Source organism: Polynucleobacter sp. AP-Melu-500A-A1, assembly GCF_018882125.1.
Classification (GTDB): domain Bacteria; phylum Pseudomonadota; class Gammaproteobacteria; order Burkholderiales; family Burkholderiaceae; genus Polynucleobacter.
Genome location: NZ_JACVOZ010000002.1, coordinates 456,974 through 630,605, shown reverse-complemented (window position 1 = coordinate 630,605; position 173,632 = coordinate 456,974). Strand labels below are relative to the sequence as shown.

Below are 173,632 nucleotides of genomic sequence, written 5' to 3'. Positions count from 1 at the left end.
GATATGGAGTCTCATAAGGTTAGCGCCCTAGAGAATCCATTTGGTCCCAAAGTATTGGGGATGTGATTGGTAAAGGTGTAAACCATGTGGTCGGTACCGGATGTAAACCATGTGTCCGGTACGGACCTTCCACATCTTGGTGGGTCGGGCGAGATTCGAACTCGCGACCAACGGATTAAAAGGCCTAGTTAGACGCTGACGGACTCAGATTAACACGGAAATACTCAGGCTAATTTGTTCCTAATCCAGCAAAAGGTTGAAGGCGATAACGGCTGTTGCCAAGGTCTGCAACCATCAATCCTAATGATTGCGCCTTACTAATGACATCGGCAGCAGTCAGTGGTTCGCCACCTGGTTTAAATTCAAAATCAATGCGGTATCCGTCGTACTCCATTTTGTCAATCGATCCTTTTCCAAGGGCAGTCTTGAGCTGAGCTAGCTTTCCAGTCATTGCTATGAAATCAGCATCCGTGGCAAGACCTTTATTGCGAGCCTCTTGACTCACTTGAATAGTAAGGGCCTGCGCTATTGAAGTATTTGTTTTGCTTTGGGCGAGTAGTTTCGCCGTTTCAGGAGCTAGAAATTGAGCAGCAGATATATCCATATTGCGGCCCCAGCGCCAATCATCGATCGCTAGCCAAGAAGTATAAATACCCAATCCTAAAAACATGCTACATGATGCATAAACTGCCCAACGAGTAGGTTTAATCCAGAGGCGATAGTCTAGCCATGAGGCAATGGCACCTGATGAGTGGGCTAGGGGGCTTGCAGAATCCTTAAGCCAAGCAAGAGATCGCTTCTTGTGTGACTTACGTGCATGAGGAGAGGCTAGTAATAAATTCAGGCTGCTTGCCGCCATATCTGTTCGGCGACTATAGGCATAAGTATTGCCAAGCATCCATTCCCATGACCATGAAAGTGCTTTGAGATGCTGTAAGCGGCTGGGCAAAGAAGCATCTTGCATATATTCAACCCAGGCGATCCCTAGATGTTCACTTTGATGCCAGGTATAAATTGCTAGCAAGTCAGTTTGCTTTAAAGCAAGACAAGATTGCTCTGCATCTCTTGTTGCAATACTCTCATTTTCAAGAGGAAGAATGAAGCAATCTGGAATCATGCGGATTCGCGATGTTAGGATACGTTCAAATTCTGTTGTAAGCCAATCAAACCATGAGCGATTCATGATGGCTATGGTTCGTTGAGATCCAGCTTGTCCAGGCAATGGTGGTAGCGTATATGCCAGTGAATTTTCTAATCCGCCTAACACATCATCTTCAATGAGACTTGGTAGCACTTGCTCTAATTTTTTTGCGCTAACAAGAGGTACTTTTTTCTCAAGTAAGCGAATATCTAATGTGGGCATTAGAACGATCACTTCATCAGCATAAGGCATAGATTCGATAGAACCAGTACCTGAGGATTGAAATTGCGCGTTCAACGCATTGGATTCAGCCAGACACCATTCGAATAGCTCTTTTTGAGAGTTAAAGCCGCCTTCAGATAAAGCCACTTGATTAAATGGCTTGATGGGGCAATGAATAATCAATAGGCTCATTCTGACAATATCCGATTTGTTCTATTCCAAACAACCTGAGTATAGTTGCCCAGGGCCATTGGACTTGGGGACCGCTGTATTAAGCTAGTGCTCTTAAAAATACCACTTCCTAGCTTTACTTCGGTTGAGGCGAGCCAGAATTGGGAGTTTACATTGACTAGACTGGCATCTATGGTGACATTTGTACCTGCACCTGAGCGAGTTAACAGACTATTAATATCTTCCAAGGTTTTAGCTGGGCTATTTGAACGATTTTGCACAATAGCATTAGCTGATGAGCGAGATAAGCCAGTAAATGCAGCCATCAATACCTCAGCTGGAGCGGTATTCACATTAATAGTAGTGTTGTTTGGAAGTACGGTGACAAAAGAACGTAAGACCCTAATGGTAGAAGCATCATAACCAGGAATTCCGATCAAATCATGAATTTCTTGAATGACCATTTGCTTTTCTTGAACCGCCTGAGCTGTCAGTTGCGCTAAATTTGGATTGAATCCTAAGACATTGAGTAGTCGTGAGTACTCAAGGACACCATTAGGGTTGATTTGTAGATTGGTATTCCATAAATTAGTAAGATTAAATAAGCCTTGAGCATCTGTAATGCCGCCATTGACTGAAACGGACTGCAGCTCATCGGGGATGTCTACATTCTTTAAAAAATCCGCCACCTTACTATCACTCAAGGGGAGTGCCCATGCTTCTCCTAAATGATCGGATGTACTAGTACGTTGATCTTGTGTTAACACTAGCCTAGCGAAATCAATCATGCCATGTTGTAACCACTGAACTTGCATTCGACCACGAGCAGTTTCAATATTTCGAATTTGTAATTGTTGGCGCCACATTAAGCTTGCAATGATGATAGCTGCTACGCCAACTACTATGAGCGCTGTTACAGTTGCTGAGCCATGATCTGATTGGCGTCTTAGTGGGTAGCGGTGATGAGGCATTTTATAAACTCGTACCTGCTAAACAAGAGCGGGTAATTGGAAAGGGAATGTTCTTTAGTCCCCAGCGGATATTGAGTCCAGCCAACAAGGGGGCGCCATTACCTTTTCCAGGTAAGGGGTCGTTAGTAATGACGCTAGCCTGTTGAGAAATGATTTCTGAAACTTCTAGGCTTACTTTCATTTCACTAGAGATAAAATCAGGGTCTCGTAGAATTGACTGCCATGCTGCTAAGGCTTCTGATTTATTCAAAAGGGACCGACTCATCCAGCGCTGAAGTCCAATCGGTGATGCGCCATAACCCACAATAATCCAACTTACTGGATTCGTTTCGGAATAGCGTCGTAACCACCAGATATTTTTATTGCCAGCAGCGTATTGAGGAACTTCTAGCACGGTACTGGGCAGCATTTCTTGGCAATCGCGTTCAAATTGATGTACGAGCTGTAAATACACCGCATCTTTTTTGGCGCGGCCCTCTATGTTTTCTCGTCCCCGAATCAGACTATCCATGCCGCGCCAAGCCATGAGTCCAACAATCGCCATGATGAGTAGTGCAACCATGACTTCGACGAGGGTAAAGCCTGCATCCTGATGAGGTTTCTTGGTTGGTCTCATAGCGCTCCAGCACTGAAGTTGGGAACAACGGTAACAAGCCAAGCAAGGCGTGGGCCATTAACTTGCACGCTATTGGCTTGACTGGCTAGATACACCGTTACTTCTACTCGCCGAAAGGATGGATTGGGCATATCACTTACTTTGCGCTCACAAACAAATACAAAAGTCCCTTGGGGACAACTAAATGTACTAGTGCCAGATTCAGGCCAAATGCGCTTCATTCGAATTTCGTTCAGAGCGTTATCAGCGCTCCATAGAGCCATGCTTCTCTGCGCAACAGCTAACTGAGTGTCAGCGCCTAATGCCAAAGCTCGAAGAGCAGCTATTAAGGTAATACTTAATACTATTAAGCCAACTAAAACCTCTACCAAAATGAAACCATTTTTTTGTGTGGATGATATTCTCATGGGCTAGTCCAGCTAAAGTGGCCATCTCTAGAGCGTAGTAGGGTTGCGGTACGTTTTTCTTGTTCAATGCTGATACGCGATTCTTCAGTGACATACTCTGAACCCAAACTGAACTGAACCTGCAGGATGATAACGGGCTTAGACCAAGATTGCGCCTTATAAGCATCTGGAGTAAATGTGGATTGTGAGCCAAGACTTTGTGTTTGGTCGACTGGGTCTCGCTTATAAAAGCGCCAACCAGATCTATCAATTTCTACGCGCATCGGAATGCCTGATGATTGACTTTCATCTTGAGCAGCATTGAGAGTTGCTGTTAATTGATCTAAATTATTTTGCCAGTTACGCTCATCATGATTTGGAATAGCTAGCACTGCAAGGCTCAATAAAATTGCCACAATCATTAAAGCAATTAACATCTCAATGAGAGTAAAGCCACCATCTATAAAGATAGAAGCAGGAGTAGCCCCACTTACTTTGTTAGATTCCAATATCTGCATCTACACCAGTCCCACCTGGTTTATTGTCTGCTCCATAACTGTAGATATCAATTTCCCCTTTTGTGCCAGGATTGGCATATTGATAGGGATATCCCCAAGGATCTTTCGGTAAAGAATCTAAGTAGCCACCAGCCTTCCAGTTTTGAGGCACCGGATCTGCGCTGGGTTTTGCTACTAGCGCATTCAAACCTTGCTCTGAAGTGGGATAACGACCAATATCTAATCGGTAGAGCTTAAGTGCTTGTGAGATGGTGCCGATATCATGTTTCGCTGCAGTGGCACGAGCTTCATCGGGACGACCCATAATGCGAGGGACGATTAAAGTAGCCAAGATACCAATGATGGCAATCACCACCATGATTTCGATTAAGGTGAAGCCCGCATCATCTCTATTTTTAGCGCTCTTAAGTTTGCTATGAATCATATCTTTGAAGTTGAGATACCGACGAGTCATTTTTGTGTGGCCTTATAAAGACTAATTTTGTGTTTTTTTGATTTCTAAGGAAGATTTTTTGGAAGACGTATTTTCTTTTTTAGTTTTTTGTAGGGAAAAAGCAATTTCTTTTCCTTGATACATGACCGTAGCAGATTCAGAATCGATCGTTTTTAATGTCATCCCCCGATTCATGCTTTCACCCAGAGCAATCGCGCCAGAAGGTTTACCATCAATATCAAATAATGCATAACCTTGAGAAATACCATCCTTAGTTTTTTCGGTAATCACGACACCGCGCAAAATAATACTGTCTGATGCTAGCGGTTTCATGCCAAAGAGGGGATAACTAGAATTGATATCTTGATTGGTATAAAGGGTAGTCCCTTTAAAGTTGTTTGCCAGGCTATTTGCAGGACTTGGTATTTGTGAGATATGCATGAGCCAGTAGGTAGTAGAGGCAAGGGTAAGGGCCATGAGAATGTAAGTCACAGTTTTACTTACTCGGATTGGGGTCACAGCTAAGAGGATGAACGGATTTCTGACCAATGCGCTTTTCGATTGGCGTAAATGCCAATGAAGTTGCGTTTTGGTATCGCTTAACTTACTCAGAATAAGCGTCTGAAATCGTTTCAAAATGTCCGCTTTCTCAGGGTAGCGTGAGGCTAATTTCCAAAATAGCCATTTCCACCACGTAAACCTTACTTTTTGCTTTTTCTTCAGGATAGGCAATGGCCTTATATAGTACTATACAGAATGTCATTATGAAAACAGCAACGATGATTGAATTGGCCTCAGGACGAGATTTTTGTGAAATTACCCCCTCAAAATTTGGTGAAAGTTGCTGTCCACTGGGGTGACGTCACTTTGCCCGCCTTACGCAATTGGCTGGGTGCATTTCTAGGAAATATTAAGAAGCCACATCTCACACATAGACCCCATCCTTTGATTGCGGTGTTTTGTGCTCTTGCCTTCATTTGGCTTTTGGTGGATTTTTTAGTCTTACCTTATGCGCAAGATTTGCAGGGTCGGGTATCTTTGCGCCCAGCGCAATGGGCGCAACTTGAGAATTTGATCAAATTATCTAAGACGAGCCAACAACAAAGCACTACGCTTGAGGCATTAGATGAGGTCGAGTTACAAAAGATCCGTACTGTCTTGCAGTCAAAAAATATTAAGCCAACAGTATTACGATTAACTGTAGACAATCCACCCCGTATTGAATTGCAAGCAAGCAATGTGCCATTTTCTAGTGTGGTCGATGCTCTTGAGGCATTGCGTCTCACTTGGAATATTTATCCTGAGCGAGTAGAGGTCAGCTCAACCCCCGCCATTTCACTAGTCAATGTCAGCGCAAGCTTAAAACAATTTGGCAACCCGAATTCCGCATTAAGTCTCCTACCTTCAGGCGGGGAAACTGGCCAATGAAAATCTACTTAGATTCTTCTCGACCCAAATTTCCTATGATATTTTGGGTTCTCTTATGCGCAATCATGCTACTGGTGGTGATAAAGCAATTACCTGCTTCTGCGTTGGCTGGCATGGCGGCTAAGCAGTCTGCTTGTCGAGTGACATTGTATGAAGCTACCGGTACGATTTGGAATGGCAGTGCTGCATTGGGTTTTGCAGAGCCTAACTTGAATGGTGAAGGCTGTCGTGACCCATCTGCGATTAGCGAGCGATTTTCTTGGCAGACTCAATGCAGTGTAATGCTGGGGCAGTGCTTAAGTCATTTTCATTTTGTTGGGCTTGATAAACCCTTGGCAATTTCTCTTGGCCTAGGTCAGATTCAGGTCGCTAGCGGAGAAATTACTATGCCAGCATCTATTCTGGAAGCTTTTGGTTCTCCATGGAATACACTGCGACCCCGTGGTCAGTTAGTAGCAAATTGGAGCGATCTCAAAAGTGGCTCAGAAACCGCAGGAAATATTCGAATTAATGTCAGCAATCTAACTAGCCCCATCAGCGCTGTTAAACCGCTGGGAAGTTATGAGATTAAGACTAGCTTAAGTCAATCGGGCACGAGCTTTGTGATTGATACCGTATCAGGACCTCTTTTATTAAGTGGTAAGGGCGAGGCAAATTCTCAACTTGGCACAGGATTTCGTTTTGCAGGCGGCGCTTCAGCTGCGCCAGAGGCAGAAGACTCGCTGATTGGATTACTGTCTTTATTAGGCAGAAAAGATGGCGATATTTATCGCATGCAATATTAGAAGACAAGATTACTTGGTATGCAAAAACAGATCCATATGAAAACGAAGCCCCATTATTTTTTACAGTTCCTGCTGTGCTGCTTATGCAATCAATTGATCCTCTTGCCAGGTGTCATGGCGCAGAGTCTCACTAATTTAAATTCGGCTTCTACTGAGCAAGCTACCGTTTCATTATCTTTTAACAATGCTGATATTGATTCAGTAGCTAGCGTAGTTGCAAAGGCAACCGGGCAAACCATCTTGGTTGACCCACAAGTGAAGGGCACCATTACCCTCATTACGAACAAACCGGTTACGAAGTCAAAAGCTCTGGATTCGTTTTCAACCGCATTGCGTACCGCAGGTTTTGCATTGGTGGAAACCAATGGCATGTATCGGGTAGTTACTCAAGCCGACGCCAAACTAGTAAGCACCTCTGTAACAACCAGTAAAGGTAAGCAAGAGGGCGACCAGATTATTACCCGCGTATTTAAGTTGAATTATGAGTCGGCAAATAATTTATTACCGGTCTTGCGTCCATTGGTATCGCCTAATAACACAATTAATGCATATCCCGGCAATAACACTATTGTTGTTACAGACTATGCAAGTAATATTCAAAGAATTGCTGCCTTAATAGAATCGATTGATGCGCCAACTTCTACGGATGTGCAAACGATTAAATTGCAATACGCATTTTCAAGTGACGTAGCAGCAATTTTGAATAAGGTATTAGATACAGGCGCTGCTGGCGCTGCCGATCCGGGACTTAAGACAATGATTTTGTCTGAGCCGCGTACGAATTCTATTTTGATTCGCAGTTCCAGTGCGGAGCGTGTCAGGCAAGTTCGTATTCTTGTGGCTAGATTAGATGCGCCCGGAAACAAGAATGGAAATATTTGGGTAGTTCCATTAAAAAATGCTGAGGCTAGCAAATTGGCTGTTACCTTGCGAGCGCTGGTGGCTGCGGATGCTGCTTTATCTGCTCAAGTAGCAAGCTCCAGCAATGCTCCTCCTGCCTTAGCAAGTAATCCTCAGCAGAACCCAGCGTCACAACCAATAAATGCGCAGCCAGGAGCCGGTGCAAGTTTGGCGACATCCGCTTTAACCAGTTCTAGCAATCCCAATATTGGGGGCTTTATTCAGGCTGAGCCAGCAACCAATTCTATTTTGATTACTGGTAGCGAGCCTTTATATCGCAGCCTGCGTCAAGTAATTGAGCAGTTAGATCTTCGTCGCAATCAGGTCTATATCGAATCTCTGATCGTCGAAGTCAGTAATGAAACTGCAGCTGAGCTGGGAATTCAATGGAATTTCTTGGTAGGATCGGGCAATCAAAACGTCGGATTTGGAAGTACCAATTTTGGTACTCCTGGTCAAAATCAAGGACCTGGAGGCAATATTTTTGGCCTCAATCAAAACGTGAATGCCATCGCAAACGGTGCGGCAAATACGGGGGCAGTGCCTGTTGCCCCAGCGCCTGGTTTAAATCTCGGTTTAATTAGTCGCTTCAATGGTGTTTATGCAATGTCAGCTTTGGTGAGAGCCTTACAAACTGCTGCTGGTACAAATATTCTGTCTACTCCTAATTTAATTACTTTAGATAATGAAGAAGCGCGCATTATTGTTGGGCAAAACGTTCCGATTCTGACGGGCTCATATTCAACTACTGGCTCTACGTCCACCGTGACACCATTCCAGACTTATGTTCGTCAAGACGTTGGAATTCTTTTAAGGGTAAGGCCACAAATTTCGGATAACGGCATTGTCAAAATGCAGATCTACCAAGAGGTTTCTTCGGTTGCTGCGCAAACCACTTCTGGCGTAGTGTTGAATAAGCGCAATATTGAGTCTAACGTCTTAGTCGACGATGGGCAGATGGTCGTTCTAGGAGGGCTCATTTCAGATGAGTATTCTGATGGATCTAGTGGAATTCCATTCTTAAGTAGCATTCCCTTTATTGGTCAATTATTTCGTTATGACAATAAAAATCGGGTAAAGCGTAATCTTTTGGTCTTTATGCGCCCTTATGTACTGCGAGACCGAAATCAAACAGATGAAATTACTAATAATCGTATGAGCGTTATGCAAGGCAAGGAAGATCAATTTAAGCAATTGCCAATGCTCTTGCCTAAAGAGACTGACATGCCTAATATTGGTAATTCTGAGGCCCCCTTGATTCCGCCAAGATTACCAGCCAGTACTCTGAATCCAAACCCGGCTGTTTCACGTCCACCTGCTTCTGGAGGAGTAAATAATCCTCCAGCATCTGGGCCAACAAGTACTTCGGCTCAGTAATCATGCTACGCATTCCGTTTGCTTACGCTAGGGACAATCAAGTCTTTCTGAAGAGGATGATTGCGAATGAAGCGATTAATGGCGAGGTGGAGAGCTTTGCCTTAATACATAGCCCGGCAACCAATCTCTCTATTGTTCATGAAATTTGTCGCACGCTAGGACCTGTGATGCGAATTGAAAAACCGAGTGATGAAGTGCTGGAATTAATCAATGTCTCCTACGCGCAAGGGGACTCCGATGCATCCCAAGTGCTCGATGAAGTAGAAGATACGGTAGATTTATCGCGTTTATTACAAGAGATGCCAGTTTCCATGGATTTACTTGAAGTTAATGATGATGCACCCGTCATCCGCATGATTAACAGTATCTTGAAACAAGCGATTCACGCTGAAGCATCTGACGTACATCTAGAAGCGTTTGAGCGTAAGTCAGTTGTTCGCTTTAGGGTTGATGGTAATCTCCGCGATATTGTCGATATGCGTAGAGATTTACATGCAGCCTTGGTATCCCGTATCAAAATTATGGCTTCTTTGGATATTGCGGAAAAACGTATGCCCCAAGATGGCCGTATCTCATTGCGTATAGGCGGCAAAGCGATTGATATTCGGGTATCTACTTTGCCAACTTCTCATGGCGAACGAGTCGTGATGCGTTTGCTAGAAAAGAACTATGAACGTTTAGATTTGAAAACCCTGGGTATGGCTGAGGATACATTTACCAGTTTTGATCAACTCATTCATCGGCCGCACGGTATTGTTTTGGTTACTGGTCCCACTGGTAGTGGCAAAACAACTACTTTATATGGTGCTTTATTACGACTACGCAATAACACTAATAACATCATTACGGTGGAAGACCCCGTTGAATATAACCTAGACGGCATTGGGCAAACTCAGGTCAATTCTCGTATTGACATGAGTTTTGCAAGAGCGTTACGAGCGATCTTGCGTCAAGATCCTGACATTGTGATGATCGGTGAGATTCGGGATTTGGAAACTGCCCAAATTGCGGTGCAGGCTTCCTTGACTGGCCATTTAGTGTTGGCAACCTTACATACGAATGATGCCCCTTCCGCTGTAACGCGATTAATTGATATGGGTATTGAACCCTTCTTACTCTCTTCTACGCTCCTTGGTGTTTTGGGGCAACGCTTGATTCGTTTGAAGTGTCAAGCTTGTCAAGGCAAAGGTTGTCCAAGCTGCATGGAGTCTGGTTATAGCGGCCGAGCAGGTATCTATGAACTAATGACAACTAATGAAACCATTAAAGAGCTCATTCATAACCGTGCATCTGAAAGTGAGATTCGTAAACAAGCTATTGCTAATGGCATGAGAAATCTAGCCCAAGATTGTCAGAGATGGATCGACTCTGGGCAATCTACTGTTGCCGAAATGCTGCGCGTGACCGGCGCAGTAGAAGTCGACTAAATTTAAATTATTAAGATTAACTCCCATATGCCACGCTACCGCTTTGAAGCACTCACTTACGCTGGTAAAAGTGAACGAGGGTTTGTAGAGGGCGAGAGTGTGCGAGCCATTCGCCAACAGTTGCTATTAAAACAATTGGTACCGGTCAAAATTGAGCCTGAAACGCAATGGGTAAAAATGGTCTTTTGGCAGCGCCTATTTTCTGCGAATAAACCACTGACCAAAAGTGAATTAGCTATCTTGACTAAGCAGTTTGCTCTTTTAGTGCGTTCGGGAGTGCAAATTGATGAAGCGCTTTTGATCCTCTCGGATGAGAGCTCTAAAAAGCATATTAAAAATATTTTGCAATCCATGGTTGCTGAATTACGCGCTGGTTTACCATTATCACAAGCAATTGCGAGTCAAGAAGCAAGTTTTGATCCCTTGTACCAAGGCGTGGTTGCTGCAGCTGAGCAATCTGGACAAATGGGGCAAGTGCTGACTCATTTAGCTCAGTTTTTAGAAAAACGTCAGGCTTTAAAACAAAAAGCACTAAGCGCTTTGGCCTATCCCGCTATGCTCACGGGGGTTTCATTTATGGTCATATTATTTTTGATGACCTATGTTGTGCCACAAATTGCGCGCGTATTTCAGAGCACCAAACAGACTCTGCCATTGACTACTCGTTTTGTTCTAGGATTTTCAAACTTTTTAGTGGATTGGGGATGGCTACTGCTAATCGCCATCGTGGCTAGTATTTATTTCTCTAGAAAAGCGCTTCATCGTGCAGATATTCGTTTGCGTTTTGATCGCATTATTCTCAAATTGCCAGTGCTAGGGCCATTGCTCTTGGGTTTTGAAACAGCGCGCTTTGCCAATACGATGTCCATGCTGGTGAGTGCCAATGTCCCAATCTTAGATGCTTTGAAAAGTGCCCGAAATACCTTAAGTAATTATGTTTTACGTCAAGCGATTGACTCTACTGAGTTGCGCTTAAGAGAAGGTGCTGCTTTATCTCGTGCCTTGGGCAGTCAAGGCGTATTTTCTCCGATCCTCATTCACTTAATTCGTTCTGGCGAGGCATCTGGCCAGCTAGGGGAAATGCTCAAGTACAGCGCTGAGAACGCAGAACTTGAAGCAGAGCAAAAAACCAAAATATTTACGAGTCTTTTAGAGCCAATTCTGATTTTGCTTATGGGTCTATTGGTATTGGGAATTGTGATGGCAGTAATGCAACCTATTTTAGAAATGAATTCAGCGATCCATTGATCGGTCAGCGAGGTAATGATGCAAATATTATTAATGACTAGTCCTACTGCTCCAGTAAGAGAGTTTCATCTTTCAAGGCAGCAGATCATCAGCGTACTGATAGCAATGGTATTAGTCTTAGTAGGGGTGAATTGGTTTCTTTCATCCCTGGTAAACCAAACGAGAGACGCACTTCTAACAGTGAACCAATCCAACTACCTCAGTGGCAAAGAAGGTCCACTAAAAGACGCGGACTACGAGCGCAAGTTACATGAATTACAGGCCCGTTTAGATGAGGCCCAGATCAATTTAGATCAACTGGCTGCTTTAAAGGAAAAGCTCAAACAATTTTCAAGCTCGACTAATGATTCTGGAAGTCTTAATCTATCCGCTGCTCAAGGTGGCCCCTTAAGACTGACTCGACAATTAGATTCTGGACAGGAGTCTTATGGAGTGAGATTGGACCGTACTATTGAACAGTCGATCGGATTGAGTACTCAGGTACTAGAGCTGCGAAAAGCCTTTGCGCAAACACAAGTTGCCATGAAGAGCTCTCCTTCGGGATTGCCTCTGCCATTTGAAGTGGCGCCCTCAAGCGGTTTAGGTTATCGCATTGATCCGTTTACCAATCAACTTGCTTGGCATGATGGCACGGATTTTCCAGCGCCTAATGGTACACCTATCCTGGCAACTGCTAATGGCATTGTGATTAAAGCTGGGTGGGGTGGTGACTATGGAAATATGGTGGAAGTAAAACACCCCAATGGATACATTACGCGTTACGCCCATGCACAAGAGCTATCAGTGCAAGTAGGCCAGGCAATCAAAAAATCTCAAGTGATTGGCAAATCAGGATCTACTGGGCGTTCAACAGGCCCCCATTTACACTACGAAATTTTTCGTGAGGGCGTACCAGCTAGCTAAACTTATTTACTGCGTTTAACTGTAGTAGCCTTATTAGCTTCCGTCAGAGCGAAAATTTTCCCTAAGATTCCATTCATAGGTAATGGAGGAAGTTCAGGTAGGGGAATAGACGAAAGTTCCGCAGCAGATTCAGTGGGTATTCCAAGCCCCAGCAAAATATGATGGGTCACTTGATCTTCATAGCCTTTTGAGGGTGGTTTCATTAGCATAGAGCTTACCCCACCCATCATGCTGCCAACGACGAGACTTACTCCCATTTCAGGAGGCATTTTGCTGAAATGCTCTTGAGTAATGCCAAGCTTGATATCGCGTTCAATACTTTTAAAGCCATTAATTTCTGGATCCGGGTTGGGCCATTGAATTTGCATCATTAACTTACCAAGTAGTGGGATATTTGCTAATAATCGCATTCCAATCCTAGTCGAAATTGAAATACGAACAGCAGCATCAGGAATGGTTGGAATAAAGCTGTCAAAAGCAATAATCATCTCGTTAGATATTTTTTTAGCCAATACTAAAAATACTTGCGGTACTGTGTTGAAATATTTATAAAAGGTCCCTCTAGAAACCTCAGCATGCTCAATAATTTCTTCAACGCTGATCTCATGAATAGATTTTTCTGAGGCGAGAGCTAGGGCGCTGAGTAGAAGGCGTCCCTGCATTTCCTCGCGACGAATCGCTGCTACCCGAACGCGATGGTCTTTTACTTTATTCATATCTAAATATTAACCTTCTATGGGGTCTAAGCATTCAAAATGAAGAGTGCAAATACTCATATTCTCATATTGACAAATTGTATACTTTGTATAAAGTAGCTCTAAAGCGGATCGTAATAAATATTGTGTTAGATAGCGCCACTGCGGTTTTTTAATCACCTATTGAATCCTGGAAATGATGACTATGAGAAAAATCGCTAAAAGAAATTTGGCATGTATCGGGCTTGTTATTTTAGCTACTATAGGCCTATATGCCTGCGGGGGTAGTTCAGATTCTTCCTCTTCCGCCTCCTCTTCTGATCCTGGCACGCCAACTACATTAGTGACCTCTACCAATGGTGCAAGCACTGCTAATTGTGCTCAAAATAATCTTTGCATGGACTTTACTACGCCGATCAGCTTTGGAAATCTGGTTGGAATTGCAAAAACGCTATCTCAGTTAGCAACACCGTGGACGGATACTAGTACAAACCTGATGACTATTTCACAAATTCCTTATGTGAGTGGCGCAAATAGTGCAACTGCTTACGATCCTGCTGGAAGTGTATTTACGACAACAACTGATGCAATTTATCGCTATTTTCAGGGTAACGGTTTGCCAAGTACGAAAATGGGTACTTTCCCAGTCCAATCTGGAACAGCAGCCTACCCCTATTACGCAGCTTTGCCAGGTGGCACAAACCAAGCAACCGGGCAAACATACTCAAATGCGGCTGCGATTGGTATTTCACCATACAACCTCAACAGTAAGTTGCCATTAAATCCAATGGTAAGTGGTTTCTATCCAATTAACTCACTCATTGTTGGCATTACTTTGACTGGTGCCGTATGGCATGCTGAAGTTGCTAATGATGCAACTGGGAATTGGTATAACCCAACGAATGCATTGCCATTGGATCAATGTTGGGGTCATCCTTATAACCAGCAATATCACCTCCATGGCTACTCATGGAAATGCTTCCCAAATCAGGGAACATCAGGCCCCTCACCATTATTTGGTTATGCTTTAGATGGTTTTGGTATCTATGGTCCTCGTGGTGAAGATGGTCAGATGGTTACTAATGCACAATTAGATCAATGTCATGGCCATACTGCACCTGTGCAGTGGAATGGTGCACTTACTAATATTTACCACTATCACCTGAATCGTGAGTACCCTTATTCAGTTGGATGCTTCAGGGGTATAGTAGATTACGATACAGCCCTAGGCCCCCCAGGCCCTAATCTAGGAATGAAAGAGGGCGTGCCTTATGGTCCTTCTATTCTTCCCAATATTAATCCTTTCCTCAACTAGAACGCTTGATCTCAAGAATGCATGGGAACTTCCAAAAAGGATCTTTACGAAATTACTGCAATTTCTGGGGGTAAGACTCAAACCCTGGCGGTATTAAAGTCTGGTGAAGTTCTGGGTTGGGGTGCTGCAGGCAGCGGCCGCATTACCGAAGGATATGTTGATATCTGTAGCACCAGAGGCCCCTCGACAGAGCCTGTATTTATTGCAAAACCTTCTCAGTATTCAAGCGTTTGTGCCGGATATGGTGCCACCTTGGGCATTTCTAATAATCAGACTTATATTTGGGGATTTTGCCAAATTGGAATTGGTGGCGAGGAGCGATTCACTGAGGCGCCAACTGTAATTGACGGCATTCCTTCGGCATCTAAAGTTGCAGCAGGGCAATTTATTTATGCAGCCTTAGATCAGGCGGGTAATGTTCATACCTGGGGACTCAATAGCGATAGCGTATTGGGGCGAAGCACCACACAATTTAATGCTTTACCTGAAAAAATTAACGACATCCCACCAATGCAAGAGGTGGTGATTGGCGATAACTTCATGCTTGCATTAAGTAAAGATCAACGAGTGTATGCCTGGGGTAGTAATTCAGCTGGGCAATTGGGTTTAGGTCATCTCCAGTCAATTCCGCATCCAGAGCCTGTAGTTCTATCAGCATCAATTGCTTCGATTGCTGTTGGCTCAACCCATGTTTTAGCAGTTACACCCGCTGGCACCGTATATGGATGGGGTAGTAATCATATGGGGCAGCTCGGAAATGTGAAGCGTCCTTATTTTGATCGCCCAACACCAATAGCCTTCCCAGAAAAGATCACAGCAGTTGCTGCTGGTATGCATTACTCACTCGCCTTGGCGTCTTCAGGAAAAGTCTACGCGTGGGGCTGGAATGGTTTCGGTCAACTTGGATTGGGCGATCTTCAATCTCGGAATATTCCCACGCTAATTACATCCTTAACAGGAGTCCAATCCATAGCTGCCGGTGAAATCCATTCCTTAGCAATCACCAAGAACCAATTCTTGGGCTGGGGTTGTAATGAATCCGGTCAGCTTGGTAAAGCTGCAACAAGGCAGAAAACCCCCAATATCTTTTTTGAAATTGCCTAGACGATTATGTCAATGAATCGCAATCTTAAAAATCATCGGCGCGATTTCTTGCGCATGGGAGTGACGCTGGTATCAGGAACTGCAATACCTTTAGGCTTCACAGCGTGTAGTAAAGAAGATGAAGCAAAGAATGTAAATCCACTGCAAACTTTTGTACAGCCCATGATGTTGGAAGCCAAAAATGGCGTGCTTGATGTCACACTGACTGCATCGTATTGGGATGGCAAACTTTCTAGGGTTGATTCAGGGCAACAATATCCAGTTTCCTTGAGGGCCTATGGCTACGATGGTCATGGATCTAGTTACTCTGGCCCAACATTAGTTGTTCGAGGTGGTGAGCAATTGCGAATTAAGTTAGTCAATAACCTACCTGTTAATCCACCCTTCGTAGCATTTCGGGATCCAACGAACTACATCAAGCCCAATACTACTAATTTACATACCCATGGCTTGCATGTATTTCCAGGAATCTACCCAGACAAAAAAGATACTGAGTATGGTGATTATGTAGTTGATCCAAATGATGGTGGTGTTATTCCAAGGGGTGATACACGCCAGTATGTGTACAACTTACCCAAGAATCATCCTGCCGGACCTTTTTACTATCATCCTCAGTACCACGGCTCTAGTGCCATGCAAGTTGCAAGCTTGATGCAGGGTGTCATCATGGTTCGGGGTCCAGTGGATGATTTGCCAGAGATGGAACAAGCTAAAGAACTTATTTTCTTATTCCAAGCCCCGTATTTTTCAAAAGACAGTATTGAAAAGAATTATGGAGTAGGGGAAGGCTCTTTAGAAAGGTTTGCGCAGATTGCCAATGATCCAACTGGGCATGGTTTACATAGACCTGGCTATATCAATACTCAGCCAGTATTAATCAATGGTGTGCGTCAGCCTACTATTGTGATGGAAAGCGGAGAAGTACAGCGTTGGCGTTTTATTAATACCCAAGTATTTAATTACCTCAATCTCAATTTAGATGAGCATATTCTCTATCAATACACAACAGATGGATGGGGCAGCAGTCTGTATCAAGAATTTCCGGATAGCCGCCAAAAAGATGGCAGGGGAGTGGTATTGGCAGCAGGTAATCGCTCTTCAGTGATTGTGAAAGCAGGTAAGCCTGGAACCTATTTATTGAGGTCATTGCCAGTCAAAATTAGCCAAAGCAATAATCCTATCGTATTACCAGGAGATGTTTTGGCTAAGGTGATTGTGATGGAGGCGAAGAGAGCTATTGCACCGGTAGCTGAAAAAAATTCAGCAAGTGCTATGCCATCAGTACCGCTACCCGTTTCCGATTATTTAAAACCCATTAGTGACGAAGAGTTTGCCTCTGCTGGTGGTAAGAAGCGCAGCATTATCTTTAATATGGTTGGCAATCAAATAGAACAAAAAACGGATAGTAATTTTGTAGCATGGAATAAAGCATTGAATAGTCTTGCTGAAATGGGTTCCGATACCTTGGAATCTATTAAGAAAAATACTGCTAAGGCAAAACAGGAGGTGGCAAAGATTACTGGTAGACCTATAGAGGGTTCGGTTTACATTGCACCTAATCCCGTACCAAAATACGATTACGAGTTACAAGCTTCGAACACGATGATTCAAAATGTCATTCTCGGGGACGTAGAAGAGTGGACTATCTACAACTGTAATAACTTATCCCATGTTTTTCATATTCACGTCAATCCGATGTTGATTACCAAGATCAATGGTGTACCAATAAAGCCCTATTGGTGTGACACGGTTGCTTTGCCTGCTGGCGGAACAACTTCAGATCCTAAATCGATCACTTTCAGAATGCGTTTTGATGACTTCACAGGGCCGTATCTGATGCATTGCCAGATGCTTATACATTCAGATCTAGGGATGATTCAGCGGGTTACGGTAGTTCCACAATAGAAGCGAATAGCTACATACTGTTGATCTTTTATCTCTATAGGCTACTTGGCCACTAACTCTTTTTATTACAAAGGTATGTAAATTAAATGAGAAAATTTTTAGCCCAACATCTGTGATCTTCATTCACTACAGGCCAGGCTTAGCGCAGACCTTTAGAGAGGCCTAAAAAGAAAAATCTCCAAGATTTCTTTAAGGTTTTTGCATAACTGGGCAGTGGGCATGATTGGCTACGCCAAAACTTCGTTTTCGAACTCATGACCAACGGATAAACAGTCCGTTGCACTGATTTAAATATATTGCTACTTAGTCATCAAATGGGATATTTACTTCGATAAAGCTATTGCTTGAAGACTGATTAACTGCCGCAATAATTTCAGATGTATTAGGTTTTATTCTTGGCCAACTGGTTGTGCTAAGCACCACTATGGCAATTTTTCTTTGGATAAGATTCTGTTGATAGCGAAGATTAGTATCAGTTGTAATAAAAACCTCAAAACCATTTGATTCCGCTGCGCTTAAGAGTTCCCCATTTTTCAAAGTTGACCAACCTAATTCATAAGCAGTCGATACATCATGATTAGGTAAAAGATCTCTTAAGGGCGCAGGTGTTCCCTGATCAAATAATATTTTCACGCAGCAGTAAGTGAATTCTTGGCTGCAAAATCCAAAACAGCACGGGCTTGCTCTAATTTAATGCCTGGAAAGATTTCAATAAATTCTTTGATCGAAATTCCATCTTCTAAATTTTCAAAGAGGGCAGCAATAGGTACGCGGGATCCGGAAAATACCAAAGCTCCGCTAACGCGCTCGGGAGCGCTTTCTACAGCTGGGCAGTTTGACCAATTAATCATGATTAGATATTAGCATTTTGATGTTTTAAAGTCATCACTTCAAAGCACCCATATTAGGTAGTGCTTTTATAGGCCTTAAGACTGGTTTTTAGAGCAACGGTGCTAAAGTCCGTTGCTCTGAATTCTTCTGTTTCTGTAATGGAAAAGCCCCTGAATATACATTCAAGGGCTTTATTTTTGGTGGGTCGGGCGAGATTCGAACTCGCGACCAACGGATTAAAAGTCCGCTGCTCTACCGACTGAGCTACCGACCCAGTAAAACAAAGATTATAGCAAGAAGTTTAGGGGCTTTACTTGGCCTATCAAGGCATCCCTTTGAACCCTTGTGCTTACAAGTCCCTTATGAATTAGTGCGTCTGGCGACTGGCGGATTTTTAGAAAAATACTCCTTAATTCCCTTCAAAATTGCTTCTGCGATGCGGTCTTGATAGCCATCATCATTTAATCGAGCTTCTTCTTGAGGGTTGCTAATAAACGCTGTTTCTACCAGAATGGACGGGATATCTGGAGCCTTCAAAACGGCAAAACTGGCTTGTTCTACTTTTCCTTTGTGTAGGGGTGCAAATCCACCAATTTGTTTCAGAATCGAATTGCCTACTTGTAGGGAGTCCTTGATTTGAGCAGTTGTCGACATATCCAATAGCAAGTTAGCCACTTGCTGATCTTTGGTCTTGATATTGATGCCACCAATGAGGTCAGAAGCATTTTCTTTATTAGCCATCCAACGCGCCATTGAACTACTAGCACCAAGTTGTGAAAGTGCAAACACGGATGCCCCTTTGGCATGGGGCTGAATAAAGGCATCAGCATGAATGGAAACGAATAGGTCTGCCTCAACGCGTCTGGCTTTTTGTACTCTTGTGTTTAAAGGCACAAAGTAATCACCATCACGCGTTAAGAATGGCCGCATGTACGCTTCACCTTCAATCTTGTCACGCAGTCGCTTGGCAATTGAGAGCACTACATTTTTTTCTTTGGAGCCCATAGAGCCAATCGCCCCAGGGTCTTCGCCGCCATGTCCTGGATCAATGGCAATGGTAATCAGCCTTTTGTATTTTGCTGGTGCTTCTTTGGTTTCTGGAATCGCTTGAGCTACTGGAGCCTTCGGAATGTCTTTCTTAGCTGCAAATTGTGCAATCAGATCAATTTCTTCATTAGACTTTGCTAAAGCCGATTCCTTGCGGGCGCTACTTTTGACTAATTCCATTAACGGATCTGGCGGAGTAGTCGGGTAAAGGTCAAATACCATGCGGTACTTGTATTCCCCAACAGGCTCTAAAGTAAATAGCTGAGGCTTGATGGGTTCTTTTAAATCAAATACCAAGCGCACAATCCCCGGCTGAAATTGCCCTACCCGAATCTGGGAAACATAAGGATCATTCGGCTTTACCTTAGCTACCAGATCTTTGAGTGTGGGATTAAGTTCTAACCCTTGCACATCTACCACCAGACGATCTGGATTGGTCAGGATCTGTTGAGTAATAGGGAGTGGTGTATCAGACTCAAGGGTAATTCGGGTGTAATCCTCAGAAGGCCAAACTCGCACTCCTAAAATCTTGGCGCCCCAGGCAATATCCATCTCACCAAGTAATAAAACAAAACCTAATAACTTCGCCGAACTTTGTAAATAGCTTCTTCTGGAGAGATTGGTTTTTTGTTTACTCATGACTTGCTGGCTATTTAGCAATAGTGTTCATTGCATTGAGAACGCTAAGCCCTAGCTCTGATGCCGCTTGAATATGAATCTTGCGATCATTTTCTTCGGTACCGGCTATGAGAGAAATTCGGATATCAAATGTGGGGAGCGTACCTTCTGCTTTTTCAGGCCACTCAATTAAACAAAATCCAGGCTCATCGAAATATTCCCCAAAGCCTGCTTCTTGCCACTCTAATGGATCATTCATCCGAAAGAGATCAAAGTGATACGCAGTCAATGCTGCTTTACCGATCTGGAGTGGGTAGAGCTCACATAAGGTATAGGTAGGACTTTTGACTTTGCCCTCATGACCCAAGCCTTGAATAAGGTATCTAGCAAAAGTAGTCTTACCAGCGCCCAGATCACCCTCTAGGCTGATATTGAGGTGAGTCTGTGGATCTTTACTCAGAAGCTGAGTAATGCTAGCGGCAAAGTTCTTGGCTAAGGATGCTGTTTGCGCTTCCTGCCTACAATAGTGCTCAATAGATGCCTGTGTTTTGCCCATTACGCTAGTTTATTCAATTATTGAGCTACATTCTGTATTCATCATGACTTTTAGTAATTCTTCCTCCACATTAGACGAATCCAATCTGCGTAATTGGTTGGGGGAAGAGGCTGCAAAACTGGGCTTTGATCAATTACGCGTTACCGACACTTACTTAGGCTCTGCAAGTGAACGTTTGAAGCAATGGCTGGCAGATGGCCGTCATGGTGCTATGGAATATATGGAGCGTCATGCTGAGTTACGTTCAGATCCCCAGCTATTAGTGCCGGGCACTGTTCGAGTCATCTGCGTATCCATGAGCTACCTTCTTCCAGAAGGCGACTTTGATCGAGAATGGCAGCGTTTACAAGATCCTACTCAGGCAGTAGTTTCTATTTATGCGCGTGGTCGTGACTATCACAAGGTCTTACGCAATCGCTTACAAGAATTAACCCAGATGGTTGAAGCCAAAATAGGCGCCTTTGGTTATCGTGTCTTTACTGATTCTGCACCCTTGATGGAAGTAGAGTTGGCACGCAAAGCAGGTTTAGGTTGGCGTGGTAAACATACACTCTTGCTGAACCGAAATTACGGCTCGATGTTTTTCTTAGGTGAGATCTTGGTAGATATGCCATTACCCTTAGATGAAGAACAAGAAGATCACTGCGGAACTTGCAATGCCTGTATGACAGTGTGTCCTACACAAGCGATCACTGCACCGTATCAATTAGATGCACGCCGCTGCATTTCTTATCTCACAATCGAAAATCCTGGAGAAATTCCTCTGGAGTTTAGGCGGGCGATGGGTAATCGCATTTATGGATGTGATGATTGCCAGTTAATTTGTCCCTGGAATAAATTTGCTAAACGTACTGAGTTATCGGATTTTGCTGAGCGCCATGGTTTAGGCCAAGCTAGCTTGCTGCATTTGTGGTCATGGACAGAGGCAGAGTTCAATAAGCGCCATGAGGGCAGTGCCATTCGCCGCATTGGGTATCTGCGATGGCGCCGTAACTTAGCTGTGGCTATGGGCAATGCACTGGCTAGCCCGGATCTTTCATTTTCTGAGAAAGAATTAATTCGTAAAGCATTAAGCGATGCTTTGCCATCTGTCGAGCCTTTGGTTGCAGAGCATATCGAGTGGGCACTTTCTTAAGCAGGCTTTGGCCTATGCTTTTACAATCCTTGAATGTCATCAGCCGATCAACCTTATATCGACCCAAGTGAAATCCCTCTAGAGGGTTCGGCAGCCGAACGTTTTAAAAGTCGTAGTGATGCCTTTTGGTCTGGTATGCGAGATGCTGCTGGCGCTCCTGCAATGGTGCTCTTTGCAGGCATGGTGGGGTTTGGAGCAATGGGCCGCAGTGCAGGCCTTGATGGCTGGTTTACTACTTTCAGTAGTATTTTCATGTTTGCGTTGCCAGGTCAGGTGGTGCTGCTGGAGATGGTAGTCACTGGCTCTTCTGTGTTAGCAATTGCACTGGCTGTGACCTTGACCTCTACTCGCTTTGTCACTATGACAGTGACACTCTTTCCACAGCTCCATGATAAAGATCGTAATCGTCATCTTTATGCCTCAGTGCATTTACTAGCCATGACAGCCTGGGCTGTTTCAATGAAAGAGTTTTCATCCATTGAAGCTAAACATCGCTTAAGTTATTTTGTAGGCTTGGGTTTATTGTGTTGGCTACTCTCAGTTCCCGGCACCATCTTGGGATATTTTTTAGCAGGTTTAGTACCAACGCCAATCACTCTTGGCCTCGTCTTCATTAACCCACTTTTTTTCTTACTTACCTTTACCGAAGTGAAGCCATGGATTAATCGTATTGCTATTTGTTTAGGATGCCTTCTAGCGCCAATATTTACCATTCTTGATCGTGATACCAGTCTATTAACTACAGGCCTTATAGCTGGGACTGTTGCGTATTACATTGATCGTAAGTGGCTTCGCAAGAGAGCAGGGCTCATCGGATGATGCGTAGATGATGAATACTTCTCTTCAAGGCTGGGGTTTGTGGGTGGCCCTTGCTGGTGCGTGTGTTGGGACTTATGTGTGTCGCGCGATTGGTGTCATGCTCTCAGGACGCATTAACCAAGATAGTGAAATCTTTCGTTGGTTAACGGCAATTACTTATGCAATGGTAGCGACTTTGACAGTTCGCCTCATCTTATTTCCAATTGGTTTGATGAATAACGTTCCCACATGGGCCCGGATTTTGATTTGCGTACTTAGTATCGGGGTGATGGTGTCTAAACCTACCAAGCGTTTGATCCCAGCACTATTGACGGGAACGCTATTAATGATGGCTGTCGGCTTTATCCAATAAGCAATCTCAGTGGCCTCAGTGATCTTAGTAGCCCTGCTTTATCTAGAGATGTGCGGCTAAGATTCTGGCGATATGGACTGCCTCTCTTTGAGTGCCATCTGCAATTTGATGACGACAGCTCGTACCATCGGCTACTACCCAACTATCAGGCGCTTTACGAATCGCTGGCAATAGATTGGCCTCTGCCATTTGTTTCGATACTCCAATGTGTTCCGCTTCATAGCCAAAGCTACCAGCCATTCCGCAGCATGAAGATTCAATCAGTTTTGCTTGCGCATTCGGAATAAGTTTGAGTAATTCCATGGCGGGGGTCACTGCTGCAAATGCTTTTTGATGGCAGTGCCCATGAAACAAGACGGCTTTGTCTGCTGATTTGAGATTGAGGGTAAGTTTTCCTTCTCTTACTTCTTTAGCCAAGAATTCTTCTAAGAGTTGGGCTTGCTTGCTCACGCTGATAGCACGCTCGCCAAAGCCCATGACTAGTGCCTCATCTTTCAAAGTAAATAGACATGAGGGCTCCAGTCCAATGATGGGAATCTGTTTATCTGCATAGGGTACGAGATGATCCAGGAGCTCGCCTAAAGTTTCTTTCGCTTTATCCACCATGCCTGCGGCTAAATAGGTTCTACCGCAGCAAAACTCTTTAGAGCAAGTATTTTTAGATTGCTTGGTTTGATTAGTCTGATTTTTTTCTTTACTCTGACTCTTGTGTGGAATATGTACTTGATACCCAGCGGCTTTGAGTACTTGTAATGCTGCTTGCAGGTTCTCATCTTCAAAGTAGGCATTAAAGGTATCAGCCAGTAAGACCACGCCCTTTTTTGAGTCAGTGCTCAGTTGCTCTGGCGTAAATTGATGAGCATTAATGGACTTTCCTCTATTCCAAAAAGTCTTACTCTTCCAGATCGGTAAACTTCTTTGGGCAGATATTCCCATGACCCACTCTTGTAGCTTGGCAATGGGCGCGATGTGATTGCGTAGATTCAGAATGGTTGGCAGCAATGGGGTATTACTAATCATGCCTGCATATTTAGGCAGATAAGCTACTGCTAAATCGCGTAATGTATGCCCCATCCGCTTTTTATAAGCGGATAAAAACTCAATTTTCATCTTGGCCATATCTACGCCAGTTGGACACTCTCGGCGACAGGCTTTACAACTGACGCAAAGCTCCATTACTTCTTTAATGGCATCACTCGCTAGAGGCGAGCTTCCATCTTTAATATTTAATTGATTCGAAATTGCGAGTCGCAATGTATTGGCTCTACCGCGGGTGAGATGTTTTTCATCTCGAGTAACACGATAGCTGGGACACATCACTTCTGCATCAAACTTACGACAGTGGCCATTGTTATTGCACATCTCCACAGCTTTAGCTAAACCCATGGCAGGATCACCGCCTGTACCTGGGGCAGTCGTTTGCTCTGTTATTGGATCATTTTGAACATTCCAGGCCGACCAATCCAGTGCTGGTTGTAGCGGGATCACTTTATAGCTTGGTGGATATCTAAAGTTGCTGACATCATCCATCTTGGGTGGATTGATGATCTTGCCTGGATTAAATAATCCTTTTGGATCAAAGGCGTTTTTGATTTCTGCAAGGGCTTCGGTAATCTTGGGCCCAAATTGCCAGGAGATCCATTCGCCGCGACATAGACCATCTCCATGCTCGCCACTGTATGCCCCTTTGTATTTACGTACCAACTCAGAAGCCTCTTGCGCTACTGCTCGCATCTTTTGCGCGCCGTCTCTACGCATATCCAAAATAGGGCGAACGTGCAGAGTGCCAACAGAAGCATGGGCATACCAAGTTCCACGCGATCCGTATTTAGAGAAGACATCTGTCAATGCTTGGGTATAGTCAGCCAAACTCTCTAGTGGAACTGCACAGTCTTCAATAAAGCTCACTGGTTTGCCGTCACCTTTGAGGCTCATCATGATATTGAGGCCAGCCTTACGTACTTCCCATAAATTCTTTTGCAAGCTGGCATCTGGCATAGGTACTAGAGTGCCTGCTAAACCTAAATCACCCATAAGCTCTTCAAGTGCTTTGAGCTTTTCTAGGAGCGGAGCGTGTGACTCACCTGAGAACTCCACTAACAGAATGGCTTCGGGAGTTTTTGCTCGCGGATCAATCAAAGCTGTTTCAATGGTTTTCTGAAAACTGGGATTACTACGTGCCAAATCAATCATGGTGCGATCGACCAATTCCACAGCGGTAGGGCCGAGCTTGACAATATGTTGAGCACTATCCATCGCTTTATAAAAGCTGGCAAAGTTCACAATGCCAAGCACTTTATGTCCTGCTAGCGGAGAGAGTTTGAGCTTGAGAGACTTAAAGTAGGCGAGCGTACCTTCACTGCCAACCAATAGATGCGAAAGATTGACACTGCCATCTTGGGTGTAGGGCAATTCACTTTGAGGATGAAAGATGTCCAGGTTATATCCCGCCACCCGTCTGAGTACTTTCGGAAAGCGAGCTTCAATCTCGGGTTGAAGCGTGTTTGCCAAGCCTTTGACAAAGTCACCCAGTTGTTTAGCAACACCAGAACTATTGGCGTAGTCTGAAAATTGTCCAATTTGCCCATTGGCTAGCCAAGCATCAATACCTAAGACGTTATGCACCATATTGCCGTAAGCAATAGAGCGACTTCCGCATGAGTTGTTGCCTGCCATGCCACCAATTGTGGCTTGCCCTCCAGTAGAAACATCTACTGGATACCAAAGGCCATATTGTTTTAATTGAGCGTTGAGATGATCGAGAACCATGCCAGGCTCTACTTCAACATAGCCTTGATCAATATTGAGATCGAGAACATTTCTGAAGTATTTGCTGTTATCAATGACTAGTGCAGTGCCAGTAGTCTGACCACATTGACTAGTGCCGCCTCCTCTAGGTAATACGGGTACTTTGAGATCAGCTGCAATCTCAATTGCTGTAGCAATATCTTCTGCGGTCTTTGGCACCAATACGGCAACGGGCATCGCTTGATAAATGGAAGCATCGGTTGCATATCTACCGCGACTGGCAATATCTGTCATGACTTCACCAGAGGTCTCTTGTTTGAGACGCTTAGCCAGCAAGCTTTGATCCATCATGACTTCTTTGATATCCATGGGCTTATTCATGATTTGCAGACCTGTGCCATCTCTTCGGATTTCAGGAGCTGTATTACAACATCCCGTTTATTGGTGACATGCGAGATCATGACCTTGCGCATCCGAGCGCTATCTCTTGCCTTAAGGGCATCTAGCATTTCTTGATGTTCTTCAACAGCCTTTTCCCACTTGACGCCATCTTGATTAGAGCGAAAGCGTAAGGCTTCGATTCGCGCATTAACTTGTGAAAAGACTTTAGTCAGTACTGGATTATTAGCAGCCTGATTAATGAGATGATGAATTCCGAGATTGAGTTTGTAGTAGCTCGATAAATCTCTTCTGGCATAAGAGGCCATCATTTCATACTGAAGGGCTTCTAATTCCGAGAGGGTACTCTCGTTAATATTTTTAGCGGCTAACTCTCCAGAGTAGCCCTCTAACTCGGCAATCACATCAAAGGTATGTATGACATCTGCAAGGCTGAGTTGAATCGCAATCGCACCACGATTAGCAATGAGCTCTACTAAACCATCAGCTGCTAATCTGCGAATCGCTTCCCGAATAGGAGTACGAGAAACATTGAGTCTCTCGGCCAACTCCCGCTCATTGAGTTTGCTACCGGGTGCAATCTTGCCTTCGACCAATAATGAGCGCAAGGCTTGAAAAGTGGCCTCATGCAAATTTTGTGAACCCGTTTGTTCTATCAACGCCATATCTTGCCTTAATTTGTATACAAAATAATAATAAGCCATCACAAATGATAAATAAACCCTTATTTAAGCTTATTTTAGGTTTATTAGACATATTTTTTGCATACAAAATGGTAAATTGGGAAAAATTACCGTACACTAATGCCACTATTAACCCTAAAACTCAGTGAGACAAAGCATGCTGAAACTAGATAACCACGCGTCAGGCCGTCACTTTTTACATATTCCAGGGCCAAGCCCGGTGCCCCCACGCGTTTTGCGTGCCATTAGCTATCAGACTATCGACCACCGCGGTCCTGAGTTTGGTGCATTTGGTTTGAAGGTACTTGAAGGTATCAAAAAGATTTTTAAGACCGAACATCCCGTCATCATTTATTCCGCTTCGGGAACTGGTTCATGGGAAGGTGCTTTAGTGAACGTTGTAAATCCTGGCGATAAGGTCCTTTTTTACGAGACTGGTCAGTTCGCTTACTTATGGAAAGCGCTTGCAGCCAAAATTGGTTTGCAGGCTGAGGTGATTGGGAAGCCTGGTAAAGATACCTGGCGTTGGGGTGTTGATGCTTCCGTGATTGAAGAGCGTTTGCGCAAAGATACTCAACACGAAATCAAAGCGGTTTGTGTTGTTCATAACGAGACTTCAACTGGCATGACATCTGATATCTTGGCAGTTCGCAAAGCCATTGATGCTGCTAAACATCCCGCATTGCTGATTGTTGATAGCGTGTCTGGCTTGGGTTCAGCAGACTATCGCCATGATGAGTGGGGTGTTGATGTCACTGTTGCTGGATCGCAAAAAGGTTTGATGTTGCCACCAGGAATTGGCTTTAACGCACTCTCACCGAAAGCGATTGAAGTAAGTAAGCACAGCAAGTTTCCGAAAGCGTATTTAGCCTGGGATGAAATCTTAGAGTCCAACAAAAATGGCTATTGGCCAACCACACCGAGTACCAATTTAATGTACGGTTTGCATGAGGCGATGGATATGATGATGGCCGAAGGTTTGGATACGATTTTTGCGCGTCATCAACGTTTGGCGCAGGCATGTCGTCGTGCGGTGGCAGCCTGGGGTCTTGAAAACCAATGTGAAGATTCCAGTGCGTATTCACCGGTATTAACTGCTGCCGTAGTGCCCGAGGGAATGGATGCTGATCTCGTGCGCAAACATGCTTTAGAAAAGTTCAACCTTTCATTAGGAACTGGACTGGGCAAGTTGAAAGGTAGGATTTTCCGTATCGGTCATTTAGGTGACTGTAATGAGCTCAGTCTGATGGCGGCACTTAGCGGGGCGGAAATGAGCTTAGGCGCGATGGGCTATAAACCCAAGGAAAGTGGTGTTGTAGCCGCTCAGGACTTCTTAAAGTAAGCGCTGGTAAGGCTAGCACCGCTATACCCCTTATAATTCAGGCACTTTTATTGCTTTTACCAAACTATATTCGAGACAGAAAGATTACCCATGTTAGCTACTAAACATTATTTGACTCAAGCTGATACACAAAAGATTTTGGATGCAGCTGATAAACATGCTGCTGCAAATAACTGGGCAGTAACGATTGCTGTTTGTGATGAAGGCGGTCATATGCTCGGTATGATTCGTCGCGATGGTTGCGCTCCCTTATCTGCTTATATCGCTCAAGAAAAAGCACGTACTGCTGCGATGGGTACACGCGAGACTCGTGTTTATGAAGAAATTATTAATAACGGTCGCCATGCTTTTTTATCTGCCCCTCACGTTTCAGGCATGTTAGAAGGTGGCGTCAATATCGTGGTAGATGGTCATACCATCGGCGCAGTCGGCGTTTCCGGCGTTAAATCGGCTGAGGATGCTGCCACTGCTAAGGCCGGCATTGCAGCCATTCTGTAAGTTACCTTGATAAATACTGATACTGAAATAACCCCCTCTACAGGGCTTAGCGAATCCGCTAGTCCTACAGAAACTTCTGCGGCAACCATTACCTTTGCTGACTTTGGTTTAGATCCTAAGATTCAAAAAGCAGTCTCTGAACAGGGTTACACCATTCCTACGCCGATTCAGGCGCAAGCAATTCCGCATGTATTGCTTGGTAGCGACTTGATGGGCGCAGCTCAAACAGGTACTGGTAAGACGGCAGCCTTTGTATTGCCCATCATTCAAAAGATTTTGCGTCACGCTAGTAATAGCGCTTCACCTGCGCGTCATCCAATTCGTGCCTTGGTTTTAACGCCAACGCGAGAGCTGGCTGTCCAGGTAGCTGAGAATGCTGCTAGTTATTCCAAGCACACAGACTTGCGTACAGCCGTTGTCTATGGCGGTGTGGATATGAAAGAGCAAGTTGCCTTGCTACGCAATGGTGTCGAGATTTTGATTGCGACCCCTGGCCGCTTGTTAGATCACATTGGCTCTAAAGTCGCGAATTTATCGCAAGTAGAGTTACTCGTGCTAGATGAAGCTGATCGCATGCTCGATATGGGTTTCTTGCCGGATTTACAACGTATTATTAATTTGATTCCAGCGCAAAGACAAACACTCTTGTTTTCTGCGACCTTCTCGCCAGAGATTAAAAAGCTTGCGCAAAGTTATTTACGTACGCCCGTAACGGTAGAAGTAGCACGCCAAAATGCGGCAGCAGATACAGTTTCACAAGTGATTCACATGGTGTCATCCAGTGATAAGCAGCGCGCTATTGTGAAAGTGCTTGAGGCTCGTACCCGTCAGGGTTTATCGCGTCAATGCATCATCTTCACCAATAGCCGTTTGGGTTGTGCCAAGTTAGCCCGCGCCTTAGAGCGTGATGGCATTAAGGCTGGAGCTATTCATGGCGATAAGAGTCAAGGTGAACGTACCCTTACTTTAGATGCCTTTAAATCAGGCGCAATTGAGGTCTTAGTAGCAACTGATGTGGCGGCCCGCGGTCTGGATATCCCTGATATGCCTTGCGTGATTAATCATGAGTTACCTTACAACGCCGAAGACTTTATTCACCGCATCGGTAGAACTGGTCGCGCTGGCAGTAAGGGTGATGCGATTGCCTTAGTAGATGCTAGTGAAAAGCGTTTGCTCGATGATATTGAAAGGCTCATGAAGCGTAAGTTAGATGTGAAGCCTTTGCCTGAAGGAAGCGGCGTAAGCTCTGGAAGCTCTGGTAGTGCTTCATCAGCTAGAAACCCATCGACTTCATCTGCTCCAGCAAAAATGTCAGATCCATTTTTCTATATGCCTTATGAGCCGGGTACTGCAAAAGACCTAGATGCGAACTCCAGCACTTCATCTGCCACTGAGGTTAAAAAAGTAGGGATCGTTCCTGCTAAGCCTACTGTAGGTGCCTTACTCGGCGGCTTTAAGAAAAAGTAATTACTTTCCCCAGGCTAGAGTGGCCGCATGCAGCCACTGGGCAATCGTGATGTTCTCGCTATTTGGCAGATCTCTTAATCCCAAATGTTTTGCCGCTTTGCGTAATTCTGTAAGGGCATCTTTAGACGTCTCCGTCTGAATTGGGGTCGCTAAAGTTTGCTTACTTAATTTCTCGCCATGTTCATCTAGTACCAATGGAAGATGTCGGTATTGAGGGGTATTCATTCCCAAAACATGTTGTAGATATATTTGTCTACCAGTATTACTGAGTAAATCTTCCCCTCTCACGATATGGGTAATACCTTGAAGGGCATCATCCACTACCACTGCTAGTTGATAGGTAAATAATCCATCGTTACGCTTGAGAACAAAATCTCCAACTTCTGGATTGAGGTTTTCAGATTGCTTACCTAGAGCCAGATCCTCAAAGACGATTTCACAATTTTTGGGAAGGGCGATTCTCCAGGCAGCTTTAGTGCTGTTGAGTTCTTCTTTGCTATAGGTTTTTAATTGTTCTGGTCGACAGGTGCCTGGATAGACCATTTCTTGATTTCGAGGAGTTTGAATACCTCGTTCCGCCAAGGTGTTCGCAATCATTTGGCGAGAGCAGGTGCAGGGGTAGATTAATTGGAGTGTATTTAAGCGCTCTAAAGCAGCTTGATAGCCTTCCTGCCGTTTAGATTGCCAAGTGAGCTCCTCATCCCATGACAATCCACAAGCTACTAGCTGTGACTGTATTTGCTGAGCAGCCCCTGGAATAGTGCGCGGGACGTCTAAATCCTCGATTCTAAGTAGCCATTTACCGCCATTTTTTTGGGCATCCAACCAGCTTCCTAGGGCGGCAACTAGGGATCCAGCATGGAGTGGGCCAGTCGGGGAAGGGGCAAACCGCCCGCGATAGCCGACTGGTTGGGAGGAAGGGTTTTTCAACTTGGACACAGCTAAAATCATCTCATGGCTTTACCCCGTTTTGTACATCTTCGCCTCCATTCCGAGTTTTCAATTACGGATGGAGTCGTTCGCATTGACGATGCTGTAGCTGCAGCGGTCAAAGATGACATGGGCGCGCTTGCCCTAACCGATTTAAGTAACTTATTTGGCCTCATTCGCTTTTATACTGCCGCCCGTGCTGGTGGCATCAAGCCTATTGCTGGCGCAGATGTCTGGGTGAGCAATCCTCAGGATCCTGATCAGCCCTATCGTCTATTGTTGTTGGTGCAAAACCATTCTGGATATCTCAATCTTTGTCAGTTACTGAGTAGAGCCTCTTTAGATAATCAAACTCGTGGCCGTGCAGAAGTCAATATGGATTGGTTTAGTGAGCCCGCTGCCAAAGCAGAAGATAAGGCTGCTAAACGCACTCTCGCATTTGGTTTGATTGCACTCTCGGCAGGGCGCAATGGAGAAGTCGGTCTTGCATTGTTGGGTGGCCAAGAAGACCAAGCCAAGCAAGCTGCAATACGACTTGAAAAACTCTTTCCCAAATCCTTCTATATTGAGGTGCAACGCGGTGGACATCCTCAGGATGAAAAGCATTTGCAGAAGGCATGCCATTTAGCTAACGAGTTGGATTTGCCGGTAGTCGCAACCCATCCTGTGCAATTTATGCAAAAGAGTGACTTTACTGCGCACGAGGCTCGTGTGTGCATTGCTGAAGGTGAGTTACTCGGCAACCCACGTCGTCAGAAAAAATTTAATGATGAGCAATATTTTTTATCTCAAGCAGAGATGGAAAAACGGTTTGCTGATTTGCCCGTTGCTTTAGCCAATTCAGTTGAAATTGCTAAACGCTGTAATCTATCTTTAGTGCTCGGTCAACCCCGCTTACCTGATTTTCCGACACCACAAGGTGTCACCTTAGATGAGTACTTGATGGCACTCTCTGAGTCGGGACTTGAGCGACATATGGAGCGTAACTTTCCTGATGCGCAGGAGCGTGCTCAAGAGCAGAAACGTTATCACGATCGCTTAGTATTTGAAGTAAAGACTATTTCTCAAATGGGCTTTCCTGGCTACTTCCTGATTGTTGCTGACTTTATTAATTGGGCCAAAAATAATGGTGTACCTGTTGGGCCAGGCCGTGGATCTGGCGCAGGTTCTCTGGTGGCTTACTCCTTGGGTATTACAGACCTTGATCCATTACGCTACAACTTACTCTTTGAGCGTTTCTTAAACCCTGAGCGGGTATCGATGCCCGACTTCGATATCGACTTTTGCCAGCATGGTCGTGACCGCGTCATTCAGTATGTAAAAGATAAATACGGTAAAGATGCCGTTAGTCAGATCGCTACCTTTGGAACTATGGCAGCTAGGGCGGCAATTCGTGACGTGGGGCGTGTTTTAGAGCAGGGTTATAACTTTGTTGATGGTATCGCCAAACTTATCCCTAATAAGCCAGGTCAATATATGACTATTGATATGGCCAAGAAGGAAGAGAAGCAATTAGCAGAACGCGAAAAAAATGAAGATGAGGTTCGTCAATTACTCTCTCTGGCACAACAGTTGGAGGGGATGACCCGAAATGTCGGCATGCATGCTGGTGGCGTTTTAATTGCGCCAGGACGTCTGACCGATTTTTGTCCGCTTTATACGCAAGAAACAAAAGAGCAGGACAGTAGTTCAGTCATCAGTCAGTTTGACAAGGATGATGTAGAGGCGATTGGTTTAGTGAAGTTTGACTTCTTAGGCTTAACGACACTCACTATTTTGGCTGCTGCTGAGCGCTGGATTAAATCCTTACATGCCGAGCGAAAAGATTGGAGTATTAGCGACCTCTTGCTCGATGATGAAAAAGCCTTTGATCTTTTAAAGAGAGCAAATACGGTTGCAGTTTTCCAGTTAGAAAGTCGCGGCATGCAAAGCATGCTCCGAGAAGCAAAGCCTGACCGCTTTGAAGACATTATTGCGTTGGTAGCCCTGTACCGTCCGGGTCCAATGGATTTGATTCCGGACTTTATTGAACGTAAGCATGGTCGTCAAAAGGTGGAATATCCAGATCCCCGTATTGAGCCTGTTTTGCGAGAAACCTACGGCATCATGGTGTATCAAGAGCAGGTGATGCAGATGGCGCAGATGATCGGCGGCTACTCACTGGGTGGCGCGGATATGTTGCGCCGGGCGATGGGTAAAAAGAAACCAGAAGAAATGGCACAGCATCGCAAGATTTTTAGCGATGGTGCAAAAGTAGGTGGAATTTCAGAATTCAAGGCAAACGAGATCTATGACTTAATGGAACGTTTTGCTGGGTATGGATTTAATAAATCCCATGCAGCAGCTTACGCATTATTAGCTTATCAAACCGCTTGGCTCAAAGCCTATTACCCTGCTGAATTTATGGCAGCCAACTTATCACTCGCGATGGATGACACCGATAAGGTGAAGATTCTGTATGACGATTGCTTGGCGAACCAGATTCGGGTTTTTTCACCAGATATTAATACGGGGGTTTATGCGTTCACGCCTTTGCGCGCTCCCGATGCTGCACCTGATTCACCGATTAGTCATATCCGTTATGGATTGGGTGCGGTAAGGGGGACTGGTGAGGCAGCGATTGAGTCCATTGTTAAGGCGCGTGAGGCGGGTGGACCCTTTAAGGATTTATTTGATTTTTGTGCGCGGGTAGATCGCCGCCAAGTCAATCGTCGTGCGATTGAAGCCTTGATGCGTGCGGGGGCATTTGATAGTCTCTATCGCGATAGTATTCCTGCTGGTGGCAATCTCTATGACATTCGCTCTACGCTCTTAGCTTCCTTAGCAAGGGCCATTGAAGCAGCTGAGCAGGCAGAAGCATCGATTCATCAAGTGAGTCTCTTTGATGTTGCTGGTGAAGACAATCGCCATCTTCCTGAGTTGGTTCGTGAGCCAATCTGGTCTGAGAAAAAACGCCTGCAAGAAGAAAAAACAGCTCTCGGTCTTTGTCTAACAGGACATATGTTTGACGCTTATCGCGATGAAACTGCGCACTTTATTCGTCAGCCCTTATCTAAGATTACTGAGGGCAAGGATCAATTGATTGCTGGCATTATTACTTCAGCGCGAATGCTTACAGGTCAACGCGGCCGCATGATGATTGCGACGATCGATGATGGTACAGCAGCGCTGGAAGTTACGCTCTATAGCGAAGTATATGAACCTAATCGCTCTTGGTTGAAAGAGGATGAGTTATTGGTTGCCAAGGTCAATGTCACTCCGGATAAATTCTCAGGTGGAATGCGTATTGTGTCTGAGGGGGTAATGGATATCACTGGGGCTAGGATGCGTTTTGCACGCAATCTCCACGTTTGTATTGATACGGCAATAGATTTGAAAATACTCAGATCTCAAATCGGACCTTACCTAATGGCTAATCGTGTACGGGATCCTAAGTTAGGCCCTGCAGCTGCCGCCATTCCAGGATCGAATGATTCTGTTAAAGGTTTAATGCTCACTGCCGCAGTCACTACAAGCGGAGGCGCGTGTTTAATGCAGTTCCCAGAAGAATTGCGGATCTACCCAGATGATGCGTGTTTGCATAGTCTGAATCAGCTCTTGGCGTCTAAGCAAAGCAACCCAGTACAGGTTCAATACCTGTAAAGCGAAAGTACTATTGTTTTTTTAGGGCCAACTCAACTGCAGTAATTACCTGGCTAGGCTCTAGCAAGTCTAAGCACTCACTATTGCTATCAGCGCGATCTTCGCAGCCTGCTTTGCGGCAGGGAACGCATTCTCCAGGACCTTGAAGGATAGTGACATTGCCAACAGTTTGAGAGCGGGCACGCAATTGATAAGGCTGCTCTCCAATAAAGCCATTAGGCCAAGGGCCAAAATTGCTTGGAGGAGTTGCTCCAAATAAGGCGATGGTGGGAATATTACAAGCAGCGGCTAAGTGGGTGATTGAGGTATCAATCCCAATATAGATTTTTGCACCGCGTAATAGAGTCCCTGCCTGGGGAATCGATAACTGACCAGCGGTATCAATCACACTATTGCGAGTCTGCTCATGTAATAGCGACAGAATATCGCGATTGAGTTGTAGATCTTGTTTGGCAGGTGATGCGCTCAAGATAACCTGAAGACCTTGTTGAACAAGCCACTCAATCAGTTGCTGCCAATAAGCCAGAGGCCAGCGCTTGTAGGCAGTTAAAGGCCCTGGGTGCAGGACGGCATATGGCTGATTAAGGTGGCCAGCAATGAGGGGTGTAAGGGGTTCGCCTTCAGGGGGCGTGACAGAGATAGCCTCTTTAAATAAGTCACTAGGATTTTGATAGAACACTTCGAGCAGGCGCAGTTTTTCTGCAATCACATGCTGTGAAAAATAGTCTACTGTCACGTTGTGCATTGAAATGAACTTCTTCCAGGCGTTTTGCTTTTCAATTTTGGTATTGCCGCTATCCTTGCCTTGTGGATGTCCGCCTAAGACACCCACACGTCTGAATGCGGATACTAAACCATAAAGGTATGCACGATCACTGGGCTGTGTGACGATGGCTAAGTCATATCGCTGAAAAAGGCGATTAAAGAGGGAGAGGTATTGTGCAAAGTCTGGTCGATCGGAGGTTTCAATGATCTCACTAATATCAGGATTGCCTTTGAGCATATCTAATTTACCGCGATAGCCTAAAAAGTGAAATTGCGCATCGGGCCAGAGTTCGCGAGCTTTACTAATCAATGGGGTAGTGACAAGAACATCCCCAATTTGCCGGGTGGCAATGAATAATACTTTTTTTGGCTTTAGGGAAGAGAGAATCGTCATGACGTTTACATTGCCTTTGCTTGAATCATGGCACGGACTCGGCGTGCATTTTCAGCGGCATTTGTCTGATCATGAATTTCGTGAAAGAGGTGTAAGACTTCAGTAGACCATGAGCCTGATTTACGTTTAATGTGATGGCGTTGCAGACGAAATACGAAATCGGCATCTTCATGACCCCAGCCAGTCATAGTCTCATCAAAACCATTGATGGCTTTCGCATCCGCTTTCCAGCAAGCCATGTTGCAACCTTTAATACGGCGCCAGACAAATTTTTGATAGTCACGCCATGACCCATCTCCCAGTTTGATTTTTAATGGCCAGTATTTATTGATGCCGCCACTTAATCGATAAGTCAGTAATTTTTCTGTAAAGCGTTTGAAGTCCCAACTTGGCCAGGAGAGTAATTGAGTAGTGAGGCTTTGATCTAAGATAACCCGACTGCCTGTGACAAGATAACCTTTTTGGGCTAGAGCACGGTGGCGTGCCACAAAGTCAGGCTGAACAATACAGTCACCATCTAAAAATATCAGGTAGTCACCATGTGCTGCATCAATTGCTTGATTCAAAATCAGCGTTTTACGAAAACCTTGATCTTCTTGCCAAAGGTGATTGATCGTAATTGGATGCCCGTGTTTAATAGTCTCGATGAGTTGCTTGGTCTCTTGAGTAGATCCATCATCAGCAATGATGATTTCAAAATGGGTATCGGTTTGTGTGGCAAGGGACTCTAGACAGAGTTTGAGCGCTTGTGGCCAGTTATACGTGGCCAACAAAATCGAAATCATTTACCGGCATCCTGATGGAGTTGCCATAATTTCATATAGCGATAGTAGGTGCCTTGACCATTAGAAATAGCTAAAGCAAATCCTTGAGGGCCATCTAGAAAACCTGCTCGCAGAATATAAGTACGCACAAAAGCCCATATTCCATGTAGGACTGCCTTTAGGGGATTGCTCGTTTTACCTTGAGCAAATGCTTGCTCAGCCGAAGCAGTGGAATAGCGATTGAGTTTTTCGAGCACTTGCGCGTAATTCATAAAGCTGTAATGCAACATGGGATTTTTGAGTTTGGCTACTGTGCCCTGGGGAATAAGTCGCTCATGCACCACATCATCAGAAAAGCGGGCAGTACCCCGCTTAAAAAGTCGGTCTACATAATCAGGACTCCAACCGGAGTGCCGAATGAAGCGGCCGCAATACCAAGATAGGCGTGGAATGGCAAAGCAGTCCACATGGGCAGAATGGTGAATAGCGGTCAAGATTTCGGATTTGAGTGCTGGGGTCAGTCTTTCATCAGCATCTAGAGATAAGACCCAGTCGCAGGTGGCAAGGTCTAAAGCACGGTTCTTTTGGGGGCCAAAACCAGGCCAATCTATTGGGTAGGCCATTAGCGCGCCATGCTTATTGGCGATCTCTAGGGTTCGGTCAGTACTATTGGAGTCGACCACCACGATCTGCTGGGCAATCCCCTCCAGGGAGGCTAGGCAATCGTCCAAATTGGACTCTTCATTGCGAGTGATGAGTATGACTGATAAGGTGGGCATAATTCATTATATGAATGCTCAAGACCGAACTACCCTAAATCGCTTAATTCAGTATCTCAAACCCCATATTGGGCTGATTGTTGGCTCATTATTGTCTATGGTTCTGGTGGCTGGCTCAGAAACAGCTATTCCAGCCCTGATGAAGCCATTATTAGATCGGGGCTTTACGGGGGAGCTCAATGACAAGCTTTGGCAGGTCCCGGTTTTTTTGGTTGGTTTGGCAGTTATCCGTAGTTTGGCTCAATTTTTCTCAAACTATTTACTGACTCAGGTGATTAATTCAGTGCTCCTCAAATTACGGGAGCAAATGTTTCACACCCTATTACGGGCTAGAACCATTTTCTTTCAGCAAAATTCTGCATCCCATTTAATTAACGCCGTGGTCTTTGAAGTAAATAATATTCTCACCATCATGGGTGGGATGTTAATTAGCTTAGTACGAGACTCATTAACCGTTATTGGTTTGATTGGGTATCTGATTTATCTGAACTGGCAACTCACTTTATTGGTGTTAATCATTTTCCCAATCATTGCTTTCATCATGAGCAAGATAAATCGCCGCTTGCGGGCGCTCAATCGTGAGCAGCAAAGTTTGACAAGTGAGTTGGCGTATATCGTAGAAGAATCAGTAGCGGGTCATAAGATTGTGAAGGTACATGGTGCCGAGTCTTATGAGATGCAGCGCTTTATGGAAAAAGCGCATCGCTTGCGTCAATTTGCAATTAAGTCGGCTGTCGCTGGTGGCCTCAATCAACCCATTACCCAATTAATTGCATCAATTGCCTTATCGGTTGTCCTGGTGATTGCCTTGATGCAGTCCGCCACCCAGGGCACCACTGTCGGTGGCTTTGCCGCATTTATTACTGCCATGATGTTGGTGATCTCCCCATTGAAACATTTAGCTGACATTAATCAACCCTTACAACGTGGCCTGACTGCTGCGGAGATGATTTTCTCGCTCATGGATCAGCCTTTTGAAGAGGATGAAGACCGCAAGCTCAATATGAAATCTTTGGATAAAGCGAAGGGCGGTATTCGTTTTGAGGATGTTGGTTTTTCTTATCAGCAAGAGGCTGGTCGCCAAGATGCTTTGCGGGGAATTAACTTAAATATTGCGCCAGGTGAAGTGGTCGCCTTTGTTGGACCGTCTGGTGGCGGTAAATCCACCCTGGTGAATTTATTACCGCGTTTCTTTCAGCCCACCTCCGGCCATATTTTTTTAGATGACATACCGTTAGAGGATATTATCCTGGCAGATGTCAGAAGACAAATTGCTTTTGTGAGCCAAGACGTTGTGCTATTTAATGACAGCATTGCAGCAAACGTCGCCTATGGTGCTTTTGATGAGAATGGTATTGATCGTAATCGTGTGATGAAGGCATTAGAAGCTGCCAATCTCAGCGCTCTTATTAGTGAGTTACCTGAAGGTATTGATTCTATGGTGGGGGATAACGGTAATCGCCTCTCAGGTGGCCAGCGTCAACGTCTCGCTATTGCTAGAGCTATTTATAAAGATGCACCGATTCTGATTTTGGATGAGGCTACCTCGGCACTAGATTCAGAATCTGAGCGTCAAGTTCAGGATGCCTTAGAGCGCTTGATGGCTGGTAGAACAACTCTAGTCATTGCTCACCGCTTATCGACAATCGAGCATGCAAGTCGGATCGTTGTATTGGAACATGGCCAGATTATTGAAAATGGCTCACATGAGGAGCTCATTGGAAAAGATGGCCTCTATGCCAGCTTGCACCGTATTCAGTTTTCAAATAGCTAACTAAGTACAATATTGTATTGCTCTTGGCGGAAGCTACCTTCTGCTTGGAGCGTAATCGGTTTACCGATAAAGTCACCTAGCTGAGCTAAGAATTGATTCTCCTCCTCTAAAAAGAGATCAATCACATCTGGTGCAGCAACAATGCGGAACTCGCGAGGATTAAATTGACGATGCTCGCGCACAATCTCTCGCAAAATTTCATAGCAAATCGTTTGAGCAGTTTTGATTTCGCCTTTGCCCAGGCAGGTAGCGCAGGGCTCACAGGTGATATGGGCTAAAGATTCTCGAGTACGTTTACGCGTCATCTCGACTAAACCTAAAGCAGAAAAATCACTCACCGATGTGCGGGCATGATCACGCTCTAAGTTACGGTTCAGTTCATGTAAAACAGATTCTTGATGGTCTTTAGTGACCATATCAATGAAGTCAATGATGATAATTCCACCTAAATTGCGTAACCTCAATTGGCGTGCAATGGCTTGGGCAGCCTCTAGATTGGTTTTGAAGACGGTGTCATCTAAATTACGGGCACCAACATAACTACCAGTATTGACGTCAATCGTCGTCATTGACTCTGTTTGGTCAATCATGAGATAACCACCCGACTTGAGGTCTACTCTACGACCTAAGGCCTTATTGATTTCCGCATCGATATCAAACAAATCAAAGAGGGCACGCTCACCACGGTGCAATGTAAGCTTGCCTAATAAATTAGGCATATAGAGATTAGCAAAAGCCTTGAGCTTTTCAAAATTCTCAGCGGAGTCCACTCGAATTTGGATAGTTTGCTCACCCGCGACATCGCGTAGTACTCGCTCAGCTAAGCTTAAATCTTGATATAGCAAACTAGGAGCTGCATGGTGATTCATTGCCTCACGGATGTTTTCCCAGGTGGTGCGAAGGTAATGCATATCGTGTTGCAGTTCAGTATCCGAGGCATCTTGCGCACTCGTGCGCACAATAATGCCCCCTTTTTCATCAGCCGCCATTAAACCAGCAAGACGCGTCTTGATAGCTTCACGCTCTTCTGGTTGCTCAATGCGCTGAGATACTCCAATATATTTTTCAGTACTAGTATCGCTTCCAGCAGGCGGTAAATACACTAGATTGCGACCGGCAATACTAAGTTGGGTAGTGAGGCGAGCGCCTTTGGTTCCTAAAGGATCTTTTAATACTTGCACTAGAAGAGTCTGTCCTTCAAAAAGCAATTTTTCAATTTGGGCGCTTGGATTGTTTTGAGTGATATCGGCGACGTGCATAAAAGCTGTGCGCTCAAGACCAATTTCAATAAAGGCCGATTGCATCCCTGGTAAAACACGTACTACTTTTGCTAAATAGATATTGCCAACTATTCCGCGTTGACGAGTACGCTCAATTTGTAATTCTTGAACGGCACCTTGCTGAATTAAAGCGACACGTGTCTCTTGCGGAGTAATGTTAATGAGAATCTCTTCGTTCATATGCGGGTCACTTGGGCACGATCGAGTAGTTGGGTGGTTTCAAATAAAGGTAATCCCATGATACCGCTATAGCTCCCCCGAATCGAGGGGATAAAAGTGCCGCCCAATCCCTGGATACCATAAGCACCTGCCTTACCAAAGGGCTCGCCACTCGCTATATAGGTATCGATTTGGGCAGAGCTCAGATTGGCAAATTGCACTTCAGAAACTTGCACTAGACAAATCGGCTGTTCTGCCGGCGCTAGGGTGATGGCGACAGCAGTGAGTACTTCATGAGTCTTGCCGCTGAGTATTTTCAGAATACGCGCAGCATCTGCGGCATTGCTAGGCTTACCCAAAATTTCTCCATCGATGCTATTGGGCAGACTCACGGTGGTATCGGCGCATAAAATAGGTGCCCATGGGAGCTGTTTGTTTTGCCAACGCGCTAAGGCGGCGATACTTTTGGCAATCGTGACACGCTCAACATAGGCGCGGGCTTTTTCATGCGGTAGAGCTTCTTCGATACTCTCACTATCTTCTTTCGGATTGGGGGTGAGCATTTCAAAGCGTACCCCAATCTGCTTTAATAACTCTTGGCGGCGTGGACTTTGTGATGCCAGGTAGATGAAGGTATTACTCACGATGGTAGGGGTGACCTTGCAAAATAGTCCAGGCGCGATAAAGTTGCTCCACTAGTAAGACTCTTGCCATGGCGTGGGGTAATGTTAAGCTTGAAAGTCGCCACATAGCCCCGGCATTTTCTTTCAGGCTGGCATCTAATCCATCTGCGCCACCAATCAGAAAGGTAATATCAATACCCTCTTGGCGCCAGGTGGCTAATTGGGTCGCTAGATTTTGAGTACTTTGATCCTTGCCCCGTTCATCTAGGGCAATGACTCGTGAGCCTTTTGGAATCGCGCTAGTAATTTTGATGGCTTCTTTGGCAGGAGTGAGATCAGGCTTAATCTCTTTGATATCAATACTGCAATCTGCAGGCATACGCTTGATGTAATCCTGGGTTGCAGTAGCAACCCAATCTGGCATCTTATGACCAACTGAAACAATCGTTAAGCGCATTGATAAATGCTTTGTATGGAATACAAGACGACTTACTCGTCGTCTGGTCCGCTAGCTTTGACAAGTCCTTTATCGCCAGCCAACTTTACGCGTACGGGTTTCGCACCCCACATGCCTTCTAATTGATAGTAGGAACGTAACATCGGTTGCAAGATGTGGACAACAATATCGCCGCAATCTACTAGGACCCATTCACCAGTTTCAAGACCCTCTACAGAGATCACTTCGCCGCCTTTAGCATTGACATCTTCTTTAACAGACATCGCCAAGGAGCGTGTTTGGCGATTACTGGAGCCGGTGGCAATAATGACGCGATCAAATAATTCACTTAATTTAGTGGTGTCATATACGCGAATATCTTGCGCTTTGACATCCTCTAGAGCGTCAATGATGACGCGTTGTAATTTTTTTAAGTCCATGGTTTCTCAGTAGTAATTTTTCTATTAAGGGTGATCTTAGCTTGATTATTGGTACAAGCCCAGATTTGTAATGATTTGTAGGGTATGAGATGGGATCTGATCAGGTTCAATCAAATTTCGGTCAGATGTTTTTAGGCGATTTCGAAGGTCTGTTGAGGATAGGTCGACAGATAGGCTCTCATCAATGTAGATGAGGCCATAAGGTGTAGTTTCAAGGGCGCTGAGGTCTTGGGTTTGACGTTCTTGCAAGATCTTGCGGATTTCAGGGCTCATTTCAGTTGCAAGCTCGTAATTTGGTCTGCTTGCTACTGCAAAGTTCATGTAATGGAATAAGTCTTGCCAAGCATTCCATGTGGGTAGATGGATCAGCGAATCTACCCCAGTTAACCAAATCAAATTGGCTTTTGGACCATAGCGCTCACGAAGAGATTTAGCGGTATCGATGCTGTAACTGGGTCCGGCACGTTCAATCTCGAGACGATCAATACCAATTTGTGTGGGTATCTTGAGGTAGAGCAGTGCTCTTGCTAAATCAATGCCCGCTGCTTCAGTCAGTTGAAAACGGATTTCAGCAGCAGTGATATCAGAACCCTTTTGCCAGGGCTCACCGCTTGGAATGAGTAATAACTCATCTAAATTTAGTAATTTAGCAAAATGAATAGCGAGCTTCAGATGGCCAATATGCGGGGGATCAAATGTCCCCCCTAAAATCCCAATTTTTTTCACAGCACTCAAGCTAGCCAATCGCGGGGTTTGAGATAGTAGTCATACAGCCTAGCCTCAGGTGTACCGGGTTCTGGTTGCCAGTTGTACCACCACTGAACTACTGGAGGCATTGACATCAGGATAGACTCAGTGCGTCCACCAGAGTGCAATCCAAAGATCGTCCCTCTATCAAAGATGAGGTTGTACTCGACATAACGACCACGACGATATTCTTGGAAGGCTTTTTCTTCGGCTGTAAATGGATCCTGGTAGCGACGCTGAATAATGGGCAAATAAGCATTGATGAATGAGTCCCCAAGGGCGCGTGTCATTGCAAAACTTTTTTCAAAACCAAATTCATTAAAGTCATCAAAGAAAACCCCACCAATGCCACGAGGCTCTTCCCGATGCTTTAAATAAAAATACTCATCACACCATTTTTTAAAGCGCGGATAGAGTTCATCGCCAAAGGGATCTAATGCATCTTTAGCAGTTTGATGAAAGTGCCTGCAATCTTCGTCAAACCCATAGTAGGGTGTTAGGTCAAAGCCGCCACCAAACCACCATACTGGCTCTTTATCGGGAGCTTGTGCGAGAAAGCAGCGCACGTTCATATGAGTGGTTGGAGCTTTGGGATTATTTGGGTGAAATACTAATGACACTCCCATGGCTTCAAAGCTTCGTCCAGCAACTTCTGGTCGATGATGCGAGGCGGAAGGGGGCATTTGATCACCGCGCACATGCGAGAAACCAACGCCACCTTTTTCTAAAATATTCCCATGATCCAAGATGCAAGTACGGCCATAACCTTTGAGTTTGCTGTCTTCAGGTTTATGCCATTCATCTGCTACAAAGGCTTTTCCATCTAATGCGCTCATAGCACTAGTAATGCGATCTTGTAGCCCTAGAAAATAATCCTTCAGGACCGCGATATCGATTTGGGTATGTTGAGCTGTCAAGTGATTGAACTTTTAAGTAAGATTTAGGATTATTTAATAGCGCGATAGCCAATATCTTGACGATATTGCATCCCATCAAATTTAATTACTTCAATGACGTCATAGGCCTTTTGCTGTGCACCGCGTACGGTGTCGGCTAAGCCTACTACGCACATAACGCGACCACCTGAAGTAAGCAATTTTCCATCCTGTAATGTAGTTCCTGCATGAAAAGTGATTTGATCTTCAGTATCTGCTGGTATACCAGTGATCACATCGCCATTACGTGGGGTGTCTGGATAGTTGTGAGCTGCGAGCACCACACCTAAGGCGGTACGGCGATCCCATTCAAGCTCAACTTCATTGAGCGTGCCATCGACTGCATGATCGAGGGCATTGACAAGATCGCTACGCAGGCGCGCCATAATTGGCTGTGTCTCTGGATCACCCATTCGGCAGTTAAATTCTAAAGTTTTGATTTTTCCATCTGGAGTAATCATGAGGCCAGCATACAAGAAGCCAGTATATGGAATGCCATCAGATTCCATACCTTTAACGGTAGGCATGATGACTTCACGTAAGGCGCGAGCATGAATCTCAGGTGTCACAACTGGCGCAGGGGAGTAAGCACCCATACCACCAGTATTTGGACCTTGGTCTGCATCGAGTAAACGCTTGTGATCTTGACTAGTAGCAAGCGCTAAGACATTTTTTCCATCTACTAAGACAATGAAGCTAGCCTCTTCACCTGTTAAAAATTCTTCAATCACCACGCGGGCGCCAGCATTGCCTAATTTGTTGTCCGCTAGCATCATATCTACCGCTGCATGAGCCTCTGCTAAGCTCATTGCCACAACCACACCTTTACCAGCTGCTAAACCGTCAGCCTTAATGACAATTGGCGCGCCTTTGGCGTCAATATAGGCATGAGCCTCTAATACGCTAGAGAAGGTTTGATAGTCCGCAGTTGGAATGCCGTGACGCTTCATAAAAGCTTTAGAAAAGTCTTTAGAAGATTCCAGTTGTGCTGCTAGTTGTGTTGGCCCAAAGATACGTAGGCCATTATTGCGGAAAACATCCACAATCCCAGCGGCCAATGGCGCTTCAGGACCCACAACGGTCAAGTGAATGTTCTCTCGTTTGGCAAAATCCGCTAACTCTTGCAATCCAGTAATGGGCAGATTTTGAATATTTGCTGTAGCTTGTTTGGCTGTAGCAATACCACCATTACCAGGTGCTACAAATACGGTTTGCACCTGAGGTGATTGGGCGAGTTTCCATGCTAAAGCATGTTCGCGTCCGCCAGATCCGATTAATAGAATTTTCATAGCAAGCTGTCAATATTAATTATTATTGATGAGAGATGTAAGAGACTTAAAGCTCAGCATTCGTATAGACATCTTGAACATCGTCTAAATTTTCAAGCGCATCTAGTAACTTCTGCATACTTTCTGCTTGGTCACCTGTAAGAGCAATTTCAGTTTCAGGGCGCATGGCAACAGTGGCAAGCTCAGGCTTGAGACCTGCTTTAGTAATCGCATCTTGCACTTTAGAAAAGTCAGGAACAGGAGTCAAAACTTCAAGCGAGCCATCATCATGCGTAATGACATCATCTGCGCCAGCATCTAAGGCTAATTCCATGATTTGTTCTTCATTAGCGCCTGGAGCAAATAGCATTTGGCCACAGTGTTTAAATAAGAACGCCACCGAACCCTCAGTGCCCATGTTGCCCCCATTTTTATTAAAAGCATGGCGCACTTCAGCAACAGTTCGAGTACGGTTATCAGTTAAGCAATCCACAATCACTGCTGCACCATTAATGCCATAGCCTTCGTAGCGAATTTCTTCGTAGCTCACACCTTCAAGGGAACCCGTACCACGCTGAATCGCTCTTTGCACATTATCGTTGGGCATGTTGGAATCTTTGGCTTTATCAATTGCCAGGCGTAAACGCGGATTAGTTCCAATATCACCACCACCTAGTTTGGCAGCAACGGTAATTTCCTTGATGAGCTTGGTCCAAATCTTGCCGCGTTTTTCGTCTTGACGACCTTTGCGGTGTTGAATATTGGCCCATTTTGAATGGCCGGCCATGCGGGTAAGTCCTTTTAGTAATTTGGCTACAAGACCTCATTTTAAGGGGTTCTGGCACCAAGGTAGGGGATCATTACCCAATTTTTGTTACACTCTCAAGTCTTAACAGTAACAAAGCAATCAAGTTAGCAGAATTTCCACTGCAAACACCTGCCTCGGTGATGGAATTGGTAGACGTGCCGGACTCAAAATCCGGTGCCGCAAGGCGTGGCGGTTCGAGTCCGCCCCGAGGCACCAATATTTAATACTGCCCGTGCAGGGCATATTCTTTTTAATTCAAGCTAAGCTTGGTAATACTAGGTCTTATAGACAGCGACTCTGGATTTATAAAATATTAGCGTGTCACTATCAATTTTTGGGTGACCTGTTCTTTGGTGCCACTACCTAACAGTTTATCGCGACCACGAATTAAATTTGGCTTTACTTTAGCCCATTGCTTATCAGTAAATGGACGAGAATCCGGATCAGAGTTTGCGGCCTTGGTAATTGTTGCATCTTCTTTTGCAGTGGGCCTAATTAATTTCTTCTTCATATTTAATATTATCCCGGAAGTTTGCTTTTCTGAGACTAATAATTCTTCTGCCAAGATCCCAATACGATGACAGCTAGGGCTATGGATGAATGTCCAAGTCCTAAATTTCGTAAGTCTCTGATCCGCTAGTCATTGCCTGCTCGACAATTTTCTTGGTCAGCGTTGGAGAGAAGAGCTCAATAAAGGTGTAAACAAAAGAGCGTAGATAAGCGCCTTGCTTTACACCAAGGTGAGTCACGTTATTGCCGAACAAGTGGCCCACAGGAATCACTTTGAGATTGCGGTCTTTATCTGCATCGTAGGCCATGCCCGCGACGATACCTACACCCATGCCAACTTCCACATAGGTTTTAATCACGTCAGCATCAATTGCTTCTAAGATGATGTCAGGACTCAAGCTACGTTGTGCAAAAGCAGCATCAATCTTGCTGCGTCCTGCAAAAGCCCGGTCGTAAGTAATGATGGGGTATTTAGCAATCTCTTCAAGCGTTACCGTTGCTTGATTTAATAGGGGGTGACTCAATGGCACCATGAGTACATGCTGCCATTGAAATCCTGGTAATGCCAACACTCCAGGGGTATTGGCAATACCTTCAGTGGCAATAGCGATATCTGCACGATCATGAATAAGTAACTCGGCAATTTGTCCTGGACTTCCCTGTTGAATACTCACCCGTACCTTTGGGAAGCGCTTTGTAAATTCAGTAAGCACTTTCGGTAAAGCATAACGCGCTTGGGTGTGGGTTGTAGCAATGACAAAGTTGCCTTGGTCTTGACTAGCAAAGTCTTTGCCAACACGCCTGAGTGTTTCAACCTCATCCAGAATGCGCTCAATCGAACTCAAAATCCGTTTCCCAGGCTCAGTCAGGGATCGGATTCGTTTCCCGTGGCGGCGAAAGATTTCAACGCCTAATTCATCTTCAAGTTCAATGATGGCTTTTGAAACCCCTGGTTGAGAAGTAAATAGTGCCTTGGCAGCAGTAGTGAGGTTGAAGTTTTGACGAACGGCTTCCCGGACAAAACGAAATTGGTGCAGATTCATGAGGATTCCTATCCATATATCTACAAAGATATAGAAATGAAATTCTAAATGATTTTTGGGTATTAAGCCTTAGAAACCCAGCGCAAGCCTGCTAAGGCCAACAAGAAGTAGAGCAGTGGCGGTAGGAGTGCGGTGAGCAATGCTGGCCAGGACCCCAGTAAGCCCACGTTTGAGAAAAGCGAGTTAAAGAGTTGAAAACTCATCCCCAGCATGATCCCGCCAAATACTTTAATGCCAACGCTACCAGCGCGAACCTTGAGGTAGGCAAATGGCAAAGCCAAGGTCAACATGACAAAAATAATAAAGGGGTACACCACTTTTTTCCAAAAGGCGATCGAGTGACGCTGTGCATCTTGTTTGTTTTCGCGTAAGTGTGCAATGAAGCGTCCTAGGCTAACAATGGACATTTTTTCCGGGCTAATGAGCAGCACATTCAGAATTTGAGGAGTAACTTCGGACATTAAGGTGACGGTTGGATGTTTTAAGGTTTGCGAGGCGAAAACAGGATTTAAAGGATCGGACTGCTTTGTTTCTTTAAAGCGGGTTTCGGTAACATCATTGAGAACCCAGGTTCCTGATTGGTCAAAGAGTCCTGATACTGCAGTTCTGATAGAGAGGAGGTGAAAGACATCATCAAACTCATACATTCGGATATTACGGATTTCATTGTCTTTATCAATTTTTCCAACGTTGACATAGCGCACGCCTGGGCGAACAGGACCACTGCCATCTTCATCACGTAGGCGATCTTTGACCCAAACACCTGTTCTAAATTGCGAGGAGAAAGAAGAGCCTAAGGCCTTCATCCGAATTTGATCAGACTTGGCTTCCGAGTAGGGGCCTAGCCATTCACTCATGATTAGAGTCAGAATGATCAACGGGATGGCAATTTTGGCAAGTGTAAGTAAGCCCCTCTTAACATCTAAGCCAGCAATACGTAAAATCGTAAATTCGGATTGACTTGCCAGCATTGCAAAGACATAAATACTGCCAATTAGGCTGGCTATAGGAATGATCTCAGAGATACGGCTTGGTGCTTTAAGTAATACATGTAATAGGGCTAGCGGCAAAGTGTATTGACCTTGAACTGAGCCGAGTTCACTCAAAATATCAAAGAATAGAAATAGGGCAACCAGAGCAAATAGGATAAATCCAAAAGCCGCATAAATCTGCTTAGCTAAATAGCGCTCAAAAATATAGGGAAAAATTAGCTTCATTTTTGAACTTTTTGATTTCCATATGAGGTAGGAAGCTGGCGTCGCCACCACTTAATCGAAGGGTTAATTCGATTGCGTATCAGCGCAACAGCAATGAGCAGTGCAAATAGATGAATAGGCCAAACCCCTATAAATACATCGATCTTCCCTTGAGCAACAAAGTTTTGCGTTAGGTTGAGTAGATTGCTGTAAATCAGATAGATCAATACTGCATAGAACATCGCGGTATAGCTACCCAACCTTGGGTTGACGTATGCAAGGGGTATGGCAATTAAGACTAAGCCTAAGGCCATCAGCGGCAGTCCAATACGCCATAAGAGCTCGGCACGATTGGGGTTGATCGCAAGGGGACTAGGATCATTTAGCAGCTCAGTGATGGTCTTTTCTCGGTCACGTGGCGCAGGTGCCATAGCATCTTCACTGCGGATCTTAGTGGTGTATTCGTCAAATTCCAGAATTCTAAAATTGGGCTCGGTTGGGTTACCTTCATATCGACGGCCAGTATGAAGAACGATGGACTTCTCGCCGCCCTCGGCATTTTGGATGTATCCAGTGGAGGCCACGGCAATACTTAAGCGCCCATTTTTATTGTCGGCTACAAAAATATTCTTCACTTCACTTTTATCGACATCTAATTCTTCAATGAAAAAGACACGTTCTGCTTTAGCCGACTCTTTAAATTGCCCAGCAGTCACCATCGACACATCATCACGTTGTTGGAAGCGCTGACTGATTAATGTGGATTCACGGTTTGCCCAAGGCCAAACAAATAGGGCTAATAAAGCAATGATGATGATGAGGGGGATAGCGAATTGCAGAATAGGGCGGATGAAACTGGTAACACTCAAGCCGCTTGCAAACCACACAATCATTTCAGAGTCTTTATACCAACGTACCAAGACAATCAGGGTTGCCACAAATAGAGAGACTGTTAATAGCACTGCCAAATAGCCCAAAGTTGCCAAAGCAATCAGGACCAATGCATCTTCAGGGTTAACTGCACCATTTGCCGCAAAACCCAAAATACGAATCACCAGAGAGGTGATCATGATGGTGACTAAAACCAAAAAGACCCCGCCAGTCGTAAAACTGAGTTCTCGGCGAAGGGCTTGTTTAAAAATCATGGGCGGATATTGGATCGGTATTGGGCAGGATTTGGAGGTGGCAAATAGCTTATATTGGTGACTATACGGATGTTGATCTTCATGTCGGAGGATAATGGATAAATATCCTTTAACCCCTTTGAATTTACTTATTAATAACGCATTAAATTATGACAATTCACTTTAGTACCAAGATTTTCCCCCAAGCTGAGCTGGGGAATCAAAAATCCCTTAAATCTAGCCTCAACACCCTTTTGGCTCAAGCCACCGATTGCTTGGTATTGGCTTATTCCAAGGCAGACCTGAAAGACTTTGGAAGCGGTAAAGCTGCCAAGGCAAAACTCGGACTTTTAGCAGAGCTAGATCAACTATTGGGTGGTTCGATTAGTAATGCAAATATAGTGGGTGATCTTGATGCAAAGCAGGCTTCAGTTTGCGTATTACGCGCTGAAAAATCTTGGAGCGCAAATGGGGTAAAAGCAAAACGGGTTTTATTGGTTAGCTTAGGTGATTTGCATCTCTCGAACGATCGTAGTTTGACCGCTTACTCCAAGATTGCCCGCGCAGCATTAAAGGCCCTTAGTGGTAGCTCAATTGAAAATGCACTTTGGTTTATCCCAAGTTTTTCTCTTGCACATCACGCAAGCTTTATTGCTGATGAAGTACGTTTGACGATTCAGTATGCTGGCGATCAGGCTTATCGCTTTGGTGTGCGTCAACCCGCTATGAAATTTAAAGTAAAAGACCATGCAGATACTCTCAAGCATCTGATATTCGCTGGTAATAATGCTTGTAGTAAACAATTAAAGGATGCGGTTATCCAAGGTATTGCGATGGTCGAGGGTATGAACCTAGCAAAAGATTTAGGTAATCTTCCACCCAATATCTGTACCCCAACCTATTTGGGTAAAACAGCGCAGAGCTTGAGTAAGAAGACCAGCCTGAAGGTTGAGGTTTTGGGTCGTAAGCAAATTGAAGCATTGGGTATGGGTTCCTTTTTATCGGTAACTCAGGGCTCAGATACTCCTCCACAATTTATCGTGATGCGTCATCAAGGTGGTAAGGCTGGTGAAGCTCCCACAGTACTCGTTGGTAAAGGGATTACTTTTGATACTGGCGGTATTTCATTAAAGCCTGGCGAAGCAATGGATGAGATGAAATACGACATGTGTGGCGCCGCATCTGTGATCGGTACGATGTATGCTGCTGCCCTCATGAAGCTCAAGAAAAATATTATCGGCGTAGTGCCAAGCTGTGAAAATATGCCTTCTGGTAGTGCAACACGTCCTGGCGATATTGTGAAAAGTATGTCTGGTCAGACGATTGAGATATTGAATACCGATGCTGAGGGCCGTCTGATTCTTTGTGATGCGCTTACGTATGTCGAGCGCTTTAAACCAAAAGCGGTCATTGATGTGGCTACCCTAACGGGTGCTTGCATTATTGCTTTAGGCCATGTTCATAGTGGTTTGTTCTCGGATGATGAGGACTTAGTGAGCGCCTTGACTAAGGCTGGTCAAGTTTCTTTGGACACGGTATGGCGCTTGCCTTTAGATGCGGCTTACCATGAGCAACTGAAATCGAATTTTGCTGATGTAGCCAATATTGGGGGGAGGCCTGCTGGCAGTGTGACTGCGGCTTGTTTTCTTTCTCGCTTTACAGAAAAATACAAGTGGGCTCACTTAGATATCGCTGGGACTGCCTGGAAGAGTGGTGCTGCTAAGGGCTCAACCGGCCGACCAGTCCCCTTACTCCTCAATTACTTGCTTGAGCAAAGCTAAGTTTCCAATAGGGCGCTTAGTACATTAATCATGGCTCGCATTGATTTTCACAGCAATGTTGCTGATAAGTTGCAATATGCCTGTCGTCTAATTCGCAAGATTTGGAGTGAGACTCCGAGCGGTCAAGCTGTTCGCAATATTGTGATGGTAGGTGAGAAGGCTGACCTACTAAAGCTTGATGAATTACTTTGGGCTTTTAGTAGTACTGATTTTTTGCCGCATTGCTTTATCGATGACGAAGCTGCAGCTGAAACCCCCATCGTTCTCACGGATGATTTTTCTGCTATCGCCCTAAATCAGATTCCCCACGCCGATATCATGATTCATATTGGGATGACTATGCCTCAAGATGTTGCTGCTTTACTTATGCGCTTTCCCAGAATTGTGGAGGTGGTAACAGTGAATGAGGCAGAGCGCCTGGCAGGGCGAGAGCGATATAAGGCCTATCGAGACCTAGGTCATGAGCTGCATAACTTCGATCAGTCCAAGCGCTAATCATGCTAATTCATCCTCAGATTGATCCGGCGGCTATTCGTCTAGGTTCCTTTGCAATTCATTGGTATGGCTTGATGTATCTCATGGCCTTTGCACAATTTTTATTATTAGGTCGTTTACGAATTCGGGCGCCACGTTATCAAGCGCTGGGGTGGACTTATAAGGATCTTGAAGATCTTTTATTTGCAGGTGTTTTGGGAGTAGTGTTCGGTGGACGAATGGGTTATTGCCTGTTTTATATGCCAGCCTATTATCTATCTCACCCCTTTGATATTTTGAAGATTTGGGAAGGTGGGATGTCTTTTCATGGCGGCCTCTTAGGAGTTCTCCTTGCTCTGTATTGGTTTGCTCGCAAACGCAAAACTACTTTCTTTGTGGTGAGTGATTTAGTTGCTCCATTGGTGCCGTTCGGGTTGGCATTTGGTCGCCTTGGAAATTTTATTAATGGTGAGCTCTGGGGGAGGCCAACGGATCTACCTTGGGCGATGGTCTTTCCACTGGTGGATTCCATTCCGCGCCACCCTTCGCAAATTTATCAATTACTTGGTGAAGGTATTCTGCTCGGTATTGCACTCTGGATCTACTCAAGCAAACCTCGTCGTGTAGGCCAGGTTTCTGGATTGTTCTTACTTGGTTATGGAGTCTGTCGCTTCTTGGCGGAATATGCTCGCGAGCCCGATGCCTTTTTGGGCTTGCTAGGTCTTGGTCTTTCGATGGGGCAATGGTTATGTGTGCCAATGATCATTTTTGGCATCTATCTCATGACGGCATTTAAATCCAAATCAGCTTAATTTTAGGCAATAGAAGCCATTTGCTTTTATAAATGATGCTCTTGTCCATATATAAGCTGGTTCAGCAAGCTTTTTAAACTATCGCTATCATTCCTTGGTTAAGGAATACATGCAGTCATCACGCTATTGAGTGCCTCTCTTTGAAAGAAATACATGCTTGAAAAGCTTGCCAAAGCCCGCTACCTTTCGCGCCTCACTGGTGCGGTAAACCGCCTTATTTCTGAGCGCGGCGAGTCCAATGCCGTCAGTATGGCTGATGAAGTCATTCATAACTATCGCAAGTTATCAAAAGATCAACACGCCAAATTTTTTACTTTCTTATTTGAAAAACTCAATCCTGATCCTGTTTCAGTAATGACTGCGGCCCAGCATTTTTCAGCAGAAGCGAACGCACGTAATTACATTAAATTACAGCGTGTTACTGAACCACCAAGACAAGAATTATTTCGTAGATTAAATCGGGCTAGTAATGGTACTGCCGCACTCGTCGAGATGCGGCGCGATCTTTTGCAATTATTAGATAAGCTACCAGAATTAACGGCGGTTGATTTTGATTTGCGTCACTTACTGTCCTCATGGTTTAACCCCGGCTTCTTAAAAATGCATCGCGTTGATTGGAAATCACCCGCTGAAGTACTCGAAAAACTCATTAAACATGAGGCCGTACATGCTATTGACGGTTGGGATGACCTGCGCCGCCGCCTGCAGCCTGATCGTCGGTGCTTTGCATTCTTTCATCCGCAGCTCCCTAATGAGCCACTGATTTTTGTTGAAGTAGCACTATTACCTGAAATTCCCGCAGTGATTACTCCGCTGGTGGATAAAAAAGCAGAAACAATGCATCAAACATCTCATTACAAAGTGGCTGCGTTTTATTCCATTAGCAACTGTGAGCCTGGTCTTCGCGGTGTATCGATGGGCAATTTCTTAATCAAAAGAGTTGCTGAACAGTTACAAGCTGAGTTCCCTAGCCTGAAAACATTTGTAACCTTATCTCCAATTCCAGGATTTGTTGATTGGATTGCTGCGGGTGCAGATATTGCCAATGAGAAGTCGAGTGTGCAATTAAAGCCTGCAATTCGGACCGCTCGAGAGCAGGCACTCGAAATTTTGGGCTTAGCCAACCGCTCTTGGACTGAGCGCTTAGGCGCTGGTTGGCATCCAGATAATGCGACTGAGAGAGAAAAATCAGCATTGCTATGCCTAGCAAGTATTTATTTAGGATTGGGCTCAGCAAACAGAAATGGTAATCCTGTAGCGAAGTTCCATCTGGGCAATGGCGCAAGATTGCACCAAATCAATTGGGCGGGGGATCTTTCTCGTAAAGGATTGCGCCAGTCTGCCTCAATAATGGTGAACTATTTATATGATCTTTCTTCGGTTGAAGAGAATCATGAGCGTTTTACGCAGGGCCAAATTGATTATTCCCGTGCGGTAGGGCGCTTAATGACGCTATAAATGGGTAATCAAAGTAGTGTAATTGGCTTGAGGGGTCGTAAAATAAGCACCGTAGGCGTCAAACTAGCTAATAGGTACTAAATAAACAAGCCAAGAAAAATGGCAAATGGAGGAGACAGTGATGACTAAGCAATCCACTTTGAATAGAGTGTTAAAAAAAGTATTATTTTTGATATGCGCTGCACCTTTGGCTGTTATAGCCCAAGAATGGCCTAGCAAGCCTATTACTTTTGTTGTGCCATTCCCAGCCGGTGGTGGTACTGATGCTTTCGCTAGACCTTTAGCAGCACAGCTAACAAAGCAGCTAGGTAAGCAAATCATTATTGATAATCGTGGCGGGGCAGGCGGCACTCTAGGCGCCTCCATTGCAGCCAAGGCTGCTCCAGATGGTTATACCTTTTTCATGGGCGCGGCCCACCATGCTATTGCGCCTGCAATGTATCCAAATTTGGATTACGACATTGAGAAGAGTTTCATTCCAGTAGCCATGGTTGCAACACCACCACAAGTAATCGTAGTCAATCCAAAAAATGTTCAGGTGAAGGATTTAAAAGAATTCATTGCCTTGCTGAAAAAGAATCCAGGTAAGTTTAATTACGCTTCCGCTGGCAATGGTTCATCTCACCATTTAGCTGGTGAGCAATTTAAGATGTTGACTAAAACCTTTATTACCCATATCCCCTATCGTGGTGCCGGCCCTGCGATGCAAGATCTGATTGCTGGCCAAGTAGATATTGAGTTTGATGGTTTGGGTTCTTCGGCTGCTCAGATTAAGAATGGCTCGATTGTTGCTTTGGCAGTTGCTTCACAAAAGCGTGCTCCTGGCTTCCCAAATGTCCCCACTGCGGCTGAGGCAGGCTTAGTGGGTTATGAAGTTTCTACTTGGTATGGCTTATTTGCTCCGAAGGGTACTCCACAGCCCATCGTAGATAAGATGACTGCTGAAGTCCAAAAGGCAATTAATACTCCTGAACTCAAAACGATCTGGACTAATAACGGTTCCGACACTCCAAATCTCACAGGTGAAGCATTTGCGAAGTTTATTAACGGTGATATTAAACGTTGGGCTGCAGTAGCAAAAGCCTCAGGCGCTAAGTTGGACTAAGAGTAAATATTTTTTAACATGATTAAGTTTGGTTTGAGACTCTAATGAATTTATATTCCCTATTGGAAAAAGGTTTTCCAAAAGATAAAAAAGCATGCGCTCTTGAAACGCACGATGGTTTGTATTACTCATGGAGTGATCTTGAGCGAGCCACTGCAAAAATGGCGAACCTGCTTAAGGGTCTTAAGCTTCCAGCTGGCTCTAGGGTAGCGGTTCAGGTTGAAAAATCACCGGAGGCACTTTTTTTATACCTGGCAACGATTCGCGCGGGCTATGTCTATTTACCTCTCAATACCGCTTACCAAGCTGCAGAAATTCAATACTTTCTTGAGAATGCGGAACCGGCAGTTGTGGTGTGTAGTAGCAAGAATTTCTCATGGGTCTCTAAGGTTGCTTTTAAAGCAGGTACTAAGCATGTATTTACTTTAGATGATGATCGCACAGGCAACTTGTTAGAGCGCGCTGGTAGTCTTAGTGACACATTTAAAACGGTGCCTGCTAAGGATGATGACCTCGCGGCCATTCTGTATACCTCTGGAACAACTGGCCGCAGTAAGGGCGCCATGTTGACACATAAAAATCTGGGTAGCAATGCTCAGGTTTTGCAAAAGTTCTGGGGTTGGATAAAAGGTGATGTGCTCTTGCATGCATTGCCTATCTTCCACGTGCATGGTTTGTTTGTGGCAGCGCATGGCGCACTCATTAATGGCAGTAAGATGATTTGGTTGCCTCGCTTAGATACTGCTCAGTTAATTAAGCATATGCCTAAGTCAACGGTCATGATGGGGGTGCCAACATTCTATGTTCGATTATTGGCAGATAAAGGTTTTACGAAGCAAGTGACTCGGAATATGCGTTTATTCATTTCAGGTTCTGCGCCACTACTAACAGAAACCTTTAATACATTTAAAGAGGTGATTGGTCAGCCCATTCTGGAGCGTTATGGCATGAGCGAAACCGTGATGCTCGTTTCTAATCCCTACAAGGGGAGCCGTGTCGGTGGCTCAGTGGGTTTGCCGCTGCCAGGAGTTAAGGTGCGCGTAGTAGGTGAAGATAACAAGCCATGCAAGGTCAATGAAATCGGTAGCATTCAAGTTAAAGGACCGAACGTATTTAAAGGTTACTGGCGTATGCCAGAGAAGACTGCTGAAGAGTTCACCAAAGATGGTTGGTTTAAGACTGGCGACGTTGGCCGCTGGGGTGGAGATGCCAATGGCGGCAAAGCACCTCAAGAGTACTTATGCATTGTTGGTCGTAGTAAGGATCTGATTATTTCTGGTGGATATAACGTCTATCCTAAAGAAATCGAAGGCTTTATTGATGATATGGATGGCGTAGACGAGAGTGCTGTTATTGGTATCCCGCATCCAGATTTTGGTGAAGCAGTGATGGCGGTAGTCGTACCTAAGGCTGGTGCTCAGCTCAATGCTGATGCCATGATCGCCACTCTGAAATCACAAATTGCCAATTTCAAAATTCCTAAGCGCTTAGAAATTGTTGCTGACTTACCTCGCAATGCGATGGGTAAAGTTCAAAAGAATATTTTGCGAGAGCAATATACGAAGTAAGTCGTAGCTAGAAACCAAATGCTTTGCGGCTTTCGTTAAACATGAAAGCCGCAATGACAAATAACATCACCCCAAAGACTCTCTTTAACTGAGCGACATTCAATTTGCCGGCCATCTTAGCACCCAATGGAGCAGTAAAAATACTCACCACGACGATACAAGCCACTGCCGGCACGTATACAAAGCCTAATGATCCTGGCGGAAGATTGGGGTGGCTCCAACTACCATACATATAGCCAATGGTTGCTGCCACTGCAATCGGAAATCCTAAACCAGAGGAACTTGCCATCGCTATATGGGGTTTGACGTTACACCAAAGCATGAAGGGTACATTCACAAATGCGCCACCTGCACCCAAGAGGCTAGAGAGGGTGCCCGCAAAAGCGCCAAATGAAAATAAGCCAAGCGAGCCAGGTAAATCTCTACCAGGTTTGGGCTTTTTATTAATAATCATTTGAATCGATGTGTAGACGATAAAGACGGCAAAAAAGAGAGATAGCCAGGAAGTATCCAGGGCCTCAAAAATTTCGCTCCCGCCAATGAGGCTGCCAATGACTAAACCTGGGCTGAGTGACTTTACTAAACTCCAATCAATTGAGCTATTTTTATGATGCGCCCAAATGGCAGAGAGTGATGTAAACACAGTGGTTGCCATACCAGAGGCAATTGCCATATGCACAATGAGATTAGGTTCAAAGTTCAGATGATTAAAGACTAGGATCATGAAGGGCACCAAGATCATGCCGCCACCGATTCCTAGAAGACCCGCTAAAAATCCTGAGATACTGCCGCATAACAGCAATACGGCAATATCACTTAGTAACAAGGATTCCCCGCCTTGGCCGCTAGGCCGTCATCCTGAACCCTAAGGTTCAAGGTGGAACGGCTACTCTGCTTTGGGTGCATTAAGAGGCTCAGGGAGTGACCAGCTCGAGGCTGGCACTGTGAACTTTCGAAGCGCTCACGCCCGCAAGGTAAAGATCGTTCCGGATGCTTGCGCATCGGTTCAAGGAACTATTGGCCTTGGCGAACCAGGCAGGGAAAGGGTTTGCATCAAAGTATCTACTTGATCTTCAAGCGCGCGGATTTCCGCATGAAGTCGTGAAACCTCATCTGCACTTACATTTGAAGAAGGACTCTGTTGCGATTGTGAATTTTGTAATTTGATGAGATCGCCAGCAATGGTGAGGGCCGCCATCATACTGGCCCGCTCAATGCTTCGATTACCACCACCAATTGCTAATTTGATTTGCTCGTCCACGAGCACGCAAGCTGCGCGGAGTAATGGTTCATGCTCTGTACTGGTAGCCAGGGTAATTTTTTGGCCAGCGAGAGTTACTTCAATGCGTTGTTGGCTCACTATCATCCTCTATGTTGTTCGGTGGAATAGCTTCACTCAGTAGATTCATTTGGCGCCCATCACTTTGCTCTGGTAAGCGACTCAGAATATGTTGAATACGTTTTTGAGCATCCTCGATTTTGCCCTCAAGCTGAGTGCGGTTTTGATGCAGATTTTTAACGGCTTCAGTAATTAATTGAACTTTGTCAGCCAAGCGTTTAACGGATGCATTTGCAGCGTCCAGGGCGGCACTGTTATGACTTGGGGCTAGTGTATTTAACTCGTTCATATTGGCATTGTAGCCTCAGGAAAAGCCAGAATGGGGCGCTTTTCAGGCGGGAAGGCTAACCCATTCATTCCCAAGCTTTTCTAGGCGAATGCGACCCTCAAAAAGGGCGATTAAGGCTTGGTGAGTTTCTGGATCATTGCTAGCACCCTCAAAATGGAGCATTCCTTGTTTGATCATGACCAGATGATCAGCCCTGAGGGCATATTGAATTTCATGTAAGACGGTCACCAAGGTTTTGCCTTGGGATAGTAGTTCTCTTTGCCAAATCAGCCAGTCGGCTTGATGAGGCGGATCCAGGTTCGTTAATGGCTCATCCATCAGCAAAATATCGGCTTCCACTGCTAACAAGCGAGCGAGTAAAACACGCTGCTTTTCTCCTCCCGATAGTTCATGTAGGAATCGTGTGGCAATAGATTGAGTATGGGTTTTGAGTAATGATTGCTGAACAACATGATGGTCATGATGGCTTGGCAAATGCAGCCAACCCTGATGAGGAATGCGTCCCAACATGACGGTATCGTAAACAGTCAACTCGCTAAATTCTTCTGCGGCATCATTATTTTGAGCTAGCCAGGCCATTGATCTTGCGCGTTGTTTACTACTGAGTGTTTGTATATCGACACCCTCAATGCTGATCTGACCCTTGATGGGCAGAATATTAGTCATTCCCTGAAGGAGGGAAGATTTTCCTGCACCATTAGGGCCAATAATGCTGGTCCATTTCCCCTTTGGTATTTCAATGGAGAGATTACGCAGCACTTCACAAGGGCCGCGGTATACGCTCAGATCTTGAAGTTTCATTTCTTCATTCCGATCTGGCCGCGACGTAAGAGAAAGAGAAGGTAGCTGCCTCCAAGTACCGCGGTAACAATACCCACGGGAATTTCCAGTGGGGCAAAAATACTGCGCGCCAGCAAATCAGAACCTAAGAGCAAAATGCCGCCAGAGATGGTGGAGAGGATGAGTTGGGCACGTTGACGCCCACCAGAAATATGACGTACTAAATGAGGGGCAGCTAATCCTACAAATGCAATTAAACCGGTTTGGGCCACTGCAAATCCAGTAGCCAGAGCCAAGATGCTAATTAATAAAAGTCTCAGTTGATCAAGGGGAAGTCCCAGAGTGCGCGCAGTGTTTTCTCCAAGAGAGAGTGCGCTCAGTACAGGGCTGAGCAATAGAGTGAGGAGTACACAGAGAGACAATGCCATTCCCATGATGAGTACCGCATTCCAAGTAAGTAACGCAGTGTTACCCAACATGAATGATTGAAGGCTTTGATATAAATCCGGACGTACAAACGTGAGTAAAGAATTTGCAGCACCAAAGATCACGCCAATGACTACCCCTGAAAGGAGTAAACGCAATGAACTTTTATATCCGCCTGCCAATAAGAGGGCAGCCAACACTCCGAGCAAAGCTCCGGCAAATGCACCTCCATTGATGCCAATCAAGCTAATGATGGAAGACTCACCAACGTAGGAGAGGCAGAGAATAATGCCTACTCCTAGAAGTGCTCCAGAGGCGCTTCCTAACAAATAGGGATCCGCTAAAGGATTGCGAAATAAGCTTTGGGCGATTGCACCCGCTAAGCCCAGTAATGCTCCAGCAAGATAGGCGCCAATCGATCTCGGTAGGCGGATTTCAAATAGAATGATGCGGTTTGCATCTGCAAAATGCCAATCTACGCCCGTACTTCCTAAAATACTACCTAGCGCAATCAGCACAGCACTTAAGCCCAGCAGAATGAGTAGCTTTAAAGGAAGTTGATTGGATGGCATCACTTATTCAATGATACTTTTTCTGCAATACATTCCGAAAGTATGAGCGCTGCCTGTCCCATTCTTGGTCCTGGTCTTACTAGAATGTCACTCTGCTCTTTATTAAAGGCGCAAATGCGATTCTGTGCGATTGCTGGAATTGCGCCCCAACCAGGACGTTTTTTAATATCAGGAAGCCTGGTTTCGCTAAGCATGATGATTTCAGGTTTTGCTTGCACTACAAATTCAGGATTAATTTTTGGGAAAGCGCCAAGGGATTCGGGAATGATGTTGTAAAGCTCAAGTCTGGTTAACAGTTCGCCAATAAAAGAAGTTCGACCAGCAGCATAAGGCGCAGAGTTAACCTCGAAATACACGCGCATATTTTTTTGAGAGCCATCTAGTTGTTTATTGGCGCGGGTAATCTCTGCTTGGATCTGTTTCCAGACTCTGTCAGATTCATTGCTTCCCAAGGCGAGATCCATTTTTTTAAGGGCGCGCTCCTCATCTGCCATGTTCTTGATATCAAAAGCCATCACGGGGATGTGCAGGCCTTCAAGACGCGCAATGATGGGAGAGGATCTATCGACTAGCACTAAGTCAGGTTTGAGTTGCACGATGCCTTCTAAATTGCTATCGCTAATACCACCCAGCTTTGGCAGTGTTTGTAGTGAGATAGGCCAATTCGAGAAGCGATCAATTCCTACCAGATTGCTGCATTTACCAAGAGCGCAAATCGATTCGGTAAGCGATGGCAAAAGACTGATTAAACGTTGCGGAGGATTTTTAAAGACGAGGGTCTTACCGCGATCATCACTTACTTCTATAGCTGCTTGTGCAAGGGCTAAAAATCCACACAACACTACACCCAAACCTATTTTGAATGATGACTGAGCGAGTGTTGTGTATTTCATAGCATTACTTCATGGCGTAACGTGCGCCGATATAGATATTAGATCCTGGAGTGTTGTATCCGTAAGTCAATTGATAGTCTTTATTAGTCACGTTATTCCAGCGTCCAAAAATACTCCAATCTTTTGTTACATCATAGTTGGCATAGAGATTGAAGATGGCATAACCACCAAGCCCTGTATTGCCGTAGTCATAACGTTGACCAGAAAAGGTTACGCCGGCACCAGTTGTCACTGCACCAGCGCGATATTCCACCGCTGCATTGCCAAATTGACGAGCACGCTTGAGTAGCACTGAACCTGTATTTTGATTGATGGGATTTTGCTGATCAAAAGAACCTTTCAGATTGAAGTTCTCCAATTGTTTACTAGCACCCAATGAGGCACCATTGATTTTCGCATTGGCTACGTTTGAAGCGCAACCAAAGTATCCAGGAGGACAGCCAATACTGGAATACTGAATCAAGTTCGTAATCGTGTTGGTATACCCGACTAAATGTAATTCATAAGTAGCTTCTTCATAATGAAGTCCGGCCTCAGTATTGCGACTTTTTTCAGCCTGCAGTGACGGATTGCCATAGCCGGGGTAGTACAGGTCATTAAAGGTGGGAGGTCTAAAACCAGTGCTGTAGTTGATATTTCCCCTGAAAGCTTTAGTGAAGAAGTAACCATAGGCAGCACCCCCTGTGGTTTGGCTGCCATAACCTGTGATGTTGTCATTGCGTAGTGAAAGGTTCGCTAAATGCGCACCCCGCTTTAATTGATAGGCACCGGCTACCGAATTGGTATTACGTGTTTGATTAAAGTTTTCCGGCAAATACGTCGTGTTGTAGTTCACTTGGTTAGTGAAAACGTTTTGCGATCTTCTCTCAGCCAGGAATTGCAGTAAATCCGGTCCAACCGCAATATCGTTTTGCCAAGTCAAAATATTTTGCTTGGTGTTATTTACTGGATTTGTCGTTGGGGTTAACTGCTGACCATTATCAGTGGACTGAGCGGCTTGCAAAAGACTCTTCCAGATTTCAGTTACTTGATTTTTGGAATATATGGAATAGGTGCCTAGATCATTAATATTATTCATGGTTGCAGGAGCATAAGTGCCTGGTGCATTACCTGGGTACTGATTATTCAAGCGACTTTGTAGAAATTGCACTCCTAGTTCTTGACCTTGCATCCATTCTTGAGAGGCTCTACCCGTAATGCTGTCTTGACTGTAACCAGTTCTATTGGTCGGTAGGGCACCATAGAAGCAATTTCTGGCAATGGATTTTTTGGATTGTGTAGTGGGGTTGCAAGGGTTGTTATCAGCGACAGTATTAAATCCCATTGATAGATTCTGACTTGCACTGAGGGAGTAGCGAATCTTTTGTTCGCCTTCAGTTGCGCCATAAATGCTTGCTTCAGTAATGGTTGTGCCATAAGTACCGTAGCCACTCGATACGCTGACCTTGGCAGGACCGTCTCCCTGCTTAGTAAAAATTTGTACAACGCCGCCAATGGCATCTGCGCCATAGAGGCTACTTTGGGGTCCAAAAATAATTTCAATGTGATCAATCAGGGCTAATGGAATAGCTTGCCAACTAGGGCCACCATTAAATCCAGAATCTGTCCGAACTCCATCAATCAGGACCAAGCTTTGCGCATTACTCGTACCGCGTAGAAAAACGCTCGCGATTGATCCGCCTGTACCGTAACTTGAAATCTCAACACCACGTTGCCTTTGTAATAACTCTACTAAGCTGGTTTGACCTGCTTGAGCAATTTCTTCAGGGCCGATGTAGTCGTAGTCAGCTAGTACATTACTAGCCGCAGTTGGCGCTCTATTAGCTGTAACGATGACTGGGTTCATGGTGTTCGGTCCTACCGAAACCGATACGTTTGAATTGCTTTGTGCTTGCGTGAGATTGCTGAGTAATGCCGTGCTCAGGACTGAGCTGAGCAGCATTATGCGCAGCTTTGATTGCGATTGTTTCATGACTACTTTCTGTTATCGATTGCCTGGCTAACTTCCCCGTTAGCTAGGTCGAACAGAATTTCACAAGCAGGAGACGAGCGTCAATTGGGCGGCTAACTAGAAGATGGCACGCTGTCATCGGCGCGCGAAGATCCCCGTCCGCAAAATTCCACCTGTCTTGGCCGGTATCCGGGCTAGTAAATCTCAGAAGCTGGCCTTCCCATGCATTGACGTGCACAGTGGCTTTTTCAGATTCCTGACACCTTTATCCTGGGGAAAAGGTGTATTTACTTACCGTTGCGGGGGCAGCACACGTTTAGTGTTTCCCGTTTAACTTTATTGCATTGCAATAAGGCACCACGACACAGCGATTCTAGCTTATCTTTAGGGGCTTTAGCCTGTTTTGGGCTTAAAAAAGCCTACAATACTTGGTCTAGGATGAAAGATTCATGACTGTATTAGATAAGCACCCCGAAAAAAACCTGATTCGCCTCCAACTGAGTCAAAACTCTGTTTTAAAGAACTTGGATGCGGCAGCAATGACTGAATTAGAGCGCTATTTAGAAATTTCGGATCTCAAAAAATCAGAAATATTGCTCCGTCAGGGCGATCATCAAATGGAACAGTACTTTGTCTTGGACGGCATTCTTAAGCGCATCGTTTCTAGTCCCGATGCAAAAGAGATGATTTTGCGTTTTGCCATCGAAAAAGATATTGAAACCAGTTACGCAGCTTGGCGCTTAAAGACGGCTGCTCCATACAGTATTGCCTGTGTAACCAAGTCCCGAGTCGCTCGCATGCCCATGAAAAAATGGGCTGAATTCCTTGAAGAGCACAAACCCCTTAAGGAAAGCTTTGAGTTTGAGGTGATGCGTCTCATGAGTGAAATCATGGCCCACACCATTACCTTGCATATGCTCGATGCACCTGGGCGGGTAGAGCGCTTCTTGCGCAAATATGAAGACTTATTTGAGCTCCTCCCTAAAAAAGAGCTAGCGGCATACCTAAACCTCTCTCCTGAGACCCTGAGCCGCCTCAAAACGAAGCATAAAGAGATATTTATCTAAGCAATTCTGCATTTGGATGCGTGATTTGGGGGAAATTGACCAAAGTCAATGATCATCGCCACCCTCAAGTCTAATATTCATTTCTGCCTAAGCTGGGTCAAAACTCAGTGCGCCTTAATTAACTCACTTGGAGACAAATAGCGAAAGCGAAATTACAGTGCTTGCGACATTTACACACTCTTTGTAATTTTAAAAAATTTCTATGACTACAGATAATCAAAACACACAATTGACTGATGGCTTTCATCTTGTCATTGATGCCCTCAAGGCAAACGACCTCAATACTATTTTTGGCCTCGTTGGAATTCCTATTACCGATTTATGTCGTTTGGCTCAAGCTGAAGGATTGCGTTTCATTGGTTTCCGTCACGAGCAGCATGCGGGTAATGCAGCTGCGATCGCTGGTTATATGACACAGAAGCCAGGTATTTGCATGACAGTTTCTGCACCTGGATTCTTAAATGGTTTAACAGCCCTTGCTAATGCGACCGTCAATTGCTTCCCAATGATTTTGATTAGCGGTTCTAGTGAGCGTGAGATCGTTGATTTGCAACAGGGTGATTACGAAGAGATGGACCAGCTCAATGCAGCGAAACCCTATTGCAAAGCAGCCTATCGTATTAATCATATTGAAGATATTGGCATTGGCTTTGCTCGTGCAATTCGTGCTGCGGTATCTGGCCGCCCAGGTGGTGTGTATTTAGATTTACCAGCACAGTTGTTGGCGCAAACAATGCCTGTTGAAGAAGCGAAGAAATCCATCTTCAAGGTAATCGATCCAGTTCCACGTCAGATCCCGGCGGCTGATGCTGTAGAGCGCGCCTTAAATGTCTTGAAGGGCGCCAAGCGTCCATTGATTCTTTTGGGTAAAGGCGCTGCTTATGCTCAAGCTGATAAAGAGATTCGTGATTTGATCGAGAAATCTGGCATTCCTTATTTGCCAATGTCGATGGCAAAAGGTCTGTTACCTGACAATCATCCACAGTCTGCTTCTGCAGCACGTTCATTCGTACTCGCTGAGGCGGATGCCGTCATGTTGGTTGGTGCTCGTCTGAACTGGTTACTTGCACACGGTAAGGGTAAAACTTGGGGAAAAGATCCTAAGAAATTTATCCAAATCGATATTCAAGCGAATGAAGTGGATAGCAACGTTCAAATTGATGCACCTTTGATTGGTGATATTGGTTCTTGTGTTGGCGAACTCTTAAAAGGCATTGCTGCTGTTCCTAAGCCAAGCGCTGAGTGGATTGCTGCTATTACCGAGAAGAAAGATAAGAACACAGCGAAGATGGCTGAAACACTTGCCAAAGAAGCTAATCCAATGAACTTCCATGGCGCATTGCGCGTGATTCGTGATGTGATTAAGAAGAATCCAGATGTGAACTTGGTCAACGAAGGTGCTAATACGCTTGATTATTGCCGTGCAATTGTTGATATGTATAAGCCTCGTAAACGTTTTGACTCCGGTACTTGGGGCATCATGGGCATTGGAATGGGCTATGCCATTGGCGCAAGCGTTACCAGTGGCTTGCCTACAGTAGCTATAGAAGGCGATAGCGCTTTTGGCTTTAGCGGCATGGAGCTCGAAACAATTTGTCGTTACAACTTGCCAATTACTACGGTTGTATTTAATAACAATGGTGTCTATCGCGGGACTGACAAAAATCCTACTGGTGGCGCTGATGTTGCCCCAACGGTATTTGTAAAAAATGCACGTTACGACAAGATGATTGAAGCATTTGGTGGAGTGGGCTACTACGTCACTACTCCAGCAGAATTAGAAGCCGCGTTAACAGAGGCGATTGCTGCTGGTAAGCCAGCTCTCATCAATGCAGTGATTGATGAAACCGCAGGAACTGAGAGTGGACGTTTAACCAATTTGAACCCATCTACTGCAGCTTCTAAGAAATAAGATTCTGAATATTTAAGAACGGTAATAAAAAGTTAATATTTTTTTGATTCAATTGAGCAATAAATAAGAAACATTCAAGGAGAAACAAACATGACTAAACCATTAGACGGTATTCGCATTATTGACTTCACCCATGTGCAAGCAGGTCCTGCATGTACCCAGCTTTTGGCTTGGTACGGTGCTGACGTAATTAAAGTAGAGCGTCCAGGTTCAGGTGACGTTACTCGTAGCCAATTGCGTGACATCCCAGGCGCTGATGCTTTGTATTTCACCATGCTGAATGGTAATAAGCGTTCTTTGACATTGGATACCAAGACTGCCGAAGGTAAAGAAGTTTTGGAAAAGATGATCAAAACATCTGATGTCATGGTTGAGAACTTTGGCCCAGGCGCATTGGATCGCATGGGCTTTTCTTGGAAGCGTATTCAAGAATTGAACCCAAAAATGATCATGGCTTCTGTAAAAGGCTTTAGTGATGGCCACTCATATGAAGATTTGAAAGTGTATGAGAACGTTGCTCAGTGTGCTGGTGGCGCTGCTTCTACTACTGGCTTCTGGGATGGTCCTCCTACTGTTTCTGCAGCTGCTTTGGGCGACTCTAATACTGGCATGCACTTAGCGATTGGTATTTTGACTGCTTTGATGCAACGTGAAAAAACTGGTAAAGGTCAAAAAGTATCTTGCTCAATGCAAGATGCTGTATTGAACTTGTGCCGTGTGAAGTTGCGCGATCAACAGCGTTTAGACAAGATTGGTTACTTAGAAGAGTACCCACAGTACCCACACGGTACATTCACCGATGTAGTTCCACGTGGCGGTAATGCTGGTGGTGGCGGTCAGCCAGGCTGGGTTTTAAAGTGTAAGGGCTGGGAAACAGATCCAAATGCTTATATCTACTTCACAATTCAAGGGCATGCTTGGGAGCCAATTACCAAAGCTTTGGGTAGACCTGAGTGGGCAACCGATCCAGCGTACATGACTCCAGAAGCTCGTCAAGATAAGATTTTTGACATCTTTGCTGTGATTGAGGACTGGCTGAAAGATAAAACGAAGTACGAAGCTGTGGACATCCTCCGCAAGTTCGATATCCCATGTGCCCCAGTTCTCTCCATGAAAGAATTGGCTGCATCACCTGACTTGCGTAAGAGTGGTTCGATTGTTGAAGTTGACCACAAAGTTCGTGGCAAGTATTTGACTATCGGTAGCCCAATCAAGTTCTCTGATTTAGAAATCGAAGTGAAGCCATCTCCTGTGTTGGGTGAACATACTGATGAAGTGTTGGCTGATCTGGGTTATAGCGCTGACGATATTGCGAAGTTGCATACCGCTAAAGCAGTGTAGTAACAGAAGAGTATTACTGCTATTGAAAGGCGCTCCTAGTGGGCGCCTTTTTATTTCTGCACTACCTTCTTTGTAATCAAAATTTCTGTAGACTGCATATATGAATACAAATGTCGATTTAAATCACTTAGCAGAATCTATTGGCGATGCCGTGGTAGTCGCCGATGCTAATGAAAAGATTGTGCTGTGGAATGCAGGAGCTACTCGCATTTTTGGGTATTCAGAGACAGAGGCTATGGCCAATACTTTGGATTTCATCGTGCCCGACCGTCAGCGTCAAAGACATAATCATGGTTTTAGTAAGTCAATGGAGACAGGGACCACTCGCTATGGCGAATCAATCTTGAGGGTTCCTGCTAGGCATAAGGACGGCAGCACGCTTTCCATTGCCTTTACTGTAGGGATGCTTTTTGACCAAAACCACAAGGCCAATGGAGTGGTGGCGATAATTCGTGATGAAACGCAGCGTTTTGCCGAGGAACGAGCCTTAAAAAAGCGCCTTGCTGAGCTTGAAAACCCACCAAATACTGAAAAAACGAGCCTCTAGGAGCGCTTATAAGGGTCTGTGCCCAATAATTAGGCACAGATTCAATGCCGCAATTCCCGCTGGTAAAATTGTCTTAATTAAAAAATTTATTTTTATTGGGATTTAAATCATGGCAAAAGCACTAGAAGGGGTCAAGGTCCTCGACTTTACGCACGTTCAATCAGGTCCAACCTGTACGCAGTTATTAGCTTGGTTTGGTGCAGATGTGATCAAAGTAGAAAAGTCTGGCGAGGGCGATGCAACACGTGGTCAACTGCGTGACATCCCAGATGCGGATAGCTTGTATTTCACGATGCTTAATCACAACAAGCGCTCGATTACGGTCAATACCAAAACCGCTAAGGGTAAAGAGATTTTAGAGCGCCTCATTAAAGAGTGCGATGTGCTCGTTGAGAACTTTGCTCCTGGTGCGCTCGATCGCATGGGCTTTTCTTGGGAACGTATTCAAGAGCTCAATCCAATGATGATCATGGCTTCAGTCAAAGGCTTTGGTCCTGGCCCTTATGAAGATTGCAAAGTGTATGAGAACGTAGCGCAATGTGCCGGCGGCTCAGCATCTACTACTGGTTTTGATGATGGCCCTCCCATGGTAACTGGTGCGCAGATTGGTGATAGCGGCACTGGTTTACATTTAGCCTTGGGTATTGTGACTGCGCTCTACCAGCGAACCCACTCTGGACGTGGTCAAAAAGTATTGGCAGCCATGCAAGATGCAGTCTTAAATTTATGCCGCGTGAAATTGCGTGATCAGCAGCGCTTAGAGCGCGTTGGCGTAATGCAGGAATATCCGCAGTATCCAAATGGAGAATTTGGAGAGGCTGTCCCCCGTGCTGGTAATGCCTCTGGTGGTGGTCAGCCGGGCTGGATTGTGAAGTGTAAGGGCTGGGAAACTGATCCAAACGCTTATATGTATGTCATTGTGCAGGCTCCTGTTTGGGAGGCGGTATGCAAAGTGATTAACCGTGAAGATTGGATTACCGATGTGCGTTTTGCATCGCCGATGGCCCGTTTACCCCATTTGATGGAAATCTTTGGTGAGATTGAAAAATGGACCATGACAAAGAATAAATTTGAGGTCATGGATATCTTGAATAAGTACGATATTCCATGTGGCCCAATTCTGTCGATGAAAGAGATTGCTGAAGAGCCATCCCTACGAAAGACTGGTACCGTTGTTGAAGTAGATCATCCAATTCGTGGAAAGTATCTTACTGTTGGCAACCCCATTAAATTATCGGATAGCCCAACAGATGTTGAGCGTTCTCCATTGCTTGGTGAGCATACGGATGAGATTCTCAGCGAGTTAGGTTATACGACTGATGATTTGATATCGCTTCGTCACGATAAGGTTATTTAAGATGCGAGTAGCGCTAATTGGAAGTGCAGATTTTGGTAAAGCAGCTTTAGAGGCATTCTTGGATCGCGGTGATGAAGTGGTTGCTGTTTTCTGTCCTCCTGATAATCCAAAGTCAAGCAAACCTGAAGTACTGAAAGAGGCAGCAATTACAAAGGGGCTAAAACCCTTGCAATTTGCCTCGCTCAAGGGCCCAGAAGCTTCTCAGGCCATGATCGATTGCAATGCCGACATTTGTGTCATGGCGTACGTGCTGCAATTTGTACCCCAAGAATTAGTCAAGATCCCAAAACACGGCACCATTCAATATCACCCCTCTTTACTGCCAAAGTATCGTGGTCCAAGCGCAATTAACTGGGCCATCGCCTTGGGTGAAGAAACAACTGGCCTTACCATTTTCCGTCCTTCTGATGGGCTTGATGAGGGCGCAGTCATTTTGCAAAAAGAGGTAGCTATTGGACCTGATGACACCTTAGGCAAGATTTATTTTGATCACCTATTTCCGATTGGTATCAAAGCTTTATTAGAGGCTGCTGATTTGGTGGTGGCAGGTAAGCATCAAGAAGTTATTCAAAATGAGTCACATGCCAATTATGAAGGTTGGTTTGATATCAATGCAGCGCAAATTCATTGGGCAAGCCATATTGGCCAAACTTACAATCAGATTCGTGCATGCAATCCAGCACCTGGTGCTTGGACCAAGTTTGGCGAACAGAAGGTGCAGATCTATGATTGCCACAAGCATGTTGTCGCCACCTTTGGCGCCGTTAAAGGTAAGCCAGGCGAAGTAACCCAAATTACCCTAGATTCTTTCTTTGTCGCCTGTCATGGCGGACAGATTGAAGTCCTCAAAGCTAAAGGTGCCACCAGTAAGGTGAGTGGCGCTGAATTGGCTAAAGAGCTCAATATACAAGTTGGGCAATTTTTCGTTTTATAGAATCGCTATATTCAAATAAGTAGCACCGTAGTCAATGAATTTGGATAAAATAAATACCAACCCTAGGGTTGGTATTTTCTTTTTGTGCTTCCTTAAGAGATCGCTATTTACGACTGTCTATTGCCTTAACGGCACCAGCAATAGGATCTGATTTAATGGAGACCGTTCCCTCAAATGGATGATCGCATATAAACACTAGCGTCATCAGGCCGACCAAGGCAGCTAACTCTAGACTAATGCCAATTGCAGTGAGCCATTTATTTAAAATTAATCCAAGCGCTGACATGAAGAGCACGCCAAATAGAATGGCAATATTGACGACCCAATAAATTCCATGTAAACCAATGTGCGAGCCTTCTAGACGTATCTCACGCATTTCAATTGACTCATCTAATTTTTTGAGTAGTTCACTATAAATGACAGTTTCACGCGGGGTAGTAGGATTAATTTGGCCAATCTTGTCAGCAACAACTGCAAATAAATTAGCAGTTTCAACACCCTCTTGTTGTATCTGAAGTTTAGGCCATTCATCATCTAGAATGGATTGAGCATATGTCTTTAAATCGGCGCGTATGGGATTTAACCGTGGATCTCCATATTGATGTAGCAGACGATCAACATCATTAATGCGTGCAGCTTCAGATGCTACATTCTGATCTGCATGATCATAATTAGTAATGACCAGCACCAAAGAAAAGCTCAAAACAATCGCACTCAATGCCACTAAGCCAGACTGGATAGCAATCAAAAACTCTTTTTCATGATCGGAAATACCATTTAGGATAGGCGTTTTTTTAAGCAAGAATGCCATGAAGTACATCAAGGCAATTGATGCAATCAGGCCAATAATAAATAAAGCTATAGGGGGTTGGGTATAAAGCCAATGAGACATAAAGCGCCTTTAAGGTTTTGAATTTCAGAATTAACTGGTTCTTTTACTAATAACATCAATGACTTCAATAATGGGTACTGGTTTAATTCCGGCTTCACCTTTAAGGGGTTCATCGAAGCTAAAGGTTAAGCATAGCAATGCAGCAAAACAGGCCATTTGAGCGCCAATAACAATATCTGCAGTTCTTGTACGTTCTGCAAAGGCAGATAAAACAGTTTTTGCTAATAACATGAGGATGATAATCATCCAGAATATGTTCGGAATGGCAAACTCAGCTGCATCTATACGATCATTACGCGAGTCAGCTAAAGAATCGGCTAGCTTGAGCATCTCGTTGTAGATGGAATTCTCGCGTGGACTTGAAGGCTTCATTTCAATGACGCCTTTTGAAACTGGCTTAAATAGCGCTTCAGTTTTAGCACTATGGTGCCCCTCATCCATTTCGGGCCACTCATCGGCGACAATCGATTGCGCATATTCCCTTAGAGCAATGCGAATTGGATCAGTTGCTTCGGGATTTCCATAGCGGGTTAATAGGCGATCTAAATTATTAATTCTGACGGCTTCTTGACGAACAATGTGTTCCGCCTGTCTGTAAGTGGAAACAGCCTGTACTAAGGAAAAGGCCACAATCAGAGCCAGTAAAGTGGATACAGAAGTATGAATGTTAAGGGCGAGAGTATCTTTGTATCCCGGCGCATATTTATCTAGCAATGATCGAACGATTTTATGCAAAATCAACATAGCAACAATGGTTAACACTGAAAATAGAATTAAAAGCAACCAAGGTGGCGAGTGATTAATGAGGTAAACCATGCTGTTCTCCGTTTTAGTTTGTGAAGTAATTTAAATTGAATTTTTAGTAATTTACCAAAATTTACAATTTTGTGATTCTCTAACTAAATTAAGTCATTTAGATTAAGTATTTGCTTAAATTCTGAGCAATTTTCCAAAATCTGCACAAATTTAATACATTCTGTTAATACTCGATATTCCTCTTCGCTAGTCTAAAAAGAGATCCCTGATCTGGCATGATATGATTTTTAGGTGCCTTAAGAAAGATCATTCAAGGACAACTAGAAGCGAGCAACTTGTTATAGTGCTAGCTATCAGGTGATTAACCTCGTGACATTAGGTAGATAAATGACAGACCTCATTACCCAATACGCTTATGGACCCATTCTGCCGGTTACGCTATTAATCATATTGATTGGGTTGCTCGCTTATAAGATTATTTTTTCATTTGAAATTTTTTCGCCACTTGCTAACCAGCCAATTTCTGGGCCATTTGTATCCCTGCCAGCCATTGCATTCTTTTTCATGGTGGGCTTTATTTCTCTGCATCAATTTTCACGCTTAGAAGATTCAAAGCAGACTTTAGCCATTGAAGTGTCTTCTATTGAGAATATGCTCAATGCCCCAGATGCCAATAATGAAAAGCAGCAAGAAATTCGAGGTTTGCTAAAAGAGTACCTAGATGTATCTCTTAATGAAGAATGGGCTGGCAGTCTTAATCAGGTTGCATCCCCAAAAATTAATCAAATGATTAAAAAAATGATGGGCATTATTTATTCCCCTGATTTTATTTGCGCACCAAATTCACAAGATACTAAATATTGCGTGTCACCTTTACTGGGAAAGAGTTATGTTGATAATTTATTGGCCCTTTCAAATGCACACAATAAACGCATCCAATTAGGGCAGCTCGATAGTAGCCCTATACGCTGGTATTTATGCTTAGGCTTGGCTTTTGAAGCCGCATTAACCACTACGGCAATCCATCGTGCAAATAAGACTTCTGCCATCATTAGCCTCACCCTTTTCTTGATGTCGGCTTGGTTAACGGCCGCAACGATTGCATTACATTACTCACCGTATAGAGGGCCTAATTCAATTCAACCCATACCGCTGCTAAATGTGCAGAAAATATTTAATGGTGGATAGACCGCTATTGATCTGTAGAGATTAAATCTCTAGGTTATCAATCAATCGTGTTTTGCCAAGCTTGGCTGCCGTCAGAATAACAAGCGGCTCACCAGCTTCCAAGCTTGCATCGGTGGCTGGTGCCAAGTCACTTTGCTGCCGAATGGCAATGTAATCCGGTTTCCATCCCCTTCCAACAAGTGTGGCAACTGCTTTCTTCTCAATTTCTGAGAGTGACTGGGTGTTGCGTTCTTTAAGTTCAAGAACTTGATCACGAGCTACCTTTAGCACTCTTTGTAATTCAGGTGCTTCAGCACGCTCTTGTGTAGATAAATAACTATTGCGTGATGAGAGTGCTAAGCCATCCTCTGCACGAATGGTTTCACCCGGAATAATATCTACCGGTAGAGCAAATTGTTTGGCCATTTGACGAATGATCATTAATTGCTGGTAATCTTTCTTACCAAATATGGCCACCTTAGGTTGCACGCAGGAAAAGAGCTTCAAGACAACGGTACATACCCCTTTGAAAAATCCTGGACGAAACTCACCCTCTAAAATGTCGCCCAATTGATGTGGGGGGTCTACACGGTATTCCTGCGGTTGAGGGTAGAGAATATGCTCGGTAGGGGCGAACAAAATATAGACTCCTTCGCGCTCAAGCTTTTCAATATCATCTTGCATCGTGCGTGGATAACTATCAAAGTCTTCATTTGGACCAAATTGCAAGCGATTGACAAAAATACTAGCAACTACAGGATCGCCGTGCTGCCTAGCAAGGCGCATGAGTGACAAATGACCTTCATGCAAATTACCCATCGTCGGAACAAATGATGCGCGGTTTTGACCGCGGAGATGGTCGCGTAATTCTTGAATATCGCTAATAATTTTCATGCAACAGGTGTGTAAGCTAGGCGAACGTAGATTGGTGCATAGGGCTCAGCTTGAGTAATTTCGACTAAGGCTTCGCGGGAGAGTTCTAACATCGCGATAAAGTTAACAATCACTATAGATATGCCTTTACCGGAATTAATAGCCTCTTCAAATAACTCACCAAACTCCACAAATTTAGTGCTTTGTAGACGACGCAATATGCGAGTCATAAAGTCACGAACAGATAATTCTTCACGAGTTATTGTGTGGTGTTGATTGAGTTTGGCACGATGTAAGACATCACGCCAAGCCATCTGTAAATCATCAAGGTTAACTTCTGGCCATGAGATAGCAACCGTAGTGTCTACATAGCCATGAGCGATCTGAAAGTCCCGACCATGCTGAGGTATCTGATCAAGTTCTTGTGCAGCAAGCTTCATACGCTCGTATTCAAGTAAGCGACGAACCAATTCTGCGCGTGGATCTTCCACTTCTTCTTCGCTATCTGCTTTCTTCATTGGCAGCAGCATGCGAGACTTAATTTCAATTAACATCGCAGCCATTAATAAGTACTCGGCAGCAAGCTCAAGATTGGTATGGCGAATTTGATCGATATAACTGAGGTACTGTTGAGTAACCTGCGCCATTGGAATATCAAGAACGTTGAAATTCTGTTTACGAATAAGGTACAGCAAAAGATCTAAGGGGCCTTCGAATGCCTCTAGAAAAACTTCTAGCGCATCTGGCGGAATATAAAGATCAGTAGGAAGCTTAAAGAGGGGTTCGCCATACAGCTTGGCGAAAGCCGATGACATCCCATCGGTAACTCCTGGGGTGCTATCTAGTAATTGGGGTAATGGCTGATTAATCGGGTCAGTCATTCGAGTAGACGTAAGAGCGTTGTTTTAATTTGGCGACTTTTGCGCGACGCTGATCTTCAACACTTAATGGTTCTTTATCCCAAAGCAGGGCACGACCAGCTTGTTGGTCGGCTTCGAGATTTGGCTTCTCGGTTTTCAGTTCGCTTAAGAACTGGGTGAATTCAGACTGGTATCTAGCCATGACATTTCCTAAAATACTCAATTAATTCAATAACTTATGATATTTAATTCCAAAAGTTATCTGGGGACTACAGGCACCATTATAGGTGCTTTTTAGGCCCTTTTTTACAAGTTTGCAGCCAGCAAAGCGTCAATTTGTGGGGCTTCGACTCGAGTCATAAGGTGTTTGTAGGTATTGATCGGATTCTTGCTAGAAAGCGGAGTGGCAATATCGCTCCAATTCATTGGCGCTAAGGCTAAAAATTCCTCTACACCGACAGCAACTTGCGGAATGACGGGTTTGAGGTAAAGGCTGAGCATTCTGAATGCTTCGAGGGTAATGCTACATACGCGCTGTAAGTCAGCCTCACGCACTAGGTCTTTAGCAATTTCCCAAGGCTTATTCTCATCTACAAAACCATTGACCTTATCAGCAAGCTCCATGATCAAGCGCAATGCTTTTGCGTACTCGCGCCCTTCATAGAGCGCAGCAATTTTTTCACTTGCACCAGCAATTTCTTTTAGCAATGGATTATTCATGGCTTCATCAGAAACGATTCCACCAAATCGTTTGACTAAAAATCCCGCGCTGCGACTAGCAATGTTGATGTACTTACCTAATAAATCACTATTGACCCGTGCAACAAAGTCTTGAAGATTTAAATCTAAATCTTCCATGCTGTCATTTAATTTTGTAGCAAAGTAATAGCGGAACCATTCTGGATTAAAACCACATTCAATCACGCTATTAGCAGAAATGAGGGTGCCACGTGATTTGCTCATCTTCTCACCATCTACGGTAAGAAAACCATGAGCAAATACATTTGTGGGAGTGCGGTAACCTGCAAAATGTAGAGTAGCTGGCCAAAAAAGAGTATGGAAATAAAGAATATCTTTGCCAATGAAATGGTATTGTTCAGTGGTCGTATCAGGCTGTACCCACTCATCAAAATTGAGGCCTTTTGCCTGGCAGTAATTGAGGAAGCTAGCGTAGTAACCAATTGGCGCATCTAACCATACGTAGAAGTATTTACCTGGGGCATCCGGAATTTCGAAGCCAAAGTAAGGGGCGTCACGGGAAATATCCCAATCGCCTAATTTACTATCTCCTGGCTCACCAACCCATTCTTTCATTTTGTTACGAGCTTCAGGTTGAAGTGGTGTTTTTACTTGAGTCCATTCGCGTAAAAAGTTTTCGCAACGAGGATCAGATAATTTGAAGAAATAGTGATCAGATATTTTTTTGATTGGTGTAGCACCACTCACTACTGAGAAAGGATTTTTTAAATCCGTCGGCGAATAAGTAGCACCACATTTTTCACAGTTATCACCATATTGATCTTTGGCGCCACACTTAGGACACTCGCCTTTGATAAAGCGATCTGGTAAAAACATTTCTTTAACAGGATCGTAAGCCTGCTCAATAGCGCGCTTTTCAATTAAACCCATATCACGGAGCTTTAGGTAAATACTTTGCGCTAGCTTTTCATTCTCTGGGCTATCAGTGGTGTAGTAGTTATCGAATGAAATCAGGAAGTTATCAAAGTCGCGTTTATGTTCTTTCCAAACATTAGCGATCAGTTCTTTTGGCGTGAGACCTTCTTTTTCTGCGCGCAACATGATGGGGGTGCCATGGGTATCATCGGCGCCTACGTAGTGCACCTCATGATTGCGCATCCGTTGAAAGCGAACCCAGATATCTGTCTGAATATATTCCACCAGATGGCCTATATGGATCTGACCATTGGCATAAGGTAAGGCGGAAGTGACAAGAAGGCGACGCTGGGGCTTGCTCATGTAAAGCGGACTTAAATAAGAAGGTTAAATTAGGCTCAATCCATAATTGTGCTGGCTTGAGCAATGATTTTAGTCTGCGGTTAAAGTAAACCCCCCATTAGTACCGATAAAATTGAGTTCAACCCTATTTAGAAGGCGCCCAATGTCAGTAGAGGTAGGCAAACCCAGGATTCAGATGTCTCACGCCTCCGTGCCCCTGGTGCACGAGGTAGAGATATTGGATGAGGCGGGACGCAGTAAGCTTACCCATATTCCTGGAGAACGCCCCTTAACTATTTATTTGGATAAGCGCGAGGTGGTCACCTTGATGACCCTAGGAAGTGCGCCTGAAGCCCTAGTGCTAGGTTATTTGCTTAACCAGCGCTTAGTAGAGTCACCCGATGATATAGAGAGCATTCAGGTGGATTGGGAGACAGACTCTGCTGCTGTAAAGACTCATCGTCGCACGGTAGACATTGACGCCTTGACCAGCAAGCGCGTGGTTACCACTGGTTGTGGTCAGGGAACCATGTTTGGTGGTCTGATGGAGGAGATGTCGGAGATGCAACTGCCAGATGGGCCCCAATTATCTCAGGAGGCAATCGTTGCCTTGGTGGATGCAATTCGGATTCATGACTCGATTTATAAGAAGTCAGGCTCGGTTCATGCCTGCGCGGTCTTTGAGCGTCAGGGCGAGCACGGGGTTCGCATGCTCCACTTTATTGAGGATGTTGGACGTCATAATGCAGTCGACTCAATTTCTGGCTTGATGAGGCTGGCTAATAAACCGGGCAAAGATTTGATCTTCTTTACGACGGGTCGCTTAACCTCGGAAATGGTCATTAAGGGCGCTCAGATGGGCATTCCTTTCTTACTGACTCGCTCTGGAGTAACTCTGATGGGCTTGGAGTTGGCTCGCCAAACCAATCTGACGATCCTATCCCGCTGCTCTGGAAAACACTTCGAGATTTACAACGGCGCTGAGCGAGTGGTTTTTACCCAAAGCCCAGGATAAATATTGGGGATGTCTTAGCGAAGGTTTTACAATTCGGGCATGACTATTAAATCTGACCACTGGATCCGGCGCATGGGCGAGCAAGGCATGATCAGCCCTTTTGAGCCTGGGCAAATCCGCCAAGACGCCGCAGGCAACAAAATCGTAAGTTATGGCACTTCAAGCTATGGCTATGACATTCGTTGTGCAGACGAATTCAAGATCTTTACAAACATCAACAGTACGATTGTTGATCCTAAAAATTTCGATGATCAATCCTTCGTAGATTTTAGGGGGGATGTTTGTATTATTCCGCCAAATTCTTTTGCTTTGGCTAGGACTGTTGAGTACTTTAAGATTCCCCGTAGTGTTCTAACAGTTTGCGTTGGTAAAAGTACCTATGCGCGTTGTGGGATCATTGTGAACGTCACTCCATTTGAGCCTGAATGGGAAGGCTATGTCACTCTAGAATTTTCCAATACCACCCCATTGCCGGCAAAAATTTATGCTGGTGAAGGATGTGCGCAAGTGCTCTTCTTTGAGAGTGACGAAATCTGCGGAACATCTTACAAGGATCGCGGCGGCAAGTATCAAGGTCAGCGGGGCGTAACCCTGCCTAAGACCTAAGCCATTTTCGGCAGTGCGTAAATTTCATTTCAGTAGTAATCCTGCTAGGATTAATCTGGATGAATATCGCGCTACGCTAATACGTTCCGCTGCCGCACGCCCAGAAAACAATTTCTATCATTGGCTATTAGGTACCAGTTGGACCAGCTTTTTATTGCTAGTGATCTTGGTGTACTTAAGTACCAATCTTTTATTTGCTATTGCCTACCTGGCTTGTGGCGACGGTGCAATTACCCATGCTGAACCTGGATCTTTATTAGATGTCTTTTTCTTTAGTGTTCAAACAATGGCCACGATTGGCTATGGTCGCATGACGCCAGTAGGGCATTGGCCTAACTCGATTGTGACCTTTGAGGCTTTCTTTGGCATCGTCTATTCAGCGTTAACTACGGGTTTGGCATTTGCACGCTTTACGAGGCCCACCGCTGGTGTGCGCTTCTCAAAGGTCGCTGTTGTAGGCAAACACAATGGTATTAAAACCTTGAAGTTTCGGGTTGCTAATGACCGCAGCTCACATATTGTTGAGGCACAACTGCGCCTCTGGATGATCGCAGAAAGTATGACTGCAGAAGGTGAGCGCTATCGCCGTTCAGTAGAGTTGCCTTTACATCGCTCTGAGAGCCCTGTCTTTTCCTTGACCTGGACTGCCATGCATAGCGTGGATGCACAAAGCCCTTTAAATGAATTTTTAGGTGATGGCGTTTTAGATGGACATTGGCATCTTCTGATTACATTTACTGGCTACCACGAAAGCTTGGCTAACCAGGTTTATGCGAGACATGTTTACTTGCCGCAAGATGTCCAGCAAAATGCGTCATTTGTCGATATAGTCACTGTTTTGCCAGATGGTGGACGAGTCATTGATTTGTCCAATTTTGAGAAGTGGGTTCCGAATACATCGGACAAGTTAGCAGGGGAGTATTTATGAAATTTCGTTTCCCAATCATCATTATTGATGAGGACTTTCGTTCCGAAAATATTTCGGGTTCCGGAATTCGCGATCTAGCCGAAGCGATTGAGACAGAGGGCATGGAGGTTATCGGCCTGACTAGTTATGGCGACCTTACTTCCTTTGCTCAACAAGCATCTCGCGCTTCTAGCTTTATCGTGTCTATTGACGATGAAGAGTTTGTGACGGATTCAGAAGATGAGGATCTACCTGCTTTAAATAATTTACGTGCCTTTATTACTGAGGTTCGTAAGCGCAATGAAGATATCCCGATCTTTTTGTATGGCGAGACCCGTACCTCACGTCATATGCCAAACGATATCTTGCGGGAATTGCATGGCTTCATTCATATGAATGAAGACACCCCAGAATTTGTAGCACGACATATTATTCGTGAAGCGAAGGTGTACTTGGATTCATTAGCGCCACCTTTTTTCCGCGCGCTTACCAATTACGCTTCTGAAGGCTCCTATTCTTGGCATTGCCCAGGTCACTCTGGCGGGGTAGCTTTCTTGAAAAGTCCTGTAGGTCGTATGTTTCATCAATTCTTTGGTGAGAATATGCTCCGTGCTGACGTCTGTAATGCTGTTGAAGAACTTGGCCAACTGTTGGATCACACTGGCCCAGTGCTCCAGAGTGAGCGTAATGCCGCCCGCATCTTTAATGCTGACCACCTTTTCTTTGTAACGAACGGCACGTCAACCTCAAACAAAATTGTTTGGCACTCTACCGTTGCCCCAGGCGATGTAGTGCTGGTGGACCGTAATTGCCATAAGTCTGTCATTCACTCCATCACCATGATGGGCGCGATTCCGATTTTCCTGATGCCAACGCGTAATCACTTAGGGATTATTGGCCCCATTCCAAAAGAAGAGTTTGAATGGAAAAACATCAAAAAGAAGATTGATGCAAATCCCTTTATTAAAAATAAGGATGTCATTCCGCGTGTAATGACCTTGACCCAAAGTACTTATGACGGAATTATTTACAACGTTGAGATGATTAAAGAAATGCTCGACGGTAGGGTAGATTCTTTACACTTTGATGAAGCTTGGTTACCCCATGCTGCATTCCATCCTTTTTATAAGGATATGCATGCCATTGGCGCTGACCGTAAGCGCACTAAAAAGAGTTTGATGTTTGCAACTCAGTCAACACATAAGTTACTTGCCGGTCTTTCTCAAGCATCTCAGGTTCTGGTTCAAGATGCTGATGAGCATAAGCTAGATCGAGATTGCTTTAATGAGGCTTACTTGATGCACACTTCAACTAGCCCACAATACGCAATTATTGCTTCTTGCGATGTCTCTGCTGCCATGATGGAATCTCCTGGTGGTACAACCTTAGTAGAAGAATCCATTGCTGAGGCTATGGACTTTCGCCGCGCGATGCGTGAAGTCGATGATAAGTTTGGTGCCGATTGGTGGTTTAAGGTTTGGGGACCAGATCACTTAGCAGAAGAGGGCATTGGTGAGCGCTCAGATTGGATCTTAGAGCCTTCTGCTTCCTGGCATGACTTTGGCAAGCTGGCAAAAGATTTCAACATGCTTGATCCAATCAAGGCTACGGTTGTTACTCCAGGCTTGGATATTGAAGGTAACTTTGGCTCAATGGGAATTCCAGCGAGCATTGTGACTAAGTATTTGGCGGAGCACGGTGTAATCGTGGAGAAGTGTGGCTTGTATTCCTTCTTCATTATGTTCACTATTGGTATTACCAAGGGTCGTTGGAATACCTTAGTGACCGAGTTGCAGCAATTTAAAGATCACTTTGATAAGAACGCTCCTTTATGGAAAGTCTTGCCAGAGTTTGTAGCTAAGCACCCACGTTACGAGCGTGTTGGTCTGAAGGATATTTGCCAGCAAATTCATGAGTTTTATAAGAGCCGTAATGTAGCTCGTATGACTACGGAGATGTATACCTCCGATATGGAGCCGGCAATGATGCCATCAGAGGCATGGGCTAAGATGGCGCACAAAGAAGTGGATCGTGTTCCGCTCGATCAATTGGATGGTCGTGTCACGGCGATGCTAGTAACGCCATACCCACCAGGTATTCCATTGTTGATTCCGGGCGAGCGCTTCAATAAGCGAATTGTGGATTATCTCTACTTTGCTCGGGACTTTAATGAAAAATTCCCAGGTTTTGAGACCGATATTCATGGGCTTGTGAAGGCAGACATTGATGGACGCAGTCAATACTACGTCGATTGCGTCAGACAAGAACCAGACATTACATTGTAGGTTAAGGAGAGATTTATGAATCGTATTATGTTACTGGCCAAGATTCATCGTGCCACTGTTACTGAAGCAGATCTTCACTACGAAGGTTCTTGCGGTATTGATGAAGATCTTTTAGATGCGGCCAATATGCGTGAGTTTGAAAAGATTGAACTTTACAATATCAATAACGGTAATCGATTCGCTACTTACATCATCAAGGAGCCCCGTGGCTCTGGAAAAATTTCTTTAAATGGTGCTGCTGCAAGAAAGGCTCATCTCGGGGACCACTTAATTATTTGTACTTACGCAGCTGTACCGGATAGTGAGGTGCCCTCTCATGTTCCCCACGTCATTTTGGTTGATGACGATAATCGCATTAAAGAAATTAAGAAGGTAAATTAAGTAAACCTCTACTTAAGAGGTTTATCTAGCTGGAACTGCACTGGAGCATCTTCATCCCCTTTGTTGGGGGATGTTTCTGATGCTTTATCTTCCCCGTTGGTGAAATTAAATTCTTGGCTTTGGATGATTGCTGCTGGCTTGTCGAGTAAGGTGGTGACTAGAGCGGGGAAGGCAATCACCACAAGGACCATAATTAGCTGTAGTCCGACCCAAGGTAATGCACCCCAATAGATGTCGCTGCTCTTTACTTCCTTGGGAGCTACCCCTCGCAGGTAAAACAGGGCAAAACCAAAGGGTGGATGCATAAACGAAGTTTGCATATTGACGCACAGCATGACACCAAACCAGACTAAGGCTGCGCTAGCCGCCGCCTGAGGATTGCCATTCATAGAATCTAGCAATACTGGTGAAAGAAGCTTTACTGCTACCGGAGCAAGCAAGGGCACCACGATAAAAGCAATCTCAAAAAAGTCTAAGAAGAAGGCTAAGAAAAAGATAAAGAGATTGACAACAATTAAAAATCCGACCCATCCACCCGGTAAATTGGAAAAGAGTTCTTCAACCCAGTGACCGCCATCTACCCCTTGGAACACGACGGAAAAACAAGTAGAGCCGATCAGAATAAAGATAACCATCGTAGTGATGCGCATGGTGTTTTGATACGCTTCTTGAATTAAACCCTTGAGATTGGGAATACTTGCTCTTCGAAGCCACGCTAACAGCAGCGCACCCATTGCACCCATAGCTCCGGATTCGGTAGGCGTGGCAATACCAGTCATGATGGTTCCCAAGACCAAGAAGATCAGCACAGCTGAGGGAATAATTCCCATGAGACATTTTTTCCAGAGCGACCAACCTTTCAGGGTGAGCTCACTTTCAGGAACTGCCGGCAAATAATCTGGACGAAAGCGACTCAAAAAGAAGGTATAGAGCGCAAAAAGCGCAATCTGCAAAAGAGAGGGACCCCAGGCACCTAGATACATGCTGCCAACATCTGCACTACCGCTTTGGGTTTTGAGTTGATCAGCCAAAACGATTAGTACCAATGAAGGGGGGACTAATTGCGTAATCGTGCCAGAAGCCGCTAATACGCCCGTAGCGTAGCGCATGTTGTAGCCGTAACGCATCATCACTGGTAATGAGATCATCGCCATGGCGATCACCTGAGCAGCTACTGTGCCCGTAATAGCACCCAAGATAAAGCCAACGATGATGACTGAGTAACCTAGCCCCCCTCGAATGCGCCCAAAGAGCTGCCCCATAGAATCTAGCATTTCTTCTGCAAGGCCACAGCGCTCGAGAATAGCCCCCATAAAGGTGAAGAAGGGGATTGCTAAAAGTAAATCATTAGCCAGTACGCTACCAAAAATTCGTTGAGGAATGGCTTGTAAAAAAGACATCCCAAAAAAACCTTCGCTCATGGCGATTACGGAGAAAAATAAGCCCGCAGCCATCAAAGAAAATGCCACTGGAAAGCCAATCAACATAAAGAGGACCAAACCACCAAACATCAAGGGAGGCATCCACTCTAAGGGGATCATTGGGTAGGCTTTTCGTAATGGAGGTCTTCAGGGGGCAATGCAATATCTCCCTTAAGGGCACCGATACGCTTGATGATTTCAGAGAGACCTTGCAGGCTCAGCATAAAAAATCCAAAGGGCACTACAAATTTAATGGGATAACGTGCCATTCCCCCAGCATTGAGTGAATGCTCCATAACTAACCAAGAAGGATAAAAGAGGGAGGTCCATGAGAGCCAAGTAAATAGAATGCAGGCGGGCATTAGGAAGAAAATCAAGCCAAACAAATCAACCCAAAGACGACCACGATTAGAAAGCTGTGAGTAAATTAAATCCACTCGGACATGTTCATTACGCTTGAGGGTGTATGCGGCGCCTAACATGACAGCCGCACTAAAGAGATACCACTGAAGCTCTAGCGGCCAATTATTACTAATATCCAGACCATATCGAAGTAAGGCATTTGCTGCCGAAACCACGCACGACAATAAAATCATGATGCTAGCAGCGCTAGCCAGCAGCTGATTGATGCGATCGATGCCTGCCGAGAGCTTAGACCAGAACCCCATGCACTTTAGAGATCTGTGCGACCTCTTTTAATAGCAGCAAGAACTTGTGATGGTGCGGTACCGCCAGCATGCTGACGCGATTGCACTGATCCATCGACTGTCAATAAAGCAAATACATCATCACTAATCAGTTCGGGGCGACTGTCTAAGCCACAGGCAAAGCGCAATTCAGAAAGACTGAGATCAGTGAGCATGCAGTTTCTGCCAACGCAAGCCTTCACTGCATGAGCAACTGCTTCGTGTGCATCTCTGAAAGCTAAACCTTTTTTCACTAAATAATCAGCCAAGTCAGTAGCGGTGGCAAACCCTTCCTCAGCTGCCGCCTTCATTACTTCTGCTTTAACTTCAATATGGGGAATCATGTCTGCAAAGATACGCAAAGTATCTTGTACGGTATCTACTGCATCAAATAAAGGCTCTTTATCCTCTTGATTATCTTTGTTGTAGGCAAGTGGCTGACCCTTCATAAGGGTGAGCAAAGCAATTAAATCACCGTAGACACGACCCGTTTTGCCACGAGCTAATTCTGGTACATCAGGATTTTTTTTCTGCGGCATGATCGAGCTGCCAGTACAAAAGCGATCAGGCAGATCTATAAAGCCAAAGCGCGGGCTAAGCCAAAGGATAAGTTCTTCGGATAAACGAGAAACGTGCATCATCAAGATGGCTGCAAAGGCGCAGAACTCAATGGCAAAGTCCCGATCAGATACTGCGTCGACAGAATTGTTGCAAATGCCATCAAAACCTAAAATACGGGCTACTTGTTCACGGTCAATCGGGTAAGTAGTTCCGGCCAAGGCTGCAGCACCAAGAGGTAATCGATTAAAGCGTGCGCGCAAATCCGTTAGACGACTTGCATCACGACTAAACATTTCGTAATAGGCCATTAAGTGATGACCAAAGGTAATCGGCTGGGCAACTTGTAAGTGAGTATGACCAGGCATGATAGTAGCGGCATGCTTTTCGGCTAAATCTAAAAGAGCAGTGCGAACACTTTTCAGGGTAATCTGAATATCATCAACACTGCCACGTAACCATAGACGTAAGTCGGTCGCCACTTGATCGTTACGTGAACGACCGGTATGCAGGCGTTTGCCAGCATCGCCGACTAACTCAGTCAGACGTGCTTCAATATTTAAGTGAACATCTTCTAAAGCTAATTGCCAGTTAAATTGGCCGGACTCAATTTCACATTTAATTTGAGCCATTCCTTGTTGAATATCAGCCAAATCCTGGGCGCTGATAATCTTTTGGCTAGCGAGCATTTCTGCATGGGCTAGGGATCCAGTAATATCGACCATGGCAAACCGTTGATCAAAGCCAATGGAGGCTGTATAACGTTGTACAAGTTCGTCTACCGGTTCGGTAAAACGGGCCGACCAAGCTTGGGCTTTGTTGGCTAAGGAATTTTTAGATGAGCTCATAAACACAGTATATTGGTGTAGGTCTTTTTTATTTTAAATGTTATGTCCCAAACCTTAAATTCTTCCCCTCCAGCTGCAGTCCCAGGCTCCCCAGAGCGCTTAGTCATTGCCTCCCGTGAAAGTCGCCTAGCCATGTGGCAGGCAGAACACCTACGGGATTGCCTGAAAAAGCTCTATCCAGAGTGCGATATTCAGATTTTGGGAATGACCACCCGGGGTGACCAAATTTTGGATAGAGCCCTCTCAAAAGTCGGTGGTAAGGGCTTATTTGTAAAAGAGCTAGAAGCAGCGCTGGAAGATGGGCGCGCTGATTTGGCGGTGCACTCCCTCAAAGATGTTCCGATGGTGATGCCCGATGGATTTGATCTGGCCTGTGTGATGACTAGAGAAGATGCTCGCGATGCTTTTGTTTCCAATGACTATGCAAGTCTTGAAGAACTACCCAAAGGCGCCATCGTGGGTACTTCGAGCTTACGTCGAGAATCTGTTCTCAGAGCAAAGTTCCCCCATTTAGAAATTCAGCCTTTGCGAGGTAATTTAGATACCCGCATGGGCAAATTGGATCGTGGTGAGTACCAAGCAATTATTTTGGCAGCAGCCGGATTAAAACGTCTCGGTCTAGAGAGTCGTATCAAAGCATTTCTACCCTATGACCCATATACTCCTGCAGCAGGTCAGGGTGCTTTAGGTATTGAGACCCTCATTAAGCACCCCAACATCAAGCGATGGCTCGCACCCTTAAATGACATACCAACCTTGTTAGCAGTTTCAGCGGAGCGTATGGTGTCACGTCAGTTAGGTGGTTCTTGTGAAGTACCATTAGCTGCACATGCGGTGTGGGACAAGAATCAGATGCAAATTCGATCTTTTGTGGCTAGCACTGATGGCAAGTCAATATGCTTGGCTAATGGCAATGCAGTTGTTCAGTCGGTTGAGGATGCTGAAGCCTTAGGTCTTGCCGTTGCACAGGATTTACTAGCGCAAGGTGCAGCTGACCTCATTCCGAAAATTGCAAAATAAGATTGCAGTTAGCTTAGAACCATGAGCGCCAAGACAATCATAGTTACGCGGCCTAGTGGCCAGGCACGCCAACTCATTGAAGTTCTAACCAGCAGTATTGAGCTTAGTGGCGTTGCTAAGCGTAGCTTGCCTGATATTTTATCTTTACCTTTATTAACTATCGTGCCAAAGACTGATGAGGCCTTGTCAGTTCATATTGCAATTCTCTTACAGGATGCAGACCTGGCCATCTTTGTTAGTCCTAATGCGATTGAATGTGTGATGCGCTTATTGGAGCGCAGTTGGCAAGATTTTTCAAAAAGAATTATTCCAATCGGTGTGATGGGGGGAAGTAGCAAATTAGCTCTGCAGCATCATGGCGTCGGAATGGAAACTAACCCCACACCTATCGTGATGCCCCAAGATAAGGAGCGATGGGACTCTGAGGGTTTATGGCAGGAGTTACAAAGCTTGGGCTGGAATTGGCAGGGTAAGAGGGTGATTATCTTTAAAGGCGAGGGAGGGCGCGATTGGATGGCCGATACCTTAAAAAATGCAGGTGCTCAGGTCGACGAGATTTCAAGCTACACCCGCGTGCCCTTGGATATTGATAACCCTGCATGGGATAGCATTCATAAACTTGATTTTTCTAAATCTCTTTGGCTATTAACGTCATCCGAAGCGGTACGATATTTGGGTAGTGTGATTCAGGATCAATTTACCCAGAACTTCAGTAGCGCAAGCGCACTTTGCCCGCATCACAATATTGCGGATGCTGCTGATGAGATTGGTTTTGGTGAAGTATTTACAACAGAACCTGGCGATGAGTCTTTGGTCAAAGCCAGCTTAGCTTGGTTAACTCTCTAAGCTTTAGGGTAGCGTAGTAGCTCTGGCAAGAAAATTTCATTGACTAGGATGGGATGTCCCTTTAATTGATAAAGAGTCCGGCGCGCCCATAAGGGTGAGCTCAATTTTGTGTAATTCTTAAAGCACTTTTTCCATAAAGCACTCTGTTTATCTAAACGGGCAATGTCACGCGGCGGCTTTGGCTTGCAATGCTGACGTTCTTTAGCAAATAACACTGCACCTAAAGGTTTTTTACCTAGACGCAAAATACGATGGTTACTGCCGCTAGAACTTAAGGTGGGAATCACACTATGCGCCATGACTAAAGGTGTGTCATTGCAGCAGAGTAGAACTTGACGTACTCGACACCGTCTAACCCGGAAATGAAAATAGCGACTTTCGTCGCTATTGAGTGATTGAGGGCAATCGCGCAAAACCTGAACTTCCAGTTTTTGACCAATGATTTGCTCAATTTTTTGAGTGAGAGATCCAGTATCACTCAGCCAGGCTTGCCACTTGAGTGGCGCCCGATGAATCTCACCGGAACCGACTCGATTCCATGCAGAACGGAGACGATAACGGTGAGTCATTTTTAGCTGCCGCTAAAGTTTCTGCGTTGACCACCAGCTTTTGGTTTCGCAAAGCGTGGACCAGCCGGACGTGAATCTGCTGAGCGGGCAGGACGTGAGTCATCAGAACGCGCAGGACGTGAATCTGCTGAGCGTGCAGGACGTGAGTCAGATGAACGACCACCACCAGTAGCGCCACCACCAAAGCGAGATTCGGAACGAGCACCAGAGCCATAACGACCGCCGCCGCCACCGGAGCGATTACCACCGCCACCGCCGCCAGAGCGACCACCAGGACGACCGCCGCCGCCACCAAAGCTAGGTTTAGCTTGTGGCTCGAGACCAGCGATGACTGATGCCACGATATCTTGCTGTGTAAAGCGTTCGATATTGCGGATCTTAGCGCGATCACGATGTTCAACCAAAGTGATAGCAACACCATTACGACCAGCGCGACCAGTACGACCGATGCGATGGGTATAGTCCTCAGGCTTCATTGGCAAGCCAAAGTTAATCACGTGACTAATACGTGGCACATCGATACCGCGAGCAGCTACGTCAGTCGCAACCAATATTTTGGTGTGACCTTTACGCAAAGACTCAAGGCGACGCATACGCACAGCTTGAGGCATAGCGCCGTGAAGAGCAGTTGCTTCATAGCCATTAGCGCGCAAGGTGTCAGCGATTTTTTCGCTTTCAACTTGAGTGCTTGCAAACACAACTGCTTGATCCAAAGAGGCATCTGCCAAAATGTGTTCGAGCAATTTATGCTTGTGTGACATGCTGTCGGCCCAATGTAACTTCTGTTCGATATTGGCATGTTTTTCACCTGCGTGAGCAAGTTCAATACGCTTTGCATCTGTAGTTAATGCATTAGCCAAAGACATAATCTTTGGAGCAAAAGTTGCAGAGAACATCAAAGTTTGGTTACGTCCAGCGCAACGTTTATCAATTGCTTCGAGATCATCTGCAAATCCCATGTCGAGCATGCGATCGGCTTCATCGATAACGAGTTGTTTGACATCATCAAGGCGAATCGCTTTGCTATCACACAGATCGAGTAAGCGACCTGGGGTTGCAACAACTAACAATGCACCTTTCAGAGCCTGGATTTGCTTGCCGTAAGGCATGCCACCCATGACGGTTGCAATACGAATACCTTTCATGCCGCGAACTAAGTTCACTGCATCAGCGGTAACCTGTTGAGCTAATTCACGAGTAGGGCAGAGCACTAACACTTTAGGCTGTGCACGACCTGGTACGGGTGAGTTGTTTGGGTTGGATTCGATCAGTTGATTAATCAAAGGCAACAAAAAGGCTGCGGTTTTACCGCTACCGGTTTGGCTGCTGACCAATAAGTCACCACCAGCTAAAGCAGCAGGAATAACCTGGGCTTGAACAGGAGTGGCTTGGGTAAAACCCAGTTCAGCAACGTTTTTAAGAAGTGGCGCCGCTAGGGCGAAAGACTGGAAGGAACTTCCAGCATGTTTTGAGTCTTGCGACTCATGATTAGTTTCTTTAGAAAAAGTCATGCTATTACACGTCCCCTTTTGAGGGAAGTCTCCGTATGTTGCACCCATGGTTTTTAAAGGGTGCGATGGTCAAAGGCATCGACCATCAGACAAGCGGCAGCGCGTTTTATGAACTTCGGTGTTTATAACTTCTAAACGGTACGCTGAAATATAGCTGGGGGGCGATGAATCAAATTGCTTGAAAAAGCCTCTCATTATGGCAGATTAGCGCCCAAATTGCAAGGGTTTTCCCGAATTAATTAGTGGTGAAGTGTTGCTACTGAATTACTTTAGGAAGCGCAATAAACGCTCAACCCCTTTTCCATAAGGTGGGCGGGCGAGCTTGCTGCCTTTCCAAAGATTAAAACCTAAGAAACCGCGTACTTGTAATACGGATTTGCGATGACTAAAAATATCAAAGCCAGCCTTACCGTGATAGGCGCCCATCCCACTTGTACCTGTTCCACCAAATGGCAGTGACTCTACGGTGGCGTGCAACAAGGTGTCATTAATAGTGACACCGCCTGAGCGAGTTTCTTGCAAAACTTTTTGCAGATTCTGTTTATTTTTTCCAAACCAATATAGTGCAAGTGGATTGGGTTTGCTGTTGATGTACTGAATGGCTGAAACAGTATTGCTAATAGTCACCACTGGCAATATAGGCCCAAAGATTTCCTCATGAAGTACGCGCGCATCATCTGAGACATTAATTAATACAACTGGTTCGAATCTTCTCGCGCCAGCAGACGGATTGCTAAGGAGTGGAATTGCTTGAGCGCCGCGATCAAGAGCATCGGCTACAAGATGTTGCCAATATTGCAGTTGAGCATCATCAATGGGTCCCGTGAGTTCTGTTGGCTTAGAAAATTGCTCCTGAGCTGCGGCTTGTAATTGCGTTATAAAACTATCACGCTTGTCTTGTTCAATCAGGACGTAATCTGGGGCAATACAGGTTTGACCGCTGTTGAGTAACTTTCCATAAGCGATGCTACCCGCAGCCTCCTCTAGATTGGCTGAGGAATCTACTATCGCTGGCGACTTGCCGCCAAGCTCTAAGGTAATCGGTGTTAAATGTTCTGCGGCAGCGCGCATCACTTTTTTACCAATACTCTCAGTACCAGTGAATAAGAGATGATCAAACGGTAGTGCGCTAAATTGCTGAGCTACTTCTGTATCTCCAGCAGTGACACAAAACTCGGTAGGGTGAAAGTATTCCTGAATGAGATTGGCGAGGAACCCTGAAGTACGCGGGCATCGCTCTGAAGGTTTAAGCCAAACTCGATTGCCGGCAGCAAAAGCGGAGATAGCTGGCAAGAGAGCTAATTGCACTGGGTAATTCCAAGGGCTTAAGATTCCAATAACACCTAGAGCTTGATTTTGTATCCAGGCATTTGAAGATCCCAATGTCATAGGTGTCTCCACTGGAGTTTCTTTTATCCACGCTTTGAGATGTTTGCGGGTGTATTTGCAGGCCTGGTAAATCATCTGAAATTCTGCCAGACGGGTTTCGATAGGGTGGCGTACCCCAAAGTCAGCCATCAGAACTGTGCACAGTTTTCCTTCATTAGCCTTGACCATTTTTTCAATGCGGCCAATTCGCTCTAATCTGACTTCTAGCGAGGGATTGGGTTCTGTGGCAAAGGCTGCCCTTATTTCATCGAGTTGGAGGGTAAAGCGATTCATAGCATTTAAGATCTTGGCAGACAATGGAATAAGGCATTAGGATAAAGCTATGAATGAAAAATTGAATAAAACCCCGTCTGAATTAGAGCGTGCCACCTTGGGTGGCGGATGTTTTTGGTGTCTTGAGGCTGTCTATCAGCAAATTCAGGGCGTTCAATCGGTTGTTTCAGGTTATGCGGGAGGCCCTCGACCGAACCCCAGTTATGAAGCCGTTTGCACTGGAACAACTGGGCATGCTGAGATTGTAGATATTGTCTTTGACCCCCAAATAGTTTCATTTCGAGATCTACTCGAGATATTTTTTGTGATTCATGATCCGACAACTTTGAACTATCAAGGTAATGACCATGGTACTCAATATCGCTCAGTGATTTTTACGCACAGTGATTTGCAGACCACAATAGCCCATGAAGTAGTGCAAGAGTTAGCGGATTCGAAGATTTATACTTCGCCCATCGTGACGCAGATTGATGTTGCACCAATTATTTATCCTGCAGAGGAGTATCACCAGAACTACTTTGTACAGCATCCCAATCAAGGTTACTGTATGGCAGTGGTTGCCCCTAAGCTGGCTAAATTTAGAGCAAAATTCAAAGCGCTGATAGCGCCTCAATATTCGTAGCTATCAGCAATTGATTGCTACGGTGCTAGGCGATGAATTTTCCAGCTGGTGCCTTCAAGCTTGTAATGAATGCGATCATGAAGTCTAGAAGGGCGCCCCTGCCAAAATTCCATTTCGGTAGGTTGAAGGCGATAACCACCCCAATTTCCTGGGCGCGGAGGCGCATCACCAAATTGCACTGTAAATCGTTTCTCAGCCTCTTCTAAAAATTCTCTATTCGGAATAGTGGAACTTTGGGGTGATGCCCATGCTCCAATTCTGGAGGCAGGAGGACGTGAGTGAAAGTATTCATCACTCTCAGCAGCGGTAACCTGTTCTACAAGCCCTTGAATTCTTACTTGACGCTCTAACTCGTGCCAATGAAAGAGTAGAGCTGCCTGTGGGCGTATCGCTAAATCCCGGCCTTTTTGGCTTTCGTAATTAGTGAAGAAGGTAAAGCCGTTCTGATCAGCGCCTTTTAGTAAGACAATACGAGCTGATGGATTGCCCGCTTGATCGGCTGTAGCTAAAGTCATGGAATTGGGTTCTGGACATTCTGCCTTTACAGCCTGATCAAACCAAAGCTGAAAAAGGCCCAGTGGATTGTGAGGAACTTCAGTTTCAGAAAGCTGACCGAAGGTATAGTTTTTGCGAAGTTGTGCAATCGAGTCCATTTGTTCAGTATAAAGAGAAGCTATGGCAGAAGACAATATAGAAGACAGCATAGAAATTCGACGTTTCGGAGGCGTATCCAGGCTCTATGGAGCCGAGCTGCGCGAGCAATTTCATCTTGCTACGGTGGTGGTAGCCGGTTTAGGCGGTGTGGGTTCTTGGGCTGCTGAAGCTTTAGCTCGAACTGGCATTGGTCATTTGGTGCTGGTGGATTTTGATCACATCGCTGAGAGTAATACTAACCGTCAATTGCACGCCTTAGAGGGGCAGTACGGAAAAGCAAAAGTGCAAGCGATGAGCGAGCGCATTAAACAAATTAATCCTAACATTTCCTTAACAGTCTGTGATGAATTTCTAGAACCAGAAAATCTAGATGTAATAGTGCCGAAAGATGCATTGGTATTAGATGCAACCGATTCAGTGCAAACCAAAATTGCTTTGGTACTTTGGGCTACGCAAAATAATCGATCGCTCGTCATGTGTGGTGCTGCGGGAGGTAAAACCGATCCTACCTCAGTCAGGTGTGATGATCTCTCGCGCACTGAACAAGATGCATTGTTGGCAAAGGTAAGACAAGGATTGAGGCAAGATCATGGTTTCTCAAGAAACCTCAAGAAAAAAATGGGAGTGCGTGCCATCTACTCTCATGAGCCCCGTACCGGAGCTTCCAGTGGGGGGCTAGCCTGCTCTGGTTATGGTTCGACCGTTGTGGTAACCGCTGCTTGTGGCTTAGCTGCAGCTGCTGAGATATTAAATCTGATTGCTGCTCAGCCTTAAACCCTTAAGGGGAATCCCTGTAGGAAATTACGGATTCTTTTGCAGTCAATAATAAAAACTTTCATTGCAGACTCTTGATTTATATGAGCGTTTTATTTTTAAGCGCTCATTTTTATTTATTTAATCACTTTCGATATTTTTAGGCCCTAGTGCTTATACAAACTCCTCCCTAGACTTTGCCTCGTTGGTAAATCGCCAACGACAAATCGAAAGGAGGTCTCTTTTGCAGACTGAAAACAATGGCTTAAAACGCCACCTTAAAGTCCGACACATTCGCCTGATGGCCTTAGGTTCAACAATTGGTGTTGGCTTATTTTTAGGCTCAGCAAGCGCTATCCAAATTGCAGGACCTTCAATCTTGCTTGGGTATTTGTTAGCGGGGATTGTGGCGTTTATTGTTCTGCGCACGCTTGGTGAAATGGCTGTGCATGAACCCGTTGCCGGTTCCTTTGCTGCCTATGCCAATACTTATGTTGGGCCGCTAGCCGGATATATGGTGGGCTGGGGGTATTGGACCTACTGGATAGTTGTCGGTATTGCAGAAGTTACTGCGGTTGGCATTTACATGGGCATCTGGTTTCCTGAAACTCCTCAGTGGATCTGGGCTCTGTCCTCCATCGTGATGATGGGTCTGATCAATCTCATTGCCGTAAAGGTATTTGGAGAGTTTGAGTTTTGGTTTGCCTTGATTAAGGTTGTGGCTATTGTTGCCATGATTGCCTTGGGAGGATCAGTCATTCTCTTTGGTTTTACGAACGATTGGCAACCTATTGGCTTAAGCAATCTTTGGCAGCACGGCGGCTTCTTTCCAAACGGTATTAGTGGCATGTTGCTTTCATTGCAAATGGTTTTATTTGCATATGTCGGAATTGAAATGATTGGCCTATCTGCTGGCGAAGCGGAGAACCCACGTAAAACAATTCCAATGGCAATAGATTCCCTGGCTTGGCGTATCTTGATTTTCTATATGGGTGCTATCTTGGTTATCCTCGCCATCTTTCCTTGGAATGAGGTAGGTGAACAGGGCAGTCCATTTGTTGTGATGTTTGAACGCATTGGATTGCGCGAGGCAGCGGGCTTAATTAATTTTGTGGTAATCACCGCTGCACTTTCATCTTGCAATGCTGGAATCTTTAGTGGCGGTAGATTGTTATATGCACTTTCAGTGAACGGCTATGCTCCCGCACCATTTGCAAAATTATCTCGCTATGGCGTTCCTCATCGCGCGGTAATGGCTACAGTTGTAGTTTGTATGACTGGTGTAGTGCTGAATTATTTTGTGCCCGATAAGGCTTTTCAATACATCATGGCTGCAGTCACTTTTGTGGGCCTGATGGTGTGGATTGCCATCTTATTTACCCAGATGAAATTCCGTGGCTCACTAACTAAGGCCCAAGTGGCAGAGCTTAGTTATCGCGCACCTTGGTGGCCCTATTCCTCATGGTTTGCTCTTGCGTTTATTGCCTTAGTAGTCGTTCTGATGGGCTTTCATGAGGATGCACGGATTGCGCTGGTATTGGGTCCGTGTTTATTGGGCGTGTATCTAGCAATGTTTTATGTTGTTGGCCTACATCGCAAAACTAAAACAAGTCGTGAATTTAAATAATTGGAGATTGCAATGATTATTGGTGTACCTCAAGAAGTAAAAAATAATGAATACCGGGTGGGTTTGACTCCTGGCAATGTCAGTGGCTTATGTAAGCAAGGTCACTCAGTTCTGATTCAACGTGGTGCGGGTGAGCAAATAGGCTTGAGTGATGAGACTTATCGTATCGCTGGCGCTACCTTGATTAATAGTGCAGCGGAAGTGTTTCATAAAGCGGAGATGATTGTGAAGGTGAAGGAGCCACAAGCACAAGAATGCGCCATGTTGCGTGAAGATCAAATTCTATTTACTTATCTTCATTTGGCGCCCGATCCAAAACAAACTAAGGCCTTGATCGATTCAGGAGCGACATGTATTGCCTATGAGACAGTGACTGCCATGAATGGTGCATTGCCTCTCTTGGCGCCGATGAGTGAAGTTGCAGGCCGGATGTCTATTCATGCAGCAGCCTCTCATCTTGAAAAGTCACATGGTGGCCTAGGAGTGCTTATGGCTGGTGTTCCTGGTGTATCGCCTGCAAAAGTGGTGATTTTGGGTGGCGGAGTAGTAGGACGCAATGCATTGCAAATTGCAGTGGGTATGGGAGCCGATATTTGCATCTTTGATAAAGATATCGATCGCTTACGTCAAATTGATGCCTTGTATGGCAATCGAGTGCGCACTTTCTATTCCGATAGCCTCCTGATAGAGCAAGAAGTACGTGAGGCAGATGTCGTTGTTGGTGCTGTTTTGCTTCCCGGTGGAGCAGCTCCAAAATTGGTTACTCGTGAAATGGTGAAGAAAATGAAAACAGGAGCAGTGATCTTAGATGTTGCTATCGATCAGGGCGGCTGCTTTGAAACTTCTAAGCCAACAACTCATGCTGACCCAACATTCTTGGTAGATGGTGTGCTGCACTATTGTGTCGCTAATATGCCAGGAGCTGTTGCAAGAACTTCTACCTTTGCATTAACCAATGCAACCTATCCATATGTTGAAGCTTTGGCCAATCGAGGCGTGATTCAAGCTTTATCGATTGATCATCATTTACGTAATGGTCTTAATGTACACAAAGGCTTTTTAACTTCTCAGCCGGTTGCACAAGCTCAGAAATTAGACTTTGTTTTGGCAGAGGAGTTCTTCGTCGCTTAGGCATTGATTGAATTAGGTAGTGAAGAGGGGGCGTTTCAGGTAAGGGGTGCTTAGATAGACCTCATGACTTGGGCGCCCGCCTTAATTATTTCAATGTAATTTAGGGATAGGGACTCCAAGGCTCTAAACTATCCCTATGCATTGTGTTTGGATGCCCCTCAAATATTGATAGATAACATCTAAGCTACTGAATTTATGGACTCTTCTGCTTTATTGCTCTCCACTGGTGTGGTTGCTTTGGCTGAAATGGGGGATAAAACTCAGCTTTTGTCTTTGATGTTGGCTGCCCGATACCCCAAACAGGCTTTGGCGATCATTGCTGGCATTTTTATAGCCACTATCGCAAATCACGCCTGTGCAGCCTTACTAGGCCACTGGTTAACTACTTTGCTTTCGCCAGATGTCATGCGCTGGATTTTAGGTTTGAGCTTTTTGGGTATTGGTTTGTGGCTTTTGGTACCAGACCATATTGATGATGCAGGTGGGTCTAAGGTTGCCGATAGAGCATTCCCAGTTTTTTTGTTGACTGTAGGCCTCTTCTTTTTGGCGGAGATGGGTGACAAGACACAAATTGCGACGATTGCTTTAGGAGCTCGCTATACAGATGTATTTGCTGTGACTGTCGGCACAACTTTGGGGATGATGTTGGCAAATGCGCCAGCCGTTTGGATTGGTCAGAAATTTACGAAGCGGATGCCAATTAAGTGGGTGCATGCTGTAGCAGCAGTCACTTTTATTGCTATCGGTATCGCGACCCTCGTGTGGGCTTAAGCCGCACCTCACGCACTTTCTAGACAAGACTTAAAATCATTCCATGAAAACCGATCTCCCGCAGAGCTTTCGACGGCTCGAATACCGTCCTCCTATTTATACCTTTGATCAGGTGGAATTGGATATCGCTTTGGATCCAGTTCGAACCATCGTGAAGAGTCGTCTTGAAGTGCTTCCTGGGCAGGGGTTTGAAGTTGGCGCACCCTTGGTATTGGTGGGGCAGGAGCTTGAGTTTATTAGCCTTCGTATTAATGGCCAAGCCCATCGCCAATTTGAATTAACACCTGAAACACTCACGATTCAGGGTTTACCAAATGATGGCAAGGACGTATTCACTGTTGAGATTATTTGTGTATGTGCTCCAGAGAAAAATACGAGCTTGATGGGTCTGTATGTTTCCAATGGCAATTTCTTTACGCAGTGTGAGGCAGAAGGCTTTAGAAAAATTACTTATTTTCTAGATCGGCCCGATGTGATGGCACGCTATCGCGTAACCTTGCGGGCACGTGAATCAGAGTGTCCAGTCTTGTTATCCAATGGAAACTTACTGGGTACCGAACAATTACCTCATGGTTGGCATAGCGCCACTTGGGAAGACCCATTTCCAAAGCCATCCTACCTATTTGCCTTAGTAGCTGGAAAGTTGGAGTGTATTGAAGAAACTATTACTACGAGTAGTGGTGCTAAAAAGTTACTCCAGATTTGGGTTGAGCCTCATGACTTGCCTAAGACACGCCATGCCATGGATTCTTTAATTGCTTCTATTCATTGGGATGAAAAGCGCTTTGGTTTAGAGCTGGATCTTGAGCGCTTTATGATTGTTGCGGTGGGTGATTTCAATATGGGCGCTATGGAGAATAAGGGATTGAATATCTTCAATACCAAGTTCGTATTAGCACAACCAGAAACTGCTACTGATGCAGACTTTGCGAATATCGAAAGTGTTGTTGCGCACGAATATTTTCATAACTGGACAGGTAATCGCGTTACTTGCCAAGACTGGTTTCAGCTTTCCCTTAAGGAGGGATTAACCGTTTTTAGGGATCAAGAGTTCTCAGCAGATCAAATGGGAAGTGAATCCGGTAGGGCTGTGAAGCGTATTGAGGATGTGCGATTGCTGCGCCAATTACAGTTTCCTGAAGATGCGGGTCCCATGGCGCATCCAATCCGACCGGATGAGTATCAAGAAATTAATAATTTTTATACCGTCACTGTTTATGAAAAGGGATCGGAAGTCGTGCGGATGTACCAAACCCTATTAGGTAAGGATGGGTTCCGTAAGGGTATGGATTTGTATTTCAAGCGCCATGATGGTCAAGCTGTGACCTGCGATGATTTTTTGGCAGCAATGGCTGATGCAAATAACCGGGATCTTTCACAGTTTAGAAATTGGTACAGCCAAGCCGGAACTCCGCGAGTCAAGGTGCAAGAGCAATATGACGCAGTAAATAAGCAATTTCATCTCACCTTGACCCAAAGTTGCGGGCCAAGTCCTGGACAGCCTGAGAAAAAACCTTTCCACATTCCTTTAAAGATGCGCTTGATCACTGCAGGCAATGATCAAGCAGAGCAATTATTGGAGTTAACTCAAGCCAGTCAAACCTGGACATTTGATGGCATAGAAGAACGTCCAGTACTGTCAATTAATCGTAATTTTTCAGCGCCCGTCAATTTAGATTTTGAACAAAGTGAAGCTGATCTTTTGACGCTCTTTAATGGCGATGATGATCCATTTAATCGCTGGGAAGCTGGTCAAAAATTGGCTATGCGAATGATTTTGAATCATCGTTTACCTGATGCCAAGTTAATTGAAGCTTATCGCAATGTATTACTTGATCCCAATTTAGATCCTGCATTTAAGGATTTGGCTTTAACACTCCCCGTTGAAACCTATTTATACGAACAGTGCTCCAGCGTTGATCCTCAGCAGATTTTTACTGCGCGTCGTGCCTTCCGTCAGGAAATTGCTAAGCAGTTACAGCTTGAGTGGGCAGCCTTATACCAACAAATGCAAACGCCGGGACCATTCCAGCCTGATGCTGTAAGCGCCGGCAAACGCGCTCTCAAGAATTTAGCGCTGAGCATGTTGCTCGATGCCGATGTCACTACTTGGGCACCAATGGCAGTCAATCAATATCGTATTGCTGACAATATGACCGATCGTTATGCAGCTCTAGCAGCATTGGTGATGAATGGAGCCAAAGCCGCCCAGGAATGCTTAGTCGATTTCTTTAGTCGCTTTGCAAAAGAGCCATTAGTGATTGATAAATGGTTTGCACTCCAGTCTAGTAGACCGCCAGTTGATGGCTTAGATTTAACTTTAGTAGATGTAAAGCGTTTGCGCGAGCACCCAGCATTTAAGTTGAACAACCCTAATCGGGTACGCAGTGTGATTCATGCTTTTTGCTCCAATAATCCTGCGAGTTTTCATCAGGCGGATGGAAGTGGATATGAATTTTGGGCTGATAGTGTTTTGGCACTAGACCCCATTAATCCGCAGGTTGCTGCGCGTTTAGCTAGAGCCTTAGATCGCTGGCGTTTATTTGCCCAGCCCTATCAAAACAAGATGAAAGCAGCTCTAGAAAAGGTTGCAGCTTGTCAAACCCTGTCTCCAGATGTCAAGGAAGTAGTAGGTAAGGCGCTAGGAAATTAAACAACTCAATCAATGAGCCTGGTGCTTATAAGATATTCCCAGTGGCAGTGCGAGGGACCCTAAATCTTTATCCAAAGTCCAAAGTAGCGTATTTTCAGTGATTAAGCTTGATGCCAGTAGTGAAACATCAATCGCGCCACAACCTGATTCAAAAAGTTTGTACTTTTCAATAAATTCCAAGATTTCATTGGGGCTTGCTACTTTTGCTTGCTGCAATGTCTTGAGATAGTAAAGAGTTTTTGATCTAGGCGAGGGAGGGCTCCCACAAGCTATTTCCATCAAAACTAAAGGATGACAAAGAATTTGATCATTGAGTAACAAACCCTCAAAGATTGGATTTGATTTTCTAAAGTGTGCGACCCAGACCGATGTATCCGCCAAAACCATTGGCATAGTTAAAGTCCGCTCTTTGGTTTACGTCGCGGAATACTCTTCATTTGGGGTGCTTTTCCACCGAGCGCTGCTAATCGCTTGCCTATTTGAACTCTTACAAAGACATTAATTGCCTCACGAAATAAGTCTGCTTTATCCATTCCTGGGTCAGCAAGCTCCAAGCCCTGTTGGTATAGATCATCATCTATGGTTACAGTAGTTCTCATCTTATATCCTCATCAATTTAGATGCATTTTAACATCAATATTATCATCATATAATGAACAATAACCCTAAATAAAGGGCTTATTGCTAAATGAATGTAGAGAAATCCACTTTTATAGTTCCCATCTCAGAACAAGGCAAAATAGAGTGCAATAAGTCACTTTGGCATTCAAAACGGAGAATTACCTTTGTCGAACAGTCACAACATCAATTTCAGGCGCTATCTAGAAACGGCTAAGCCAAAGGGTTCTGCCGTACCTGCTGGCTTGCAAGAGCTCTTACTGGCTGTTGTCGATACTTGTTCAACCTTGAGCCATGAGGTTGCTCAAGGCGCCTTAATTGGTTTATTGGGTTCAGCTGGTACCGGTAATGTTCAAGGTGAGGTTCAACAAAAGCTCGACATTATTGCTAATGATTTATTAATTGAAGGTGTACAAGCTTGTAAATCCTTGGCAGGTCTTGCTTCTGAAGAAATGGAATTGCCAGTTCCAGTTCAAGGTAGTGGCGATTATTTGCTCTTATTTGACCCGCTTGATGGCTCGTCCAATATTGATGTGAATGTCTCCATTGGTACCATTTTTTCAGTACTCAAAAAACAAGATCCTAAGGCGCCCTTAGAAACAGCTGATTTCTTATTATCTGGACGTCATCAGGCGGCCGCAGGATACGTAGTGTATGGCCCCCAAACCACTATGGCACTCACTTTAGGTGACGGCGTGGTCATGTTTACTTTAAATAAAGTGACTGATGAATTTCTATTGATCAAAGACCCTGTCACTATTTCACAATCTACTAAAGAGTTTGCCATCAATATGTCCAATATGCGTCATTGGGCTGATCCCGTGCGCCGTTATGTTGAGGAGTGTTTAGCAGGAATCAGTGGCACGCGGGGCAAAGACTTTAATATGCGTTGGATTGCCTCGATGGTGGCAGATGTTCATCGTGTGCTGTCTCGTGGTGGAGTCTTTATGTATCCATGGGATCAGCGCGAACCTAATAAGCCAGGTAAGTTGCGCTTAATGTATGAAGCTAACCCGATGAGTTTTTTGGTAGAACAAGCTGGCGGCGCCTCCATCAATGGTACTGATCTCATTATGGATCTTGAGCCTACGGATTTGCATGAGCGCGTCTCGGTTATGTTGGGATCTAAGGAAGAAATTGATCGCTTACAGCTCTACCATGCATAAATAATCTATTGATTCCAATAAAAAACCCAATCAAACGATTGGGTTTTTTATTGGTGAAGCCAATTCATGATTTGGCAGTGAAATCCTAAGGCCTGACCTTTTGTTTGAGGTAGGCGAGAGACTCTTCCACCTGATCAATGAGTATTAAGCAGATATCTCCGGAATCAAGATCTTTGAGTGCGGTATCGATAGCAATAAATTCCCCATGAATTTCTTTCACTTGTTTCGCTTTGGTGGCGCCAACCAAGCCCTCTTGCAAAAGCTTTAAAACTTCGCCATCTTCACGGCCACGCTGACAAGCATCTTGATACAAGATGACATTATCAAACGTGTTTCCAAGGATACGTGTAAGGTCGCGAATATCTTCATCGCGACGATCGCCTGCGCCACTAATGACGACATGGCTCTTCTTGGGCTTCATTGCTTGTATGGCACTTGCTAAAGCACGCATTGCATCAGGATTATGACCATAGTCGGCAATCACAGTTGCACCATTGTGCTGGAATTGGTTAAAGCGACCAGGTACGGCATTAGCAGTACTCTCAAAGCTGTGTAGACCCTTCGCCATTTTTTCTGCATCCAGTCCTAGTGCCCATGCAGCACCAATCGCAGCCATTGCATTTTCCAATTGAAATCCGAGTACACCGTTTTGGGTTAATGGGATTTCGCTAACAGGGAAGCGATACATCACGCGTGAACCTTTGGAGGCGACTATATAAGTACCATCAAAGTAGATCACTTTTTTATTTTTAGCGCGGTGGGCAGCAATCACGGGATGGTGCTGATTTTGTGCAAAGAAGATTACACGTCCAGCACATTTATCACCCATTTTGACCACGATAGGATCTGCTGCATTTAGGACAGCGGCTCCAGTGGGGGCAACGTTTTGTACGATAACGCGCTTGAGAATAGCCAGATCCTCCACACTAGAAATGTAGTTCAGACCTAGGTGATCCCCTTCGCCAATATTAGTTACTACTGCAACTTCACAGCGATCAAAGCCTAAACCTTCACGCAATAAACCACCACGGGCTGTCTCAAGAACCGCGGCATCGACATCTGGGTGCATTAATACATTGCGCGCACTCTTAGGCCCACTGCAATCGCCAGTATCAATGAGGCGATGGTTGATGTAGACACCATCAGTGCCAGTCATGCCTACGCGAAGGCCGGTCTCATTAAGTAAGTGAGCAATCAGTCGTACGGTGGTAGTTTTGCCATTGGTACCAGTAACAGCAACCACAGGAATACGACCATCTTCTCCAGGAGGGAACATCATATTGATGATGTCTTCACCAACAGGGCGACTCTTTCCATAGGAAGGCTTTAAATGCATCCGTAGACCAGGCGCTGCATTCACTTCAACAATGCCTCCGCCTTGCTGCTCTAGTGGTTGATAAATAGCTTCACAGAGAATATCAACACCAGCAATATCTAGGTTAATCATTTGCGCAGCAGCAATAGCGCTTGCTGCAACATCGGGATGAACATCGTCGGTGACATCGGTGGCGGTACCACCAGTACTTAGATTAGCGTTATTACGCAAGAGAACCCGTTCACCTATTTTAGGAACGTATTGCGGAGATAGACCAGAGCTTGCTAGATGGGCTAGGGCAATATCATCAAAACGAATTTTAGTAAGTGCTGTGGCGTGGCCATCACCCCGCAATGGATTTTTATTTTCTAGATCTACTAATTGAGCAACCGTGTGAGTGCCATCACCAACGACTTGTGCAGGTTCACGACGTGCAGCTGCAGAAAGACGATTACCCACTACCAGTAGACGATAGTCAGCGCCCTGGATATAGCGTTCAACAATAGTATTGCGACCAAAGGCTTGGGTCACCTCAAACCCGGCACGCACCTCCGCCTCGGTTTGAATATTAGCAACTACACCTTTACCTTGGTTACCATCTTTAGGTTTTAAAACAATGGGGCCGCCAATTTTCTGTGCAGCCCGCCATGCATCGTCGGCATTATTCACTACTTCGCCAATGGGAACAGATACGCCCGCTGCGGTGAGTAAGTTTTTGGTGAGTTCTTTATCTTGAGCAATCGCTTCTGCGATAGCGCTGGTATCACTAGTTTCAGCAGCCTGAATTCGCTTTTGCTTACTACCCCAGCCAAATTGCACCATACTGCCTTCAGTCATGCGGCGGTAGGGGATGTTTCGTTGAACTGCGGCATCCACAATAGAGCCTGTGCTTGGACCAAGCCGCACATCTTCGTATAGAGCCTCTAATTCTGAGAGGGCAGCAGTCAATTCAAATGGGGCATCGTTTAGGGTGGCTTGTATTAGCGCAAAGCCGAAGTCAAAAGCCATTCGCCCAACAACCTCTTCGCTATATTCCACTACTACTTGATACACGCCAATATCAACAGTTTGCACTGTACGACTAAAGGTGACTGGACAGCCAGCTTGAGCTTGTAAACCGAGTGCAGCATACTCTAAGGCATGGGCGAGAGATAAAACTTCGTTTTGTCCCCCACGACGCATATTGCCTAATTGAGGAAAGCGTTCGCGAATCTTATTTTCAAATTGCGGAATGGAATCTATGGATCGCTCTGTCTCTTCACAAGAAACAATTGCCTCAAGAGAGGTATGGCGGCTCCATAAATTAGGGCCGCGTAACATACGAATACGGATGATTTCCAATTAAGCCCCTGCTACGGTGTTGGTCTCGGTGACAAATGTTTCTGCACCAGCTTCAATAACATTAAATGGAATTTCTAATGCCCAAGCAGCAGCAATGGCAGCCCCTAGATTCATTGCCTTCCAAGGAGACGCGACGCTAGATTCAGAGTGGCGTGGAACGGGAATACTTTTTTGATCGAGCTTGCCCGATTTGAGTGTGATTTGCTGTTTACCAACCAAGACTGCACGACCCCCATTTTGAAGATGGGTTTTAACAACTTCAGAATCGGGATTTTCGCTAAAAAAGATGACTTCACCATCACACAGCTCGGCCATTTGAACAATCATTGGATCATCGGCATTTAAGACGCCAATACCATTTGGTAGTACTACATCAATTTGTGTTCGCACAACGCTAAAGACCTGATCTTCATCATAGATAGCGTACTGAGGAAAGTTTGCTTTGGGATCAATATTTAAAACAACACCAACTTGACAGCGATCGTAAGCTAAACCTTCGATCAACATCGAAAGGTGATTATTTTCAATAACTGCTGCTTCGACAGCGCGATTCAATAATGTGCGACGTGCATTTTCCCAATTAGAGGTATTGGTATTTAGGATTGCCCTGTTGCCAAAAAATAAACCTTTACTGCATGACAGACCAACATACACATTGGTTAAACGCAGAAAATGGGCAACCATTTCAGCTACAGGTGTTTTACCTTTATCACCGCAAATGCCAACAACTGGAATACGACAGTTTACGCCGGGAGGAAAGAGGTGATTCGCAATCTCTTTGCCGACTGGTTGGGGTTTGCCGCTGGCTGGTTTTAAATGGAATATTAAACTGGGCCCTGCATTGACCTCAACAATTGCAGCATTTTGTTCTGCCATGGGCTTACTAATGTCTTGCGCAACTAAATCAATACCAGCAATATCAAGGCCAACAACTCGCGCTGCTAGGGCTACTTGACTCGCTACATCAGGATGAACTAAATCAGTGACATCAAAAGCGACGTTTCCATTACTTTGAATTAGTACTTTTTGATCAATCACTGGAATACTTTCTCCAGTAAGCTTTTGCCGAGCAAGCTCTAGTTCAACAGCGGAATCAATACGAGCGGGATTGAGAGGGTGCTCTTCAGATTTACCACGACGTGGGTCTGAATTAATTTGAATGTCAATCAGTTCACGAACAGAATGTTTACCATCACCAGCAACCCAAACACTCTCACCTTTAGCAGCAGCAACCACCTTATTTCCAACAACCAATAATCGATGCTCATCGCCAACAATATGGCGCTCTACTAAAACCTCGCTACCTTCTTCAATCGCTACTGCGTAAGCCGCTTCAATTTCATGTTGGGTGTAAAGATTGATAAAGACACCGCGACCATGATTACCATCAATAGGTTTAACAACTACAGGTAAGCCTATATCTTGGGCAGCATCCCATGCATCTTCGGCACTGGTAACGGTTCTGCCCTCTGGAATTGGAACTCCAGCACTTGCTAATAAGCTTTTGGTAAGGTCTTTGTCTCTTGAAATGGTTTCTGAAATGGCGCTAGTGCTATCGGTTTCAGCTGTCCAAATACGTCGTTGTTTGGCGCCGTAGCCTAACTGAACTAAATTGCCCTTTGAAAGACGAATCGAAGGAATTCCACGCTCTTCAGCTGCATTCACAATACATGCAGTGCTAGGGCCTAGTAATAAATCATCGCCTAGATCGCGCAATTTTTCTACTATGTCTTGGACTAAATCGACGGGATCTTTTGTATCTTGAACCAGGGCTAAATACAAATCACGAGCATATTTGAGTGCAGTCAGCGTTACTTCTTCATTGTTTGCGCTCACCATTACTTTGTAGACACCACGACGATCACCATCACGGGCTTTACCAAAACCACCCGGAATGCCGGCTAAATTTTGTAGTTCTAAAGTGAGATGCTCAAGAATATGAGCTGGCCATGTGCCTTCTTCAACACGCTTTAAAAAGCCCCCAACCTCACCATAACTACAGCGATGTTCCTGAAGACTGGGTAGTGCTTTGACTAGGCGATCGTAAAATCCAGGTATGAGATCGGAGGGGTAGTCCTCAAGATCACCAATGTCAAGCCAAACCTCAAGGACGGGATAATAGGTCCACATATTTGGACCGCGCAGATGCTTAACACTCAGAATCTCAATCGATTTGTCTAGTAATTGGGGCATTTACGGTATTGCGAGGCTAGGCGCCATATTTGGCGGGATGCGTCAGACAGTCTCTCTGTTTTAGTTGTTATTGAAAATCCACAAAATTGGCAAAAATACTGGAAAAGGCATATATCAACAATTTAACGGCTTCCTAGTCGCTAAAGTTGACAGGATCAATAAATGTAAAACCCCATAGCTCCACTATACTTTTAGTGTCAATGAAGCCTGAAATCCTACCTTTTGCCCCTATCATGCCAAGCCACTGGCAAGCCGCATTAGGGGCTTTGAAATCTCCAGTACCCAATCTTGAGGCAGCGCTTGCATGGGTAGAGCTGGACTTGGGATCGGATCTGCGCTTTGAGAAGAGCCTTCTTTTGCTAACAGAGCAGGGCTTGTTTTGGACTGACGGCACATGCTTAGAGACGTGGCCACTAGAACAGTGTGGGCGCCTAAGTCATGGAGATCATGCTGGAGTGGGTCATCTCAAACTGGAGTCTGATGAGCATTTACTCAGAATCTGGCATTTCACCTTGGCAGTCAATCCCCAAATCTTGCGGCTTCAATCAAGCTTTAGGCAACTCACTAGTAGTCACCTTGAAAAGCAAGCGGAGGCAAGTGAATACGATAAGCAAGTTTGTCCGGTATGCCTGAGCCCAAAGCCTGCGAATTCAGATGTCTGTCCAACGTGCGATCCTGAAGATGATAAACCTGCATCGACATGGACATTATTTAAGTTATGGCGTTTTGCAAGGCCATATAAAAAACAACTCTTATTAGGTTTTGTATTGACCTTGCTCTCTACGGGAGCAACCCTCATTCCCCCTTACCTCACAATGCCTTTAATGGATCATGTGCTCATTCCATATGAAAAGGGTAATCCCATTGACTTCCATTTAGCGAGTTTGTATTTGTTTGCACTTTTTGGTGCGGCCATTGTTGCTTGGGGCTTGGGATGGTGGAAGACGTATTTATTGGCATTGGTCAGCGAGCGCATTGGCGCAGATTTACGCAACACCACTTTCGAGCATTTACTCAAGCTCTCTTTGGAGTATTTCGGTGGTAAGCGCACCGGGGATTTGATTGCCCGCATTGGCGCTGAGACCGATCGTATTTGTGTATTTCTCTCTCTGTACGCACTGGATTTCGTGACAGATGTTTTGATGATTACCATGACGGCAGCGATCTTGTTTTCGATTGATCCGCTCTTAGCTTTAGTCACCCTCGCTCCTCTACCATTCATCATTTGGATGATTCATGTGGTTCGTGACAAATTACGTTTTGGCTTTGAGAAGATTGACCGCATTTGGTCAGAGGTCACCAATATTCTGACAGATACGATTCCTGGTATCCGTGTAGTTAAAGCATTTGCCCAGGAGGATCGCGAACTAAATCGTTTTGTCGAATCCAATAAACATAACTTACAAATTAATGATCGCGTCAATCGTGTATGGGGTATGTTTTCGCCAACAGTAACTCTCCTGACTGAAACAGGATTATTAGTTGTTTGGGGATTTGGTATTTGGCAAGTTGCTCATCAAAAGGTGACGGTTGGGGTATTGATAGCGTTCTTAGCCTATATCGGTCGTTTTTATTTTCGACTAGATTCGATGAGTCGTATTGTGTCGCACACCCAAAAGGCAGCTGCAGGCGCAAAGAGAATTTTTGATATTTTGGATCACGTCTCGAGTGTTCCAGAGCCCATTAATCCTCCGCCTTTAGCAGATGTGAAAGGGCGTATTACTATGCGTGATGTGGGCTTCCGCTATGGAAACAGAGCCGTGACTAAAGGGATTAATTTAGATATTGCCCCTGGTGAAATGATTGGCTTAGTGGGCCATAGTGGATCGGGCAAGAGCACCTTAGTGAATTTGATTTGCCGTTTTTATGATGTCAGCTCAGGAGCTATTACTTTAGATGGGCGTGATATTCGGAGTATTGGCATCGCCGACTATCGTAAGTGTATAGGCTTGGTGCTACAGGAGCCGTTTTTATTCTTTGGCACGATTGCTGAAAATATTGCGTATGGCAAACCAGATGCATCTCGCGAAGAAATTATTGAAGCAGCACGCGCTGCTCATGCCCATGAATTTATTCTCCGATTACCACTAGGCTATGACTCATTAGTAGGTGAGCGCGGTCAATCTTTGTCTGGTGGTGAGCGTCAACGTATTTCAATCGCAAGGGCGCTCTTAATTAATCCAAGTATTCTGATTTTGGATGAGGCCACATCTTCTGTGGATACCACTACTGAAAAAGAAATTCAGCGTGCTTTAGATAATCTCGTAAAAGGGCGCACCACTATTGCGATTGCTCATCGCCTTTCTACATTGCGTAAAGCAGATCGATTAGTTGTTTTGGATAAAGGTGAGATTGTAGAGATTGGCTCACATGAGAAATTGATGGAGGCTGAGGGTGCGTACTACACCTTATATCAAGCGCAACTTCGTCACGCTGCGGAGTTAGTGGAGGGCGGCGCTATCGGAGAAAGCCTCGATGAACAGGAAGAAGAGCAACTGCAAGAGCTTGCCAAAGATACAGGGGGAGGCGTATGAGCTATCAGCGCAAAACCCATCAACTCGAACGCGATACATTAGGCCGCTTGATATTGATTGATGCAAATGGTACCCGCCATATCGGGGTTCATCCAGTCCGAGCTTTTCCAATTACAGCCCCTGGGGCCGGAATTGGGATCATGGATACCTCGGGCAAGGAGTTATGTTGGTATCCAGATGTATCTGCTATACCTGAGTTAGAACTAGGGTTGATAGAAGAAGAGTTGGCTACGCGGGAATTTATGCCCGTTATTGAGAAGATTACGCGAGTATCTACGTACGCCACTCCTAGCATTTGGGATATCGAAACAGATCGTGGTCCAACCCGTATTCGCCTGAAAGGGGAAGAGGATATTCGTCGAATTGCGGGCAATACCTTATTGATAGCCGATTCAAATGGTCTGCAGTTTTTGATCAAAGACTCCACCAGCCTAGATAAGGTCAGCAAAAAGCTATTAGATCGATTCCGTTAGAATCATTTTTAAACCGCCGCTTTAGCTCAGTTGGTAGAGCAGTTCATTCGTAATGAAAAGGTCGCCAGTTCGATTCCGGCAAGCGGCACCAGCCCTCAAATCTAGGGAATACCCTTAATTCCTAAAACCATTTTTTTCAGTAGCCTTGTATCAATCGGGATTTTGAATTTGTACGTTTTCTGTTTAGATGAAAGTACACTATCCTCAGTCTTTGGCTTGATTTATCGGGGTTTCTACTGGATTGACGAAGCTCATGCGAATCGATTTTCAAATTATTGATGGCAGTCAAGTTCAACTTGAACATCTTGTTTAAAAATCACTATCACATTAAATAAGCCAAAGTAAATTGGCAAAACATTTTTGGAGGCACATTTTTATGAACAAAAAGTTTAAAGGGGCATTGATTTCCACCGCATTAGCCCTCGGTGTTGTTGGTGCATCGCCTGCGTTTGCAGCATGGGAACCTAATAAACCAGTTGAGTTCATTATTCCTGCCGGTCCTGGTGGCGGTGCTGACCAAATGGCGCGCATGATTCAGGGGATCATCACTAAAAATAATTTAATGAAGCAAGCGGTTATTCCAGTGAATAAAGGTGCTGGTGCTGGAGCTGAAGGCTTCTTGGCAATTAAAGAAGCTAAGGGCGATCCAAATAAGATCATCATTACGCTATCTAATTTATTTACTACTCCATTAGCTACTGGTGTACCTTTTAACTGGAAAGAGATTACGCCAGTTGCAATGTTGGCCTTAGATCAATTTGTTCTATGGGACAACGCAGATAAGCCATACAAGACAGCCAAAGAATATATCGAGGCCGCTAAAGCCGCGGGCCCAGGCAAATTCAAGATGGGCGGGACCGGCTCTAAGCAAGAAGATCAAATTATTACCGTTGCTTTAGAAAAAGCGACTGGTGCTAAGTTCACTTACATCCCATTCAAAGGGGGTGGTGATGTGGCTGTACAGCTGGTTGGTAATCATATTGATTCTTCTGTAAATAATCCAATTGAAGCGGTTGCCCAATGGCGTGCTAACAAGTTGCGTGCACTTTGCGTATTTGACGACACTCGCATGCCTTACAAAGAAAAGATTACTGATACTCAGTCTTGGTATGACGTTCCAACCTGTAAAGAAGCTGGCGTTTCGACTGATTACGTGATGTTGCGTGGCATCTTTATGGCGCCAGGCGTTTCCCAAGAACAAGTAGACTTTTATATTGACTTGTTCAAGAAAGTACGTGCTACACCTGAATGGAAAAAGTTCATGGCGGATGGCGCATTCAATCAAACCTTTATGACCGGTAAAGAATTTAATAACTGGTTGACTTTAAATGAAGCACTTCACAAGCAGTTAATGGCTGAGGCTGGATTCTTGGCTAAGTAATGAGGTATTCATGAATTAGGGCTTCCATTGGGAGTCCTAATTTTTAAGTAAATGTACTAATCCTTTTCTTAATGAATAAAGCAAATGTCTGAACATAAAAACAATTCAAATCAAGATTCCGTCATCAGTGTGAGGGCGATGGATATCATCACCTCGATTCTCTTTTTGGTCCTAGGAGTCGTGGTGATGGTTGGTAGTTTGAAGTTGGGTGCTAGCTGGGGCAGCGATGGTCCAGAGGCTGGCTATTTCCCTTTCTACATTAGCTTAATCTTCATGCTTTCCAGTACTGTGACTTTGTATCAAGCGGCGATTGTGGATAAGAATCAGAAACCGGTTTCTTTTGTAGACAAAGAATCCTTCAAGCAAGTCATGGCCGTATTGTTACCGGCGATTGTATTTGTGCTTGGCGTTCAATTCATTGGTATCTATGTCTCATCAGTGTTGTATATCGCCATCTTCATGGTCTGGCTTGGTAAATACCCAATCTGGAAGGCAATTGTTGTATCTCTTGGAGTAAGCGTCGCTCTCTATCTCATGTTTGAGTTCTGGTTTCAAGTTCCATTACCACATGGCTCTTGGTTTAATCCACTCGAGTTTGTTGGCGTGAACTAAAAATATAACGATTAAAAAAGATTAGAAAAGAAGGAGTTCAAGTTGGAAGAAATTAGCGCTCTATTCAGCGGCTTTGCCGTTGCAATGACACCCTTTAACCTGTTGCTGATGTTAGTTGGTGTAACGCTTGGTGTGATCATCGGTGTTCTCCCTGGTTTGGGTGGCGCTAACGGAATTGCGATTCTGTTGCCATTGACCTTCACCATGCCACCAACCTCTGCCATCATCATGCTCTCTTGTATTTACTGGGGTGCGCTATTTGGTGGGGCGATTACATCAGTCCTCTTTAATATTCCTGGCGAGCCTTGGTCTGTAGCTACTACCTTTGACGGCTACCCAATGGCTCGTAATGGTAAAGCAGGCGAGGCATTGACTGCTGCATTTACATCTTCTTTTGTAGGTGCATTTTTTGCAATCGTCATGATTACATTCTTGGCCCCTTTAGTGGCTAAGTTTGCCTTACAGTTTGGCCCCCCGGAATTCTTCTCGGTCTATCTGCTGACCTTCTGTAGTTTTGTGGGTATGAATAAGGGCTCACCATTTAAAACTATCTCTGCCATGATGCTCGGCTTTGCTTTGGCTACTGTGGGTATGGACACTGTGACAGGTCAATTGCGTTTAACTTTTGGTAATCCCGAGTTGATGCGCGGTTTTGACTTCTTGATCGCTGTGATCGGTTTGTTTGGTATCGGTGAGATTCTGCTGTCGATGGAAGAGGGTCTTGCGTTCCATGGTGCTGCCGCTAAGATTCGTCGCCAAGTGGTTTTGGAGACTTGGGCGAAGTTACCTAAGTACTGGGCTACATCATTACGCAGCTGCTTGATTGGTTGCTGGATGGGTATTACTCCAGGCGGCGCCACGCCAGCTTCGTTCATGTCTTATGGCGTTGCTAAGCGTATGTCTAAGAATAGTGAGAACTTCGGTAAAGGTGCGATGGAGGGTATTGTTGCTCCAGAAACAGCAGCTCATGCCGCAGGTACTGCTGCATTGTTGCCAATGCTCTCTTTAGGTATTCCAGGATCACCAACTGCTGCAGTTCTACTCGGCGGATTATTAATTTGGGGTTTACAACCAGGACCATTGCTCTTCGTTGAGAAGCCTGACTTTGTTTGGGGCTTGATTGCGAGTATGTACTTGGGTAACTTGGCTGGCTTGTTCGTAGTCTTAACTTGCGTGCCACTGTTTGCTTCCATTTTGAGAATTCCGTTTTCCATCATTGCACCAGTCATTATTGTGATTTGTGCGGTTGGTGCTTATACCGTTCATAACGCAACCTTTGATGTTTGGTTGATGCTCGGTTTTGGTGTACTCGGCTATGTCTTTAAGAAGCTGGATTACCCGATGGCGCCGATGGTCTTGGCATTGGTGTTGGGCGATCGTGCAGAAGACTCCTTCCGTCAGTCCATGCTGATTTCTCAAGGAAGCTTAGATGTATTCTTCTCTAACTATTTAGTAGCTGGCATTACTTCAATAGCTTTGTTATTACTCTTCTGGCCTGTCATTGGTAAAGTGATTGGCAAGAAGAAAAAGGCTGCAGCATAATTAATGTGGTCTGGTCATAAGCCAGTTTGGGATAGCAAAAAGGGGCGTAAGCCCCTTTTTTGTATTCCTACATCAGAAATCCGATAAAATTCCATCAACATGAAATTCCACAAAAACCGCCTCATTCACTGGATTGCTGCTTTTGCAATTGCCATGAGTGCACTTGCTCCAGCAATGTCACAAGCGGTATCGCTTGTAAAGGGCGGCCATGGATTTGCCATGGAGATTTGCACAGTCGATGGTAGCAAGATGCAAATTAATATTCAGACTGAAGGGCAGTTAGATCAGGCGGAACAATCACAGCCTTGTCCTTATTGTCTAGCCCATAGCACCATTACTCCAGCTTTTAATACCAATCTGACATTTGGGGCGCCGCAATCCTTTGCGTTTTTGCCTCAGCTTTTCTATCAATCACCCAAGCCACTCGCTGCCTGGGTAACACCTCCTTCAGCAGCACCTCCAGTACAAGCCTAAATCTATTTAGGTCATAGCTTAGCTATGTTTTGGCAACTCAGTTGCCATCAAGTTGTTCGGAGAATTTGATGTTGTTGAAGCAAAAGAAACTCAGTGCTTGCGTCGGGATGTTGTTTGGATCTATATGCCTAAACGTACAAGCGCAAATTGCACCGCCACCAGACTACAACCAAAAGTTGGGTGATGTTGTGGTGAGCGCTACACGTTCAGGCACACCCTTAGATGAGATTCCCTTAAATACCACCATTCTGAATAAAGAGGCCTTAGAAGTATCGCCAGATCAGACGATTGACCAAGTGCTCAAGAATGTTCCAGGTGTAATTCTGAATGACACCCCTTATTACCAAAAAGACCCAACAGGGCAAAGCATTAATGTGCGCGGTTTGGGTAATGCCAGAACGCTAGTATTGATCGATGGTTTGCCTGCTAATGATGCGTTTTATGGAACAGTGCAGTGGAACTTGGTACCGATGTCTGCGATTGATTCCGTGGAATTTATTCGCGGTGGTGTATCGAGTCTATGGGGTAACTATGGCATGGGTGGTGTGATTAACATCAAAACTAAAACGCCAGTTAATAGCCAGCAAGATGCATCAGCAAGCATCGGCGCTTTTGGAACCTATAACGTAGCTGCATCAAAAGACATCATTGCATCTGATGCTCTACAGATGAGGTTCTCTGCGGATTATTTCAATACCAATGGCTACCAAAATATTTCTACTTTGGCGCCTGCAGCTGCCAATAGCATTAAAAATGGCCAGGGCGATGCAGCTTCGCATAACTCCAACGTCAGATTGCAGGGTTACTTTAAGGCAACCCCAGATACCAATGGATTTTTCCGTGTGGGTTATCACACCATGTCTGATTTATCTTCGGGGTATTCATTTGCAACGAATTTAATGCAAGAAACTGATGTGGCGGTAGGAACCACTACGAAGTTGGCTGATCGTGCAAAAGTAGATGTGAACTTTTTCTATGAGAACACCAACTTCAATAAGCAAAATGGTTCAACGACTACTACAAAGTCGAATAATATTGCCGCCAATACACCATATGTCAACGCTACCTATAAAGACCCATACAGTACTGTCGGCGCTTCAGCTCAGTACACTAAAGAGCTGACTGGTGTCATTGATCAATACCTTGTTGGGGTTGATGCCCGCAATATTGCTGGGTCAAACCTGACCAACAATCTAAATAATAATGGAACCGTTGCGGCCGTCAATTATGGGCAGGGCTCACAAACCTTTTTAGGTCTGATGGGGCAGTTAAAGTCTAAGGCGACCTCTTTACCTGTTGAGACAACCTTAGCGGCTCGTGTTGATCAATGGGGAAGCCAAACTCCTACAAGCTATAACGCTGGTATTAATGGCGTAAATCCGAAATATCAAAATGTCCCCAATCAAAGTAAGACGCAAATAAGCCCAACACTTGGGGTTTTGTATAAGGCTACCGATAATTGGGATTTGAGAACGGCTGCGTATCAAGCATTTCATGCACCAGGTTTAAATAACACCTTGCGCTCTTATGGCTCCTCTAGCGGCTACAGCTTTGCAAATCCCAATTTAACTCCAGAGACGATGACGGGTTATGAGGTCGGCACTGACTATCGTTGGAAGGGCGGCTTTGCTCAACTGACTGCATTTAATAATTACATTCAAAATGCCGTAGCTACATACAGCCTCTCTTCTAAGAGTTCCTCTGATGTTGCTTTAGCTAAGAGTTTATGTGGCGCCTCCGGTAATCCGCTAACCGGTAGTGGTAATGTGGGTATCTGTAATTCCGCCAATATTAGTTATTACACCAATAATCAAAACTTATTAAGTCAAGGTCTTGAGTTTCAGTTTCATCACGATATTAATTCTCAATGGGCTACCGATGCGAACTATGCATTCACCAGCACTAAGCTGACCATGAGCGCTACAAGCGACCCAACTGGTAGGCAAGTTGGCGGTGTACCGCAAAATATTCTTGGTGGAGGTTTAACTTATTACCCGATACCTAAAGCGAGTTTGAGTGCGACAGTGCGTTATGTGGGTAGTTCTTGGCTCAATACAGCCAACACTTTGCCGGTTGCATCCTATGCGGTAGTGGGATTGCGTGCTAACTACGAATTTGATAAGAACACAACGATCTATGCATCAGCAGTGAACTTATTGAATCGCCAGTACAACACCTTCGGTACGGGTGGTAGCAATACCAACTATGTTGTTGGCTCTCCACAGGCCATCAGCGTGGGAGCACGTATCATCTTCTAATGATGCAGACACTTAACCCATTTCCTTTGTTATCTTTAGTGCCTAAAACCCTCCTACTAGGGGTTTTAGGCGTTTGCCTCAATTCTTATGCGCAAATGAGTCACTCGAATCATTCAGAGAAAAGCGCTCCCACCAAACCAAGCGCTACATGCCAAGGAGCTGGACTGGAGTGCGCTAATGCGGCCACCCCATTTTTTGCTGCTGATGGCAAATTGCTATTGGCTTGGACGGCTAATGGCGTTGTTTCTGTTGCGAAATCTGCCGATCTGGGCAAATCCTTTGCTCCGGCTACCACTATTGCTGAGCATGGCAAAGCGCTGGATACGGGAAGTGATGCACGCCCACAAATTGTCTCTGATTCAAAAGGTAATGTCTTTTTGGCCTATGCATTTTTTAAGGATTCACAATGGAATGCGCAAATTAACACTGCGCGCTCTAGTGATGGAGGCAATACTTTTAGTGCACCTCAATCATTGGTGCAGGATGGATCAAGTCAACGCTTTCCATCAGTATTGATGAAGGCAGATGATTCTATTTTTATTTCATGGATTGATAAGCGCCTAGTCGCCGCCGCAAAACAGAAGGGTGTACCTCGTCTTGGAGGGTCAATTGCGTATTCCACATCTTATGATGAGGGTAAAACCTTTCAGACTGAAAAATTCGCTAATGAGAGTAGTTGTGAATGTTGCCGAATTGGCGCTAGCCTGGATCCAAAAAATCAAGCAGTCATTGCCTATCGCGCGATATTTCCTGGTGGTATTCGGGATCAGGCGACTCAGTTGATCACATCCAAAGGTACTGAACCGATTCGTCGTGTTGCTGATGATGATTGGAAGACTGATGCTTGTCCTCATCATGGTCCCTCTATTGCTGTTTCGGGATCAGGCAAATTCCATGTGGCATGGTTTACTCAGGGCACTAAGAGAGCCGGAGTGTTTTACGCAAACTCAAGCAATCAGGGTATAAGTTATTCGAATCCAGTCAGAGTTGGTGCAGAGGGGGTTAATGTTGCAAGACCCTATCTCTTGGCAATCGATCGTCAGGTTTGGTTGGTGTGGAAAGAATTTGATGGTAGCGCTTCCTCGGTTTATCTTAAGCATTCTCAGGATGATGGCGTGAGTTGGTCTGAGCCTAAGGTGCTTGCAAAGACAACCGCTTACAGTGATCATCCTTTATTGCTACGACATGATCAAACCGTCTATTTATCCTGGCTTACGCGTGCAGATGGCTATCAATTTATTAAAGTAGGGCATAAGTAATGAACGCATTCAAAAAATATTGGCTAGTTTTCGTACTGATGTTTCTTACGGGTATTGCTGGAGCGGCCACTGCACCTTTAAAGCCTTATCAATCTGGTGATTGGTCTAGCTTAATCAAGACCAGGAATGGAGCGCCGATGGCAATTCATTTTTGGGGCGTCACTTGCCCAGCTTGCGTTAAGGAGATGCCCCAATGGGGGGCTTTTGTAAAGCGCAATCCCAATGCAAAGATTATCTTTATTCAGGTTGATGATGTATCGCCTGAGATGATGCAAAAGATGTTGAATAAAGCCGGCCTTGAGAAGGCGAATAACTACTATCTTGCCTCTTCTTTTGATGAGCGCTTACGGCATGAGATAGATCCTCAGTGGTACGGGGAGACGCCTACAACAATCTTCATCGATAAAAATGGTAAATCTCGTCGAAAAACAGGCCTGATCAATTTTCAAGAATTAGCAAACAAACTTTAAACTGATCCAAAATAAACCAAAGGAGTTACGAGATGAAATCGAATCTACTTATCTCTATCTGTACAGCCATGAGTATCACTATTAGTGGCGCTGCCTTGGCTCAAACGGCAGCTGCTGGAGCAATCAAAATTGAAAATGCCTACACTCGTGCCACCATGCCTGGACAGCAGGTGGCTGGTGGGTTTATGAAGATTGAAAATAAAGGGGCTACTGACCAGCTGGTATCTGCAAGTTCACCAGCAGCAGGCGAAGTACAGCTTCATGAGATGGCTATGGAGGGTAATGTCATGAAAATGCGCCAGTTAAAAGATATTGCGGTTCCTGCAGGGGGTGCGGTGGAATTAAAGCCAGGTGGATTGCATCTCATGTTTATGAATATCAAAGCACCTTTAGCTGCAGGTCAAACTGTGCCAGTGAAACTCAAGTTTGCCAAAGCAGGCGAGGTTGAAGTGAAGATGCCCGTAAATGCGATGGGTGCTCAAGGTGCCGGTCATGGTGGAGCCATGAAGCACTAAGATTTGGATTCAGATTCAGCAGTAATACTAAATTAATAAAAAAGCCCCTAGTTTTACTTAGGGGCTTTTTCTTATACGATTGAACTTAGATTTTTAAATCCAAATCCGTCACCGCACCTTTGCTAGCGCTACTTGCAAGGCTTGCGTACTTGGCTAGTAGGCCACGGGTGTAATGTGGTTTAGGTTGCTTCCAAGCTGCACGACGTTTAGCAATTTCTGCCTCGTCCACATTGAGTTGAATGAGTAACTTGTGCGCATCAATCGTGACAGAGTCACCTTCATTGATGAGTGCAATGACGCCGCCTACATAGGCTTCTGGAGCTACGTGACCCACGACCATACCCCAGGTACCACCAGAGAAGCGGCCATCGGTGATAAGGCCTACAGACTCACCCAAGCCTTGTCCAACCAGGGCAGAGGTAGGCGCAAGCATTTCGCGCATACCAGGACCACCTTTAGGGCCTTCATAACGAATCACGACAATATCGCCATCCTTGATCTTTTGCGCCATGATGGCTGCCATGGCATCATCCTCAGAATCAAAGACGCGTGCAGGTCCAGTGATCGATGGGTTTTTGAGGCCAGTAATTTTGGCAACGCATCCCTCGGGAGAGATATTTCCTTTCAGAATCGCTAAGTGACCTTGCTTATAGAGTGGGTTATCCAAGGTGCGGATGACTTTTTGATCAGCGCGTGGGACAGAAGGTACATCCTTTAATACTTCAGCAATCGTTTTGCCAGTAATCGTGATGCAATCACCGTGCAGAAGACCGCCATCCAATAAAATTTTCATTACTTGAGGAATGCCACCTGCTTGATGCAAATCCGTTGCTAAATAAGTGCCAGATGGCTTCATATCCACAATGACAGGAACGCGTTTACGAATGCGCTCAAAGTCGTCAATCGTCCAATCAATCTCTGCAGCACTTGTGATCGCCAAGAAATGTAATACAGCATTGGTAGAGCCACCAACTGCCATGATCACACTTACTGCATTTTCAATCGACTTTTTAGTGATGATGTCACGGGGGCGCAAGTTTTTCTTAATCGCTTCAACCAAGACAATGGCAGATTCATGAGCACTAGCCACTTTTTCAGCATCTTCGTTCGCCATCGTTGACGAGTAGGGCAGGCTCATACCTAGGGCTTCAAAAGATGAGCTCATCGTGTTGGCTGTATACATACCGCCGCAAGAACCACTTCCAGGACAGGCATTCTGCTCAACACCTTTGAGATCTGCTTCACTTAAGCGTCCAGAAGTAAACTCACCCACTGCTTCAAATGCCGAAACAATATTGAGTTCTTTGCCCTTGAAATGACCAGGCTTAATAGTGCCGCCATAAACATAGATACCAGGTACATTCGTACGAGCTAAGGCCATCATTCCGCCTGGCATATTTTTATCGCAACCACCAATGACTACTACGCCATCCTGCCAAAGTCCATTTACACAAACCTCAATGCTATCGGCAATAACCTCACGAGAGACGAGAGAATATTTCATGCCCTCGGTACCCATACCAATTCCATCGGAAACAGTCGGTGTTCCAAATATTTGCGCTTTTGCGCCAGCCTCTTCCAATGCAGTAACAGCGGCGTCTGCTAATTTTTGTAAACCACTATTACAGGGCGTGATGGTGGAGTGACCGTTAGCAACTCCAACCATTGGCTTCGAAAAATCTGCCTCCTGGTAACCCATTGCGTAATACATTGAACGATTAGGTGCGCGAGCTACCCCTTCGGTGACCATGCGCGAGCGTTCATTTAGGCGTTTCATGCTTATTACTCCAGAAAAGGTTTGTTTCGAAAGGCTCTATTGTGCCGTGAGATGCTATGAAGAGGCAGATCTCTACTTAGGCTGAAAAATAGCCCATTAAATGTTGCGATGCAATACCAAAATTAAAGTTTTTATTGATTTAAATACTAATTGTTGGCTACTAGGCTAAAATCCTTGAGAAAATTACTGGAGTACATTAGCCAATCGTTCACTTTTCCCTTTGAATTCAATGACTAAAGTCGGCCATATCTACTTAATTGATGATGATGAATCAATGCGCAAGTCACTTACCCGAATGTTACGGGAATTGGGTTATTTGGTAGAGGATTACGGATCAGCCGTCGATTTCTTTGAAAAATCGGTTCCTGTGTCCCCGGCGGTCATTCTGTTGGATATGCAGATGCCTGATATGACGGGCTTGGAGTTGCAGGAAAAGCTAATCAAGCTTAAGCGAAAGACGCCGATTGTGTTTGTAAGCGGTCAAAGCCATCCACATCAGATTGTGCAAAGCCTTAAAAAGGGCGCAATGGACTTCTTATTTAAGCCCTTCAACTTGGAAGAGCTATTGAAAGCTGTTGCTGATGCAATTGAGTTTGATGGGCGTCAATTAAAGCGGGCTTCCTTAAATGTTGAGACTAGACGCGAATATGAAAGCCTTACCCCTAGAGAGCGTGAGGTTTGCGGATGGTTAGTAGAGGGACTTTTGAATAAAGATATTGCGGTGAAGTTAGGTACGACCGATGCCACTATCAAGGTCCATAAAGCGCGGGTGATGAGTAAAATGAACGCAGATTCAGTTCAAATGCTGGTAAAGAAGTTTTTGGAATCTGACTTAAGTAATCACCCTCTGAATACTTGGCTGAAAGGCTAATGTCACATGCGCCCATTTAGAATTATTATCGAATTTAACATTGTTAACTGATACAGTGCCTACATAGTGAATAAATCATTCAAACTTCCCGAGATTCGCAAAGAGGCGTTTATACAAGCCAGGGAAAGTCTTGGTTTAAGCACGAAAGAATTGGCCGCTAAAGCCTGTCTATCAAAACCCCAGATTGAGCAAATTGAAAATGGTGAAATGGGCTCTTTTTATAGTGCTCAAATTAAATACACTGCTGCCAAAAAGGTCGCCAGTATTTTGCAACTTAATGAAGATCAGGCATTTGATTTTGCTCAAGTAGATCCACTTATGAAGGAAGTGGCTACGGCTGCACCAACTAAAAAAATCACTGAGGCCCCAGTAAAAGCAATACCCATTGAGACTGCTACACCAGTTGCTAAACCGCAGTTAGCAGTAGAACTACAAGATTTCGTGGTTGAAAAAGGTAGCAATAAAACGCCTTCAACCAATTCCTCTCAAAAGAAATTAATACTGCTGCTGAGCTTGGCTGCAGCAGTTGTCTTTTCAGTTATTAATTTGCGCCCACTGTTTTTTCCTGAGCAGCCTAAAGAAGAGTTGGTGGTAGTTCAAGAGGTGGCACCTGTAGAGCCACCCCCAGTGAGTGATCCTCCTGTGGCGGAAGAGAAAGCGATTAGTCCAATGCCAGTAGTAGCAGCTGCTAGCCCAGCTGTCACGACGGATTGCCCGCCCGCAGAGTCCGCACCCACTACTTACAAATCTGACGCTCCTAAGAAACCGGGTGATTTGGTCTATGTACTGTCTAAGACAGCGCAAATGGTATGTGTGATTGATGTATTGGGTAAGGTGCAGAGTAAACAGTTGGAGCCCGGTGTGGGGGTCAGTGTTTATGGCAAAGCACCATTCAAGGTGTTGACTGCTGGCTTGGATCAGGTCGACTTATATTACCAAGGGTCTAAAGTAAGACCATCAAATCCTACTGGAAAAACGATTGTATTGGAGTCGGCTGAATTTCCTCAGCCTTTAGCTCCAACAGATTCTCAATTGCGTTAATTAAACCGCTGACTCGTTCGTTTCGCCAGTGCGAATACGAATAACTTGCTCTACTGCAGTAACGAAAATTTTTCCATCACCAATTTTTCCAGTGCGAGCAGCCTTGGTAATGGCTTCGATTGCAACTTCTACACGATCGGTCGGAACGACAGCCTCTACTTTGACCTTGGGCAAAAAGTCGACAACGTATTCAGCGCCACGGTAGAGTTCGGTGTGACCTTTTTGACGACCAAAGCCTTTAACTTCAGTGACGGTCAATCCAGTTACGCCTACTTCAGCTAATGCCTCGCGAACCTCGTCGAGTTTGAACGGTTTAATGATTGATGTAATTAATTTCATTTATTCCCCCTAATACAGTAATCATACCTAGAACTGGAGCTAGCTAGCAAATTGGGTAAATTTTCCTGCCAAGACTCTTCTTAGGCTCTAAATTGTGAAGTAATGGGATAGCGCCAATCACGCCCAAAGGCCCGAGTTGTCACGCGGACCCCAGGAGGAGCCTGACGTCGCTTGTATTCATTCAGTTTAATGAGGCGGGTCACTTTTTCAACACTTTCTGGGTCAAACCCAGCGGCAATGATTTGGGCAATCGATTGGTTCTGCTCCATATATCGCTCGACAATCCCATCTAAGATTTCATAGGAAGGCAAGCTATCTTGGTCAGTTTGATCTGGGCGCAATTCTGCTGAAGGGGCGCGCGTCAAAATGCGCTCCGGAATGATAGGGGTCATTTGATTGCGGTAAGCACACAGACGATAAACCAAAGTCTTGGCAATATCTTTAATCACAGCAAAGCCACCAGCCATATCGCCATAAAGTGTGCAATAACCCACAGCCATTTCACTCTTATTACCAGTGGTTAACACAAGACGACCAGTTTTATTGGAGAGCGCCATGAGTAATGTGCCGCGCACGCGTGCTTGAATATTTTCTTCAGTAGCGTCAATCTTCAAGCCTTTAAATTGCTCCGATAAAGATTGCTCAAGCGCATCGACTGGTCCACTAATAGGAATCTCATCGTATTGCACCCCAAGATTTTTTGCCATTTCACGGGCATCAATCCAAGAGATGTCAGCTGTATAACGTGAGGGCATCATTACGGCGCGTACTTTATCTGCACCTAAGGCATCCACGGCAATCGCTAATACCAATGCAGAATCTACGCCACCAGATAAGCCAATAATGACACCTGGAAAACGATTTTTATTGACATAGTCACGTACACCCAATACAAGCGCTTGATACGCTTGGGCTTCAACACTTTGAGGTAGGGTAATCAAGCCTTTTTCAAGTTGCGCAGCAGAATTCATCTCTACTATTCCTAGGCCCATTTCAAACTGAGGCATAGACATCACCACTTCACCTTTGCCATTTAAGGCAAATGAGCCGCCATCAAAGACCAATTCATCTTGCCCACCAACAGCATTGACATATACCAGGGGCATCTCAGTGAGCTGAATATGCTGGCGCAGTACTTCAATGCGTAAGGCCTCTTTTTTGAGGTGATAGGGCGATGCATTAGGAACAAGCAATACTTGCGCGCCTGCCGCGTGTGCTTGTTTTGCAGGGCCTGTATGCCACGCGTCCTCACACAAAATCAGTCCGTAGCGAATACCTTCGCATTCAAAAACACATGCTTGATTACCAGGCACAAAGTAGCGCACCTCATCAAAGACTTCATGATTGGGTAATTCTTGTTTGGCATAGCCAGCAATCACTTTGCCATTTTGTAAGACAGAAGCAAAGTTCAGTAGTCCAGTAGCAGTTTGTTTAGGATGGCCAACGATGACAGTCAGAGCGCGATGTTGTTCAAGCTTTTGCATTAATAGATCAAGCTCCTGCTGAGCCGCTTCAATAAAAGCAGGGCGGAGCAATAAATCTTCAGGAGGATAGCCAGTGAGCGAGAGCTCTGGTGTTACTACAAGCTTGGCGCCTAGGGAGAAGGCCTCAAGAGCGGCTGTGTAAATGAGCTGCGCGTTACCAGCCAAATCACCCAAGAGTGGGTTGATTTGGGCTAGGGCAATTTTTTGCGAGCTCACTTCAATTCACAAAGCCTTTTCCAAAAAATGAAATTATTTAGCTTCTTTGTTGTAACGGTCGATACCTTCCAGAATTTCTTGATGGGCATCGGCAACGCCACCCCAACCGCTGACTTTTACCCACTTACCTGGCTCGAGATCTTTGTAATGCTCGAAGAAGTGTTGGATTTGGTTCAAACGTAATGGGTTGATATCTTCTGGTTTTTGCCAGTGGGTGTAGATCGGCAAAATCTTATCTTCTGGTACGGCTAATAATTTTGCATCTTGACCAGCTTCATCTTCCATTTTGAGTAGGCCGAGTGCACGGCAACTTACTACCACACCAGGAATGAGTGGAAAGGGAGTAATGACGAGAACATCTACTGGATCTCCATCACCTGCAATGGTTTTATTAATATAGCCATAGTTACATGGATAGTGCATTGCGGTACCCATAAATCGGTCAACGAAAATAGCGCCACTTTCCTTATCTACTTCATACTTAATTGGATCAGCATTCATTGGGATTTCAATAATGACGTTGAAGCTCTCTGGGATCTTTTTGCCGGGCTTGACGTTGTCGAGACTCATAAATACTCCGAATAAGGATTAGTAAATACCCTGATCCTTGCTAAGGAGCACAGGGGTAATTCTGCTACATACTGATGAAGCTTTAGGACCCTAGTTTAAAGCTTTCGAAAACCAGCAGTCCTAAGCGCTAGAGATACAAAACAAAAAAGATCAATTTTAGGGAGTTCAAGCATGAGTAATGTCACTTTAGGCTTGTATTTTGCCTTGGCGTGCGGTGTCCTGGCCGTGATTTACGGTTTTGTGATGCGCCGCTGGATTTTGAAGCAAAGTACGGGCAATGCCAAAATGCAAGAGATTGCCGAGGCTATTCAGCAGGGAGCAGCAGCCTACCTTTCTCGCCAATATAAAACGATCGCCATCGTCGGCGTGGTTCTCACGATTTTGATGGCACTCTTTTTGGACTTTGCTACCGCGATTGGTTTTGTGGTCGGTGCAGTGCTATCTGGTGCTTGCGGCTTTATTGGAATGAATGTGTCAGTTCGTGCCAATGTACGCACTGCAGAAGCTGCTACTAAAGGAATGAATGAGGCCTTAAATGTAGCCTTCAAAGGCGGCGCTATTACCGGCATGCTGGTTGTAGGCTTAGGTCTGTTAGGTGTTGGTCTCTTCTTTATGTTCCTCGTATCGATTGGTACTGGCCAAGACCTTTCTTCAGTATTGCATCCACTGATTGGTTTGGCATTTGGATCTTCCTTGATTTCTATTTTTGCTCGTCTTGGTGGCGGTATCTTTACTAAAGGTGCAGACGTTGGCGCTGACTTGGTTGGCAAGGTTGAAGCCGGCATTCCAGAAGATGATCCCCGTAACCCAGCTGTGATTGCCGATAACGTTGGTGACAACGTAGGCGATTGTGCTGGTATGGCAGCAGACTTATTTGAGACATATGCGGTGACATTGATTGCTACGATGGTGCTTGGATCCTTAGTAGTCACTGGCGCACCAGTTGCAGCAATTGTTTATCCATTAGTTCTAGGTGGTGTATCCATCATTGCTTCGATTATTGGTTGCTCCTTTGTTAAGGCAACTCCTGGCATGAGAAACGTGATGCCAGCTTTATATAAAGGCTTGATCATCGCTGGTGGACTGTCATTAATCGCTTTCTACTTTGTGACCAACTTCATCATGCCTGATGATGCATTGGGCATTCCTGGAAGCCAGTGGCGTTTATTTGCTGCAACTGTAGTAGGTCTCTTATTGACTGCAGGATTGGTTTGGATTACTGAGTACTACACCGGTACGCAGTTCAAGCCTGTTCAGCATATTGCTGAAGCTTCTACTAAAGGGCACGGTACCAACATCATTGCGGGTTTAGGTATTTCCATGAAGTCAACAGCATATCCAGTGCTCTTTGTATGTGCAGCTATTTACGCAGCATATTGGCTAGCTGGTTTATATGGCATTGCAATTGCAGCTACTGCCATGTTATCAATGGCAGGTATTGTGGTGGCATTGGACGCCTATGGTCCGATTACCGACAATGCTGGTGGTATTGCAGAGATGGCAGGTTTGCCACAAGCAGTGCGTGACATTACTGATCCATTAGATGCAGTAGGTAACACTACTAAAGCAGTGACAAAAGGTTACGCGATTGGATCTGCTGGCCTTGCATCATTAGTACTGTTTGCTGACTACACCCATGCATTAGAAGGTATTGGTCAACAAGTTTCTTTTGATCTGTCCAATCATATGGTGATCATTGGCCTCTTTATTGGCGGCATGATTCCTTATTTGTTTGGTGCGATGGCGATGGAAGCGGTGGGTCGTTGTGCTGGTGCTGTGGTTGAAGAAGTGCGCCGCCAGTTCCGCGATATTCCAGGAATCATGGAAGGTACCGCTAAGCCAGAGTACGGTAAGGCAGTCGACATGCTGACATCAGCTGCGATTAAAGAAATGATCATTCCTTCACTCTTGCCTGTAGTAGCTCCGATTGTGGTTGGACTCTTATTGGGACCTGCTGCATTAGGTGGTTTGTTAATGGGTACGATCGTGACTGGATTGTTTGTTGCAATCTCGATGTGTACAGGTGGTGGCGCTTGGGATAATGCGAAGAAATATATCGAAGAAGGTAACTTCGGCGGTAAAGGCTCTGAAGCGCATAAAGCAGCAGTGACCGGTGACACTGTAGGTGACCCTTACAAAGACACCGCTGGTCCTGCAGTGAACCCACTGATTAAGATCATTAACATTGTGGCGCTCTTGATCGTGCCACTCTTGCCAGTGATTAGCCGTTAAGCAATAAACGCATTAAACAAAACGCCTAGCAATGCTAGGCGTTTTTTTATTCCTGAGTTAATTAAAACTTAGGACAATGTTTCCAGATATCGCTGTGCATCTAGTGCAGCCATACAACCTGTGCCTGCGCTCGTAATCGCTTGACGGTAAATATGGTCTTGTACATCGCCTGAAGCAAACACACCAGGGATATTGGTAGCGGTTGCATTGCCTTCTAAACCTGAGTGGGTTTTGATATAGCCGTTATGCATATCTAACTGGCCAATAAAGAGTTCAGTGTTGGGTTTATGGCCAATGGCGATAAAGGCGCCAGTCACTGCAATGTCTTCAGTGCTGCCATCTTGCTGCTTGATACGCACACCAGTAACTCCTTTTTCATCGCCAAGAACTTCATCTAGTGTTGAGTTCAGTTTGAGTTCCACTTTACCTTCAGCAACCTTTGCCATGAGACGATCATTCAAAATGGGTTCGGCACGGAATTTATCGCGACGATGAATCACGGTCACTTTCTTTGCAATGCCAGTGAGGTAGAGGGCTTCTTCAACAGCTGTATTGCCGCCACCTACTACGCAAACATCTTGATTGCGATAGAAGAAGCCATCGCAAGTTGCGCAGCCAGAAACACCGCGACCCATAAATGCTTCTTCACTTGGTAAGCCAATATATTGAGCAGAGGCGCCAGTAGAAATAATCAGAGCATCGCAGGTATAGGTGCCCGAATCACCAACTAAGCGAATGGGTTTTTCTGTGAGGGCTGCCGTATGAATGTGGTCAAAAATGATCTCAGTATTAAAGCGCTCAGCATGCTTTAAAAAGCGCTCCATCAATTCTGGGCCCTGGACGCCGTCAGGGTCAGCTGGCCAGTTTTCTACGTCGGTAGTGGTCATTAATTGACCGCCTTGAGCTAGGCCTGTAATCAGGGTGGGCTTCAAATTAGCCCTCGCAGCGTAAACCGCCGCTGTATAGCCAGCAGGGCCAGATCCGAGGATAAGTACTTTAGAGTGTTTGGGTGTATTTGTAGTCATATGTAAATTATAGGTTTGCTTGTTTACAATCGGTAGAACATGGCAAGAACCGCATACCCGAAGTCCAAAATTCCAGTACCCCCTGATAACACGGGGCAGGGTAGGATGCCCCGCCTCCTGCTGGAGGCCCGCTGGTTTATCTCTTTGGGTCTGTGCCTCGGTTTATTTGCTATTTTGCTGACTTATTCCAAGGCTGACCCTGCTTGGTCACATGCTAGCTTTGAGGCTCCCAAGAACTTGGGCGGCCGTTTTGGGGCTTATTTAGCCGATTTATTGCTTTATATCTTCGGTATTTCTGCATTTTGGTGGGTAGCCCTGTTTGGGCGCCGTGTTCTCAATGGTTGGCGTGAGCTTTGGAGCATCCCTTTGCCCCCGGATCCAGATGCCAAGCCTGATTCACTAATAGTGCGTTGGCTGGGCTTTGGGCTGACTTTAATCTGCAGCATGGGTCTTGAGTCTATTCGGCTCCATTCTCTTAGCTGGGAGCTCCCCAGGCCGCCTGGTGGCATTTTGGGTGAATTGATCGGTGATCCATTGCAGATGTCCCTAGGATTTACTGGGGCAACCATTGTTTTGCTGTTTGGTCTGTGTGCAGGCCTTTCCTTATTCCTGCATTTTTCTTGGTTAGATGTTGCTGAAAAAGTAGGGCGCTTTTTGGAGGTTTCTTTTCACCGCATTCGTGAACGTCGCGATAGCGAAGCCGATCGCAAGATGGGCGAAGTAGCTGCTGAAGAGCGTGAAGAGTTTGTAGAAGTGTTTAGAAGTCGCGTTGAAGTTGCTGCACCAGTACAGATTGTGCGTGCGCCAATAGAAATTCCGAAGAGCGCGCGCGTTGAACGTGAAAAACAACAACCTCTGTTTGTGGATATTCCCGATTCTGAATTGCCACCATTGGCATTGTTAGATCCCGTTCCCGAAGTAAAAGAAACCATCTCTGCAGAAGTATTGGAATTTACTTCCCGCTTAATCGAGCGTAAGTTGGCTGAATTTGGTGTGCAAGTCACCGTAATCGCTGCTTATCCTGGTCCTGTTGTCACTCGTTATGAGATTGATCCCGCCGTTGGTGTCAAGGGCAGTCAAATTGTCAATCTCTCTCGTGACTTAGCGCGTGCACTTGGCGTGGTCAGTATGCGGGTTGTAGAAACAATTCCTGGCAAGACCTGTATGGCATTGGAATTACCAAATCCAACGCGTCAGTCTGTCTATCTATCGGAGATTTTGACATCTCAGGTGTACAACGATAACCATTCATTATTAACACTGGCCTTAGGTAAAGATATTTCTGGCAGTCCAATGGTTGCTGACTTAGCAAAGATGCCGCATTGCTTAGTAGCAGGTACCACAGGCGCTGGTAAGTCGGTCGGTATAAATGCCATGATTCTCTCGCTGCTCTTTAAGGCTAAGCCTGATGAGGTAAGACTCATCATGATTGATCCTAAGATGCTAGAGATGGCCATGTATGACAAGATCCCACATTTGCTTTGCCCAGTGGTAACTGATATGAAGCAAGCCTACAACGCGCTCAATTGGGCCGTGAATGAAATGGAACGTCGCTACAAACTGATGAGTAAGTTTGGTGTGCGTAACTTGGCTGGTTTTAATAAGAAGATTCTTGAGGCTGAAGAAAAGGGTGAGAAGCTTACCAATCCATTTAGCTTGACTCCTGAAGATCCAGAGCCGATCTACAAAGCGCCTGTCATCGTAATCGTGATTGACGAGTTGGCAGACTTGATGATGGTATCGGGCAAGAAGATTGAAGAGCTCATCGCGCGTATCGCACAAAAGGCTCGTGCAGCAGGAATTCACCTGGTATTGGCAACACAGCGTCCAAGCGTAGATGTGATTACTGGCTTGATTAAGGCTAACGTGCCAACCCGTATCTCATTTCAAGTCAGTAGCAAGATTGATAGCCGAACCATTTTGGATCAACAGGGTGCAGAGGCGCTACTTGGTATGGGCGACATGCTTTATATGGCACCGGGTACAGGTTTACCGGTTCGCGTTCATGGCGCCTTTGTGTCGGATGATGAAGTGCATCGGGTAGTCGAGTGGCTTAAAGAAAAAGGCGATGCTAACTATATTGACGGTGTCCTCGAAGGTGCTGATGAATCCAGTATGGATGCACTGACTGGGGAAGGTGGCGGTGAATCTGATCCACTCTACGATCAAGCTGTTGCCATCGTTCTGGAAAATAAGCGCCCATCGATCTCCTTAGTACAGCGTCACTTACGGATCGGTTACAACCGAGCTGCACGCTTACTCGAGGATATGGAAAAAGCAGGCCTGGTATCGAAGATGGGCAATGGCGGCAATCGCGAGATTCTGCATCGCCCCTCTGAATAAGGCAGCAATCTTGTACTCATCTTTCTTGAAGATTGCATGCTCTATAGCAATCTCACTCTTAACTATCTTAGCGACTAATAGTGCTTTCGCACAAGTAGAAAGTGGCGTAGATCAATTACGTCAATTTGTGCGTAACTCTAAAACTGCTGAAGGTGATTTTGTACAACAGCAGTTGCGCGCACCCAAAGCGAATGAGCCGCAAGATAAGGGATTGAAAGTAGTGCGCGAGACCCGTGGACATTTTGTATTTCAGCGGCCAGGTCGATTCGTTTGGGATACGCAAAAGCCCTACGAACAGAAACTGATTACCGATGGTAAGCAACTTATCTTATGGGATAAGGATTTAAATCAAGCGACCTTTAGGCCTGCAGGACAAGCCCTTTCAGCAACGCCTGCAGCCATCTTGTTTGGTGAGACTTCTTTGGATCAGAATTTTGATTTAGTTGAGGGAGAAGAGCGCTTAGGAATGAAGTGGGTTGCTTTAGTACCTAAAAAGAATCCCAATGCGAAGAATGATCAGCCCTATACCAAAATCTCCGTGGGTATGGTCAATGGTTTGCCAAGAGCGCTTGAATTGCTTGATGGCTTAGGTAGCGTAGTTCTGGTGACTTTGGACAAAATCCAACTGAATGTGAATTTGCCAGTAAATCGCTTTACTTTTGCCCCACCTGCGGGCGCAGAGGTCTTACGCTTAAACTAGAGCCTAATTAGCGCTAAAGACCTAGAACGAACTACCCTAAACCAATAGAGCATTAGATGATTGATCCGCAATTACTCCGCAAAGATATCGCCGCTGTTCAGGCGCGCTTAGCGACTCGCAAATTCCAATTAGATGTTGAGAAATTCAACGCCCTGGAATCTGAGCGAAAATCTTTGCAAACACGTACCGAAGAACTGCAAGCTAAGCGCAATCAATTAGCCAAAGCCATTGGTATGAAAAAAGGTAAGGGCGAGGATGCGTCTGCTGAAATGGCAGAAGCAAATCAGATCAATGTGGATATGGAATCTGGATCAAGCCGTCTCAGTATTTTGCAGACAGAGATTGCTGATTTCTTGATGGGCATTCCAAATCTGCCTGACGCATCTGTGCCAACCGGTAAGGATGAGACTGAGAATCAAGAGTTAAAACGTTGGGGCGAGCAGCCTATTTTTGATTTCGAGATAAAAGATCATGTGGATCTTGGTGGCCCCCTCGGTTTAGATTTTGAAGTTGCGGCCAAAATTAGTGGCTCACGTTTTGTGGTGCTCAAGGGGCCGATTGCGAGATTGCATCGCGCCTTAGCGCAATTCATGCTCGATACCCACACAACTCATCATGATTACCAAGAGGTGTATACACCCTATATGGTGAATGCCGCCTCAATGCGCGGTACTGGTCAGTTACCAAAGTTTGAAGAAGATCTATTTAAAGTCCCTCGTCAAATGGGTGGTGAGGATGGAAATGGAGAGGCTAAAACTGAAAACTTCTACCTCATTCCAACAGCAGAAGTACCCGTGACAAATTTAGTCAGAGATGAGATTGTGAATGCCGATGATCTCCCCATGAAATTTGTAGCGCATACCCCATGTTTTCGCTCAGAAGCTGGAAGTTACGGGCGCGATGTGCGCGGCATGATTCGTCAACATCAGTTTGACAAAGTCGAGTTGGTGCAAATCACCAAACCAGAAGATTCGATGCAAGCCCTAGAAGATCTTACTGGACATGCTGAAAGAATCTTAGAGCTCCTCGAATTGCCATACAGAAAAGTATTACTCTGTACAGGAGATATGGGATTTGGAAGTACTAAGACTTATGACTTAGAAGTGTGGGTGCCCTCACAAAATGCTTATCGTGAAATTAGCTCCTGCTCAAACATGGGTGACTTTCAAGCAAGACGTATGCAAGCTAGATTTAAAGTAGGGCAAGGCAAACCAGAATTACTTCACACCTTAAATGGTTCAGGACTTGCTGTAGGCAGAGCATTAGTTGCGCTACTAGAAAATAAACAGCAAGTGGACGGCAGCATTGCGATACCTAAAGCGCTGCAGCCTTATTTGGGTGGTTTGGAAGTGCTTAAGTCGATTTAATGGCTAGTTCGTAGCGGGGCTCAGATCGGACCTCATTCATAACTGAGGTGCCCATCTTCATAGAGGCTCTATGCCTTCTAAGTTCTTGAGCAAACTTTTTTCTATCAAATGGAGGCTTGGTTAATTTATTCTGGTTTAGGTTTTTACTCATAGTGTGATTATTAGATTCTCACTACCTAAATTCAAGAGATTTAAGTCCCTTGTAGTTGCACGGATATTTTAGGCATGCCCGCTATAATTGCCCTTCGGTTCGGAGAGGTGGCAGAGTGGTCGAATGTACCTGACTCGAAATCAGGCGTACTGTCAAAGGTACCGAGGGTTCGAATCCCTCCCTCTCCGCCAAATTGTCAATAGATAAAAGGTCCACTCAGCACCTTCATCTTCGTGTGCCTTAGAATAAATATTCCAATACAGATAGTTCTTGAACATGATATTTAGAATCCTTATTATTTTCTTTCTCTTGATTCCCACCTATTCCTTTTCACAGGTCACCAATAGCTCGGCTTCAGTCAAAAAAAGTAATAGTGATATTGCTTATGAAATGACTAATCCTTTATCTGACTTACAGCTTGTTTCATTGCAGTGGAATCACAATAGGGGTTTAGGAACAAATCAAGCGGGCACTGATCAAACTCTTCAATTTGGGCCTCGATTTAAGGTAGACGTATCTGAAAATTGGAATGCAATTACACGTGTCAAGGTGAATGGAGTGAAAGTCCAGAATGTAAATGGTATTAATAATGCAGGAATGGGTCCAACCCAAATTGAAACCTTCTTTACACAAAAATCCGATAAAACAGGAGTCTGGGGCGCAGGTCCCTTTATTCAAGCTCCAGCTGGAGAAAGTGGAGATTTTGGAAGTAGACAATGGGGCGGTGGTATACGAGCAGTTTTTGTTACGAAGCCTAAGCCATGGACTTTTGGAATATTAACTTACCAGTCATGGAATATGGGTGGTTCAGCTGGCGCAGGCACTTTGAGAAGCCCTAGCACTGGAACTACTAATGTATTTTCAGCATGGCCTTTTATGGCTTTTGTCACTGAAAATGCTTGGGTATATTCACTTGATAGTGAATCAAGTTATAACTACGATGCTCGAAGAACCTTTAATCCCATTAATGCTGGCATTGGCAAAGTAGTTCGCATCGGAGAAGTACCTGTTGAATTTTCTGTTGGGGCAAGATATATCGCTAGCGGGTATCCTGCCACCTTACAGTATCCGGGAACTCCACGGGGTTGGGGTGCTAGAGCACAGCTTACTTTTGTACTTAGCGAATAAAAAATGTTTGGTTCGAAGTGATTCCTCAAGCCCCCCTTTTTCTGCAGAAGATAAGTGGATAAAGACCGCCCCTGAATTCTATTGCAGCGCACTAATTTCGTTAATGACCCCAGCTCCTGCAGCCTGAACTCAACCCCAACTAGGGTTTTCTTGGATAAATCCACGAACTTGTGTCACATAGTGATGGAAGCCCTAATAAAGCATTGCTTATCAATTTTCAATTGCTTAGAGTAGTCCCGTAGCAGTTCAATAAGCTCAATGTGGATAGGAGAATGCAATGGATGTAAAAAATAAATTGATGGATATTCCAAAGACCATGAAGGCATGGGTATTGGGTGATCCAGATACTTTAACTTTAGTAGAAAAACCCGTTCCAGAGCCAGGACCAGCAGAAGTCCTAGTCAGGATTGATGCGATTGCGGTTTGCGCGACCGATCTTGAAATTATTCACCGCGGCCCACCAGCCATGATTCAAGGTGGTTTGCCATTTAATAAAAACTTTACCCCTGGCCATGAATATATGGGCACTGTTGTTAAACTCGGCAAAGGTGTCGATGAATTTGAAATTGGCGATCGAGTAGCGGTTGAGATTCATGCGGGTTGCGGTCGCTGCGAGCGTTGTCGCGAAGGTATGTATACCTCTTGTTTGAATTATGGAAAAAATTACGGTGACGTTGATAAAGGTCACCGGGCCAATGGATTCACAACTGATGGCGGATTCTTGGAATATGCTGTCAATAACGTGAACACCTTAGTTCATGTTCCTGATGATATGTCGGACGAAGAGGCAACTCTGATTGTGACTGCAGGTACAGCCATGTATGGTCTAGACGTTACCGCAGGTTTAATTGCAGGTCAGTCAGTCGTGGTAATGGGTCCCGGCCCAATTGGCTTAATGGGAGTTGGCGTTGCCAAAGCCTTAGGTGCTAGCGAGGTTATTCTGACTGGAACTCGTGACAATCGTCTAGAGATCGGTAAAAAGCTCGGCGCTGATTACACCATCAACGTTACCAAAGAAGATGCCGTTGCCAAGGTTAAAGAGTACACAAATGGTGGTGCGCATTATGTATTGGAATGTTCTGGCGCCCCAAATGCTGTAAATGATGCCGCAAACATGCTGCGTCGTGGTGGCCGAATTTGTTTAGCAGCCTTTCCAGGTGAACCAGTTCCAGTAGATATCGCTGCATTAGTGCGAAACAATATCTATCTCTACGGTATTCGTGGTGAAGGTAGAAGTGCTACCCACAGAGCGGCATCATTAATGGCTCAAAAGAGGTTCCCTGCTAAGTTAGTTCACACACATACCTTCCCATTGGAAGATGTGCCTACTGCATTGAGATATGCGCGTGAGCGTATTGAGGATGCAATTAAGGTAGTTGTGAAGATGCGCAAAGACTAGGCAGTCATTACATGTTGACCTATGACCGGTACGTAGTTGCCAGTTCGCTTGCTGAAGTGTTCGATATTCTTGATGCGCACCCCGCATCAAGAATATTGGCTGGAGCAACCGATATTTTGCCGTGGGCTCGCTATGGTAGAGCAGGCGATGTTCATCTTGCTTCTGTTATTGACATTAGCAAGGTCCCTGAATTTAAATATATCCGGCAGTCTGGTAATGACTTGTCATTTGGTGCCATGACGACGATTGCTGATTTTCAGAATAATTCCATCTTAAGAGAGCATGCTCCTGTATTGGCTCAGTGCGCTGTTTGGTTTGCGGATGATCAAATTCGTGAGCAAGCCACTGTAGGGGGCAATGTTGTTAATGCCTCTCCGGCAGGAGACTCTCAGCCAGCTTTATTGGCCTTGAATGCCTCTGTCAAATTGATCAGACGTGAAAATGGCAGCCTTTTGGAGCGCAGTATTCCTTTGGAGGAGTTTATTCATGGGCCTGGCAAAACCGCCATGCTGCATAAAGAGCTGGTTTTAGGGTTCGAGTGTGACTCAATGCGGGCTTGTGGAAGCGCTTATGAAAAAGTAGGCCATCGTCGCTCTCTCGTCATCTCAACTGTATGCCTGGCAGTGATTGCTAAGGCTGCATCTAATAAGAGTTCATTGGCCGATATTCGCATCGGCATTGGCGCAGTAGGTCCAGTACCCAAGAGGTTAGTAGATTTAGAGAAAGCCTTAATCGGTAGAGAAATTACTGGTGAACTTGTGCATCAAATTGCAGAGCAGGCTAGTGAGTTTGTCAATTCGCGCAGTCGTCATGAATACCGCAGAGAAGTCTTAGTCAACTTCGTTGAAAGAGGCATTATTTCTGCAATTAATCAAAGTGGTATTACCGTAGCCCGATTCGGTGAGGAGCAGATCTGTGCCTAAATTACATTCATCAATGTCAGACAAAAAAATTGGTGAGCATCCTCTTGTGGAGATCACCGCTACAGTTAATGGCCGTATGGTTTCCCGTAGCGTGCCAAATCATTATCGATTGATTGATTTTGTAAGAGAAGAATTGCATTTAACTGGCAACAAAGAAGGCTGTGGTGCGGGTGAGTGTGGAACCTGCTCAATGTTTGTGGATGGTGTTTTAGTAAAAAGCTGCTTGATGCCAGTTCAAAAAATTATGAACGCCACGGTTGAAACGGTGGATGACTTAGATCGCGATGCTGGCAGAACAGTGCTTCAGCAAGCCTTCCATAAGTGTGGCTCAAGTCAATGCGGTTATTGCATTCCTGGCATGGTCATGGCTGCGACATCCTTGTTAAGAAAGATGCCTAATCCTGATCGTGAGCAGATTAAAGAAGGTTTAGGCGGCAATATCTGTCGATGCACTGGCTATCAAAAAATTATTGATGCTGTTGAATTGGCGCGCGATGTTATTAATAAAAAAATTCTAGATTCAAGTCTTGAGGAAGATCTACTTGAGCCGGTGATGGGTGCTCGGACTCCTCGCTTAGATGCTCCCGGCAAGGTAACAGGTTCGGTAAAGTATGCGGCAGATATGGTGATGCCTAATATGCTGCATATGTCAGTATTAAGAAGTCCTTATGCTTACGCCAAAATTATTTCGATTGACGCTTCTGAGGCATTGGCAATACCTGGTGTTGAAGTTGTGTTGACATCGGCAGATGTCCCCGGAATTGATAATTTTGGGGTCTTTATCGAAGATCAGCCAATCATGGCTAGAGATTACGTTCGATATACGGGTGAGGCGGTCGCTGCAGTTGCTGCCCAGACGCTTGATCTTGCCATGGCAGCAACGAAGCTCATCAAGGTTGAGTACGAAGTTTTAGATGGCGTATTTGATCCGCATCTTGCAATAAAAGATGGTGCACCACAACTGCATGATTTTGCAAAAAACAATATCACTAAACATACAAAAATTCGCAAAGGTGATGTTGAAGAGGGTTTCAAGCAGGCTGATTTGATTGTGGAGGAGACATATCAAACTGCCAAAATCGAGCATGCCTATTTAGAGCCAGAGGCTGGCTTGGCCTATGTAGAGTCCGATGGATGTGTCACAGTGCATTCACCAAGCCAAAATATTACACACCATCGCCATGCCTTGGCAAAAATCTTAGGCAGACCGATCAATAAAGTGCGCATGATTATGAGTACTGTTGGCGGTGGATTTGGTGGTAAAGAGGATATGATTTATCAAGGCATGTTGGCACTTGCTGCCATTAAATCTCGTCGTCCTGTGCGCTATGTCTTTACGCGTGAAGAGAGTTTTATTGCTAGCGCCAAACGACATCCATTTTCCATTCAATACAAGATGGGCCTTAAGAAGAACGGCAAAATTGTGGCGACCAAGATGGTCATGATTTCTGATGGTGGTGCTTATGCAATGTCTACACCTGGCGTCATGAATAAGTCTGCCATATTGGGGCCAGGACCTTATCAACTTGAAAATGTTTGGGTGGATGCCATTGGCGTATATACCAACAACACTCCAAGCGGAGCAATGCGTGCCTTTGGTGCATTCCAATCTGAATTTGCTACTGAGGCGCACTTAGATCTGTGTGCCGAGAAACTCAAAATGGACCCGATTCAGTTGCGGATGATGAATCTAATGCGTGATGGGGCAACTACCCACACTAGGCAAAAAATTGATCGGGTGTTGGCAGTCGATTGTTTAAATGCGGTAGTTGATTTAGCTGGTTGGGATCAAGGTGCACCCAATCGTCACGGTAGTGGAAAAGAATCGCGTAAGGACATTGGCCAAAGCGGGATACGTCAATCATGCACCTTAGGCACTCACCTAAAGCAGGGGGAAGAAGTATGAAAAAGCGCGGACGTGGAGTAGCCTGTGGTTGGTATGGCATTGCGCGAACAGCGGCAATGGATCGTGCCGCCGTTTGGGTAGAGCTCGATGATGGTGGAACCGTCAAGATTGCAACTGGCGTTACTGAAATTGGCGAAGGAATATTGACGGGTTTATGCCAAATTGCCGCTCATGAAATGGGCGTTAGACCTGACGATATAGTTTTAGCTGATAACGATACTGCTCGGGTTCCAGAGGCGGCTCATGCTGGTGCGACACGTATGACTTATATGATCGGCAATGCTGTTGCAGTAGGCTGTCGAGAAGCTATGTCTAAATTCAAAAAGGCCATGGGTGATTATTGGGGTGTTGATCCTAATTCGATTCATGCCCAAAACCGTCAAGTTTGGGTAGAGAACTCCCCAACAATGAAGATGTCTATGGCTGAAGCAACCCATCATCTCAAAAAGGATAAAGGTATCGTCATTGTCGGTAGTGGATTGTTTACCTCAGCTCACACTCCATTAAATCCCGATAACGGAGAGGCGACTCCATGGCAAAGCTATGTTTTTGGGGCGCAAATTGCTGAAGTAGAAGTGGATCTGGACACTGGCGAAGTGCAAGTGCTTGGAGTATGGGCCGCGCATGATGTAGGCAAAGTAGTTAATCCTCAGCAGGTGGAGGGACAAATTGAGGGCGGTATTGTCATGGGCGTGGGGCACGCCTTAATGGAAGAGTACACGCAACATCAAGGGCAGGTTACAACTCCAGGCTTTGCAAAATATATTTTGCCAACGACCTTAGATATCCCGAATATTCATTCAGTTTTACTTACTGAGCCAGATCCAAAAACGCCGCTTGGAGTAAAAGGAATTGGTGAGCCATGTATCACGCCAACTGCCCCAGCAATTATTAACGCTATCTACGATGCGGTGGGCGTCAGGATTACATCTTTACCAGCAACCCCTGAAAAGGTATTAGCTGGAATCTTGAAGCAGAAAAAAGTAATCAAACGCAGAGTTGAGCAGGAAGAGTTTGTAACTACTGAATAAGAATTCATTCTAAACAAATCGAGTTGGAGGTGATTTTATGTATAAAAATCTAAAGATTATTGTTTGCACTTTGTTTTTCTTCGTTTCTTTTTGTGCCTTTGCACAAAATGTAAAAAATAAATATCCAGACAAACCCATTGAGCTAGTAGTTTTGTTTCCAGTAGGGAGTTCAGCTGACATTGTGGCTAGAATATTTGCTGATAATCTCTCCAAAGAACTTGGTACTCAGATTGTTGTGAACAATAAACCTGGCGCTGGTGGTGCCATTGGTTACAAATATGTAGCTGGCAAAAACCCCGATGGATACTCATTAGTTTGGAGCTCAAACTCGATTTTATCGACCTATTATTCAGGCGCATTGAACGTTGACTATCAAGGTTTTGACCATATTGCTCGGGCTACTATTGAACTCCCAGTGGTTGCCGTGAAGGCTGATTCGCCTTGGAAAAATCTGAAGGATATGCTTGATTACGTTAGGGCGCACCCCGAAGAAGTGCGGGTTGGTAATTCTGGTGTTGGAAGTTTTACTCACTATGCAGGCGCATCATTCTTTGATGCTCAAGGTGTCAAAGTAACCCATGTACCTTATTCTTCCTCTCAGGTGGTAACTAGTTTGATGGGGGGCAATATTGAAGCTGTCGTTCAGGCCCCTGGAGCGCTAATGCCTTTCGTGAATAGTGGTGGCCTTCGTGTGCTCGGAGTACTGGGGTCACGTCGTGAACCAGCATTTCCAAATGTGCCTACCGCTGCAGAGCAGGGGATTCAATTTCAGGCTGATATGTGGCGAGGGGTTTCTGCGCCTAAGGGAACTCCAAAAGAAATTTCTGCACGCATCCAAGCAGCCATGCAAAAAACCTTAGCCTCGCCTGAATTTAAAAAGCAGTGTGAAAAAAATGGATGTGTAGCTTCGTATGCTGATTCAATGCAATTCTTAAAAGATATTGCATCAGAAAATTATTTAGTAGCGAGCTTTATGAAGCAAACACTTAAGAATAATTAAAAAGTTAATAAGCAAGGAAATGTAATTGTTGAATAAGCCAGGTATTGAGGGTATTGAGATCCGCGCAAAAGCAATTGCAAAGGCGGGTGGGATTGAGCAATTTATCGCTACGCATGATGTCCAAAATTTCCAGGTTTGCCTTTCCGAAGCGCTTGTCTTAGGTCTTTTAAGACAGGGTGTTACAAAGTACCTTGCAATTTTCGGTCATGGCTCCACTCATCTCGGTGAAATATTGCGTATTTACACTGAGGCTGGCGTTACTAAGGTATATAACTTTCGTAATGAGGTTGAGATGGCGCATGCAGGCACTGCGCTAAGTTGGGTCTATCAAGAAGTTTGCGCAGTAGTCACCTCTATTGGTCCAGGTGCATTACAGGCGATGGCTGGTTCCTTAGCAGCAGCATCCAATGGGGTTGGTATTTACCACATCTATGGCGATGAAACGACCTATGGTGAAGGTTACAACATGCAGCAAATCCCCAAGCAAGAACAGCATTTATATGGTCAGTTAACCGCGGTAATGGGTAAGTCCTATGTACTGCATACCCCTGAAGGAATTCGCAACGCTTTGCGTCTAGGCGTTCAGACTGTCTTCAATCCTGTAAAGGCTGGACCATTTTATTTGTTGATGCCCATTAATACTCAACCCCAGGTTATCAATCACTTTAATTTACAGGCGATGCCGCTCAAACCCTGTGCATCCAAACAGATAGTCGGAGATCAGGAATTGATTGACGAGTCTGTAAAAGCCATTTGTAAATCTAAGAAAGTAGTTATCAAGGCTGGTGGTGGGAGCCGACCATTTTTTAATGAATTAAGAAAGTTTGCCAAATTAGCGGGCGCAGCAGTAGTGCTATCACCAGGCTCTACTGGCGTCTTGGCAAATGATGACCCGTTAAATATGCATGTAGGTGGCAGCAAGGGATCGATTAGCGGGAACTACGCTATGCAAAATGCTGATTTATTGATTGTGATTGGCTCACGCGCCGTATGTCAGTCTGACTGCTCTGGAGTGGGCTACCCGCAAGTAAGCAAAGTAATCAATATTAATGGCGACTTTGCCGATTTAAATCATTACAACAACACCATTGGATTGTATGGAGACATTGGCAGCATCTTAGAGCAACTCATTGCTGCGTTCCCAAAGTCAGACGACTACTTGAGTGCGAAACAAGTGTGGCTAAGCGATTGCGCCCAGAAAAAAAATGAATGGAAAAGTTTTTTAAGTCGGACTCAAGGTGTCAAGACAATCACTGATGAAGTGTGGGGAAGTCCAGTCTTAACGCAGCCGGCTGCAATTAAAGCGGTTTGTGATTTTGCAAAACAGCATCATGCTATTAAATTTTTTGATGCTGGTGATGTTCAGGCCAATGGATTTCAGACAGTTGAGGATGATCTTCCTGGAGAGACGTATACCGAAACTGGGGCGTCCTATATGGGTTTTGCAACATGTGCCGTGATTTCTAATGGAATGGCAGATAAGCCAAAGTATGGAATTGCATTTACAGGTGATGGTTCATTCATGATGAATCCACAAGCCTTAATTAGTGCTGTTCAGCATCATGCAAAGGGCATGATTGTCATATTTGATAACCGCAGAATGGCTGCGATCTCTAGTCTTCAGCATGCTCAATATGGAAAAGACTTTCGGACAAATGACTCCGTAGCTGTTGACTATGTTCAGTTGGCAGCCTCTGTATCTGGAGTAAAAGCATTTGCTGTCGAGGGCTCTCTAGAATCTTTGCAAGATGCTTTAAAGAGCGCCTATTCATATGACGGACTATCTGTTTTGCATGTGCCTGTCTATGCTGGAACGGATGAGCGCGGCGGACTTGGTGCATACGGTAGTTGGAACGTAGGTAATTGGTGTGAGTCTGTACAGGACATCTACCTTTCTAGTAATATTTAATTAAGAGAGCAATGGAAAAAGCAAATTTTGGTCTATACAAGGACTATGGTTGTTTTATTAATGGAAAATGGGTTGTTGCATCGGATCTACAGGTTAAAGAGGTTAGCAGTCCTGTAACTGGCGAATTAATAGGCCTTATTCCTGCGGCTACAGAATCAGATCTACAAGCGGCTTTAGATAGCGCCCAAAAAGGATTTAATATTTGGCGAGCAATCTCTCCATGGGATCGCAGTGCAATCCTACGCAAAACTGCGGATTTGCTCAGAGAGCGTAATAGTCAGTACGCGATCATGATGTCTACAGAAACAGGGAAGCCCATTGCTCAGGCAGAAGGCGAGTGGCGTGATGCAGCTGATCAATTTGAATGGTATGCAGAAGAAACCAAAAGAATCTACGGGCAGACAATTGAAGCCAGGCTTCCTGAAATCCGGATGGGTGTTCGAATGGAGCCCGTTGGTGTAGTTGCTGCTTTTTCTGCCTGGAATTTCCCTGCCTTGTTGCCAGCCAGAAAGCTAGCTGCTGGTTTAGCTGCCGGGTGCTCTGTGATCTTAAAGCCAGCTGGTGAGGCCCCTGGTTCTGGGATGGCTATTATTCAAACCTTAATGGATGCAGGGCTGCCAGTAGATGTTGTCAATTTAGTGACCGGTGATTCTAGAAAGATATCTCAGTATTTGGTGGAATCACCAATCGTCAAAAAAGTCACTCTAACGGGCTCAACTGCAGTCGGAAGAGAAATATTGCAATTGGCCGCTAATGGCATCAAAAAAGTATCCATGGAATTGGGTGGTCATGCTCCTGTAATCGTTTTTGAAGATGCAGACATTGAAGCGGCAGCAGAGATGTGCGCCCGCTTTAAGTTTAGAAATTGTGGTCAAGTCTGCGCCTCTCCATCACGCTTTTATGTCCATGCATCACATTATCAGAGGTTCTGTGATGTTTTTGCAGCCTTCGCTAAGGCCATGGTGATTGGTGATGGCTTAAATCCTGATGTGGGTATGGGGCCGATGATTAATGCTCGTGGTCTAAATCATGTTCATAATTTAATTGCCGATGCAATAGATAAAGGTGCGAAATTGCTTGCGGGTGGATCTGCCCCAGCAGGCTTTAGTAAAGGAAACTTTATTGCTCCAACGGTATTGTCTGATGTTCCCGATAATGCACGGATTATGATCGATGAGCCTTTCGGCCCAATCGCGCCAATCGCAAGTTTTGTTGATTTCGATGAGGTGATTGAGCGTGCTAATTCAACTCCTTACGGCTTGGCCTCTTATCTCTTCACAACATCTTTAAAGACTGCTGCATTGGCTAGTGAGCGTATTGAAGCGGGTATGGTTGGCATCAATGAATTGGCCATTGCAAGCGCTGAAATGCCTTTTGGTGGCGTTAAACAAAGCGGAATTGGCAGGGAGGGTGGTGCCTTTGGTATTCAAGACTATCTCGAGCCAAAATTTATCAAAACCAGATTGGTATAAAGCTTAAGAGCATAGATGTTCCATTTTATTGGCACGTATTACCGACCCAGGAGTGCTTCATGAAGATCGTTGATTTATTAAGAGAAAAGGGTGGCGCAGTATCAACAGCCCCTAAAAGTATGAAGTTGTCTGAATGCGTCATTATGATGAGCGATCAAAATTTAGGCTCTTTGGTGGTGATTGATGGGGGACAGGTTGTAGGGCTTCTCACCTTTAGAGAGGTGATTAATATTCTTGCTAAAAGACAAAAAGAATTGCGGCAGGGTCCAACCCCACCAGTTGCTGAATTAACTGTCGATACTGTCATGATTAGAAATCCTATTACAGCTTCATTAGATGATGAAGTGACCAAGATTCACGATCTCATGGTGAGCAACCATCAGAGATATATGCCGGTAGTAGAGGATCGGCGGCTAGTAGGGGTGATCTCTTTTTATGATATTGCTAAAGTGATCATCGAAAGTCATGTTCGAGAAAATGGACTGCTGAAATCGTATATCAGCGAGTTTCCTGAAATTCCAATTTGATCCAGCGTTAATGCCGCCTCTGGGCACGGAACTCGCTTGGTGAAAAATTAAATTTTTGTTTGAACCGTCTCGTAAAGTAGCCCTCATCGGCAAATCCAACCTCGTTTGCAATATCTGAAATTCGGTTATCTGTCATCAGCAGTAACTCTTGGGCCTTTTCCATTCTCTTCATGGTGAGCCATCCTACAAAAGCTAATCCAGTCTTTTGCTTTAATAATTGTGAAATGTAATTAGGCGATAAAAAAGTAGAATGGGCAACCGATTCAAGGGTTAAATTTGAACTCATATTTTTGTCAATAAACTGAATCACCCGTTTAAATGACTCAGTTTGGCTACTCTGGTTTGTTTGGGTATTTAATAGGCGAGTAATTTCTGTTGAATAGCTCTCCATAGCGTATCCAATGAGGTCTAAGAGGCAGCCTCGGATTCTCTCTCTCCAGCCCATATTGCGCATGCTATTAATTTGGTGCATTTGTTGAACTAGCTTCAGTATGTATGAAAACTGCTCATCACTGAAGTTGAAGTTGATTGCACCTTGATAAAGAAATGGAATAATTTCTGGGTGTTCAAGTGCAATGAGCTCTTCGGTCTCAAATAAGTTTGCGGTCAGATTCGGGCCGAGGAAGCTTCTATTGAAATTGATGATGTGGTAATCGGGATTTTCTGCTGGGATGCTGTAATGGACCCGGTATGGAAGAATAAAAATGATTGAATTATCTGGATAAGTGGATTCAACATTTCGAATACCGTGTTTTGAGCCGCCATTCACATTGACATGAATTTGAAAAAACTCATGCCTATGGGGCGTAACAAGGGGATTTCTAATGCGCCAATCTCTAATTTCGAAGTCAAGGTTCTCAGACCTTTCTGACATCTGGTAGGTTTTGATCTGTACCGAATCTTTTAACATGTTGAATAACCTGGTTAGCTATCGCTTTATTTAGGCCTAACAATAATGGGTCGTGCACTATTTTGTCCACAGGGCAGTCCATATTACCTCAGTAGCCCTTTTTTCTTTATATAGAACAATGTAATTAGGCTATGCTATGTTTTTGGCCCCTTAATTTTCAACTATATATGAAACGTCGCCATTTTCTAGGCTTGTCTCTTGCGCTATCTTTACCGCTTTCAGTGAGGGCCCAGGCTTATCCCTCAAAACCCATCCGCTATATTGTTCCTGTTGCTGCTGGTGGTGGCAACGACATGATTGCGCGTGTAGTTACTGAACGTTGGGGCCGAATACTAGGTCAAACTTTTGTAGTCGAAAACCAAAGTGGCGGTGGCGGAGTGATTGCCTCGCAGACTACGATGAGGGCAGCACCTGATGGCTACACTTTGATGCAGGGTTATGTTGCTACCCATGGCACAAATCCTGCGACACGCAAGGTCCCTTATGACCCTATTAAAGATTTCACCCCCATTGGCATGATTGGTGCTACACCGAATGTTTTGATTGTGAATAGTCAGATTCCTGTAAAAAATATGAAGGAATTTATTGACTATGTGCGCAAGAATCCAGGAAAGCTGAGCTACGGCACTGCTGGCCAAGGATCTCTTACTCATATGACGATGGAATTATTTAAGCAAGAGACGGGTCTTTATATTCTGCATATTCCCTATCGTGGGATTGCTCCAGCAATCAATGATTTATTAGGAGGTCAAACGCAAGCCATGTTCCCGGGTTTAGCTGCGGCCTTGCAATACATTCAGTCGGGCAGGGTGCGTGCATTAGCGGTCACAGGGTCAAAACGCAGTTCCGTATTAAAAGATGTACCTACTATGGAAGAGTTGGGCTTTAAAGGTTTTGATGCAATGCAATGGTATGGCACGGTTGGTCCAGCTGGTATTCCGTCTGATATTGTGAAGCGATTGAATGAAACCCAAATTGCTACGCTGAAACTCCCGGAGATGCGGGAGAAGTTATTGATCGAAGCAGTCGAGCCCATGCCGATGTCTCCTGAGCAATTCGGTCAATTTATTAAAGATGAAACTAGGCGATGGTCTGTCCTGGCAAAAGCTCGCAATATTCAATTGGAAGAGTAGGTCATGTCAAAGAAATTACGAATTGGAATCTTAGAGGGTGATGATATTGGTCATGAGATTGTGCCGGTTGCAGTCGAAGTTGCTAAAGCCGCCGCCAAACTTCATCAAGTTGATATTGAGTGGGTGCCTTTGCCAATCGGGCGACGTGCACTCGATACTCACGGGCATACTCTGCCACCGGAGACGCTAGAAACATTGCGTACTCTAGATGGATGGATATTAGGGCCCATTGGTCATCGCGCATATCCGAAGCAAGCCAATGCCATCAACCCCCATCCTATTTTACGTAAGCAATTTAATTTATTTGCAAACGTAAGGCCAACACGTTCTTATCCCGATATTGGATGTCTGCGTGATGATATTGATTTAGTGATTGTTCGCGAAAACAATGAAGGCTTTCAGCCAGATCGAAACATGCTGCTTGGAAATGCCGAATTTCGTCCAAGCGATGAAATCACGCTTTCTATGCGCGTTATTACGAGAACAGGAAGTCGCCGTGTAGCCCAAGCTGCCTATGAATTAGCGCGCCAACGAAAGAAGCATTTGACTTATGTTCATAAAGACACTGTCTTTAAGCTGGGCTGCGGGATGTTTGTAGAGGAGTGTAAAAAACTGGCCCCTCAATATCCAGATGTACTCGTTGACGACGTGATTGTTGACACTATGGCAATGCGCCTAGTACGTGATCCTCAAAACTTTGATGTGATAGTGACAACGAATATGTTTGGCGATATCTTGTCAGATGAAGCTGCGGGCCTGGTTGGCGGTTTAGGAATGGCGCCGGGTTTATGCATCGGCGATGGTGATGTAGTGATGGCGCAAGCTACCCACGGATCGGCTCCAGATATTGCAGGTCAAGGCATTGCCAACCCATACTCCATGATTGAATCGACTCGGATGATGTTTGATTGGCTTGGCCATAGTAAGAATATCCCAGAGGCTGTAGCGATGGCAAGATCGATGTCAAAGGCAACCACAGTCGCATTAGCCAATCCTAATGCTAGGACGGGAGATATTAATGGCAAAGGCAATACTGCTTCAATGGCCAAGGCAGTATTAGAGGCTTTGCAATAATTCTTTAGTGTCTTTGGAAGGCATGTGAGACAAAAGTGATGAACCTAATATGAAAAAAATACTTCTAACACTTCTGACTATTATTAGCCCATTTTGTTTTGCGAATGATTACCCAAATCAAAAAGAGGGCGTATGGATTGCAAAAGATTTTCAGTTTCATACGGGTGAGACTTTAAAGGAAGCCAAGATTGGCTATGTCACCTTGGGTAATCCCAATAATCCTGCTGTACTGATTCTCCATGGGACTGCAGGTTCAGCAAAAGGTATGCTGGGAAAAGATTTTGGTGGTGAGTTGTTTATGGCTGGTCAGCCATTAGATGCGAATAAGTATTTCATCATCATTCCCGATGCGATTGGCGTAGGCAAATCTAGCAAACCCTCGGATGGGATGAAGGCGCAATTTCCAAGATATAACTACAGTGACATGGTCCAAGGCCAATATCGCCTAGTAACAGAAGGTTTGGGTATCAAACATCTCAAACTAGTCTTAGGTAATTCCATGGGGGGCATGCAGACCTGGTTATGGGGGACGAACTATCCAGGATTTACAGACTATTTAGCGCCGATGGCATCGACACCGAGTGCGATGTCGGGCCGTAATTGGATAATGCGACGCTTTATCTCTGAATCGATTCGCCGTGATCCCGCCTGGAATGGCGGAAATTATGAAGTGCAACCCAAGAGCGCTCATTTTGCAAGCGTCTTCTATCCTTTTGCTACTACTGGCGGTAATCAGCATCTGCAATTCTTAGCGCCCAATAGCGAAAAAGCCGATGCGCTCGTTAATGAAAAGCTCAATAATCCTTTAACGATGGATGCCAACGACTTTCTATACCAATGGGAGTCTTCACGGGACTTTAATCCAGGCCCAGATCTTGAAAAGATTAAAGCAAAGGTATTGGTAATTAATTCGGCTGATGACGAAAGAAACCCCCCTGAGCTAGGCATCATGCAAAAAGAATTAAAACGCGTGAAAGCGTCAGAGCTCTATCTGATCCCTGCGAATGAGCAGACTTTAGGCCATTCCACAACAGGCCAGGCTAAGTGGTGGAAAGAGAAGCTTAGCCAGTGGATGGCGAAGTAAGCCTGATTTAGGATTTTTGCCCTAGCTTCAGGTAAGATGTTTTAACGATATAGATACATAAAAATAAGTCGTTATTAATCGTTTTTTGGAGACTAAAACTGATGAAGTATTTACTGATTGCCACCCTGGCAACGCTATGCTTGTCCGCACAAGCCGGCACTGAGATTGTTTATCCTACCCGCGCAGAAATTTATTCCATCCCCACCTTAACTATTTCGGATAAGCAGTTTTTACAAGGTGATAAGAACGGTAAAGAAGTGACTGTTAATGGTATTTTGCGCTTTCCTCAAAAGCCAGTCAGTCAAAAAATTCCAGTAATTTTTTTAGTTCATGGTTCTAGTGGTATCGGGCCCAATGTGGAATATTGGTCCAATCATTTTTTAGCACAGGGCTATGCCACCTTTAGTTTGGATGGCTTTACAGGTCGAGGTTTAACAGTGGTTGGCCCTAATCAGGCTTTATTAGGTAGATTAAATCTCATCCTAGATAGCTATAGAGCAATGGAGATTTTGGCTAAGCATCCTCGTTTAGATTCCAGCAAGTTTGTCATGATGGGATTCTCAAGGGGAGGCCAAGCAAGCTTATTTGCGAGTGTTGAGCGCTTTAATAAGCAGTGGAATAAGAGCGGCACAGTGTTTGCAGCCCATATTCCCTTTTACGCTGATTGTGTTACGAGCTATATCGGTGACGATAAGACTACAGGTAAGCCGATTCAATTGCATCACGGCAGGGCAGATGATTACAACCCTATTGGCGCATGCAAGACCTATGTTAATAAGTTAAAAGCAGCCAAGCAAAATGTCGAGTTATTCGAATATGACTTTGGTCCTCATGCCTTTGATTCACCTTTAGGAACAGTGCCGCCAGTTATTTCTAAGAATGCGCAAACAGTGAGGGCTTGCACTATTACTGAAAAGACAGAAGGGATCTTGATTAATACTCAAACAAATCAAGAGTTTCAGTATTCTGATGCGTGTGTCCAGTTAGATCCGCATGTTGGGCGAGATGATGACGCTACCCAAAAATCAACTCGTGAGATTGATGCATTTTTGGTAAAACTCTTTAAATAATCTACAAGAACAATACGATTATCTGGAACCCTATGAAAATTTCTAAATTACTTGGTCTTGCGCTGTATCTGGTACTGGCGCAGAGTATTTCCTTTGCACAGCAAAAGCCAACTGTTCAAAGTTATCCTAAGGATGCGCCAAAATCAGTTGCTTTTATTGGGAATAGCTTTTTCTATTTCAATAACGGCATTATTAGCAACCTTGGGCCAATGGTTGCTGAGGGAATGAAGGGTGCTCCACTTCGCCAAAGTATGATTACGATTAGTGGATCGGGTTTTGATTGGCATGATGTCGACTCTTATTTCCGTCCAAATGCCATTGGAAAATACTCGTTTGATGCTCAGAACAATGTGGTGATGAATCCTACGCGTCAACCATTATTCGATGCCGCTATTTTGATGGACTGTAGCCAATGCCCCATCCATCCCCAAATGAAGTCTGTCTTTACAGAGTACGCAAAGAAGCATAGCGATACTGTAAAGCGCAACGGCTCTGTACCAGTCTTCTTTATGTCATGGGCTTACAAAGATAAACCTGACATGACCATTCCACTGGCAGATGCCTATACTGCAGCAGGTAATGAGAATGGTGTTTTGGTAATTCCGGTTGGTTTAGCGTTTGCTAAATCGATCGCTTTAAAGCCTGACTTGGAGTTATATGCCCCTGATAAGCGCCATCCCAGTGTGGCGGGCACTTATCTATCGGCAGCAACAACTTATGCCACTTTATTTAACCAATCTCCGGTTGGCCTTAAATATAACGCTGGCTTAAGTCCTGAGGTGGCATTGTATTTGCAGCAAGTAGCTTACGATACTGTCAAAGAGTATCAAAAACGTTAATATCTTTTAAGACATAGGAGACTCATATCATGATGACGCCCGATGAGATTGAAAAATTAATCCCCGCAGAAACTGCTAAATTTCGTTCGCCCATTCCTACACAGGCAATTTCTAGTGATGAGTTTATGCCCGGTGTACAAACACCAAAGCAAAAAGAGTTTGAGAAGCGTGTCAAAGAAATTGGCTCAAGACTAGCAAAACATCAAGGCGTTTCACGCCGTCATTTCTTTCAGGGTGCTGCAGGAATGGCTGCAGCCTTTCTTGCGATGAATGAAACCTTTGGACCGCTGTATGGGGTCAGTCATGCTGAAGCAGCGACACCTGAGATGGCAAATGAACGTGCAGCAGCCCTCAAGAGCCAATTCATCATGGATATGCATACGCATTATCTGCGAGACGATACTCGTTTAGAGGGGTTTGTCAGGTCACGGGAGGCGGTAGGAAAAGCTGCTTGGAATCCAGCCCTTGCTGGCAAGCCTCAGACTTTAGACGACCTGAAATTTGCAAACTACTTCAAAGAAATCTATTTAGATAGCGATACCAAGATTGCCTTAATTTCTGGATCGGGATCAGAAGATCCAAGAGATTGGTTTTTAACCAATGAAATGAAGGCGCAAGCACGCAAAACGGTTAATCAAGAAGCGGGTACGCAGCGTATGTTCGCGCATGCCATATTCATGCCTGGAATGCCAGGTTGGTTAGAAAAAGCAGAAGCCGATTATGAAAACCTCAAGCCAGATTCCTTTAAGGGCTACACCATTGGTGACAACACGAATAAGCAACTCTCTAAACATCCTTGGCGCTTGGACGATGAGAAGTTGGTTTATCCCTTCTATGAAAAGTTGGCTAAGTGGAGTAAGACGAAACCAAGCTTGGCTAACGTTTGTGTGCACAAAGGTTTGTACCCACCATCAGTAACACAGCAGTATCCACATCTATTGCCATATGCAACAGTAGATGATGTTGCTAAAGCGGCAAAAGATTGGCCGGAACTCAACTTTGTAATTTATCACTCGGCCTTTCGTTACACCGGCGGTACTTGGGATGAGGGCTGGCAGCAATTTATGCGTACGGGTCGGATTGATTGGGTAACTGACTTAGCGCAGATTCCTCAAAAAGCAGGCGTAAAAAATGTCTATGGTGACTTGGGGCAGATCTTTGCACAGAGCACCATTGCTGAACCAAGACTCTGTGCTGCAATGATGGGCCAGTTGATTCAGGGACTGGGAACTGATCATGTCGTTTGGGGAACAGATGCGATTTGGACGGGCTCTCCGCAATGGCAAATTGAAGCTTTACGCCGCCTGGAAATCCCCGAGGATATGCAAAAGAAATATGGCTTTGCAGCTCTGGGACCAGCTGATGGACCAGTCAAGCGCGCTATCTTTGGTGATAATTCAGCGCGTCTCTATAACTTCACCCAAGCACAACGAAATGCATTGGTGGGGGATAAAGTGGCATTAGCTAAATTGAATTATGACGAGTTTGGTGATGGTAGAACCAACCTTAGATATGGGTATATGCAGACGTAATATGAGAAAAATACATTACGGTATTTTAGGCTGTGCAGTAGGCTTGTTATTTGCCTGTGCAACCCCGGAGAGCGATTTTAGGGTGTATAAACAGTCCGATGGCTCTATCGGGGTGCATGCCCCTAAATCGGCTATGGACTCAGAAGCGCAGGAATTAGCCGAGGCTGAATGCAAGAAGTTAGGAAAGCGGACTGCTACATTGATTGAGAACCGCAAGACTTTCAATGACCGCTTTCCTTTGTCTTATACCTACAGCTGTAGGTAAGACAATGTTACTGAGTTACTGAGTCAGTTAACTCAGTAACCACTTCTTGATAGATTTATTGACACACATTGCATCTAAAGCTAGGCCAAAGAACTCGGAACCGTTTGTGACCATGCTTTCGATTGCCTCAACCTTGCCAGACTTAATACCACGCAAATAGCTTGCAACACGATAGCGTAAGAAATGCTCAGTATTGCCTTCTTCATTCTCAGTAGTACATAGCTCTAAGCTGCCATAACGTGTTTCAGGGTTGATATTGAGAATTGCTAGGCCTAAGGCACCGATCAAGTTTTCTGGAACTGGAATAGGTACGTAAGAGTAAAGGGATACCATCATCTCATCCTCATCTACTTCAATGATGTGATCAATATCCAATACATCTTTTTCGGTAAGTTCAGTTTCACCTGAATCGCCGCCACCAAAAGTAGATTCAAACTGCAACATCGCAGTGTTACTACCTTTAGAGATTTCAATCATGTCAGGATAGCCGAGTAAGCCTTTCCACCAATACATGAGAGTGAAAGTGCATGGTTTTACTTCTACCAAACCTTTTTTAGTTGATTTTGCGAAGTACAGACCATAGAACTCATCATCTTGTTCGAGTCCGTATTGATCTACCTTTGGTGTTTTAGCAGAAGATTTTTTGACTACCTTCTTACTCACTTTTTTAGCTACTGGCTTTTTTGAAGCAACTTTCTTGGGCGCTACTTTTTTAGCTGCTAGTTTCTTCACTACTTTTTTAACTGTCTTTTTAGCTGCTACTTTCTTAGGCGCAACTTTCTTGACAGCTTTTTTTGCAGGGGCTTTTTTTACCACCTTAGTAGCTACTTTCTTTTTTGCTGGAGACTTCTTTGTAGCCATGGTTTATTACCCTTCTTTTTCATTTAGTAGTGCTTAATGCACCTATCGATATTACTGCAATTTCTATAAAGAAATCCTCATTTTCATATGGGGTTTGTCCTGCTTAATGCAAGGGGCATGGCAAATTAAATATCTTCTAAAAGCCATTGTTCTCTGGAACTTGCCTTGCTAAACTAAAAACGTGCTGTTTCGATTCACTTGAACGAAAAGAGTAACCATGTTTCCTGAATATCGCGAACTTATTACCCAACTGAAAACTTCAGATCGTCATTTTTCTCATTTATTCGATAAGCACAATAATCTAGATCAAAAGATTTTACGAATGGAGGCGCATGCTGAGGCTAGCACTCCCGAGCAAATAGAGACTCTCAAGAAAGAAAAGCTTCTCTTGAAAGATCAAATCTATGCTGTTTTAAAAAAGGCTAGCACCTAGGGAGTTAAATATTCTGTAAGAGCTAGCCTTACTGATTTGTCTTAGGAAATCAAGTTAATGATGAAGAGGCTAAATAAAGAAATAAAGATACTGGCAAAGAGCGCAGTCCAGAAGCTGGAAATCGTAAAGCCACTCACCAGGGCGGAGACTAGCATCAATACCAAAGCATTAATGACCAAGAGGAATAGCCCCATGGTGACTACGGTAAGCGGCAAGGTAAAGAGAATAAGCAATGGCTTGACAATGGCATTTGCAAAGCCAAGCAGTAGTGCTGCGATGATGAGCGAGCCACCATCAGCAAATCGTAGACCACTAAAAATATAGCTAGCAACCCACAGCGATAAAGAAGTTAAGCCCCACTGAACAATAAAAGGTGTTAAGTTGCCCATGATTTAGTCCTTTAGGTGAAGTGAAAATCGGTTTCTATAAATGTATCTTATCAGTCGTTCAGTAGTGCGGGGGGATTTCATCTTTTAAACTGCCCGCACCACCACTGCCAGCTTGCTCCTTGATAGCTTTAAGCTCTCGGTATAAAAACTCAATTTGTTGCTGCTGTTTGTAGATCGTCTCATTGAGTTTTTCAATCAAATCCTCAGTAAAGCTCAATTTAATCTCTAAATTGGTGATTCGGTCTTCAGTGGGATTGCTCATTCCATATTCCTATTATTGATGGATTATTGCTCGATGAGCTCAAAACGCCCATCTTCCATTTCAGCCTGTGGGCGTATCCAAAAGTCATGTGATTGCAAGGACTCATAGACATAAGCGGGCTCTAGAGTAGCTTCAATATTGGCTAGCATGACCACTTTATAGAATCCACCAGTCTTGATGTGCTTTAGTTTGGTGCCGGGTTTAAACAGCCCTGCATCAGGGTCTGCCATTTTGGGTTTACTCATGATAAAAAATGACTTTCTCAGTATGATCGAGAGATGGTCAATCCCATCCCGTACTCCATTCTAGATATATCTCCGATTCCACAAGGATTTACTGCGGGTGATGCCCTTCGTAATTCCTTGGATGTGGCTCAGCATGCCGAGAAGTGGGGTTATACGCGCTACTGGGTGGCTGAGCACCACAATATGACGGGCAATGCCAGCTCAGCTACAGCGGTCTTAATAGGGTATCTGGCTGGCGGCACTAAAACGATCCGTGTGGGCTCTGGTGGCGTTATGTTGCCCAACCATGCGCCACTCGTCATAGCCGAGCAGTTTGGCACTCTGGCTTCCATCTATCCTGGAAGAATTGAATTAGGTTTGGGACGTGCGCCTGGGACTGATCAAACGACTGCTCGAGCCTTGCGCCGAGATTTATTGGGAAGTGATGATCGCTTTCCGCAAGACGTTCGAGAGTTGCAACATTATTTTGGGCCCATTCAAGAGGGGCAGGCAGTTAAGGCTATTCCTGGCGCCAATACTGAGGTGCCAATTTGGATTCTCGGTTCTAGCTTGTATGGAGCTCAACTAGCGGCACATTTTGGTTTGCCTTATGCATTTGCATCCCACTTTGCTCCGGAGCAATTATTAGAGGCAATGAAAATCTATCGTGAACTCTTTAAGCCTTCGGATAAGTTAGATAAGCCGTATTCTGCATTTTTAATGAATGTGGTTGCTGCCGATACAGATGAAGAAGCGCAATATCTATTTACGACCTTGCAACAAAATGTCGTTCGCATGCGGCGGAATACTCGGGGACAACTTCCACCTCCAATTACAGACCTGAATGATTTTTGTGCACCTCATGAACAAGCTGCTGCTGCACATACTTTGCAGGTCTCGGCTGTAGGGTCTCTAGAAACCGTGAGAAAGACGATGCGTCATTGGTTGGATTTGACTGGTGCAAGTGAATTGGTGATGACCGGACAGATCTTTGATCATCAAGCTCGCCTCAAATCTTTTGAAATCGCTGCACAAGCTGCTCAAGGCCTATAGGCTAGTGTAGTCGGAGGTAATTAGTACGCCTTCATTTGCTGCAAGATTTGCCAATTTAAGGACTTCATTATCCTTGCTCAGTAAGATGCATGGCTTACATGTATAGGCGAGATCCAAGAAGATTTGATCATCATTGTCGCGACAGTGCCAAGGTGCGGCAATGATTTTATTCTCATCGATCATATGCGCTAGTGTTTGCCACTCTTGCACTATTTTTTCTTGAGCACTTTGATCCAAGGAAAATAGTGGGCGTGAGATGACCTCTGTAAATTCCGCTAGCGTTTGCTGGCTGGCAAGAGCATCTAATTGCCGCTCTATTAAAGCCTGCTTGATATGAAGTACTCTAAAATCATTGAAGACAAATAGATCTAGCAAGACATTGGTATCAAAGATGACCGTCTTCATTGTGTTTGATGATTGCGCCAGATCTCTGGGGTAATTGTGACTTGGCCTTGATCAGAAGAAACATAGGCCTCACCATCTTGAATATTCACATGCAATACCATGCTGCGCTCAACTAACTTATAAAGCTCATGTGCTTGTTCGGCTGGTATGGAGATGACTTGCAGATTTTTTGCTCTGGTCAGCTTATTAGCAATGCCATCCCACCAGATTTTGCTAGTGTGACCACCGTAGCAATAAACAATGACCTGATCTGATCTACCGCAAGCCTTCAAAATGCGACGCTCATCAGGCTGACCTATCTCTACCCACAATTTGATGGAATCAGTCAGATCCTTGATCCATAAATCGGGCTCATCGGTATCACTTAATCCCTTGGTAAAGACCAGATCTTCATGGGCTTGCAGGGCAAAAGCGATGATTCTGACCATCATCCGCTCCTCGGTTTCTGAGGGGTGCTTGGCGATTGTGAGGGAGTGACTGCCATAGTAGTGACGGTCTGAGTCGGCGAGGTGAAGGTCAGCCTTGTGGATAGTTGCGCGTAGAGCCATGGCGCATTATCGCCTTTTACCGAAAATACAGAGGGATTTGCCATATACCCAGTATCATTTTAGGAATCTGATCAACGTTCTGGAGTAATCAATGAAGCCCTTTTTGATGAAGAAAATACGGTTTACTACCAGCCTTTTTGGTGGTCTTTTGTTAGTTTGCTTTTTCCAATTTGCAGCTGCCGCAGCTCCATGGCCAACGAAACCGATCAAGATCATCGTGCCGTTTTCTCCGGGAAGTGTTCAAGATGCCTTAGCGCGCTCATTTTCAAATGAATTGGGAGTCGCTCTTGGAGAGACAGTATTGGTCGAAAATAAAGCGGGGGCAGGTGGCACGGTGGGTACTGGCATTGTGGCTAAGTCACCTGCTGATGGCTATACCTTTGTAATGGCGGCAGCTAGCCACAATATCAATGGCACTTTGTTTCCAAAGTTAAGCTTTGACCCACAAAAGGATTTCACAGCAGCAGCCTATATTGGAACTAGTAGTTACATCATGATGACCAATGCTGAGTTTCCAGCAAAGAACGTTGCTGAGTTCATTGTTCTAGCAAAAGCGAAACCGGGTCAATATAACTATGCTAGCGCTGGAAATGGTAGTGCCTCCCATTTAGCGATGGCTTACTTTGATAGCATGGCTGGAATAGATTTAGTCCATATACCTACCAAGGGAACTGGTGATGCGATAACCGAACTCTTAGCTGGTCGTGCGCAAGCAGTGATTGCTGCCAATGTGGCTGCATTACCGTTTGCTAATGATTCTCGTATTCGCTTCTTAGGGGTTTCTTCTGAGAAGCCTTCGCCATTTGTTCCTGGCGTTCCACCGATTGGTAATACGCTGAAGGGTTATGCATTTGATAGCTGGTTTGGATTGCTAGCGCCAGTTGGCACACCCAAAGAAGTCATTAATAAAGTTTCAGCAGAAATGACTAAGCTTTTAAAGCAGCCTGACATTATTGAGCGCATGCGTCGCCAAGGAATCGAAATTGGTAATTTAAGCCCAACGGAATTTAATCAGTTGTTAGCTAAAGATTTTGATCGCATGGCAAATGTCGTCAAGAGCTCGGGCGCTAAGGCTGATTAACCCTTCCACATGATTCGCATTACTGAACTACGTTTACCCATTAGCCATTCACCTGAAGCAATTGAGGAGGCGATTCTTAAACGTTTAGATATATCTGCAAAAGATCTGATTACGTTTGATATCTTTAAGCGTAGCTATGATGCTAGAAAAAATGTCACTCTTTCTTTTATCTACACCATAGATTGTTCAGTGAAAGACGAAGATGTCACACTGAAAAAGTTTGCTAATGATGTGCATATCAAGCTTTCCCCAGATACGAGTTACCACTTTGTAGCAAAAGCGCCGGAATCATTGCTCAATGGCAAGATATTGCGTCCAGTGGTGATTGGATTTGGCCCATGTGGAATCTTTGCGGCCTTGGTCCTGGCGCAAATGGGCTTTAAGCCAATTGTTTTGGAGCGTGGCAAGCCAGTGCGTGAGCGCACGCAAGATACTTGGGGTTTATGGCGCAAAAATATCCTCAACCCAGAATCGAATGTGCAGTTTGGTGAGGGTGGGGCAGGTACATTCTCAGATGGCAAGCTCTATAGCCAAATTAAAGATCCTAAGTTTTATGGGCGCAAAGTCATTGCAGAATTTATCAAGGCTGGTGCGCCAGAAGAAATTCGTTATGTTGCCAAACCCCACATTGGCACCTTTCGTTTAGTCGGGGTAGTAGAAAAGATTCGCCAACAAATTATTGAATTAGGTGGAGAGATTCGTTTTTCTCAAAAAGTAATTGGCTTTGATATCGATAATGAGCAAATCACAGGAGTTATGATCGAGAATCAAGCAGATCTAGCGGCAAATCAGGTGATTCTAGCGCTTGGGCACAGTGCACGCGATACCTTTAAGGCCTTGCATGAGGCTGGTGTCTTCATGGAAGCTAAACCGTTCTCGGTAGGATTTCGGATTGAGCATCCTCAGTCATTAATTGATAGGGCGCGTTTAGGCCCCCACGCTGGAAATGAATTGATTGGAGCCGCAGATTACAAGTTAGTGCATCACGCCAAGAATGGTCGCTCGGTGTATAGCTTTTGTATGTGCCCTGGAGGTACTGTAGTTGCTGCTACATCAGAACCCAATCGTGTAGTTACCAATGGCATGAGCCAGTATTCTCGTAATGAGCGCAATGCAAATGCGGGCATCGTGGTGGGCATAACCCCAGAGGACTATCCTGGTGGCCCGCTGGCAGGTATCGAGTTCCAACGCGCTTTGGAATCCAAAGCTTATGAATTAGGTGGGAGAACGTATGAAGCACCTGGTCAATTAGTGGGAGATTTTTTAGAAGGCAAACCATCTACTCAATTTGGTAGTGTCATACCCTCTTATAAGCCAGGTGTGCATCTCACTGATTTGGCCCTTAGTTTGCCGGACTATGCGATTGAAGCGATACGAGAAGCTATTCCTGCTTTTGAGAAACAGATCAAAGGCTTTTCCATGAAAGACGCTGTCTTAACGGGAATTGAGACTCGAACATCTTCGCCATTGCGGATTACTCGTGGTCTAAACTTTCAGAGCCTCAATATCAAAGGTCTGTATCCAGCAGGAGAGGGCGCTGGTTATGCGGGAGGAATCTTGTCGGCAGGCGTCGATGGGATTAAGGTCGCAGAAGCGCTTGCGCTTGATTGCTGCTCAAAGTAATCATTGATCAGTCCTAACTCTTTTTGCCAAAGTAGATTTGCTACCACCCGTGTGGCCTTCAGAAATGATGAGATGGAGTGATAAGGGGCTGATTTGTAGATCTTCATCCCCTAGTCTTGCGGAAATCAAGGGAAATATCCCAGGTTTTTCCGAAGTGATGATAATGTCGGCATGGCTTTAATCGTACTTACTGATGCAAAACTGGCTTTTGGCCACGTTGACCTCCTCGCAAACACCGCTTTTTCCCTGGAAGCAGGCGAACGTGTTGGCTTAATTGGCCGTAATGGCACAGGTAAATCTTCTTTGTTGAAGATCTTGGCCGGCATAGAAAAAATGGATGATGGGCTTTTGCAATACCAGCAAGGCTTACGTATTGCCTATGTTCCACAGGAACCCATTTTTGATGCAGAAGAAACTGTCTTTGAAGCCGTCTCCAAAGGTGTTGCGCAAGCGAAGGCCTTACGTGAAGAGTATGAAGCCTTAAGCGTTGGCGAGTGGGATGATGCTTCCCATCATCGCTTAGATGAAGTGCAGTCTCAGCTTGAAGCCCTAAGTGGCTGGAACTGGGAGCAACGGGTATATGAAACACTCGATCGACTACATTTAGAGTCGGATGTCAAAATCAGTACGCTCTCCGGTGGAACAAAGAAACGAGTTGCCTTAGCGCGGGCGCTAGTAGAGATGCCTGATGTTCTTTTATTGGATGAGCCCACCAACCATCTGGATTTAGATTCTATTGCTTGGTTAGAAGATCTTTTAAAAGAGTATCAAGGCTCTGTCATTTTGGTTACTCATGATCGCGCTTTCTTAGATAACGTTTGCACACAGATTGTTGAATTGGATCGCGGTATCTTGCGCTCATACCCAGGAAACTTCTCAGCTTATGAAGTGCTCAAGGACCAAGAGCTCAATTCTGAGTCTTTAGCAAATGCGAGAGCAGATAAATTATTGGCACAGGAAGAGGTTTGGATACGCAAAGGGGTTGAAGCGCGCCGTACCCGCAGCGTTGCCCGTATAGCTCGCTTGGAAAACTTGCGTACCAGTCGCGCTCAGCGCAGAGATGCTATAGGTCAAGTGAAGTTGGCAGTATCGGCGGGGGATCGTAGCGGCAAGATTGTTGCTGACTTGCAAGAAGTATCCAAGTCTTACGATCGACCGATTGTGAAGGATTTCACGGCTACCATTTTGCGTGGCGATAAGGTTGGTTTATTGGGACCAAACGGCGCTGGTAAAACAACTTTACTAAAACTTATTCTGGGAACTATTGCACCGGATTCTGGTACCGCAACCATGGGGACGCGCATTGAAGTCGCTTACTTTGATCAAATGCGTGAAGGCCTAGATCTCAATGCCTCGCTAGAGGATTACATTAGCCCGGGCAGTGAGTGGATTGAAATTAACGGTAATAAAAAACACGTGAAGAGTTATTTGAGTGATTTTTTATTTGCACCTGAGCGTACCAATTCTCCTGTAAGTACTTTGTCTGGAGGTGAGCGCAATCGCTTATTGTTGGCACGTTTGTTTGCCAGACCTGCAAATGTGCTGGTTTTGGATGAGCCAACCAATGACTTAGATATTGATACTTTGGATTTGTTGGAGCAACTATTGCAGGATTACAAAGGAACTGTATTTCTAGTAAGTCACGATCGATACTTCCTAGATAACGTCGTCACCAGCATCATTGCTCATGAGGGTGAAGGACTCTGGCGTGAATACGAGGGTGGCTATGAGGATTGGAAAATCCAAAAAGCCCGCTCAGACAAAATTCGGGCAGCAAACTCAAACGCAAAATTACAAAGTGCTACCCCTCCAAAGGCGGAGATCAAAGCTGAGACCAAAGTAGAAGCTAAGCCAATAGCAAAGAGTGGGGTGCAAAAGCTCAACGGTAAGGAGCGCCAAGAGCTCGAAGTCTTGCCAGGCCAAATCGAAGTGCTAGAGACTGAGCAGGCTGATATTGGGATTGCGATGAGTAATCCAGACTTATATAAAAATGAACCCGAACTGGCTGCCAGCATGCAAGCTCGCTTGACAGAAATTACTGGTCAGCTTGATCAAATGCTACAGCGCTGGGAGCAACTATTGAGCCGCTCCGAGGCTTAAAGAATTCTTAGCTTCTGATTTGGATGCGTGCGCGCAGTTGTGCGATTTCATCCAGGAGATCTAAAGCGAGCGCTACTCCTGGTGTATTTAATTCCAAATCATGTGTGAGGTGAGCGGCAGTCTTGGCTCTGCGCAGTGACTCTCCGCTAAAGCGCCAATCTTGCGGAGAGGATCCTGTTGGACTTAAGACACCTTCAGATACCCAAGACATGATGAGATCTTGTGGGGTGCGGGAAGCATGTGAGAGCTCCACAATAGTCATGTGCACTTCATTTTCTACGACGCTACCTTCAATCCAGGTGATATTGGTTTGAGTCATTTTCATCATCCCTTCAAGTGAGTTCTGGGGTTGAAATCAAAAGCCTTTGAAAAATTTTGATAAGCCTCTTTATGGGCATCTGTATCTGCTGGCGGTAAAGCAATCGTAGGTACCACATAGAGATCACCCGGTTCGGCACTGGGAATACCTTTACCTTTAAGACGCATCTTGCGACCTGCAACTGTCGCTGCAGGGATCTTGAGTTCTAGTGTTGAGCCGGCAGGGGTAGGGACATTGACTGTAGTGCCTAAAGCCGCTTCCCATGGCGCAAGCGGAATATCGATATAGATATCTTTGCCATCGATTCGATAGATAGGGTTTGGATGGAAATCAATTTCTAAATAGAGATCACCCGCACCACCTTCACCCATGCCAGGGCCGCCTTGTCCAGACAGGCGTAAGTTTTGACCAGCTTTAATTCCTTTTGGAATACTGACATCCAATTTACGCTCTTGAGTACTGACATGACCTTGCGCATCCCTGCTGGGCATGTGTAAAGCAATAGTGCGTTTTGCGCCGTTGTAAGCATCAGCAAGATCAATCAATATTTTGGCATGATGATCTTGACCTTTAAAGTTCATTCCCTGGCGTGCATTACCTGAACGAGCACCTTGACGCTGCCTGCCTCTGCCAAAAAGCGATTCAAAGAATTCACTTTGATCACCTTCGAAGCCGCCGCCATAACCAGCACTAGCTCCGCCATAACCATCATCCGCGTATTCAAAACCTTCGTTCCAATTAGGAGGAGGGGTGAAGTCCTGACCATTTTTCCAGTTTGATCCAAAGCGATCGTAAGCGGCACGTTTCTCAGTGTCTTTCAGAACAGCGTAAGCCTCTCCAATCGCCTTGAACTGTTCTTCAGCTCCAGCCTCTTTGTTCACATCGGGGTGAAACTTGCGTGCCAACTTACGGTACGCTGATTTGATCTCAGCCTCGGTAGCAGATCGAGCCACCCCCAATGTTTCGTAGTAATCCTTAAATTTCATAAGCCTTATAAATTTCGATGAAGTCTTGTTCGGTCTTGATAGAACCTCAAATATCAATTCTAACGTTCAATTAGCTCATTACCCCGATTTGCCATGGAACAAATTCATAGTCACCAAGGCCCAATAGTTCACTTTTAGAGGCCTCTCCTGAGGCAGTCCGCAGGAATAACTCAAAAATACGCTGTCCCATCTCCTGTACCGAAACAGTGCCATCTAGGATTTCCCCGCAATTGATGTCCATATCTTCGGTTAAGCGCTGATACATTGGGGTATTGGTAGCCAGTTTGATACAGGGTGCCGGCTTAGATCCAAACATAGAGCCACGACCAGTCGTAAAGGCAACAAGGTTAGCACCACCAGCAATTTGGCCAGTTGCTGAAACTGGATCAAATCCAGGGGTATCCATGAAAACAAATCCCTTGGTGGTGACTGGCTCTGCATACTTATAGACTTCCATGAGCGGACCAGTTCCACCTTTCATGGAGGAGCCTAAAGATTTCTCAAAAATATTGGCTAAACCACCAATTTGATTTCCAGGGCTCACTTGCCCATTGATTTGAACGTCTCTACCAACAGAGTATTCATCTTTCCACCAGCGAATTCGCTTAATTAACTTTTCACCAATTGCTTGGCTGGCCGCTCTGCGGGTCAAGGTGTGCTCAACACCATAGATCTCTGGGGTTTCAGAAAGAATTCCAGTGCCGCCATGTCGAGACAAAATATCAACTGCTGCACCTAATGCTGGGTTAGCGGTGATAGATGAAAAGCCATCCGAGCCGCCACATTGCAAGCCTACAGTTAAATGACTAGCGGACACCGTTTCTCGTTTTGCTTTATTGGCTTCTGGTAATAGAGCCTTCACTGCTTCAATACCCGCTTCAATGGTTTTACGCGTACCGCCAGTTTCTTGCATGATGAAGGTATGCAAGTTATGACCTTCTTTCAGATCTTCTTGATCCATTAAACCTTTGAGTTGATTGCGTTCACAACCCAAACCCACAATTAATGCCGCCGCTAGGTTAGGGTGACGTGCATAGCCCGCCATGGTGCGGCGTAATAGCTGCATGGGTTCACCACTCATTTCCATGCCGCAACCGATATCGTGACTAAATGCTACAACCCCATCTACATTGGGAAAGTCTTTGAGGCGCTCGGGGGTAAACCAGTCAGCAATCTTGTTTACAACCGTTGCTGAACAATTGACTGTCGATAAGATCCCAATGAAATTGCGTGTACCGACTTTACCGTTTGCGCGTACATAACCCCGAAAAGTAGCCCGCTCTGATTCAGGAAGCATTTGAGTAGGTTTGTATTCACTGGCATAGGCATAGTCGCGATCAAATTCACGAAACTCCGTGTTATGGCTATGAACCATCGTGCCTGGTTCGATATCGACATTGGCAAACCCAACAGTGACGTTGTACTTGAGAATCGGGTCGCCCTTTAGGATTTTCTTAGCAGCAATTTTGTAACCTGCCGGAACTTGACTGCGGCTCGTGAAACTTTCACTGGGGACCTCAGTGCCAATAGCGATATCAACACGTGCCACCACAATATTGTCATTGGGGTGAAGGCGAATGATGGAGCCTGCCAATTTTTTTCCAGAAGTTTCAATCATGTCATTCTTTCAGTAAGGTAATTTTTTCAGATGTTATAAATTATTAAACAATAGCTGCTATTGCTTGGATAGGATTTGATGTAGTCTTCATATTGTGCGGACGGGAGATCATGCCAAAATAAGCATTCTCATGTAAGGTTCTCCATAATTGTTTTGTACGTTAATTTTAAGTTTATTCATTAAAGCATTGATCCATACAAATGAAAATTACCAGCGCCACCATTTATCCCCTATCTATCCCACTGATTGAGCCCATGAAGATGTCGCGGGAGATGGTTGTTGATGCCAAAACAGTACTTTTATGTTTAAGCGATGAAGAGGGTAGGACAGGCTGGGGCGAAGCCTCAGTTGCGCCACTGATGACCGGAGAAACCTTGGCTAGCCTAGTAGGGAGCATCCAGTATTTAGTGGAACAGGCAAAGTCTTGGGATTGGGTTGAGCCAAAAGAATTTGCACGCGATTTTGCAAAAATTTTATATGGCAATGCTTCGGCAAAATCTTGCTTTGAAATGGCTTTACTGGATTTGTTTACCCAAAAACAATCTCTGCCTTTATGGCGATACCTTCGCCAGACAAATAATTTGCCCGATATCGAGAATTCAACTCCCATTCCACTGCTGCGAATGCTGGGGGGCTCATTCGATAAAGAGTTAGCCGATGCTAAGTCATTTCGTAGCCTTGGATTTCGACATTGGAAGATCAAAATCGGCTCCCTCTCATTGAAGGAGGATTTGCAACGGGTAGAGATTCTTTCTAATTTGCTGGAAGGCGATGTTGTCTCTGTTGATGCGAATGGCGCCATGAGTTTGTCAGATGCGATCCAATTTTGCGAGTCGAAGGAGGCAAGTAAATTAGCCTTTGCCGAGCAATTGATTGCTGCCGATCTGTCTATTGAAGATTTTGTACTGCTCAAGAAAAGATCGCCCATTCCAATTGGCCTGGACGAGTCGATCCATGGTGAGCCTGAAATTGAAGAGTTCATCAAGGCGAAGGCCTTGGATGGGGCAAGTCTGAAGCTCATTAAAACTGGTGGTGTTCTACCGGCTTTTAAAGCTGCCCAAATATTATTGGATAAACATCTCCAAATGAATTTAGCGTGCAAAGTTGCAGAGACCTCCCTCTCTGGCGCAGCTACTGCGTCCATTGGTTTTGCGATAGGGAATGTACCTTGGGGATTTAGCATGTCAAATCAGTATCTGCAGTTTGATATTTGTGATCAGCCTTTAGTAGCCAAGCAAGGCCATTTGGACGCCTCTCAACTGTCCGCTAACGGAATTGGCGTCATACCCAATACAGATAGGGTTAAAAGCGCCATTGCTAAAGGCCACACTGTTATTCAATGTTGAGAACATCAAATGCTGCTTTTAATCTTCTAGAATAAGAGTCTGAAACCTGAGCGATTTCTTCAGGTGTCCATTTTCTGAAACCTTCGCCTGCCTTCATCCCCGTCTTTCCTTCACTCATGAGTTGCTCTACTTTGGCTGACAAGGTCGTGATGTTGGAAAGGGAGGGGTAGATTTCACGAGCAGCATTGGCCATGCCATCCCATCCAGAAATTTCTTTTTGCGTCATGGGCCCAACTGCGGCATAGCGAAAGCCAAAACTGTATCTCACCGCATCGTCAATATCAGCCGGAGTGGCGATGCCTTCTTGCACCAAAGATAGCGCCTCTCTCATCAGGGCATGCTGTATACGATTAGCCAAGAAGCCAGGGATATCTTTTTTAACTAACACTGGTTTTTTGTCAATGCTTCGGTATAGCTCACAAGCTTGCTGTGCATATGCTAAATCCGATTTTTGCCCCATGACGATTTCAACTAAGGGCACTACTTCTGCCGGCATGAAATAGTGCGCGCCCATCATGCGATTTGCAGTCTTGAGGCCTTCAGCAATTTTGCTAATAGGAAAGCCTGAGCTGTTACTACCGATCGGAATATTGTCTGGCACCACTTGATCGAGATACTGAAAAACGTTTTGCTTAAGCTCTAAGTTTTCAGCAATGGTTTCAATCACCCATTGGCATTGATCCCAGTTAGACCAATCCTCTAAAACACTAGTGGATTGTTCCGCTTGAATAGCGGCAGAATCTTTTTGCGCATTCTTGCCCACCATACCAATTTTGTTAGCCAGCGCAATAGCCTTATCTAAGCAAGCATCAGCCTTGTCTTTAGATCTTCCCAAGATCACTACAGGAATGCTTTGGGCAATAAACCCCGCTGCAATTCCTGCGGCCATAATTCCGGTGCCAATAACGGCTATATTTTTGGTCATATTTGAACTTATATGGTTAAGTTATTTATTTTCAAAAGGCAAATAAATCATAAGCCTTTGCTATTTCCTGAAGATTATCATTAATCGTGGTTTAATACTTAAACAATATTAATAACTTATACGTATAACTTTATATAGGAGCATTAATCTATGACGATGACTAACCCTTTCCAGCCTGTTGAAAAAATTAAAGCTGAAGTCTTTATGTCCATGCCTGAGAAATTCAGGAAAAAATCACGCACTGGTTGGTCTGATCCCAACCGCCAAGGTCAGGAAGTAGAGTGCTTCCTAGAAGGACCCTCTTTTGACCGCGAAGGTAATTTGTGGTTTGTGGATATCCCTTTCGGTCGAATTTTTAGAATTACTCCCAAGGGTGACTGGGAGCTGGTCACTCAATATGATGGCTGGCCTAATGGCCTGAAATTTCATAAAGACGGTCGCGCATTTATTTGCGATTACAAAATGGGTTTGATTGCACTGGATCCAAAGACGGGAAAAATTGAAACTGTTTTAGGGTCAATGTATAGCGAGAACTTTAAAGGTCTCAATGATTTACATTTTGCTTCCAATGGCGATTTGTATTTCACCGATCAAGGTCAGACTGGTATCGCTGATCCATCAGGCCGCGTATTTAGATTACGCGCCAATGGACAGTTAGATCGCTTGGCATTAAATGTGCCTAGTCCTAACGGCATTACTTTAAATACTCAAGAAAAACATGTCTTTGTTGCTGCGACTCGCTCACAGCAAATCTGGAGATTGCCATTGATGGCTGATGGTTCTGTTTCTAAAACAGGTGTTGCAATTCAGTTAACCGGCGGTGTAGCAGGTCCTGATGGTATTGAGATGGATTCAGAGAATGGCTTGTTAGTTTGCCACTTGGGTATTGGTATTTGGCGCTTTGATAACAATATGTTGCCAACCCATTTGATCTATTCAGATAATCCACATCATCATCATTTGGCCAATATGTGTTTTGGTGGCCCAGATGGTAAAGATCTGTACATCACTGAATCCTTGTCAGGAGATATCTTAAAAGCACGTCTCCCGGTTGCTGGCAAGAAGATGTTCGGATTAAGCTAAGTTGACTGAGCGCCTACCGTTATATAAGTCTTTAGCGAATACACTCGAGGGTCGTATTTATAACGGTGATTGGCCCGTTGGGTCTGCCTTGCCTACCGAGGCAGACCTTTGCAAAAATTTTCAGGCAAGTCGACATACTCTGCGCCATGCTCTGCAAATTCTTGAAACGAGTGGACTTATATTTCGACGTCAAGGCGCTCCAACTCAAATTATTTCCAGACAGAAGCTCAGACGTTTTACGCAAAGCTTTAATTCACCAGTAGATATCTTGAGTTATCCGCGCGATACATATCGCGTCAACTTGGCAGAGGAGTTCATTGAGATTGATAAGGCGCGGGCAGAAATGATTGGGTGCCCAGCGGGCTCCTCCTGGTATCACATTGGGGGCATCCGTAAACGCCAAGAGACTGAAGAAATTATTTCATGGTCTGATATTTATATCTTGCCGCAATTTGCCTCATTGACTACCGACCCAGAACACTCTCAAGTGATGGTATTTGAGCAAATTGAAAAGCGGTATGGCGCCAGAATTGAGCGAGCAGAGCTAGATGTGTATGCCTTGGCAGCGCCACCTGATATTGCGGAACATTTAAAATTGAAGACTTCGGATCCCTGTTTGGTGATTATTCGACGGTATTTCGATAATCAAGATAAACTTTTTGAAGTAACAGTTACCTATCACCCTGAAAAAAAATATGTCTACAGCATGGAATTCAGGGCGAGTACGGAGATTTAAGAGTCCATGACAGCTACGAAATACCTATCTATTACGCAGGCTGAGCAATTTATTGCTAAGGCGCTTATAGCGCATGATGTTCCCTTAGCTGATGCCTTGATCGTTGCGCAACTGATGATTAAATCCGATTTGGTGGGCGCCGATGGACATGGATTATTTCGTTTGCCTGCTTATCTCAAAAGAATTCGTGCGGGGGGCATCAATCTCAAGCCTCATATTCGGATTGAGCGTGAGCAGGGTGCTACAGCATTAATTAATGGAGATAACGCTTTAGGTCATCTCGTGATGAATAAAGCAGTGGCAGTAGCAATTGAGAAAGTAAAAGAGCATAGTGTTTGCTGGGTAGGTAGTCATTACGGTAATCACTCGGGCGCTGCATCTGTTTATGTTCGTAAATTAGCAGAACAAGGTTTTATTGGAATTTACATGGCAGTAGGTAATGCAAATCATATGGCGCCCTGGGGTGGGATTGATTTGCTTTTATCGACCAATCCAATTGCCATTGCAGTTCCAGCCGGAGATCATCCGATGGTCTTGTTGGATATTGCCACCACGGTGGCAGCCTATGGCAAAGTGAAGCTAGCCGCTCAGAAGGGCGAATCAATTCCAAGCGATTGGATGATTGATCGACAGGGGCAGCCCATTACCGATCCCAAGAGATCAGCCGAGGGCTCTTTATTACCTATCGGTGGTTACAAGGGTTATGGACTAGCAGTGATGATTGGCTTGCTAGCGGGCGCATTAAATAATGCAGCAGTAGGTAAAGGTACTATTGACTTTAATGCGCATCATGATTTGATTACAAATACTGGGCAAACCATTATTGCAGTTGATCCAAGTGCATTCGGGGATAAACAAGAATTTATTAACAGGGTAATTACTTTAGTAGAAGACTTAAAAAGCTCATCAACATTACCTGGTATAAAAGAAATCCGTGTACCAGGTGAGGGTGCTGCAAAGATGATGGCTGCAAGAATGCAACAAGGGATTCCAATTACTCCTGAGTTATTGGAATCTTTAAATAATTGTGCCAAGGAGTGTGGGATAGCTTCTTTGAATATCTAAATTTTGTGGAGGAGACAGTATGTTAAAGAAAATAATAAAAAACATCGTATTAAGCGCAGTAGTGCTGCCTGTAGTGATTGGATCTGCTGTAGCTGCCTATCCAGATAAACCCATCAAGATGATGATTGGATACGCCCCTGGAAGCTCGACAGATATTGTTGGCAGAATGATTGCGAATGATCTCAGTCTTGCTTTAAAGCAACCCGTGATTGTTGAAAATCGTGGTGGAGCTGCCGGTAGTTTGGCTGCTGATGCAGTGGCTAAAAGTGCCCCTGATGGTTACACCATTCTGTTTGCGCAAAATGGACTTGCGATTAACGTAGCAGCAAATCCGAAACTGCCCTTCAATGGACAGAAGGATTTACTCCCTGTTGTTGGAGTAGCTGCAACCCCACATATATTGATAGTGGGCAATAATTCCAAAGCGAAGAATGTTGCCGATTTGATTGCTATGCTCAAAGCAGATCCTGGCAAGCTGAGCTTTGGTTCCTCTGGAATTGGCAATTCAGACCACATGGCTGGCGAATTATTTTTAGCCACCACTGGCATGCAAGCCATTCACATTCCATATAAGGGTGGTGCTCCCGCTGCCACTGACTTAGTTGGCGGTCAAATTGATTTTTACTTTGCTGGTATGCCAGTAGGCCTTCCTTTGTATAAAGGGGATAAGGCCCATGCATTGGCAGTCACCAGCAAGACTCGCTTTAGTGGAGCGCCTGAATTGCCGACAGTTCAAGAGGCAGGTGTTAAGGGTTATGAAATGGCTTTGTGGCAGGGTGTCTTTGTCCCAGCAGGTACGCCAACAGCCATCGTACAAACACTGAACAATACCGTTCTCAAAATTCTTGAGACGCCTGAAATGAAAGATCGCTTTGTGAAAGCGGGCGTACAAATTGCCCCAATGAATACTCAGCAATTTACTGATTTATATAACTCTGATATTGCCCGCTGGAAAGTGGTTATTGAAAAAGCCAAAATTAAACTAGACTAATTCGGCAAATTTTCTAGTAACTCATTAAGCGCTGAGGTCAAATACTAAGACCTCAGCGTTTTTACCATTAGCAATGGTTAATTGCGTTTCATCCTGAATGAATAGCGCATCACCATCATTCAATGTTTGTCCATTCACATCTAGTGAACCCCGAATAAGATGAACATAGGCTTTGCGCTTTGGATCAAGAGCTAATTCAGCTTTTTGATCACCATCAAATAATCCAGAATAGAGTTTTGCATCTGCATAAATCTTCACTGTGTTCTCTTGTTCGGCAGGAGAGGCAATGAGACAGAGTTTGCCTTGTTTATCAGTTACCGCAATCGTTTTTTGTTCATAGCTTGGCGCTACTTCTAAAGTATTAGGCTCTATCCAGATTTGTAAGAAATGGGTTGTTTGATCTTTGGCATGGTTGAACTCACTATGCATCACACCAGCACCTGCACTCATGCGTTGTACATCACCTGGTGGTATTCCTTTGATATTGCCTATGCTGTCTTCATGTGCTAACTCACCAGAAAGCACATAACTAATAATTTCCATATTTCGATGGCCATGCTTACCAAAGCCCATGCCTGCAGCAACGCGATCCTCGTTGATGACTCTGAGATTCCCCCAGCCCATAAACCGAGGGTCTTGATAGCCAGCAAAGGAGAATGAGTGAAAGCTTTTAAGCCAACCGTGGTCGGCATAGCCTCTATCTTGGGATTTTCTCAGTATTTGCATAATTTATGAATGAGAATCGGTGATCGATTTACTCACTCTGACCTGATTTACTGGGATATTTATAAGAGGCATAACGAACGACTGCATTTGCTAAAGCCAAAATGAGAATAGTGAGGCCCATTAATAAGATGGCCATATCAGCTTCATGCTTAGTGTTAACTAAATCAATAATGAGGCGCGTTACTGCTGTGATAGCAACATAGATCAGAAAGCGCACAGGCATATGGTTGGTCTTAAAGTAAATACCGACCATGGCACCAATCTCTAAATAGATAAACAGTAAGAGTAAATCTTCGATAGAGGCTGAGCCTTTACTCATCATTCCCATGAAAGCAACTGCAGCAGACCAAACAGTTGCGCCACCAATGGCGAACAATGCGATGCGATGAAACAAGGAAACAAATAGATTTCCAATCGGAACGGTCCAATTTTCAAGAGCCTTTTCAAGCTTAGACGCGTCCTTGGGTGTGGTAGGGGTCATAGTCATCACATCTCCTTCATTTCAGATAGTTACGCATCAGTATATTTCTGAAATAGTGGGTTGTAAGAAAAAGGGCCAAAAGGCCCCTTTTGGGATTGTGTCGCTATCCATTAAGCCAAACTATCAGCCCAGATATTGTGAGCCCATCCCCAGGCATATACACCTTCAAGGGTGGAAGGGGCAGGAGAAAGCCCACCTGAACCAGAAACTGTCTTGAAGGTTTTCTCTGCCGCGTTGTATTGATGAACGCTCGCCACATGAACCACTTCCTTGGTATTGACAAAGCTATAGCAGGTATTGGTCAGCACTGGGGCTGGATTTACTTCCCAGCCACTAAGCTCGGCAACGATTGCTGCGGCAGCTACTTTGGCATGTTGATTAGCCATGTGACCTGACTTTGGCATCGCTGGCGCAATCTGAATGGAGTCGCCAAGTACATGAATGTCTTTTTGCGCAGTAGACTCAAAGTTCAGAAAGTTCACATTAACCCAGCGTCCACTAGAGTTGGCTAATCCAGTTTTCACAGCGATCTCACCAGCGCTCATTGCAGGCAGAAGATTTAATACATCACCCTTGATGTCATCTTGAACTTCTAATTTAACAGTCTTGGTTTTAGCATCTACAGCAGTGACATTGTGTTTTGGTAGGTATTCAATAATCCCAGCGTATTGCTCCGCCCACACTTTCTTAAACAGTGCACCCTTCGAGGTGACATCTTGATTGGCATCCAAAACGATCACTTTAGATTTTGGTTTATTTTGCTTTAGGTAATTAGCAACCTGGCAAGCGCGCTCGTATGGTCCAGGAGGGCAGCGATAGGGTGCCTCAGGTACGCTGAGAATAAATGTTCCGCCATCACGCATAGCAGCTAACTGTTTATGAAGTGCTACAGTCTCTGCTCCAGCTTTCCAGGCCTGCAATGTAACGCCGGCTTTGTTAGCCTGTTCTAAACCCTCAATGCTATTCATCATCAGGGTAACGCCTGGCGAAACAACTGCTTTATCGTAACGCAAGGTTTTGCCAGAGGCAAGCTTCACTGTCTTCTTGTCTGCATCCATGCTCACAACACTATCTTGAATCATCTTGATACCATGACGTTTGCTCAGATTGTCATAGGAAGTAGTAATTTCTGAAATAGTGCGTGATCCCCCAACTACTAAGTTAGACATTGGGCAGGAAATGAAAGAGGCATTTGGCTCAATCAAGGTGACCTTAGCGGTGTTATTAGAAAACAGGCGCAGGTATTTGGCTGCTGTGGCACCACCGTATCCACCACCAATTACGAGTATCTCTGCTTTTTGTAGGTTGGCATGTGCCTGTCCAGAGAAGCCGGCTACTAAGCCGAGTGCCGCAGCGCTTTGACCAATAAAATGACGACGATCCATGATGGCTTCCTTATTATTTCTTGCCAAGTTGATTGGCGATAGTTTCGAGTTGCTCATCAGAGTAGCCTTTGGCTAACTGCGGCATGATGGTCCCTTCGCGGGCACCAGATTTAAATGCTTTGAGTTGAGTTAGCATTTGTTCGCTGCTAAGGCCGTTGATGAGGGGCATTCCACCATCAACAACTCCTTTGCCATCAGTACCATGGCAATTCGCGCAAGTGGCTGCTAATCCCCGTTTATATAGATCAGCTGCAGCAGCATTTTGCGCTAGGCTTGTGCCACTCCATTGACCAAGGCCAATCATGGCCGATGCCAGTAACGCGGTTTTAAGGTGCTTTGAACGCATGGGAACAATCTCCATTTAGATTTTTTCTCAGTGTTAAGAACGAGGTGAATTTCACTTATGTATATCTTAAACAAGAAGTGGAAACACATTACACATAGCTCAGATTCATTTCTTATAAGCTCATGAGAAAAAGTGCATGAATTGGCTTTTCTCCAGAATCATTACAAGCCCTATAAACTAGCGCTATGCGTGGCTCATTTTCTTACCGTTCGGCGATATTAATACTCCTTTTAGGTGTATTTACCTATCTTTATGGCCTAGATAGCCGCTTTGCCCCCAAGAATGGGGATGAATATCCCTATATGCATATTGTCCGCATGACGGCAGATGCAGGCAATTGGCTCCCTTTGCAGTCAGAGATGGAGGGTTTGAAGAACACGAAGCCCCCATTGATTTTTTGGCAAGCCATAGTAAGTACTCATTGGGCAAAAGATTGGTCCTTGTTTAATTTGCGCTGGCCTGGAGTCCTCTATACAGGCCTGACTGCTTTTTTCTTATTTCTGGCAGTGCGGCGCTTTAGTGGAAATGCAAAAACAGGACTATTGGCGAGCTTAGTATGGCTCTCCTTTTTTGCGACCTATCGGTATGGGCGTCCGTTTTTAACTGACCCCCCAGAAGTATTTTGGATTAGCTTACCTTTTATGGCGCTCTTATATTGGGGCAAAGTGGCTTTTGATTCGAAATTCTTATTTCCATTATTTGCGGGGATATGTTTAGGCTTCGCTTTACTTGCAAAATCGTTTGCTTATATCGTGCCCGCATCCTTGGCTTTGGCTTTGTATTATTGGCGCTGGCGGCAATGGAGTATTCCCGACACGCTCATACGGGATTTCTATAAGTTATTTATCGTCGGCGCTCTCGCCCTAGCAGTCTTTGCGCTTTGGTTTGCGTTAGACCCATATCCAGAAGCGATCTGGAATGAATTTGTCTTAGGTGAGAACGCCGGTAAATTCGATGCGCGTAGTTCTAATTATCTTCTCGATTTATTGAGTGGGGGCGATAGTATTTGGATGCTCCTACTGACCACATTGGCTAATGCGGGTTTATTTTCCTTCGTATTCATTTCTACCTTGTGGCAGTGTTGGCGAGAACGTCGATTCCTGACTGTCGAAGAAAGTCTATTACTTTTACTAGCAATTGCATTCTTGATTGTGTTTAGTTTGCCAAGCCAACGTTCAGGGCGTTATTTGTTGCCGGTGATGCCGGCCTTGGCAGCATTGATCGCCTTACATTGGGATCGACTACCTTTATGGGGCTTTCGCATTGCTCTGATACTACAGATTACTATTTTGGTGGCTTTGTTATGGGTTGGTAGTCAGCTACAGGTTTCTATCTTGATGAGCGGTATCGATTCATGGACCTATTTCTTTGGCCATTGGTTGCTCATGGGAGGCGCTATCTTATTAGCTCTAGCAGGGCTCATGAAAAAAGATTTCTGTAAAACAGCAGCCTTAGCGACTTGCTTTTTATGCTACTGCGCTTTGAACAGTAGCTTATCTCCATTAGAGGGACAGTTGGGACGATATTCACCTGCAGTGATTGCACAAGTACAAGATAAAGATCTGTGGGTTCCGTGCGATTATCGAGCCAAGGATGAGGAATACCGACTGCTCTTACCAGGCAGTCGTTTACACGGATACTTGGCATCAGAAGCAAGTGAAGTGGCTCAATTAAGTGCAAACTATCCCTTAGTATTAGTGCAAGCGCCTTTGGGCGTTAAGCCAGGCATTTGTGATGCTTGCCAAATCTTGGGGCAAAGAATGGAAATGAGAGCACGGCATTCCGATGAAGAAATTATCGACATGCTCAAAGGAAATATTGCTGAACACTTATTTGTTAATGAGTATCTGATGGCAACACCGGTAGTCAACTCTGCTGCCCTAG

Annotated in this window: 159 protein-coding genes, 4 tRNA genes, 1 other RNA gene, 2 pseudogenes and 1 riboswitch (1 of these 167 only partly in view); of the genes and pseudogenes, 90 read left to right on the top strand and 76 right to left on the bottom strand. The window is 44.9% G+C overall.

The features are described 5' to 3' along the window. Positions 1 to 229: 229 nt before the first annotated feature. Genes ICN38_RS06520 through ICN38_RS06490 form a run of 7 tightly spaced genes read right to left on the bottom strand, consistent with a single transcriptional unit; the run spans position 230 to position 5,094 of the window. Positions 230 to 1,555, bottom strand: a complete 1,326-nt coding sequence (locus ICN38_RS06520) for a type II secretion system protein GspL (protein WP_216256235.1) — start codon at positions 1,553 to 1,555, stop codon at positions 230 to 232. Next, a complete protein-coding gene (gene gspK / locus ICN38_RS06515; RefSeq protein ID WP_216256234.1) occupies positions 1,552 to 2,505 on the bottom strand; it encodes a type II secretion system minor pseudopilin GspK in 954 nt (317 codons plus the stop codon). Before gspK ends, ICN38_RS06520 begins: the two co-directional genes overlap by 4 nt. Position 2,506: 1 nt before the next feature. After that, positions 2,507 to 3,121, bottom strand: a complete 615-nt coding sequence (locus tag ICN38_RS06510) for a type II secretion system protein J (RefSeq protein ID WP_216256233.1) — start codon at positions 3,119 to 3,121, stop codon at positions 2,507 to 2,509. Further along, the gene (gene gspI / locus ICN38_RS06505) at positions 3,118 to 3,528 is read right to left on the bottom strand and encodes a type II secretion system minor pseudopilin GspI (protein ID WP_216256232.1); all 411 of its coding nucleotides are present in this window, start codon (positions 3,526 to 3,528) and stop codon (positions 3,118 to 3,120) included. Before gspI ends, ICN38_RS06510 begins: the two co-directional genes overlap by 4 nt. Further along, positions 3,525 to 4,025: a prepilin-type N-terminal cleavage/methylation domain-containing protein gene (locus ICN38_RS06500; RefSeq protein WP_216256231.1), complete on the bottom strand. Its 501-nt coding sequence runs from the start codon at positions 4,023 to 4,025 to the stop codon at positions 3,525 to 3,527. Before ICN38_RS06500 ends, gspI begins: the two co-directional genes overlap by 4 nt. Next, positions 4,006 to 4,449, bottom strand: coding sequence for a type II secretion system major pseudopilin GspG (gene gspG / locus ICN38_RS06495; protein ID WP_216256277.1), 444 nt, complete (start codon positions 4,447 to 4,449; stop codon positions 4,006 to 4,008). The genes ICN38_RS06500 and gspG overlap by 20 nt, the downstream gene beginning before the upstream one ends. A 51-nt stretch (positions 4,450 to 4,500) precedes the next feature. Continuing rightward, complete coding sequence (locus ICN38_RS06490) at positions 4,501 to 5,094, bottom strand: hypothetical protein (protein ID WP_216256230.1); 594 nt, start codon at positions 5,092 to 5,094, stop codon at positions 4,501 to 4,503. A gap of 174 nt (positions 5,095 to 5,268) precedes the next feature. On the opposite strand from ICN38_RS06490, the gene gspM reads away from it, so the two are divergent. The 6 genes from gspM to ICN38_RS06460 are packed head-to-tail and all read left to right on the top strand — an operon-like array spanning position 5,269 to position 12,526. Beyond that, positions 5,269 to 5,886, top strand: coding sequence for a type II secretion system protein GspM (gene gspM / locus ICN38_RS06485; protein WP_216256229.1), 618 nt, complete (start codon positions 5,269 to 5,271; stop codon positions 5,884 to 5,886). 35 nt (positions 5,887 to 5,921) lie between these two features. After that, the gene (gspN, locus tag ICN38_RS06480) at positions 5,922 to 6,671 is read left to right on the top strand and encodes a type II secretion system protein N (RefSeq protein WP_216256228.1); all 750 of its coding nucleotides are present in this window, start codon (positions 5,922 to 5,924) and stop codon (positions 6,669 to 6,671) included. 36 nt (positions 6,672 to 6,707) lie between these two features. Continuing rightward, the gene (gene gspD, locus ICN38_RS06475; protein WP_216256227.1) at positions 6,708 to 8,948 is read left to right on the top strand and encodes a type II secretion system secretin GspD; all 2,241 of its coding nucleotides are present in this window, start codon (positions 6,708 to 6,710) and stop codon (positions 8,946 to 8,948) included. A gap of 2 nt (positions 8,949 to 8,950) precedes the next feature. Then, positions 8,951 to 10,375, top strand: coding sequence for a GspE/PulE family protein (locus ICN38_RS06470; protein WP_216256226.1), 1,425 nt, complete (start codon positions 8,951 to 8,953; stop codon positions 10,373 to 10,375). Positions 10,376 to 10,402: 27 nt separating this feature from the next. Further along, the gene (gene gspF, locus ICN38_RS06465) at positions 10,403 to 11,623 is read left to right on the top strand and encodes a type II secretion system inner membrane protein GspF (RefSeq protein WP_216256225.1); all 1,221 of its coding nucleotides are present in this window, start codon (positions 10,403 to 10,405) and stop codon (positions 11,621 to 11,623) included. An 18-nt stretch (positions 11,624 to 11,641) separates the two neighbouring features. Next, positions 11,642 to 12,526 (top strand): M23 family metallopeptidase, encoded by an 885-nt coding sequence (locus ICN38_RS06460; RefSeq protein ID WP_216256224.1) that lies wholly within the window; start codon positions 11,642 to 11,644, stop codon positions 12,524 to 12,526. Positions 12,527 to 12,528: 2 nt separating this feature from the next. Here the strand turns inward: ICN38_RS06460 and ICN38_RS06455 are convergent, their stop codons facing one another. Beyond that, a complete protein-coding gene (locus ICN38_RS06455) occupies positions 12,529 to 13,242 on the bottom strand; it encodes a TetR/AcrR family transcriptional regulator (RefSeq protein ID WP_216256223.1) in 714 nt (237 codons plus the stop codon). 178 nt (positions 13,243 to 13,420) lie between these two features. On the opposite strand from ICN38_RS06455, the gene ICN38_RS06450 reads away from it, so the two are divergent. Genes ICN38_RS06450 through ICN38_RS06440 form a run of 3 tightly spaced genes read left to right on the top strand, consistent with a single transcriptional unit; the run spans position 13,421 to position 17,545 of the window. Next, a complete protein-coding gene (locus ICN38_RS06450; RefSeq protein WP_216256222.1) occupies positions 13,421 to 14,536 on the top strand; it encodes a YHYH protein in 1,116 nt (371 codons plus the stop codon). Positions 14,537 to 14,557: 21 nt separating this feature from the next. Then, positions 14,558 to 15,640, top strand: coding sequence for a hypothetical protein (locus tag ICN38_RS06445; protein ID WP_216256221.1), 1,083 nt, complete (start codon positions 14,558 to 14,560; stop codon positions 15,638 to 15,640). Positions 15,641 to 15,652: 12 nt separating this feature from the next. Beyond that, on the top strand, positions 15,653 to 17,545 hold the full coding sequence (locus tag ICN38_RS06440; protein ID WP_216256220.1) for a multicopper oxidase family protein: 1,893 nt from the start codon (positions 15,653 to 15,655) through the stop codon (positions 17,543 to 17,545). A 303-nt stretch (positions 17,546 to 17,848) separates the two neighbouring features. Here ICN38_RS06440 and ICN38_RS06435 read toward each other — a convergent pair whose 3' ends face one another. The 5 genes from ICN38_RS06435 to tsaE all read right to left on the bottom strand — a co-directional run bounded on the left by ICN38_RS06435 (position 17,849) and on the right by tsaE (position 20,597). Continuing rightward, complete coding sequence (locus ICN38_RS06435; RefSeq protein ID WP_216256219.1) at positions 17,849 to 18,178, bottom strand: hypothetical protein; 330 nt, start codon at positions 18,176 to 18,178, stop codon at positions 17,849 to 17,851. Continuing rightward, entirely contained in the window at positions 18,175 to 18,396 is a 222-nt protein-coding gene (locus ICN38_RS06430) for a DUF433 domain-containing protein (protein WP_216201644.1), read from the bottom strand. The genes ICN38_RS06435 and ICN38_RS06430 overlap by 4 nt, the downstream gene beginning before the upstream one ends. Positions 18,397 to 18,574: 178 nt before the next feature. Beyond that, positions 18,575 to 18,650, bottom strand: a tRNA-Lys gene (locus tag ICN38_RS06425). A gap of 86 nt (positions 18,651 to 18,736) precedes the next feature. Further along, positions 18,737 to 20,062 (bottom strand): N-acetylmuramoyl-L-alanine amidase, encoded by a 1,326-nt coding sequence (locus ICN38_RS06420; protein WP_216256218.1) that lies wholly within the window; start codon positions 20,060 to 20,062, stop codon positions 18,737 to 18,739. A gap of 10 nt (positions 20,063 to 20,072) precedes the next feature. Beyond that, positions 20,073 to 20,597, bottom strand: coding sequence for a tRNA (adenosine(37)-N6)-threonylcarbamoyltransferase complex ATPase subunit type 1 TsaE (gene tsaE, locus ICN38_RS06415; RefSeq protein WP_216256217.1), 525 nt, complete (start codon positions 20,595 to 20,597; stop codon positions 20,073 to 20,075). 43 nt (positions 20,598 to 20,640) lie between these two features. On the opposite strand from tsaE, the gene queG reads away from it, so the two are divergent. From queG to ICN38_RS06400, 3 genes are read left to right on the top strand one after another with little or no spacing between them, the layout of a single operon-like run. Then, the gene (gene queG / locus ICN38_RS06410) at positions 20,641 to 21,732 is read left to right on the top strand and encodes a tRNA epoxyqueuosine(34) reductase QueG (protein ID WP_216256216.1); all 1,092 of its coding nucleotides are present in this window, start codon (positions 20,641 to 20,643) and stop codon (positions 21,730 to 21,732) included. A gap of 33 nt (positions 21,733 to 21,765) precedes the next feature. Then, on the top strand, positions 21,766 to 22,551 hold the full coding sequence (locus ICN38_RS06405) for an AzlC family ABC transporter permease (protein WP_216256215.1): 786 nt from the start codon (positions 21,766 to 21,768) through the stop codon (positions 22,549 to 22,551). Between the two features lie 7 nt (positions 22,552 to 22,558). Beyond that, positions 22,559 to 22,903, top strand: a complete 345-nt coding sequence (locus ICN38_RS06400; RefSeq protein ID WP_255562730.1) for an AzlD domain-containing protein — start codon at positions 22,559 to 22,561, stop codon at positions 22,901 to 22,903. A gap of 42 nt (positions 22,904 to 22,945) precedes the next feature. Here the strand turns inward: ICN38_RS06400 and ICN38_RS06395 are convergent, their stop codons facing one another. Both ICN38_RS06395 and ICN38_RS06390 read right to left on the bottom strand, forming a co-directional pair. Next, positions 22,946 to 26,032, bottom strand: a complete 3,087-nt coding sequence (locus tag ICN38_RS06395) for an FAD-binding and (Fe-S)-binding domain-containing protein (RefSeq protein WP_216256214.1) — start codon at positions 26,030 to 26,032, stop codon at positions 22,946 to 22,948. Further along, complete coding sequence (locus ICN38_RS06390; RefSeq protein WP_216256213.1) at positions 26,029 to 26,715, bottom strand: GntR family transcriptional regulator; 687 nt, start codon at positions 26,713 to 26,715, stop codon at positions 26,029 to 26,031. The genes ICN38_RS06395 and ICN38_RS06390 overlap by 4 nt, the downstream gene beginning before the upstream one ends. 175 nt (positions 26,716 to 26,890) lie before the next feature. Here ICN38_RS06390 and ICN38_RS06385 point away from each other — a divergent pair, with 175 nt between their 5' ends. The 3 genes from ICN38_RS06385 to ICN38_RS06375 all read left to right on the top strand — a co-directional run bounded on the left by ICN38_RS06385 (position 26,891) and on the right by ICN38_RS06375 (position 30,040). After that, on the top strand, positions 26,891 to 28,075 hold the full coding sequence (locus tag ICN38_RS06385; RefSeq protein WP_216256212.1) for an alanine--glyoxylate aminotransferase family protein: 1,185 nt from the start codon (positions 26,891 to 26,893) through the stop codon (positions 28,073 to 28,075). A gap of 90 nt (positions 28,076 to 28,165) precedes the next feature. Then, positions 28,166 to 28,573 carry a heme-binding protein gene (locus ICN38_RS06380; protein ID WP_216256211.1) on the top strand — a complete coding sequence of 136 codons (408 nt, stop codon included), beginning with the start codon at positions 28,166 to 28,168 and terminating at the stop codon, positions 28,571 to 28,573. Positions 28,574 to 28,579: 6 nt separating this feature from the next. Continuing rightward, positions 28,580 to 30,040: a DEAD/DEAH box helicase gene (locus ICN38_RS06375; protein WP_216256210.1), complete on the top strand. Its 1,461-nt coding sequence runs from the start codon at positions 28,580 to 28,582 to the stop codon at positions 30,038 to 30,040. Here ICN38_RS06375 and gluQRS read toward each other — a convergent pair whose 3' ends face one another. Then, positions 30,041 to 30,991, bottom strand: a complete 951-nt coding sequence (gene gluQRS, locus ICN38_RS06370; RefSeq protein WP_216256209.1) for a tRNA glutamyl-Q(34) synthetase GluQRS — start codon at positions 30,989 to 30,991, stop codon at positions 30,041 to 30,043. A 3-nt stretch (positions 30,992 to 30,994) separates the two neighbouring features. On the opposite strand from gluQRS, the gene dnaE reads away from it, so the two are divergent. Continuing rightward, a complete protein-coding gene (gene dnaE, locus ICN38_RS06365) occupies positions 30,995 to 34,612 on the top strand; it encodes a DNA polymerase III subunit alpha (RefSeq protein WP_216256208.1) in 3,618 nt (1,205 codons plus the stop codon). 10 nt (positions 34,613 to 34,622) lie between these two features. Here the strand turns inward: dnaE and ICN38_RS06360 are convergent, their stop codons facing one another. The 3 genes from ICN38_RS06360 to ICN38_RS06350 are packed head-to-tail and all read right to left on the bottom strand — an operon-like array spanning position 34,623 to position 37,314. Then, positions 34,623 to 35,771 carry a glycosyltransferase family 9 protein gene (locus ICN38_RS06360; RefSeq protein WP_216256207.1) on the bottom strand — a complete coding sequence of 383 codons (1,149 nt, stop codon included), beginning with the start codon at positions 35,769 to 35,771 and terminating at the stop codon, positions 34,623 to 34,625. Positions 35,772 to 35,776: 5 nt separating this feature from the next. Then, positions 35,777 to 36,556 (bottom strand): glycosyltransferase family 2 protein, encoded by a 780-nt coding sequence (locus tag ICN38_RS06355; RefSeq protein WP_216256206.1) that lies wholly within the window; start codon positions 36,554 to 36,556, stop codon positions 35,777 to 35,779. Then, positions 36,553 to 37,314 carry a glycosyltransferase family 2 protein gene (locus ICN38_RS06350; RefSeq protein WP_216256205.1) on the bottom strand — a complete coding sequence of 254 codons (762 nt, stop codon included), beginning with the start codon at positions 37,312 to 37,314 and terminating at the stop codon, positions 36,553 to 36,555. The genes ICN38_RS06355 and ICN38_RS06350 overlap by 4 nt, the downstream gene beginning before the upstream one ends. Positions 37,315 to 37,324: 10 nt before the next feature. On the opposite strand from ICN38_RS06350, the gene msbA reads away from it, so the two are divergent. Continuing rightward, positions 37,325 to 39,088, top strand: a complete 1,764-nt coding sequence (gene msbA / locus ICN38_RS06345) for a lipid A export permease/ATP-binding protein MsbA (RefSeq protein ID WP_216256275.1) — start codon at positions 37,325 to 37,327, stop codon at positions 39,086 to 39,088. Here the strand turns inward: msbA and rng are convergent. The 8 genes and pseudogenes from rng to ICN38_RS06305 form a co-directional block, all read right to left on the bottom strand. Then, complete coding sequence (gene rng, locus ICN38_RS06340) at positions 39,085 to 40,548, bottom strand: ribonuclease G (RefSeq protein WP_216256204.1); 1,464 nt, start codon at positions 40,546 to 40,548, stop codon at positions 39,085 to 39,087. The two genes, msbA and rng, sit on opposite strands and share 4 nt — an antisense overlap. Continuing rightward, positions 40,545 to 41,171, bottom strand: a complete 627-nt coding sequence (locus tag ICN38_RS06335) for a Maf family nucleotide pyrophosphatase (protein ID WP_216256203.1) — start codon at positions 41,169 to 41,171, stop codon at positions 40,545 to 40,547. Before ICN38_RS06335 ends, rng begins: the two co-directional genes overlap by 4 nt. Then, the gene (gene rlmH / locus ICN38_RS06330) at positions 41,164 to 41,607 is read right to left on the bottom strand and encodes a 23S rRNA (pseudouridine(1915)-N(3))-methyltransferase RlmH (protein WP_216256202.1); all 444 of its coding nucleotides are present in this window, start codon (positions 41,605 to 41,607) and stop codon (positions 41,164 to 41,166) included. Before rlmH ends, ICN38_RS06335 begins: the two co-directional genes overlap by 8 nt. Positions 41,608 to 41,642: 35 nt before the next feature. Continuing rightward, positions 41,643 to 42,026, bottom strand: a pseudogene (rsfS, locus tag ICN38_RS06325) (ribosome silencing factor); the annotation flags it as partial. A 45-nt stretch (positions 42,027 to 42,071) separates the two neighbouring features. Further along, the gene (locus tag ICN38_RS06320; RefSeq protein ID WP_370624369.1) at positions 42,072 to 42,752 is read right to left on the bottom strand and encodes a nicotinate-nucleotide adenylyltransferase; all 681 of its coding nucleotides are present in this window, start codon (positions 42,750 to 42,752) and stop codon (positions 42,072 to 42,074) included. 5 nt (positions 42,753 to 42,757) lie between these two features. Next, entirely contained in the window at positions 42,758 to 43,669 is a 912-nt protein-coding gene (gene hemF / locus ICN38_RS06315) for an oxygen-dependent coproporphyrinogen oxidase (protein WP_216256273.1), read from the bottom strand. Between the two features lie 50 nt (positions 43,670 to 43,719). Then, complete coding sequence (purD, locus tag ICN38_RS06310) at positions 43,720 to 44,997, bottom strand: phosphoribosylamine--glycine ligase (RefSeq protein ID WP_216256200.1); 1,278 nt, start codon at positions 44,995 to 44,997, stop codon at positions 43,720 to 43,722. Positions 44,998 to 45,043: 46 nt separating this feature from the next. Further along, positions 45,044 to 45,763: a YebC/PmpR family DNA-binding transcriptional regulator gene (locus ICN38_RS06305; protein WP_216256199.1), complete on the bottom strand. Its 720-nt coding sequence runs from the start codon at positions 45,761 to 45,763 to the stop codon at positions 45,044 to 45,046. Positions 45,764 to 45,915: 152 nt separating this feature from the next. Between ICN38_RS06305 and ICN38_RS06300 the strand changes: the two genes are divergently transcribed. Then, a tRNA-Leu gene (locus tag ICN38_RS06300) sits at positions 45,916 to 46,000 on the top strand. Positions 46,001 to 46,097: 97 nt separating this feature from the next. Here ICN38_RS06300 and ICN38_RS06295 read toward each other — a convergent pair. The 4 genes from ICN38_RS06295 to lptF all read right to left on the bottom strand — a co-directional run bounded on the left by ICN38_RS06295 (position 46,098) and on the right by lptF (position 49,678). Next, the gene (locus tag ICN38_RS06295) at positions 46,098 to 46,295 is read right to left on the bottom strand and encodes a hypothetical protein (protein WP_216256198.1); all 198 of its coding nucleotides are present in this window, start codon (positions 46,293 to 46,295) and stop codon (positions 46,098 to 46,100) included. A gap of 100 nt (positions 46,296 to 46,395) precedes the next feature. Next, positions 46,396 to 47,337, bottom strand: coding sequence for a CysB family HTH-type transcriptional regulator (locus ICN38_RS06290; RefSeq protein WP_216256197.1), 942 nt, complete (start codon positions 47,335 to 47,337; stop codon positions 46,396 to 46,398). A 62-nt stretch (positions 47,338 to 47,399) separates the two neighbouring features. After that, positions 47,400 to 48,554: an LPS export ABC transporter permease LptG gene (lptG, locus tag ICN38_RS06285; protein ID WP_216256196.1), complete on the bottom strand. Its 1,155-nt coding sequence runs from the start codon at positions 48,552 to 48,554 to the stop codon at positions 47,400 to 47,402. Then, positions 48,551 to 49,678: an LPS export ABC transporter permease LptF gene (lptF, locus tag ICN38_RS06280; protein WP_216256195.1), complete on the bottom strand. Its 1,128-nt coding sequence runs from the start codon at positions 49,676 to 49,678 to the stop codon at positions 48,551 to 48,553. Before lptF ends, lptG begins: the two co-directional genes overlap by 4 nt. Positions 49,679 to 49,833: 155 nt before the next feature. Here lptF and ICN38_RS06275 point away from each other — a divergent pair, with 155 nt between their 5' ends. The 6 genes from ICN38_RS06275 (at position 49,834) to ICN38_RS06250 (ending at position 56,855) form a co-directional block, all read left to right on the top strand. After that, entirely contained in the window at positions 49,834 to 51,438 is a 1,605-nt protein-coding gene (locus tag ICN38_RS06275) for a leucyl aminopeptidase (protein WP_370624373.1), read from the top strand. Positions 51,439 to 51,468: 30 nt separating this feature from the next. Beyond that, positions 51,469 to 51,933, top strand: coding sequence for a DNA polymerase III subunit chi (locus tag ICN38_RS06270; RefSeq protein WP_216256193.1), 465 nt, complete (start codon positions 51,469 to 51,471; stop codon positions 51,931 to 51,933). 2 nt (positions 51,934 to 51,935) lie between these two features. Continuing rightward, positions 51,936 to 52,724: a prolipoprotein diacylglyceryl transferase gene (gene lgt, locus ICN38_RS06265; protein WP_216256192.1), complete on the top strand. Its 789-nt coding sequence runs from the start codon at positions 51,936 to 51,938 to the stop codon at positions 52,722 to 52,724. Positions 52,725 to 52,877: 153 nt separating this feature from the next. After that, positions 52,878 to 54,182 (top strand): malonyl-CoA decarboxylase, encoded by a 1,305-nt coding sequence (locus tag ICN38_RS06260; protein ID WP_216256191.1) that lies wholly within the window; start codon positions 52,878 to 52,880, stop codon positions 54,180 to 54,182. Positions 54,183 to 54,303: 121 nt separating this feature from the next. Next, complete coding sequence (locus ICN38_RS06255; RefSeq protein ID WP_216256190.1) at positions 54,304 to 55,287, top strand: tripartite tricarboxylate transporter substrate binding protein; 984 nt, start codon at positions 54,304 to 54,306, stop codon at positions 55,285 to 55,287. 44 nt (positions 55,288 to 55,331) lie between these two features. Next, entirely contained in the window at positions 55,332 to 56,855 is a 1,524-nt protein-coding gene (locus ICN38_RS06250; RefSeq protein ID WP_216256189.1) for a malonyl-CoA synthase, read from the top strand. 7 nt (positions 56,856 to 56,862) lie between these two features. Here the strand turns inward: ICN38_RS06250 and ICN38_RS06245 are convergent, their stop codons facing one another. The 8 genes and pseudogenes from ICN38_RS06245 to ICN38_RS06210 all read right to left on the bottom strand — a co-directional run bounded on the left by ICN38_RS06245 (position 56,863) and on the right by ICN38_RS06210 (position 63,126). Beyond that, the gene (locus ICN38_RS06245) at positions 56,863 to 57,681 is read right to left on the bottom strand and encodes a sulfite exporter TauE/SafE family protein (RefSeq protein ID WP_216256188.1); all 819 of its coding nucleotides are present in this window, start codon (positions 57,679 to 57,681) and stop codon (positions 56,863 to 56,865) included. Beyond that, positions 57,682 to 57,900: non-coding RNA, 6S RNA (gene ssrS / locus ICN38_RS06240), on the bottom strand. A 99-nt stretch (positions 57,901 to 57,999) separates the two neighbouring features. Next, positions 58,000 to 58,221 (bottom strand): annotated as a pseudogene (locus ICN38_RS11615) (cell division protein ZapA); the annotation flags it as partial. Then, the gene (locus tag ICN38_RS06230) at positions 58,196 to 58,483 is read right to left on the bottom strand and encodes a hypothetical protein (RefSeq protein ID WP_216256187.1); all 288 of its coding nucleotides are present in this window, start codon (positions 58,481 to 58,483) and stop codon (positions 58,196 to 58,198) included. The gene ICN38_RS06230 and the pseudogene ICN38_RS11615, both read right to left, overlap by 26 nt. Before the next feature lie 42 nt (positions 58,484 to 58,525). Continuing rightward, entirely contained in the window at positions 58,526 to 59,284 is a 759-nt protein-coding gene (locus tag ICN38_RS06225; RefSeq protein WP_216256186.1) for an ABC transporter ATP-binding protein, read from the bottom strand. Beyond that, the gene (locus tag ICN38_RS06220) at positions 59,281 to 60,261 is read right to left on the bottom strand and encodes an iron ABC transporter permease (protein WP_216256185.1); all 981 of its coding nucleotides are present in this window, start codon (positions 60,259 to 60,261) and stop codon (positions 59,281 to 59,283) included. Before ICN38_RS06220 ends, ICN38_RS06225 begins: the two co-directional genes overlap by 4 nt. Continuing rightward, positions 60,261 to 61,154 carry an ABC transporter substrate-binding protein gene (locus ICN38_RS06215; protein ID WP_216256184.1) on the bottom strand — a complete coding sequence of 298 codons (894 nt, stop codon included), beginning with the start codon at positions 61,152 to 61,154 and terminating at the stop codon, positions 60,261 to 60,263. The genes ICN38_RS06220 and ICN38_RS06215 overlap by 1 nt, the downstream gene beginning before the upstream one ends. A gap of 4 nt (positions 61,155 to 61,158) precedes the next feature. Further along, the gene (locus ICN38_RS06210; protein WP_216256183.1) at positions 61,159 to 63,126 is read right to left on the bottom strand and encodes a TonB-dependent receptor domain-containing protein; all 1,968 of its coding nucleotides are present in this window, start codon (positions 63,124 to 63,126) and stop codon (positions 61,159 to 61,161) included. 141 nt (positions 63,127 to 63,267) lie between these two features. Further along, positions 63,268 to 63,482: riboswitch (cobalamin riboswitch) on the bottom strand. Between the two features lie 72 nt (positions 63,483 to 63,554). Here ICN38_RS06210 and ICN38_RS06205 point away from each other — a divergent pair. The 6 genes from ICN38_RS06205 (at position 63,555) to ICN38_RS06180 (ending at position 70,263) form a co-directional block, all read left to right on the top strand. After that, positions 63,555 to 64,172, top strand: coding sequence for a Crp/Fnr family transcriptional regulator (locus tag ICN38_RS06205; protein WP_216256182.1), 618 nt, complete (start codon positions 63,555 to 63,557; stop codon positions 64,170 to 64,172). Positions 64,173 to 64,374: 202 nt separating this feature from the next. After that, a complete protein-coding gene (oxc, locus tag ICN38_RS06200) occupies positions 64,375 to 66,084 on the top strand; it encodes an oxalyl-CoA decarboxylase (RefSeq protein ID WP_216256181.1) in 1,710 nt (569 codons plus the stop codon). A gap of 90 nt (positions 66,085 to 66,174) precedes the next feature. After that, the gene (frc, locus tag ICN38_RS06195; RefSeq protein WP_216256180.1) at positions 66,175 to 67,425 is read left to right on the top strand and encodes a formyl-CoA transferase; all 1,251 of its coding nucleotides are present in this window, start codon (positions 66,175 to 66,177) and stop codon (positions 67,423 to 67,425) included. A 100-nt stretch (positions 67,426 to 67,525) separates the two neighbouring features. Continuing rightward, entirely contained in the window at positions 67,526 to 67,972 is a 447-nt protein-coding gene (locus ICN38_RS06190; RefSeq protein ID WP_216256179.1) for a PAS domain S-box protein, read from the top strand. A gap of 109 nt (positions 67,973 to 68,081) precedes the next feature. Continuing rightward, the gene (frc, locus tag ICN38_RS06185; protein WP_216256178.1) at positions 68,082 to 69,329 is read left to right on the top strand and encodes a formyl-CoA transferase; all 1,248 of its coding nucleotides are present in this window, start codon (positions 68,082 to 68,084) and stop codon (positions 69,327 to 69,329) included. Between the two features lies 1 nt (position 69,330). Beyond that, complete coding sequence (locus tag ICN38_RS06180) at positions 69,331 to 70,263, top strand: methionyl-tRNA formyltransferase (protein WP_216256177.1); 933 nt, start codon at positions 69,331 to 69,333, stop codon at positions 70,261 to 70,263. Between the two features lie 103 nt (positions 70,264 to 70,366). Here the strand turns inward: ICN38_RS06180 and ICN38_RS06175 are convergent, their stop codons facing one another. Together ICN38_RS06175 and ICN38_RS06170 are read right to left on the bottom strand one after the other, a co-directional pair. After that, complete coding sequence (locus tag ICN38_RS06175; RefSeq protein ID WP_216256176.1) at positions 70,367 to 71,155, bottom strand: DUF4239 domain-containing protein; 789 nt, start codon at positions 71,153 to 71,155, stop codon at positions 70,367 to 70,369. 30 nt (positions 71,156 to 71,185) lie between these two features. Further along, positions 71,186 to 71,971: a DUF4239 domain-containing protein gene (locus tag ICN38_RS06170; RefSeq protein ID WP_216256175.1), complete on the bottom strand. Its 786-nt coding sequence runs from the start codon at positions 71,969 to 71,971 to the stop codon at positions 71,186 to 71,188. Between the two features lie 327 nt (positions 71,972 to 72,298). Here ICN38_RS06170 and ICN38_RS06165 point away from each other — a divergent pair, with 327 nt between their 5' ends. Beyond that, a complete protein-coding gene (locus tag ICN38_RS06165; RefSeq protein ID WP_216256174.1) occupies positions 72,299 to 73,099 on the top strand; it encodes a hypothetical protein in 801 nt (266 codons plus the stop codon). A 21-nt stretch (positions 73,100 to 73,120) separates the two neighbouring features. Here the strand turns inward: ICN38_RS06165 and panC are convergent, their stop codons facing one another. From panC to metG, 4 genes are all read right to left on the bottom strand, one after another. Then, positions 73,121 to 73,972, bottom strand: coding sequence for a pantoate--beta-alanine ligase (gene panC, locus ICN38_RS06160; RefSeq protein ID WP_216256173.1), 852 nt, complete (start codon positions 73,970 to 73,972; stop codon positions 73,121 to 73,123). After that, the gene (locus ICN38_RS06155; RefSeq protein ID WP_216256172.1) at positions 73,969 to 74,832 is read right to left on the bottom strand and encodes a ScpA family protein; all 864 of its coding nucleotides are present in this window, start codon (positions 74,830 to 74,832) and stop codon (positions 73,969 to 73,971) included. The genes panC and ICN38_RS06155 overlap by 4 nt, the downstream gene beginning before the upstream one ends. After that, on the bottom strand, positions 74,825 to 75,013 hold the full coding sequence (locus tag ICN38_RS06150) for a DUF3460 family protein (RefSeq protein WP_216256171.1): 189 nt from the start codon (positions 75,011 to 75,013) through the stop codon (positions 74,825 to 74,827). The genes ICN38_RS06155 and ICN38_RS06150 overlap by 8 nt, the downstream gene beginning before the upstream one ends. Positions 75,014 to 75,117: 104 nt before the next feature. Then, the gene (gene metG / locus ICN38_RS06145) at positions 75,118 to 76,788 is read right to left on the bottom strand and encodes a methionine--tRNA ligase (protein WP_216256170.1); all 1,671 of its coding nucleotides are present in this window, start codon (positions 76,786 to 76,788) and stop codon (positions 75,118 to 75,120) included. Between the two features lie 142 nt (positions 76,789 to 76,930). Here metG and ICN38_RS06140 point away from each other — a divergent pair, with 142 nt between their 5' ends. The 5 genes from ICN38_RS06140 to panD are packed head-to-tail and all read left to right on the top strand — an operon-like array spanning position 76,931 to position 81,961. Further along, positions 76,931 to 77,782: a formate dehydrogenase accessory sulfurtransferase FdhD gene (locus ICN38_RS06140; protein WP_216256169.1), complete on the top strand. Its 852-nt coding sequence runs from the start codon at positions 76,931 to 76,933 to the stop codon at positions 77,780 to 77,782. Between the two features lie 39 nt (positions 77,783 to 77,821). Then, the gene (gene dcd / locus ICN38_RS06135; RefSeq protein ID WP_216256168.1) at positions 77,822 to 78,388 is read left to right on the top strand and encodes a dCTP deaminase; all 567 of its coding nucleotides are present in this window, start codon (positions 77,822 to 77,824) and stop codon (positions 78,386 to 78,388) included. Positions 78,389 to 78,401: 13 nt separating this feature from the next. After that, positions 78,402 to 79,316, top strand: a complete 915-nt coding sequence (locus ICN38_RS06130) for an ion channel (protein WP_216256167.1) — start codon at positions 78,402 to 78,404, stop codon at positions 79,314 to 79,316. After that, positions 79,313 to 81,580, top strand: a complete 2,268-nt coding sequence (locus tag ICN38_RS06125) for an arginine/lysine/ornithine decarboxylase (protein ID WP_216256166.1) — start codon at positions 79,313 to 79,315, stop codon at positions 81,578 to 81,580. The genes ICN38_RS06130 and ICN38_RS06125 overlap by 4 nt, the downstream gene beginning before the upstream one ends. Positions 81,581 to 81,595: 15 nt before the next feature. After that, positions 81,596 to 81,961, top strand: a complete 366-nt coding sequence (gene panD / locus ICN38_RS06120; RefSeq protein ID WP_216256165.1) for an aspartate 1-decarboxylase — start codon at positions 81,596 to 81,598, stop codon at positions 81,959 to 81,961. 8 nt (positions 81,962 to 81,969) lie between these two features. Here panD and ICN38_RS06115 read toward each other — a convergent pair whose 3' ends face one another. The 3 genes from ICN38_RS06115 to argH are packed head-to-tail and all read right to left on the bottom strand — an operon-like array spanning position 81,970 to position 85,474. After that, a complete protein-coding gene (locus ICN38_RS06115; RefSeq protein WP_216256164.1) occupies positions 81,970 to 83,502 on the bottom strand; it encodes a TRAP transporter large permease subunit in 1,533 nt (510 codons plus the stop codon). Continuing rightward, positions 83,499 to 84,050: a TRAP transporter small permease subunit gene (locus tag ICN38_RS06110; RefSeq protein ID WP_216256163.1), complete on the bottom strand. Its 552-nt coding sequence runs from the start codon at positions 84,048 to 84,050 to the stop codon at positions 83,499 to 83,501. The genes ICN38_RS06115 and ICN38_RS06110 overlap by 4 nt, the downstream gene beginning before the upstream one ends. A gap of 5 nt (positions 84,051 to 84,055) precedes the next feature. Continuing rightward, positions 84,056 to 85,474, bottom strand: a complete 1,419-nt coding sequence (gene argH / locus ICN38_RS06105) for an argininosuccinate lyase (protein WP_216256162.1) — start codon at positions 85,472 to 85,474, stop codon at positions 84,056 to 84,058. A gap of 42 nt (positions 85,475 to 85,516) precedes the next feature. Between argH and hemC the strand changes: the two genes are divergently transcribed. Next, positions 85,517 to 86,494, top strand: coding sequence for a hydroxymethylbilane synthase (hemC, locus tag ICN38_RS06100; protein ID WP_216256161.1), 978 nt, complete (start codon positions 85,517 to 85,519; stop codon positions 86,492 to 86,494). Between the two features lie 21 nt (positions 86,495 to 86,515). Then, positions 86,516 to 87,340 carry a uroporphyrinogen-III synthase gene (locus tag ICN38_RS06095; protein WP_216256160.1) on the top strand — a complete coding sequence of 275 codons (825 nt, stop codon included), beginning with the start codon at positions 86,516 to 86,518 and terminating at the stop codon, positions 87,338 to 87,340. On the opposite strand, the gene ICN38_RS06090 is transcribed toward ICN38_RS06095, so the two are convergent. The 3 genes from ICN38_RS06090 to ICN38_RS06080 form a co-directional block, all read right to left on the bottom strand. Beyond that, on the bottom strand, positions 87,337 to 87,909 hold the full coding sequence (locus ICN38_RS06090; protein WP_216256159.1) for a chorismate lyase: 573 nt from the start codon (positions 87,907 to 87,909) through the stop codon (positions 87,337 to 87,339). The two genes, ICN38_RS06095 and ICN38_RS06090, sit on opposite strands and share 4 nt — an antisense overlap. 2 nt (positions 87,910 to 87,911) lie before the next feature. Beyond that, the gene (locus tag ICN38_RS06085; protein WP_216256158.1) at positions 87,912 to 89,420 is read right to left on the bottom strand and encodes a DEAD/DEAH box helicase; all 1,509 of its coding nucleotides are present in this window, start codon (positions 89,418 to 89,420) and stop codon (positions 87,912 to 87,914) included. Positions 89,421 to 89,684: 264 nt separating this feature from the next. Continuing rightward, positions 89,685 to 91,082 carry a coniferyl aldehyde dehydrogenase gene (locus tag ICN38_RS06080; protein WP_216256157.1) on the bottom strand — a complete coding sequence of 466 codons (1,398 nt, stop codon included), beginning with the start codon at positions 91,080 to 91,082 and terminating at the stop codon, positions 89,685 to 89,687. Positions 91,083 to 91,131: 49 nt separating this feature from the next. On the opposite strand from ICN38_RS06080, the gene msrA reads away from it, so the two are divergent. After that, positions 91,132 to 91,704 carry a peptide-methionine (S)-S-oxide reductase MsrA gene (gene msrA, locus ICN38_RS06075; protein ID WP_216256156.1) on the top strand — a complete coding sequence of 191 codons (573 nt, stop codon included), beginning with the start codon at positions 91,132 to 91,134 and terminating at the stop codon, positions 91,702 to 91,704. A gap of 17 nt (positions 91,705 to 91,721) precedes the next feature. Here the strand turns inward: msrA and pdxH are convergent, their stop codons facing one another. Further along, complete coding sequence (gene pdxH / locus ICN38_RS06070; RefSeq protein WP_216256155.1) at positions 91,722 to 92,357, bottom strand: pyridoxamine 5'-phosphate oxidase; 636 nt, start codon at positions 92,355 to 92,357, stop codon at positions 91,722 to 91,724. A 22-nt stretch (positions 92,358 to 92,379) separates the two neighbouring features. Here pdxH and ICN38_RS06065 point away from each other — a divergent pair, with 22 nt between their 5' ends. From ICN38_RS06065 to pepN, 5 genes are all read left to right on the top strand, one after another. Continuing rightward, positions 92,380 to 93,132, top strand: a complete 753-nt coding sequence (locus ICN38_RS06065; protein ID WP_216256154.1) for a ThiF family adenylyltransferase — start codon at positions 92,380 to 92,382, stop codon at positions 93,130 to 93,132. 280 nt (positions 93,133 to 93,412) lie between these two features. Then, on the top strand, positions 93,413 to 94,738 hold the full coding sequence (locus ICN38_RS06060) for an amino acid permease (protein ID WP_255562749.1): 1,326 nt from the start codon (positions 93,413 to 93,415) through the stop codon (positions 94,736 to 94,738). A gap of 12 nt (positions 94,739 to 94,750) precedes the next feature. Beyond that, positions 94,751 to 95,869: an alanine dehydrogenase gene (gene ald, locus ICN38_RS06055; protein ID WP_216256152.1), complete on the top strand. Its 1,119-nt coding sequence runs from the start codon at positions 94,751 to 94,753 to the stop codon at positions 95,867 to 95,869. A gap of 195 nt (positions 95,870 to 96,064) precedes the next feature. Continuing rightward, positions 96,065 to 96,640, top strand: a complete 576-nt coding sequence (locus tag ICN38_RS06050) for a TMEM165/GDT1 family protein (RefSeq protein WP_216256151.1) — start codon at positions 96,065 to 96,067, stop codon at positions 96,638 to 96,640. Between the two features lie 43 nt (positions 96,641 to 96,683). Next, positions 96,684 to 99,293 carry an aminopeptidase N gene (gene pepN, locus ICN38_RS06045; RefSeq protein ID WP_216256150.1) on the top strand — a complete coding sequence of 870 codons (2,610 nt, stop codon included), beginning with the start codon at positions 96,684 to 96,686 and terminating at the stop codon, positions 99,291 to 99,293. A 9-nt stretch (positions 99,294 to 99,302) separates the two neighbouring features. Here pepN and ICN38_RS06040 read toward each other — a convergent pair whose 3' ends face one another. Both ICN38_RS06040 and ICN38_RS06035 read right to left on the bottom strand, forming a co-directional pair. Further along, positions 99,303 to 99,686, bottom strand: a complete 384-nt coding sequence (locus tag ICN38_RS06040) for a type II toxin-antitoxin system VapC family toxin (protein WP_216256149.1) — start codon at positions 99,684 to 99,686, stop codon at positions 99,303 to 99,305. A 2-nt stretch (positions 99,687 to 99,688) separates the two neighbouring features. Continuing rightward, on the bottom strand, positions 99,689 to 99,892 hold the full coding sequence (locus ICN38_RS06035) for a type II toxin-antitoxin system VapB family antitoxin (RefSeq protein ID WP_216256148.1): 204 nt from the start codon (positions 99,890 to 99,892) through the stop codon (positions 99,689 to 99,691). Between the two features lie 186 nt (positions 99,893 to 100,078). Here ICN38_RS06035 and ICN38_RS06030 point away from each other — a divergent pair, with 186 nt between their 5' ends. Further along, positions 100,079 to 101,077 (top strand): class 1 fructose-bisphosphatase, encoded by a 999-nt coding sequence (locus tag ICN38_RS06030; RefSeq protein WP_216256147.1) that lies wholly within the window; start codon positions 100,079 to 100,081, stop codon positions 101,075 to 101,077. 85 nt (positions 101,078 to 101,162) lie between these two features. Here the strand turns inward: ICN38_RS06030 and cphA (ICN38_RS06025) are convergent, their stop codons facing one another. Together cphA (ICN38_RS06025) and cphA (ICN38_RS06020) are read right to left on the bottom strand one after the other, a co-directional pair. Next, entirely contained in the window at positions 101,163 to 103,733 is a 2,571-nt protein-coding gene (gene cphA, locus ICN38_RS06025) for a cyanophycin synthetase (RefSeq protein ID WP_216256146.1), read from the bottom strand. Then, positions 103,734 to 105,926: a cyanophycin synthetase gene (gene cphA, locus ICN38_RS06020; RefSeq protein ID WP_216256145.1), complete on the bottom strand. Its 2,193-nt coding sequence runs from the start codon at positions 105,924 to 105,926 to the stop codon at positions 103,734 to 103,736. It lies immediately after the preceding gene. Positions 105,927 to 106,126: 200 nt separating this feature from the next. Here cphA (ICN38_RS06020) and ICN38_RS06015 point away from each other — a divergent pair, with 200 nt between their 5' ends. The 11 genes from ICN38_RS06015 to ICN38_RS05965 all read left to right on the top strand — a co-directional run bounded on the left by ICN38_RS06015 (position 106,127) and on the right by ICN38_RS05965 (position 117,444). Beyond that, a complete protein-coding gene (locus ICN38_RS06015; RefSeq protein WP_216256144.1) occupies positions 106,127 to 108,460 on the top strand; it encodes an ABC transporter ATP-binding protein in 2,334 nt (777 codons plus the stop codon). Then, positions 108,457 to 108,933, top strand: a complete 477-nt coding sequence (locus tag ICN38_RS06010; protein WP_216256143.1) for a DUF1854 domain-containing protein — start codon at positions 108,457 to 108,459, stop codon at positions 108,931 to 108,933. The genes ICN38_RS06015 and ICN38_RS06010 overlap by 4 nt, the downstream gene beginning before the upstream one ends. 15 nt (positions 108,934 to 108,948) lie before the next feature. Beyond that, positions 108,949 to 109,024, top strand: a tRNA-Thr gene (locus tag ICN38_RS06005). Between the two features lie 285 nt (positions 109,025 to 109,309). Further along, a complete protein-coding gene (locus ICN38_RS06000; protein WP_216256142.1) occupies positions 109,310 to 110,314 on the top strand; it encodes a tripartite tricarboxylate transporter substrate binding protein in 1,005 nt (334 codons plus the stop codon). 84 nt (positions 110,315 to 110,398) lie between these two features. Further along, the gene (locus tag ICN38_RS05995; RefSeq protein ID WP_216256141.1) at positions 110,399 to 110,926 is read left to right on the top strand and encodes a tripartite tricarboxylate transporter TctB family protein; all 528 of its coding nucleotides are present in this window, start codon (positions 110,399 to 110,401) and stop codon (positions 110,924 to 110,926) included. A 42-nt stretch (positions 110,927 to 110,968) separates the two neighbouring features. After that, positions 110,969 to 112,468, top strand: coding sequence for a tripartite tricarboxylate transporter permease (locus tag ICN38_RS05990; RefSeq protein WP_216256140.1), 1,500 nt, complete (start codon positions 110,969 to 110,971; stop codon positions 112,466 to 112,468). Positions 112,469 to 112,567: 99 nt separating this feature from the next. Next, complete coding sequence (locus tag ICN38_RS05985; protein WP_216256139.1) at positions 112,568 to 112,942, top strand: DUF2946 domain-containing protein; 375 nt, start codon at positions 112,568 to 112,570, stop codon at positions 112,940 to 112,942. Positions 112,943 to 113,010: 68 nt separating this feature from the next. Beyond that, positions 113,011 to 115,200 carry a TonB-dependent receptor gene (locus tag ICN38_RS05980; protein ID WP_216256138.1) on the top strand — a complete coding sequence of 730 codons (2,190 nt, stop codon included), beginning with the start codon at positions 113,011 to 113,013 and terminating at the stop codon, positions 115,198 to 115,200. After that, positions 115,200 to 116,459, top strand: coding sequence for a sialidase family protein (locus ICN38_RS05975; RefSeq protein ID WP_216256137.1), 1,260 nt, complete (start codon positions 115,200 to 115,202; stop codon positions 116,457 to 116,459). The genes ICN38_RS05980 and ICN38_RS05975 overlap by 1 nt, the downstream gene beginning before the upstream one ends. Next, entirely contained in the window at positions 116,459 to 116,929 is a 471-nt protein-coding gene (locus tag ICN38_RS05970; RefSeq protein ID WP_216256136.1) for a TlpA disulfide reductase family protein, read from the top strand. The genes ICN38_RS05975 and ICN38_RS05970 overlap by 1 nt, the downstream gene beginning before the upstream one ends. A gap of 32 nt (positions 116,930 to 116,961) precedes the next feature. After that, positions 116,962 to 117,444, top strand: a complete 483-nt coding sequence (locus ICN38_RS05965; RefSeq protein WP_216256135.1) for a copper chaperone PCu(A)C — start codon at positions 116,962 to 116,964, stop codon at positions 117,442 to 117,444. 85 nt (positions 117,445 to 117,529) lie between these two features. On the opposite strand, the gene ilvD is transcribed toward ICN38_RS05965, so the two are convergent. After that, positions 117,530 to 119,221 carry a dihydroxy-acid dehydratase gene (gene ilvD, locus ICN38_RS05960; protein ID WP_216256134.1) on the bottom strand — a complete coding sequence of 564 codons (1,692 nt, stop codon included), beginning with the start codon at positions 119,219 to 119,221 and terminating at the stop codon, positions 117,530 to 117,532. A gap of 229 nt (positions 119,222 to 119,450) precedes the next feature. On the opposite strand from ilvD, the gene ICN38_RS05955 reads away from it, so the two are divergent. Beyond that, on the top strand, positions 119,451 to 120,092 hold the full coding sequence (locus ICN38_RS05955; protein ID WP_216256132.1) for a response regulator transcription factor: 642 nt from the start codon (positions 119,451 to 119,453) through the stop codon (positions 120,090 to 120,092). A 66-nt stretch (positions 120,093 to 120,158) separates the two neighbouring features. Next, positions 120,159 to 121,133, top strand: a complete 975-nt coding sequence (locus ICN38_RS05950; protein WP_216256131.1) for a helix-turn-helix domain-containing protein — start codon at positions 120,159 to 120,161, stop codon at positions 121,131 to 121,133. On the opposite strand, the gene ICN38_RS05945 is transcribed toward ICN38_RS05950, so the two are convergent. From ICN38_RS05945 to ppa, 3 genes are all read right to left on the bottom strand, one after another. Further along, entirely contained in the window at positions 121,134 to 121,472 is a 339-nt protein-coding gene (locus ICN38_RS05945; protein ID WP_216256129.1) for a P-II family nitrogen regulator, read from the bottom strand. It abuts the gene before it with no gap. 80 nt (positions 121,473 to 121,552) lie between these two features. Beyond that, the gene (locus tag ICN38_RS05940; RefSeq protein WP_216256127.1) at positions 121,553 to 123,172 is read right to left on the bottom strand and encodes an NAD+ synthase; all 1,620 of its coding nucleotides are present in this window, start codon (positions 123,170 to 123,172) and stop codon (positions 121,553 to 121,555) included. 33 nt (positions 123,173 to 123,205) lie between these two features. After that, a complete protein-coding gene (ppa, locus tag ICN38_RS05935) occupies positions 123,206 to 123,742 on the bottom strand; it encodes an inorganic diphosphatase (RefSeq protein ID WP_216256125.1) in 537 nt (178 codons plus the stop codon). A gap of 171 nt (positions 123,743 to 123,913) precedes the next feature. Between ppa and ICN38_RS05930 the strand changes: the two genes are divergently transcribed. Beyond that, positions 123,914 to 125,974, top strand: a complete 2,061-nt coding sequence (locus ICN38_RS05930; protein WP_216256123.1) for a sodium-translocating pyrophosphatase — start codon at positions 123,914 to 123,916, stop codon at positions 125,972 to 125,974. A gap of 68 nt (positions 125,975 to 126,042) precedes the next feature. Here ICN38_RS05930 and trxB read toward each other — a convergent pair whose 3' ends face one another. Next, complete coding sequence (gene trxB, locus ICN38_RS05925; protein WP_216256121.1) at positions 126,043 to 126,999, bottom strand: thioredoxin-disulfide reductase; 957 nt, start codon at positions 126,997 to 126,999, stop codon at positions 126,043 to 126,045. Positions 127,000 to 127,038: 39 nt separating this feature from the next. On the opposite strand from trxB, the gene ICN38_RS05920 reads away from it, so the two are divergent. From ICN38_RS05920 to ICN38_RS05860, 13 genes are all read left to right on the top strand, one after another. Then, positions 127,039 to 129,342, top strand: a complete 2,304-nt coding sequence (locus ICN38_RS05920; RefSeq protein WP_216256118.1) for a DNA translocase FtsK — start codon at positions 127,039 to 127,041, stop codon at positions 129,340 to 129,342. Next, positions 129,302 to 130,042 (top strand): outer membrane lipoprotein carrier protein LolA, encoded by a 741-nt coding sequence (locus tag ICN38_RS05915; RefSeq protein WP_216256115.1) that lies wholly within the window; start codon positions 129,302 to 129,304, stop codon positions 130,040 to 130,042. Before ICN38_RS05920 ends, ICN38_RS05915 begins: the two co-directional genes overlap by 41 nt. Positions 130,043 to 130,098: 56 nt before the next feature. Next, positions 130,099 to 131,409 carry a serine--tRNA ligase gene (gene serS, locus ICN38_RS05910; RefSeq protein ID WP_216256113.1) on the top strand — a complete coding sequence of 437 codons (1,311 nt, stop codon included), beginning with the start codon at positions 130,099 to 130,101 and terminating at the stop codon, positions 131,407 to 131,409. 252 nt (positions 131,410 to 131,661) lie between these two features. Then, a tRNA-Ser gene (locus tag ICN38_RS05905) sits at positions 131,662 to 131,751 on the top strand. Between the two features lie 199 nt (positions 131,752 to 131,950). After that, complete coding sequence (locus ICN38_RS05900; protein ID WP_216256111.1) at positions 131,951 to 132,688, top strand: hypothetical protein; 738 nt, start codon at positions 131,951 to 131,953, stop codon at positions 132,686 to 132,688. Positions 132,689 to 132,965: 277 nt separating this feature from the next. Further along, entirely contained in the window at positions 132,966 to 134,087 is a 1,122-nt protein-coding gene (locus ICN38_RS05895; RefSeq protein ID WP_216256109.1) for a zinc-binding dehydrogenase, read from the top strand. A gap of 11 nt (positions 134,088 to 134,098) precedes the next feature. Then, the gene (locus tag ICN38_RS05890; RefSeq protein ID WP_216256107.1) at positions 134,099 to 135,010 is read left to right on the top strand and encodes a xanthine dehydrogenase family protein subunit M; all 912 of its coding nucleotides are present in this window, start codon (positions 134,099 to 134,101) and stop codon (positions 135,008 to 135,010) included. A 13-nt stretch (positions 135,011 to 135,023) separates the two neighbouring features. Beyond that, a complete protein-coding gene (locus tag ICN38_RS05885) occupies positions 135,024 to 136,916 on the top strand; it encodes a molybdopterin cofactor-binding domain-containing protein (RefSeq protein ID WP_216256104.1) in 1,893 nt (630 codons plus the stop codon). Further along, positions 136,913 to 137,947, top strand: a complete 1,035-nt coding sequence (locus tag ICN38_RS05880; protein WP_216256102.1) for a xanthine dehydrogenase family protein molybdopterin-binding subunit — start codon at positions 136,913 to 136,915, stop codon at positions 137,945 to 137,947. Before ICN38_RS05885 ends, ICN38_RS05880 begins: the two co-directional genes overlap by 4 nt. Positions 137,948 to 137,984: 37 nt before the next feature. After that, on the top strand, positions 137,985 to 138,947 hold the full coding sequence (locus ICN38_RS05875) for a tripartite tricarboxylate transporter substrate binding protein (RefSeq protein WP_216256100.1): 963 nt from the start codon (positions 137,985 to 137,987) through the stop codon (positions 138,945 to 138,947). Positions 138,948 to 138,972: 25 nt separating this feature from the next. Further along, positions 138,973 to 140,856, top strand: coding sequence for a thiamine pyrophosphate-binding protein (locus tag ICN38_RS05870; protein WP_216256098.1), 1,884 nt, complete (start codon positions 138,973 to 138,975; stop codon positions 140,854 to 140,856). 11 nt (positions 140,857 to 140,867) lie between these two features. Then, positions 140,868 to 142,328, top strand: a complete 1,461-nt coding sequence (locus tag ICN38_RS05865; protein ID WP_216256095.1) for an NAD-dependent succinate-semialdehyde dehydrogenase — start codon at positions 140,868 to 140,870, stop codon at positions 142,326 to 142,328. A 59-nt stretch (positions 142,329 to 142,387) separates the two neighbouring features. Next, positions 142,388 to 142,855, top strand: a complete 468-nt coding sequence (locus tag ICN38_RS05860) for a CBS domain-containing protein (RefSeq protein ID WP_216256093.1) — start codon at positions 142,388 to 142,390, stop codon at positions 142,853 to 142,855. Positions 142,856 to 142,862: 7 nt separating this feature from the next. Here ICN38_RS05860 and ICN38_RS05855 read toward each other — a convergent pair whose 3' ends face one another. After that, positions 142,863 to 143,729 carry an AraC family transcriptional regulator gene (locus ICN38_RS05855; RefSeq protein WP_216256091.1) on the bottom strand — a complete coding sequence of 289 codons (867 nt, stop codon included), beginning with the start codon at positions 143,727 to 143,729 and terminating at the stop codon, positions 142,863 to 142,865. A 203-nt stretch (positions 143,730 to 143,932) separates the two neighbouring features. Between ICN38_RS05855 and ICN38_RS05850 the strand changes: the two genes are divergently transcribed. The 7 genes from ICN38_RS05850 (at position 143,933) to ICN38_RS05820 (ending at position 150,762) form a co-directional block, all read left to right on the top strand. Next, a complete protein-coding gene (locus tag ICN38_RS05850; RefSeq protein ID WP_216256089.1) occupies positions 143,933 to 144,898 on the top strand; it encodes a tripartite tricarboxylate transporter substrate binding protein in 966 nt (321 codons plus the stop codon). A gap of 3 nt (positions 144,899 to 144,901) precedes the next feature. After that, complete coding sequence (locus ICN38_RS05845; RefSeq protein ID WP_216256087.1) at positions 144,902 to 145,972, top strand: isocitrate/isopropylmalate dehydrogenase family protein; 1,071 nt, start codon at positions 144,902 to 144,904, stop codon at positions 145,970 to 145,972. A gap of 49 nt (positions 145,973 to 146,021) precedes the next feature. Beyond that, positions 146,022 to 147,056: an alpha/beta fold hydrolase gene (locus ICN38_RS05840; RefSeq protein ID WP_216256084.1), complete on the top strand. Its 1,035-nt coding sequence runs from the start codon at positions 146,022 to 146,024 to the stop codon at positions 147,054 to 147,056. A gap of 101 nt (positions 147,057 to 147,157) precedes the next feature. Continuing rightward, positions 147,158 to 148,126: a dienelactone hydrolase family protein gene (locus ICN38_RS05835; RefSeq protein ID WP_216256082.1), complete on the top strand. Its 969-nt coding sequence runs from the start codon at positions 147,158 to 147,160 to the stop codon at positions 148,124 to 148,126. 32 nt (positions 148,127 to 148,158) lie between these two features. Beyond that, on the top strand, positions 148,159 to 148,965 hold the full coding sequence (locus ICN38_RS05830; protein ID WP_216256078.1) for a hypothetical protein: 807 nt from the start codon (positions 148,159 to 148,161) through the stop codon (positions 148,963 to 148,965). A gap of 29 nt (positions 148,966 to 148,994) precedes the next feature. Further along, the gene (locus ICN38_RS05825; RefSeq protein WP_216256077.1) at positions 148,995 to 150,497 is read left to right on the top strand and encodes an amidohydrolase family protein; all 1,503 of its coding nucleotides are present in this window, start codon (positions 148,995 to 148,997) and stop codon (positions 150,495 to 150,497) included. Between the two features lies 1 nt (position 150,498). Further along, positions 150,499 to 150,762, top strand: coding sequence for a hypothetical protein (locus ICN38_RS05820; RefSeq protein WP_216256075.1), 264 nt, complete (start codon positions 150,499 to 150,501; stop codon positions 150,760 to 150,762). Positions 150,763 to 150,789: 27 nt separating this feature from the next. On the opposite strand, the gene ICN38_RS05815 is transcribed toward ICN38_RS05820, so the two are convergent. Beyond that, positions 150,790 to 151,623 carry a hypothetical protein gene (locus ICN38_RS05815; RefSeq protein WP_216256074.1) on the bottom strand — a complete coding sequence of 278 codons (834 nt, stop codon included), beginning with the start codon at positions 151,621 to 151,623 and terminating at the stop codon, positions 150,790 to 150,792. Positions 151,624 to 151,840: 217 nt separating this feature from the next. On the opposite strand from ICN38_RS05815, the gene ICN38_RS05810 reads away from it, so the two are divergent. Beyond that, the gene (locus tag ICN38_RS05810; protein ID WP_216256071.1) at positions 151,841 to 152,056 is read left to right on the top strand and encodes a YdcH family protein; all 216 of its coding nucleotides are present in this window, start codon (positions 151,841 to 151,843) and stop codon (positions 152,054 to 152,056) included. Between the two features lie 41 nt (positions 152,057 to 152,097). On the opposite strand, the gene ICN38_RS05805 is transcribed toward ICN38_RS05810, so the two are convergent. Genes ICN38_RS05805 through ICN38_RS05795 form a run of 3 tightly spaced genes read right to left on the bottom strand, consistent with a single transcriptional unit; the run spans position 152,098 to position 152,952 of the window. Beyond that, positions 152,098 to 152,448 carry a phage holin family protein gene (locus ICN38_RS05805; RefSeq protein WP_216256272.1) on the bottom strand — a complete coding sequence of 117 codons (351 nt, stop codon included), beginning with the start codon at positions 152,446 to 152,448 and terminating at the stop codon, positions 152,098 to 152,100. Between the two features lie 55 nt (positions 152,449 to 152,503). After that, the gene (locus ICN38_RS05800; RefSeq protein ID WP_216256069.1) at positions 152,504 to 152,707 is read right to left on the bottom strand and encodes a SlyX family protein; all 204 of its coding nucleotides are present in this window, start codon (positions 152,705 to 152,707) and stop codon (positions 152,504 to 152,506) included. A 23-nt stretch (positions 152,708 to 152,730) separates the two neighbouring features. Beyond that, positions 152,731 to 152,952, bottom strand: a complete 222-nt coding sequence (locus tag ICN38_RS05795) for a hypothetical protein (protein ID WP_216256068.1) — start codon at positions 152,950 to 152,952, stop codon at positions 152,731 to 152,733. Positions 152,953 to 152,985: 33 nt separating this feature from the next. On the opposite strand from ICN38_RS05795, the gene ICN38_RS05790 reads away from it, so the two are divergent. Continuing rightward, a complete protein-coding gene (locus ICN38_RS05790) occupies positions 152,986 to 153,984 on the top strand; it encodes an LLM class flavin-dependent oxidoreductase (protein WP_216256066.1) in 999 nt (332 codons plus the stop codon). Here ICN38_RS05790 and ICN38_RS05785 read toward each other — a convergent pair. Then, positions 153,979 to 154,389: a putative toxin-antitoxin system toxin component, PIN family gene (locus ICN38_RS05785; RefSeq protein ID WP_216256064.1), complete on the bottom strand. Its 411-nt coding sequence runs from the start codon at positions 154,387 to 154,389 to the stop codon at positions 153,979 to 153,981. The genes ICN38_RS05790 and ICN38_RS05785 overlap by 6 nt on opposite strands. Beyond that, positions 154,386 to 154,937 (bottom strand): YaeQ family protein, encoded by a 552-nt coding sequence (locus tag ICN38_RS05780; RefSeq protein ID WP_216256061.1) that lies wholly within the window; start codon positions 154,935 to 154,937, stop codon positions 154,386 to 154,388. Before ICN38_RS05780 ends, ICN38_RS05785 begins: the two co-directional genes overlap by 4 nt. A gap of 91 nt (positions 154,938 to 155,028) precedes the next feature. On the opposite strand from ICN38_RS05780, the gene ICN38_RS05775 reads away from it, so the two are divergent. From ICN38_RS05775 to ICN38_RS05765, 3 genes are all read left to right on the top strand, one after another. Further along, the gene (locus ICN38_RS05775) at positions 155,029 to 156,018 is read left to right on the top strand and encodes a tripartite tricarboxylate transporter substrate binding protein (protein WP_216256058.1); all 990 of its coding nucleotides are present in this window, start codon (positions 155,029 to 155,031) and stop codon (positions 156,016 to 156,018) included. Between the two features lie 9 nt (positions 156,019 to 156,027). Then, positions 156,028 to 157,641 carry an NAD(P)/FAD-dependent oxidoreductase gene (locus ICN38_RS05770; RefSeq protein WP_216256056.1) on the top strand — a complete coding sequence of 538 codons (1,614 nt, stop codon included), beginning with the start codon at positions 156,028 to 156,030 and terminating at the stop codon, positions 157,639 to 157,641. A gap of 171 nt (positions 157,642 to 157,812) precedes the next feature. After that, the gene (locus tag ICN38_RS05765; RefSeq protein ID WP_216256053.1) at positions 157,813 to 159,741 is read left to right on the top strand and encodes an ATP-binding cassette domain-containing protein; all 1,929 of its coding nucleotides are present in this window, start codon (positions 157,813 to 157,815) and stop codon (positions 159,739 to 159,741) included. A gap of 7 nt (positions 159,742 to 159,748) precedes the next feature. On the opposite strand, the gene ICN38_RS05760 is transcribed toward ICN38_RS05765, so the two are convergent. The 3 genes from ICN38_RS05760 to ICN38_RS05750 form a co-directional block, all read right to left on the bottom strand. Then, positions 159,749 to 160,060, bottom strand: a complete 312-nt coding sequence (locus ICN38_RS05760; RefSeq protein WP_216256051.1) for a chaperone modulator CbpM — start codon at positions 160,058 to 160,060, stop codon at positions 159,749 to 159,751. Positions 160,061 to 160,065: 5 nt separating this feature from the next. Then, on the bottom strand, positions 160,066 to 161,046 hold the full coding sequence (locus ICN38_RS05755) for a DnaJ C-terminal domain-containing protein (protein WP_216256049.1): 981 nt from the start codon (positions 161,044 to 161,046) through the stop codon (positions 160,066 to 160,068). 70 nt (positions 161,047 to 161,116) lie between these two features. Further along, positions 161,117 to 162,664, bottom strand: a complete 1,548-nt coding sequence (locus ICN38_RS05750; protein ID WP_216256046.1) for a UxaA family hydrolase — start codon at positions 162,662 to 162,664, stop codon at positions 161,117 to 161,119. A 200-nt stretch (positions 162,665 to 162,864) separates the two neighbouring features. On the opposite strand from ICN38_RS05750, the gene ICN38_RS05745 reads away from it, so the two are divergent. Then, positions 162,865 to 164,010: a mandelate racemase/muconate lactonizing enzyme family protein gene (locus ICN38_RS05745; RefSeq protein WP_216256045.1), complete on the top strand. Its 1,146-nt coding sequence runs from the start codon at positions 162,865 to 162,867 to the stop codon at positions 164,008 to 164,010. On the opposite strand, the gene ICN38_RS05740 is transcribed toward ICN38_RS05745, so the two are convergent. Further along, positions 163,997 to 164,935, bottom strand: a complete 939-nt coding sequence (locus ICN38_RS05740; RefSeq protein ID WP_216256043.1) for a 3-hydroxyacyl-CoA dehydrogenase NAD-binding domain-containing protein — start codon at positions 164,933 to 164,935, stop codon at positions 163,997 to 163,999. The two genes, ICN38_RS05745 and ICN38_RS05740, sit on opposite strands and share 14 nt — an antisense overlap. A gap of 150 nt (positions 164,936 to 165,085) precedes the next feature. Here ICN38_RS05740 and ICN38_RS05735 point away from each other — a divergent pair, with 150 nt between their 5' ends. From ICN38_RS05735 to ICN38_RS05720, 4 genes are read left to right on the top strand one after another with little or no spacing between them, the layout of a single operon-like run. Next, a complete protein-coding gene (locus ICN38_RS05735; protein WP_255562728.1) occupies positions 165,086 to 166,018 on the top strand; it encodes an SMP-30/gluconolactonase/LRE family protein in 933 nt (310 codons plus the stop codon). A gap of 1 nt (position 166,019) precedes the next feature. Further along, positions 166,020 to 166,754: a GntR family transcriptional regulator gene (locus ICN38_RS05730; RefSeq protein ID WP_216256041.1), complete on the top strand. Its 735-nt coding sequence runs from the start codon at positions 166,020 to 166,022 to the stop codon at positions 166,752 to 166,754. A 6-nt stretch (positions 166,755 to 166,760) separates the two neighbouring features. Continuing rightward, the gene (locus tag ICN38_RS05725) at positions 166,761 to 167,819 is read left to right on the top strand and encodes an Ldh family oxidoreductase (RefSeq protein WP_216256038.1); all 1,059 of its coding nucleotides are present in this window, start codon (positions 166,761 to 166,763) and stop codon (positions 167,817 to 167,819) included. A gap of 19 nt (positions 167,820 to 167,838) precedes the next feature. After that, positions 167,839 to 168,810 carry a tripartite tricarboxylate transporter substrate binding protein gene (locus ICN38_RS05720; RefSeq protein WP_216256037.1) on the top strand — a complete coding sequence of 324 codons (972 nt, stop codon included), beginning with the start codon at positions 167,839 to 167,841 and terminating at the stop codon, positions 168,808 to 168,810. Between the two features lie 24 nt (positions 168,811 to 168,834). Here ICN38_RS05720 and ICN38_RS05715 read toward each other — a convergent pair whose 3' ends face one another. The 4 genes from ICN38_RS05715 to ICN38_RS05700 all read right to left on the bottom strand — a co-directional run bounded on the left by ICN38_RS05715 (position 168,835) and on the right by ICN38_RS05700 (position 171,748). Beyond that, on the bottom strand, positions 168,835 to 169,536 hold the full coding sequence (locus tag ICN38_RS05715; protein ID WP_216256035.1) for a pirin family protein: 702 nt from the start codon (positions 169,534 to 169,536) through the stop codon (positions 168,835 to 168,837). Between the two features lie 28 nt (positions 169,537 to 169,564). After that, the gene (locus ICN38_RS05710) at positions 169,565 to 170,023 is read right to left on the bottom strand and encodes a phosphate-starvation-inducible protein PsiE (protein WP_216256032.1); all 459 of its coding nucleotides are present in this window, start codon (positions 170,021 to 170,023) and stop codon (positions 169,565 to 169,567) included. 104 nt (positions 170,024 to 170,127) lie between these two features. Continuing rightward, a complete protein-coding gene (locus ICN38_RS05705) occupies positions 170,128 to 171,402 on the bottom strand; it encodes an NAD(P)/FAD-dependent oxidoreductase (protein ID WP_216256030.1) in 1,275 nt (424 codons plus the stop codon). 13 nt (positions 171,403 to 171,415) lie between these two features. Next, positions 171,416 to 171,748, bottom strand: coding sequence for a c-type cytochrome (locus ICN38_RS05700; protein WP_216256027.1), 333 nt, complete (start codon positions 171,746 to 171,748; stop codon positions 171,416 to 171,418). A 185-nt stretch (positions 171,749 to 171,933) separates the two neighbouring features. On the opposite strand from ICN38_RS05700, the gene ICN38_RS05695 reads away from it, so the two are divergent. Next, a protein-coding gene (locus ICN38_RS05695; RefSeq protein ID WP_216256025.1) for a glycosyltransferase family 39 protein crosses the window boundary here: on the top strand, positions 171,934 to 173,632 show its 5' portion. Its footprint extends 26 nt past the window's final position; 1,699 of the gene's 1,725 nt are visible here — the first part of the coding sequence; it begins with the start codon at positions 171,934 to 171,936; its stop codon lies beyond the right edge, outside the window.

What these genes read in the sequence shown, in the direction of transcription:
- gluQRS (WP_216256209.1), bottom strand. Translation starts at nt 30,991, where the DNA reads ATGATTTTAGCTGTGTCCAAGTTGAAAAACCCTTCCTCCCAACCAGTC.
- gspF (WP_216256225.1), top strand. Translation starts at nt 10,403, where the DNA reads ATGCCACGCTACCGCTTTGAAGCACTCACTTACGCTGGTAAAAGTGAA.
- ICN38_RS05745 (WP_216256045.1), top strand. Translation starts at nt 162,865, where the DNA reads ATGAAAATTACCAGCGCCACCATTTATCCCCTATCTATCCCACTGATT.
- ICN38_RS05880 (WP_216256102.1), top strand. Translation starts at nt 136,913, where the DNA reads ATGAAAAAGCGCGGACGTGGAGTAGCCTGTGGTTGGTATGGCATTGCG.
- ICN38_RS06470 (WP_216256226.1), top strand. Translation starts at nt 8,951, where the DNA reads ATGCTACGCATTCCGTTTGCTTACGCTAGGGACAATCAAGTCTTTCTG.
- ICN38_RS06455 (WP_216256223.1), bottom strand. Translation starts at nt 13,242, where the DNA reads ATGAATAAAGTAAAAGACCATCGCGTTCGGGTAGCAGCGATTCGTCGC.
- ICN38_RS05770 (WP_216256056.1), top strand. Translation starts at nt 156,028, where the DNA reads ATGATTCGCATTACTGAACTACGTTTACCCATTAGCCATTCACCTGAA.
- lptG (WP_216256196.1), bottom strand. Translation starts at nt 48,554, where the DNA reads ATGAAGCTAATTTTTCCCTATATTTTTGAGCGCTATTTAGCTAAGCAG.
- ICN38_RS06225 (WP_216256186.1), bottom strand. Translation starts at nt 59,284, where the DNA reads ATGAAACTTCAAGATCTGAGCGTATACCGCGGCCCTTGTGAAGTGCTG.
- trxB (WP_216256121.1), bottom strand. Translation starts at nt 126,999, where the DNA reads ATGACTACAAATACACCCAAACACTCTAAAGTACTTATCCTCGGATCT.
- ICN38_RS05830 (WP_216256078.1), top strand. Translation starts at nt 148,159, where the DNA reads ATGAAAATTTCTAAATTACTTGGTCTTGCGCTGTATCTGGTACTGGCG.
- ICN38_RS05955 (WP_216256132.1), top strand. Translation starts at nt 119,451, where the DNA reads ATGACTAAAGTCGGCCATATCTACTTAATTGATGATGATGAATCAATG.
- gspN (WP_216256228.1), top strand. Translation starts at nt 5,922, where the DNA reads ATGATATTTTGGGTTCTCTTATGCGCAATCATGCTACTGGTGGTGATA.
- ICN38_RS06385 (WP_216256212.1), top strand. Translation starts at nt 26,891, where the DNA reads ATGCTGAAACTAGATAACCACGCGTCAGGCCGTCACTTTTTACATATT.
- ICN38_RS06180 (WP_216256177.1), top strand. Translation starts at nt 69,331, where the DNA reads ATGCGAGTAGCGCTAATTGGAAGTGCAGATTTTGGTAAAGCAGCTTTA.
- ICN38_RS05985 (WP_216256139.1), top strand. Translation starts at nt 112,568, where the DNA reads ATGAAATTCCACAAAAACCGCCTCATTCACTGGATTGCTGCTTTTGCA.
- ICN38_RS05760 (WP_216256051.1), bottom strand. Translation starts at nt 160,060, where the DNA reads ATGACTCAAACCAATATCACCTGGATTGAAGGTAGCGTCGTAGAAAAT.
- pdxH (WP_216256155.1), bottom strand. Translation starts at nt 92,357, where the DNA reads ATGGACTCGATTGCACAACTTCGCAAAAACTATACCTTCGGTCAGCTT.
- queG (WP_216256216.1), top strand. Translation starts at nt 20,641, where the DNA reads ATGACTTTTAGTAATTCTTCCTCCACATTAGACGAATCCAATCTGCGT.
- rng (WP_216256204.1), bottom strand. Translation starts at nt 40,548, where the DNA reads ATGAACGAAGAGATTCTCATTAACATTACTCCGCAAGAGACACGTGTC.
- ICN38_RS06395 (WP_216256214.1), bottom strand. Translation starts at nt 26,032, where the DNA reads ATGAATAAGCCCATGGATATCAAAGAAGTCATGATGGATCAAAGCTTG.
- ICN38_RS05975 (WP_216256137.1), top strand. Translation starts at nt 115,200, where the DNA reads ATGATGCAGACACTTAACCCATTTCCTTTGTTATCTTTAGTGCCTAAA.
- ICN38_RS05965 (WP_216256135.1), top strand. Translation starts at nt 116,962, where the DNA reads ATGAAATCGAATCTACTTATCTCTATCTGTACAGCCATGAGTATCACT.
- serS (WP_216256113.1), top strand. Translation starts at nt 130,099, where the DNA reads ATGATTGATCCGCAATTACTCCGCAAAGATATCGCCGCTGTTCAGGCG.
- ICN38_RS06215 (WP_216256184.1), bottom strand. Translation starts at nt 61,154, where the DNA reads ATGAAATACACAACACTCGCTCAGTCATCATTCAAAATAGGTTTGGGT.
- lptF (WP_216256195.1), bottom strand. Translation starts at nt 49,678, where the DNA reads ATGATTTTTAAACAAGCCCTTCGCCGAGAACTCAGTTTTACGACTGGC.
- gspD (WP_216256227.1), top strand. Translation starts at nt 6,708, where the DNA reads ATGAAAACGAAGCCCCATTATTTTTTACAGTTCCTGCTGTGCTGCTTA.
- ilvD (WP_216256134.1), bottom strand. Translation starts at nt 119,221, where the DNA reads ATGAAACGCCTAAATGAACGCTCGCGCATGGTCACCGAAGGGGTAGCT.
- ICN38_RS06035 (WP_216256148.1), bottom strand. Translation starts at nt 99,892, where the DNA reads ATGAGAACTACTGTAACCATAGATGATGATCTATACCAACAGGGCTTG.
- ICN38_RS05915 (WP_216256115.1), top strand. Translation starts at nt 129,302, where the DNA reads ATGGCGGCAATCGCGAGATTCTGCATCGCCCCTCTGAATAAGGCAGCA.
- ICN38_RS06170 (WP_216256175.1), bottom strand. Translation starts at nt 71,971, where the DNA reads ATGGTTTACCTCATTAATCACTCGCCACCTTGGTTGCTTTTAATTCTA.
- ICN38_RS05970 (WP_216256136.1), top strand. Translation starts at nt 116,459, where the DNA reads ATGAACGCATTCAAAAAATATTGGCTAGTTTTCGTACTGATGTTTCTT.
- panD (WP_216256165.1), top strand. Translation starts at nt 81,596, where the DNA reads ATGAATCGTATTATGTTACTGGCCAAGATTCATCGTGCCACTGTTACT.
- ICN38_RS05860 (WP_216256093.1), top strand. Translation starts at nt 142,388, where the DNA reads ATGAAGATCGTTGATTTATTAAGAGAAAAGGGTGGCGCAGTATCAACA.
- ICN38_RS05835 (WP_216256082.1), top strand. Translation starts at nt 147,158, where the DNA reads ATGAAGTATTTACTGATTGCCACCCTGGCAACGCTATGCTTGTCCGCA.
- ICN38_RS05750 (WP_216256046.1), bottom strand. Translation starts at nt 162,664, where the DNA reads ATGATTGAAACTTCTGGAAAAAAATTGGCAGGCTCCATCATTCGCCTT.
- ICN38_RS06290 (WP_216256197.1), bottom strand. Translation starts at nt 47,337, where the DNA reads ATGAATCTGCACCAATTTCGTTTTGTCCGGGAAGCCGTTCGTCAAAAC.
- ICN38_RS06230 (WP_216256187.1), bottom strand. Translation starts at nt 58,483, where the DNA reads ATGAACGAGTTAAATACACTAGCCCCAAGTCATAACAGTGCCGCCCTG.
- ICN38_RS05825 (WP_216256077.1), top strand. Translation starts at nt 148,995, where the DNA reads ATGATGACGCCCGATGAGATTGAAAAATTAATCCCCGCAGAAACTGCT.
- ICN38_RS06065 (WP_216256154.1), top strand. Translation starts at nt 92,380, where the DNA reads ATGGCAGAAGACAATATAGAAGACAGCATAGAAATTCGACGTTTCGGA.
- ICN38_RS06460 (WP_216256224.1), top strand. Translation starts at nt 11,642, where the DNA reads ATGCAAATATTATTAATGACTAGTCCTACTGCTCCAGTAAGAGAGTTT.
- ICN38_RS06190 (WP_216256179.1), top strand. Translation starts at nt 67,526, where the DNA reads ATGAATACAAATGTCGATTTAAATCACTTAGCAGAATCTATTGGCGAT.
- ICN38_RS05845 (WP_216256087.1), top strand. Translation starts at nt 144,902, where the DNA reads ATGTCAAAGAAATTACGAATTGGAATCTTAGAGGGTGATGATATTGGT.
- metG (WP_216256170.1), bottom strand. Translation starts at nt 76,788, where the DNA reads ATGAGCAAGCCCCAGCGTCGCCTTCTTGTCACTTCCGCCTTACCTTAT.
- ICN38_RS05945 (WP_216256129.1), bottom strand. Translation starts at nt 121,472, where the DNA reads ATGAAATTAATTACATCAATCATTAAACCGTTCAAACTCGACGAGGTT.
- ICN38_RS06040 (WP_216256149.1), bottom strand. Translation starts at nt 99,686, where the DNA reads ATGCCAATGGTTTTGGCGGATACATCGGTCTGGGTCGCACACTTTAGA.
- ICN38_RS05710 (WP_216256032.1), bottom strand. Translation starts at nt 170,023, where the DNA reads ATGACTATGACCCCTACCACACCCAAGGACGCGTCTAAGCTTGAAAAG.
- ICN38_RS06430 (WP_216201644.1), bottom strand. Translation starts at nt 18,396, where the DNA reads ATGATTAATTGGTCAAACTGCCCAGCTGTAGAAAGCGCTCCCGAGCGC.
- gspI (WP_216256232.1), bottom strand. Translation starts at nt 3,528, where the DNA reads ATGAGAATATCATCCACACAAAAAAATGGTTTCATTTTGGTAGAGGTT.
- ICN38_RS05920 (WP_216256118.1), top strand. Translation starts at nt 127,039, where the DNA reads ATGGCAAGAACCGCATACCCGAAGTCCAAAATTCCAGTACCCCCTGAT.
- argH (WP_216256162.1), bottom strand. Translation starts at nt 85,474, where the DNA reads ATGAGCTCATCTAAAAATTCCTTAGCCAACAAAGCCCAAGCTTGGTCG.
- dnaE (WP_216256208.1), top strand. Translation starts at nt 30,995, where the DNA reads ATGGCTTTACCCCGTTTTGTACATCTTCGCCTCCATTCCGAGTTTTCA.
- ICN38_RS05875 (WP_216256100.1), top strand. Translation starts at nt 137,985, where the DNA reads ATGTATAAAAATCTAAAGATTATTGTTTGCACTTTGTTTTTCTTCGTT.
- ICN38_RS06355 (WP_216256206.1), bottom strand. Translation starts at nt 36,556, where the DNA reads ATGATTTCGATTTTGTTGGCCACGTATAACTGGCCACAAGCGCTCAAA.
- ICN38_RS06090 (WP_216256159.1), bottom strand. Translation starts at nt 87,909, where the DNA reads ATGACTCACCGTTATCGTCTCCGTTCTGCATGGAATCGAGTCGGTTCC.
- ICN38_RS06015 (WP_216256144.1), top strand. Translation starts at nt 106,127, where the DNA reads ATGAAGCCTGAAATCCTACCTTTTGCCCCTATCATGCCAAGCCACTGG.
- ICN38_RS06520 (WP_216256235.1), bottom strand. Translation starts at nt 1,555, where the DNA reads ATGAGCCTATTGATTATTCATTGCCCCATCAAGCCATTTAATCAAGTG.
- ICN38_RS06050 (WP_216256151.1), top strand. Translation starts at nt 96,065, where the DNA reads ATGGACTCTTCTGCTTTATTGCTCTCCACTGGTGTGGTTGCTTTGGCT.
- ICN38_RS05855 (WP_216256091.1), bottom strand. Translation starts at nt 143,729, where the DNA reads ATGTCAGAAAGGTCTGAGAACCTTGACTTCGAAATTAGAGATTGGCGC.
- ICN38_RS06210 (WP_216256183.1), bottom strand. Translation starts at nt 63,126, where the DNA reads ATGAAACAATCGCAATCAAAGCTGCGCATAATGCTGCTCAGCTCAGTC.
- ICN38_RS06115 (WP_216256164.1), bottom strand. Translation starts at nt 83,502, where the DNA reads ATGATCCCCTTAGAGTGGATGCCTCCCTTGATGTTTGGTGGTTTGGTC.
- ICN38_RS05795 (WP_216256068.1), bottom strand. Translation starts at nt 152,952, where the DNA reads ATGAGTAAACCCAAAATGGCAGACCCTGATGCAGGGCTGTTTAAACCC.
- ICN38_RS06110 (WP_216256163.1), bottom strand. Translation starts at nt 84,050, where the DNA reads ATGGGGTTCTGGTCTAAGCTCTCGGCAGGCATCGATCGCATCAATCAG.
- pepN (WP_216256150.1), top strand. Translation starts at nt 96,684, where the DNA reads ATGAAAACCGATCTCCCGCAGAGCTTTCGACGGCTCGAATACCGTCCT.
- lgt (WP_216256192.1), top strand. Translation starts at nt 51,936, where the DNA reads ATGCTAATTCATCCTCAGATTGATCCGGCGGCTATTCGTCTAGGTTCC.
- purD (WP_216256200.1), bottom strand. Translation starts at nt 44,997, where the DNA reads ATGAAAATTCTATTAATCGGATCTGGCGGACGCGAACATGCTTTAGCA.
- ICN38_RS06270 (WP_216256193.1), top strand. Translation starts at nt 51,469, where the DNA reads ATGGCTCGCATTGATTTTCACAGCAATGTTGCTGATAAGTTGCAATAT.
- ICN38_RS05850 (WP_216256089.1), top strand. Translation starts at nt 143,933, where the DNA reads ATGAAACGTCGCCATTTTCTAGGCTTGTCTCTTGCGCTATCTTTACCG.
- ICN38_RS06155 (WP_216256172.1), bottom strand. Translation starts at nt 74,832, where the DNA reads ATGACTGACCCGATTAATCAGCCATTACCCCAATTACTAGATAGCACC.
- ICN38_RS06010 (WP_216256143.1), top strand. Translation starts at nt 108,457, where the DNA reads ATGAGCTATCAGCGCAAAACCCATCAACTCGAACGCGATACATTAGGC.
- ICN38_RS05995 (WP_216256141.1), top strand. Translation starts at nt 110,399, where the DNA reads ATGTCTGAACATAAAAACAATTCAAATCAAGATTCCGTCATCAGTGTG.
- ICN38_RS05930 (WP_216256123.1), top strand. Translation starts at nt 123,914, where the DNA reads ATGAGTAATGTCACTTTAGGCTTGTATTTTGCCTTGGCGTGCGGTGTC.
- ICN38_RS06080 (WP_216256157.1), bottom strand. Translation starts at nt 91,082, where the DNA reads ATGAATCGCTTTACCCTCCAACTCGATGAAATAAGGGCAGCCTTTGCC.
- frc (WP_216256178.1), top strand. Translation starts at nt 68,082, where the DNA reads ATGGCAAAAGCACTAGAAGGGGTCAAGGTCCTCGACTTTACGCACGTT.
- ICN38_RS06165 (WP_216256174.1), top strand. Translation starts at nt 72,299, where the DNA reads ATGACAGACCTCATTACCCAATACGCTTATGGACCCATTCTGCCGGTT.
- ICN38_RS06000 (WP_216256142.1), top strand. Translation starts at nt 109,310, where the DNA reads ATGAACAAAAAGTTTAAAGGGGCATTGATTTCCACCGCATTAGCCCTC.
- ICN38_RS05725 (WP_216256038.1), top strand. Translation starts at nt 166,761, where the DNA reads ATGACAGCTACGAAATACCTATCTATTACGCAGGCTGAGCAATTTATT.
- ICN38_RS06255 (WP_216256190.1), top strand. Translation starts at nt 54,304, where the DNA reads ATGACTAAGCAATCCACTTTGAATAGAGTGTTAAAAAAAGTATTATTT.
- ICN38_RS05840 (WP_216256084.1), top strand. Translation starts at nt 146,022, where the DNA reads ATGAAAAAAATACTTCTAACACTTCTGACTATTATTAGCCCATTTTGT.
- ICN38_RS06440 (WP_216256220.1), top strand. Translation starts at nt 15,653, where the DNA reads ATGAATCGCAATCTTAAAAATCATCGGCGCGATTTCTTGCGCATGGGA.
- ICN38_RS05735 (WP_255562728.1), top strand. Translation starts at nt 165,086, where the DNA reads ATGACGATGACTAACCCTTTCCAGCCTGTTGAAAAAATTAAAGCTGAA.
- ICN38_RS05900 (WP_216256111.1), top strand. Translation starts at nt 131,951, where the DNA reads ATGACTAATCCTTTATCTGACTTACAGCTTGTTTCATTGCAGTGGAAT.
- ICN38_RS06400 (WP_255562730.1), top strand. Translation starts at nt 22,559, where the DNA reads ATGATGAATACTTCTCTTCAAGGCTGGGGTTTGTGGGTGGCCCTTGCT.
- ICN38_RS05755 (WP_216256049.1), bottom strand. Translation starts at nt 161,046, where the DNA reads ATGAAATTTAAGGATTACTACGAAACATTGGGGGTGGCTCGATCTGCT.
- ICN38_RS05715 (WP_216256035.1), bottom strand. Translation starts at nt 169,536, where the DNA reads ATGCAAATACTGAGAAAATCCCAAGATAGAGGCTATGCCGACCACGGT.
- frc (WP_216256180.1), top strand. Translation starts at nt 66,175, where the DNA reads ATGACTAAACCATTAGACGGTATTCGCATTATTGACTTCACCCATGTG.
- ICN38_RS06250 (WP_216256189.1), top strand. Translation starts at nt 55,332, where the DNA reads ATGAATTTATATTCCCTATTGGAAAAAGGTTTTCCAAAAGATAAAAAA.
- ICN38_RS05885 (WP_216256104.1), top strand. Translation starts at nt 135,024, where the DNA reads ATGTCAGACAAAAAAATTGGTGAGCATCCTCTTGTGGAGATCACCGCT.
- ICN38_RS06420 (WP_216256218.1), bottom strand. Translation starts at nt 20,062, where the DNA reads ATGAGTAAACAAAAAACCAATCTCTCCAGAAGAAGCTATTTACAAAGT.
- ICN38_RS06305 (WP_216256199.1), bottom strand. Translation starts at nt 45,763, where the DNA reads ATGGCCGGCCATTCAAAATGGGCCAATATTCAACACCGCAAAGGTCGT.
- ICN38_RS06150 (WP_216256171.1), bottom strand. Translation starts at nt 75,013, where the DNA reads ATGGCTAGATACCAGTCTGAATTCACCCAGTTCTTAAGCGAACTGAAA.
- msbA (WP_216256275.1), top strand. Translation starts at nt 37,325, where the DNA reads ATGAATGCTCAAGACCGAACTACCCTAAATCGCTTAATTCAGTATCTC.
- oxc (WP_216256181.1), top strand. Translation starts at nt 64,375, where the DNA reads ATGACTACAGATAATCAAAACACACAATTGACTGATGGCTTTCATCTT.
- ICN38_RS06500 (WP_216256231.1), bottom strand. Translation starts at nt 4,025, where the DNA reads ATGCAGATATTGGAATCTAACAAAGTAAGTGGGGCTACTCCTGCTTCT.
- hemC (WP_216256161.1), top strand. Translation starts at nt 85,517, where the DNA reads ATGTCCCAAACCTTAAATTCTTCCCCTCCAGCTGCAGTCCCAGGCTCC.
- panC (WP_216256173.1), bottom strand. Translation starts at nt 73,972, where the DNA reads ATGAAAATTATTAGCGATATTCAAGAATTACGCGACCATCTCCGCGGT.
- ICN38_RS06380 (WP_216256211.1), top strand. Translation starts at nt 28,166, where the DNA reads ATGTTAGCTACTAAACATTATTTGACTCAAGCTGATACACAAAAGATT.
- ICN38_RS05820 (WP_216256075.1), top strand. Translation starts at nt 150,499, where the DNA reads ATGAGAAAAATACATTACGGTATTTTAGGCTGTGCAGTAGGCTTGTTA.
- gspG (WP_216256277.1), bottom strand. Translation starts at nt 4,449, where the DNA reads ATGATTCATAGCAAACTTAAGAGCGCTAAAAATAGAGATGATGCGGGC.
- ICN38_RS06085 (WP_216256158.1), bottom strand. Translation starts at nt 89,420, where the DNA reads ATGACTTTTTCTAAAGAAACTAATCATGAGTCGCAAGACTCAAAACAT.
- ICN38_RS05780 (WP_216256061.1), bottom strand. Translation starts at nt 154,937, where the DNA reads ATGGCTCTACGCGCAACTATCCACAAGGCTGACCTTCACCTCGCCGAC.
- ICN38_RS05865 (WP_216256095.1), top strand. Translation starts at nt 140,868, where the DNA reads ATGGAAAAAGCAAATTTTGGTCTATACAAGGACTATGGTTGTTTTATT.
- ICN38_RS06390 (WP_216256213.1), bottom strand. Translation starts at nt 26,715, where the DNA reads ATGGCGTTGATAGAACAAACGGGTTCACAAAATTTGCATGAGGCCACT.
- ICN38_RS05720 (WP_216256037.1), top strand. Translation starts at nt 167,839, where the DNA reads ATGTTAAAGAAAATAATAAAAAACATCGTATTAAGCGCAGTAGTGCTG.
- ICN38_RS06140 (WP_216256169.1), top strand. Translation starts at nt 76,931, where the DNA reads ATGTCAGTAGAGGTAGGCAAACCCAGGATTCAGATGTCTCACGCCTCC.
- ICN38_RS06445 (WP_216256221.1), top strand. Translation starts at nt 14,558, where the DNA reads ATGGGAACTTCCAAAAAGGATCTTTACGAAATTACTGCAATTTCTGGG.
- dcd (WP_216256168.1), top strand. Translation starts at nt 77,822, where the DNA reads ATGACTATTAAATCTGACCACTGGATCCGGCGCATGGGCGAGCAAGGC.
- ICN38_RS06510 (WP_216256233.1), bottom strand. Translation starts at nt 3,121, where the DNA reads ATGAGACCAACCAAGAAACCTCATCAGGATGCAGGCTTTACCCTCGTC.
- ICN38_RS05810 (WP_216256071.1), top strand. Translation starts at nt 151,841, where the DNA reads ATGTTTCCTGAATATCGCGAACTTATTACCCAACTGAAAACTTCAGAT.
- ICN38_RS06360 (WP_216256207.1), bottom strand. Translation starts at nt 35,771, where the DNA reads ATGACGATTCTCTCTTCCCTAAAGCCAAAAAAAGTATTATTCATTGCC.
- ICN38_RS06405 (WP_216256215.1), top strand. Translation starts at nt 21,766, where the DNA reads ATGTCATCAGCCGATCAACCTTATATCGACCCAAGTGAAATCCCTCTA.
- ICN38_RS05890 (WP_216256107.1), top strand. Translation starts at nt 134,099, where the DNA reads ATGTTGACCTATGACCGGTACGTAGTTGCCAGTTCGCTTGCTGAAGTG.
- ICN38_RS05790 (WP_216256066.1), top strand. Translation starts at nt 152,986, where the DNA reads ATGGTCAATCCCATCCCGTACTCCATTCTAGATATATCTCCGATTCCA.
- ICN38_RS05700 (WP_216256027.1), bottom strand. Translation starts at nt 171,748, where the DNA reads ATGCGTTCAAAGCACCTTAAAACCGCGTTACTGGCATCGGCCATGATT.
- ICN38_RS05800 (WP_216256069.1), bottom strand. Translation starts at nt 152,707, where the DNA reads ATGAGCAATCCCACTGAAGACCGAATCACCAATTTAGAGATTAAATTG.
- ICN38_RS05815 (WP_216256074.1), bottom strand. Translation starts at nt 151,623, where the DNA reads ATGGCTACAAAGAAGTCTCCAGCAAAAAAGAAAGTAGCTACTAAGGTG.
- ICN38_RS06060 (WP_255562749.1), top strand. Translation starts at nt 93,413, where the DNA reads ATGGCCTTAGGTTCAACAATTGGTGTTGGCTTATTTTTAGGCTCAGCA.
- ICN38_RS06095 (WP_216256160.1), top strand. Translation starts at nt 86,516, where the DNA reads ATGAGCGCCAAGACAATCATAGTTACGCGGCCTAGTGGCCAGGCACGC.
- ICN38_RS06125 (WP_216256166.1), top strand. Translation starts at nt 79,313, where the DNA reads ATGAAATTTCGTTTCCCAATCATCATTATTGATGAGGACTTTCGTTCC.
- ICN38_RS06350 (WP_216256205.1), bottom strand. Translation starts at nt 37,314, where the DNA reads ATGCCCACCTTATCAGTCATACTCATCACTCGCAATGAAGAGTCCAAT.
- cphA (WP_216256145.1), bottom strand. Translation starts at nt 105,926, where the DNA reads ATGCCCCAATTACTAGACAAATCGATTGAGATTCTGAGTGTTAAGCAT.
- ICN38_RS05705 (WP_216256030.1), bottom strand. Translation starts at nt 171,402, where the DNA reads ATGGATCGTCGTCATTTTATTGGTCAAAGCGCTGCGGCACTCGGCTTA.
- ICN38_RS05740 (WP_216256043.1), bottom strand. Translation starts at nt 164,935, where the DNA reads ATGACCAAAAATATAGCCGTTATTGGCACCGGAATTATGGCCGCAGGA.
- ICN38_RS06175 (WP_216256176.1), bottom strand. Translation starts at nt 71,155, where the DNA reads ATGTCTCATTGGCTTTATACCCAACCCCCTATAGCTTTATTTATTATT.
- ICN38_RS05895 (WP_216256109.1), top strand. Translation starts at nt 132,966, where the DNA reads ATGGATGTAAAAAATAAATTGATGGATATTCCAAAGACCATGAAGGCA.
- ppa (WP_216256125.1), bottom strand. Translation starts at nt 123,742, where the DNA reads ATGAGTCTCGACAACGTCAAGCCCGGCAAAAAGATCCCAGAGAGCTTC.
- ICN38_RS06205 (WP_216256182.1), top strand. Translation starts at nt 63,555, where the DNA reads ATGACTGTATTAGATAAGCACCCCGAAAAAAACCTGATTCGCCTCCAA.
- tsaE (WP_216256217.1), bottom strand. Translation starts at nt 20,597, where the DNA reads ATGGGCAAAACACAGGCATCTATTGAGCACTATTGTAGGCAGGAAGCG.
- ald (WP_216256152.1), top strand. Translation starts at nt 94,751, where the DNA reads ATGATTATTGGTGTACCTCAAGAAGTAAAAAATAATGAATACCGGGTG.
- ICN38_RS06220 (WP_216256185.1), bottom strand. Translation starts at nt 60,261, where the DNA reads ATGCCATCCAATCAACTTCCTTTAAAGCTACTCATTCTGCTGGGCTTA.
- ICN38_RS05765 (WP_216256053.1), top strand. Translation starts at nt 157,813, where the DNA reads ATGGCTTTAATCGTACTTACTGATGCAAAACTGGCTTTTGGCCACGTT.
- ICN38_RS05775 (WP_216256058.1), top strand. Translation starts at nt 155,029, where the DNA reads ATGAAGCCCTTTTTGATGAAGAAAATACGGTTTACTACCAGCCTTTTT.
- ICN38_RS06295 (WP_216256198.1), bottom strand. Translation starts at nt 46,295, where the DNA reads ATGAAGAAGAAATTAATTAGGCCCACTGCAAAAGAAGATGCAACAATT.
- ICN38_RS06450 (WP_216256222.1), top strand. Translation starts at nt 13,421, where the DNA reads ATGACTATGAGAAAAATCGCTAAAAGAAATTTGGCATGTATCGGGCTT.
- rlmH (WP_216256202.1), bottom strand. Translation starts at nt 41,607, where the DNA reads ATGCGCTTAACGATTGTTTCAGTTGGTCATAAGATGCCAGATTGGGTT.
- msrA (WP_216256156.1), top strand. Translation starts at nt 91,132, where the DNA reads ATGAATGAAAAATTGAATAAAACCCCGTCTGAATTAGAGCGTGCCACC.
- ICN38_RS05980 (WP_216256138.1), top strand. Translation starts at nt 113,011, where the DNA reads ATGTTGTTGAAGCAAAAGAAACTCAGTGCTTGCGTCGGGATGTTGTTT.
- ICN38_RS06260 (WP_216256191.1), top strand. Translation starts at nt 52,878, where the DNA reads ATGCTTGAAAAGCTTGCCAAAGCCCGCTACCTTTCGCGCCTCACTGGT.
- gspK (WP_216256234.1), bottom strand. Translation starts at nt 2,505, where the DNA reads ATGCCTCATCACCGCTACCCACTAAGACGCCAATCAGATCATGGCTCA.
- ICN38_RS05785 (WP_216256064.1), bottom strand. Translation starts at nt 154,389, where the DNA reads ATGAAGACGGTCATCTTTGATACCAATGTCTTGCTAGATCTATTTGTC.